This is a genomic window from Streptomyces candidus (assembly GCF_014207445.1).
Classification (GTDB): Bacteria; Actinomycetota; Actinomycetes; order Streptomycetales; family Streptomycetaceae; genus Streptomyces; species Streptomyces candidus.
Genome location: NZ_JACHEM010000009.1, coordinates 171462 through 339245 on the forward strand (window position 1 = coordinate 171462; position 167784 = coordinate 339245).

The 167784-nt window shown below is 69.7% G+C and carries 141 protein-coding genes, 3 tRNA genes and 2 pseudogenes (1 of these 146 cut by a window edge); 82 read left to right on the forward strand and 64 right to left on the reverse strand.

Annotation, left to right across the window (positions count from 1 at the left end; genetic code table 11):
- From HNQ79_RS18535 to HNQ79_RS18545, 3 genes are all read left to right on the forward strand, one after another.
- Window positions 1-652 carry the 3' portion of a LacI family DNA-binding transcriptional regulator gene (locus tag HNQ79_RS18535; RefSeq protein WP_185032423.1) on the forward strand. The gene continues 470 nt to the left of window position 1, outside the view, so 652 of the gene's 1122 nt are visible here — the last part of the coding sequence; its start codon lies beyond the left edge, outside the window; its stop codon occupies window positions 650-652.
- Between the two features lie 255 nt (window positions 653-907).
- On the forward strand, window positions 908-2170 hold the full coding sequence (locus tag HNQ79_RS18540) for a metallophosphoesterase (protein WP_185032425.1): 1263 nt from the start codon (window positions 908-910) through the stop codon (window positions 2168-2170).
- A 181-nt stretch (window positions 2171-2351) separates the two neighbouring features.
- Complete coding sequence (locus HNQ79_RS18545; RefSeq protein ID WP_185032427.1) at window positions 2352-3185, forward strand: hypothetical protein; 834 nt, start codon at window positions 2352-2354, stop codon at window positions 3183-3185.
- 129 nt (window positions 3186-3314) lie between these two features.
- Here HNQ79_RS18545 and thiC read toward each other — a convergent pair whose 3' ends face one another.
- Window positions 3315-5081: a phosphomethylpyrimidine synthase ThiC gene (gene thiC, locus HNQ79_RS18550; protein ID WP_185032429.1), complete on the reverse strand. Its 1767-nt coding sequence runs from the start codon at window positions 5079-5081 to the stop codon at window positions 3315-3317.
- A 202-nt stretch (window positions 5082-5283) separates the two neighbouring features.
- On the opposite strand from thiC, the gene HNQ79_RS18555 reads away from it, so the two are divergent.
- Window positions 5284-6681 carry a YibE/F family protein gene (locus HNQ79_RS18555; RefSeq protein WP_185032431.1) on the forward strand — a complete coding sequence of 466 codons (1398 nt, stop codon included), beginning with the start codon at window positions 5284-5286 and terminating at the stop codon, window positions 6679-6681.
- Window positions 6682-6821: 140 nt separating this feature from the next.
- On the opposite strand, the gene HNQ79_RS18560 is transcribed toward HNQ79_RS18555, so the two are convergent.
- The 4 genes from HNQ79_RS18560 to HNQ79_RS18575 form a co-directional block, all read right to left on the reverse strand.
- The gene (locus HNQ79_RS18560) at window positions 6822-7256 is read right to left on the reverse strand and encodes an SsgA family sporulation/cell division regulator (RefSeq protein ID WP_185032433.1); all 435 of its coding nucleotides are present in this window, start codon (window positions 7254-7256) and stop codon (window positions 6822-6824) included.
- A 98-nt stretch (window positions 7257-7354) separates the two neighbouring features.
- The gene (locus HNQ79_RS18565; protein WP_260421707.1) at window positions 7355-8092 is read right to left on the reverse strand and encodes an IclR family transcriptional regulator; all 738 of its coding nucleotides are present in this window, start codon (window positions 8090-8092) and stop codon (window positions 7355-7357) included.
- A gap of 391 nt (window positions 8093-8483) precedes the next feature.
- A complete protein-coding gene (locus HNQ79_RS18570; protein ID WP_185032437.1) occupies window positions 8484-8714 on the reverse strand; it encodes a DUF5326 family protein in 231 nt (76 codons plus the stop codon).
- Window positions 8715-8904: 190 nt separating this feature from the next.
- Entirely contained in the window at window positions 8905-9222 is a 318-nt protein-coding gene (locus HNQ79_RS18575) for a cupin domain-containing protein (RefSeq protein WP_185032439.1), read from the reverse strand.
- Between the two features lie 72 nt (window positions 9223-9294).
- On the opposite strand from HNQ79_RS18575, the gene HNQ79_RS18580 reads away from it, so the two are divergent.
- From HNQ79_RS18580 to HNQ79_RS18595, 4 genes are all read left to right on the forward strand, one after another.
- Window positions 9295-9675: a phage holin family protein gene (locus HNQ79_RS18580; RefSeq protein WP_185032441.1), complete on the forward strand. Its 381-nt coding sequence runs from the start codon at window positions 9295-9297 to the stop codon at window positions 9673-9675.
- An 11-nt stretch (window positions 9676-9686) separates the two neighbouring features.
- Window positions 9687-10829 carry a cystathionine gamma-lyase gene (locus HNQ79_RS18585; protein WP_229923257.1) on the forward strand — a complete coding sequence of 381 codons (1143 nt, stop codon included), beginning with the start codon at window positions 9687-9689 and terminating at the stop codon, window positions 10827-10829.
- 283 nt (window positions 10830-11112) lie between these two features.
- Window positions 11113-12009, forward strand: a complete 897-nt coding sequence (locus HNQ79_RS18590; RefSeq protein ID WP_185032445.1) for a LysR family transcriptional regulator — start codon at window positions 11113-11115, stop codon at window positions 12007-12009.
- 103 nt (window positions 12010-12112) lie between these two features.
- Complete coding sequence (locus tag HNQ79_RS18595) at window positions 12113-12592, forward strand: NUDIX domain-containing protein (protein WP_185032447.1); 480 nt, start codon at window positions 12113-12115, stop codon at window positions 12590-12592.
- Window positions 12593-12647: 55 nt separating this feature from the next.
- On the opposite strand, the gene HNQ79_RS18600 is transcribed toward HNQ79_RS18595, so the two are convergent.
- Window positions 12648-14111 carry a globin domain-containing protein gene (locus tag HNQ79_RS18600; protein WP_185032449.1) on the reverse strand — a complete coding sequence of 488 codons (1464 nt, stop codon included), beginning with the start codon at window positions 14109-14111 and terminating at the stop codon, window positions 12648-12650.
- Window positions 14112-14456: 345 nt separating this feature from the next.
- Here HNQ79_RS18600 and HNQ79_RS18605 point away from each other — a divergent pair, with 345 nt between their 5' ends.
- Entirely contained in the window at window positions 14457-15335 is an 879-nt protein-coding gene (locus HNQ79_RS18605; protein WP_185032451.1) for a GNAT family N-acetyltransferase, read from the forward strand.
- A 256-nt stretch (window positions 15336-15591) separates the two neighbouring features.
- On the opposite strand, the gene HNQ79_RS18610 is transcribed toward HNQ79_RS18605, so the two are convergent.
- Window positions 15592-16800 carry an MFS transporter gene (locus HNQ79_RS18610; RefSeq protein ID WP_185032453.1) on the reverse strand — a complete coding sequence of 403 codons (1209 nt, stop codon included), beginning with the start codon at window positions 16798-16800 and terminating at the stop codon, window positions 15592-15594.
- A 211-nt stretch (window positions 16801-17011) separates the two neighbouring features.
- Here HNQ79_RS18610 and HNQ79_RS18615 point away from each other — a divergent pair, with 211 nt between their 5' ends.
- The 3 genes from HNQ79_RS18615 (at window position 17012) to HNQ79_RS18625 (ending at window position 19269) form a co-directional block, all read left to right on the forward strand.
- A complete protein-coding gene (locus HNQ79_RS18615) occupies window positions 17012-17470 on the forward strand; it encodes a MarR family winged helix-turn-helix transcriptional regulator (protein WP_185032456.1) in 459 nt (152 codons plus the stop codon).
- An 18-nt stretch (window positions 17471-17488) separates the two neighbouring features.
- Window positions 17489-17974 carry a GNAT family N-acetyltransferase gene (locus HNQ79_RS18620; protein ID WP_185032458.1) on the forward strand — a complete coding sequence of 162 codons (486 nt, stop codon included), beginning with the start codon at window positions 17489-17491 and terminating at the stop codon, window positions 17972-17974.
- Between the two features lie 119 nt (window positions 17975-18093).
- Window positions 18094-19269 carry a winged helix DNA-binding domain-containing protein gene (locus HNQ79_RS18625; protein ID WP_185032460.1) on the forward strand — a complete coding sequence of 392 codons (1176 nt, stop codon included), beginning with the start codon at window positions 18094-18096 and terminating at the stop codon, window positions 19267-19269.
- A gap of 158 nt (window positions 19270-19427) precedes the next feature.
- On the opposite strand, the gene HNQ79_RS18630 is transcribed toward HNQ79_RS18625, so the two are convergent.
- Together HNQ79_RS18630 and dnaB are read right to left on the reverse strand one after the other, a co-directional pair.
- Window positions 19428-20879: a serine hydrolase domain-containing protein gene (locus tag HNQ79_RS18630; RefSeq protein WP_185032462.1), complete on the reverse strand. Its 1452-nt coding sequence runs from the start codon at window positions 20877-20879 to the stop codon at window positions 19428-19430.
- Between the two features lie 158 nt (window positions 20880-21037).
- Window positions 21038-22498, reverse strand: coding sequence for a replicative DNA helicase (gene dnaB, locus HNQ79_RS18635; RefSeq protein ID WP_185032684.1), 1461 nt, complete (start codon window positions 22496-22498; stop codon window positions 21038-21040).
- 496 nt (window positions 22499-22994) lie between these two features.
- Between dnaB and HNQ79_RS18640 the strand changes: the two genes are divergently transcribed.
- Window positions 22995-24332: an MATE family efflux transporter gene (locus HNQ79_RS18640; RefSeq protein ID WP_185032464.1), complete on the forward strand. Its 1338-nt coding sequence runs from the start codon at window positions 22995-22997 to the stop codon at window positions 24330-24332.
- A 156-nt stretch (window positions 24333-24488) separates the two neighbouring features.
- Here HNQ79_RS18640 and rplI read toward each other — a convergent pair whose 3' ends face one another.
- The 4 genes from rplI to rpsF form a co-directional block, all read right to left on the reverse strand.
- Entirely contained in the window at window positions 24489-24935 is a 447-nt protein-coding gene (gene rplI / locus HNQ79_RS18645) for a 50S ribosomal protein L9 (protein ID WP_185032466.1), read from the reverse strand.
- A gap of 18 nt (window positions 24936-24953) precedes the next feature.
- Window positions 24954-25190 (reverse strand): 30S ribosomal protein S18, encoded by a 237-nt coding sequence (rpsR, locus tag HNQ79_RS18650; RefSeq protein ID WP_003967857.1) that lies wholly within the window; start codon window positions 25188-25190, stop codon window positions 24954-24956.
- A gap of 43 nt (window positions 25191-25233) precedes the next feature.
- Window positions 25234-25836 (reverse strand): single-stranded DNA-binding protein, encoded by a 603-nt coding sequence (locus HNQ79_RS18655; protein ID WP_185032468.1) that lies wholly within the window; start codon window positions 25834-25836, stop codon window positions 25234-25236.
- Between the two features lie 87 nt (window positions 25837-25923).
- Complete coding sequence (rpsF, locus tag HNQ79_RS18660; protein ID WP_016644628.1) at window positions 25924-26214, reverse strand: 30S ribosomal protein S6; 291 nt, start codon at window positions 26212-26214, stop codon at window positions 25924-25926.
- Between the two features lie 266 nt (window positions 26215-26480).
- On the opposite strand from rpsF, the gene HNQ79_RS18665 reads away from it, so the two are divergent.
- From HNQ79_RS18665 to HNQ79_RS18675, 3 genes are all read left to right on the forward strand, one after another.
- On the forward strand, window positions 26481-26795 hold the full coding sequence (locus HNQ79_RS18665) for a hypothetical protein (RefSeq protein ID WP_185032470.1): 315 nt from the start codon (window positions 26481-26483) through the stop codon (window positions 26793-26795).
- 143 nt (window positions 26796-26938) lie between these two features.
- Entirely contained in the window at window positions 26939-28060 is a 1122-nt protein-coding gene (locus HNQ79_RS18670) for a lipid II:glycine glycyltransferase FemX (RefSeq protein WP_185032472.1), read from the forward strand.
- Between the two features lie 67 nt (window positions 28061-28127).
- Window positions 28128-29159 carry an alanine racemase gene (locus HNQ79_RS18675; protein WP_185032474.1) on the forward strand — a complete coding sequence of 344 codons (1032 nt, stop codon included), beginning with the start codon at window positions 28128-28130 and terminating at the stop codon, window positions 29157-29159.
- Window positions 29160-29277: 118 nt separating this feature from the next.
- Here HNQ79_RS18675 and HNQ79_RS18680 read toward each other — a convergent pair whose 3' ends face one another.
- Entirely contained in the window at window positions 29278-30771 is a 1494-nt protein-coding gene (locus HNQ79_RS18680) for a glycosyltransferase family 87 protein (RefSeq protein WP_185032476.1), read from the reverse strand.
- Window positions 30772-30969: 198 nt separating this feature from the next.
- A complete protein-coding gene (locus HNQ79_RS18685; protein WP_185032478.1) occupies window positions 30970-33699 on the reverse strand; it encodes a transglycosylase domain-containing protein in 2730 nt (909 codons plus the stop codon).
- Between the two features lie 387 nt (window positions 33700-34086).
- On the opposite strand from HNQ79_RS18685, the gene HNQ79_RS18690 reads away from it, so the two are divergent.
- From HNQ79_RS18690 to HNQ79_RS18700, 3 genes are all read left to right on the forward strand, one after another.
- Complete coding sequence (locus HNQ79_RS18690; protein ID WP_185032480.1) at window positions 34087-34833, forward strand: PadR family transcriptional regulator; 747 nt, start codon at window positions 34087-34089, stop codon at window positions 34831-34833.
- 48 nt (window positions 34834-34881) lie between these two features.
- Complete coding sequence (locus tag HNQ79_RS18695; protein ID WP_185032482.1) at window positions 34882-35964, forward strand: inositol-3-phosphate synthase; 1083 nt, start codon at window positions 34882-34884, stop codon at window positions 35962-35964.
- A 101-nt stretch (window positions 35965-36065) separates the two neighbouring features.
- Window positions 36066-37361 carry an MFS transporter gene (locus HNQ79_RS18700; RefSeq protein ID WP_185032484.1) on the forward strand — a complete coding sequence of 432 codons (1296 nt, stop codon included), beginning with the start codon at window positions 36066-36068 and terminating at the stop codon, window positions 37359-37361.
- A 94-nt stretch (window positions 37362-37455) separates the two neighbouring features.
- On the opposite strand, the gene HNQ79_RS18705 is transcribed toward HNQ79_RS18700, so the two are convergent.
- Window positions 37456-38898, reverse strand: coding sequence for a CCA tRNA nucleotidyltransferase (locus HNQ79_RS18705; RefSeq protein ID WP_185032486.1), 1443 nt, complete (start codon window positions 38896-38898; stop codon window positions 37456-37458).
- A 182-nt stretch (window positions 38899-39080) separates the two neighbouring features.
- Here HNQ79_RS18705 and HNQ79_RS18710 point away from each other — a divergent pair, with 182 nt between their 5' ends.
- The 7 genes from HNQ79_RS18710 (at window position 39081) to trxA (ending at window position 48555) form a co-directional block, all read left to right on the forward strand.
- A complete protein-coding gene (locus tag HNQ79_RS18710; protein ID WP_185032488.1) occupies window positions 39081-41390 on the forward strand; it encodes a DUF6049 family protein in 2310 nt (769 codons plus the stop codon).
- Window positions 41391-41448: 58 nt separating this feature from the next.
- Window positions 41449-43599 (forward strand): murein biosynthesis integral membrane protein MurJ, encoded by a 2151-nt coding sequence (murJ, locus tag HNQ79_RS18715; protein WP_185032490.1) that lies wholly within the window; start codon window positions 41449-41451, stop codon window positions 43597-43599.
- Between the two features lie 120 nt (window positions 43600-43719).
- On the forward strand, window positions 43720-45459 hold the full coding sequence (locus HNQ79_RS18720; RefSeq protein WP_185032492.1) for a protein kinase family protein: 1740 nt from the start codon (window positions 43720-43722) through the stop codon (window positions 45457-45459).
- A gap of 28 nt (window positions 45460-45487) precedes the next feature.
- On the forward strand, window positions 45488-46195 hold the full coding sequence (gene sigM / locus HNQ79_RS18725) for an RNA polymerase sigma factor SigM (RefSeq protein ID WP_185032494.1): 708 nt from the start codon (window positions 45488-45490) through the stop codon (window positions 46193-46195).
- Window positions 46192-47082 (forward strand): RsmA family anti-sigma factor, encoded by an 891-nt coding sequence (locus tag HNQ79_RS18730; RefSeq protein WP_185032496.1) that lies wholly within the window; start codon window positions 46192-46194, stop codon window positions 47080-47082. The genes sigM and HNQ79_RS18730 overlap by 4 nt, the downstream gene beginning before the upstream one ends.
- Before the next feature lie 125 nt (window positions 47083-47207).
- Window positions 47208-48182, forward strand: a complete 975-nt coding sequence (gene trxB / locus HNQ79_RS18735) for a thioredoxin-disulfide reductase (protein ID WP_185032498.1) — start codon at window positions 47208-47210, stop codon at window positions 48180-48182.
- A gap of 40 nt (window positions 48183-48222) precedes the next feature.
- The gene (trxA, locus tag HNQ79_RS18740) at window positions 48223-48555 is read left to right on the forward strand and encodes a thioredoxin (protein ID WP_185032500.1); all 333 of its coding nucleotides are present in this window, start codon (window positions 48223-48225) and stop codon (window positions 48553-48555) included.
- A gap of 70 nt (window positions 48556-48625) precedes the next feature.
- Here the strand turns inward: trxA and HNQ79_RS18745 are convergent, their stop codons facing one another.
- From HNQ79_RS18745 to rpmH, 9 genes are all read right to left on the reverse strand, one after another.
- Entirely contained in the window at window positions 48626-49243 is a 618-nt protein-coding gene (locus HNQ79_RS18745; protein ID WP_185032502.1) for a GNAT family N-acetyltransferase, read from the reverse strand.
- Window positions 49244-49547: 304 nt separating this feature from the next.
- Window positions 49548-50618, reverse strand: a complete 1071-nt coding sequence (locus HNQ79_RS18750) for a ParB/RepB/Spo0J family partition protein (RefSeq protein ID WP_185032504.1) — start codon at window positions 50616-50618, stop codon at window positions 49548-49550.
- Window positions 50615-51691 (reverse strand): ParA family protein, encoded by a 1077-nt coding sequence (locus tag HNQ79_RS18755; RefSeq protein ID WP_308437319.1) that lies wholly within the window; start codon window positions 51689-51691, stop codon window positions 50615-50617. The genes HNQ79_RS18750 and HNQ79_RS18755 overlap by 4 nt, the downstream gene beginning before the upstream one ends.
- A 267-nt stretch (window positions 51692-51958) precedes the next feature.
- Window positions 51959-52675: a 16S rRNA (guanine(527)-N(7))-methyltransferase RsmG gene (gene rsmG, locus HNQ79_RS18760; protein WP_185032688.1), complete on the reverse strand. Its 717-nt coding sequence runs from the start codon at window positions 52673-52675 to the stop codon at window positions 51959-51961.
- A gap of 103 nt (window positions 52676-52778) precedes the next feature.
- A complete protein-coding gene (locus HNQ79_RS18765) occupies window positions 52779-53297 on the reverse strand; it encodes a Jag family protein (RefSeq protein WP_185032506.1) in 519 nt (172 codons plus the stop codon).
- Window positions 53298-53311: 14 nt separating this feature from the next.
- Window positions 53312-54568, reverse strand: a complete 1257-nt coding sequence (gene yidC / locus HNQ79_RS18770) for a membrane protein insertase YidC (protein WP_185032508.1) — start codon at window positions 54566-54568, stop codon at window positions 53312-53314.
- A gap of 3 nt (window positions 54569-54571) precedes the next feature.
- Entirely contained in the window at window positions 54572-54931 is a 360-nt protein-coding gene (gene yidD, locus HNQ79_RS18775; protein ID WP_185032510.1) for a membrane protein insertion efficiency factor YidD, read from the reverse strand.
- Window positions 54928-55329: a ribonuclease P protein component gene (gene rnpA / locus HNQ79_RS18780; RefSeq protein ID WP_185032512.1), complete on the reverse strand. Its 402-nt coding sequence runs from the start codon at window positions 55327-55329 to the stop codon at window positions 54928-54930. Before rnpA ends, yidD begins: the two co-directional genes overlap by 4 nt.
- 18 nt (window positions 55330-55347) lie before the next feature.
- On the reverse strand, window positions 55348-55485 hold the full coding sequence (rpmH, locus tag HNQ79_RS18785; RefSeq protein ID WP_015797593.1) for a 50S ribosomal protein L34: 138 nt from the start codon (window positions 55483-55485) through the stop codon (window positions 55348-55350).
- Window positions 55486-55880: 395 nt separating this feature from the next.
- Between rpmH and dnaA the strand changes: the two genes are divergently transcribed.
- From dnaA to HNQ79_RS18840, 11 genes are all read left to right on the forward strand, one after another.
- Entirely contained in the window at window positions 55881-57737 is a 1857-nt protein-coding gene (gene dnaA / locus HNQ79_RS18790; RefSeq protein WP_185032513.1) for a chromosomal replication initiator protein DnaA, read from the forward strand.
- 910 nt (window positions 57738-58647) lie between these two features.
- Window positions 58648-59778: a DNA polymerase III subunit beta gene (dnaN, locus tag HNQ79_RS18795; RefSeq protein WP_185032515.1), complete on the forward strand. Its 1131-nt coding sequence runs from the start codon at window positions 58648-58650 to the stop codon at window positions 59776-59778.
- Window positions 59779-59909: 131 nt separating this feature from the next.
- The gene (gene gnd / locus HNQ79_RS18800) at window positions 59910-60791 is read left to right on the forward strand and encodes a phosphogluconate dehydrogenase (NAD(+)-dependent, decarboxylating) (protein ID WP_185032517.1); all 882 of its coding nucleotides are present in this window, start codon (window positions 59910-59912) and stop codon (window positions 60789-60791) included.
- A 63-nt stretch (window positions 60792-60854) separates the two neighbouring features.
- Complete coding sequence (gene recF, locus HNQ79_RS18805; RefSeq protein ID WP_185032519.1) at window positions 60855-61976, forward strand: DNA replication/repair protein RecF; 1122 nt, start codon at window positions 60855-60857, stop codon at window positions 61974-61976.
- A gap of 53 nt (window positions 61977-62029) precedes the next feature.
- Window positions 62030-62599: a DciA family protein gene (locus HNQ79_RS18810; protein WP_185032690.1), complete on the forward strand. Its 570-nt coding sequence runs from the start codon at window positions 62030-62032 to the stop codon at window positions 62597-62599.
- A 353-nt stretch (window positions 62600-62952) separates the two neighbouring features.
- A complete protein-coding gene (gyrB, locus tag HNQ79_RS18815) occupies window positions 62953-65058 on the forward strand; it encodes a DNA topoisomerase (ATP-hydrolyzing) subunit B (protein WP_185032521.1) in 2106 nt (701 codons plus the stop codon).
- Window positions 65059-65100: 42 nt separating this feature from the next.
- Window positions 65101-67719, forward strand: a complete 2619-nt coding sequence (gyrA, locus tag HNQ79_RS18820) for a DNA gyrase subunit A (RefSeq protein WP_185032523.1) — start codon at window positions 65101-65103, stop codon at window positions 67717-67719.
- Between the two features lie 93 nt (window positions 67720-67812).
- Window positions 67813-68457 carry a DUF3566 domain-containing protein gene (locus HNQ79_RS18825; protein WP_185032524.1) on the forward strand — a complete coding sequence of 215 codons (645 nt, stop codon included), beginning with the start codon at window positions 67813-67815 and terminating at the stop codon, window positions 68455-68457.
- A gap of 84 nt (window positions 68458-68541) precedes the next feature.
- Window positions 68542-68615: transfer RNA gene (locus tag HNQ79_RS18830), tRNA-Ile, on the forward strand.
- A gap of 158 nt (window positions 68616-68773) precedes the next feature.
- Window positions 68774-68908, forward strand: coding sequence for a DLW-39 family protein (locus tag HNQ79_RS33250; protein ID WP_003958712.1), 135 nt, complete (start codon window positions 68774-68776; stop codon window positions 68906-68908).
- A 635-nt stretch (window positions 68909-69543) separates the two neighbouring features.
- Window positions 69544-71052 carry a hypothetical protein gene (locus tag HNQ79_RS18840; RefSeq protein WP_229923259.1) on the forward strand — a complete coding sequence of 503 codons (1509 nt, stop codon included), beginning with the start codon at window positions 69544-69546 and terminating at the stop codon, window positions 71050-71052.
- 49 nt (window positions 71053-71101) lie between these two features.
- Here HNQ79_RS18840 and HNQ79_RS18845 read toward each other — a convergent pair whose 3' ends face one another.
- The gene (locus HNQ79_RS18845; protein WP_185032528.1) at window positions 71102-72646 is read right to left on the reverse strand and encodes a serine/threonine-protein kinase; all 1545 of its coding nucleotides are present in this window, start codon (window positions 72644-72646) and stop codon (window positions 71102-71104) included.
- Window positions 72647-72718: 72 nt separating this feature from the next.
- Window positions 72719-73267, reverse strand: a complete 549-nt coding sequence (locus HNQ79_RS18850; protein ID WP_185032530.1) for a DNA-binding protein — start codon at window positions 73265-73267, stop codon at window positions 72719-72721.
- Between the two features lie 161 nt (window positions 73268-73428).
- On the opposite strand from HNQ79_RS18850, the gene HNQ79_RS18855 reads away from it, so the two are divergent.
- Window positions 73429-73501 (forward strand) — tRNA-Ala (locus HNQ79_RS18855).
- A gap of 98 nt (window positions 73502-73599) precedes the next feature.
- Here HNQ79_RS18855 and HNQ79_RS18860 read toward each other — a convergent pair.
- Window positions 73600-74298, reverse strand: coding sequence for a DUF5324 family protein (locus tag HNQ79_RS18860; protein ID WP_185032532.1), 699 nt, complete (start codon window positions 74296-74298; stop codon window positions 73600-73602).
- Between the two features lie 333 nt (window positions 74299-74631).
- Between HNQ79_RS18860 and HNQ79_RS18865 the strand changes: the two genes are divergently transcribed.
- Together HNQ79_RS18865 and HNQ79_RS18870 are read left to right on the forward strand one after the other, a co-directional pair.
- Window positions 74632-75162: a peptidylprolyl isomerase gene (locus tag HNQ79_RS18865; protein WP_185032534.1), complete on the forward strand. Its 531-nt coding sequence runs from the start codon at window positions 74632-74634 to the stop codon at window positions 75160-75162.
- An 11-nt stretch (window positions 75163-75173) separates the two neighbouring features.
- A complete protein-coding gene (locus HNQ79_RS18870) occupies window positions 75174-76091 on the forward strand; it encodes a rhomboid family intramembrane serine protease (RefSeq protein WP_185032537.1) in 918 nt (305 codons plus the stop codon).
- 296 nt (window positions 76092-76387) lie between these two features.
- Here the strand turns inward: HNQ79_RS18870 and crgA are convergent, their stop codons facing one another.
- A complete protein-coding gene (crgA, locus tag HNQ79_RS18875) occupies window positions 76388-76645 on the reverse strand; it encodes a cell division protein CrgA (RefSeq protein ID WP_185032539.1) in 258 nt (85 codons plus the stop codon).
- Between the two features lie 149 nt (window positions 76646-76794).
- Between crgA and HNQ79_RS18880 the strand changes: the two genes are divergently transcribed.
- The 6 genes and pseudogenes from HNQ79_RS18880 (at window position 76795) to HNQ79_RS18905 (ending at window position 81301) form a co-directional block, all read left to right on the forward strand.
- Window positions 76795-77613 (forward strand): DUF881 domain-containing protein, encoded by an 819-nt coding sequence (locus HNQ79_RS18880; RefSeq protein WP_185032541.1) that lies wholly within the window; start codon window positions 76795-76797, stop codon window positions 77611-77613.
- Window positions 77614-77751: 138 nt separating this feature from the next.
- Window positions 77752-78151, forward strand: a pseudogene (locus HNQ79_RS18885) (sortase domain-containing protein); the annotation flags it as partial.
- A 57-nt stretch (window positions 78152-78208) separates the two neighbouring features.
- Window positions 78209-78388 carry a hypothetical protein gene (locus HNQ79_RS18890; protein ID WP_185032543.1) on the forward strand — a complete coding sequence of 60 codons (180 nt, stop codon included), beginning with the start codon at window positions 78209-78211 and terminating at the stop codon, window positions 78386-78388.
- Window positions 78385-79029 carry an aminodeoxychorismate/anthranilate synthase component II gene (locus HNQ79_RS18895; RefSeq protein WP_185032545.1) on the forward strand — a complete coding sequence of 215 codons (645 nt, stop codon included), beginning with the start codon at window positions 78385-78387 and terminating at the stop codon, window positions 79027-79029. The genes HNQ79_RS18890 and HNQ79_RS18895 overlap by 4 nt, the downstream gene beginning before the upstream one ends.
- Complete coding sequence (locus HNQ79_RS18900; protein ID WP_373312489.1) at window positions 79026-80516, forward strand: class E sortase; 1491 nt, start codon at window positions 79026-79028, stop codon at window positions 80514-80516. The genes HNQ79_RS18895 and HNQ79_RS18900 overlap by 4 nt, the downstream gene beginning before the upstream one ends.
- 47 nt (window positions 80517-80563) lie before the next feature.
- Window positions 80564-81301 carry a class E sortase gene (locus HNQ79_RS18905; RefSeq protein ID WP_185032549.1) on the forward strand — a complete coding sequence of 246 codons (738 nt, stop codon included), beginning with the start codon at window positions 80564-80566 and terminating at the stop codon, window positions 81299-81301.
- A 149-nt stretch (window positions 81302-81450) separates the two neighbouring features.
- Here the strand turns inward: HNQ79_RS18905 and pknB are convergent, their stop codons facing one another.
- The 6 genes from pknB to HNQ79_RS18935 form a co-directional block, all read right to left on the reverse strand.
- Window positions 81451-83472, reverse strand: a complete 2022-nt coding sequence (pknB, locus tag HNQ79_RS18910) for a Stk1 family PASTA domain-containing Ser/Thr kinase (protein WP_185032551.1) — start codon at window positions 83470-83472, stop codon at window positions 81451-81453.
- 189 nt (window positions 83473-83661) lie between these two features.
- Window positions 83662-85122: a peptidoglycan D,D-transpeptidase FtsI family protein gene (locus HNQ79_RS18915; protein ID WP_185032553.1), complete on the reverse strand. Its 1461-nt coding sequence runs from the start codon at window positions 85120-85122 to the stop codon at window positions 83662-83664.
- Window positions 85119-86516, reverse strand: coding sequence for an FtsW/RodA/SpoVE family cell cycle protein (locus tag HNQ79_RS18920; RefSeq protein WP_185032555.1), 1398 nt, complete (start codon window positions 86514-86516; stop codon window positions 85119-85121). Before HNQ79_RS18920 ends, HNQ79_RS18915 begins: the two co-directional genes overlap by 4 nt.
- A 15-nt stretch (window positions 86517-86531) precedes the next feature.
- Complete coding sequence (locus HNQ79_RS18925; protein WP_185032557.1) at window positions 86532-88028, reverse strand: PP2C family protein-serine/threonine phosphatase; 1497 nt, start codon at window positions 88026-88028, stop codon at window positions 86532-86534.
- A gap of 150 nt (window positions 88029-88178) precedes the next feature.
- Entirely contained in the window at window positions 88179-88700 is a 522-nt protein-coding gene (locus HNQ79_RS18930) for an FHA domain-containing protein FhaB/FipA (RefSeq protein WP_185032559.1), read from the reverse strand.
- A gap of 10 nt (window positions 88701-88710) precedes the next feature.
- Window positions 88711-89574, reverse strand: coding sequence for an FHA domain-containing protein (locus tag HNQ79_RS18935; RefSeq protein WP_185032561.1), 864 nt, complete (start codon window positions 89572-89574; stop codon window positions 88711-88713).
- A 310-nt stretch (window positions 89575-89884) separates the two neighbouring features.
- Here HNQ79_RS18935 and HNQ79_RS18940 point away from each other — a divergent pair.
- Together HNQ79_RS18940 and HNQ79_RS18945 are read left to right on the forward strand one after the other, a co-directional pair.
- Window positions 89885-89967, forward strand: a tRNA-Leu gene (locus HNQ79_RS18940).
- 150 nt (window positions 89968-90117) lie between these two features.
- Window positions 90118-91803 carry a glycosyltransferase gene (locus HNQ79_RS18945; protein ID WP_185032563.1) on the forward strand — a complete coding sequence of 562 codons (1686 nt, stop codon included), beginning with the start codon at window positions 90118-90120 and terminating at the stop codon, window positions 91801-91803.
- Between the two features lie 39 nt (window positions 91804-91842).
- On the opposite strand, the gene HNQ79_RS18950 is transcribed toward HNQ79_RS18945, so the two are convergent.
- Window positions 91843-92349, reverse strand: a complete 507-nt coding sequence (locus tag HNQ79_RS18950) for a MarR family winged helix-turn-helix transcriptional regulator (RefSeq protein WP_185032565.1) — start codon at window positions 92347-92349, stop codon at window positions 91843-91845.
- 112 nt (window positions 92350-92461) lie between these two features.
- Here HNQ79_RS18950 and HNQ79_RS18955 point away from each other — a divergent pair, with 112 nt between their 5' ends.
- From HNQ79_RS18955 to HNQ79_RS18970, 4 genes are all read left to right on the forward strand, one after another.
- Window positions 92462-93520, forward strand: a complete 1059-nt coding sequence (locus HNQ79_RS18955) for a hypothetical protein (protein ID WP_185032567.1) — start codon at window positions 92462-92464, stop codon at window positions 93518-93520.
- Window positions 93521-93683: 163 nt separating this feature from the next.
- Window positions 93684-95144 carry a DUF2252 domain-containing protein gene (locus HNQ79_RS18960; RefSeq protein WP_185032694.1) on the forward strand — a complete coding sequence of 487 codons (1461 nt, stop codon included), beginning with the start codon at window positions 93684-93686 and terminating at the stop codon, window positions 95142-95144.
- A 105-nt stretch (window positions 95145-95249) separates the two neighbouring features.
- Window positions 95250-96092 (forward strand): J domain-containing protein, encoded by an 843-nt coding sequence (locus HNQ79_RS18965; protein WP_185032569.1) that lies wholly within the window; start codon window positions 95250-95252, stop codon window positions 96090-96092.
- Window positions 96093-96141: 49 nt separating this feature from the next.
- Window positions 96142-96486 (forward strand): rhodanese-like domain-containing protein, encoded by a 345-nt coding sequence (locus HNQ79_RS18970; protein ID WP_185032571.1) that lies wholly within the window; start codon window positions 96142-96144, stop codon window positions 96484-96486.
- A gap of 40 nt (window positions 96487-96526) precedes the next feature.
- On the opposite strand, the pseudogene HNQ79_RS33820 reads toward HNQ79_RS18970, so the two are convergent.
- From HNQ79_RS33820 to paaA, 6 genes and pseudogenes are all read right to left on the reverse strand, one after another.
- Window positions 96527-96966, reverse strand: a pseudogene (locus HNQ79_RS33820) (acyl-CoA dehydrogenase family protein); the annotation flags it as partial.
- A 103-nt stretch (window positions 96967-97069) separates the two neighbouring features.
- On the reverse strand, window positions 97070-98134 hold the full coding sequence (locus tag HNQ79_RS18975) for a 2Fe-2S iron-sulfur cluster-binding protein (RefSeq protein ID WP_185032573.1): 1065 nt from the start codon (window positions 98132-98134) through the stop codon (window positions 97070-97072).
- The gene (gene paaD, locus HNQ79_RS18980) at window positions 98135-98668 is read right to left on the reverse strand and encodes a 1,2-phenylacetyl-CoA epoxidase subunit PaaD (protein ID WP_185032575.1); all 534 of its coding nucleotides are present in this window, start codon (window positions 98666-98668) and stop codon (window positions 98135-98137) included. It lies immediately after the preceding gene.
- A complete protein-coding gene (gene paaC / locus HNQ79_RS18985; protein ID WP_185032577.1) occupies window positions 98662-99417 on the reverse strand; it encodes a 1,2-phenylacetyl-CoA epoxidase subunit PaaC in 756 nt (251 codons plus the stop codon). The genes paaD and paaC overlap by 7 nt, the downstream gene beginning before the upstream one ends.
- Window positions 99414-99713, reverse strand: coding sequence for a 1,2-phenylacetyl-CoA epoxidase subunit PaaB (paaB, locus tag HNQ79_RS18990; protein WP_185032579.1), 300 nt, complete (start codon window positions 99711-99713; stop codon window positions 99414-99416). The genes paaC and paaB overlap by 4 nt, the downstream gene beginning before the upstream one ends.
- On the reverse strand, window positions 99710-100822 hold the full coding sequence (gene paaA / locus HNQ79_RS18995; RefSeq protein WP_373312492.1) for a 1,2-phenylacetyl-CoA epoxidase subunit PaaA: 1113 nt from the start codon (window positions 100820-100822) through the stop codon (window positions 99710-99712). The genes paaB and paaA overlap by 4 nt, the downstream gene beginning before the upstream one ends.
- Window positions 100823-100942: 120 nt before the next feature.
- Here paaA and HNQ79_RS19000 point away from each other — a divergent pair, with 120 nt between their 5' ends.
- The 3 genes from HNQ79_RS19000 to HNQ79_RS19010 all read left to right on the forward strand — a co-directional run bounded on the left by HNQ79_RS19000 (window position 100943) and on the right by HNQ79_RS19010 (window position 103814).
- Window positions 100943-101749, forward strand: a complete 807-nt coding sequence (locus HNQ79_RS19000) for a DUF5819 family protein (RefSeq protein ID WP_185032581.1) — start codon at window positions 100943-100945, stop codon at window positions 101747-101749.
- A complete protein-coding gene (locus HNQ79_RS19005) occupies window positions 101638-103044 on the forward strand; it encodes an HTTM domain-containing protein (protein ID WP_373312493.1) in 1407 nt (468 codons plus the stop codon). Before HNQ79_RS19000 ends, HNQ79_RS19005 begins: the two co-directional genes overlap by 112 nt.
- Window positions 103045-103208: 164 nt before the next feature.
- Window positions 103209-103814 carry a TrmH family RNA methyltransferase gene (locus HNQ79_RS19010; protein WP_185032705.1) on the forward strand — a complete coding sequence of 202 codons (606 nt, stop codon included), beginning with the start codon at window positions 103209-103211 and terminating at the stop codon, window positions 103812-103814.
- Between the two features lie 225 nt (window positions 103815-104039).
- Here the strand turns inward: HNQ79_RS19010 and paaN are convergent, their stop codons facing one another.
- The gene (paaN, locus tag HNQ79_RS19015; protein ID WP_185032583.1) at window positions 104040-105743 is read right to left on the reverse strand and encodes a phenylacetic acid degradation protein PaaN; all 1704 of its coding nucleotides are present in this window, start codon (window positions 105741-105743) and stop codon (window positions 104040-104042) included.
- A gap of 202 nt (window positions 105744-105945) precedes the next feature.
- On the opposite strand from paaN, the gene HNQ79_RS19020 reads away from it, so the two are divergent.
- The gene (locus HNQ79_RS19020) at window positions 105946-107454 is read left to right on the forward strand and encodes a 3-hydroxyacyl-CoA dehydrogenase (protein ID WP_185032585.1); all 1509 of its coding nucleotides are present in this window, start codon (window positions 105946-105948) and stop codon (window positions 107452-107454) included.
- Entirely contained in the window at window positions 107451-108104 is a 654-nt protein-coding gene (locus HNQ79_RS19025) for a TetR/AcrR family transcriptional regulator (protein ID WP_229923261.1), read from the forward strand. Before HNQ79_RS19020 ends, HNQ79_RS19025 begins: the two co-directional genes overlap by 4 nt.
- A 91-nt stretch (window positions 108105-108195) precedes the next feature.
- On the opposite strand, the gene HNQ79_RS19030 is transcribed toward HNQ79_RS19025, so the two are convergent.
- A complete protein-coding gene (locus HNQ79_RS19030; RefSeq protein WP_308437320.1) occupies window positions 108196-108828 on the reverse strand; it encodes a winged helix-turn-helix transcriptional regulator in 633 nt (210 codons plus the stop codon).
- A 184-nt stretch (window positions 108829-109012) separates the two neighbouring features.
- Between HNQ79_RS19030 and pdhA (HNQ79_RS19035) the strand changes: the two genes are divergently transcribed.
- From pdhA (HNQ79_RS19035) to HNQ79_RS19065, 7 genes are all read left to right on the forward strand, one after another.
- Window positions 109013-110146, forward strand: coding sequence for a pyruvate dehydrogenase (acetyl-transferring) E1 component subunit alpha (gene pdhA / locus HNQ79_RS19035; protein ID WP_185032586.1), 1134 nt, complete (start codon window positions 109013-109015; stop codon window positions 110144-110146).
- Window positions 110143-111165 carry an alpha-ketoacid dehydrogenase subunit beta gene (locus HNQ79_RS19040; protein ID WP_185032588.1) on the forward strand — a complete coding sequence of 341 codons (1023 nt, stop codon included), beginning with the start codon at window positions 110143-110145 and terminating at the stop codon, window positions 111163-111165. The genes pdhA (HNQ79_RS19035) and HNQ79_RS19040 overlap by 4 nt, the downstream gene beginning before the upstream one ends.
- 1 nt (window position 111166) lies before the next feature.
- Window positions 111167-112636 (forward strand): dihydrolipoamide acetyltransferase family protein, encoded by a 1470-nt coding sequence (locus tag HNQ79_RS19045; RefSeq protein WP_185032590.1) that lies wholly within the window; start codon window positions 111167-111169, stop codon window positions 112634-112636.
- A 55-nt stretch (window positions 112637-112691) separates the two neighbouring features.
- The gene (locus HNQ79_RS19050; RefSeq protein ID WP_229923262.1) at window positions 112692-113702 is read left to right on the forward strand and encodes a DUF6457 domain-containing protein; all 1011 of its coding nucleotides are present in this window, start codon (window positions 112692-112694) and stop codon (window positions 113700-113702) included.
- The gene (locus tag HNQ79_RS19055; RefSeq protein WP_185032592.1) at window positions 113699-115117 is read left to right on the forward strand and encodes a molybdopterin molybdotransferase MoeA; all 1419 of its coding nucleotides are present in this window, start codon (window positions 113699-113701) and stop codon (window positions 115115-115117) included. Before HNQ79_RS19050 ends, HNQ79_RS19055 begins: the two co-directional genes overlap by 4 nt.
- Window positions 115118-115169: 52 nt before the next feature.
- Entirely contained in the window at window positions 115170-116279 is a 1110-nt protein-coding gene (locus HNQ79_RS19060) for a potassium channel family protein (RefSeq protein ID WP_185032593.1), read from the forward strand.
- Between the two features lie 88 nt (window positions 116280-116367).
- Complete coding sequence (locus HNQ79_RS19065) at window positions 116368-117348, forward strand: NAD(P)H-quinone oxidoreductase (protein WP_185032595.1); 981 nt, start codon at window positions 116368-116370, stop codon at window positions 117346-117348.
- A 155-nt stretch (window positions 117349-117503) separates the two neighbouring features.
- On the opposite strand, the gene HNQ79_RS19070 is transcribed toward HNQ79_RS19065, so the two are convergent.
- The 5 genes from HNQ79_RS19070 to HNQ79_RS19090 all read right to left on the reverse strand — a co-directional run bounded on the left by HNQ79_RS19070 (window position 117504) and on the right by HNQ79_RS19090 (window position 125343).
- A complete protein-coding gene (locus HNQ79_RS19070) occupies window positions 117504-118046 on the reverse strand; it encodes a bacterial proteasome activator family protein (RefSeq protein WP_185032597.1) in 543 nt (180 codons plus the stop codon).
- 98 nt (window positions 118047-118144) lie between these two features.
- Window positions 118145-121030 (reverse strand): FtsX-like permease family protein, encoded by a 2886-nt coding sequence (locus tag HNQ79_RS19075; RefSeq protein WP_185032599.1) that lies wholly within the window; start codon window positions 121028-121030, stop codon window positions 118145-118147.
- The gene (locus HNQ79_RS19080) at window positions 121027-121830 is read right to left on the reverse strand and encodes an ABC transporter ATP-binding protein (RefSeq protein ID WP_185032600.1); all 804 of its coding nucleotides are present in this window, start codon (window positions 121828-121830) and stop codon (window positions 121027-121029) included. The genes HNQ79_RS19075 and HNQ79_RS19080 overlap by 4 nt, the downstream gene beginning before the upstream one ends.
- A 199-nt stretch (window positions 121831-122029) precedes the next feature.
- Window positions 122030-122704, reverse strand: coding sequence for a PadR family transcriptional regulator (locus HNQ79_RS19085; RefSeq protein WP_185032601.1), 675 nt, complete (start codon window positions 122702-122704; stop codon window positions 122030-122032).
- A 989-nt stretch (window positions 122705-123693) separates the two neighbouring features.
- Window positions 123694-125343 (reverse strand): protein kinase domain-containing protein, encoded by a 1650-nt coding sequence (locus HNQ79_RS19090; protein WP_185032602.1) that lies wholly within the window; start codon window positions 125341-125343, stop codon window positions 123694-123696.
- Window positions 125344-125696: 353 nt separating this feature from the next.
- Here HNQ79_RS19090 and HNQ79_RS19095 point away from each other — a divergent pair, with 353 nt between their 5' ends.
- Window positions 125697-127409 (forward strand): protein kinase domain-containing protein, encoded by a 1713-nt coding sequence (locus HNQ79_RS19095; protein ID WP_185032603.1) that lies wholly within the window; start codon window positions 125697-125699, stop codon window positions 127407-127409.
- Window positions 127410-127492: 83 nt separating this feature from the next.
- Here HNQ79_RS19095 and HNQ79_RS19100 read toward each other — a convergent pair whose 3' ends face one another.
- The 3 genes from HNQ79_RS19100 to HNQ79_RS19110 form a co-directional block, all read right to left on the reverse strand.
- A complete protein-coding gene (locus HNQ79_RS19100) occupies window positions 127493-128467 on the reverse strand; it encodes a phosphotransferase (RefSeq protein ID WP_221507932.1) in 975 nt (324 codons plus the stop codon).
- 161 nt (window positions 128468-128628) lie between these two features.
- On the reverse strand, window positions 128629-129048 hold the full coding sequence (locus HNQ79_RS19105) for a pyridoxamine 5'-phosphate oxidase family protein (protein ID WP_185032605.1): 420 nt from the start codon (window positions 129046-129048) through the stop codon (window positions 128629-128631).
- A 118-nt stretch (window positions 129049-129166) separates the two neighbouring features.
- Window positions 129167-129829, reverse strand: coding sequence for a response regulator (locus HNQ79_RS19110; RefSeq protein ID WP_185032607.1), 663 nt, complete (start codon window positions 129827-129829; stop codon window positions 129167-129169).
- 328 nt (window positions 129830-130157) lie between these two features.
- Between HNQ79_RS19110 and pdhA (HNQ79_RS19115) the strand changes: the two genes are divergently transcribed.
- The 5 genes from pdhA (HNQ79_RS19115) (at window position 130158) to HNQ79_RS19135 (ending at window position 135798) form a co-directional block, all read left to right on the forward strand.
- The gene (gene pdhA / locus HNQ79_RS19115; protein ID WP_185032609.1) at window positions 130158-131321 is read left to right on the forward strand and encodes a pyruvate dehydrogenase (acetyl-transferring) E1 component subunit alpha; all 1164 of its coding nucleotides are present in this window, start codon (window positions 130158-130160) and stop codon (window positions 131319-131321) included.
- A 2-nt stretch (window positions 131322-131323) separates the two neighbouring features.
- Window positions 131324-132304 carry an alpha-ketoacid dehydrogenase subunit beta gene (locus HNQ79_RS19120; protein WP_185032611.1) on the forward strand — a complete coding sequence of 327 codons (981 nt, stop codon included), beginning with the start codon at window positions 131324-131326 and terminating at the stop codon, window positions 132302-132304.
- Window positions 132305-132317: 13 nt separating this feature from the next.
- Entirely contained in the window at window positions 132318-133778 is a 1461-nt protein-coding gene (locus HNQ79_RS19125; protein WP_185032613.1) for a dihydrolipoamide acetyltransferase family protein, read from the forward strand.
- Window positions 133779-133855: 77 nt separating this feature from the next.
- A complete protein-coding gene (locus HNQ79_RS19130; RefSeq protein ID WP_185032615.1) occupies window positions 133856-134497 on the forward strand; it encodes a GntR family transcriptional regulator in 642 nt (213 codons plus the stop codon).
- Window positions 134494-135798, forward strand: a complete 1305-nt coding sequence (locus tag HNQ79_RS19135) for an MFS transporter (RefSeq protein WP_185032617.1) — start codon at window positions 134494-134496, stop codon at window positions 135796-135798. Before HNQ79_RS19130 ends, HNQ79_RS19135 begins: the two co-directional genes overlap by 4 nt.
- A 30-nt stretch (window positions 135799-135828) precedes the next feature.
- On the opposite strand, the gene HNQ79_RS19140 is transcribed toward HNQ79_RS19135, so the two are convergent.
- Entirely contained in the window at window positions 135829-136659 is an 831-nt protein-coding gene (locus HNQ79_RS19140) for a maleylpyruvate isomerase family mycothiol-dependent enzyme (protein ID WP_185032619.1), read from the reverse strand.
- Between the two features lie 190 nt (window positions 136660-136849).
- Here HNQ79_RS19140 and HNQ79_RS19145 point away from each other — a divergent pair, with 190 nt between their 5' ends.
- Window positions 136850-137644: a carbon-nitrogen family hydrolase gene (locus HNQ79_RS19145; protein ID WP_185032621.1), complete on the forward strand. Its 795-nt coding sequence runs from the start codon at window positions 136850-136852 to the stop codon at window positions 137642-137644.
- 119 nt (window positions 137645-137763) lie between these two features.
- Here HNQ79_RS19145 and HNQ79_RS19150 read toward each other — a convergent pair whose 3' ends face one another.
- Together HNQ79_RS19150 and HNQ79_RS19155 are read right to left on the reverse strand one after the other, a co-directional pair.
- Window positions 137764-138258, reverse strand: a complete 495-nt coding sequence (locus HNQ79_RS19150; RefSeq protein ID WP_185032623.1) for an LURP-one-related/scramblase family protein — start codon at window positions 138256-138258, stop codon at window positions 137764-137766.
- A 237-nt stretch (window positions 138259-138495) separates the two neighbouring features.
- A complete protein-coding gene (locus HNQ79_RS19155) occupies window positions 138496-138990 on the reverse strand; it encodes a GNAT family N-acetyltransferase (protein WP_185032625.1) in 495 nt (164 codons plus the stop codon).
- Between the two features lie 429 nt (window positions 138991-139419).
- Here HNQ79_RS19155 and HNQ79_RS19160 point away from each other — a divergent pair, with 429 nt between their 5' ends.
- The 5 genes from HNQ79_RS19160 (at window position 139420) to HNQ79_RS19180 (ending at window position 145179) form a co-directional block, all read left to right on the forward strand.
- Window positions 139420-139941 (forward strand): hypothetical protein, encoded by a 522-nt coding sequence (locus HNQ79_RS19160; protein WP_185032627.1) that lies wholly within the window; start codon window positions 139420-139422, stop codon window positions 139939-139941.
- A gap of 81 nt (window positions 139942-140022) precedes the next feature.
- The gene (locus tag HNQ79_RS19165) at window positions 140023-140862 is read left to right on the forward strand and encodes a DUF4097 family beta strand repeat-containing protein (RefSeq protein ID WP_185032629.1); all 840 of its coding nucleotides are present in this window, start codon (window positions 140023-140025) and stop codon (window positions 140860-140862) included.
- Window positions 140863-141365: 503 nt separating this feature from the next.
- Window positions 141366-142364 carry an ATP-binding cassette domain-containing protein gene (locus tag HNQ79_RS19170; protein ID WP_229923263.1) on the forward strand — a complete coding sequence of 333 codons (999 nt, stop codon included), beginning with the start codon at window positions 141366-141368 and terminating at the stop codon, window positions 142362-142364.
- Entirely contained in the window at window positions 142361-143152 is a 792-nt protein-coding gene (locus HNQ79_RS19175) for an ABC transporter permease (RefSeq protein ID WP_185032634.1), read from the forward strand. The genes HNQ79_RS19170 and HNQ79_RS19175 overlap by 4 nt, the downstream gene beginning before the upstream one ends.
- A gap of 212 nt (window positions 143153-143364) precedes the next feature.
- Entirely contained in the window at window positions 143365-145179 is a 1815-nt protein-coding gene (locus HNQ79_RS19180) for an NHL domain-containing thioredoxin family protein (protein ID WP_185032636.1), read from the forward strand.
- A 127-nt stretch (window positions 145180-145306) separates the two neighbouring features.
- Here HNQ79_RS19180 and HNQ79_RS19185 read toward each other — a convergent pair whose 3' ends face one another.
- The 5 genes from HNQ79_RS19185 to HNQ79_RS19205 form a co-directional block, all read right to left on the reverse strand.
- Window positions 145307-148657 (reverse strand): AfsR/SARP family transcriptional regulator, encoded by a 3351-nt coding sequence (locus HNQ79_RS19185; RefSeq protein WP_185032638.1) that lies wholly within the window; start codon window positions 148655-148657, stop codon window positions 145307-145309.
- Window positions 148658-148806: 149 nt separating this feature from the next.
- Entirely contained in the window at window positions 148807-149034 is a 228-nt protein-coding gene (locus HNQ79_RS19190; RefSeq protein ID WP_185032640.1) for a DUF6458 family protein, read from the reverse strand.
- Window positions 149035-149181: 147 nt separating this feature from the next.
- Window positions 149182-150474: a M18 family aminopeptidase gene (locus HNQ79_RS19195; RefSeq protein WP_185032642.1), complete on the reverse strand. Its 1293-nt coding sequence runs from the start codon at window positions 150472-150474 to the stop codon at window positions 149182-149184.
- Between the two features lie 146 nt (window positions 150475-150620).
- Window positions 150621-151352 (reverse strand): hypothetical protein, encoded by a 732-nt coding sequence (locus HNQ79_RS19200; RefSeq protein WP_229923264.1) that lies wholly within the window; start codon window positions 151350-151352, stop codon window positions 150621-150623.
- Window positions 151353-151521: 169 nt separating this feature from the next.
- Complete coding sequence (locus HNQ79_RS19205; RefSeq protein WP_185032644.1) at window positions 151522-153351, reverse strand: acyl-CoA dehydrogenase; 1830 nt, start codon at window positions 153349-153351, stop codon at window positions 151522-151524.
- Window positions 153352-153482: 131 nt separating this feature from the next.
- On the opposite strand from HNQ79_RS19205, the gene HNQ79_RS19210 reads away from it, so the two are divergent.
- Together HNQ79_RS19210 and HNQ79_RS19215 are read left to right on the forward strand one after the other, a co-directional pair.
- Window positions 153483-154049, forward strand: a complete 567-nt coding sequence (locus tag HNQ79_RS19210) for an SseB family protein (RefSeq protein ID WP_185032646.1) — start codon at window positions 153483-153485, stop codon at window positions 154047-154049.
- 123 nt (window positions 154050-154172) lie between these two features.
- Window positions 154173-155132, forward strand: coding sequence for a pirin family protein (locus tag HNQ79_RS19215; RefSeq protein ID WP_185032648.1), 960 nt, complete (start codon window positions 154173-154175; stop codon window positions 155130-155132).
- A 182-nt stretch (window positions 155133-155314) separates the two neighbouring features.
- On the opposite strand, the gene HNQ79_RS19220 is transcribed toward HNQ79_RS19215, so the two are convergent.
- A complete protein-coding gene (locus tag HNQ79_RS19220) occupies window positions 155315-157411 on the reverse strand; it encodes a SpoIIE family protein phosphatase (RefSeq protein ID WP_185032650.1) in 2097 nt (698 codons plus the stop codon).
- 165 nt (window positions 157412-157576) lie between these two features.
- On the opposite strand from HNQ79_RS19220, the gene aspS reads away from it, so the two are divergent.
- Both aspS and HNQ79_RS19230 read left to right on the forward strand, forming a co-directional pair.
- A complete protein-coding gene (aspS, locus tag HNQ79_RS19225; RefSeq protein WP_185032652.1) occupies window positions 157577-159343 on the forward strand; it encodes an aspartate--tRNA ligase in 1767 nt (588 codons plus the stop codon).
- A 161-nt stretch (window positions 159344-159504) separates the two neighbouring features.
- Window positions 159505-159999 carry a Uma2 family endonuclease gene (locus tag HNQ79_RS19230; protein WP_308437321.1) on the forward strand — a complete coding sequence of 165 codons (495 nt, stop codon included), beginning with the start codon at window positions 159505-159507 and terminating at the stop codon, window positions 159997-159999.
- A 244-nt stretch (window positions 160000-160243) separates the two neighbouring features.
- On the opposite strand, the gene metG is transcribed toward HNQ79_RS19230, so the two are convergent.
- On the reverse strand, window positions 160244-161854 hold the full coding sequence (gene metG / locus HNQ79_RS19235; RefSeq protein ID WP_185032654.1) for a methionine--tRNA ligase: 1611 nt from the start codon (window positions 161852-161854) through the stop codon (window positions 160244-160246).
- A gap of 131 nt (window positions 161855-161985) precedes the next feature.
- Window positions 161986-163731: a VWA domain-containing protein gene (locus tag HNQ79_RS19240; RefSeq protein ID WP_185032656.1), complete on the reverse strand. Its 1746-nt coding sequence runs from the start codon at window positions 163729-163731 to the stop codon at window positions 161986-161988.
- 330 nt (window positions 163732-164061) lie between these two features.
- Between HNQ79_RS19240 and HNQ79_RS19245 the strand changes: the two genes are divergently transcribed.
- Window positions 164062-164436 carry a DUF6344 domain-containing protein gene (locus tag HNQ79_RS19245; RefSeq protein ID WP_185032722.1) on the forward strand — a complete coding sequence of 125 codons (375 nt, stop codon included), beginning with the start codon at window positions 164062-164064 and terminating at the stop codon, window positions 164434-164436.
- 390 nt (window positions 164437-164826) lie between these two features.
- Here HNQ79_RS19245 and HNQ79_RS34540 read toward each other — a convergent pair whose 3' ends face one another.
- Window positions 164827-165306, reverse strand: a complete 480-nt coding sequence (locus HNQ79_RS34540) for a TetR/AcrR family transcriptional regulator (protein WP_185032657.1) — start codon at window positions 165304-165306, stop codon at window positions 164827-164829.
- A 238-nt stretch (window positions 165307-165544) separates the two neighbouring features.
- On the opposite strand from HNQ79_RS34540, the gene HNQ79_RS19255 reads away from it, so the two are divergent.
- Complete coding sequence (locus HNQ79_RS19255; protein WP_185032658.1) at window positions 165545-167620, forward strand: PhoX family protein; 2076 nt, start codon at window positions 165545-165547, stop codon at window positions 167618-167620.
- Window positions 167621-167784 lie beyond the last annotated feature (164 nt).

Genomic DNA, 167784 nt, shown 5'->3' on the forward strand with positions numbered 1-167784 from the left:
CACCGAACTCATGCGCCAGGGCCTGCCTGTCGTCTCCGACGGACGCCCGTCCGGCGACCTCCCGGTCACCGCCTGGGTCGACAACGACCACGAGGCCGCCGTACTCGAACTCCTCGACCATCTCGCCGACGCCGGCGCCCGGCGCATCGGCCTGCTCACCGGAACCACCACCGACACCTACACCCGGCTCTCCACCACCGCCTATCTGCGCTGGTGCGAGCGCGTCGGACAGGACCCGGTGTACGAGTCCTACCCGGCGCACGACCCGTGTGCGGGCGCCGTCGCAGCCGACCGGCTGCTCGCCCGGCCGGACCGGCCGGACGCCGTGTACGGGCTCTTCGACCCCAACGGCACCGACCTCCTGGCCGCCGCCCGCCGCTACGGGCTGCGGGTTCCCGAGGACCTGCTGCTCGTCTGCTGTTCGGAGTCGACCGTGTACGCGAGCACCGAGCCGCCCATCACCACGCTCTCGCTCAAGCCCCGACGGATCGGCACCGCCGTCGTCCAGCTCCTCATCGACGCCATCGAGGGACTGAACACCGGGCAACCCGTCGAACAGGTGATACCGACCGAACTCATCATCCGTACCTCGTCCCAGCGACGCCCACCGCGCACCACGGTGAGCGCCCCGCGCTCGCCCTCGGGGGACTGACGCGGCGGGCCGCGGGCGCCGGGACGGGTCGATCGCGGGGAGCCGCCCCGGAATCCGTACCGGCCGGGCACTGGTACTGATCTCCGCAATCCGGGCGAAACCATCAGTGAACTGCGGGTGTACGCGGATTCACCACCCCTGGTGCCTCACACAGCACGGGCCGCATTCCTATGATGGGCGCACGACACGGCGGACCACCCGAGACCCGGTGGGAATTCCAAGGTGTACGGCGGTGCGACGGTGGTGGAGGGGTCAATGACTCAGGGGGCCGGTCAGGGACCCGCGGTGCGGACGGCGACGGTGCGGGACTTCCGGGTGCCTCCGTACGCGCAGGCACCCGTGGCGACGCCGTACGACACCGAGTCGGCGTACGACACGGAGCAGGCGTACGGCACGAAGCCGCCGCACGGTGCGGAACAGGCATACGGCGAAGGACACGCGTACGGCGGCCGTCAGGCATACGTACCGAACCAGGCGTACGGCGCCCCGCAGGCGTACGGGGAGCAGCAGCCCCACGACGGCCAGCAGGCGTACGGCGCGGACGCGTTCGGCGACGCCGGCGAGGAGCCCGAGGGCTACACGCCCACCCAGCGCGACCTCCCGGTGATAAGCCGGGACGACCAGGGCGGCCCCGGCGACACCCTGCGCATCCCGCAGCCCGACATGTCCGCCGCCCAGGAGGGCGAAGGGCTGGGCCCGCTGTTCGTCGTCGGCGATGTGCACGGCTACCTGGTCGAGCTCCTCGACGCCCTGCACGAGCAGGGACTGATCGACGACGAGGGTCACTGGGCGGCAGGCAACGCCCGGCTGTGGTTCCTCGGCGACTTCACCGACCGCGGCCCCGACGGCATCGGCGTCATCGACCTCGTGATGCGCCTCTCCGCGGAAGCGGCGGCGGCCGGCGGCTACTGCAAGGCGCTGATGGGCAACCACGAGCTGCTGCTGCTCGGCGCCCGGCGCTTCGGCGACACCGCCGTCAGCTCCGGAGCGGGCACCGCCACGTTTCAGGCCGCCTGGCTGCTCAACGGCGGTCAGAAGTACGACATGGAACGCCTCCAGGACGTCCACCTCCAGTGGATGGCCCGGCTGGACGCGGTGGCACTGGAGGACGGGCACCTCCTGACCCACTCCGACACCACCGCCTACCTGGACTACGGCAGCACCATCACGGACGTCAACGACACGGTGCACGACATCCTCACGCGCAACGACGCGGACGAATGCTGGGACGTCTTCCGCAAATTCACCAAGCGATTCGCTTTCCGTGACGAAGGCGGTGCCAATGCCGTACGGGAACTGCTCGCCGCATATGGCGGCGAGCGCATCGTGCACGGTCACAGCCCCATTCCCTACCTTCTGGGCGAGGTGGGGGGCGAGGACGCCGGAGACGGAGAGGGCAGCTCGGGGCCGGTCGTGGAGGGTCCGCACGTCTACGCGGACGGACTCGCGATCGCCATGGACGGCGGAGTGACCATGGCCGGAAAGCTTCTGGTGGTGCAACTCCCGCTGAATGACTGAGGGTGACGAGGGAAGACATACAGCCTACGAGCTCGCTCCGGGCTCCGGGCCAATTTCCTCAAACCCCCTGTCACCCCGTGCCGTAGGCGCTCTACCATCGGGTTATCCGTAGCAGGCTCTCCTCCGTTTCCGCCCAATTACCCGACCGACGCGGGAATTCGGCCCTACGGAGTATCGGGGGATGCACATGAACAGCGTTCCGCACCTGCTGGCCGAGGACCGCCCCGAGTTCGAGCGGACCCTCGACGAAGCACTGCGCACCGCCCACGAACATCCGGAAATCGCCGCGCTGGGCGGCCGGCTCAACAGCGAGCAGCTGCGCACCGCCGCACTCAACGCCCGGGAGATCATCGCCGGGCACGCCTCGGCCGAGTACGACCACTACGTGAAGGTGCGGGGCGATCTCCGCGCCCCCTCCCTGCCTGCGGCGGGCGCCCTGCTTCCGGCGGACATGAGCGAGAAGGCGGAGGCCTCGGGAGCGGGAGCCGTCGCCGTACTGGCCGTTCTGACGCCCGTACTGGCCGGCGTGGCCGCGGTGGTACTGCTGCTCGTCGGTTTTCTGCTGCGCCTGATCACGCCCGAACCGGCCGTCGCGGAGGCCCTGGTGACCGCCGGGTGGGTGTTCGGCGCGCTCGCCGCGGCAGGACTGCTCGGCGCGGCCATCGGACTGCTCATCACCGCACTGCGCAACGGCTCGACCGCGCTGCCGGTGGCCCGGCACACCGCCGGCACGGAGGAGATCGACCGGGCCAGGGAGGCCTGGAAGCACGCCCTGCTGGAGCGCGGCATCATCCCCTTCCTGCGCGACGCGCTCACCAGCCCGTCAGCGGACCAGGAACCGGACTCCGGGCCTCCCCGGCGGACCGGCCGCATCCCCGGTCTCGGTTACTCCCGTCCGGACTTCAGCAGTCCGAGCGAGAACAACGCCCACAACGGGCACAAGACCCGGCCCAGCTACTCCAGCCCGGACTTCTCCAGTCCCGACTACGGCGGCCCGGACCACACACCGGAGTGACGACGGCCCGGGCCCCGGAGCGAAAAAGCCCGGGTCCGGACCGCACAGCGGAGTGCCGGTGGTCCGGTCCACGAGCCGAACAACCCGGAACCACCGACTCCGCTTCTCCTTGGGAACGTTCGCCCGACGCTAGTCGGCGATCGGCAGATAGACCCGGTTGCCGGCTGCGGCGAACTCCTTGGACTTTTCCGCCATGCCCGCCTCGATCTCCTCGGCGGTGCCCCCGTGCTCCCGCCTGATGTCGTGGCTGATCTTCATCGAGCAGAACTTCGGCCCGCACATCGAGCAGAAGTGGGCCGTCTTCGCCGGTTCGGCGGGCAGCGTCTCGTCGTGGAACTCCCGTGCCGTGTCCGGGTCGAGGGCCAGGTTGAACTGGTCCTCCCACCGGAACTCGAAGCGGGCGTCCGACAGGGCGTCGTCCCACTCCTGCGCGCCGGGGTGTCCCTTGGCGAGGTCCGCCGCGTGCGCGGCGATCTTGTACGTGATGACGCCGGTCTTCACGTCGTCCCGGTTGGGCAGCCCCAGGTGCTCCTTGGGCGTCACGTAACAGAGCATCGCGGTGCCCCACCAGGCGATCATCGCGGCGCCGATGCCGGAGGTGATGTGGTCGTAGGCGGGGGCCACATCGGTCGTCAGTGGGCCGAGCGTGTAGAACGGCGCCTCCTCGCAGATCTCCTGCTGAAGGTCGATGTTCTCCTTGATTTTGTGCATCGGGACGTGTCCCGGGCCCTCGATCATCGTCTGTACGTGGAACCGCTTGGCGACCGTGTTGAGTTCCCCGAGCGTCGTCAGTTCCGCGAACTGAGCCTCGTCGTTGGCGTCCGCGATCGAGCCGGGGCGCAGGCCGTCGCCGAGGGAGTACGTCACGTCGTACGCCGCGAGAATCTCGCAGAGCTCCTCGAAGTGCTCGTACAGGAACGATTCCTTGTGGTGGGCCAGGCACCAGGCCGCCATGATCGATCCGCCGCGCGAGACGATGCCGGTCTTGCGGCGCGCGGTCAACGGCACGTACGCGAGGCGCACGCCCGCGTGGACGGTCATGTAGTCCACGCCCTGCTCGGCCTGTTCGATCACCGTGTCCTTGTAGACCTCCCAGGTCAGTTCCTCGGCGCGGCCGTCGACCTTCTCCAGTGCCTGGTAGAGCGGCACGGTGCCGATGGGAACGGGTGCGTTGCGCAGGATCCACTCGCGGGTGGTGTGGATGTTGCGGCCGGTGGACAGGTCCATGACGGTGTCCGCGCCCCACTTGGTCGCCCACGTCATCTTGTCCACCTCCTCCTCGATGGAGGAAGTGACCGCGGAGTTCCCGATGTTGGCGTTGACCTTCACCAGGAAGCGCTTGCCGATGATCATCGGCTCGATCTCCGGGTGGTTCACGTTCGCGGGCAGCACCGCGCGCCCGGCCGCGATCTCCTCCCGGACGACCTCGGGGGAGACGTTCTCCCGGATGGCCACGTACTCCATCTCCGGGGTGATCTCGCCGCGTCGTGCGTACGCGAGCTGGGTCACCGCCTGCCCGTCACGTCCCCGCCGGGGCTGGCGCGGGCGGCCGGGGAAGACCGCGTCGAGGTTCCGCAGGCCGCCGCGGGGCGAGGTGTGCTTGATGCCGTCGTCCTCGGGGCGGACCGGACGGCCCGCGTACTCCTCGGTGTCGCCACGGCCGATGATCCAGTTCTCGCGCAGCGGGGCGAGTCCGCGCCGTACGTCCGTCTCGATGGTCGGGTCGGTGTACGGGCCGGACGTGTCGTACAGCGTCACGTCCTTGCCATTGGTCAGGTGCACCTGGCGGACCGGCACCCGGAGGTCGGGGCGCGAGCCCTCGACGTACCCCTTGTGCCAGCCCGGCGTGCGCTCGCCCTCGTTGCGGGCAGGCGTGCGTGCATCCATCGTGGTCATGAGACCTACTCCCTACGCCGGCATTACCCGGTAACAGGTTCGGCGGTCGACGCAGCCTTTTCCGTACCCATGTGTACGGAGGTCAGCGCCCTCTCAGCCCGGTGCTCCGAGCTCCCGCGTGTGCAAAAGGTTTGACCCCACGCTAACGCCCCTACGGCCGCGCTGAACAGAGGGCCCCCGACGTTCTTGCGATGATCGGGCGGTGACCCCACCCCAGCCGCCTCCCCCGACACCGTCCCAGCCGCCGTCCTCACCCGGCCCTGCGCAGGGCCCCCCGCCGTCCGCCCACGCCCATGGGCACAGCCACAGTCATGGTCCCGCGGCGCCCGTGTCCCAGCACCTGCGCAAGGTGATCGCGGCCGTGCTGATTCCTTTCGCCACGGCCGTTCTCGTCGGACTCGCCGTCCTGTGGCCCGGCGGCGCGCCCGCCCATGAGCGCACCGGCGTGGGTTTCGACCGGCAGACCGAGAAGGGCCGTGTCGTCCAGGTCGACGAGATCGACTGCAAGGGCGCGGGCGTCGCCCCGCAGCCGCAGCAGGAGGGAGGCGGTACTCCGCCGGCACCACCGAGCGGTGAAGGCGAGCAGGGCGGCAAGACCGACTGCAAGAAGGCGAAGATCGAGGTTCTCACCGGCTCCGGCAAGGGCCGCACCTTCGACGAGATCGTGCAGCCGGGCGCGCCACGGCAGTTGAAGCAGGGTCAGGGTGTCGTCGTGGCATACGCCCCCGACGCGCCCCGCGACCTCCAGTACTCCGTCACCGACGTGAACCGGAAGCTCCCGCTCACCCTGCTCGCCGGTATCTTCGCGCTCGCCGTGGTGATCGTCGGCCGGATGAAAGGGCTCATGGCGCTGGTCGCGCTGGTGGCCTCGTTCGCGATCCTGACCCTGTTCATCCTCCCGGCCATCCTCCAGGGGTCGAACCCGCTGGTCGTAGCGGTGGTCGGAGCCAGTGCCATCATGCTGATCGCGCTGTACGCCTGCCACGGGCTCAACGCCCGCACCTCCGTCGCCGTCGTCGGCACCCTCATCTCGCTGCTCCTCATCGGGCTGCTCGGATCCCTCTTCATCGGCTGGGCGTTCCTGTCCGGCAACGTCGACGACAACACCGGCCTCATCCACAGCCTCTACCCGTCGATCGACATGAGCGGCCTGCTGCTCGCGGGCGTCATCATCGGCTCGCTCGGGGTCCTCGACGACGTGACGGTCACCCAGACGTCCGCCGTCTGGGAACTGCACCAGGCCGACCCGACAATGGGCCCGCGGGCCCTGTACCGGGCGGGCATCCGCATCGGGCGCGACCACATCGCATCCGTCGTGAACACCCTGGTCCTGGCCTACGCGGGCGCCGCCCTCCCGCTGCTCCTGCTGTTCTCCATCGCGCAGAGCAGCGTGGGTACGGTCGCCAACAGCGAACTGGTCGCCGAGGAGATCGTCCGTACCCTCATCGGCTCGATCGGCCTGGTCGCCTCGGTTCCGGTCACCACGGCGCTCGCCGCACTGGTCGTCTCCGCCGACCGCACCGGCGCGAAGGCGGGCGAGGGCACCGCTTCCTCCACTCCGCCGGTACGCACCGGGCGCGGCCGGCGCCGCAAGACCTGAGCCGGGGCGAGAGAGGGGCCACGGCCACAGGAGCGTGGCGGGCCCGGGGCACATACCGGAGCGGCGGCCGGATCACTCCGGCCGCCGCTCATGTGCGGGGGGCGGTAAACCTGCCCGCCCGCCGTGTTTCCGGCGTGGGTTCAGCCCGCGTTCTCCTCGGCGAGGATCCGCCCGAGCTCGTCCTCCAGACACCCGGCATAGTCACTCTGCGTGTGCTCCTGGCCGAGCGGCACGAGCTTGTCGGTGCGGTCGAGGAACGCCACGAGCGGTGCCGCGCTCGCTCTGAACAGCGCCCGGTCCGCGCCGACCTGAAGTCGGAGGTGGACGTCGGCCAGCTCGTCCGGGTCGGAGGGCGAGATGTGCACATCGCCTTCGCCGCAGGGCTCGTTGATCCCGTCGACCAACAGCTCTCTACCGAAAGCCCAGGTCACAGGCGCGTCCCCGGGCAAATGGAAGGTCAGGCGAATCGCATACGGGTCCTTCGCCTCGTACATGAGCTCTACCGGAATACGAAAGGAGAGCTCCTCCGAGACGAGGAAGCTCATCATGACCTCTGCCTGAACCGACTCGCGCATCGCCAACCCTGACGTAGATGGAAGTGCCGGAACGTTCCCCTCCGGTCCTCTTGACGCCATCGTGGTCGAAGCAGTAGCAGATCACAAGGAGTGAGTTTTCAGATACTGATAGAGAACATGAGCGAACGGACCACCTCGGTGATTTCCTCGCTCAGTCGTTCGATCGCGGGGGCGAGACGGCTCTCTTGTGCGAGGGGCACGGAGATCGCCATCACGGCAGCGGTCCGCCCAAGGGTGATCGGAATCGCCGCGCACGCCGTCCCGAGCATGTACTGCTCGCGTTCCACGACCGTCCGCGTACGCTCGATCGCCGCCAGCCGCTCCAGCAGGGACGCACCGTCGCGCACGGTGTACGGGGTGATCGCCTCGACGGGATGACGGCGGAGGTGGTCGAGCCGGGATCCGGTGTCCAGCTGCGCCAGCAGGCACTGCCCGATCGCGTGCGCGTGCGCCGTCTCACGGAAGTCCGCCCACTCCTCGACGGCGGGGTGTTCGGAGCTCTCGACGAGGACCGTCGGTTCGATTTCGCCGTCGTGGTAGACGGCGAAGTACACGGCGACGCCGAGCGTGTCGCGCCAGCGCTCCATCGTGGACAGCACCGCCTCCCGTCTGCGCTGCTCGCAGCTCCCGCGCCCGAGCCGCGCGGCCGCCGGGCCGAGCACGAAGACCCCCTGCTCACGTCGGAGGTATCCCTCGTGAGTCAGGGTGCGCAACAGGTGGTACGCGGTGGGCAGGGGCAGGCCCGCCTCCCGTGCGAGCTGCTTGGCGGGGGCGCCGTCGGTATGGACGCTGACGGCTTCGAGCAGGCGCAGCGCACGCTGCACCGAGCCGATCAGAGTGGGTGCCGGCCCGTCCGGCCCGGCGGGGCCGGGTACGACGGTGTTGAGCACGGACGCCGCGGGCGCGGGCACCTCGGGCGTACTCGCTGCAGGTGCGGGCGCCCCGGGCGGACCCGTCGCGGGTACGGACACCCCCGACGGACCCGCTGCGGGGGCGGGCACCGCGGGCGGTCGTGCTGTGAAGAGGGCGCCGGTCTGAGCTCTGGGCTGGGCCGTGGCCATGGGTCACTCCCGGGGTCCCGAGGGGCAACGCGGTCGCCGGGGAGCGGGACTCCCGGGTGACGGCAGCGGTTTTTCACCCTAACTGCCGGTCCCCAGGGCTCAGTTGCTTTCACGTGTCAAATTCCCCCCGGCGGGCTAACGCCCGCACGGGCTACCAGTCGCTTGGCTACCAGTCGCCGCGTGAGGAGCCCCCGGCCGAGGAGGACGCCATGAACCGCCGGACGACGTAGATCAGACCGCCGACCAGCGCCACCAGGAGCAGCAGTTTGAACAGCAGGCCGACCAGCGCGCCGATCGCGGCCAGGATCGTGCCGCCGAAGACCAGCAGGACCAGCGCCGGGATCGCGATCCACTTCACCCAGCCCGGCAGACCCGCGAATATTTCCCGTGCAGCCATTTTCTTGCCTCTCCCTCGGCCCGGGTTCCACCCGGCGCAGTGATGGTTCCTTGGCTCCGATGCTAGGCGGGGGACCGCCCGCACGGAGGGCCGGAAGCCCTTGAAGACCCCTGACCCGCCCCCTAGGGACCCGGGGCGTTTCACGTGAAACATTCCCGGGTTCCGCACGCGCCGGACCGGCGGAACGCACTCAGCTCTCGGGCGGGGAGAACACCACCAGCACCCTCAAGTCCTCCGAGATGTGATGGAACTTGTGCGCCGTCCCAGCCGGCACGTGGACCACGCTGCCCCGCGCCACCTGCGTCGTCTCCATGCCGACCGTGATCGCCGCCCGACCGCTGACGACGAAGTAGATCTCGTCCTCGTGGTGCGGCGTCTGCGGATCCGAGTCGCCCGCATCGAGCGCGTACAGGCCGGCCGACATGTTCCGTTCCTTGAGGAACTGCAGATACGCGCCGTCGTTGGCGGCACGCTCCGCCTCCAGCTCGTCCAGTCGGAATGCCTTCATGCTCGATCCGCTCCTCGCCGTGTGATCGCTCCTTGCCTGTCCGGAGCGATCATCTCTGCCACGATCAGACACATGATGAATTTCGCAGTCAAGACGATCGCCAACGCGGTGGCCCTCTGGGTGGCCGTGTGGCTCGTCCAGGACATCACGCTCGACGGTGACAGCACCGGCCGTGAGGTCGGCACACTGATCGTCGTCGCCCTGCTCTTCGGACTGGTGAACTTCCTGGTCAAGCCGGTGGTGAAGCTTCTGTCCTTCCCGCTGTTCGTGCTCACGCTCGGACTGTTCACGCTGGTCGTCAACGCGCTGATGCTGCTGCTGACGTCGTGGCTGGCCGACAGATTCGACCTCGCCTTCCACGTGGAGGGCTTCTGGACGGCGGTCCTCGGCGCACTGATCATCAGCGTCGTCTCCTGGGCGCTGAACATGCTGCTCCCCGACGGAAGGGACTGATCCCGATGCCGATGTCCAGCCAAGACGGCGACGGCACCCGGTCCGTACGGGCCGGGCTGCCCGAGCCCGAGGCCTATGAACCGATGCTTCCCGGGCCTGTGTTCGCCGCGCACTTCCACTTGCCCGGCGAGCCCACCGGCCCGTACACCTACGGCCGCGACGAGAACCCGACCTGGACCCACCTGGAGCGGGCCATCGGTGAGCTGGAGGCCCCGCCGAGCGAGAACGGGGGCCAGGCCGCGCACACCGTCGTCTTCGCTTCCGGCATGGCCGCCGTCTCCGCCGTACTGCTCTCGCAGGCGAAGGCCGGGGACACCGTGGTCCTCCCCGACGACGGCTACCAGGCGCTGCCCCTCGTACGGGAGCAGCTGGAGGCGTACGGGGTTCAGGTGCGCACCGCACCGACCGCGGGTGAGGCACAGATGGCTCACCTCCCCGGGGCGCGGCTGTTGTGGATCGAGTCGCCGTCCAACCCCGGCCTCGACGTCTGCGACATCCGGCTCCTCGCCGACGCCGCTCACGAGGCGGGCGCTCTGGTCGCCGTCGACAACAGCCTCGCCACCCCGCTCGGTCAGCGCCCCCTGGACCTGGGCGCCGACTTCTCGGTGGCCAGCGGAACCAAGGGACTCACCGGCCACGGCGACATCCTGCTGGGTTACGTGACCTGCCGGGACGCCGAGCTGGCGGCACGGGTACGACGCTGGCGCAAGGTCGTCGGCGCGATTCCCGGCCCGATGGAAGCCTGGCTCGCCCACCGCTCCCTGGCCACCCTCCAACTGCGCGCCGACCGCCAGGGCGCCACCGCCCTCGCACTGGCCACCGCGCTGCGGGCGCACCCTGCCGTACGCGACCTGCGCTACCCCGGGCTGCCCGACGACCCCTCCTACCCGACCGCCTCGCGGCAGATGCGACGCTTCGGCTGCGTGGTGTCCTTCACGCTGCCGGACAGGGGGTTCGCGGAGAAGTTCCTGGACGGACTGCGGCTGGTCGACGACGCGACGAGCTTCGGCGGTCTGCGGTCCACGGCCGAGCGGCGCGGACGGTGGGGCGGCGACGCCGTACCGGAGGGATTCATCCGGCTGTCGGTGGGTGCGGAGGACGCGGACGACCTGATCGCGGACGTGCTGCGGTCACTCGACGCGACGGTCGGATGAGTAGCCCTGCCTAGCCGCCTGGCGTAGGGCAGACGGTCCGAGCCTCCCCCCTCGTGGCTCGGACCGTCCCGGTTCTGCGCGCGAAGAACCGCCTGCACAAGGCTAGTTGACTGTGCGTCAGTGTCCAATCACGCTAGCGACAGAGACCTATCGACATATTTATACTGCGTCTTCGGCAACACCGGCGGGGACCGGACCGCGGTGCCTGGACGGCGGGACGGGACGGGCGGACATCCGCCCTCGGCACCGGCGACCGGGCACCGCGCAATGCGGAAGGCACGATATGGATCTCGCCCTGCTGCGCACCTTCGTCACGGTCCACCGGGCCGGCTCCTTCACCCGGGCCGCGGCTCTGCTCGGCCTGTCCCAGCCCGCGGTCACCGGCCAGATACGTACCCTGGAGCGGCAGTTGGGCCGCCCGCTCTTCCTGCGCCGGGCCCGCGGTGTCACCCCCACCGCCATCGGCGACGAACTCGCCCACCGTGCCGCGCCCCACCTCGACGCACTCGTCGAGATCACCGAGACCGGTCTCGACGACCACACCGGCGTACGCACCCTGCACCTGGCCGGCCCTCCGGAATTCACCTCGCTGCGCGCCCTGCCCGCGCTGTCCCCGCTCACCGCCCAGGGCCTGGCGTTGCGAGTCTCCTTCGGCAACTCCGAGGAAAATCTCGCCGGCCTCGCCGACGGCCACCACGACCTGGCCCTCACCACGGACCGTCCGCGCGGCGGACTGCTGACGGCCACCGCTCTCTGCGACGAGGAGCACGTCCTGGTTGCCGCCCCCCGCTGGGCAAAACACCTCACCCCCGAGCTCCTCGCGGACAAGGGGGCCGTCGTCCTGGAGCAGCTCCCGGTGGTCGAGGTGCACGAGAGCCTGCCGCTCGTCGCCCGGTACTGGGCCGCCGTCTTCGACACCCCGCCCGCCGCCGCGGGCACCGTCGTCGCTCCCGATCTGCGTGCCGTCCTGACCGCCACGGCCGCGGGCGCGGGCCTCGCCGTCCTGCCGCGCTACCTGTGCGAGAACGAACTCGCGACGGGTGCGGTGGTGGCTCTGTACGAGCCCGCCGTCCCCCCGTTGCGGACCTACTTCCTCGCGGTGCGCGCCGGCACTCTCGCTCATCCGCACATCGCGCGGGCACACGAATGGCTGCTGCGCGCGGCCGGCGACTGGTGCTGAACCCGCCCCCGGGGGCCATCGGGCCTGTCCCGGCCGTTGTCCGGCGGAGTGCCAACAGGCGCGAGGGAGTTTCGGAGGGCCCCCGGCGGGCCACGTTATTGCCATGACCGAACGTCCCGTGGTCAAGCGCACCGCACGCGCCGTCCTCCTCGACGGCGAGAACCTCGTCCTGATCAAACGCACCAAGCCCGGCGTCGACCCGTACTGGGTGACGCCCGGCGGCGGGGTGGAGCCCGAGGACGCCACCGTCGTCGACGCCCTCCACCGTGAGGTCGACGAGGAACTCGGGGCCAAGATCACCGATGTGGTGCCCTGCTTCGTCGACACCGTCGAGCACATCACCGGGGACGGCCTCCCCGGCGCGAAGGTGCAGCACTTCTTCGTCTGCCGTCTGGAGTCCATGGACCCGGCGCGACGCCACGGCCCCGAGGTCGACGAACCGCTCGGCGAGTACGAGATCGTCCGCATCCCGTTCAGCCGCGTCGGCATCGCCGCCGTACACCTCGTACCACTGTCCTTGCGCCACTACCTCGACGGCAACATCGAGGGTGTGCGCGCGCTGCTCGCCCCCGACCTGGGCTGAATCCCTGCGGCCCGGCTTCGGCGATCCCTGTCGGGTGGTCCGTCCTGCGGCCGGGCTAATCCCCGGCGGCCACCAGTTCCTCGACCGAGTCGTGACGTATACGGCTGCCCGGTATGCCTGCCGTCCTGAGTGCGTGGAGCCCGCTGCGGATCATGCCGGGCGGTCCCGCGAGGTACGCGTCGTACGACATCCAGGGGCCGAACTGCCGGACCGCGTCCGGGAACCGCGCCCGGTCGTCGACCACCGGGCGCACCGACAGCCAGGGATGCGCCTTCGCCAGCCGCAGCATGGTGTCGATGTCGTACAGGGCGTCATCGGTGCGCGCCCCGTAGAACACCTCCATCGGTCGCCGCTCGCCGTGCTGCGCCACGTCCTCGACCAGCGCCTTGATCGGCGCGATGCCGGTACCGCCGCCGATGCAGAGCAGCCCGCTGTCCGTCGTGTGGTCCACCGTCATCGATCCGGCGGGCGGGCCCAGCCGCAGCACGTCCCCGGGCCGGGCCCGGTGCACCAACGCGTTCGACACCCAGCCCGCCGGAACCGCCTTCACGTGCAGCGTGAGCAAACCGTCCGCACGGGGCGCCGCAGCGAAGGAGTAGTGCCGCCAGATCCGCGGCCACCACGGCGTCTCCAGGCTCGTGTACTGCCCCGCCAGGAAGGGATACGGCTGGTCGGGACGCAGGGTCAGCTCCGCCACCTCGGGGGTACGCAGGTCGTGCGCAACGACCTCCGCCCGCCACCAGGCCGGGGATCTGAGCTCGCTCTCCGCCGCCGCGTCGATCATGACCTGCGAGATCGTCGTGTACGCGCGCACCCACGCGGCCTCCGTCTCCTGGTCCCAGACCGCCTCCGCGTACCGGGCCAGCGCCCCGATCAGGGCTTCGCCGACGGCCGGGTAGTGCGCGGCCCGAGTGCCGTATTTCCGGTGCCCGGAGCCCAGCTGCCGCAAGTACTCGGTGAGCGTTCGCGGATCGTCCATGTGCTCGGCCGCAGTCAGCAGCGCCTTGAAGAGGCGGTCCCGCTGGGTGTCCATCGCGGGCGGGAACAGGTCCCGCAGGGCGGGATGGCGCAGGAACAGCAGCGCGTAGAAGTACGAGGTCGCGCGGTCGGCGACAGGCTCGATCTCGGCCAGGGTGCGCCGTACCCGAAGCGCGTCCGTAGAGGGCCGCCCCGCCGACCGCTCACCGTGGAGAAGGTCCGGCGCGGGGCCGGTGCCGGATTCCGGCTCGCGTTCCTGAGGGGCGTCGCGCTCGGGGTCTGCGGAGGCGGACGCAGTGGGAACGCCGGACGCCGCGAGACCGATGGACCCGTCGAGGGCGGGGCCCTCGACGGGCACGGGGGGCGCGTCGGGGCCGGGACCGCCGACGGGAGCGTCGACGGCACTGAGCGCACTGGACGTGCCGAGGGCTGCGGGAGCATACAGAGCGCCGGCCATCTCGCCGGTGGCCGCCTCGTCGTTCCCGCCGCTTTCTCTGCCCGCGTCGCTGTTCCCAGCGGCCGGAGTGGTCAGAGCATCCATCGTGTGCCTCGCCTCGAACATCATGTGGTCGCGCTTCTCCCTCAATCAGAGCAAGGCGGAAAAGCTGCGCGTCCGCCGCAGTTCCCGTCGTCGCAGCGTGTCAGCCCGTCCCTCGGAACGGGCGAAGACCGGGAAGTCCTGGTTTCCGATCTCTCGTCGGCTCCCGGCTGCTTTCGCTCCATGGCGCGACCCGCCCTGCGGCCTTTCGGTCCGTGGCAGCGCATTCCCAGGAACGGCGACACCATTCCCCTGTGGCCCCGGCGCACCGGCGAGCGATGTTTCACGTGAAACATCGCTCGCTAAAGCGCTGGACGGGCGATCACTGCTTCCGACAGCCTGGCTCCCATGCCCACGCCGCTCGCCCAGTTTCCCGTTCGCCGCCTCACCCTGCGAGACCTCACCGCCTGCGCCGACCTCGGCGAAGACCGGGACTGGCCGCGCACCGAGCACGCATGGGGACTCCTGCTCACAGCCGGCACCGGCTACGGCATCGACGACCCGGATGCCGACGGCACATCCCTCATCGCCACCTGCACTCTCACCACATACGGCGCCGACGCCCCACACGCCCCTGCGTACGCCGTGGTCGGCATGGTCCTGGTCGCCGAACGGCACGCCCGGCAGGGACTCGGCCTGCGCTTGCTGCGGCACGCCCTCGCGCGGGCGGGTGACGCACAGGTGTCGCTCTACGCCACAGAGGAAGGCCGAGGGCTCTACGCCCGGCTCGGTTTCACCGCGGGGGGTCGCGCCGAGACCCTTCGCGGCCACTTCCGCTCCGCGGGACCGCCGCCTTCGATCGCCACCCGTCCCGCGACCCCCGCCGACCTCACCGCCCTCATCCGCCTGGACACGGAGGTCTTCGGCCATGACCGCACCGCCATGATCGCGCGGCTGCCCGCCTTCGCCGACCAACTGCGCGTGGCCGAGGACCGGACCGGCCTCCTCGGTTACGCGGCCGCCTGGCCCGACAGGCACACCCAGACCGTGGGGCCGCTGATCGCCCGCGACACCGACACCGCGAAGGCCCTGGTCGCGTCCCTCGCGTCCGGCACCGATCGTCCGCTCCGCATCGACGTCGACGAACACCACACTCAGCTGTGCGAGTGGCTGCGCTCCCACGGCCTGGCCACGGCCGCCCGTCAGACCGTCATGACGTACGGCGCGCCCGGCCTCCCCGGAGATCCCCACCGCCGATTCGCCCCGCTGTCGAAGGCGACCGGCTGAGTGCCGTACGCGCGCACAGCCCTACACACGTGCCTCCTGGGCCGTACATGCGCCCGGGACACAGACGCCGGTGGCCCGTACGTACCTGCCCGTGTCTTCTGCGCAACGGCCCGGCGGTTCATACGCATGCGTCCCCCGGTTCGTACGTACGCGCCCATGACGCATACGTATCGCCCGGCCGCGGACCGTACGTATGCCCGCACCTCGACCCCGCACGAGCCCGCAGCCCGGGCCAAGTGCGCGCACGGACTCCGGGTCAGTGGCGCGCCACGGCGGGCACACGCTCGTGCGGCGTGCCCGTCACGACCCGGCTGCGCCCCGCCGTACGACGGTCCAGCGCTCCCGAGACGAGTGCGAGGAGCAGGGCCGACGCGGCGAGGGCAGCGCCCACCCAGTTCGGGGCGGTGAGTCCGTACCCCGCGGCGATGACGAGTCCGCCGAGCCAGGCGGCCAGGGAGTTGCCGAGGTTGAAGGCGCCGATGTTCATCGCGGAGGCCAGGGTCGGCGCACCGGCGGCCTGGTCCAGTACCCGCTTCTGCAACGGCGGCACGGTCGCGAATCCCAGCCCACCGATCAGGACGAGGGTGACCGCCGCGGTGACCTTGTGGTGAGCGGTCACGGTGAACAGCGCGAGCACCAGGGAGAGGGCACCCAGCGACACGTACAGCAGCGGCATCAGCGCCCGGTCCGCGTAGCGGCCGCCGATCAGGTTGCCGCCGACCATGCCCAGCCCGAACAGGACGAGCAGCCAGGTGACGGACCCCGCCGGATAGCCGGCGACCTCGGTGAGCATCGGCGTGATGTAGGTGATCGCCGCGAAGACCCCGCCGAAGCCGAGCACCGTCATCGCCATGGCGAGCAGCACCTGCATGTTGCGGAACGCGGCCACTTCGTCGCGCAGTCGCACGTCCTCCGGCTTCGGCTGCTCGGGCACCAGTGCGGCGACTCCCGCCAGGCCGAGCACCCCGAGTGCGGCGACGACGAGGAACGTGATGCGCCAGCCGGCGCTCTGCCCGAGGTACGTACCGAGGGGCACCCCGACCACATTGGCGAGCGTCAGCCCGGTGAACATCATGGCGATGGCCCCGGCCTTCTTCTGCGGCGCGACCAGCCCGGCTGCCACGATCGAACCGATCCCGAAGAATGCGCCGTGCGCGAAGGAGGCGACCACCCGTCCGGCCAGCATCACGCCGAAGACGGGCGCGACGGCGCAGAGCACGTTGCCCGCGATGAACAGCCCCATCAGCAGCATCAGCATCCGCTTTCGGGAGACGCGGGTGCCCAGCACGGTCATCAGTGGCGCGCCAAGGACGACACCGAGGCCGTACCCGGTGACGAGATGACCCGCGACGGGGATCGAGACCCCGTAGTCGGCGGCGACCTCGGGGAGCAGGCCCATGATCACGAATTCGGTGGTGCCGATGCCGAAGGCGCCGATGGCGAGCGCGAGAAGCGCGAGCGGCATGGTGAGTCCTTCCGGAGAGGAGTGGGGGGCGGGGGCCCTCGGAGAGACGCGACGGCCACCCATTGCAGACGTCCGTTACAGGCGTCGACAATAATTGCAGACGCGGGCTAATGGCAAACGCGGGCTACTGCGAAACGGAGCTATCCTGAGGGTGCTCCCGACGAGCCGCCACAGTCCGGGGCGCCACCGCGCAGGGACGAGGAGAGATCACATGACCGCGACCGACCCGGCACTCACCGCGCTCGCCCAGGGCTGGTGCGCCCTTTCCCTCCTGCACAGCCGCATCGAGACCCACATCGAGCGGGCCCTCCAGGCCGGCCACGACCTGAGCGTCCGCGAGTACTCCCTCCTCGACGTCCTGAACCGCCAGCACCACGGCCCCGGCGGTCATCTCCAGATGCGCCAGGTCTCCGAAGCCGTCCTCCTCAGCCAGAGCGCCACCACCCGCCTCGTCACCCGCCTCGAAGACCGCGGCCTGCTCACGCGCTACCTCTGCGACACCGACCGCCGCGGCATCTACACCGACGTCACCGACACCGGCCGCACACTCCTCGCCGAGGCCCGCCCCACGCACGACACCGCCCTGCGCGAAGCCCTCGCCACCGCCGCCGAGAACCCCGAACTCGTGCCCCTGGTGCGCACGGTGGAAGAGCTGCGCCCCCTGGTGTGAGCTGCGTATTCTGCGCTCATGACCGAAGAGAACACCGGTGCGGACGACCAGTCGTCCGCCTTGTCGATACGCCACGCGACCGAGGCCGATCTGCCCGCGATCGTCGCGATGCTCGCCCACGACTCGCTCGGCGCGCACCGTGAATCCCCGGACGACCTCGCTCCGTACACCGCCGCCCTGAAGCAGTTGCAGGACGACCCGAACCAGTACGTCGTCGTGGCCGAACTGGCCGGGCGGGTCGTCGGCACACTCCAGCTGACGATCGTCCACGGGCTGTCCCGCAAGGGCTCCATCCGCTCGATCATCGAAGCCGTACGCGTCCACGAGGACGCCCGTGGCACCGGCCTCGGCACCCGGTTCATCGAGTGGGCGATCGCCGAATCCCGCTCGCGCGGCTGCCAGTTGGTGCAGCTCACCTCCGACGCCACCCGCTCCGACGCCCACCGCTTCTACGAACGGCTCGGCTTCACCGGTTCCCACGTGGGCTTCAAGCTCACCCTCTGAGCACCGCGGACACGGACGGACGGGGACGGTCCGGGCCCGTACCACCGACTGAAACCCCCCGCCCGTACCACCGGCACGCTTCGCCCCTTCACCCCCGCCTCTTCGAAGGAGCCCCTCCGGTGCCCCGCACCCCGACGTTCACCACGGCCGAGCGCCGCCGCCGCCTCGGCCGCCGCCACCTCCTCGCCCCTTCCGCCCGCACCACCAGCGCCGCGACGGTCGCCGACGCCCTCGTCGGCCTGCACGCCACCGACGCGGCAACCGTGTTCCTCTCCGTCGCCGCCCGCACGACCTCCTGCACGGTCGACGGCCTGGAACGCGAGATGTACGACGACGTCGCCCTCGTCCGTCTCCTCGCCATGCGCAACACCCTCTTCGCCGTCACCCGCGAACTCGCCCCGTACGTCTACGCCTCCACCGCCCGCGCCATCGCCGCCAAGGAGCGCAAGGCCCTCCTCAAACACTTCGCCGAGGACGGCGGCGGTCTCGACGCCGCCTGGCTCGAAGCCACCGAAGCCGAAGTCCACGCCCTCCTTGCCGCACGCGGCAGCGCCTCCGGCAGCGAACTCGCCGCCGTGTCCGAGGCGCTCCGTACGAGGATCACCATCTTCCCCGGCAAGAGATGGGAGACCGTCCAGGGCGTCGCCTCCCGGGTCCTTCGCGTCATGGCCGCCGAGGGACGCATCCGCCGGGACCGTCCGCGCGGCACCTGGACCTCCAGCCAGTTCCGCTGGACCGCAAGCGAACCGTGGCCCGACCTGCCCGCCGCTGAGGCCAGAGCGGAACTGGCCCGCCGATGGCTGCTCTCTTACGGTCCGGCCACCGAAGCCGACCTCAAGTGGTGGACGGGCTGGCCCCTCACCGACGCACGCAAGGCGCTGGCCGCCTCCGCCGCCACGGATGTCCGACTCGAAGACGGCGGATCCGCCTACGTGGCTCCCGACGACACCGCACCCGAACCCGAAACGGAACCCTGGGCCGCCCTCCTGCCCGGCCTCGACCCCAGTGCCATGGGCTGGGCCGACCGCAGCTTCCACCTCGCTCCGGAACACCGGCCACCGCTCTTCGACCGCTCCGGCAACATCGGTCCCACGGTGTGGTGGAACGGCGAAATCGTCGGCGGCTGGGCACAGCGGCCGGACGGCGCCGTCGTCTGGCGGCTTCTGGCGGACCGGGGAGCAAAAGCCGCGGCGGCCGTCGAAGCGGAGGCGGCACGGCTCAGCGCGTGGATGGGCGGGGCACGCGTGACTCCACGCTTCCGGACGCCCCTGGAGCGCGAACTGTCGACGGCCTGAGCCGCCGCCGCGAGCTGTCGCCGCGCTGAGCCCGCCGACACGAGCCGTCGACGCTCCGAGCCGGCCCCCACGAAATGGCCGGCCCGGAGCTGCCTGCGCCTGCGTCTGGTGCCGGCGCCCCTGACCTGGCAGCCCGCCTCCGGGCCCCCACTCCCACTTCACCCGACCCCGCGCCATCCCCCCTCGTCCACTCCACCCGGAATCGCCGCCCCCGCCTCGTACGGCTCCCGTGTGAAGACGAACGACCCCAGGTCGAGATGGCTCACCGCGCCCTTCGCAGCACCCGCCGCGCCCCCGGGCCCGCGCACCACCCGCAACGTCTCCCCCGCGTAGTACCCGTCGAGCCCCACCCACGTCCCGTCCGGACCCGCCCGGAAACGCGAACCGCGCCCCGTACCGCCGTCCAGCCGCTCCAGCGACACACCCCGGCCGGCGAGCAAGCGCAGGCCATAGGGAACCGTCCCCCAGTACCAAGCGCCCGTCAGCTCCAGCAGCTCCTGGTGCACGTCCTTCTCCGCCAGGGGCTGCCACACCTCCGCGATACGTGGCTCGGCCTCCGCCACGAGGCACACCAGCTCGGTCGCCAGGGACCCGGCCGCCGTACCCGACGTCGCATTGGCCAGCGCCGCAGCAGCCACCCCGTCCGCCGCATCCACCCACAGCCCGGCCACGAAGCCCGGCAACGAGCCCCCGTGACCCACCAGTTCACGCCCGCCCACCCGAAGGACCTGCACCCCGAGCCCGTACGTCACCGACCAGCCACCGGCCTCCAGGGGAGCGGCCGGCACCCTCATCTCCCGAACGGACTCCCTGCTCAGCACCCGCTCGTCGCCGGCTGCCAGGAAGGCGCCGAACCGGCAAAGATCACCGACTGTTGACCACAACTGCCCCGCGGGTGCCATCAGTCCGAGGTCCTCCACCGGCTCGGCCAGCAGCACATCCGCCCACGGATGCACCGCCCAGCCCTCCGCGTACGGCGACTGCGGCTGCGCGCTCGTCCGCGTCAGTCCGAGCGGCTCCGTGATTTCCCGCCGCACCGCCTCCGCCCAGGACACCCCACGCACCGCCTCGACGAGCGAACCGAGCAGCGTGTATCCGGGGTTGGAGTAGTGGTGCACACGCCCGGCCGGGCGCGGACGCGTGGATTCCGCTCGTACCCCGCCCAGCACGTCGCCCAGCCCAGGCCGCAGCTCACCCGGCGTGCGCTCCCACCACGGCCCCGGCGTCTCGGCAGCCAACCCGGCCGTGTGCCCCAGGAGCTGATATACGGTCACCTCGCCAACTCCCGTGCCCGGAAGGTGCTTCTCCAGCGGGTCCGCGAGATCCAGCAGTCCCTCGTCCCGCAGCCGCATCACCAGTACCGCGGTGAACGTCTTGGTGATCGACCCGATCCGGTACTGCACGTCCACGTCGGGCACCCGGCCGCCGATCGCCGCCCCACGCGCACCGCTCCACACCACCCGCCCCTCCCGCTGCACCGCCGCAGTCAGTGATGGCACCCGTCCCGCAGCCTGCGCGGCGGCCACACGGTGCAGCAGAGCACGCCGCGTGCTCGGCAGCAGAACAGGAAGATCGGACACGTCGGAGAGATCGCCCGCGGAAGAAGTCATGCCCCACTCCTACCTCCCCGTACCCCCCGGACGCATCCTCTCCCCCCGTGTCTGTCCGGCCCCACTCCTCGGCAGCAACTCACCCTTCGCGCGCCGAGCCGGTCGAGGCCCGACCCGGGCCCACAAGTGGTCCGAATCGCGCGCCTGTCGGGCACCGATCACGTCTGTGCCATGTCCACGAACCGCGAGTAATGGCCCTGGAAGGCCACCGTGATCGTCGCCGTCGGACCGTTACGGTGCTTGCCGACGATGATGTCCGCCTCGCCGGCGCGCGGCGACTCCTTCTCGTACGCATCCTCACGGTGCAGCAGGATCACCATGTCCGCGTCCTGCTCGATCGAACCGGATTCACGCAGGTCGGAGACCATCGGCTTCTTGTCCGTACGCTGCTCGGGGCCACGGTTCAGCTGCGACAGCGCGATCACCGGCACCTCCAGCTCCTTCGCCAGCAGCTTCAGGTTCCGCGACATGTCCGAGACCTCCTGCTGACGGCTCTCGCTCCGCTTGGAGCCGCCCGCCTGCATGAGCTGGAGGTAGTCGATGATGACCAGCTTGATGTCCTGCCGCTGCTTGAGCCGACGGCACTTCGCTCGGATCTCCATCATCGACAGGTTCGGTGAGTCGTCGATGAACAGGGGGGCCGCCGACACGTCCGGCATGCGGCGGGCCAGCCGCGTCCAGTCGTCGTCCGTCATCGAGCCCGACCGCATGTGGTGCAGCGCCACCCGCGCCTCCGCCGACAGCAGCCGCATCGCGATCTCGTTGCGGCCCATTTCGAGGGAGAAGATCACGCTTGCCATGTTGTTCTGGATCGAGCAGGCCCGTGCGAAGTCGAGAGCCAGCGTCGACTTGCCCATGGCGGGACGGGCCGCGATGACGATCATCTGGCCCGGGTGCAGTCCGTTCGTCAGCGAGTCCAGGTCGGTGAACCCGGTCGGCACGCCGGACATCTGACCGCTGCGGGAACCGATCGCCTCGATCTCGTCGAGCGCGCCCTCCATGATGTCACCGAGCGGGGCGTAGTCCTCCGACGTGCGCTGCTCGGTCACCGCGTAGATCTCCGCCTGGGCGGAGTTGACGATCTCGTCGACGTCGCCGTCGCCCGCGTATCCCATCTGCGTGATCTTCGTGCCGGCCTCGACGAGGCGTCTCAGCACCGCACGTTCGTGGACGATCTCCGCGTAGTACTCGGCGTTGGCGGCGGTCGGCACGGACTGCACCAGCGTGTGCAGGTACGGGGCCCCGCCGACCTTGGTGATCTCGCCGCGCTTGGTGAGTTCGGCGCTGACCGTGATCGGGTCGGCCGGTTCGCCCTTCGCGTACAGATCGAGGATCGCCTGGAAGACCGTCTCGTGCGCCGGCTTGTAGAAGTCGTGGCCCTTGAGGACCTCGACCACATCGGCGATGGCATCCTTGGAGAGCAACATGCCGCCGAGCACCGACTGCTCCGCGTCGAGGTCCTGCGGCGGTACGCGCTCGAAGCCACTGCCGCCACCGCTCCAGCCACCGCCTTCGGAGCCCCGATCGTGCCGGTCGTCCCGGCCGCGGCCGCTGTCGCCGCCTCGCTTGCGGGCGGGCAGACGGTCACCGGGACCGCTGTCGGCCCAGGGGTCGTCCAAGGGCTCGGAAATAGTCACCGGCCCACCTCCTCCCGTCCGCGGCGCGGACCTCGCTGTGCCACTCTTTCTTACGGCACGGCTCTGACAAATGAGACGCCCGACTTCCGCTTCCGGCAGATCTCGGCAGTTCGAGCCCCCGGTTCCCTGGGGCCGTGCCGCGCCGGAAGACAGGGCGGGCGCCGGTCCACGGTAGGCCCGCGGGCACCGTCAGCCAATCTTGTTATCCACAGGCCCTGTGAGAAACTCATCGCTTGCTGTGGAGAACCCCCCGGAACCTGTGCACGGAGCGGGGGACAGCATTGTGGACAAGTTCACAGCGATCCCGCGACGGGCCATCTGAGCTGCAGAAACGTCATCCACCGGCTGTGGGGGAGAAAAACTTTTCCACCCGGACCCAGATCACCTCAGACGGCGCGCGCACAGACCCGAGAAACAAGACTTGGTAAGGGTTCCTAACCCATTGCATCTCTTACCTGTGGAAGATTAGATTGGGCCCATGACTCAGGCTCCCGCGGTATCGAAACCAGGCCGCCGTCGGCACGACCGCGAGATCGTCGCGCTCGCCCTTCCTGCCTTCGGCGCGCTCGTCGCGGAGCCCCTGTTCCTGATGGCCGACAGCGCCATCGTCGGCCACCTCGGCACCCCCCAGCTCGCCGGGCTGGGCGTCGCCTCGGCGCTGCTGACCACCGCCGTGAGCATCTTCGTCTTCCTGGCCTACGCCACCACCGCAGCCGTCTCCCGACGCGTCGGTGCCGGAGATCTGGCCTCCGCGATCCGGCAGGGCATGGACGGCATCTGGCTCGCGCTGCTGCTGGGCACGGCTGTCATCGCGGCCGTGCTGCCCGCCGCCCCGGGGCTGATCGACCTCTTCGGCGCCTCCGACACCGCCGCCCCGTACGCCGTCACGTACCTGCGCATCTCCAGCCTCGGTATCCCGGCGATGCTGATCGTCCTTGCCGCCACCGGAGTGCTGCGCGGCCTCCAGGACACCAGGACCCCGCTGTACGTCGCCATCGGCGGCTTCGCGGCGAACGGCATCCTCAACGTGCTCCTGGTCTACGGCTTCGGACTCGGCATCGCCGGCTCCGCCTGGGGCACCGTCGTCGCCCAGTGGGCGATGGCGGCCGTCTACCTCGTCGTGGTGGTCCGCGGAGCCCGACGCCACGGCGCGTCACTCCGCCCGGACGCCGCGGGCATAAGAGCCTCCGCGCGAGCAGGCGCCCCGCTTCTCGTCCGTACGCTCTCCCTGCGCGCGGTTCTGCTGATCACCACCGCGGTCGCCGCCCGGCTCGGTGACGCAGACGTGGCGGCACACCAGATCATCCTCACGCTGTGGAGTCTGCTGGCCTTCGGCCTGGATGCCATCGCCATCGCCGGACAGTCCCTCATCGGCCGCTACCTGGGGGCCGGCGACGAGGTGGGCGCCCGTGCCGCCTGCCGTCGGATGGTCGAGTGGGGAATCGCAGCAGGTGTGGTGCTGGGGATCATGGTCGCGGCGTCCCGTCCCCTGTTCATGCCCCTCTTCACGAGCGACCAGCTGGTACGGAACGCCTTGCTGCCCGCGCTCCTGGTGGTCGCCGTGTGCCAGCCGATCTCGGGGGTCGTCTACGTGCTGGACGGTGTGCTGATGGGAGCGGGTGACGGACCGTACCTGGCCTGGGCGATGCTCGCCACGCTCGCGGTCTTCGCACCGATGGCGCTCCTGGTGCCCAAGCTGGGCGGCGGGCTGACCGCGCTGTGGTGGGCCATGGTGCTGATGATGGTGGTCCGGATGGCCACCCTGTGGTGGCGGACCCGCTCGGGGCGCTGGATCGTCACCGGAGCGACCCGCTGAGGCTGCGGCGCAATGTTTCACGTGAAACCCATGTTTCACGTGAAACCGAGCGCCCGGCAGCGCCACTTTGCGCTCAGAAACGTATGTGGGCCGCATCCCCAAGGAGATGCGGCCCACATACGTGCTCAGACCTTCTCAGGCCGGGGCGTGCTGCACTCAGGCAGCTACGACCTCGACACCGAGCTTCGCGGCCACGTCGTCGTGCAGACGCACGGAGACCTGGTGCGAGCCAAGGGTCTTGATCGGGGCGGCAAGCTCAACACGACGCTTGTCGACCTTCGGGCCACCAGCGGCGACGATCGCGGAAGCGATGTCGGCGGGGGTGACGGAACCGAAGAGACGGCCCGCGTCGCCGGAGCGAACGGCCAGGCTGACCTTCGTACCCTCAAGCTTGGCCTTGACCTCGTTGGCCTGCTCGATGGTCGCGATCTCGTGGATCTTGCGGGCGCGGCGGATCTGCGCCACGTCCTTCTCGCCACCCTTGGTCCAGCGCAGCGCGAAGCCGCGGGGAACCAGGTAGTTGCGAGCGTAGCCGTCCTTGACGTCGACGACGTCGCCGGCGGTGCCGAGGCCAGAGACCTCGTGGGTCAGGATGATCTTCATCTGTCGGTCACCCTTCCCTTATCGCGCGGTGGACGTGTAGGGCAGCAGCGCCATCTCACGGCTGTTCTTCACAGCCGTGGCGACGTCACGCTGGTGCTGCGTGCAGTTGCCGGTGACGCGGCGGGCACGGATCTTGCCGCGGTCGGAAATGAACTTCCGCAGCATGTTCGTGTCCTTGTAGTCCACGTACTGGGTCTTGTCCTTGCAGAACGCGCAGACCTTCTTCTTAGGCTTGCGCACAGGCGGCTTCGCCATGGTGTTTCTCCTGTGTGATCAAGAAGTGGGAGTTCGAGCTGCCCTAGAAGGGCGGCTCGTCCGAGTAGCCACCGCCGCCGGAGCCGGAAGCGCCGGAGTTTCCACCCCAGCCACCCCCACCCTGCTGCGGCTGTCCACCGGCCGGCGCGCTGGAGGCCCACGGGTCGTCGGAGGGTGCTCCGCCGCCCTGCTGACCGCCACCGGAGCCGCCGCCCCAGTTGCCGCCGCCGCCACCCTGCTGGCCACCACCGCCGCCGAAACCGCCGCCCTGGGCGCCGCGGCCGGAGGTCTTGGTGACCTTGGCCGTGGCGGTCTTCAGGCTGGGACCGACTTCTTCGACGTCCAGTTCGTAGACCGTGCGCTTGATGCCCTCACGGTCTTCGTAGGACCGCTGCTTCAGCCGGCCCTGCACGATGACGCGCATGCCTCGCTGGAGCGACTCCGCGACGTTCTCCGCCGCCTGACGCCAGACCGAGCACGTGAGGAAGAGGCCTTCGCCGTCCTTCCACTCGTTGGTCTGCTTGTCGAAGATGCGGGGAGTGGACGCGACACGGAACTTCGCGACCGCCGCACCGGACGGGGTGAAGCGCAGCTCGGGGTCGTCGACGAGATTGCCGACGACCGTGATGACGGTCTCGCCTGCCATGGGTGAACCTCTCGGCGGGGATTGCTGCTGGCTGCTGTGGTGCTACTGGTGGGTGCTACTCGGACCCGGAGGACGCTGAACCGAAGTTCAGTGCATTTCCGGGCGGAGGACCTTGGTCCGGAGGACCGACTCGTTCAGGTTCATCTGTCGGTCGAGCTCCTTGACGACCGCAGGCTCGGCCTGCAGGTCGATGACCGAGTAGATGCCCTCGGGCTTCTTCTTGATCTCGTAGGACAGACGACGACGGCCCCAGGTGTCGACCTTCTCGACCTTTCCGTTGCCCTCACGGACGACGGAGAGGAAGTTCTCGATCAGCGGGGAGACAGCGCGCTCCTCGAGATCGGGGTCGAGGATGACCATCACTTCGTAGTGACGCATGTGGAACCCACCTCCTTTGGACTCAGCGGCCACGGTCGTTCCGTGGCAGGAGGGTCGTGATGCGTAAGCAACGGTATCGACTGCCACTGACAATCCCGTGGGAAAGGACCCTCAGGATGTTTAGGGCAGGAGTGACACCGGTGCAGACCGTCCAGAGTACCCGTACAGAGGCTTCCGGTTGAAATCGGGCCCCGAGTGGCCGCAATCTGGACACATCGGGTGTGAGCGGCGCTACAGTGCGCCGCCTTCCTGCCAGGAGGTGCCTCATGGCCCAGGCAATGCGACGCGGTCCTTCCGTCTCCCTCTTCGCGACCGACGGGAAACCCCATCCGCTCCAGGACACGCTGATGGCGGCGACGCTGGTGCTGGGTGCGCTGGCCCTCGTCACGGCGATGTTCCACGATCTGCACCTGCTGAGTTCGTGGGCGGGGCTGGCCGGGATCGTCACCGGTGGGTACGGCTTGTTCGTGTCCGCCACGACCCGGGAACGGTTCTTCACGATCACCGGGCTGGGGGCTGCGGCCCTCGGTTTCTTCCTCGGCATGGCACACGGCGGGTTGTTCGGCGGCGTGCTGGGCTGAACGGCGACTCCGCCGGACAGGACCGCCGGGCGGCGGTCCTGTCCGGCGGGGCCAGACGGGGCGCTCCTGTGGCGCAGTAGGCTTCGGCGCGAGAGCCGGAGCCCCTGACCCCATGGGGACACAGCTGCCGAGGAGTGCCCCGCATGACGAGCCTGACCCTGAGGACCATCAGCCGAGAGCAGCATCTGGCCTACCTCCAGAGCCTGCCCGCGGCGAGCCACATGCAGGTCCCGGCGTGGGCCGACGTGAAGGCGGAGTGGCGCTCGGAGAATCTGGGCTGGTTCGACCGCACCGGCGAGCTGGTCGGTGTCGGCTTGGTGCTGTACCGCCAACTGCCGAAGATCAAGCGCTACTTGGCCTACCTGCCCGAGGGCCCGGTGATCAACTGGTATGCGCCGAACCTGGACGAGTGGCTGCAGCCGATGCTGGCCCACCTGAAGCAACAGGGCGCGTTCTCGGTGAAGATGGGTCCGCCCGTCGTCATCCGCCGTTGGAACGCTGCCGCCATCAAGGCCGGCATCCAGGACCCGGATGTGAAGCGTCTGCGCGACGTGGAGGCCACCCACATCGAGCCGCGCGCGTTCGAAGTGCAGGACCGGCTGCGGAAGATGGGATGGCAGCAGGGCGAGGACGACGGAGCCGGCTTCGGTGACGCGCAGCCGCGGTACGTCTTCCAGGTGCCGCTGGCCAACCGTTCGCTGGAGGAGGTCCACAAGGGCTTCAACCAGCTGTGGCGGCGCAACATCAAAAAGGCCGAGAAGGCCGGCGTCGAGGTCGTCCAGGGCGGTTACCAGGACTTGGCCGAGTGGCAGCGGCTGTACGAGATCACGGCCGTGCGCGATCATTTCCGGCCGCGCCCCCTGGAGTACTTCCAGCGCATGTGGTCGGCCCTCAACACCGAGGACCCGAACCGGATGCGCCTGTACTTCGCCCGGCACAACGGAGTGAACCTGTCGGCGGCGACGATGCTGGTCGTCGGCGGACACGTCTGGTACTCCTACGGCGCCTCGGACAACATCGGACGCGAGGTGCGTCCGTCGAACGCGATGCAGTGGCGGATGCTCCGGGACGCGTACGCGATGGGCGCCTCCGTCTACGACCTGCGAGGCATCTCCGACTCACTGGACGAGACGGACCACCTCTTCGGTCTGATCCAGTTCAAGGTGGGTACGGGCGGCGAGGCCGCGCAGTACCTCGGCGAGTGGGACTTCCCGCTCAACAAGCTGCTCCACAAGGCGCTCGACGTCTACATGTCGCGTCGCTGACCTCAGCGTTCGTGCCCCGGCAACACCAACAATTCACTGCAGCAAGGGAAAGGTTCCGGACCGGCTGATGGCGCTCACTCTCTACGTCGACACCGCGCGCTGGCGGGCGCACCAGAAGTCCGTGATCGAGCAGTTCCCGGGCCTGGTTCCGGTCTGCAAGGGCAATGGTTACGGATTCGGGCATGAGCGTCTCGCCGAGGAGGTGACACGCTTCGGTTCGGACATTCTGGCCGTGGGGACGACGTACGAGGCGGCCCGGATCAAGGACTGGTTCAGCGGTGACCTCCTGGTACTGACCCCGTTCCGGCGGGGTGAGGAGCCGGTGCCGCTGCCGGACCGGGTGATCCGTTCGGTGTCCTCGGTGGACGGTGTGCACGCCTTGGTGGGCGCGCGGGTCGTCATCGAGTGCATGAGCTCGATGAAACGGCACGGCGTGAAGGAGTCCGAGCTCGCCCAGTTGCACGCGGCGATCGAGGACGTACGCCTGGAGGGATTCGCGCTGCATCTGCCGCTGGACCGCACGGACGGTTCGGATGCGGTTGAGGAGGTCATCGCGTGGATGGACCGTCTGCGGTCGGCCCGCCTGCCCCTGCACACGATGTTCGTCAGCCACCTGAAGGCCGATGAACTTGCGCGGCTCCAGCAGCAGTTCCCGCAGACACGGTTCCGGGCGCGCATCGGCACCCGGCTGTGGCTGGGCGACCACGAGGCGACGGAGTACCGCGGTGCGGTGCTGGATGTGACGCAGGTGTCCAAGGGCGACCGTTTCGGCTACCGGCAGCAGAAGGTGGCGTCCGACGGTTGGTTGGTGGTCGTCGCAGGCGGCACCTCGCACGGCGTGGGCCTGGAGGCGCCGAAGGCGCTGCACGGGATGATGCCACGGGCGAAGGGGGTGGCGCGGGCCGGTCTGGCGACGGTGAACCGGAACCTGGCGCCGTTCGTGTGGGCAGGCAAGCAGCGGTGGTTTGCGGAGCCTCCGCACATGCAGGTGTCGATCCTGTTCGTGCCGTCGGATGCGACGGAGCCGAAGGTGGGCGAAGAGCTGGTGGCTCACCTGCGGCACACCACGACTCAGTTCGACCGGCTGGTGGATCGCTGATCGTTGTTTCACGTGAAACACGCGGGTCACGTTTCACGTGAAACAAGAGGCCGCCCGTGCACCTCTGTGCGGGCGGCCTTTTCGTGCGCGGACACACACGCCCCGCTGCGGGCGCGGATCAGTCCGTCGCGGTGTGGGTACCTTGACCGGCACCCCACTGCACACGGGGCCCCTGGAGCTGCTGCGCCGCGCACTGGGGTGGGTGAGTGGTCCGGCCGATGGCGAAGACGTCCGGGGCCCCGTCGAGAACGCCGCCGGACGGGTCGTCGGAGCCGTCGCGCCGAACGGAATCCCGTTCGGGCAGCAGAATGTCTCGGACGATGACGGCACAGACGTACAGGGTGCCCATGAGGTGCAGGGCAACGGCGAGGTGGTAGCCGTCGGTGGGCAGGCCCTGGCGTTTGTCGCCGCTGGTGGTGAAGGCGAGGTACATCCAGATACCGAGGAAGTACATGACTTCGCAGGCCTGCCAGATCAAAAAGTGCCGCCAGCGCGGCAGGGCGAGCGCCGCGAGAGGGATCAGCCAGAGGACGTACTGGGGGGAGTAGACCTTGTTGGTGAGGATGAACGCGGCAACGACAAGGAAGGCGAGCTGCGCGAAGCGGGGGCGGCGGGGAGCGGTGAGGGTGAGCCAGCCGATTGCGGCACACAGCAGCAGCATGAGCAGCGTGGCGTAGGTGTTGACGCTCTCCACCTGGAAGGACTTGCCCGTGCGCTGGGTAATGATCAGCCAGAAGGAACCGAAGTCGACCTGGCGTTCCTGGCTGAAGGTGTAGAACTTCTTCCAGCCCTCCGGAGCGAGGAGCATGACGGGCAGGTTCACCAGCAGCCAGGAACCTGCTGTGCCGAGTGTCGCGACACCGAACTCACGCCATTTGCCGGCCCTCCAGCAGAGCAGGAACAGCGGCCCGAGAAGCAGCACGGGGTAGAGCTTGGCGGCGGTCGCGAGACCGATGAGAATGCCGAAGGCCAGCGACCGGCCGCGTGACCACATCAGCATTCCCGCAGCGGTCAGGGCAATGGCGAGCAGGTCCCAGTTAATGGTCGCGGTGAGCGCGAAGGCAGGGGCGAGTGCGACGAGGAGGCCGTCCCAGGGGCGCCTGCGGTGCGTGCGTGCGACGCAGACGGCGATGGCGACGGCACAGATCATCAGCATGCCGCAGTTGACGATCCAGTAGATCTGCTCGCGGTACTTGATGTCGCCGTCGGACGGGGTCAGCCACGACGCGACTTCCATGAACAGTCCCGTCAGGACCGGATACTCGAGGAAGTTCATGTCCCCGGAGAGCCGGTCGAAGTAGGGCGTCAGGTTCTCGGCGAAGCCCCGCCCGGCGAAGAGGTGGGGAATGTCGGAGTAGCAGGCGTGCGTGTACTGGGAGCTGGTGCCCTGGAACCAGGCCCAGTTGTAGCAGGGCAGTTTCTGCACCATGCCGAGGGCGAACATGCCGATCATCGCCAGCGCGACGACTCGTACGGGGGTGAGCCGGCTGCCGCCGGTCCTGGCCCACCGGCCGATGGGACCGCCGATCAGCTCGCTGCCGGCGGCGGCGACCTCGTCCTGCCGCGTGGGTGGTACGGGGCGGTCCTCGTGCACGCTCGTCATGCGGGACATCCTGCCGTACGTGTCGGTGCGGAGCGCGGGTGCGGCTGTGCGCCCGGGTTTCGGGCCGTACGGGAGGCAGCGCCGTACACGGGAGGCAGCGCCGTCGTACGGGAAAGACGTGGGCGAGGACCGCCGCACCGTGTTGCTGGTGCGACGGCCCTCGGGGCCCTGCGCTGCTCCTGCGGATCCTGCGACGAGGGTGCGGCGCTAACCGTCGTTGCCGCCGAGGAAGCCGCCGGGGCCGTTCCCGCCACCCCCGTCTGCGGCACCGCCGCCTCCGTTCTGGCCTCCGTTGTTCCCGCCGTCCGGCGGGAACGGTGTCTTGGTCTCACCGCCACCGATGTCACCACCACCGGCGTCGGCGCCGCCGCCATTGGCGCCGCCCGGGTCGTGCTTGCACTTCCAGTCCCACGGATCGCACTCCTCGTCATCGCCGCCCGGCGTCTCGACCGGGGGCGTCGTGGGCGGGGCCGTCGTGGGCGGGGTGGTCGGAGGCGCGGTCGTCGGAGGCGCAGTCGTGGGGATCTCCGTGGGCGTCGGCTCCGGGCTCTTGGCGCCACCGCCGTAGACGGTCTTGCCGATGGGCTCCGGCACCGGGAAGGTCATCTTCTCCGTGCCCTTGAGTGCTTCGAGCATGTAGTCGTGCCAGATGTCGGACGGGAACGACGATCCGTGGATCTTCTTCTGACCGCCGGTGTTGAACATCTTCAGGAACTCACGGTTCTTGCTTTCGGCGTTGTCGTCCAGCCGGTACATGTCGATGGCGGTCGACAGCTGCGGCGTGTAGCCCACGAACCAGGCGGACCTGTTGCCGTCGGTGGTACCCGTCTTGCCGGCCACCTCGCGTCCCGGAAGCTGGGCGTTGCTTCCGGTGCCGTTCTCCACGACGTTCTTCAGCACGTCGGTGACGTTGTCGGCGACGTTGGCCGGGATCTTGTTACTGGGCTTCGCCTCGTGCTCCCAGATGACGCTCCCCCCTCGTTTGACTTTCGTCACCGAGTAGGGATCGTTCTGCTTTCCGCTGGCTGCGAAGGTGGCGTACGCACCGGCCATCCGGATCGCGCTCGGGTCGGAAATGCCGATGGAGAACGACGGGTTCTGCCAATTGGTGAGACTGCTTTCCAGCAGTCCGGCGTCGATGGCCGTCTCACGGACCTTGTCGATGCCCACGTCCATGCCCAGCTGCACATAGGGCGAGTTCGCGGAGACCTCCATGGCCTTGTGGAGGCTGATGGGCCCGTACGACTCCTGGCCGTCGTTGGTCTGGAGCCATTCCTTGCCCTCTTCGTTCCGCCAGACGTCCCCGTTGTACTGCTTGATCTTCAGCTTGTTGTCGCCGTTGTAAATGCTCTTCGGAGAGATGAGTGTCCGCTCGTCCTCCGACTGCTCCTTGCCGCCCGCGGGGTTGCGCTTCCCGTACTGCATGGCGGCTGCCAGCACGAAGGGCTTGAAGGTCGAGCCGACCTGGGCGCCCGTTTGGTCGGCGTTGTTGGTGAAGTGCTTCGTCGCGTCGTCACCGCCGTAGACCGCGACGATCTTCCCGTTCTTGGGATCGACCGAGGCACCGCCGAACTGCACGTGGGTGTCGTACTTCGGCCGCTTCTGGGGGTCGATGTTCTTCTTGTAGATGTTCTTGACGGCTTTTTCGAGACTATTCACTTTCTCCTTGTTGAAAGTGGTGTAGATGTGGTATCCACCTTGGGAAAGTTTGTCGGCCGTGATGTTCTGATCGTTCTTGTTGATGAAGTTGGCCTTGGCAAGGTCGACCAGGTATCCGATCTGACCGCTCAGGTTGGCGTTCTTCCTAATCGGCTTGACGTCGGGGAATGTCGGGTATTTATCCCGCTCGGCCTGGGTCAGCCTGCCGTCCTTGACCTGCTCGTTGAGGATCCAGTTCCAGCGTTCCACGGCCCGCTTCTTGTTCTTGGCCGCGGTGGCTTCCGGGTCGATGGCCGGCGCGCCCGCGGGGTCGAAGTAGGTGGCGCCCTTCAGGACGGCTGCCAGGAATGCGCACTCACTGGGGTTGAGATCCTCGGCGTCCTTCTCGAAGTACGCCTGCGCGGCGGCCTGCAGACCGTAGGCGCCCCGGCCGTAGTACGAGACGTTGAGGTACCCCGCCATGATTTCTTCTTTGGAGAGTTCGTCGCCGACCTTGATGGAGACGAGGAGCTCGGTGAACTTCCGGGTCAGCGTCTGCTCCTGACTGAGCCTGGAGTTCTTGACGTACTGCTGGGTGATGGTCGACCCGCCCTGGGTGTTGCCGCCCATGGCCATCTTGACGACCGCCCGCATGATGCCCATGGGGTCGACCCCCGGGTCCTTCTCGAAGCTCTTGTTCTCCGCCGAGATGACGGCGTGCTTCATGGCATCGGGGATCTTCTTGTAGGCGAGCTCCTGGCGGTTGAACTCCCCGCCGGTCGCGACCATCTGTGTTTCGTCGTCCCAGTAGTACACGTTGTTCTGTGCCTTGGCCGCCGCATGGATCTGGGGAATTTCGACCCACGCGTAGGCCATGCTGCTCGCGGCCAGGACCGCGCCGATGAAGCCGACGCACAGCCCGGCCACCTGCTTCCACGACGGCAGGAAGCGCTGCCAGCCGTACTTCGTGGACCGCGGGTAGTCGATGAGTCGCTTCTTCTGCGGGCCGTCGCCCCTTCCGCGGCCGCGCCCCGGGCCTTCCGGGCCGCCCCGGCCCCCGCCGCGGCGGCCGCCACCACCGCCACCCCGCTGCGCGGCACGACGGGCCTCGGCCCTTCCTCCGTACGACGGTTCATGCCCGTACGAACCCTCCTGGTGGTACGAACCAGACTGCGGCCCCGCGGCGATGCCGCGGGACGGCGGGGCCGCACGGCGGCCCGAAGGTTGCTGGGCGGCTTTCCTGGCCGCGGCACGTCCGCCACCTTGCGGCTGCGGAGGTTTGCGACGGTGCTCGCTCATCGAACGACTACTCCTCGGGCAGGCGAGTTCGCCTGGAAGCGGCAGTTGAGTTCCGGTCCCCCCGAAATGCGGACAAGCCCTCCCACAGGCTCGCCCTTGCTACTGCCGGGAACACGACGCCCCCTTGCGTCACGCGGCTCCCGGTGTTTTGCATGCCGCACAGACTACGCACGCTCAAAACCCCCTCTGTGCCGATGGGCACCTCAAATCAGGCAAGTTGGCTGTCAAGTGGCGGTGATGTGACGCCGTTCACCCTGGCTGCCCTTGTTGTCAGGGGACAGTCGTTCTATCGTCTGGATGTATCGAGTCGATACATCAGCCCGGCATAAGTTCGGCATAAGTGCAGGACAGCGGGCGGGACTTACCGGGACGGCAGGGAGGCGAAGGATGAGCAGGCGCTCCGGCATCCTCGAATTCGCCGTGCTCGGCCTGCTCCGCGAGTCCCCGATGCACGGGTACGAACTGCGTAAGCGGCTCAACACCTCACTGGGTGTCTTCCGGGCCTTCAGCTACGGGACGCTCTATCCGTGCCTCAAGTCGCTGCTCGCCAACGGCTGGCTGATCGAGGAACCGGGCAGCGCACCGGAGGACGCGCTCGCCGCCTCCCTCGCGGGCCGCCGAGCCAAAATCGTCTACCGGTTGACGGCGGAAGGTAAGGAGCACTTCGAAGAACTGCTCTCCCACACCGGCCCCGACTCCTGGGAGGACGAACACTTCGCGGCCCGTTTCGCCTTCTTCGGGCAGACGGAGCGCGAGGTGCGGATGCGGGTCCTGGAAGGGCGCCGCAGCCGGCTGGAGGAGCGCCTGGAGAAGATGCGGGCGTCGCTGGCCCGTACCCGCGAGCGCCTGGACGACTACACGCTCGAACTTCAGCGCCACGGTATGGAGTCCGTGGAGCGCGAAGTGCGCTGGCTGAACGAGCTGATCGAGAGTGAACGGGCGGGACAGGATCAGCGCCGACCCGGTGACGACCCGGCGTCCGGCCCGCCGCAGGACAGTACGTCCGGCAACAGCACGGACAACAGCACAGCCGGTCACCGCTCAGCCGGTGACCGGACATCAGGTGACACGGACGGCCTGCCCCGGCACCGGGGGACAACCCCGCCGGATCAGTCGGACGACACCGCCAAGTGAGGTCCTGCACCCCGCAGGCCTCGTCGAGAACACAGGGAGCAACCGTCAATGGGTTCGGTTCGCGTAGCCATCGTCGGCGTGGGCAACTGCTCTGCGTCGCTGGTCCAGGGCGTCGAGTACTACAAGGACGCTGACCCGGCCAGTCGCGTGCCCGGTCTGATGCACGTCCAGTTCGGCGACTACCACGTCAAGGACGTGCAATTCGTGGCCGCGTTCGACGTCGATGCCAAGAAGGTCGGCCTGGACCTCGCGGACGCCATTGGCGCCAGCGAGAACAACACCATCAAGATCTGCGACGTCCCGCCCACCGGCGTCACCGTCCAGCGCGGCCACACCCTCGACGGCCTGGGCAAGTACTACCGCCAGACCATCGAGGAGTCGGAGCAGGAGCCGGTCGACGTCGTCCAGGCCCTGAAGGACGCCCAGGTCGACGTCCTTGTCTGCTACCTGCCGGTCGGTTCCGAGGACGCGGCGAAGTTCTACGCCCAGTGCGCCATCGACGCCAAGGTCGCCTTCGTCAACGCCCTCCCGGTGTTCATCGCCGGCACCAAGGAGTGGGCCGACAAGTTCACCGAGGCGGGCGTCCCGATCGTCGGCGACGACATCAAGTCGCAGGTCGGCGCCACCATCACGCACCGCGTCATGGCCAAGCTCTTCGAGGACCGCGGAGTGCGCCTGGAGCGCACCATGCAGTTGAACGTCGGCGGCAACATGGACTTCAAGAACATGTTGGAGCGCGACCGTCTGGAGTCCAAGAAGATCTCCAAGACGCAGGCCGTGACCTCGCAGATCCGTGACCGCGACCTGGGCGCCGACAACGTCCACATCGGTCCCTCCGACTACGTGGCCTGGCTGGACGACCGCAAGTGGGCGTACGTCCGGCTTGAGGGCCGGGCGTTCGGCGACGTCCCCCTGAACCTGGAGTACAAGCTCGAGGTGTGGGACTCCCCGAACTCCGCGGGCGTCATCATCGACGCGGTGCGCGCTGCGAAGATCGCCAAGGACCGCGGCATCGGTGGCCCCATCCTCTCCGCCTCCTCGTACTTCATGAAGTCCCCGCCGGTGCAGTACTTCGACGACGAGGCCTACGAGAACGTCGAGAGGTTCATCAAGGGCGAGGTCGAGCGCTGACCTTCGCGCGCTCGCGCTGAAGCACGGCGCCGGTGAAGAGGGCCCCGGGGGCGTACGCCCCCGGGGCCCTCTTCGTACGCCCGTGTGTGACTCTTGCTCACATGTCCGTCGTGCGTGATCTTCGGGTGCTGCTGCGCCTGCCCGACTTCCGTCGCCTGCTGGGCGTACGGCTGCTCTCCCAGTCCGCAGACGGTGTCTACCAAGTGGCCCTGGCGACATACGTCGTCTTCTCCCCCGAGAAGCAGACCTCGCCGACCGCGATCGCCTCCGCCATGGCCGTGCTGCTCCTGCCGTACTCGGTCGTGGGCCCGTTCGCGGGTGTCCTCCTCGACCGCTGGCAGCGCCGTCAGGTCTTCCTGTACGGAAGTCTGCTGCGCGCCGTCCTTGCCGCCAGCACTGCGCTGCTCATCGTGGGCGCTGCGCCGGACTGGATCTTCTACGCGTCCGCGTTGTCGGTCACGGCTGTCAACCGCTTCGTCCTGTCCGGGCTCTCCGCCGCGCTGCCGCGCGTCGTGGACGAGGAGCGCCTCGTCGTGGCGAACTCCCTGTCCCCGACCGCCGGTACGCTCGCGGCCACCCTGGGCGGGTCTCTCGCGTTCGCCGTACGGCTGCTCGGCTGGGACTCGGACGCGGCGGTCGTCCTCCTGGGCGCTGGGCTCTACCTGTGCTCCGCGCTGGCGTCCCTTCGCCTGGGGCGAGACCTCCTGGGGCCGGATCCCGGGTTGGTGCAGCCCCGGCTCGGAGTGGCCCTCACCTCCACGGCGCGCGGACTCCTCGACGGGCTGCGCCACCTGGCCGAGCGCCGTTCCGCCGCCCGCGCGCTGGCCGCGGTGACGGCCATGCGCTTCTGCTACGGCGCGCTGACGGTGACGCTCCTGATGCTGTGCCGGTACGCCTGGAGCGACCCGGCAGGCCCGGCCGAAGGCTCCGAGGGATTGGCCCTGCTCGGCCTCGCGCTCGGGGCGTCCGGTGCCGGGTTCTTCGTCGCGGCCCTGGTCACCCCGTGGGCCGCGGGACGTATGGGACCGTACGGCTGGATGATGGTGTGCGCGGCGTCCGCAGCCCTTCTCGTACCGGTGCTCTGGCTGTCCTTCGCTCCCGGGCCGGTTCTTGTCGCCGCCTTCACCCTCGGTCTTGTCACCCAGGGCTCGAAGATCTCCACGGACACGGTGGTGCAGTCCTCGGTGGACGACGCCTTCCGCGGTCGGATCTTTTCCCTCTACGACGTGCTGTTCAACGTGGCGTTCGTGGGCGCTGCAGCGGTCGCGGCCCTGCTGCTGCCGGCCGACGGCCGATCCGTCACCCTGGTCCTCGGCGTAGCCGTGCTCTACGGGGTGGTGGCGTTCGCCCTGACTCATTGGCGCCGGACCACACGCGGCGGACGACGTTTCACGTGAAACATGGCGGGCGGTGTTTCACGTGAAACACCGCCCGCCCACCTCCGCACCGCGTCACTCGTGAAACCGCCGATGTTTCACGTGAAACAGTGGCTCAGCTTTGCCCCGTCCACCATTCCTTGAGCGCCGCGACGGCCGCTTCGTGCTCCATCGGGCCATTCTCCAGGCGCAGTTCGAGCAAAAACTTGTACGCCTTGCCGATCTCGGGGCCGGGCCTGATGCCCAGCACCTCCATGATCTGGTTGCCGTCCAGGTCGGGCCGGATCGAATCCAGCTGTTCCTGCTCCTCAAGCTGCGCGATGCGTTCCTCCAGCCCGTCATAGGCCCTGGAGAGCGCGGCTGCCTTGCGCTTGTTGCGCGTGGTGCAGTCCGAGCGGGTCAGCTTGTGCAGCCGGTCCAGCAGAGGGCCGGCGTCCCGTACGTACCGGCGCACGGCCGAGTCCGTCCACTCGCCGGTTCCGTAGCCGTGGAACCGCAGGTGCAGCTCCACGAGTTTCGACACGTCCTTGATCATGTCGTTGGAGTACTTCAGCGCGGTCATGCGCTTCTTGGTCATCTTCGCGCCGACCACCTCGTGGTGGTGGAAGGAGACGCGGCCGTCCTTTTCGAAGCGCCGGGTGCGCGGCTTGCCGATGTCGTGCAGCAGCGCGGCCAGCCGCAACACCACATCCGGGCCGTTCTCCTCCAGGTCGATGGCCTGCTGAAGGACGATAAGCGAGTGCTCGTAGACGTCCTTGTGCCGGTGGTGTTCGTCGCTCTCGAGCCTCAGCGCGGGCAGCTCCGGCAGCACGTGTGCGGCGAGACCGGTGTCGACAAGGAGGGAGAGGCCCTTGGCGGGGTGGGCGGAAAGAAGCAGTTTGTTGAACTCGTCACGCACCCGCTCGGCCGAGACGATCTCGATGCGTTCGGACATCGCCGTCATCGCCGCGACCACCTCGGGGGCGACCTCGAAGTCGAGCTGAGCGGCGAACCTGGCGGCGCGGAGCATGCGCAGGGGGTCGTCGGAGAAGGAGTTTTCCGGCGTGCCCGGTGTGCGCAACACCTTGGCCGTCAGGTCGTCGCGCCCGCCGTGCGGGTCGATGAACTCTTTCTCCGGGAGCGCGACCGCCATGGCGTTCACCGAGAAGTCGCGGCGTACCAGGTCCTCCTCGATGGAGTCGCCGTAGGACACCTGTGGCTTGCGGGAAGTCCTGTCGTACGCCTCGGACCGATACGTGGTGACCTCCACCAGGTAGCCGTCCTTCTGGCATCCCACCGTCCCGAAGGCGATCCCTACCTCCCACACCGCGTCCGCCCACGGTCGGACGATCTTCAGTACGTCCTCGGGGCGGGCATCGGTGGTGAAGTCCAGGTCGTTGCCGAGCCGGCCCAGGAGCGCGTCCCGGACCGAGCCTCCGACCAGCGCGAGGTGGAAGCCTGCCGCCCGGAACCGGCGGGCGAGGTCATCGGCGACAGGGGAGACCCGCAGCAGTTCACTCACTGCGCGGTGCTGCACCTGGGTCAGGGCGCTGGAGTTGTCTTCATTGGCGTTCGGCACAACAGAAAAGGGTACGTGCCCCCGCCGGGCGGAGTGTCATCGTTTTCGCCGGGCCCTGAGAGACTCTTCCGATCATGTGGCGCAGTCCGCGGCACTTCGTCGCCGTGCGCATCGTTACCATGCGTGGACGCAGCAACCGGGCAACCATCCAAGGCAGCCAACGACGAGGGACGGGCGAGCGCGTGGCCGAGGCGGCAGACTTTCAGGGGATGAATCCTTCTCCTGCCCGCCGATGGGTCCGGCGTGCGGCATCCCTCATCGCCGGAGCCCCGCTCCTGGCCGGCCTGGTACAGCTCCCGGCCGCGCCCGCGGCGTACGCCGCCGAAGACGCCACGGGATGGCGCACTGTGGACGTGGCACTGAACTCGCTGACCCCGGGCGCACCGGGGAAGGGCGACACGGTCACCGTCTCGGGCACCGTCACCAACAAGGGCAAGGAACCCATCTCGGAGGCGCGCGTCGGACTGCGGGTGGGCAACAGGCTCTCCGGCCGCACCCAGGTCGACACAGCGGCGGCCCGCACCGGCTACTCGGAGGGCAGCGAGCCCAACGAGCTGACGGAGTATGCGGTCAAGTTCCCGAGACTGCCCGTGGGGATCAGCACGGACTTCACCCTCGCGGTGCCGGTCGACAAGCTCGGGCTCGGTGACCCGGGCGTCTACCAGCTGAGTGTGTCGCTGGCGGGGAAGACGTCAGGGCGCAGCTCCGAACAGGTACTGGGCATCGAGCGGACCTTCCTGCCGTGGCAGCCCGAGAACACGAAGAAGCGGACGCAGCTCACCTACCTGTGGCCGCTGGTCTCCACGACCCGGCTGTCCGCCGAGACGGGCTCGGACGAGCAGCAGACCCCGGTCTTCGAGAACGACGACCTCGCCAAGGAACTCGCCCCGGGCGGCCGACTCGAACAAATGGTCTCGTTGGGTGACGAACTGCCCGTGACCTGGGTCATCGACCCTGACCTGCTCGCCACCGTGGACGCGATGGTGAAGGGGTACACGGTCAAGGACAGGGCGACCGGCACCAACGTGCCGGGCAGGAGCCGAACCGTCGCCAAGCAATGGCTGGCCGCGCTGGAGAAGGCAGTGCAGGACCAGAAAGTGATCGCGCTGCCGTTCGCGGACCCCGACCTGGCATCGCTGGCCCACCGCGGCAAGAACGTCCCCGGCTCCCTGAACCAGTTGCAACGGGCCACCGAGGCGGCCAAGGGCGCGGTGGAGTCGACCCTGCACGTGAAGCCCTCCACGGACTTCGCCTGGCCTGTCGAGGGCGCCGTCGACCCCGCGATCGTCAACACCGCGACTTCCGCCGGCGCGCACCACGTGATCGCCCGCAGCGACAGCTTCGGCGAGAACGGCGGCCTGCTCTACACGCCCACCGCGGCCCGCCCCATCGGCGGCGGCCGTACCGCCGTCGTCGCCGACGCTCGGCTCTCGACCGCCTTCCAGGGCGACATGGCCAACGCTGAGAAGTCCGCCCTGGCCGCGCAGGGCTTCCTCGCCCACACGCTGGCACTGACCCAGCAGGACGAGGAGAAGCAACGCAGCATCGTGGTCGCCCCGCAGCGCATGCCGTCCGTCACCCAGGCCCAGTCGATGGCGTCCGCCCTGCGCGCCCTGGACGTCCAGCGCTGGACTCAGCCGCTCGACCTGGTGGGGGCGGCCAAGGCCAAGCCCGACCCCGGGGCCATGACCCAGGTCCCCGACCGGTCCTCGTACCCGGACGGATTGCGGAAGCGGGAGCTGCCGACCGCCGCCTTCGAGAACATCAAGGCGACCCAGCACACGCTGGACCGGTTCAAAGTGGTCCTCACCAAACCGGAGCGGGTGGTCACCCCGTTCGGCAACGCCATAAACCGCGAGATGTCGACCTCCTGGCGCCGCAACGAAACCGCGGCGAGCCGCTACCGGCAAGACGTACAGCGTTATCTGAACGACCTCACCAACGAGGTCAACCTGATCGAAAAGTCCACTGCGACCCTTTCGGGGCGCAGCGCGACCATCCCGGTGACCGTCCAGAACAAGCTGGTGCAGGACGTCGACCACCTGGTACTGCGGCTCGAGTCGACCAAGCCCACCCGTCTCAAAGTGGGCGAGGGCGACGGCGGGCCGGTCACCGAGCAGCCCATCAAGATCCGGGGCGGGCACAGCCAGTCCGTGAAGATCGCCACGACGGCCAACGCGAACGGCAAGGTACCCGTCGTCGCGCAGCTTTTCACCGAGGACGGCACCCCCTACGGACCCGAAATGCGGTTCATGGTGAACGTCAACGAGATCACTCCGACGATCATGCTGGTGATCGCCGGCGGCGTACTGCTGCTCGTGCTCGCCGGAATCAAGATGTACTCACAGCGCAAACGCGCGGCGGCCCGCGGCGAGGCGCCGGACGGTGACGCACCGGACAGTGAGGGTTCCGAGCAGCCGAGTGACCCGACGCCGGACACCGGTCCGGAAAGCGGGGAGCCTACGGCCGCGGGTGAGAAAGTGGACCGTTGAGCCATAACCGTCGAGCCATGTCGTGGCCGTCGACCGGGGACGATGAGGTGGGGTTGCAATGAACGCGCCGTACGACGGTGACCACGTCCGGCACGCGGGCGGTGAAGCGGCGGGCCACGCCCCCCCGCCCCGGCATCCCGCCTCCCCGGACGACCCGTACCTCCAGTCCGCGTACGACCACGACCCCTACCGCGCGCAGGACCTCTCCGCGCAGGATCCGGTGACCGAGGCGCTCTACGACCGTGCCTCGCATCCCCCTCCGCCGCCCGGCACCTTTCCGGAGACTCCGCCGCTGTACCAGCAGCCACCGGCACCCCCGCACTCCCCGGACCCGCGGGTGTGGGCCCAGACTCCGCCGCCGGAGCCCGACGGGCCCTCCCGTCACCTGCCGTACGGGGACGACGCCCGCACCGTGCAGTTCACCGGCGTCGACGACCTGGTGACCCGGGCGAGCGAGGAGGAGCCGCCGGAGAAGGACGCGTTCGCCCATCTCTACCGCGACCAGCAGGCCCCGGGCGTACCCGCTCCGGCCACCGCCCCCGAGCAGGCCGTCGCCAGCACGGCACCGCCGAAGAAGCCGACGGGCCGCGCGGCAGGCCTGATGAAGTCCAGTGCCGTGATGGCTGCGGGCACCATGGTCTCGCGCCTCACCGGCTTCGTCCGCTCGGCCCTGATCATCGCGGCGCTCGGTGCGGGCCTGCTCGGTGACACCTTCCAGGTCGCCTACCAGCTGCCCACGATGATCTACATCCTGACCATCGGAGGCGGCCTCAACTCCGTCTTCGTGCCCCAGCTCGTGCGCGCCATGAAAGAGGACGCCGACGGCGGCGAGGCCTACGCAAACCGCCTTCTGACCCTCGTCACGGTGGCCCTGGGGGCGCTCACCGCCCTCGCGATGGTCTGCGCCCCGCTGCTGGTCCGCTTCCTCTCGGTGTCGGTCTCCGGCAACCCGGCCTCCAACGACGTCGCGGTGACCCTGCTGCGCTACTTCCTCCCCACGATCTTCTTCATGGGTGTCCACGTCGTGATGGGCCAGATCCTCAACACGCGCGGAAAGTTCGGCGCGATGATGTGGACGCCGGTCCTCAACAACATCGTCATCATCGCCACCCTCGGCGCGTTCATCTGGGTGTACGGCACGTCGGCGACCTCCCAGATGACCGTCGCCACCATCCCGCCCGAGGGCGAGCGCCTCCTGGGCATCGGAGTCCTGCTGGGCCTCGTCGTGCAGGCACTGGCGATGATCCCGTACCTGCGCGAGACCGGCTTCAAGCTGCGCCCGCGGTTCGACTGGAAGGGCCAGGGCCTCGGCAAGGCGGCGAAGCTCGCCAAGTGGACGGTCCTGTTCGTCCTCGCCAACCAGGCGGGCGCCATCGTCGTCATCCAGCTCGCCACCGCGGCCGTCGGCAAGCACGGCGAGGGCATCGGCTTCGCCGCCTACGCCAACGCCCAGCTGATCTGGGGCCTGCCGCAGGCCATCATCACCGTCTCCCTGATGGCCGCTCTGCTGCCCCGACTGGCGCGCTCGGCGAATGAGGGCGACGCGGGAGCAGTTCGCGACGACATCTCACAGGGCCTGCGTACCACGGCCGTCGCCATCGTCCCGATCGCGTTCGCGTTCCTTTCGCTCGGCGTCCCGATCTGCACACTGATCTTCGGTTCCTCCGGCACCACCCCGGCCACGAACATGGGCTACATGCTGATGGCCTTCGGCCTCGGCCTGATCCCGTACTCCGTGCAGTACGTCGTACTCCGTGCCTTCTACGCCTACGAGGACACCCGCACCCCCTTCTACAACACGGTCATCGTGGCCGCCGTGAACGCCGCCGCCTCGGCCCTCTGCTACCTCCTGCTGCCCGACCGGTGGGCCGTGACCGGCATGGCCGCCTCGTACGGCCTCGCCTACGCCATCGGCGTCGGGATCGCCTGGCAGCGGCTGCGCAAGCGGCTCGGCGGCGACCTGGACGGTGCGAACGTCCTGCGTACGTACGCGCGGCTCGCGATCGCCTCGATTCCCGCGGCCATGGTCGCCGGCGCGGTGGGGTATGCGCTCCTCCAGGCTCTCGGCCAGGGAGTCCTCGGCTCGCTCGCCGCACTGGTCGCCGGCGGTGCCGCACTGCTCGGAGTCTTCTTCGTCGCCGCGAAGAAGATGCACATCGCGGAACTCAACGCCCTGGTGGGCATGGTCCGCGGACGTCTGGGCCGCTGAGCTTCGACGACGGTCGCACAACCATCGCCCGCCGCCATGTGTCGTGCACAGCGGCGGACTGTGGGCACAATTGGCAGGGCTGCTCGACAGCGCGCAACGGATGGGGAGGCAGGAACGACGGTGGCGGAACGTAGCACGGCTGCCGTCGACGTGGCCGACAACAGCGGTGACACTCCTCCCCCCGCCTCGGGCGGGAAGGAGTCGTCCGCCTCTGATGCCGACAGGGCCACGGCCGACGGACTGGCAGAAGGCCAGGACACACCGGAGACGACCACGCAGAACGAGGCGGAGAAGAAGGGCACCGAGACTCCGATCGTCGCACCGGAGCTGCACAGCGGTCACAAACTCGCCAGACGTTACCGGCTGGAGGAGTGCGTCACCCGTCTCGACGGCTTCAGCAGTTGGCGTGCGGTCGACGAAAAGCTGCGGCGCGCCGTGGGCGTCCATCTGCTGCCCGCCGACCACCCCCGGGCACGCACCGTGCTCGCGGCGGCGCGGTCCTCCGCGCTGCTCGGTGACCCCCGCTTCGTCCAGGTCCTGGACGCCGTCGAGGAGAACGACCTCGTCTACGTCGTCCACGAGTGGCTGCCGGACGCCACCGAGCTGACCTCGATTCTCGCCGGCGGTCCGCTGGAGCCGCACGACGCGTACCAGCTCGTCAGCCAGGTCTCCCAGGCCATGACGGCTGCTCACCGCGAGGGTCTGGCCCACCTGCGGCTCACGCCGAGCGCCGTGCTGCGCACCTCCACGGGGCAGTACCGCATCCGCGGTCTCGCGGTGAACGCCGCCCTGCGCGGCATCAGCTCCGACACGGCGCAGCGCGCCGACACCGAAGCGATCGGCGCCCTGCTGTACGCGTCGCTGACCCAGCGCTGGCCGTACGAGAGCGACGCGTACGGCCTGACCGGGCTGCCCAAGGACATCGGCCTCATCTCCCCCGACCAGGTACGCGCCGGCGTCCACCGCGGCCTGTCCGAACTCGCCATGCGGGCCCTGGCCAACGACGGCGCCACCGCGTCCCGCCAGGAACCGCCCTGCACGACCCCCGATGAGCTGGCCAAGGCCGTCGCGGCGATGCCCCGCATCCGCCCCCCGGAACCCTCGTATCCCGCCCGCCCGGACTACCAGCGCACCACCTACCAGCAGGGCTCGTACGGGCGACAGCAGTCGCACCCCGGCGTCACTCAGCCCCTGCCGGTCCCGCCCCGCCCGCTGCAGAGCCGCACCGGCCGGGCCCTCAAGTGGGGTGTCGCCTCGCTCCTCATCGCCGCACTCGGCCTCGGCAGCTGGCAGCTCGCCGACACGCTTCTTGACCGACGCACCACCACCGACGACACCCAGACCCAAACGGAACCGAAGAACAACGACGTGGCACGTCCGCCGGCGCTCAAGCCGCTCGACATCAAGGGCGCCGCCGAGTTCTTCCCCGACGGCCTCCCTCAGGCCGCCGCCGACGTGGCACAGACCTACGACGGCGATCGCAACACGTACTGGCGGACCAAGAGCTACAACGACGGCCCAGAACTGGCACCCTCCATCAAGAAGGGCGTAGGCATCGTCTACGACCTCGGCGAGGAGAGAGACGTCTCCGAGGCGTCAATAGCGTTCAAGTACGCGGGAGACCGCACAACGATCTCCATGTACGCGGCGCCTTCGATGTCCTCCTCGGGAGACGTCGACTCGATGAAGAAGATCGCCACGACGACCACCAGCGCCTCGAACGCCTCGATCAAGGCGAAGAAGCCGGTGAAGACGCGCTACGTACTGCTCTGGATGACAGCCATGCCCATGGCCGGACAGGACGAGTTCAGCGGCGCGGGGCACAAGCAGGCCATAACCGATGTGAAATTCACAGGCTGACTCAAGCCACCAGGGGGAGGGGTCACCGTTGGACGACGACGTCGCACTTCGCGATGCCGACGACCAGGATCTCCTGGCCAGGCACGTCAAGGGAGAACCCGACGCCTTCGGCGAGCTCGTACGCCGGCACCGCAACCGGCTCTGGGCAGTGGCGCTGCGCACCCTCGGCGACCGCGAGGAAGCAGCAGACGCCGTTCAGGATGCCCTGGTGTCCGCCTACCGGGCCGCCCACACCTTCCGGGGTCAGTCGGCCGTCACCACCTGGTTGCACCGGATAACCGTGAACGCCTGCCTTGACCGCGTCCGCAAGGCCGCGTCCCGCAGAACCTCACCCATGGACGACAACGAACGCCTGGAACAACTCCTCGAACCCCATGAGTCGGCGGAGGCTCCCGCCGAACGTCAGGACCTGCACCGTGAGCTGCTGGCAGCACTGCGTACTCTGCCTGCCGACCAGCGGGCCGCGCTCGTCCTCGTCGACATGCAGGGATACCCGGTGGCGGAGGCCGCCGAGGTCCTTGGCGTACCGACCGGAACCGTGAAAAGCCGCTGCGCACGAGGCCGGGCCAGACTCCTGCCACTCCTCGCGCATCTGCGGGTCGGAACCGGGGATAGCGGGGACTCCGAGGGGGGAAGGAACCGGAGGCCGGGGACATCCGTCCCACCACCGGCATCGGATGCAAAAGACGCAGGGCCCGGCCCTGCTGCTGTGAAGGGCGGAGGTGGGCGCGCGTGACCTCCACGACCGGCACGACTCAGCACCCGGATGTCGCGGAGATCTCCGACCTCACCGAAGGGGTCTTGCCGCAGAACCGCACGGAGGACGTACGTCGGCACCTCGACGGGTGCGCACTGTGCGCAGACGTCCGGGCGTCCCTGGACGAGATCCGCAGCATGCTCGGCACCCTTCCCGGACCACCGCGCATGCCCTCCGACGTGGCCGGAAGAATCGACGCGGCTCTGGCCGCCGAGGCCCTGCTGGCTTCCACGGCGCCCGACGCGGCCACCCCCGTCGATGTTTCACGTGAAACCTCGGCTGCTCCCGCGGCATCCGCTCCACCACGCGCCGACCGGCCGGGCCAGGCCCGCGCAGCCACCGGCCCCGGACGGCCCACCTCCCGCAAGCCCCGCCGTCGAGCCTTGTGGGGGGCCGTCCTCGGGACAGCCACGGTCGGGCTCGGTGTCCTGCTGGTGCAGTCCCTGTCCACCCCAAGTGGGACGGGGGCCAAGGACAGCGCGTCGTCGGCAACGCTCTCCCGGCAGTTCTCGGGAGCACCGCTCAAGGAACACGTCGAAACGCTGCTCGCCTCGGCCGCACCGGAATCAAACAACCCGCTGAGCAAGGACAAGAACGCCCCGTCGCTCGACAGCCAAGAGAATCCGAACTCCCCGAAGGCGATGCTCGGCGTGCCCTCCTGCATCCAGAAGGGCACGGGCCGCACCGACGCCCCCCTGGGCTTCGAGAGCGGAAGTTACGAGGGCAAGCCAGCCTATCTTCTCGTCCTGCCCCACGCCTCCAAACCGACACTGGTTCATGCGTACGTCGTCGACGCGTCCTGCATCGGTGCCGAACCCACGGGCAGGGGCAACCTGCTGCTCAGCGATACCTACCCCAGGCGCTGACAGACGCGTCCAAGTGCCGGGCCGTCCCGGGAATGCCAGCCCCGTAGTATCCGTTGGATGGGGTGGAAGGTTCAGACCGGGCCCCGGTTGGCAGTAAGCAGTCTGCAGAGACGAGGAAGAAACCCGTGAGCGACGTCCGTAACGTGATCATCATTGGCTCCGGGCCGGCCGGATACACCGCCGCGCTGTACACCGCGCGCGCATCGCTGAAGCCGCTGGTGTTCGAAGGTGCCGTCACCGCGGGTGGTGCGCTGATGAACACCACCGAGGTCGAGAACTTCCCCGGCTTCCGCGACGGCATCATGGGTCCGGACCTGATGGACGGCATGCGCGCCCAGGCCGAGCGCTTCGGTGCCGAGCTCATCCCCGACGACATCGTCTCCGTCGACCTCACCGGGGACATCAAGACGGTCACCGACACCGCCGGTACCGTGCACCGCGCCAAGACCGTGATCATCTCCACCGGCTCACAGCACCGCAAGCTCGGCCTGCCCAAGGAGGACGCCCTCTCCGGACGCGGCGTCTCCTGGTGCGCCACCTGCGACGGCTTCTTCTTCAAGGACCACGACATCGCCGTGGTCGGCGGCGGCGACACCGCCATGGAAGAGGCCACGTTCCTCTCCCGCTTCGCCAAGTCCGTCACCATCGTCCACCGCCGGGACACCCTGCGTGCCTCGAAGGCAATGCAGGAGCGCGCGTTCGCCGACCCGAAGATCAAATTCGCCTGGGACAGCGAGACGGCTTCCCTCGATGGCGACCAGAAGCTCTCGGGTATCACGCTGCGCAGCACCAAGACCGGCGAGACCGCTCCCCTCGACGTCACCGGCCTGTTCATCGCCGTCGGCCACGACCCGCGCAGCGAGCTCTTCAAGGGTCAGGTCGAACTGGACGACGAGGGCTATGTGAAGGTCGAGGCACCCTCGACCCGCACCAACCTCGCCGGTGTCTTCGCGGCGGGTGATGTCGTGGACCACACCTACCGCCAGGCCATTACCGCCGCCGGTACTGGCTGCTCCGCCGCGCTCGACGCGGAGCGCTACCTTGCCGCGCTCGCCGACACCGAGAAGGTTGCCGAGCCGGAGAAGACCCCCGCCGTCTGATCCCCCACCCCACACACCACCAGCAGTGAAGGAGGCCGCCGTGGCCGGCGACCTGAAGAATGTGACCGACGACTCCTTCGACGAGATCGTCCTCAAGAGCGACAAGCCCGTCCTGGTCGACTTCTGGGCAGCCTGGTGCGGTCCGTGCCGTCAGATCGCGCCGTCCCTCGAAGCCATCGCGGCGGAACACGGCGACAAGATCCAGGTCGTCAAGCTCAACATCGACGAGAACCCGGCCACTGCGGCCAAGTACGGCGTCATGTCCATCCCGACGCTGAACGTCTACCAGAACGGCGAGGTCGCCAAGACCATCGTCGGTGCCAAGCCGAAGGCCGCGATCGTCCGCGACCTGGACCCCTTCATCGGCGAGTAGCAGTACGCCGCTGTTGTTTCACGTGAAACAGTGAGGGCCCACCCCAAAAAGGGGGTGGGCCCTCACCGCTTTACAGCGGTCGGAGCACTGGATCCTTCTGCACCACACCCAGCAGTTTGTCCAGCGCGTGCTCCATGTCCTCCTTCCAGGACAGCGCGGTACGCAGCTCGAGCCGCAAACGCGGATGCGTGGGATGCGGGCGCACCGTCTTGAAGCCGACAGCCAGCAGATGATCGGCGGGCAGTAGACAGCCCGGCTCCTTCCATCGGGCTTCACCGAACGCCTCGATCGCTTTGAAGCCCCGCATGAGGAGGTCCTTGGCCACGGTCTGGACCATCACCCGCCCCAGCCCTTGTCCCTGGTACCCGGGAACGATCACCGCCGTCATCAACTGCACCGCGTCCGGCGACACCGGGCTGGTGGGAAACGCCGTCGCGCGCGCGACATACGCCGGGGGCGCGAACATCACGAAACCCACCGGGATGTCGTCCACATAGACCACCCGGCCGCAGGACCCCCACTCCAGCAGAACCGCCGAAATCCAGGCCTCTTTTTCCAGCTCGGCCCGGCCCGCCTCTACTGCCGCCTCTCCACGGACGGGATCGAGTTCCCAAAAGACACAGCCGCGACACCGGTGGGGAAGGTCCGCCAAGTTGTCCAGCGTGAGCGGTACGAGCCGACGCCCCATGAAGGCTGTTCCCCACTTTCCTCGCCTGCCGCACCGCGAGCGGCGCTCAGCGCGCTCCGCTCCCGGATCAGACTGCCGACGAACCCGCCGACCGCCCCGAGCCCCAGCCCTGCAGTCACCAGTTGGCCTCGGCTCACCGTTCGCATGGCTCCGTCCTCCTCCTGGCGGATGGCAGTGGGTGCGCCGTACCACGAAGCATCGTAACCACCCCGCGATCGGACCGGTACCGCCGACGAGCGAAGGGCGGGGGTGTTCCGGCCACTGCCGCAACACCACCGCCCCGGCACGGAAGTTCGCGTCGAGATCAGCTCCCGTCGCTCTGCCCGTCCTGCTCGCTCAAACCCTTCTCCAGCACACGCCCCTCGCCCGGGGCAAGGGTGCCTAGGATCCGCTCCAAGTCCTCCACCGAGGCGAACTCGACGGTGATCTTGCCCTTCTTCTGCCCGAGGTCGACCTTCACCCGCGTTTCGAAGCGATCCGAAAGCCGGGACGCGAGATCCGACAGGGCAGGAGCCATCCGCGAACCGGCCCGGGGGCCCTTGGGCCTGGGCTCCTTGTTCGGCTCGGAACCCAGCAGAGAAACGATCTCCTCGATCGCCCGCACCGACAGCCCTTCCGCCACGATGCGGTGCGCCAGTCGGTCCTGCTCGGAGGAATCCTCCACGGCCAGCAGCGCACGGGCGTGGCCTGCAGACAACACCCCGGCTGCGACCCTACGCTGCACAGACGCGGAAAGCTTCAGCAACCGCAGAGTGTTGGAGACCTGTGGCCGCGAGCGACCGATCCGGTCGGCCAACTGGTCATGGGTGCAATTGAAGTCCTTGAGCAACTGATCGTAGGCATGAGCCTCTTCCACCGGGTTGAGCTGCGCCCGGTGGAGGTTCTCCAGCAGCGCGTCCAGCAGGAGCTTTTCGTCCTCCGTCGCACGCACGATCGCCGGAATCTTCTCCAGGCCGGCCTCCTTGGAGGCCCGCAGACGGCGCTCGCCCATGATGAGCTGAAAACGCTCCGGGCCCACCTGCCGGACGACGACAGGCTGGAGCAATCCCACCTCTTTGATAGAGGTGACCAGCTCAGCGAGCGCGTCCTCGTCGAACACTGTCCGCGGCTGCTGCGGATTGGGCTCGATGAACTGCGGCGGCAGCTCCGCGAAGAACGCCCCCTCGGGGGCCTTCAGCACATCCGGCTCGGATTGCCGGACCGCAGAGGATGTTTCACGTGAAACATTGCCGACGGACAAAGCGGCCACCTTCGCGGCCGCCACTCCGCGCTCCGAGGTCAGGGTCCCGCTCGCAGGCACCTGGGTCTCCCGGGAAGCATTCGGGATCAGCGCGTTCAGTCCGCGCCCCAGCCCTCTACGTCGATCGCTGCTCATTGGACACCCTCCGCCATGCTGTGCTGATTGTTCTGGTCGGCAGCATGGGCGTGCTGCGCCTCATAGAAGACTCCGGCCCCCCGCAACGCGATTTCGCGCGCCGCTTCAAGGTACGACAGCGAGCCGCTGGAGCCCGGATCGTAGGTGAGCACGGTCTGCCCATAGCTGGGAGCTTCCGAGATCCGGACGGACCTGGGAATGCTGGTCTTGAGTACTTCCTTGGCGAAGTGGCTGCGCACTTCCTCTGCGACCTGCGAGGCGAGCCGGGTACGGCCGTCGTACATCGTCAGCAGGATCGTCGATACGTGCAGCTCGGGGTTGAGGTGCCCGCGTACCAGCTCCACGTTCCGAAGGAGCTGCCCCAGCCCTTCCAGGGCGTAGTACTCGCACTGAATGGGGATCAGCACTTCCTCGCCGGCGACCATCGCGTTGACGGTCAGGAGGCCCAGAGACGGCGGGCAGTCGATGAGGATGTAGTCCAGCGGCTGCTCGTACGCCTGGATCGCGCGCTGCAGTCGGCTCTCCCTCGCCACCAGGGACACCAGCTCGATCTCCGCACCGGCGAGATCGATGGTGGCCGGGGCACAGAAGAGGCCTTCGACGTCCCGAACGGGCTGCACCACGTCCGACAGCGGCTTGCTGTCGATCAGCACGTCATAGATCGAGGGAACCTCGGAGTGATGGTCGATTCCCAGCGCCGTGGAGGCATTGCCCTGCGGATCGAGGTCGATCACCAGGACCCTCGCGCCGTGCAGCGCGAGCGAGGCAGCCAGGTTGACCGTGGACGTGGTCTTTCCCACTCCGCCCTTCTGGTTGGCGACCACCATCACTCGTGTCTGCTCAGGCCTCGGCAGTCCCTCGCCGGCTCGGCCGAGAGCATCTACCGCCAGTTGCGCGGCACGACCAATGGGGGTGTCGTCGGGCAGGGGCGATGTTTCACGTGAAACATCGTCTCCCGCCGCTTCGGAACGGGGGCCGGGGACCGGATCGGTCATCGGTCCCGCGATGTTGGCGTCGGACCGCAAGGATTCACTCTCCTCGACTTCAGGCTCGTAGTGCTCAGAGCCTGTCACGCTTCGGGGGGCGCCAACCAGTGAGGCCCGTTCTCCTGTGGAAGAACCCGCCCTTGTGGACAACCCCATGGTCCTTTCGGGTCTTACTTCGTGCGACGAGGAAGCCGCACGACCCCGGCTGATAATTCCCTGCAGCAGCGAGCGACGTTTCACGTGAAACACGATGCACGCGCGGCATCACCGGCAGACCCCGACACTCCGCGTCACCTACACAGGGCTCCATGTATGGAGCATCAGGGACACGTCAGTCCGGTAGGCCGAAGCCCGTCAGCGACGACGCCGTGAACGGCCCGTTCGTGCCGCCTTGGCCCGCTTCGCCGCGAACCGTACACCTCCAGGGCTCTCCCCGACCTCGACGCGCACGACGGTCGAAAGCGGCTCCACCACTCCCTCGCCGACCTGAAGAACCTCGGTCTTCACCACGCCGAGCTTGCTGAGCGCCGCACGCGCACCCTTGAGCTCCTCCTCGGCGGTGTCGCCCTTGAGTGCGAGCATCTCGCCGTACGAACGCAGCAGGGGGACGCCCCACCCCGCGAGCCGGTCCAATGGAGCGACCGCCCGAGCAGTCACCACATGGACCGGTTCCACCTTTCCCATCACTTCCTCAGCACGGCCCCGCACGACCGTGACGTGATCCAGACCCAGCAGCTCGACGACCTCCTGGAGGAAGTTCGTACGCCGCAGCAGCGGCTCCAGGAGGGTGATCTTCAGGTCCGGCCGTGCCAGAGCCAGCGGGATACCCGGCAGGCCGGCCCCCGAGCCCACGTCGCACACGGTGATGTTCTCGGGGACGACCTCCGATAGCACGGCACAGTTGAGCAGGTGCCGCTCCCACAGCCGTGGCACCTCGCGCGGGCCGATCAGGCCCCGCTCGACACCGGCGTCCGCGAGCAGCTCGGCGTACCGAACCGCCTGCGGGAGGAACTCGCCGAACACCGTCTTGGCTACTTCCGGCGCCTGGGGAAGCTCCGCTGCTGCCTCCATCACGGGGACCGTCCTTCCGTACCGCACTGGGGTGGCTGACTATCAGGCTGACAAAGTTCGGCCCCGCCTGCGAACAGACGGGGCCGAAGGGCAAATATCCAGGTCAGGCAGGGAGCACAACGACGAAGCGCTGGGGCTCCTCGCCCTCGGACTCGCTGCGCAGGCCCGCCGCAGCGATCGCGTCGTGCACTACCTTGCGCTCGAACGGGGTCATCGGGTCGAGCTTCACCGGGGTACCCGAGGTCTTCGCCTCGTCCGCGGCCCTGGCGCCGATCTCCGCGAGCTCCTCACGCTTCTTGGCCCGGAAGCCCGCGATGTCCAGCATCAGCCGGCTGCGGTCGCCCGTCTCGCGGTGCACGGCGAGCCGCGTCAACTCCTGAAGGGCTTCGAGCACCTCGCCGTCACGGCCCACGAGCTTTTGCAGGTCGCGGCCGCTGGAGTCACTGATGATCGAAACAGCGGCCCGATCCGCCTCTACGTCCATGTCGATGTCGCCGTCGAGGTCGGCGATGTCGAGCAGGCCCTCGAGGTAGTCAGCCGCGATCTCGCCCTCCTGCTCCAGACGCGTCAGCGTGTCGGTGCCTTCGGCGGGCGCGGAGGAGGTGGTGGTGCCGTCCGTCACGAGAGGACTCCTTCTTACTTCTTGGACGGGTGCTTGGGCCGCTGCGGGCCCTTGCGCTGCCCGGACTTGGCTTGGGAACGGGCAGGCTTGCCCGCCGTTGTGGGCTTGGCGTCCTGCGCCTCGTCCTTCTTCTCCAGCGAGGTCTTGGAGGAGGAGTCCTCAGAAGCCTTGGCGGCCGTGCCCTGCTGCACGGTGGCCGACTGGCGCTTGGCCTTGGTCTGGCGCTTGGGCTGCTGTCGCTTCGCCGCAGCGGCGCTGCCCTCGGCGTCGGCGGCCGCCGTGGCGCTACGGGAAACCGTGCCATCGGGCTCTGCCACGAAGCCCGCCTTGGCCAGTCCGGTGATGAACTTGCGCTCGACGTCGTTGCGGTCGGGACCCTTGGCGACGATCACCTTCACGACGTTGCGCTTGCGCCGCGCCTTCACCTCGCCCGACGCCACCACGCTCTTCAGCAGCCGCTGCAGATAGGCGTCCTGCGCCTTACTGCCCGGGGTGGGGTTCTGGTTGATGACGTACATCTGCTGGCCCATGGTCCACACGTTGGTGGTCAGCCAGTAGACGAGGACACCGACGGGGAAGTTGATGCCCATCACCATGAACATCACGGGGAAGATGTACAGCATCATCTTCTGCTGCTGCATGAACGGCGTCTTGACCGTGAGGTCGACGTTCTTCGTCATGAGCTGGCGCTGAGTGAAGAACTGCGAGGCCGACATCATCACGATCATGATCGCGGTGACGATCTTGACCGAGGTCGCCGAGGCGTCCAGGCCGGCGATCTTGTCCGCGCTGTCCGTGAACTTCGCGGCCAGTGGGGCGCCGAAGATGTGCGCCTGACGTGCGCTCTCCAGGAGCTGGTCGTTGATGACGCCGATCTTCTTGCCGTCGGCGATGCTGGAGAGCACGTGGTAGAGCGCGAAGAAGAACGGCGACTGCGCCAGGATGGGAAGGCACGAGGAGAGCGGATTGGTGCCCGTCTCCTTGTACAGCTTCATCATCTCTTCGGACTGACGCTGCTTGTCGCTCTTGTAGCGCTCCTGGATCGCCTTCATCTTCGGCTGGAGCACCTGCATGTTCCGCGTCGACTTGATCTGCTTCACGAACAGCGGGATCAGGCAGATGCGGATCAGGATCACGAGGGACACGATGGACAGGCCCCAGGCCCACCCCGTGTCAGGGCCGAAAACGAACCCGTACACCTTGTGGAACTGGACGATGACCCAGGAAACGGGCCAGGTGATGAAGCTGAACAGACTGGCAATCGTGTCCACTAATCAAGCTCCTTGAGCATTGGGCGAGGTCTCTGCGGCCGGGCTCGGGGTGTCGGGGGCGGATCCCCGAGAAGACACGCCATCGGCGGACTTCTCGCCCTTGCTGCCGCGCCACGCGTCGCGCAGCGCTTCGTGCCACCGTCGGCGCGTGCGCGGCGGAACATGGTCCACACCGCCCGGCGACCACGGATTGCACCGCAGAATGCGCCAGGCGGTGAGAGCTGTGCCCTTCACCGCGCCGTGCCGGTCGATGGACGTGAATCCGTAGTGGGAACACGACGGGTAGTACCGGCAGACCGGCCCGAGCATGGGGCTGATGGTCCACTGGTACAGCTTGATGAGCGCCAGCAGCGGGTACTTCATCGCGTGCCTCTCCCCCGACCTTCGGTTTGGGGAGCCCCGCCCAGCAGCCGCTGCAACGCGGCGTCCAGGTCCTGGGCCAGCTGTGCGTAGTCGGCCCCGCCCGCTCCGGGCAGCGCCCGTACGACTACCAGGCTACCGGGGGGCAGCTCGGCAATCCTTTCGCGCATGAGATGGCGGAGTCTGCGCTTCACCGCGTTGCGTACGACAGCGACTCCGACGGCTTTGCTCACGACGAAACCCGCACGCGTCGGGGGAGTGCTCTCCCCTGCCGCGTGCGGGTCCGTTGCACCGCTACTGCGTAGATGGACGACGAGAAGCGGGCGGCCTGCACGGCGCCCTCGTCGTACCGCGGTCGCGAAGTCCTCGCGCCGCCTCAGCCGATTCTCGGTAGGCAGCACGTCATGACCCGAACGGGATCAGGCGGACAGTTCGCTGCGGCCCTTGGCACGGCGGTTCGCCAGGATGGCGCGGCCGGCACGGGTACGCATGCGCAGACGGAAGCCGTGGGTCTTGGCACGACGACGGTTGTTCGGCTGGAAGGTGCGCTTGCTCACTCGGGGGCTCCAGAAATGAATCGGGGATGGCGGGACATCGCCTGGCTGTCACCGTGCGCCCACGAGGAAGCTCGCAACGCCTTCAGTGCACCGCTTCACGATCATTGACCATGATCTTTGCCCATCGGAGGCAGGCGGCAGCAGCCATCGACAACTCGACCTGGTTACGGTACGCGCGGCTACGCCATCCGGTCAAACCAGGGCTTGTCGGAGCCGCTCTGTGCACAGCCTGTGGACAACAACTTGAACCGCGTGAGCTGCCCCGACTACCGTGGCCCAACCTGGATTCTGGCTTTCGTAGGCATGCAACCCATGTGTCCCTGCCCGTCCAGGCCGAACTTCCCGTCCCGTCCCGAGAACCACACCTTCGTGGGACCTGTGAGAGAGCGTGCCCTGTGGCTGACGTACCTGCCGATCTTGCCGCAGTGTGGCCACGCGTGCTGGAGCATCTGCTCGGTGAGGGCCAGCAGGGCCTCGAAGCCAAGGACAAGCAGTGGATCGAACGCTGCCAGCCGCTCGCCCTGGTCGCCGACACCGCACTTCTCGCCGTGCCCAACGGATACGGGAAGCAGGTCCTGGAAGGCCGGCTCGCCCCCCTCATCAGCGAGGCACTCAGCCACGAGTGCGGCAGGCCGATCCGGATCGCCGTCACCGTCGACGACTCCGTCGGCGAGTCGCCCGCCCCTCCGCCCCGCCAGCAGTCCTCGCAGCCGTCCCCGTACCAGGGACAGCACCAGGGCGCTCAGCACCAGGACCAGCAGCAGAGCCGGCAGCGAGACGACCAGCAGCGCGACGTCCGCAACAGCCGCGACTCGCGCGACGGTTACGACAACACCTACGGGCGCCGTCCGCAGCACGACGACGGGCTGCCGACAGCCCGCCCCGCCTACCCCGAGTACCGGCAGCAGTCCCGCCCCGCCCCCGGCTCCTGGCCCGGCGGCGGGCAGGACGACCACGGCGGCTGGCAGCAGCCCCGGCTCGGCGGCTTCCAGGAACGCGACTCCTACTCCCGGCCGCCGCAGCACGACTACCGGTCGCAGTTGCCCGACCGGCCCTCGTACGACCAGCAACAGCAGTCATACGAGCAGCAGCGTCAGGACCGCCCCGACCGGCAGGACCACGGCCCCCGTCACGGAGGCGGTCCGAACCTGCCTGCGCCCAGCGGTGCCCCCGGCCCGCTCGCCGCTCAGCCCGCGCCCGCACCGGGCCCAGGAGAGCCGCAGGCCCGGCTGAACCCGAAGTACCTTTTCGACACCTTCGTCATCGGCTCCTCGAACCGTTTCGCCCACGCAGCCGCGGTCGCTGTCGCCGAGGCGCCGGCGAAGGCGTACAACCCGCTGTTCATCTACGGGGAGTCCGGGCTCGGCAAGACGCACCTGCTGCACGCCATCGGCCACTATGCCCGCAGCCTCTATCCCGGCACGCGCGTGCGGTACGTGAGCTCCGAGGAGTTCACCAACGAGTTCATCAACTCCATCCGCGACGGCAAGGGCGACGCGTTCCGCAAGCGTTACCGCGACGTGGACATCCTGCTCGTCGACGACATCCAGTTCCTCGCGAGCAAGGAGTCGACGCAGGAGGAGTTCTTCCACACGTTCAACACGCTGCACAACGCGAACAAGCAGATCGTGCTGTCCTCCGACCGGCCGCCCAAGCAGCTGGTCACGCTGGAGGACCGGCTGCGCAATCGCTTCGAGTGGGGTCTGACCACCGACGTGCAGCCGCCTGAGCTGGAGACGCGCATCGCTATCCTGCGCAAGAAAGCGGTGCAGGAGCAGCTCAACGCCCCTCCGGAGGTACTGGAGTTCATCGCCTCCCGCATCTCGCGCAACATCCGCGAGCTGGAGGGAGCGCTGATCCGTGTCACGGCCTTCGCGAGCCTGAACAGGCAGCCGGTGGACCTCGGTCTCACCGAGCAGGTACTGAAGGACCTCATCCCCGGCGGCGAGGACGCCTCGCCGGAGATCACCGCGCCCGCCATCATGTCGGCGACGGCGGACTACTTCGGGCTGACGGTGGACGACCTGTGCGGATCCTCGCGCAGCCGCGTGCTGGTGACGGCACGCCAGATCGCCATGTACCTGTGCCGGGAGCTCACCGACCTCTCGCTGCCGAAGATCGGCGCGCAGTTCGGCGGCCGGGACCACACGACGGTGATGCACGCGGACCGCAAGATCCGCGCTCTGATGGCCGAGCGCCGGTCCATCTACAACCAGGTCACCGAGCTCACCAACCGCATCAAGAACGTCTGACGGCCCGGTCCGTACGACGCCGAAGGGCGCCTGGAGAAGCATTGTCCAGGCGCCCTTTCCGTTGCCTGCCGACGCCTTGAGAACGTGATGCGCGCGTCCGCCGGGCTGTTCGCGCTGTTTTCCCCGAGCTGTGGAGGACCGGTCCTGTTCGAATAAGGGCCTGTGGGCTGCGGTTCTCCACAGATCCTGGGACGATGTCCCGTCCACACCCTGGGGACTGAGAAGTTGTCCAGATTGCGTCCACAGGTACGCGAGCTGAGGCTCCATCACTCCAGGTCAAGTGGCTGTGGAATTGTGGCAAACCGTCATCCACAGGCTGTGGACAGTTATTCGTCCACAGGGCGCCCGACGCGTTGTCCACCGATGGCCCACAGGGACGGGGGTCTTTCCCACAGCTTTTCCCCAGCGTTGTCCACTGTTCGGCAACGGAACACCCTCTCTCACTGGGTCGAGTGAAAGCCGTCACACCAAGGAGGCCGGTTGCCCTGTGGGGAAGCTGGGTAAAGCTGGGGACACAGCTGTGGGGAAGTAGGGGTCCCCTGTGTATCGGGTGTGCACAACATCGCACCGTCCACAGAGCGGCCGAGTTGTCCACCGGTCCCGCCCACAGGCGCGGTGGACAAAAAAGTGGGTCTGAGCTGCGGAAACAAGGTTATCCACGGTTTCCACAGGCCCTACTACTACTCCCACTAAGAGTGAGACCGGAATCCGCATCGAAGAAGGCCCTGTGTACAACTCGGCCCCTCGGCTCCTCGCGCCTCTCGCCACGACTTGACCCGCAGCAGCACCGACTGTCGGTGGCGTACGTCAGACTGGTCCCCGGTGAACTTCCCCAGCCGACGGCCGGGAGACACCAGTCCGACGAAGAAAAGCCAGCAGGGCGAGCCAGCAACAGCAGGAGGCGGTTCCGGTGAAGATCCGGGTGGAGCGCGATGTACTCGCGGAGGCGGTGGCCTGGACGGCCCGCAGCCTCCCGGCCCGTCCGCCGGTGCCCGTCCTCGCGGGCCTTCTGCTGAAGGCCGAGGAGGGCGCACTGAGCCTCTCCGGCTTCGACTACGAGGTTTCGGCCCGTGTGTCGGTCGACGCGGAGATCGAGGAGGACGGCACGGTCCTGGTGTCCGGCCGGCTCCTCGCCGACATCTGCCGTGCCCTCCCCAACCGGCCGGTGGAGATTTCCACAGACGGTGTACGGGCGACCGTGGCCTGCGGCTCCTCGCGGTTCACACTCCACACGCTTCCTGTGGAGGAGTACCCGGCGCTGCCGCAGATGCCGTCCGCCACCGGCACCGTCCCGGGCGAGGTGTTCGCCTCCGCCGCCGCTCAGGTGGCAATCGCCGCCGGTCGTGACGACACGCTGCCCGTGCTGACCGGTGTGCGCATCGAGATCGAGGGCGAGACGGTCACGCTGGCGTCCACCGACCGCTACCGCTTCGCGGTCCGCGAGTTCCTGTGGAAGCCGGAGGACCCGGACGCGTCCGCGGTCGCCCTGGTGCCCGCCAAGACGCTCCTGGACACCGCCAAGTCGCTGACCAGCGGCGACACGGTGACCATCGCGCTGTCCGGCTCGGGTGCAGGCGAGGGCCTGATCGGTTTCGAAGGCGCCGGTCGCCGTACGACGACCCGCCTCCTCGAAGGCGACCTGCCGAAGTACCGGACGCTGTTCCCGACCGAGTTCAACTCCGTCGCCGTCATCGAGACCGCCCCGTTCGTCGAGGCGGTGAAGCGCGTGGCACTGGTTGCGGAGCGGAACACCCCGGTCCGGCTGACCTTCGAACAGGGCGTCCTGATCCTTGAAGCGGGTTCCAGCGACGATGCACAGGCTGTGGAGCGTGTCGACGCCAGCCTGGACGGCGACGACATCTCGATCGCCTTCAACCCGACCTTCCTGCTGGACGGTCTGAGTGCCATCGACTCGCCGGTCGCGCAGCTCTCCTTCACGACATCCACGAAGCCGGCGCTGCTCAGCGGCCGCCCGGCCGTGGATGCCGAGGCGGACGACGCGTACAAGTACCTGATCATGCCGGTGCGGCTCTCGGGCTGATCCCGGGGGACTGCCGTGCAGGCCCGGGGCCCAGGGGGCGCCGGGCCTCACGTGCCCCTCGGGCCCTCCGCCCACCCCGGGCGTAGGCTCGGACCCGGGTACGAATCGCCTCGAATGTTAAGGAATCTCTGATGGAGCTCGGTCTCGTCGGCCTCGGCAAGATGGGCGGCAACATGCGCGAGCGCATTCGCCGCGCAGGCCACACCGTCATCGGTTACGACCGCAACCAGGACGTCGCCGACGTCCACAGCCTGGAAGAGCTTGTGGGCAAGCTCAAGGGCCCGCGCGTCGTATGGGTCATGGTCCCGGCCGGTGACGCCACCCAGACCACGATCGACGCCCTCGGTGAGCTGTTGTCGCCCGGCGACGTGGTCGTCGACGGCGGAAACTCGCGCTGGACGGACGACGAGAAGCACGCCGAGGAGCTGAAGGCCAAGGGCATCGGCTTCGTCGACTGCGGCGTCTCCGGCGGCGTCTGGGGCCTGGAGAACGGCTACGCGCTGATGTACGGCGGCGACGCCGACGACGTGGCGAAGGTCCAGCCGGTCTTCGACGCCCTCAAGCCCGAGGGTGATTTCGGCTCGGTGCACGCCGGCAAGGTCGGCGCCGGTCACTTCGCGAAGATGGTCCACAACGGCATCGAGTACGCCATGATGCAGGCGTACGCCGAGGGCTGGGAGCTGCTGGAGAAGGTCGACTCCGTCACGGACGTGCGCGAGGTCTTCCGCTCCTGGCAGGAGGGCACGGTCATCCGTTCCTGGCTGCTGGACCTGGCGGTCAACGCGCTCGACGACGACGAGCACCTGGAGGGGCTGCGCGGGTTCGCGGCGGACTCCGGCGAGGGCCGCTGGACCGTCGAGGCCGCCATCGACAACGCCGTGCCGCTGCCCGCGATCACGGCCTCCCTGTTCGCCCGCTTCGCGTCGCGTCAGGACGACTCCCCGCAGATGAAGATGATCGCCGCGCTGCGCAACCAGTTCGGCGGGCACGCGGTCGAGTCCAACAAGAAGTAAGCACCGCAGCAGTAGGCCCGGAAGGGCAGCAAGGCACAGTCGGGGGAAGGTCGGCGCACCACCATGCACGTCACGCATCTGTCGCTGGCCGACTTCCGCTCGTACGCCCGGGTCGAGGTTCCGCTCGACCCGGGCGTCACCGCGTTCGTGGGGGCGAACGGACAGGGCAAGACGAACCTCGTCGAAGCTGTCGGTTATCTGGCGACCCTCGGCAGTCACCGGGTCTCCTCCGACGCTCCTTTGGTACGGATAGGAGCCGAGCGTGCCGTGATCCGCGCGGCCGTCACGCAGGGCGAGCGGTCCCAGCTGATCGAGCTGGAACTCAACCCCGGCCGGGCCAACCGTGCCCGTATCAACAGGTCGTCGCAGGTCAGGCCGCGCGACGTGCTGGGGATAGTACGAACCGTCCTGTTCGCGCCCGAGGATCTCGCCCTGGTCAAGGGCGACCCCGGCGAGCGCCGGAAGTTCCTGGACGAGCTGATCACGGCCCGGTCGCCGCGGATGGCCGGGGTGCGATCGGACTACGAACGGGTGCTCAAGCAGCGCAACACCCTCCTGAAGTCGGCCGCGATGGCGCGCAGGCACGGCGGCCGGTCCATGGACATGTCCACCATCGACGTATGGGACCAGCACCTGGCGAAGGCGGGGGCTGAGCTCCTCGCCCAGCGGCTTGATCTGGTCGCCACGCTTCAGCCGCTGGCGGACAAGGCCTACGAACAACTGGCGCCCGGTGGTGGGCCGGTGGTGCTGGAGTACCGGAACTCGGCGCCCGGTGAGGCGCAGTCCCGGGAGGACCTCTACGGGCAGTTGCTGGGGGCGCTCGGCGAGGCGCGCAAGCAGGAGATCGAGCGCGGCGTGACTCTCGTGGGTCCGCACCGGGACGAACTGCTTTTGAGGCTGGGCCAGTTGCCTGCGAAGGGCTATGCGAGTCACGGCGAGTCCTGGTCGTATGCCCTGGCTCTGCGGCTCGCTTCGTACGACTTGCTGCGGGCAGAGGGGAACGAGCCGGTGCTGGTGCTGGACGACGTGTTCGCGGAGCTGGACGCGCGGCGCCGGGAGCGGTTGGCGGAGTTGGTGGCACCGGGCGAGCAGGTGCTGGTGACCGCGGCGGTGGACGACGATGTGCCGGGCGTTCTGGCCGGTGCGCGCTTCGATGTGGCCGGTGGCGAGGTGACGCGCCTGTGAGCGGCGAAAGCAGGCCGAGGGCCGGAGCGTCGAAGCAAGGCGCGTCGAACCCGGTGGCGGCGAAGACCGTCGGGTCGACGGCGGCCGACTCCAAGACCGGGACCGTTGCGCCGGGAGTTCCTCAGTCGTCGGGGGTGGATCTGGCACGGCAGGCCCTGGCCGCGGCGAAGGAGCAGGCCCGGGCACGGGGTGCGGCCGCGCAGCAGAAGAAGACGGTGCGTCGCGGGGGCGGTCTGCGCTCCGGGTCGGGGGCTGACGGCCGTGACCCGTTGAAACTGGGGGCCGCGCTGGATCGGCTGAAGACCGAACGGGGCTGGGAGATGCCGATCGCGGTCAGCGGGGTGATGGGGCGCTGGAAGGAGATCGTGGGGCCGGACGTGGCTCAGCATTCCGAGCCGCTGAAGTACGACGAGGACGAGCGGATCCTGGTGGTCCGCTGCGATTCCACGGCGTGGGCGACCCAGTTGAAGTGGATGGTGCCGGATCTTCTGCGCCGTCTCAACGGGGAGCTTGGGCGGGACACCGTACGAGTGATCAAACTTCAGGGGCCGAATGCACCGCAACGCCGGTACGGACCGTTGCGGGCGCCGGGGAGCACGGGCCCTGGGGATACGTACGGGTAGGGCGGATGTGTCGGTGTTTCACGTGAAACATGACGAGGAAGTTTCACGTGAAACCGGACGACCGGAGTGAGGCGTCCCTCACCGTATTCGGAGCTTGACAGCTCGAAGCGCTGGGTGCCCGTGTGAGCCGCCTGGAGCCCCTCCCCGGATATGGGGAGTAGGTCGGCCCCGGTTCGGGGCGGCACATGCGGACTCAGGCACCAGCAAACCCCCATTCATGTCCGCGCTACCGGTAGACTGGTCAGTAGTCCTCGCTTTGTTTCGCGGGGCACGTCGACTCACACAGAACGACGCAGCCGCTCCTGCCTGCCTGGGGATGGGGATCCCCCCAGCCGACGGCAGGGGATGGGCCTGTGCTGTGCCAGAAAGGGCGCTTCGTGGCCGATTCCGGCAACCCCAACGAGATCAGTCCGTCCACTGCCGGCGAAGCCGGCGAGGTCACCGACGTGAAGGCAGCCTCCCCGGTGCGCACTTCCTCCGGGGTCACTTCGTCGTACGACGCCAGCGCGATCACAGTCCTTGAGGGGCTGGACGCGGTCCGCAAGAGGCCCGGCATGTACATCGGCTCGACCGGTGAACGTGGCTTGCATCACATGGTGCAGGAGGTTGTCGACAACTCCGTCGACGAAGCCCTCGCCGGCCACGCGGACGCCATCGACGTCACGATCCTCGCCGATGGCGCCGTGCGCGTCATCGACAACGGCCGAGGCATCCCGGTGGGCATCCACCCGGTCGAGAAGAAGCCGGCCGTCGAGGTCGTGCTCACCGTGCTGCACGCGGGCGGCAAGTTCGGCGGCGGGGGCTACGCGGTCTCCGGTGGTTTGCACGGTGTCGGTGTCTCCGTGGTGAACGCGCTTTCGTACAAGCTCGCCGTCGAAATCAGGACGGAGGGCTACCGCTGGACGCAGGAGTACAAGGCGGGCGCCCCGACCGCGCCCCTGGAGCGGCACGAGGCCACCGAGGAGACCGGCACCTCGGTCACGTTCTGGGCCGACCCCGACATCTTCGAGACCACCGAGTACTCGTTCGAGACACTGTCGCGGCGTTTCCAGGAGATGGCGTTCCTGAACAAGGGACTCACCATCAAGCTGACGGACGAGCGGGAATCCGCGAAGGCCGTCGCCGGCGCGGACACTCCCGAGACTGCGGACGACGAGCAGGTCCGTACGGTCACGTACCACTACGAGGGCGGCATCGTCGACTTCGTGAAGTACCTGAACTCGCGCAAGGGTGAGCTGATCCACCCGACCGTCATCGATGTGGAGGCCGAGGACAAGGAGCGTCTCCTTTCGGTCGAGATCGCGATGCAGTGGAATTCGCAGTACACCGAGGGCGTGTACTCGTTCGCGAACACGATCCACACCCACGAGGGCGGTACGCACGAGGAGGGTTTCCGTGCGGCGCTGACGGGTCTGGTGAACCGGTACGCACGGGAGAAGAAGTTCCTGCGCGAGAAGGACGACAACCTCGCGGGTGAGGACATCCGCGAGGGTCTGACCGCGATCATCTCGGTGAAGCTGGGCGAGCCGCAGTTCGAGGGCCAGACGAAGACCAAGCTGGGCAACACGGAGGCGAAGACCTTCGTGCAGAAGGTCGTGCACGAGCACCTCAACGACTGGTTCGACCGCAATCCGAACGAGGCCGCGGACATCATCCGCAAGTCGATCCAGGCCGCCACGGCCCGTGTCGCGGCCCGCAAGGCCCGGGATCTGACCCGCCGCAAGGGACTGCTGGAGTCGGCTTCGCTGCCGGGCAAGCTGTCCGACTGCCAGTCGAACGACCCGACGAAGTGCGAGATCTTCATCGTCGAGGGTGACTCCGCCGGCGGTTCGGCGAAGTCCGGCCGCAACCCGATGTACCAGGCGATCCTGCCGATCCGAGGCAAGATCCTCAACGTCGAGAAGGCACGGATCGACAAGATCCTGCAGAACACCGAAGTACAGGCGCTGATCAGTGCCTTCGGTACCGGGGTGCACGAGGACTTCGACATCGAGAAGCTCCGCTACCACAAAATCATTTTGATGGCGGACGCCGACGTCGACGGTCAGCACATCAACACGCTGCTCCTGACGTTCCTGTTCCGCTTCATGCGGCCGCTGGTCGAGGCGGGGCACGTGTACCTGTCGCGTCCGCCGCTGTACAAGCTCAAGTGGAGCCGCGACCACGTCGAGTACGCCTACTCCGACCGGGAGCGCGACGCGCTGCGGGAGGCGGGCGAGCAGCAGGGCAAGCGCATCAAGGAGGGCGACCTCCAGCGCTTCAAGGGTCTCGGTGAGATGGATGCCGAGGAGCTGCGCATCACCACGATGGACGTCGACCACCGTGTGCTCGGCCAGGTCACTCTGGACGACGCTGCCCAGGCCGACGACCTGTTCTCGGTGCTGATGGGCGAGGACGTCGAAGCGCGGCGCTCGTTCATCCAGCGCAACGCCAAGGACGTTCGCTTCCTCGACATCTGAGTCGGTCCGTCGCTGACCGCTTCGAAAGGATTTTGACCAGCAATGGCCGACGAGAACACCCCTGTGACCCCTGCTCCCGAGGATCTGACCGTACGGATCGAGCCCGTCGGACTCGAGACCGAGATGCAGCGTTCGTACCTCGACTACGCGATGTCCGTCATCGTCGCGCGTGCGCTGCCCGATGTGCGGGACGGTCTGAAGCCCGTGCACCGCCGCGTCCTGTACGCGATGTACGACGGCGGCTACCGGCCCGAGAAGGGCTTCTACAAGTGCGCCCGCGTCGTCGGTGACGTCATGGGCACGTACCACCCCCACGGCGACTCCTCGATCTACGACGCCCTGGTGCGGCTGGCGCAGCCGTGGTCGATGCGGATGCCGCTGGTGGCGTCCAACGGCAACTTCGGCTCGCCGGGCAACGACCCTGCGGCCGCTATGCGCTACACCGAGTGCAAGATGGCGAACCTCTCGATGGAGATGGTCCGCGACATCGACGAGGAGACCGTCGACTTCACGGCCAACTACGACGGCCGTAACCAGGAGCCCACGGTTCTGCCGTCCCGTTTTCCGAACCTGCTGGTCAACGGCTCGTCCGGCATCGCCGTCGGTATGGCGACCAACATTCCGCCGCACAACCTGCGCGAGGTCGCCGCGGGTGCGCAGTGGTGCCTGGAGAACCCGGAGGCCTCCCAGGAGGAGGTCTTGGACGCGCTGCTGGAGCGCATCAAGGGCCCTGATTTCCCGACCGGCGCCCTGGTGGTGGGCCGCAAGGGCATCGAGGAGGCGTACCGGACGGGCCGCGGCTCGATCACGATGCGCGCCGTCGTTGCGGTCGAGGAGATCCAGAACCGTCAGTGCCTGGTCGTGACGGAGCTCCCGTACCAGACCAACCCGGACAACCTCGCGCAGAAGATCGCCGACCTGGTGAAGGACGGCAAGGTCGGCGGCATCGCCGACGTCCGTGACGAGACCTCCTCGCGGACCGGTCAGCGTCTGGTCGTCGTGCTCAAGCGCGACGCCGTCGCCAAGGTGGTGCTGAACAACCTCTACAAGCACACCGACCTGCAGTCGAACTTCAGCGCGAACATGCTGGCGCTGGTCGACGGGGTGCCGCGCACGCTGTCGCTGGACGCGTTCATCAGGCACTGGGTGACGCACCAGATCGAAGTCATCGTCCGCCGTACGAAGTTCCGCCTTCGCAAGGCGGAGGAGCGGGCGCACATCCTGCGCGGTCTGCTCAAGGCACTGGATGCGATCGACGAGGTCATCGCGCTGATCCGCCGCTCCAACACGGTCGAGATCGCCCGTGAGGGACTGATGGGCCTGCTGTCGATCGACGAGATCCAGGCGAACGCGATCCTGGAGATGCAGCTGCGCCGGCTGGCCGCCCTGGAGCGCCAGAAGATCGTGGCGGAGCACGACGAACTCCAGACCAAGATCAACGAGTACAACGAGATTCTGGCCTCACCGGAGCGCCAGCGTGCCATCGTCAGCGAGGAACTGGCCGTCATCGTCGACAAGTTCGGCGACGACCGGCGCTCGCAGCTGGTGCCCTTCGACGGCGACATGTCCATGGAGGACCTGATCGCCGAAGAGGACATCGTCGTCACCATCACCAACGGTGGCTACGTGAAGCGCACCAAGACCGAGGACTACCGGTCGCAGAAGCGCGGCGGCAAGGGTGTGCGCGGTACGAAGCTGAAGCAGGACGACATCGTCGACCACTTCTTCGTGTCGACCACTCACCACTGGTTGCTGTTCTTCACGAACAAGGGCCGGGTGTACCGGGCGAAGGCCTACGAGCTTCCCGACGCCGGGCGTGACGCGCGAGGCCAGCACGTGGCGAACCTGCTGGCGTTCCAGCCGGACGAGAAGATCGCCCAGATCCTGGCGATCCGGGACTACGACGCGGCGCCGTACCTGATCCTGGCCACCAAGGGCGGCCTGGTGAAGAAGACGTCGCTGAAGGATTACGACTCGCCCCGTTCGGGTGGTGTCATCGCCATCAACCTGCGGGAGACCGCGGACGGCAGCGACGACGAGCTGATCGGTGCGGAGCTGGTGTCGGCGGAGGACGATCTGCTGCTGGTCAGCAGGAAGGCCCAGTCGATCCGGTTCACGGCGACGGACGATGCGCTGCGCCCGATGGGCCGGGCGACGTCCGGTGTGAAGGGCATGAGTTTCCGTGAGGGTGACGAACTGCTCTCGATGAATGTGGTCAGGCCCGGTACGTTCGTCTTCACCGCGACCGACGGCGGGTACGCGAAGCGCACCCCGGTCGACGAGTACCGCGTCCAGGGTCGCGGTGGTCTGGGCATCAAGGCCGCCAAGATCGTGGAGGACCGGGGCTCGCTCGTGGGCGCGCTGGTGGTGGAGGCGACGGACGAGATCCTCGCCATCACCCTCGGCGGTGGTGTGATTCGTACGCGAGTCAACGAAGTCAGGGAGACGGGCCGTGACACCATGGGCGTCCAACTGATCAACCTGGGCAAGCGGGATGCCGTCGTCGGCATCGCCCGCAACGCCGAGGCCGGTCGTGAGGCCGAGGAGGTCGACGGTGCCGAGAACGGGCCGGAGACCGATGTGGACAGTGCGGTCACTGCCATGACCGCGGCCGAAGTAGCCGAGGGCGCAGAGTCCTCGGCTGGGGAGCGCGAGGAGTAAGTCGTGAGTGGAGCCACGGGCACCGGAAAAAAAGCTTCCGGGGCCGGAGCACCCGGTGCCCGTGGCTCTGCCGCGGACTCCCAGGGGGGAACTGTGACAGATACCCGGGGGCCGCAGCCCCCACAGGGGTACGACGGGTATGCGGCGGGGCCGCTGCCCGGCGAGCGGGACAAGCCGGCCCAGGGGCCGGACTCCCAGCCGTACCACCCGCCTCAGGCGTACCAAGCTGCCCCCGCGGGTGGCGGCGGCACGCACGGCGGGCAGCGTGGCCCCCAGCAGGCCGGTGGAGGCACGCAGGGCGAGCAGGCGGAGGCGGCGGTGCGTCGTCCTCGTACGGGGGCACGGACGACGCCTCGTACGCGCAAGGCGCGGCTGCGGGTGGCGAAGGCCGACCCATGGTCGGTGATGAAGGTCAGCTTCCTGCTGTCGATCGCGCTGGGTATCTGCACGGTGATCGCGGCGGCCGTGCTGTGGATGGTCATGGATGCCATGGGCGTCTTCGAGACCGTCGGCGGCACGATCAGTGAGGCGACGAGTTCGACGGCCGGCTCCGTGGAGAGCGTCGGGTTCGACCTCCAGTCGTTCCTGTCGCTGCCTCGGGTGCTGATCTTCACCTCGGTGATCGCGGTGATCGACGTGGTGCTGGCGACGGCTCTTGCGACGCTGGGGGCGTTCATCTACAACCTCTCGGCCGGTTTCGTGGGCGGCGTGGAGCTCACGCTCGCCGAGGACGAGTAGGGCCTCGTGGTGGGGGGTGGGGAACCGATTTTGGGACTTCCCCCCACGTGCGCTAATCTTCAGGAGTCAGCGCGCGAGCGCGGCGGGGCTATAGCTCAGTTGGTTAGAGCGCATCCCTGATAAGGATGAGGCCACAGGTTCAAATCCTGTTAGCCCCACAGTGACCGGTTGGCCCGGACGAGGAATTCCTCGTCCGGGCCAACCGGTTTTGTGCGTCGGAAAGTTGGCGCACCCCGTAGGTCACCGATCGGTATCGGTCGGTGTGTATAGTCGGCCGCCAAAGGTCTCCTACGTCAAGGAAAGACGAGGTCGCGCGGTGAAGAAGCTTCTCCTGGTCGCACTGGCCGCCATTGGCGGGCTCCTCGTGTACCGCCAGATCCAGGCGGATCGCGCCGAGCAGGATCTGTGGACGGAGGCGACTGACTCCGTGCCCGCAGGTTCGGGTGTCTGAGCCCCAGTAGTCACCCACAGGGCCCCGGCCGCTTCGAGCGGCCGGGGCCCTGTGCTGTGCCGGAACGGCCATGTGAGTGCTCTGCGGGCATGTTGCCGTTCCGGGATCGGGGCGAATTCACGCCCGTGTTCCGCTGTGCAAAGCGCTGACTTGCGGGAGCGAATGCAGGGAAACCCGGAAGAAGCGGCGAGTGTGGGATGAGGGCGGGGACTGCCATGGCCGCCAATCATCGCTGGGCTTGCTCGCAGCAGGAGCGGTTGCTGTTTCACGTGAAACACAGTGTGCTGCGATCGGTGATGTTTCACGTGAAACGCCTGGCTCGACGTGGACTGGCCAACGGTCGCCAGTCCGACGCCGTGACTGAACAAGCACTCGGCCCCCAGCCAGTGATGCGGTTCGTGCGCGGCGTAAGACCCGCCGGGGCGCCTCCGCGCTTCCGTCCGTCGTAGATTCCTCCACGGGCCGCACAGGGCCTTCTCGGGGCTGCTTAGAGGCTGCCCGGGCAACGTGCCGCACATGGATTGCCGTCGAGGTGACGAACGCTCAGGACCCGCGAGCAGAAAGCCGCTTGCGAGGGCGGAGGTCCGCGCGGCCGTGCGTCGGCTGGGAAGTCACCCACCCGGACAGACAGTTCCATGGGGCGCGAGGCAGGATGGTCCATCGCGAGCGCGGTGGCAGCCGGTGGAGCGATAGGGAAGGTGGCCGCTCTCGTGCTTCTGGCGGTGCGGCGACGGACGACCGGGGACACGGAAGAGGGGTGGCGTGTGAAGGGACAGCGCAGCAGCTACGAGGGACGCCGGGCGCTCCGGGGGGTGCTTGCCGGGACAGCGGCGCTGTGCGTGGTGGCGGGGCTCCCCGGGCAGGCGTGGGCGGATGAGCCCGCCCCCTACGTCTTCGCCACGGCGGCCCAGCCGGTCCGGGGTGCGGTGAGTACGGCGGAGGCTCCGGCCCTGGCGGCCGGGAGGACGTACAGGGACAGCATCGAACCGACGGGCAAACGGTTCTACCGGCTGGACCTCGACGCACGGACGAACGCGTACGTATCGGCCGTCGCCGTGCCAAAGCTCGGCGCCAAGGTCGGATCGGGCGACGATCTGAAGGTGTCCGTCCTGGACCGCGACAGCAGTTCCTGCGACCCGGGCGACCGGGTGTCCTTCGGCGGTTCGGACGGCTACGCGCGGCCGCTCAGCACGTACGCGGGCAGGCTGATCGAAAAGGGCTCCAGGAGCTGCCAGGACGCCGGCACGTACTACGTACTGGTCGAGCGGGGCAGTTCGGCGACGTCCGCGCCGGAGAACTGGGACCTGGAGATCCGCCACCAGACCGAACCCGGCCTCAAGACGGCAGGGCCGACGAAGGCCGCGGAGAGCTGGCCCAGTGCCTCTCCCGACCCGCCCACCGGCGGCCCGCAGAAGCGCCATGGTGGCACCGGCTTCAACGATGCCACCGGGCTGACCACTGGTGAATGGAGCGACGGGATCAGGCCCGGAGAGTCGCTGTTCTACCGGGTGCCGGTCGACTGGGGACAGCAGATCTTCTCCGACATCGACCTGCACAGCGCGGTCGGTGAGAAGAAGGGTGCCGTCGGCAGCGCGCTGTCCTTCGCCCTGTTCAACCCGGCGCGCGGCTTCGTGCAGCAAGCGAACCCGCTTCTGTACGACGGGAAGCAGAAGTCGGCGTCGATGGACCCGCTCCCGCCCGTGGCGTACGAGAATCGCTTCACCTCCAGCAGCGGCGACAAGAACATGCAGCTGGCCGGCTGGTACTACCTGCGGGTCACGTTGAATCCCAAGGTGGGCAAGGTCTTCGGTGACCAGTCCTACGGGATGACGCTGCGAGTCGGCGTCAAGGGCGAGGAGGGAAAGGCCGGACCCGCCTACGCGGGAGCTGCGGGCGACTTCGGCGTCTCGGACGAAGACCGGGAGGCGGCGGCCGACGGGGTGAGCGCAGCGCAGGAGGAGCGCAGCGGCACGATGCGGGTGGTCGCGGCGGCCGGGATCGGCTCAGGGACCGTGCTCGTCCTCGGGCTCGGAGTGTGGACGCTGCTGGCTCGTCGGCGGGCGGGCACGGAGGTCCCCGGCTCCGCGTCGGCCGCCGTGCCACAGCACCAGGAGCAGAGGTACGGGCCGCCCGCAGGCTTCTAGACCGGGTGCAGGGCCCGCCTGTCGGCGGGCTGGGCGCCGACAGGGCGCTTCAGGCCTGTGTCAGGGCCCAGAAGCCCACGGCGAAACACAGCAGGGCGAGCACCAGGACCGGGACCGTCACCTTCGGGGGCGGGCCCGGCCGTCGTCGCGAGGCCGCCCTGGCGGGCGCAGGCTGCGGGTGCGGTCCGAGCGGAGGGTGCGGTGCGAACTCGGGGTGGGGAGCGGCATGCGGGTGCTGCCGGACCTGCGGCGCCGAGGGTGCCGCAGGCCCGGGAGCGGGAGAGGTGTAGCCACGGGTGGCGGGCTGCTGGTGAGCGACCGCACCGGTGAGGGCCTGGGAAGAGTCAGGCGGTGTCCCGTAGTGGGGAGGGGCCGGGTGGCCAGGTGCGGGGGACGGGGCGGCCTGCGGTGGCGGCGCGAGGTGAAAGCTGCCGGTCTGCGACATCGAGCCGCCGGCCGCCTGCGACGTCGAGGACGCGGAAGAGGCGGGGGCCTGGCCGGGCGAGTACGTCTGGCCGGGCGGTGAGTACGTTTGCCCGCCCGGGGTGGTCGGCGCCTGGGCGGACTCGGGCGACGGACCGTGGTGGGGCGGCACGCTGGGGGGCGGGGTGACGGGGGGCCGCGCGCGGTGGGCCGGGGTGGCGGAGTCACGGCCGCGCGACGAATGGGAGGCGGCGGCTCGGGACGGGCGGGGGTCGGAGGTGTGCGGGGAACGTTCGGGGCCCGACGGGCCGAAGCCCGCCGGGAGGGGGCCGATCTGGTCGAACACCTCGACGGGGTCCTCGTCGGGGTGGGCGTCCGGCAGCATCTCGACCGCTGTGGTCAGTGCCTTGCGGACTCCTGTGGCCGTACGGAACCGGGCCTGCGGGTCGGGCTGGAGCAGGCCCGCCACGACCTGCCACAGCGGCTCCTCAATGCCTTGCGGGGCGGCGGGAACTCCGTACGTGGAGAAGTGTTCGACCAGCGCCCTGGAGTCCGGTTTGCGGCCCTGGAGTAGGTAGAGGGCGACCAGGCCGACCGCGAACAGGTCGGCCGGGAAGTCCGGTTCGGCACCCAGCAGCTGTTCGGGTGCGAAGTAGCCCGGCGTTCCGAAGACGTAATCCGTCTCGGTGAGGCGGGGTTCGCCCTTGCGCATGGAGATGCCGAAGTCGGACAGCCGCAGGTGCGGGCGGCTGGCGCCCGTGGCCTCCATGAGGATGTTCGCGGGCTTGATGTCGCGGTGCACGACGCCCTCCGCGTGCACGGCGGCCAGTCCCGCGAGGAGCTGGTCGAGGAGGGTGCAGACGAACCGGGGCGGGAGCGGGCCGTAGTCCCCGATGACGTGGGCGAGCGACCCGCCGGCCACCAGGTCCATCGTGAACAGCACCTTGTCGTCGTCCGCCGCCCAGCTGGCAGGCGCCAGGACATGCGGATGGTCGATGCGCAGTGCCTGTTCGCGGACGAAGCGCAACAGGGTGTGCGCGTCGCTCTGCTGAAGGACCTTCGCGGCGACGTAACGCCGCCTCCGGTGGTCCCAGGCGCGCCAGACCGCGCCCACCCCGCCCCGGCCGATCGGGTCGATCAGCTCGTACCGCCCCGCGAATACTTCACCCATTGCGCTGCGCCCGCTCCCCGATCCGCTTCGTACCGCTTCCGTACGGCTCGCCCGTCCGCTTCCGGCCGGCCGTCAGCTCTGGTGTGCCTCGTAGTGCGCGATCGCCTCGGCGGTGCGCCCGGCCCCGTACACCCGCAGGAACTCTGCCAGTTCCGGATGGTCGGCGGAGAGGGAATCCGCTGCGTGGATGATGTCCCCCGCCCCCGCCACCGACCGCAGCAGCGACTGGATCTCGCGGACCACGCGGCGCACTGTTGGCGCGCCCGAACTGGACGTCGTCTGGCTGGTGGTGCTCAGCACCGATCCGCCCTGCGACTTCCTGATCTCTTCCATTCGGTCGGTGGCCTCCCCCGCGCTGACGCTGCCGTCCGCGACCTGGCCCGCGAGGTCCTGCAGCGCCTGCACGCGCTGGACCACCGCCGGGTTGCCGATCTTGGCCCGCTGGCCGCTCATCAGCTGGGACAGCATGGGCGCGGACAGGCCGAGTACGGCGGCGAGCCTGGCTTGGTTGAGGCCCAGGTCGTCTATGAGGCGGCGGAAGAGCGCCCCCAGCGGCTCCCCGTACCAACTGCGCTGAAGCTCCCTGGCTCTCGCCGCGGCTTCCTGCTGTGCTGCGTCCATCTGCGTCTCCCCTTCGCTGCTGCGAACCTCGCGGTGCATCTTACGGAGAGTGGTCGTCGGCGGGGAGCCCCAATCTGTTTGCGAAATTACCGGGGACACCCGCTACTCTGGTGTCCGTCGGTCGCCGGGTGCTGTTCCGCTCGCTTCCCGACACCCTTTCCGGGGCCTTAGCTCAGTTGGTAGAGCGCTGCCTTTGCAAGGCAGATGTCAGGAGTTCGAATCTCCTAGGCTCCACAGCGGATCCGCAGAGGATCCAATGGCATGACAAAGACCCCTCGGGCTGCACTTCGCAGCTCGGGGGGTCTTTGCCGTCACTCGGGGCGGGTCCGGTGTCAGCGGTCCTTGGGGTCCGCCGCCTCGGCTTCCGCCTGCTTCGCCTGCACCTCGGGGTCGAGCGCGGCCTGACCACTGCCGTCGACCGTGGTCAACGGGGTGCGGTCGTGGACCTCGGTGGCGGCCGGGGGCTCCACGAGCCAGTCCGGGTTGGCCTGCTTGTCCCACCACTTCCATGCGGCGAAGGCACCGCCCGCAAGCAGGCCCAGCACCGTCAGGCGCTTGGCGAGACGGCCGGTGCGGGCCCGGCGCTCGTGCTTGCGCACCAGCTTCTGGACCTCCTTGGGGGAGACCTGGCCGCGCAGGGCGGCGAGAGCCGCCGCACTGCGCGCGGTCGCCTCGTCCCGTACGGGGGTGGCCACCGCCACGGCGTGCTCGACGCGCGGAACGGTGTAGTCCGCGGCCTGCCGGGCGGCCTTCTTCGTCACGACGGCCGCTTTGTGGGCCGCCTCGTCCACGCGAGCCGGTACGTGGGTGCGGGCCTGCTCGATACGAGGGGCGAGATGCGCCCCGTACTGGGCGCGGGCCTGCTCGGTGGCTTGGGAAACCCGCGGCGCGAGCCGTGTCCGGGCTTCGTGCGCGTACTGCACGGCCGTTTCCTTGGCCGTGCCCGCGTAGGGCGCCACCACTTCGGCGGCGTGTCGCACGCTGTCCTTCGCCGTACTGGTCGCGTTGCGCACGCTGTCCTTACGGGTCACGGAAATCCTCCTCCTCGGTGGCGCTTCGGCTATGCGTGTGTCCGCCCGAATCGAAATCATGCCCGTCAGCACCACACCCGGCACGTGTGGGCGGGCATCCGGGTCATGAACGGCCATGAACGACGACCGTGGGGCAAATACGGTGCAAGGGGAACTCCGGACGACAATGCCACGCTTCGCGGCCGGACGCGTCGGTTCCGCACGGACTCGTGCGAAGAAAACCTGTCGTGGGGGCCGGCTGCGGGCGGCTCCGCGACGCCCCGTGGGAGGATCGACGGACGCCTGACGCACTACTGACGGCGGGTGACGAGGACTTCAGCGGGAGGCAGATCCGTGGCCGAGCAGCTTTACGCCACACTCAAGACCAGCCAGGGCGACATCGACATCCGGCTGCTGCCGCACCACGCGCCCAAGACGGTCCGCAACTTCGTCGAACTGGCCACGGGTGAACGGGAGTGGACCAATCCTTCGACCGGGGAGCGGACCACCGACAAGCTGTACGACGGAACGATCTTCCACCGGGTGATCAGTGGCTTCATGATCCAGGGCGGCGACCCGCTCGGAAACGGTCTCGGCGGACCCGGCTACGAGTTCGCGGACGAGTTCCACCCCGAGCTCGCGTTCAACAAGCCGTATCTGCTGGCGATGGCCAACGCGGGTCCCGGCACCAACGGTTCGCAGTTCTTCATCACCGTCGAGCCGACGATGTGGCTCAACCGCAAGCACACCATTTTCGGCGAGGTGGTCGGCGAAGCGAGTAAGAAAGTCGTCGACGCCATCGCGCGGGCTGACATCAACGCGCGCACGGAACGCCCGGTTCAGGACATCGTTCTTCAGACAGTCGTCGTTGAGTCGAGGTCGTGACAATGGACGGCATGGAGCAGCCGCCGAAGAGCCCGGATTCGCAGCGGCCCGCTGATTCCGACGGGGGGCTGCCGCACTGCTACCGGCACCCCGACCGGGAGACCGGCATTCGGTGCACCCGGTGCGAGAAGCCGATCTGTACCGACTGCATGGTCGACGCGTCAGTGGGTTTCCACTGTCCGGACTGCGTACGCAGCGGGTCGGGAACCGGCCACGCACCCGGCGCCAGCCAGCCGCGAAACGTCGTGGGCGGCGTGGTGCACGCGGGGGACCCCCGGCTCGTCACCAAGATCCTGGTGGGGCTGAACCTGGCGGTCTTCGCCGTCGTGTCCCTGGCGCCGGCGGGTGAGCGGATCCTGCGGGAGTTCTACCTCATCGGGGGCGTGGCCGCGCCGCCGTACGTCCTCCTCGACGGGGTGGCCACGGGCGAGTGGTACCGGCTGTTCACGGCGATGTTCCTGCACGAGGAGATCTGGCACATCGCCTTCAACATGCTCGGTCTGTGGTGGCTCGGCGGGCCGCTGGAGGCGGCGCTCGGGCGGGCCCGGTTCCTCGCGCTGTACCTGCTGTCGGGTCTTGCGGGCAGTGCGCTCACCTACGCCGTCGCCGCGCCGAACCAGCCTTCGCTCGGTGCCTCCGGTGCGATCTTCGGGCTGCTCGGAGCGACCGCGGTCCTGATGAAGCGCATGAACTACGACATGCGGCCCGTGATCGCCCTGCTGGTGATCAACCTGATCTTCACTTTCGGCGGCTCCAACATCGCCTGGGAAGCCCACATCGGCGGGCTCGTCGCGGGCGCGCTGCTCGCGCTCGCCCTGGTGCACGCCCCGCGGGAGAAGCGGGCGCTGGTGCAGTACGGGGCTTTCGGCCTGGTCTTCGCCGCGGTGTTGGTGACCGTGCTGGTCAGAACGGCCTCGCTGACTCTGTGAAGACGCATGGGGAGCGGCTGTGGGACTGCTCCCCTGCTCGTTGTCCACAGCGCGTGGCCAGAGCTGTGCATGCTGTGCGGAAGGCGGGGAACAACTGAGCCCCTTGTCGCTGAGCTGGGTCTTTCCGGCCAGGACAAGGGGCTTCAGTAGGTCGCGGGGTGAGGATGCGATCACACTGGCGTCAACAGCCTGAGAGTTATCCACAGATCGTCGTAACTTTTCCTCAGGTGTGGATAACGCTGTGGACAGTTCTGGGCAGTGCTTGTGGAACGACCTGAGAAGTGCCTCTCAAACGCTTACTTCCACTGCGTGGAGACGCCGAAGCCGGCGGCGATGAAGCCGAAGCCGACGACGATGTTCCAGTTCGCGAGGCTCTTCAAGGGCAGCTCGCCCTCGGTCACGTAGAACAGCACGATCCAGGCGAGACCGATGAGGAAGAGCGCCAGCATCACCGGCGCCACCCAGCTGCGGCTCGTCAGCTTGATGGCGGTCGCCTGCTTCGTGGCGGGCGGAGGCGTGAATTCGGCCTTCTTGCGGATACGTGACTTCGGCACGAGGGACTCTCCTGTCGATGCGCTGCGTGACCGCGCAGGGAACTGTGGCGTGATGCCAAGGGGCAGGGCTGGAGCCGTCGGGGACGCACACGGCCTCCCCCGGGCGTCCGTTAGCGTAGTGCTTCCGCGGCGTCGAAGGAGATAAGGGTATGAGCAATTCTGCCGACGCCCCAGACCCGGCGGGGAACCCGACGCACGATCGGGATGCGCCGGTGACCGGGACGAAGCACTCGCGACGGTTCTCGCTGCGGCCGGTGCGGCTGCTGACCGCTGCAGTCTTCGCTCTTGCCGGCCTCATCTTCGTCACCAGCTTCAGCACCGCCAAGGGCACCAATATCCGCAGCGACGACTCCCTGCTGAAGCTCTCCGACCTCACCCGACAGCGCAGCGCGAAGAACGAGGAACTGGAGAAATCCACCAGCCTCGCCCGCAAGGAAGTCGATGCCCTCGCCCGCCGCGACGACGGGAGCACCGAGGCCGAGGACGCCCGGCTCGGTGCCCTGGAGCAAGCCGCGGGAACCAAGAAGATCGCCGGCCAGGCACTCACCGTCACCCTGAATGACGCCCCGCCCGGCGCGACGGCCAACCCCGGTTACCCGAAACCGCACCCGAACGACCTGGTCATCCACCAGCAGGACCTCCAGGCCGTCGTCAACGCCCTGTGGGAGGGCGGCGCCCAGGGCATCCGGGTCATGGACCAGCGCCTCATCTCCACCAGCGCCGTGCGCTGCGTCGGCAACACCCTGATCCTCCAGGGACGCGTCTACTCACCGCCGTACACCGTCACCGCAGTGGGCGACCGCGGTCGCCTCAAGAGGTCGCTCGCCGCCTCCCCCGCCCTGCAGAACTACCAGCTGTACGTCAAGGCCTACGGCCTCGGGTGGAAAGTCGACGAGCACGAGTCGCTGACTCTCTCCGGCTATTCGGGCACAGTGGATCTCCACTACGCGAAGCCCGTCCAGCAGTAGCCGCGCGTCACGGAGGGTGACCACGCCGTGTCGGTACGGGCGTGGGTGCGGGCCTTCAGCGAGATCTGCATCACCGCGGGCGCAGCTGCGCCCATTCGTCGCGCAGCGAGTCGATCTGCCCGTCCGAGGCGTTGGCCGCCCGCACTCCAGTCCACGGGACGACGTACGGGCCTCGGCCACTACGCGGGTACCGCGTGTCCGGGGAGACGGGGAACTTCGCGGTCGCCGGGCACCGCAGGACCTACGGCGACCCCTTCAAGGACTTCCCCGCGCTGCGGCCCGGCGACGCGGTGGTGATCGACGACGGCACCACCTGGTTCACGTACCGCGTCGACACCGAGCCCTACCGGACCGTGCCCGGCGATGTCGTGGTCGTCGACCCGGCGCCCCGCAAGGCCGGATACGGCGGACCGGACCGGTATCTGGACCTGACCACGTGCGACCCCAATGGGGCAGCAGTCACCGGCTGATCGTGTGGGCGCACCTGGAGGCCACGCAGCCCGTGGGCAAGGGCGTGCCGCGCGCTTTGCCCGGCTGACCCCGATGGGTTGCCCCGGCCCTTTACTCTGGTCACCACCGAACGGGAAGGGACAGCATGTACGGCTGGATCTGGCGGCATCTGCCGGGCAACGCATGGGTGCGGGCGTTCATCTCGTTCGTCCTGATCCTGGCGGCGGTGTACGTGCTCTTCCAGTACGTGTTCCCGTGGGCGGAGCCGCTGCTGCCGTTCGGTGACGTCACGGTCGATGGACAGAACGGATCGAACGGATCATGAGCGCACGCATCCTGGTCGTCGACAACTACGACAGCTTCGTCTTCAACCTCGTTCAGTACCTCTACCAACTGGGCGCCGAGTGCGAGGTGCTGCGCAACGACGAGGTGGAACTCGCCCACGCCCAGGACGGCTTCGACGGTGTGCTGCTGTCACCGGGGCCGGGCGCGCCCGAGCAGGCGGGCGTCTGCGTCGACATGGTCCGGCACTGCGCGGACAACGGCATTCCGGTCTTCGGGGTCTGCCTGGGCATGCAGTCGATGGCGGTGGCCTACGGAGGCGTGGTCGGACGGGCGCCGGAACTGCTGCACGGCAAGACGTCGCCCGTGCTGCACGAGGGTGCCGGCGTCTTCGCGGGGCTGCCCTCGCCGTTCACCGCGACCCGCTATCACTCGCTCGCCGCCGAACCGGAGTCGGTTCCGGCGGAGCTAGAAGTGACCGCCCGCACCGAGGACGGCATCGTGATGGGGCTGCGGCACCGCGACCGGCCGGTCGAGGGGGTGCAGTTCCACCCGGAGTCGGTGCTGACCGAGTGGGGACACCTGATGCTCGCGAACTGGCTCGCGCAATGCGGCGACACGGAGGCCGTGGGCCGCTCGGCGGGGCTGGCTCCGGTGGTGGGTGTGGGCAAGGCCGTCGCGTGACGTCGCTGCGCCCCGAGCACGATCCCTACGGTGTGTCCCCGGCGCGCGGCCGCGAGTACGAGTACGGATACGAGCCCCAGCAGGCGTACGGGGCGCAGGATGCCCTCGGCGCGGCGGTGGACGACCTCGCGGACCCGCTGAGCGACCCGCTGCCGGACCTGCAGCGGTCAGGGTGGGTGCCGGGAGCGTCCGGTGCCTACGACCCGTACGTGGCACAGCAGGGGCCTGCACAGGCACAGCAGTACCCGGAGCCGCCCGGGGCGTACGACCCGTACATGGGACAGCAGGGGGCCGCACAGGCACAGCAGTACCAGGAGCAGCCCGGGGAATACGACCCGTACGCAGCTCAGCCGGGAACCGTACAGCCGCAGCAGTACCCGGAGCCGTCCCCGTATCAGCAGTACCCCGACCCGTCCCGGCACCAGGAACCGCAGGAGTGGTACGACCCCGAGGGATACCGGCGCGACTGGTACGGCCAGCAGCAGACACCGCAGGCGTACGCGCCCGGCCGGCAGACTCATGGGCAGCGGACGGAGCCACGCCACGCGGTCCGTGAGACGCCCGTCGACAGCGTGACGATGGCGCTGCAGGTGGTGTCTCCGCAGACGGTCCCCCCGGGGGCCCCCGCCGGACACCCGGCTTCGCCCCCGGCCCGCCCCCCGCAACGAATAGCCGAACGGGGACCGCAGTTCGCCCCGGAGGGCGAGCAGAGCGACGCCTCCGTGCCCAGGGCCGGAGCTCCCGGTGGCGGCGGTCGGGCCCAGCGCCGAAGGGCGGCGCAGGGTGGTTCGTCGCCGGAGAAGAAGGAGAGCCCCGGGGTTGTCGTCAGCCGGCTGATCGGGGAACTGTTCATCACCTTCGGAGTGGTGATGCTCCTGTTCGTGACGTACCAGTTGTGGTGGACCAACGTCCGCGCCGGGATGCATGCGGACGGGGCCGCGCACAGCCTGCAGAACGACTGGGCGAAGGACGGTGCGAAGCCGAGGGCGGCCGGGGCGTTCGAACCGGGCCAGGGCTTCGCCATCATGCACATCCCGAAGCTGGACGTGAAGGTGCCCGTGGCGGAGGGCATCGACAAGCACAAAGTGCTCGACCGGGGCATGGTCGGCCACTACGCGGAGGGCAAACTCAAGACGGCGATGCCCTCCGACAAGCAGGGCAACTTCGCTGTCGCGGGCCACCGCAACACGCACGGGGAGCCGTTCCGTTACGTCAACCGTCTGGTCAAGGGCGACAAGATCGTCGTGGAGACACAGGACGCCTTCTACACGTACGAGATGACGTCGATGCTGCCGCAGACCTCCCCGTCGAACGTCGGCGTCATCCAGCCGGTGCCGCCTGGGTCCGGCTTCAGCAAGCCCGGCCGGTATCTCACCCTGACCACGTGCACGCCGGAATTCACCAGCACGTACCGGCTGATCGTCTGGGGCAAGATGGTCGAGGAGCGGCCTCGGAGCAAGGGCATACCGGCGGCGCTCGGCGGTTGAGCTCAGCGGTTCCGTGACCGCGGACCGGGACACGAAGGACGGGTGCGGTGGCAGCGAGAACCGAACGGAACGCCGTTGAGCGGCCGGACACGGAGACCGCGCCGTCGCGGTGGAAGCCGCGGGGGCGGATCGCGGCGGCGATCGGTGTCTTCGGCGAACTGTTGATCACCGCGGGGCTGGTCCTGGGCCTGTTCGTGGCGTACTCGCTGTGGTGGACAAATGTCCTGGCGGACCGCGAGGCGGGCAAGCAGGGCGACGAGGTGCGGCAGCAGTGGGAGAGCAGCGCGCCGGGCGCACGGGACATAAAAGGCGGTGCCGGTTTCCTGCATGTTCCCGCGATGAAGAACGGTGAGGTGCTGGTCACCGAGGGCACCGACACCGAGCGGCTCAACGCGGGCGTCGCGGGCTACTACACGGAGCCGGTGAAGGCCGCTCTGCCGTGGGACAAGCAGGGAAACTTCTCGCTCGCGGCGCACCGGGACGGGCACGGTGCCAAGTTCCACAACATCGACAAGCTGAAGGACGGCGACTCGATCGTCTTCGAGACGAAGGACACCTGGTACGTCTACAAGGTGTACGCGACACTGCCCGAGACCTCGAAGTACAACGTGAAGGTGCTGGACCCGGTGCCCAAGGAGTCGGGGAAGTCCGAGCCAGGGCGCTACATCACGCTGACCACATGCACGCCGGTCCTCACGTCGAAGTACCGCTACGTGGTGTGGGGCGAGCTGGAGCGCACCGAGAAGGTCGACGAGAAGCGGACCCCACCGGCGGAGCTGCGGTAGACGGGCGCAAGCATCGGGACGTGAAACGGCGAGGACCGGCACAGCCACTGTGCCGGTCCTCGCCGTTTCACGTGAAACATCGTCCTAGCGGTCTGCGGACAATTGGCGCGGCGGATGTTTCACGTGAAACACCCGCCGCGCGGAGTCCGTCAGTCGAAGATGCCGCCTCCGCGGTCGTGGTCTCCTCCGCCGCCTCCACCGAAGGCGGTCAGCTGGACCGTGGAGCCCTTGGGGACCGTGCTGCCGCCGGGCGGGTTGACGCCGATGACCCTGGCGTCGTCCTTGTCCTTCGACCCCGGAGCGGGTTCGACCTTGAGGCCCATGCCCTCCAGGATTCCCTTTACCTCGCCGTAGGTCTTGGTCAGGAGATCTCCTGGGATCTGGACCTGCTCGTCCGCGGGCGGCGGCTCGGGCTCCTTGGCCTTGGCGACGGTCAGGATGACGGCCGTGTCCGGAGTGGCTTTGGTATTGCCGTTGGGGGTCTGACCGATGACCGTGTTCGGCGGTTTGTCGGCGGACTCCTCCTCCTTCTTGGCGACGTTCTGGAAGCCGAGGTCCTTGAGGATCTTCTCGGCCGCCTCGTAGGTCTGGCCGGACAGGGCCGGGACCTCCAGCTGCTTCGTCTTGGCGAGGGTGATGACGACCTCGGAGCCCTTGGCGGCCTGTTCCCCACCGTCAGGCGACTGCCTGATGACGGTGCCCGCGGGCTTCTCGGACTCGGCCTGCTTGACCTGGACCTCGAAGCCGGCGTCGGTCAGGCGCTTGCGGGCCCGGTTCTCGGTCTGCTCCATGACGTCGGGCACCGATTCCTTGGGGGCGCCGGTGGAGACGACGACCTGGATCTCGGTGTTCTTGTCGACGGAGCCGCTCTGCGGGGTCTGCGAGCAGACGAGGCCCTTTTCCTTGTCCTCGCAGGGCTGGTCGACGCGCTTGAGCTCGAGTTCGGCCCTAGTCGCGGTTTCCTGAGCCCGTGCGAACTCCATGCCCACCAGCTGCGGCACGTCGACCTTGGCCGGAGGCTTCTTCTTGTCGCCGAACACCTCGTTGCCGATCAGAACGGCGCCGATGAGGACGCAGATGCCCGCGACCACCAGCAGGATCGTCGAGAGGTTGCTCTTCTTGGGCTGTTGCCGACGACGGCCGTGCGAGTCGTCGTAGCCGCCGCCCCCGGTGCCGTAGTCGCCGTTCCCATTGCCGCTCACGGGCGGCATCATCGCCGTCTGGCCGCCCTGGCCGGCCTGCCGCAGGGCGGTGGTGGGCTGTTCGCTGCCGCCGTAGGAGTCGTAGCCGCCGTAGCCCACCGCGCCGAGGGCAGCGGTCGCGGCGACAGGCCGTCCGTCGAGGCACGCTTCGATGTCGGCGCGCATCTCGTCGGCCGACTGGTAGCGGTAGTCGGGGTCCTTGGTCAGGGCCTTGAGGACGATGGCGTCCATCTCGGGCGTGATCTCGGCGTCGAAGTTCGACGGGGGCTGCGGTTCTTCCCGGACGTGCTGGTAGGCGACGGCGACCGGTGAGTCCCCGATGAACGGGGGACGGACCGCCAGCAGTTCGTACAGCAGGCAGCCGGTGGAGTAGAGGTCGGAGCGGGCGTCGACCTGCTCGCCCTTGGCCTGCTCGGGGGACAGGTATTGGGCGGTGCCGATGACGGCGGCGGTCTGTGTCATCGTCATGCCGGAGTCGCCCATGGCGCGGGCGATGCCGAAGTCCATGACCTTGACCTGGCCGGTGCGCGTCAGCATGACGTTGGCGGGCTTGATGTCGCGGTGGACGATCTGGGCGCGGTGCGAGTACTCCAGGGCCTGGAGGATCCCGACGGTCATCTCCAGGGTGCGCTCGGGGAGCAGCTTGCGCCCGGAGTGCAGGAGTTCGCGCAGGGTCGAGCCGTCGACGTACTCCATCACGATGTACGGGATGGAGACGTTGTCGACGTAGTCCTCGCCGGTGTCATAGACGGCGACGATCGCCGGGTGGTTGAGCGAGGCGGCCGACTGGGCCTCACGGCGGAACCGGGCCTGGAAGGACGGGTCGCGGGCGAGGTCCACCCGCAGCGTCTTCACAGCGACGGTGCGGCCGAGCCGGGTGTCCTGGGCGAGGTAGACCTCGGCCATGCCACCACGACCGAGCACCGAGCCCAGCTCATACCGGCCGCCGAGGCGACGCGGCTCTTCCATAGGTAATCCAGCCCTCTCCGTCTGTCCCGACCGCACCCGTGCGTGGTCCGGCGGTGTGCTGTTCGCGCATACGGTACCGGGCGGCCCGCACCGGGTTGGCCTGCGACCGTCACCTGATACCTGACCGGTACGTCGCGTATGACAGCGGGCCGGTTCCGTGACCTCTGTCACGTACCGGCCCGCGAGTGGCTACTTGGAGCGGTCGAGAACCGCCTCCATGACGCTCTTCGCGATGGGTGCGGCGAGGCCACCACCGGAGATGTCGCCACGAGCGGCCTCGCTGTCCTCCACCACGACGGCGACGGCGACGGGGGAGCCCTTGTCGGTCTTGGCGTAGGAGATGAACCAGGCGTACGGATTCTTGTCGTTGTTGATGCCGTGCTGGGCGGTACCGGTCTTGCCGCCGACCGTGACGCCGTTGATCTGCGCGTTCTTGCCGGTGCCGTCCTTGACCACGGTTTCCATCATCTGCTGGACCTTCTGGGCGTTGTCGGCAGACAGCGGCCGGCTCATCTCGACCGGGTCGGTCTGCTTGATGACGTCCAGGTTGGGGTCGGTCAGCTTGTCGACCATGTACGGCTGCATCAGCTTGCCGTCGTTGGCGATGGCGGCGGTGACCATGGCCATCTGGAGAGGGGTGGCGGCGGTCTCGAACTGGCCGATGGCGGAGAGGGCGGTCGACGGCGGGTTCATCTCCTTGGGCCACACGCTCGCGTTGGAACGAACGGGCGTGAACTGTTCGCTGTTGAAGCCGAACTTCTCCGCCGTCTCCTGCATCTTCTCCCGGCCGAGGTCGGAGCCGATCTTGCCGAAGACGGTGTTGCAGGACCACTGGAGGGCCACCCGCAGGCTGGCGTTCTCGCAGGGGTGGTTGCCGTCGTTGGGCAGGAGCGTCGAAGACTGGGGCAGCTTCCACGGAAACGGCGAATCGGTGGCCGCGTCGATGTCCGGGTACTTCTCGTGCTCCAGTGCCGCGGCAGCCGTCACGACCTTGAACGTCGACCCCGGCGGGTACGTCTGGCGCAGCGCCCGGTTGAGCGAGGGATCGTCCGGGTTGACCTTCTTGTCGAGCTTCTTCCACTCTTCGGCGTCGCCCATACCGGAGATCTTGGATGGGTCGTACGAGGGAGCGCTGGCCAGCGCGAGAATCTTGCCGGTCCTGGGGTCGAGAGCCGCTACGGCCCCCTTCTTGCCCTTCAACCCGTCGAAAGCGGCACGCTGGGCGTCACCGTTGAGGGTCGTGACGACGTTGCCGCCCTTCTTCTGCTCGCCCGTGAACAGGGAGAGCGTGCGGTCGAAGAAGAGACGGTCGTCGGTGCCGGTCAGGATGCCGTCGTGGATGCTCTCCAGCTGCGTGGCGCCGTAGACCTGGGAGGCGAAGCCAGTGACGGGGGCCCACATGGCGCCGTCCTTGTACGTGCGCTTGTACTTGAGGTCGCCGCTCTTGGCCTCGACGGAACCGGTGATCGCCTTGCCGTCGACGACGATGTCGCCCCGCGGGTGGGCGTAACGCTCGACGAGCACGCGCCGGTTGTCCTTGTGGGTCTTGAGCTTGTCCGCCTGGGCGTACTGGACCCAGTTGACTCGTACGAGCAGAGCCAGGATCAGGATTCCGCAGAAGATCGCGACCCGGCGCAGGGGCTTGTTCACGTTCGGACCACCTGGGTCATCTCGGCGTCGGGGGACGGGGCAGGGGCCGGCGCGGGCCTGCGCGCGGTGTCGCTGATGCGCAGCAGGATGGCAACCAGCGCCCAGTTGGCGATCACGGAGGAACCACCCTGGGCCAGGAACGGCATGGTCATACCGGTGAGCGGAATCAGGCCGGTGACGCCGCCGGCGACGACGAAGACCTGGAGGGCGAAGGCACCGGAAAGGCCGATCGCGAGGAGCTTGCCGAAGGGGTCGCGGGCGGCCAGGGCGGTGCGGATGCCGCGTTCGATGAGCAGGCCGTACAGCAGGATGATCGCCATCAGGCCGGTGAGGCCGAGCTCTTCGCCGACGGTGGCGAGGATGTAGTCGCTCTTGGGGGCGATGCCGCCGATGAAGCGTGAGTAGCCCTGGCCGAGTCCGGAGCCGAAGAGGCCACCCGAGCCGAAGGAGAACATGGCCTGGGCGGTCTCGGTGACGAGGCCGCATTCGCCGTTCACACACTTCGTGGCCAGCGGGTTCAGCCAGTCGTTGACGCGAGACTGCACGTGCGTGGCGAAGGCGGCCACGCCGACCGCGCCCGCCGCGCTCAGGGTGAGGCCGAAGACGACCCAGCTGGTGCGTTCCGTGGCGACGTACAGCATGATCACGAAGAGGCCGAAGAACAGCAACGAGGTGCCGAGGTCGGTCTCGAAGATCAGGATCATCAGGCTGAGCGCCCAGATCGCGAGGATCGGTCCGAGGTCGCGGCCGCGCGGCAGGTACATCCCCATGAACCGGCGGCTGGCCAGCGCGAGGGCGTCGCGTTTCACCATGAGATAGCCCGCGAAGAAGATCGCGATGATGATCTTGGCGAACTCGCCCGGCTGGAGCGAGCCGACGCCGGGGATGGTGATCCAGATCTTCGCGCCGTTCACGCCGGGGAAGAACATCGGCAGGATCAGCAGGACCAGGGCCACCACCATCGAGATGTACGTGTAGCGCTGGAGCACACGGTGGTCCTTGAGAACCAGCAGCACGCCCAGGAAGAGTGCGACACCGACGGTCGACCACATCAGCTGGTTGGGCGCCATGGCCTTGCCCAGTGACGGCTCCTGGTCGAGCCGCCAGATCAGTACGAGCCCCAGCCCGTTGAGCAGGGTGGCGATGGGCAGCATCAGCGGGTCCGCGTACTTGGCGAACTTGCGCATCATCAGGTGCGCGACTCCGGCAAGGAGGCTGAGCCCGATTCCGTACCCGAGCATGCCCGCGGGCAGACTGCCGTCCTTGGCGAGGCCGACATTGGCGTACGCGAAGACCGGGATGGCGACGGCGAACGCGAGCATGAGCAGTTCGGTGTTGCGCCTGCTCGGGGCTTCGATCGCGCCGATGGTGGTCGTGTTGGTGACAACGCTCATGGTGTGTGGGGCCCCCTACGGTGTGGCCGGCTTACCGCACTGCGAGGCCAGTTCCTGCTCTTCCTCGGACAGCGTGGGACCGGGTGCGGGAGCACTGGAAGTGGGCGTGGCTGTGTTCGGCGGAGTCTTGTCGCCCGGTGCCGGCGTCTTGCCGGGTTCGGGCTTGGCCGGCGGCTTCGGCGGCGGTGCGGTGCGCTGTTCGGACTTCTTCTTGCAGGCGGTCGCCTGGAGCCAGAGCCTTTCGATCTTCTCGCGTGCCTGGGCGAGGTCCCTCGCGGGCAGCGTGTCCTTGACCTCCTTGGCCTGGAAGTCAGGGAGGTACTTGAGTTCGATCTCGGGATGGTCCTTCTCGACCTTCGAGAGGGAGACCCATGGCAGGTCCTGATCCACGCCCCGGTACAGCGCGACGTGTTCGCTGTTGGCGCCGACGTAGTACTGGGTCTGGGTCCAGCGGTAACCGGCGTACAGACCGCCGCCGATGACGGCGAGGGCGAGCACGGCGTAGAAGGATCTCTTGAACCACTTGCGGCCCGGGGACTTCACGAAGTCCTCGCCGTCGTACATGTCGAACGTGTCGTCGGGCGTGCTTCCGCCGTACCCGCCGCTGCCGGCCGGACCGAAGTTCCCCGAGGGGGACTGGGACTGCGGGGAGGCGGGGCGGCCGAGGCCCGCGGCGCGGCCGGCCGCGGTCTGCATGCCGCGGGTGTCACCGAGCGGCATCTGGTTCTCGGCGACCGCGCCGACCACGACGGGGGTGTCGCTGAGCTGCCCGGCCAGGGTGTCGCTGCCGTCGACGTCCAGGACGTCGGCCACGATGCAGGTGATGTTGTCGGGGCCGCCGCCGCGCAGTGCCAGCTCGATCAGGTGCTGGACGGTGTCCTGCGGGCCCTGGTAGCTGGCGAGCGTCTCCTCCATCGTCTGGTGGGAGACGACGCCCGACAGGCCGTCGGAGCAGATCAGATAGCGGTCGCCGACCCGCACCTCACGGATGGAGAGGTCGGGTTCCACGTGGTCGCCGCTGCCCAGGGCGCGCATGAGGAGGGACCTCTGCGGGTGGGTGGTGGCTTCCTCCTCGGTGATGCGGCCCTCGTCGACGAGGCGCTGCACCCAGGTGTGGTCCTGCGTGATCTGGGTGAGGACGCCGTCGCGCAGCAGGTACGCGCGGGAGTCGCCGACGTGGACGAGACCCAGGCGCTGGCCCGTCCACAGCAGGGCGGTGAGCGTGGTGCCCATGCCCTCCAGCTGGGAGTCCTCCTCGACCATCATGCGGAGCTGGTCGTTGGCCCGCTGCACGGCGGTGCCCAGGGAGGTCAGGATGTCCGACCCGGGTACGTCGTCGTCGAGCTGGACCAGCGTCGAGATCACCTCGGAGGAGGCGACCTCGCCGGCGGCCTGGCCGCCCATGCCGTCGGCGATCGCGAGAAGGCGGGGGCCGGCGTAGCCGGAGTCCTCGTTGCCCTCCCGGATCATGCCCTTGTGGGATCCGGCGGCGAAGCGCAGGGACAGACTCATACGCACCTCGCCCGTCGGCTCCGGGTACACCGGGTTTCGAGCCACACTGCCCACCCTCCGGTCGGGAGCGCGCCAGGGCCCGTGGACAGGGCCCTGGGGCCCCGCGCGGGGGCCGACGCGGCTCGCTCGCTCCGCTCGCTCATTGTCGTACTACTTCCGCAGCTCGATGACGGTCTTGCCGATGCGGATCGGTGCGCCCAGCGGAATCGGTTGCGGCGTGGTGAGCCGGTTCCGGTCGAGATAGGTGCCGTTGGTGGATCCCAGGTCCTCGACGATCCAGTTGCCGTCGCGGTCCGGGTAGATCCTGGCATGCCTGCTGGACGCGTAGTCGTCGTCCAGCACGATCGTCGAATCGTGCGCCCGGCCCAGCGTGATCGTCTGCCCCTGGAGCGCCACCGTTGTTCCGGTGAGGCTGCCTTCGGAGACGACGAGCTTGGTCGGGGCGCCGCGGCGCTGCCTCTGTTGTTGTGGCGGGGGAGCGGCCTGCTGGCGCCCCCCGCCGGTGTTCTGTTGTGGGGCACGCGTGTCGGGCGCATTGCCGCGGCGTGAGCCGCGCTGCGTGACACGAGTGCCGAACAGGTCGCTGCGGATGACCTGGACGGCCACGATTACGAATAGCCACAGGACAGCTAGGAAACCTAGCCGCATGACCGTCAGGGTCAGCTCTGACATTGCCCCCGCTTCACCCTTCGGCTTGCCGGTAAACGATGGTGGTGCTGCCCACGACGATCCGCGAGCCGTCGCGGAGCGTAGCGCGGGTGGTGTGCTGCCCGTCCACCACGATGCCGTTGGTGGACCCGAGGTCCTGGATCGTCGCGGGTGTGCCGACGCGGATCTCGCAGTGCCGGCGGGAGACGCCGGGGTCGTCGATCCGTACGTCGGCCTCGGTGCTGCGGCCCATGACGAGGGTGGGACGGGAGATCTGGTGGCGGTTGCCGTTGATCTCGATCCACCGTCTCGTCGGGGCGCCGGGCATGGGTCCGGGGCCTGCGGGCGCCGCGGCCGGTCCGCGCCGGTCCGCGCCTGGGGCGGGACGGGCGGGGCCGCCGGGCGGGGCCTGGGGCATGGGTGGTGCGCCCGCCGAGGAGGAGGGCGGGTAGCCGTAACCGCCGCCGCGCGGGGCGGCGGGGGGTGCGGGATCGGCGTCGGCGGGGGTGGTGACCTGCGACGTACTGGACGCGAGAGTGCGGCTGCGTACCCGGTAGAGACCTGTGTCGAGGTCGTCGGCCTTCTCCAGGTGGACCTTGATGGGGCCCATGAAGGTGTAGCGCTGCTGCTTCGCGTAGTCGCGGACCAGGCCGGAGAGCTCGTCGCCCAGCTGTCCTGAGTACGGGCTCAGACGCTCGTAGTCGGGAGTGCTGAGCTCGACGATGAAGTCGTTGGGGACGACGGTCCGATCCCGGTTCCAGATCGTCGCGTTGTTGTCGCACTCGCGCTGGAGGGCTCCGGCGATCTCGACGGGCTGGACCTCGGACTTGAAGACCTTGGCGAAGGTGCCGTTCACCATGCCTTCGAGCTTTTGTTCGAAACGCTTCAGGACTCCCATGGGGCACCTCCTCCGTCGATGTCGTCCTGGTACTGCTTACTGATCGTATCCACGCGCCGGGAAAACGGCTGGTTCCCCTTGTCCGCCCAGTCCATGAGTGTCACCCCTCACAAGGGATCGTAGAGGTGGCTGCCTGACAGTGTCCCGCACGCGTCTTCCTCCCTTGCGGAGTGGGTCGTGGAGGCCGTCGTTCCACTGGCGGGTCCCCGCAAACTATGCGTGCGAACCCACCCCGGCCACCGTGCTAATCTTCTTCTTGTCGCCAGCCAGTCGCACAAACCAGTGCGGCGAATCGAACGACATCACTCATGCGCGAGTGGCGGAACGGCAGACGCGCTGGCTTCAGGTGCCAGTGTCCTTCGGGACGTGGGGGTTCAAATCCCCCCTCGCGCACTTCAGGGATTCGGGTCTCACCGTGAAAAACGGTGAGGCCCGTTTCTGTATGTCCTTTTCCTGTTTGTCCTTTTACGTTCGTTCCTTTCTGTCGGTGGGGCTTCGGAGGCGGTTGTGGCGCGGGCGAGGGTTTACGGAGCCGGCGCGCTCGTGCTGACGGTGCTCGCCGCCGCGCAGCAGCTGATGCTCGCCGTGGGGCTCGGGGGCTGGCTGCCCGGCTGGCAGCCGTGGCCCTACCTGCTGCTCGCCGCGGTGCTGTGGCTGGCAGCGAAGCCCTGGTGGCTGGAGAACGGGCCGCGGCGCGACGGAGTTCCCGGTCCCTGGACCTCTTTCGAAGAGCGGCTGCGGCGGGTTCCGGCCTGGGTGTACGTCGCCGTCGTGCTGGCCTCGGCGGCCGGGGCGTGGGTGTGGCTGCAGGACTTCGAGCCCTACCTGGGCCACGAGGAGGCGGTCTACGCGAACAAGGCCCGCTTCTGGTTCGACGGGACGCCGGACGCGGGCTGGGGCGTCTACCGCCCGGTCGGGCTGCCCGCCCTGGGCGCGCTCGCGCTGTGGCTGACGGGGTACGAGGGACCCGCCTCCGGTGGAGGCATGGGAGCCCTGCGGGCAGTCACCCTGGTACTCGCGCTGGTGATGTTGTGCACGACGTACCTCGTGGCACGCGCGTGGACGACGCCGCGGCGGGCCGTGGTGGTGGTCCTGGTGCTGCTGAGCGGCCTGGGATTCCTGCGGCGCGTGCCGGAGTTCCTCAACGACATCGGGGCCACCGCGCTGCTGCTCGTCGTGGTGTTCCTGCTGGTCACGGCGCAGGAGCGGGCCGGGAGCCGGGCGGGGCGGATCGCGTTGCTGTTCGTGCCGGTCGTCGCGCTGGCCGCCTTCTATCTGCGGTACGGGGTGGTGGGCAACCTGCTGGCCGTCGCGGCTGCTGGCGTCTTCGCGTACGGGCCGCGGTCCTGGTGGGCGTTCGGGCGGTGGCTGTGGGCGGCGGCCGGACTGCTCCTGCTGGGGCTCGTACCGCACCTGCTCTACGCGGTGGAGCGGACCGGGAAGCCACTGGGGATGATCCTGTCGGCGACCTCGCAGGCCAACCGCGAGTACGTGGGCGACGGGCTGTTGTACTACCTGAGCGTCTTCCCGTACCGGCTGGCCGGGGATCTGGGGGCGGTGGTGATGGCCGCCGGTGTGTGCGCGGCGTTCGCCGCCTGGCGGCGGGTGCGGGGCGGCCGGGGCACCGGGGGCCCCGGCGTGCGGGAGGACGACCGGCGGCGGGTGTTCCTGGGGACTGCGGCACTGCTGGTGTTCGTGGTGCTGGGCGTGGCCACGGACGGCGAACCGCGCTTCGTGTACCTTCCGGTGACGCTGCTGACGATTCTGGGCGTACAGGCCTTGGCGGAGTGCACGCGCGCGTGGGCGCCGCGGGTCCTGGCGTCCCTGGCGGTGCTGGCCGGGGTGACGGTGCTCGGGACGGCGCAGGTGGTGGCGCACGGGGCGATGCCGGGGCCGACGGCGCTGGGCGTCTCGACGGTGCCGGTGGCGCGGGCGCTGGCGGCGCAGGGCGGGGAGGGCTGCCTGATCGTCACCGGGTACGAGCCGGAGTTCGGCTGGTACTCCGGGTGCGACGCGGTGACGTACCGGCAGTACGGGGAGCGGGTGGGGGAAGCGAGCGTGCCGCGGGGGACGCGCGTGAGCTTCGTACGGTTCGAGAAGGGGCGGCTGCAGCCGGACGCGGCGGGGGTGCGGCGGCTGATCGACGGCCGGGACGCGACGCTGCTGCGCGTGCCCGCAACGGATGGTGGCTCGGCGGGGGCGGCGACGGTGTGGAGCGTGCGGTTCTAGAGGTGCGACATCCGTGGGCGTACGACGTCGACGTCGCAGCTACGAGGGGCTGTTGTTGTAGCGCAGAAGGTAGGCCGCGAAGCGGGCGAGGTCGGCCTCGGACCAGTCGGCGAGGCGCTCCTGATAGGCCGCGTGGCGGCTGGCGTGGGTGGCGGTGAGGGCGGCGGCGCCCGCATCCGTGGTGTGCAGGACTTGGACGCGGTGGTCGTCGGGGTCGGGGCGGCGTTCCATCAGACCGAGCTTCTCCAGGGTGGTCAGCTGCCGGCTGACGGTGGACTTGTCGAGCATGTAGTGGGTTGCGAGGTCGGTGGCGCGGCAGTCCCGCTGGTCGTGGATGTGCGCGAGAAGCGTGTACGAGACCAGGGGCAGGTCGGGGTGGAGCCGGGCGGCGGTGGCGCGGGCCCGGCGGGCGAAGGCGGTCAGTTCGCGCTCGATGGTGTCGACGGCGTGGGTGCGCCGTGGGCGTGCGGGACCGTTGGGGCGCCGGTGGTCCTGATGCTGCTGCGGGTCAGGGGGATGCTGGCCCGGGGTGTGCTGGGTGGTCATGGGGGTGGTTTGCCCTCCGGTCGACTGGTTGTAGAGTACATCTGTATTGGTGGTTGTAATAGCCAACCACTGCCTCCTCTGCCGTCCCCGTCATGTGTGCTGGAGCCCGTTGATGTCTGCGTCCCCCACCGGTCCGAGCAGTACGGGAGCGTCGCTGCGGCACGTTCTCGGCCACCTCCTCACGCCGCTGCTGATGTGCGTCGGTATGGGCCTGGCCTACCTCGGCGCTTTTCACGCCCCCGAGCCGCACGGCCTGCGGGTCGACGTCGTCGGGTCCGGTGCGAGCGCCCAGGTGCTGGCGCAGACGCTGCACGACAAGGGGGCGGGGGCACTCGACGTGCGTACCGTCGCCGACCGTTCGGCCGCCGAGGCGCGGCTCAAGGGCCGGGAGACCTACGGGGCGTACGTGCCGGGTGGGAAGCCCGAGCTGATGGTCGCCACCGCCGAGTCCGACACGACGGCGACCGTCGTCCAGAAGGTCTTCACACAAGTCGCCGCTGAGCAGGGCGCGCCGCTCCGGGTGACGGACGTGGTGCCGGTGTCGAAGGGCGACCCGACGGGGCAGGGGCTGTTCTTCCTTCTCGTCGCGCTGAGTATCGGCTCGTACGCTTCGGTCGCGGTGATCGGCGGAGCCGGCGCGGTGCTGCCGCTGCGGATCAGGGCGTTGCTGGCACTGGGCATGTCGCTGGTGGTCAGCGCGATCGGCGCCGTCTTCGCCGGGCCGCTGTTCCACCTGGTGGACCAGGGGCTGCCCGGCCTGTGGGCGATGGCATGGCTGTACGCGGCGGGCATCCTGCTGGTCGGCGTCGGACTGCACACCTTCCTCAAGAGGTGGACGACGCTGGGCGTGATGGTGCTGTTCGTCATGCTGAACTTCACCAGCTCCGGCGGCATCTTCAAGCCTGAGCTCCAGTCCGGCTTCTTCGCCTCGCTGCACTCCTTCTGGAACGGAGCCGGCTTCATCGAGGGGGTGCGCGGCCACGTGTACTTCGACGGGACCGGCGTCGGCCGGAACGTCCTGGTGCTGGCGCTTTGGTTCGCGGCCGGTGCGGCGGTCATGGGAGCGGCAGCGGCGTCGGAGAACGCACGGAGGCGGAAGGTGGCGCACGCGGCACCGGTGGTGGAAGAGCGTTCGGTGGAGGAGGAGCTGGAGGAAGCGGTCGGCGTGTGAGCCGGGCGTGAGAGGGCGCGCGACGAACGGTCCCGGACCTGGTCCGGGACCGTTCGTCGTACTAATGCCGGGTTATCCACAGGGGGCTGCGGCGCGGCCGGGACAACGGCGCTACCTTCATGAGGAGTTGAAAATCAGCCGTACCGAACGGCTGTCGGGCGGTATGCAGCGGGGGAGGCGGCTCGTGACGAACGAGGCCGGGCAAGGGACAGAATCCGAGCGAATTCCGGTGGTGGAGGGATTCGCGCGGCGTGCGAAGGCGGCCGGACCGGAGGCCGGGCGGACCCGTTCACGCAAGAAGGAGGGGAAGGCGCTGCGGGACCGCACGCCACGGGAGGCGCACCGCGCGCTGGTGCTCGACGTGGACCGCCCCGACGCGGTGCGCGCCGTCGAGGAATCCAGCCGGGGACGGGTCGCCTCGCTCACGCCGGTACGCGTAGGACGTATGGCAGCCAGCCCGTTCGCCTTCCTGCGAGGGGCGGCCGGACTGATGGCGTACGACCTGGCGGGCACACCCGTGACCGGGGTCGGCGCCCAGATATGCGGCGATGCGCACGCGGCGAACTTCGGGCTGTACGGCGACGCCGGCGGCCGGCTCGTCATCGACCTCAACGACTTCGACGAGACGGTGGTCGGGCCGTGGGAGTGGGACGTCAAGCGGCTCGCGACCTCGCTGGTGCTCGCCGCACGCGAGACCGGGGCCGACGAGGACACCTGCCGTCAGGGAGCCCGCGACGCGGTCGGGGCTTACCGGCGGACCATGCGGCTGCTCGCGCGGATGCCCGTGGCCGACGCCTGGAACGCGATAGCCGACGAGGAACTCGTCTCGCACACCGACGCCCGGGATCTGCTGGGCACGCTGGAGCGGGTGTCGGAGAAGGCCCGCAGGAACACCAGCGCACGCTTCGCCGCCCGTTCCACGGAGCCCGCCGAGGGCGGCAGCCGCCGGTTCGTGGACGCCCCTCCGGTGCTGCGCCGGGTGGCGGACGCCGAGGCGTCCGCAGTGGCGTCGGCGCTCGGCGGCTACCTGGAGACGGTGGCGGAGGACCGCCTGCCACTGCTGGCCAGGTACGCGATCCACGATGTGGCGTTCCGGGTGGTCGGCACCGGGAGCGTGGGAACCCGCTCGTACGTGGTGCTGCTGCTCGACCACCGCGGGGAGCCGCTCGTCCTGCAGGTGAAGGAGGCACGGGCGTCGGCCCTGGTCCCGTACCTCCCGAAAGCCGGGTTCGCGATACCGGAGCCGGCGCACGAGGGGCGGCGGGTGGTCCTCGGCCAGAAACGGATGCAGGTCGTCAGCGACATCCTGCTCGGGTGGTGCACAGTCGAGGGCCTGCCCTTCCAGGTGCGGCAGTTCAGGAACCGGAAGGGGAGCGTGGACCCGACGGCGCTCCCCGCCAACCAGGTCGACGACTACGGGCGGATGACCGGCGCGCTCCTGGCCAGGGCGCACGCGCACAGCGCCGACCCGGAGGTGGTGGCCGGGTACTGCGGCAAGAACGACGAGTTCGACGAGGCGGTCGCCGATTTCGCGGTCGCCTACGCGGACCGTACGGAGGCGGACCACGCGGTATTGGTGGCGGCGATCAAGGACGGGCGGATAGCGGCGGAGAGGGGGGTGTGACGGAGCCGGGCCCAGGAGGGGGCGCAGCCCTCCGCGGTCGACACGCGATGCCGGGCCGGTAGCGGGCGGGGCCCTCCCCCTCGGCCGGGACCGTAGGCTGGTCGGGTGACTCAGGATGCCGCCGGGGGACCGGTTACCCCCAATGAAGACGTACAGCCCGGTGAGGCCCCGGCCGGGGCGCGGCCCGAGGCTCGGCTGGAGCGGGCGGTAGGTGCCGCCGAGCAGGCGTTGATCGAGTTCGAGATCGCGGTGGACACCTTCCGGATCGAGGTCGAGAACTTCTCCCGGCTGCACCACCAGAAGCTGGGCCCGATGTACGCGCGGCTGGACGAGCTGGACGCCCAGATCGCGGAGGCCAAGGCCCGGCAGACCGGGGACCCGGAGGATGTGGCCAGGGCGCAGGAGGCGCGAGCGCTGGTCATGCCCATGCCGGGCGTGGAGGAGCTTTTCCACGACTGGATGGACTCGGACGGCTTGTCGCCGGAGGCCGCCGCGATGCTGACCGAGCAGCCGGTGCGCCCCCCGGAGCGGGTGCGGCCCAGCGAGGAGGCCCGCAAGCTCTACCGCGACCTGGTGCGCAAGGCGCACCCCGACCTGGCCAGGGAGGACAAGGAGCGCAACCGGCGCGAGGAGTTCATCACCCGGGTCAACGCCGCCTACTCGCGCGGCGACGAGAAGCTGCTGCGCGAGCTGTCCGACGAGTGGGCGGCCGGCCCGGTGCCCGAGACACGGCTCAGCGAGAGCGAGGAGCTGTACGCGCGGCTGGAGTGGTTGTCGCGGCGCAAGGAACTCCTGACGATCGTCGCCCGCGACCTGGAGGAGTCCGCGATCGGGTCGATGCTGCGGATGGCGCCGGAGGACCCCGATCAACTGCTCGACGAGATCGCCGGGCAACTGCTGGCGCAGGTCTCCGAGCGCGAGGCCGAACTCGCCCGGTGGGTGCAGTAGCGTTCCGGGGCGAACGCGCACCGTTTGCATGTACGAGAAAGGCTGTCACATGAACTTCGCCCCCTTGCCCTCCGTGGACGTCGCGTCGGTACCGGCTGACGGCCTGGTACTGGACGTCCGTGAGGCCGACGAGTGGGCGGCCGGGCACGTCGAGGGAGCCCTGCACGTGCCGATGAGCGACTTCGTCGCCCGCTTCGGCGAGGTCACCGAGGCCGTGGCGGGCGGCCGCCGTGCCCATGTGATGTGCCGGGTCGGCGGGCGGTCCGCCCAGGTCACCCAGTACCTGGTGCAGCAGGGGATCGACGCGGCGAACATCGAGGGCGGAATGCTGGCCTGGGACGGTGCCGGCCGGCCCATGGTCTCCGAGGGCGACTCCCCCGCGTTCGTCCTCTGACTCGGACGGGCTCGCAGCCGCGGAGGCCGGTCAAGCCCGTGAACGTGGCGACGGGGAAACCGAACTGCTCGCGCTGCGAGGTGTAGTCGGCGGTCATGGCCCAGACCCGTTCGCCGAGGCCGAGGGCCTGCACGCAGGTGCCGGCGGAGAGCCGTGACCGCAGCTCCACTCCCCCGCCCCGGTCTCGGTGATCACCTCGCCGGCCGGCATGCGTCCGGCGGCGAGACGGATTTCCGCGAGCCGCTCTCCGCTCGTGGGCGACCGGATCCAGCCCCGCACCCCCGTACTCGGGGGCCAGCAGCAGGCTCAGCAGGTCGGCGTCCGCGAGCTTCGCCCACAGGGGGCGGTCGAAGTCGTCGGCGACCGCCCCCTCGACGAGCGCAGGGCTGGGTACCGCGTCGGGCGCCGTCCTTGGGGAAGGCCGCCCGCGCGCGCCGCCTCGGTGGCCGCCTGCTGCTCCTCAGTGACGGCAAATTCCACTGCCCTGCCCTCCGATGACCGTGCGCGCGCCGCCTCCTGACGAGTCGTCAAGACGGAACACCTTCTGCAGAAAGGGAATGGCAGCGAGGTTCCGGGCGGTATGTCAGCGGTCGAAGTCCAACTCCACTTCGCCGGTGGCCGGGTGGGACTGGCAGGCCAGCACGTACCCTGCCTCGGTCTCCTCCGCCTCCAGCGCGTAGTTGCGGTCCATCCGCACTTCGCCGCGCACCAAAAACGCCCGGCAGGTGCCGCACACCCCGCCCTTGCAGGCGTACGGGGCGTCCGCGCGGGCCCGCAGCACCGTCTCCAGGAGCGACTCGCCGCCCTGCACCGGCCAGCTGCCGGAACGGCCGTCGAGGGTCGCGGTGAGGGTGCCGTCCACGGCGGCGGACGCCGGCGCGGGAGCGAGGAGGTCCGCCGTCCCGTCGTCGACGTGGAAGACCTCCTCGTGGATGCGGTCCCGGGCGACCCCGAGTCCGCGAAGGGCCTGTTCGGCGCCCTGCACCAGGCCGTACGGGCCGCACAGGTACCACCCGTCGATGTCCGCCACCGGCAGCAGGGCGGGCAGCAGGGCCGTGAGGCGGTTCGTGTCCAGCCGCCCGGACGGCAGCCCCGACTGCTGCTCCTCCCGCGAAAGCGCCGTGATCAGCTGGAACCGGTCGGGGTATCGGTCCTTGAGGTCGGCGGTCTCCTCCAGGAACATCGTGGACGCCGCCGTGCGGTCGCTGCGGATCAGACAGAACCGGGCGTCCGGCCGCCGCTCCAGAAGCGTCGCCGCGATGGACAGCACCGGAGTGATGCCGCTGCCTCCGACGATCGCCGCGAAGTAGCCGTCCCGCGGCGCGAGGGTGAACCGGCCCATGGGAGGCATCGCCTCCACCACGTCTCCGACCAGCAGTTCCTTGAGTGCGTACGTGGAGTACGAGCCGCCGTCGACAAGCCGGATCCCCACGCGCAGCACCGGTTCGGCCGGTGCTGCTGCCGCGGGCGCGCAGATCGAGTACGTGCGCCGGATCTCCTGCCCGTCCACGATCCGCCGCAGCGCCAGGTGCTGGCCCGGGACGTGCCGGAAGGTTTCGTGCAGCTCGGGCGGCACGGCGAGGGTGACGGCCACCGCATCGTCCGTGAGCCGCTCGATTCCCCGGACCCGGAGCGGGTGGAACGGCATCTACAACTCCTTGAAGTGGTCGAACGGTTCGCGGCAGGACACGCAGCGCCGCAGCGCCTTGCACGCGGTGGAGGAGAACCGGCTGAGCAATTCGGTGTCGATGGATCCGCAGTGCGGGCAGCGGATGGCGAGCGAGAGGGGTATCGGCTCCCGGGCGGCGGACGCGGCGTCGATCTCGCGGGTGGTGCGGGGCGGGGCGATGCCGAACTCGGTAAGTTTGCGGCGCCCTTCGGCGCTGATGTCGTCCGTCGACCAGGCGGGGGCGAGCACGGTGCGCACGGTCACCTCGGTCATGCCGGCACTTTCGTGCAGTACCCGCTCGATGTCGGCGGCCATCGCTTCGACAGCGGGGCAGCCGGTGTACGTCGGGGTCAGTTCGACCTCGACCCGGCCGGGAGCCGAAACGTGGACGGCACGCAGAACGCCCAGTTCTCCCAGAGTGAGCACGGGCAGTTCGGGGTCGGGGACGGTGCCGGCGAGGCGGCGCAGCTCCTCTTCGAGCGGCGTGCCGGTCGGGGGCGTGCCGGTCACCATGTCGCTCCCGGGTGGCTGCGGTGCAGATGCTGCATCTCGGCGAGCATCAGCCCGAACGGTTCCGTGTGCAGGCCCTGCCGTCCGGCGCCCGCCGCCCACGCCCCGGTGCGCGGCCCCTGGGGCACGGCGAGGGTGGCCCGTTCCAGAACACCGCTGACGGAGGCCAGCCAGTCCGACTCCAGCTGCTGCCAGTCGACCCCCTGCCCGTCGGCTTCCGTGCCCAGTCCCGCGTCCAGGCCTTCGACGGGCTGGAAGGGTTCGCCGGTGAACCGCCACAGCGCGTCGACGGCGCGCTGCATCCGGTCGTGGCTCTCCGTGGTGCCGTCGCCCAGCCGCAGCGTCCACTGCTCGGCGTGGTCGCGGTGGTAGGCGGTCTCCTTGACCGCCTTCGCCGCGAGGGGGGCGAAGGCGCCGCCACCGGCGGCCAGTCGTGCGTACAGCAGGTGCTGGTAGGTGGAGAAGTAGAGCTGCCGGGCGAGGGTGTGGGCGAAGTCGCCGTTCGGCTGCTCGACGACCTGGAGGTTGCGGAACGCCCGTTCTTCCCGGCGATAGGCCAGCTCGTCCTCGTCGCCGACGAGGGAGAGCAGGATGCGGGCCTGGCCCAGCAGGTCCAACGCGATGTTGGCGAGGGCCACCTCCTCCTCCAGGACGGGGGCGTGGCCGGCCCACTGCCCCAGCCGGTGGGACAGGATCAGCGCGTCGTCACCCAGGGCGAGAGCGGCGGAACGGGTTGCGGGAACCGTGCTCACAGGTGCTTCACCCCGTCCGGGATCTCGTAGAAGGTGGGGTGCCGGTAGGGCTTGTCACCGGCCGGTTCGAAGAAGGAGTCCTTCTCGTCGGGGGAGGACGCGGTGATCGCCGCGGAGGGCACCACCCAGATCGAGACACCTTCGGACCTGCGGGTGTAGAGGTCGCGGGCGTTGCGCAGGGCCATCTCCGCGTCCGGGGCGTGCAGGCTGCCGGCGTGGGTGTGGGACAGTCCGCGGCGCGAACGCACGAACACCTCCCACAGTGGCCAGTCCTGGTGCGAAGCCGTGCCGGTCATACTGTCCTCCCCCTGTCGCTGTCCGTGGTGCTGGTGTGGCGGTCGTCCCGGCTGCTGTCCGTACGGGTGTCCGACGGGCCCGTGCGGGCGTCCGAGGGAGTGCCCGGGTGGGTGCCCCGGGTGCTGCTGCCCGGGTGGTGTTTGCTCGCGTACGCCGCCGCCGCGTCCCGTACCCAGGCGCCCTCTTCGTGGGCCCGGCGGCGCTGGGAGAGGCGCTGTTCGTTGCAGGGGCCGTTGCCCTTCAGGACGTCCCGGAACTCGGCCCAGTCGATGGCGCCGAAGTCGTAGTGCCCGCGCTCCTCGTTCCACCGCAGGTCGGGGTCCGGGAGGGTGAGGCCCAGCGACTCGGCCTGCGGGACGGCGATGTCGACGAAGCGCTGGCGCAGTTCGTCGTTGGAATGCCGCTTGATCTTCCAGGCCATGGACTGCGCGGAGTGCGCGGACTCGTCGTCGGGAGGACCGAACATCATCAGCGACGGCCACCACCACCGGTTCACCGCGTCCTGCGCCATCGCGTGCTGCTCCGGCGTACCGTGCGAGAGGGCGAGCAGCGACTCGTACCCCTGGCGCTGGTGGAAGGACTCCTCCTTGCAGATGCGGACCATGGCGCGGGCGTACGGGCCGTAGGAACAGCGGCAGATCGGGACCTGGTTCGTGATCGCGGCGCCGTCCACCAGCCAGCCGATCGCGCCGACGTCGGCCCAGGTCAGCGTCGGGTAGTTGAAGATCGACGAGTACTTTTGGCGACCGGAGTGCAGCTTGTCGAGGAGCTCCTCGCGGCTGGTGCCCAGCGTTTCGGCGGCGCTGTAGAGGTACAGCCCGTGCCCGGCCTCGTCCTGGACCTTGGCCATCAGGATCGCCTTACGGCGCAGCGAGGGGGCACGAGTGATCCAGTTGGACTCCGGCTGCATGCCGATGATCTCGGAGTGCGCGTGCTGCGCGATCTGGCGGACCAGGGAGGCGCGGTAGGCATCCGGCATCCAGTCGCGCGGCTCGATGCGCTCGTCGGCGGCGACGGCGGCGTCGAATGCCTCCTGGTACGCCGCTTCGTCCTGCGCTCCTGCCCCGTTCGGGGTGTGTGCTGCCGTCGCATGCGTCAATGCCGTCATCCTGACCCCCAGATCACCCTACCGACCGATCGTTCGGTTCATCGACTTCAATGGTGGGGCGGCGGCCCGTAGGGTGTCAACCTCTGTGGACAACTGGCTGACACGTGCGGAGCGGGGCGGATGGATTCGTACGACGACAAGGCCGGGAGCGGCGGGACGCAGGACGCCGAACCTTCCCGGCCCGGCGGCGACCCCGGCCCGACCCGGCCCAGCAGCGACCCCGGCCCGACCCTGACCGCCGACGTCGGCACTCCGGCCCGGCCCCGGGACAGGGCAGGCATGGCCGCGCTGTCCTTCCGCTGCCGGATCGTCGCCGCCCTCGCCCTCGCGCTGGTCGGCGTCACCGCCCTCGTTCACCTCGGCATGGTTTTTCTCCACGTCAGCCCGTCGAACACGGTGAGCAAGGAGCACGCGGCCGCCGTGGACGCCTGGATCAACCCCGAGTTCGAACAGAACTGGAAGCTCTTCGCGCCCAACCCGCTCCAGCAGAACGTCGCCGTCCAGGCCCGCGCCCAGATCCGCACCGAGAGCGGCCAGTGGCGCGTCACCGAGTGGATCGACTTCACGGAGAGGGACGCCGAGGAGATCCGCGGCAGCCTGCTGCCCAGCCACACCGCTCAGAACCAGCTGCGCCGCGGCTGGGACTTCTACACCGGCTGGCACAACGACAAGAACGAGTCGCTCGGCATGCGCGGCGACCTCTCCGAGCGCTACATCCGGCGCCTCGTGCTGGAGCGCATGTCCGCCCTGGACATGGGGGGCGCCGTGCACCGCGTCCAGGTGCGCTCGCGCACGACCTGGGTGAAGCCGCCCCCGTGGAGCAAGGAGAAGGTGACCGCGACACCCGCGTACCGGGTGCTGCCCTGGTGGACGGTGACACCGGCCGACCTCACGAAGGTCGCGGCCGAGGCAGGAGTGACCAAGTGAGCACCGGTACGCCCCCCACCTGCCCCACCTCCTCGCCCTCCGGCACGTCCCCCACGCCGCGTACTCCACGCACGCGCGCGCGTGCCCACGTTCCGGCCCAACTGCGCAGGTCGGCGCGCCTCCTCCGACGAGGCGTCCAGAACGTCACCGCCGCCGCCCTCGGCCCGTACCAGAGCGCCGTCATCCGCATCGGTTTCGCCGGAACCTGGCTGCTCTTCCTGCTGCGCGAGATTCCGCACCGCCAGGAGATGTACGGACCCGAGGGGCCGTGGAACTGGGACATGGCGCGCCGGATCGTGGAGGACAACGGGGCCTTCACGGCGCTGATGTGGACGGACAGCACGCTGTGGTTCGAGTTCGTGTACGTCGCGGCCATCGCGGCCAGTGCCCTGCTGGTGATCGGCTGGCGCACCCGGACGATGTCCGTCCTGTTCATGATCGGCGTGCTGTCCCTCCAGAACCGCAGCGTCTTCCTGGGTGACGGCGGGGACAACGTCATCCATCTGATGGCGATGTACCTGGTGCTCACCCGCTGTGGCCAGGTGTGGTCGCTGGACGCCCGCCGGGTGCGGGCCGCGGGCGGCACGGTGGCCGCCGTCGTGCGTGACCGGGTGGGCCCCGTGGTGTGGGGGGTGCTCGGCGCCGCCCTCGCGGTGGTCACGTTCACCGGTGTGGTGCGATGGGGCTGGCTGCTGGTCTTCTGGGCGTTGCTGCTGGCCCACGCACTGTGGTGGGGGGCGTGCCGGTACGCGGACGGTGAGCCGCGGCTCCTGCTGGACGTCCTGACGAACCTCGTGCACAACGCGGTGCTGGCCGTCGTCATGGTCGAGGTGTGCTTCGTCTACGCGACGGCCGGCTGGTACAAGGTGCAGGGTTCCCGCTGGCAGGACGGCACCGCCGTCTACTACCCGCTGCACCTGGACTACTTCACGCCCTGGCCCGACTTGTCGTCCCTGCTCGCCTCCAGCGGAACGATGATCATGCTGGTGACGTACGGCACGGTGATGGTGCAGGTCGCCTTCCCCTTCACCCTGTTCAACCGGCGCGTGAAGAACGTCCTGCTGGTGCTGATGATTTTGGAGCACGCGAGCATCGCGGTGCTGCTGGGGCTGCCGTTCTTCTCGATGGCGATGATCGCCGCCGACGCGGTGTTCCTGCCGACGGTGTTCCTGCTGTGGCTGGGCGGGCGTGCGGGACGGCTGCGAGACCGGGTGCGGGGCCGTGTGCGGCCGTCGCCCACGGCCGAGGTGCAGCGGCCGGCCGACGGGCAACGGCCCCGTACGCTCGTGGGGTGAGCAGCGAGAACACCCCACGGGCCGAGCAGCGCGAACCCGTCCCGAGCGAGCAGCCCGTCCCCGTTCGGCCCGAGCAGTGCGAACCAGCCCCGGGCGGGCAGTCCGCCCCCGCACCGGCCGAGCAGTGCGAACCCGCCCAGTACGACGACGGCTTCGGCGCCGAGATCGGCGTCGGCCCGCACCCCGAGCCGTGGCCCGGGGACGAGCGGTACGACCCGGAGCTGCTCGCGCACGGCGACCGGCGCAACGTCGTCGACCCGTACCGGTACTGGACGCGTGAGGCGATCGTCGCGGACCTGGACACCCGGCGGCACGATTTCCACGTGGCGGTGGAGAACTGGGGCCACGACTTCAACATCGGATCGGTCGTACGGACCGCCAACGCCTTCCTCGCCAAGGAGATCCACATCGTGGGGCGACGGCGCTGGAACCGGCGCGGGGCGATGGTCACCGACCGCTACCAGCATGTCCGCCATCACCCCGACACCGAGTCGCTCACCGCCTGGGCCGCGGCCGAGGGCGTGCCGATCATCGGCATCGACAATCTCCCGGGTGCGGTGCCGCTGGAGCGGACGGTGCTGCCGAAGCGGTGCGTGCTGCTGTTCGGGCAGGAGGGGCCGGGGCTGACGGAGGAAGCGCGGGCGCATGCGTCGATGGTGTGCTCGATCGCCCAGTTCGGGTCGACGCGGTCGATCAACGCGGGGGCGGCGGCGGCGATCGCGATGCACGCGTGGGTGCAGCGGTATGCGGAGATCGCGGATCCGTCGTAGGTCCGCGTCCCGGTAAGTGTCACTTTCGGACGGGTGTGTCGTTCACGTCGTCGAGCGGAGCGTCGATCCTGGTTGCGGCAGAAGTGGTGGAGCCGCGCACCGCCGTTCTCCGGGAGACGGGCGTAGTGGTCGACCCGCGACGCTGACCGGAGCACGGTGCGGGGATGCCGTGGCCCGCATGGGGGAGCGGGCCACGGCATCCGTTCCTGCTGGTGCGCCGTCACGTCACGCCTGGCGGCGTACCTCCACCGTCCGGAAGCGGTTGGACACGAACGCACCGTCGCACAGGGCGGCGTTCGCGGCCGGGTTGCCGCCGGAGCCGTGGAAGTCGGAGAAGGCGGCCGTCTGGTTCACGTACACCCCGCCCGTGAGGTTCAGCGAGAGCTGCGCGGACTCCTCCAGGCAGACCTCTTCGATCGCGCGCTCCACCTCGGGCGAGGTCGTGTACGCGCCGACCGTCATGGCGCCCTTCTCGCGCACCGTGCGCCGCAGCAGGTCCAGGGCGGCGGTCGTGGAGTCGACGGCGACGGCGAAGGACACCGGACCGAAGCACTCCGACATGTACGCCGCCTCCGCGTCCGGCTTCGCCCCGTCCAGCTTGACGATGACGGGGGTGCGGACGGTCGCGTCGGGGAAGTCCGGGTGGGTGACCTCACGCGAGGGCAGGGCGACTTCGCCCAGCCCGGCCGCCGCGTCCAGGCGGGCCTTCACGTCCGGATTGACCAGCGCGCCCAGCAGCGCGTTCGCACGGGCGTCGTCGCCGAGCAGTCCGCCGACCGACTTCGCGAGGTCGCCGACGACTTCCTCGTACGACTTGGCGCCCGCGTCGGTGGTGATGCCGTCGCGCGGGATGAGCAGGTTCTGCGGGGTGGTGCACATCTGACCGCTGTAGAGGGACAGCGAGAACGCCAGGTTGGAGAGCATGCCCTTGTAGTCGTCGGTGGAGTCGACGACGACCGTGTTGACACCGGCCTTCTCCGTGTAGACCTGTGCCTGACGAGCGTGCGCCTCCAGCCAGTCGCCGAAGGACGTCGACCCCGTGTAGTCAATGATCTTGATTTCGGGGCGCAGGGCGAGCGACTTGGCGATGCCCTCGTCCGGACGTTCGGCGGCCAGCGCCACCAGGTTGGGGTCGAAGCCTGCCTCGGCGAGGACCTCGCGGGCGGCCTTCACCGTCATCGCGAGCGGCAGCACCGCGCGCGGGTGCGGTTTGACGAGGACCGGGTTGCCGGTCGCCAGGGATGCGAAGAGGCCCGGGTAACCATTCCAGGTGGGGAAGGTGTTGCAGCCCACCAGGAGCGAGATGCCGCGCGGGACGGCGACGAAGGACTTCGACAGGTTCAGCGGGTCGCGCTTGCCCTGCGGCTTGGACCAGTCGGCGGCTTCGGGCACCCGGGTCTGTTCGGCGTAGGCGTACGCCACCGCCTCCAGACCGCGGTCCTGGGCGTGCGGCCCGCCCGCCTGGAGCGCCATCATGAACGCCTGTCCGCTGGTGTGCATCACCGCGTGCGCGAACTCGTGCGTACGGGCACTGATCCGGGCCAGGATCTCCAGGCAGACCACCGCGCGCGCCTCGGGGCCCGCGTCCCGCCAGGCGCCCATGCCCGCGCGCATGGCGGGCAGCAGGACCTCCACGTCCGCGTGCGGATAGGAGACGCCCAGCTCCGGCCCGTACGGGGAGACCTCGCCGCCCTCGGAGGCGGAGCCGCCCACCCAGCCGTCCGTGCCGGGCTGGTCCGACAGGTCGAAGCGGGTGTTCTTCAGTGCCTCGAACGCCGCGAGGCCGTCGGCGGCCGCGCTCTCCCCGTATGCCTTCGGGTGCTCCGGGTGCGGGGACCAGTAGGCGCGCGTGCGGATCGCTTCGAGAGCCTGGTCGAGTGTGGGCCGGTGGGTCTCGGTCAGCTGCGTCAGCTTCTGCGGCGACTGCATTGCGCGACCAACTCCTCGTCGAGGTGGGCTCGGGATGGGGCTCGGTATGCGGTTCGAAAGGGGACCGGCCGGGGTCGGACGGTGCTCGGGCCGGCTCGGACTGGGCTCCGAAGGGCGGACACGGCTAGAGTAACCGAACGATCGGTCGGGACAAGGGGGCCGACGTGAACCTGTGGACAACCCGTCCGGGAGGATTGCCCGCATGACAGCAATCGAGCGCGCCCGCACCGTCGCCGTCGTCGGCACCGGCACCATGGGTCAGGGCATCGCCCAGGTGGCCCTACTTGCCGGGCACCCCGTCCTTCTCTTCGACGCGGACGCCGCGCGCACCTCCGCGGCGGACGCTTCCGTGCGGTCACGGATCGAGCGGCTGGTGGAGAAGGGCCGCCTGGAGCGCGCGGAGGCCGACGCGGCTCTCCTGCGCCTGCGCGCCGCCCGCGACCTGCGGGACCTCTCCGAGGCCGCGCTCGTCGTCGAGGCGATCGTGGAACAGCTGCCGGTCAAACAGGAACTGTTCGTCTCGCTCGAGGCACTCGTCGCCGAGGACTGCCTCCTCGCCACGAACACCTCCTCGCTGTCCGTCACGGCGATCGCCGGCGCACTCAAGCATCCGGGCCGCTTCGTCGGCATGCACTTCTTCAACCCCGCCCCGCTGCTCCCCCTCGTGGAGGTGGTCAGCGGCTTCGCGACGGACGACGCCGCCGCCACGCGCGCGTACGACACGGCGCTGGCCTGGGGAAAGACCCCGGTGCGCTGCGCGGACACCCCCGGATTTCTGGTGAACCGGATCGCCCGCCCCTTCTACGCCGAGGCGTTCGCGGTGTACGAGGAGCAGGCCGCCGACCCGGCCACGATCGACGCGGTACTGCGCGAGTCCGGCGGTTTCCGGATGGGGCCCTTCGAGCTGACCGACCTGATCGGGCAGGACGTGAACGAGGCCGTCTCGCGGTCGGTGTGGGAGGCGTTCCACCAGAGCCCCAAGTTCGTGCCCTCGCTGCCGCAGCGCCGACTGGTGGAGTCGGGCCGGCTCGGGCGCAAGTCCGGCCGGGGTTGGTTCCCGTACGGGGAGGGCACGGCCGGGCCGGAGCCGCACACCGCCGCACCCGAGGCCGCCCCCGCGCGCGTGAGCGTGACCGGCGACTTCGGGCCCGCCGCCGAGGTGGTCACGATGCTCCAGGAGGCCGAGGGCATCGAAGTGCGGCAGCTGACTGCCGGTGGCCCGTACATCGGTCTGCCGGGCGGCGGCCAGCTCGCCCCCGTCGACGGACACACCTCCGTCGAGTACGACGACGTCGTCTACTTCGACCTCGCCCTCGACTACCGGGCCGCTACCCGCATCGCCCTGGCAGCTTCCGCCGATGTGTCGGAACAGACCCTCAAGGAGGCGGTCGGCCTCTTCCAGGCGCTCGGCAAGGACGTCAGCGTGATCGGCGACGTCCCCGGCATGATCGTCGGCCGTACCGTCGCCATGCTGGTCGATCTCGCGCTGGACGCCGTGGCCAAGGGTGTCGCGACGCCCGAGGACATCGACACCGCGATGCGACTGGGAGTCAACTACCCGCGCGGGCCCCTGGAGTGGGGACGTGCCCTCACCGGCGACTGGTCCTTCGACCTGCTCACCGCGATGCACGAGCGCTGCCCGACCGGGCGCTACGCACCCTCCCTGGCGCACTACCGGCAGGGTTACGCCGAGCAGCAGGCCGCCGAATGAGCGCCACGGACCGTCCGTTCGCCGACCGCGCGGCGGTGGAGCGCGGCACGACGGCAGAGCGCACGCCCACCGCGAAGAGGGACACGTACACGCCCGAGACGCTGCTCGCCGTGGCGGTGCGCGTCTTCAACGAGCGCGGGTACGACGGCACGTCGATGGAGCACTTGTCGAAGGCCGCCGGGATCTCCAAGTCGTCGATCTATCACCACGTCTCCGGCAAGGAGGAGCTGCTGCGGCGCGCGGTCAGCCGGGCGCTGGACGGCCTGTTCGCCGCCCTGGAGGAGCCGCAGGCCCAGCACGGGCGGGCCATCGAGCGCGTCGAGCACGTCACCCGACGCACCGTCGAGGTGCTGATGGCGGAACTGCCGTACGTCACCCTGCTGCTGCGCGTACGGGGCAACACGCAGACCGAGCGGTGGGCGCTGGAGCGCCGCCGCGAGTTCGACCAGCGGGTGTCCGATCTGCTGAAGGCCGCGGCGGCGGACGGCGACCTGCGGGCGGACATGGACATCCGGCTGGCGACCCGGCTGCTCTTCGGGATGATCAATTCGCTGGTGGAGTGGTACCGGCCGCACCCCGATGGGGTGGACCGGGAACAGCTCGCGGACACCGTCGTACGACTGGCCTTCGACGGGCTGCGGACGGGCTAGGGGGCAGGGGGACCGGGCGTCCTGCCGCTCCGCTGTCCGGTCGGCGTGCTGTTCTGCCGTCCGGTCCCCTGTCGTCGTACCGGATCCCCGGTCAGGAGTCCTGGCCGGTCTGCGGATCCAGGTCGGTCTCCTCGAAGACGAGGAGGGTGCGGGTGCTCAGCACCTCAGGAATGTTCTGGATCCGGGTCAGGACCAGTTCGCGCAGTGTCCTGTTGTCCGGGGTGTGCACCAGCAGCAGCACGTCGAAATCGCCGCTGACCAGGGCGATGTGAGCGGCCCCCGGGAGCGCCTCCAGCTCTTCGCGGACCGTGCGCCACGAGTTCTGGACGATCTTGAGGGTGATGTACGCGGAAGCGCCCTGGCCTGCCCTTTCGTGGTCGACCCTGGCACTGAAACCGCGGATGACACCGTCGTCGATGAGGCGGTTGATCCGGGCGTAGGCGTTGGCGCGCGAGACGTGGACGCGCTCGGCCACCGATCGTATCGAGGCGCGGCCGTCGGTCTGGAGCATCCGCAGGATGTCGCGGTCGACGGAGTCCAGGGGGCGTGCCGGAGAGGGGTCCCGCGGGGGATTGCGCTGCGGCTCCCTCGGTGGGTCCTGGGAGAGGTTGCGCGCAGGCTCTCTCGGTGGGTCCTGGGCGCGCTCCCCCGGCGAACCCCTGTGGATATCTCCGTCGTTCCCGTGCAGACCGTCACCCGATCCGGCCATTTGTTCAGCTGCCACGTGCCCCCGCCTCCCCGCCATGGACGTCCTGTTCCCATCCCAGGCTGCGCAGAACCGTTTGTCCACAGGCTGGCGCCGCCTGTAGCCAAACTGCACCCACGACCGAACAATCGGTAGGTGAGGCACACCACACCGTGGCGTGCTGGTGACCGCTCCGCACCACTCCCACGAGGAGGTGTTCGTCGTGACGATTCAAGAGATGCCGGGCAGCACGGCCTACCGGCCCAGCCCGCCCCCGGCCTGGAAGCCCCGCACCGACCCCGCTCCGCTGCTCCCCGACCCCGAGCCGTACCGGGTCCTGGGCACCGGGGCGGCCGCCCGGGTCGACCCCGCCCTGATGCGCACGCTGTACGCGGAGCTGGTGCGCGGCCGCAGGTACAACGCGCAGGCCACCGCTCTCACCCGGCAGGGCAGGCTCGCCGTCTACCCGTCCAGCACGGGCCAGGAGGCCTGCGAGGTGGCGGCCGCGGCCGTGCTGAAGGAGCAGGACTGGCTGTTTCCCTCCTACCGCGACACCCTCGCCGCCGTGGCGCGTGGCCTGGACCCCGTGCAGGCGCTGACGCTGCTGCGTGGCGACTGGCACACCGGCTACGACCCGCGCGAGGTGCGGATAGCCCCGCTGTGCACGCCGCTCGCCACGCAGCTCCCGCACGCGGTGGGCCTCGCGCACGCCGCGCGGCTGAAGGGCGACGACGTGGTGGCGCTCGCCATGGTCGGCGACGGCGGCACCAGTGAGGGAGACTTCCACGAGGCGCTGAACTTCGCCGCAGTCTGGCGGGCCCCGGTCGTCTTCCTCGTGCAGAACAACGGCTTCGCGATCTCCGTGCCGCTCGCCAAGCAGACCGCCGCCCCATCCCTCGCCCACAAGGCCGTCGGGTACGGCATGCCGGGCCGGCTGGTCGACGGGAACGACGTGGCCGCGATGCACGAGGTGCTGACCGAGGCGATGGAGCGCGCCCGGCGCGGCGGCGGCCCGACGCTGGTCGAAGCCGTGACGTACCGCATGGAGGCCCACACCAACGCCGACGACGCGACCCGCTACCGGGTCGACGCCGAGGTCGAAGCCTGGCGCGACCACGATCCGATTGTCCTCCTGGAGCGGGAGCTGACGGAGCGCGGCATGCTCGACGACGACGGGGTGCGCGAGGCGCGGGAGGCCGCCGAGGCCATGGCCGCGGACCTGCGGGCGCGGATGAACACGGACCCGGTGCTCGACCCGATGGATCTCTTCGCGCAGGTGTACACCGAGAAAACCGCTCAACTGTGTGAGCAAGAGGCCCAGTTGAGGGCCGAGCTGGAAGCGGAGGCGGAGCGATGAGCAGCACCACCGCGGCCCCGGGGCGCAAGGCCGCGGCAAAGCCCGCGAGCATGGCGCAGGCCCTCCAGCGGGCCATGCGCGACGCCATGGCCGAGGACCCGACGGTGCACGTCATGGGCGAGGACGTCGGCGCGCTGGGCGGGGTCTTCCGGATCACCGACGGGCTGGCCAAGGAGTTCGGCGAGGACCGCTGCACGGACACCCCGCTCGCCGAGGCCGGGATACTCGGGGCGGCCGTCGGCATGGCGATGTACGGGCTGCGGCCGGTCGTGGAGATGCAGTTCGACGCGTTCGCCTACCCGGCGTTCGAGCAGCTCGCCAGCCATGTCGCCAAGATGCGCAACCGCACGCGCGGCGCACTCGCGATGCCGCTGACGATCCGCATCCCCTACGGCGGCGGCATCGGCGGCGTCGAGCACCACAGCGACTCCTCCGAGGCGTACTACATGGCGACCCCGGGGCTGCACGTCGTCACCCCGGCGACCGTGCAGGACGCCTACGGACTGCTGCGCGAAGCCATCGCCTCCGACGACCCGGTCGTCTTCCTGGAGCCCAAGCGGCTGTACTGGTCGAAGGCCGACTGGTCGCCGGACGCCCCGGCGGCCGTCGAGCCGATAGGACGGGCGGTGGTCCGCCGTCCCGGCCGCAGCGCCACCCTGATCACCTACGGCCCTTCCCTGCCGGTGTGCCTGGAGGCCGCCGAGGCGGCCACGGCCGAGGGCTGGGACCTGGAGGTCCTCGATCTGCGGTCCCTGGTGCCGTTCGACGATGAGACGGTCGCCGCGTCGGTACGGCGGACCGGGCGCGCGGTCGTCGTCCACGAGTCAACCGGCTTCGGCGGACCCGGCGGCGAGATCGCCGCCCGTGTCACCGAGCGCTGCTTCCACCACCTGGAGGCGCCGGTGCTGCGCGTCGCAGGGCTGGACGTGCCGTACCCGCCGCCGATGCTGGAGCGCCACCATCTTCCTGGTGTGGACCGGGTCCTCGACGCGGTCGCACGGCTCCAGTGGGAGGCCTGAGATGCCACAGGTGCTGGAGTTCAAGCTCCCCGATCTCGGCGAAGGGCTGACCGAGGCGGAGATTGTGCGCTGGCTGGTGGAGGTGGGCGACGTCGTCGCCGTCGACCAGCCGGTGGTGGAGGTGGAGACGGCGAAGGCGATGGTCGAGGTGCCGTGCCCGTACGGAGGCGTGGTGACGGCCCGCTTCGGCGAGGAAGGTACGGAACTGCCCGTCGGCGCACCGCTGCTGACGGTGGCCGTGGGGGCTGGTGCCGTCGGTGCCGCGGGCCCGGGAAGCAGCGGCGCGGCGGAGGGGATCGCGGCCGGGGCCGAGGGCGACGGTGACTCCGGGTCGGGGAATGTCCTGGTCGGGTACGGCACCACCGCTCCGGCGGCACGACGCCGCCGGGTACGGGTCGACCACGTGAGCACTTCCGCGGGTCCCACCGGCCGGTTGCCCGCGCCCGACGGTCGTGTGCCCGCGTCCGGTCCGGCGTCGACGCCCGCTCGTTCTGTCTCCGCGCCTGCGTCAGCGCCCGCTGATCGCGCCTCCGCGTCCGCACGCAACGGTCGTGGCTCGGCCTCCGCGCCGGTGCCCGAGGGCAGGGCGTCCGCGTCTGTCGGGCCCGTGCCGGTCATCTCGCCCCTGGTGCGGCGGCTGGCGCGCGAGAACGGCCTCGATCTGCGGCAGCTGAACGGGTCGGGCCCGGACGGGCTGATCCTCCGCTGCGACGTGGAGCAGGCACTCCGGCCGCCGGAGCCGACGACCGGGGCCGTTGCCGCAGCCGTCCCGGCCCCGACCGCCACGCGCGTCCCGCTCAAGGGCGTACGCGGTGCCGTCGCCGACAAACTGTCCCGCAGCCGCCGCGAGATACCCGACGCCACCTGCTGGGTGGACGCCGACGCGACCGCGCTGATGGCCGCCAGGGCCGCGATGAACAGCGTGGGCGGCGCACCGAAGGTGTCCGTGCTGGCGCTGCTCGCCCGGATCTGCACGGCGGCTCTCGCCCGCTTCCCGGAGCTCAACTCCACCGTCGACACCGAGGCCCGCGAAGTGGTGCGGCTGCCTGAGGTGCACCTCGGCTTCGCCGCACAGACCGAGCGCGGCCTGGTCGTCCCGGTGGTGCGCGACGCACACACCCGGAACGTGGAGTCGCTGGGCGAGGCACTGGTCGAGCTGACCGAGGCCGCCCGGACGGGCAAACTCACCCCGGCCCAGCTCACCGGCGGCACCTTCACGCTCAACAACTACGGCGTGTTCGGCGTCGACGGCTCCACGCCGATCATCAACCACCCGGAGGCGGCGATGCTCGGAGTCGGCCGCATCGTGCCCAAACCCTGGGTGGTCGAGGGAGAGTTGGCGGTACGACAGGTGGTTCAGCTCTCGTTGACCTTCGACCACCGGGTCTGCGACGGGGGTACGGCGGGCGGTTTCCTGCGGTACGTCGCCGACTGCGTGGAACATCCGGAGCTGCTGCTGCGCACGCTCTGACGGATGAGTGGGTACGGCCCGCCGCCCGGCGGAGCGGGCCGTACATACTTTCCCCATGAGTGCCATGAGTACTGCCGCGTATGACGCCGTCGTGCTGTCCGGTGGGGCCGGGCGGCGGCTCGGCGGGGTGGACAAGGCCGCTGTGCGGGTCGGCGGGAGGACTCTCCTCGACCGGGTCCTGGGGGCCTGTGACGCCGCCGCGACCACGGTGGTCGTCGGCGGCCGGCACGCCACCGTGCGGCCGGTGACCTGGGCGCGGGAGGACCCGCCCGGCGGAGGACCGCTGGCCGCACTCGACGCCGGGGTGCGGGCGACCCGCGCCGACCGCCTCGTGGTCCTCTCGGTGGACCTGCCGTTCGTGGACGCGGCGACGGTGAGCACTCTCCTTCAGGCACTGGAACGCGTTCCGGGCGAGAGGCGGGGCGGCGGGCAGGACGCGCGCGGTCCGGAAGGCGCGCTGCTCGTCGACGCCGAGGGGCGCGACCAGCCGCTCGTCGCCGTCTACCGGACGGAACCATTGCGCCGGGAACTGGCCCTGCTCGCGACTGAGTACGGCTCCCTGAACGGGCTTCCCCTGCGGCTGCTCACCGCCGAACTCGCACTCGCCCGGGTCACCACGGCCGCCCCCCTGGTCTCCTTCGACTGCGACACCTGGGAAGACATCGCAACGGCCCGCGCCCGCATCAGGGAGCATGGGCATGTGCTGGATGAATGGATCACCGCAGTCAAGGACGAACTCGGTGTCGAGCTCGACGTCGACACCACCCTCCTCCTCGACCTCGCCCGCGACGCCGCGCACGGCATCGCACGGCCCGCCGCCCCTCTGACTACGTTCCTGGTCGGGTACGCGGCGGGACGGGCAGCCGGCCAAGGCCCGCAGGCCGTCGCCGAAGCCGTCCGCAAGGCCACTGCCCTCGCCGAGCGCTGGGTGGCGGAAACACAGGCGGGACCGCAGCCGGACAACCAGGCGGATCCGGTGCCGGAAAAGCAGGCGGGGCCGGTGCCGGGTACGCAGCCGGCATCACCGGCGATTACGCGGGCACCCGCACCGGAGGGGCAGGCATGAACGACCGCGAGCACGACATCGACGGGATCGAGCAGGCCCTCGCCCTGGTGAACCGCGAGCAGCCCGCCGTGCCCGCACCGGGCACGGCACCGGCCGCCCCGCCCGCTCCTGCCCGCAGTCCCGCCGAAACCGTCGCGCTGCCTCAGCCGGACGCCCCGGCGGGACACACGGAAGCCGACCCCGGCCCCGCCCCCGGCGGTCACTCCACGGCCACCCCCTGGGCCGAGGCACGCGCCGTGGCCGCCCGCACCGGGCGCGCCGTGCCGGCCCGCCCTCGCCGAGTGCCCCTGGCCCAGGCGCTCGGGCAGGTCCTCGCCGAGCCTCTGACCGCACTCACCGACCTGCCGTCCTTCGACACCTCCGCCATGGACGGATGGGCCGTCGCCGGCCCCGGCCCATGGGCGTACCGACAGGGCACGGGCATCCTCGCCGGGCGGGCCGCCCCCGAGCCTCTCTCCGACGGCGAGGCGGTACGGATCGCCACCGGGGCCCGGGTGCCCGCCGACACGACCGCCGTGATCCGCAGCGAGCACGCCCGCGCGGACGAGGCGAAGCTGCGGTTGCACGTCCGGCGCGAGGTCACCCCCGGCCAGGACATCCGCCCGCGCGGCCAGGAATGCCGCACCGGCGACCGGTTGCTGCCCGCGGGTTCCGTGGTGACCCCGGCCGTGCTCGGGCTGGCCGCCGCCGCCGGGTACGACGTCCTGGCGACGATTCCCCGCCCCACGGTGGAAGTACTGGTCCTGGGCGACGAGTTGCTGACCGAGGGCCTCCCGCGCGACGGCATGGTCCGCGACGCGCTCGGCCCGCTGCTCGCACCCTGGCTGCGTGCGCTCGGTGCCGACGTCCTCGACACCCGATGTCTGGGCGACGACCCGCAGGCCCTGCGCAAGGCGGTCCTCGGCACCGAGGCCGACGTGGTGGTCACCACCGGGGGCACCGCTGCCGGACCGGTCGACCACGTCCACCCGTTCCTCGCGACCGCAGGCGCCGAACTCCTCGTCGACGGCGTCGACGTGCGCCCCGGCCACCCCATGCTGCTGGCCCGTCTCGCCCCCGACACCCATCTCGTGGGCCTGCCCGGCAACCCGCTCGCTGCCGTGTCCGGCCTGCTGACCCTGGCCGAGCCGCTGCTGCGCGGACTCGCCCACCGCCCCACCCCGGAGCCCTACCGGGCGCCGGTCCGCGACGGGATCCCCGGCCACCCCGTCTCCACCCGTCTCGTGCCTGTCACCCACCGTACCGACCCCCGCACCGGCGCCGAGCATTCCGTACCGCTGCACTACAACGGTCCCGCGATGCTGCGGGGCATCGCGGCGGCCGACGGGCTGGCCGTTGTACCGCCCGGCGGCGCACGGGCCGGGGACGAGCTGGAGATTCTCGACCTGCCCTGGGCAGAAGGGTGTTTCACGTGAAACAGCCCGCTCTCCCGTCGTTCCACGTGAAACGACCCACCCGCACGGAAGGATGTTTCACGTGAAACTGCCCGGCGACGACGCGATGGCCAGAGCCGCCGAGGAGCATCTGACCGCCGCCCCGGTGAAGTTGCCCAAGCAGGTGGTCGAACGCCCACTGCGGCAGGTCGGCAAGCGTCTGCTGATGGCGATGCTGGTGCTGCTGACGACGGTGCTCCTCGTCTGGTTCGACCGCGACGGCTACCACGACAACTCCGACGGCGGCGTGGACCTCCTCGACGCCGTCTACTACTCGACCGTCACCCTCTCCACCACGGGTTACGGCGACATCGTCCCCTACAGCGACGGCGCACGGCTCAGCAATGTGCTGCTCGTGACGCCGTTGCGCGTCCTCTTCCTGATCATCCTGGTCGGCACCACTCTCGAAGTCCTCACCGAGCGGACGAGGGAAGAGTTCCGACTGAACCGCTGGAGGTCCCAGTTGCGCGACCACACCGTCGTCATCGGTTACGGCACCAAGGGCCGGTCCGCGATGCAGACCCTCTTCGCGACCGGGCTGAAGAAGGAACAGATCGTCGTGGTCGACCCGAGCGCCAAGGTCGTCGAGACCGCGAACGCGGAGGGACTGACCGGCGTGATCGGCGATGCGACGCGCAGCGACGTACTGCTGCGGGCGGAGCTGCAGCGGGCGCGGCAGATCGTCATCGCCACCCAGCGCGACGACACGGCGGTGCTGGTTACCCTCACCGCCCGTCAGCTCAACCGCGGCGCGAAAATTGTCGCAGCGGTCCGTGAGGAGGAGAACGCGCCGCTGCTGCGGCAGTCCGGAGCGGACGCCGTGATCACCAGCGCGAGCGCGGCGGGCCGCCTGCTCGGCCTCTCGGTGCTCAGCCCGAGTGCGGGCACCGTGATGGAGGACCTGATCCAGCAGGGCAGCGGCCTCGACCTGATCGAGCGGCCGGTCATAAAAAGCGAGGTCGGCAAAAGCGTGCGGGAGACCGAAGACCTGGTGGTCAACGTCCTGCGCGGGCACCGCCTGCTCGGCTATGACGATCCGGCGGCGAGTCCGCTCCAGTCCACCGACCGTGTGATCGCGATCGCCCGGGTGTCGACAGGCGGCACCGAGAGGGGCCACAGCGTACGGGTCACCTCGGCGGAATAGCGCGGCGTCGGCTGCTGCGTGACCTTTCGGGATGTCCTTCGCAAGGGTCTTCGGACTGATCACAGGTACCGGGGGTAGCGTCGAGCCCATGCATGCGATCACGATCCCTGAACCCGGTGGCCCCGAGGCACTCGTCTGGGCGGAGGTCCCCGACCCCGTTCCCCACGAGGGAGAAGTCCTCGTCGAGGTAGCCGCGAGCGCCGTCAACCGTGCCGACCTGCTCCAGCGACAGGGCTTCTACGACCCGCCGCCGGGCGCGTCCCGCTACCCCGGCCTGGAGTGCTCGGGGCGGATCGTCGCCGTGGGCGCCGGCGTCCACGGCTGGGCGGTCGGCGACGAGGTGTGCGCCCTGCTCGCGGGCGGCGGGTACGCGCAGAAGGTCGCCGTCCCGGCCGGGCAGCTGATGCCCGTGCCCGAGGGCGTGGACCTGGTGACGGCGGCGGCACTGCCCGAGGTGACCGCCACAGTCTGGTCGAACGTCTTCATGATCGCCCACCTGCGCCCGGGCGAGACGCTGCTCGTGCACGGCGGCGCCAGCGGCATCGGCACCATGGCCATCCAGCTCGCCAAGGCCGTGGGGGCCCGCGTCGCCGTCACGGCCGGCGGACCGGAGAAGCTGGCGCGCTGCGCGGAACTGGGCGCCGACGTCCTCATCGACTACCGCGAGCAGGACTTCGTGCAGGAGGTGCGCAAGGCCACCGAAGGCAAGGGCGCGGACGTCATCCTCGACATCATCGGCGCCAAGTATCTGGACCAGAACGTGAAGGCGCTCGCCACCAACGGACGCCTCGCGATCATCGGTCTCCAGGGCGGCGTCAAGGGCGAACTGAACCTCAACGCGCTGCTGCGCAAGCGGGCCGCGATCACTGCGACGTCGCTGCGGGCCCGGCCCGCGGGGGAGAAGGCGGCGATCGTCGCGGCGGTGCGTGAGCACGTGTGGCCGCTGATCGCCGCCGGCCGGGTGCGTCCGGTGGTCGACCGGATCTTCCCCGTGGACCAGGCGTCCGAGGCGCACAAGGCGCTGGACGAGGGCAGCCACATCGGCAAGATCCTGCTCGCCGTGGGCTGAGCACCGAGAAGCCGACGGCCGTGCACCGATCGCCCCGAGAAGGCGGCGGAGAAACAGGTGGCCCGGCGGAGAAGCAGGTGGCCCGGTTCCTTCCGTACGTACGGAAGGTACCGGGCCACCTGCGCACGGCTCACCGACGGGACCGCCCCGGGTCCCTACAGGTACGGGCCGCCCGTGCGGGCCGCGGGCCCGTGCCCGCCGTCCTCGTCGTCCTCGTGGGAAGCGCCCGGCGGCAGGGCCCGGCGCATCTGCTCCAGCTGGGCGCGGGCCGCCATCTGCTGGGCGAACAGCGCGGTCTGGATACCGTGGAAGAGCCCTTCGAGCCAGCCCACCAACTGGGCCTGCGCGATCCGCAGCTCCGCCTCGGAGGGAATGGCCTCCTCGGTGAACGGCAGCGAGAGGCGTTCCAGTTCCTCGACGAGCTCGGGGGCGAGCCCGTCCTCCAGCTCCTTCACGGAGCTGGCGTGAATGTCCTTGAGCCGCACCCGGCTCGCCTCGTCCAGAGGAGCCGCGCGGACTTCCTCCAGGAGTTGCTTGATCATGCTGCCGATCCGCATGACCTTCGCGGGCTGTTCGACCATGTCTGTCACGGGCACCTCGCGCGACTCGTCGTCACCGCCGCCGAGCGCCATTTGGTCCTGCCCGACGACCAGGATCTTGGGGCTCTCCTGCGACCGTTCACTCCTCGGCATCTCCATGCCGCCATTGTCTCGTACACCTGCTTCACCACGGGGTGTGCCCCCGTACAAAGGTGATCCACCTTCATACGGGGGCACAGGTTGCGCCAAGTGCCGACTCAGGCCTCCGCACGCCGGGCGACCGCGCCCCGGGAGCGGGTGACCAGTGCCGCGAGGAGTGCCGCGCCGACCGGTACGGCGATCACGAGCGAGCCCAGGGTCTCCCACGGGATCACGATGGGGATCTCGGTGGTGCTCATGCCGCCGATCCAGCCCTCGTCGACGCTCCTCTGGAGGGAGGCCTCGTCGGCCCGCCGCTGGTTGAGCAGGAGCCCGATCGAGGGCAGGACGCCTGCCGCCGAGCCGAGGACCACACCCATCAGGGCGACCGTCCCGCACTGGAACCCGCTGAGGGCGCGGCGCACCCGGGGCGGTGCGCCGACCGCGGTCAGGGTCTTCAGGTCGGGTTCGGCGTCGGCCTGGGCGAGGCCGGTGGCGATGCCGGCGGCGCCGATGGTGACCAGTCCGGCGAACACCGTCAGCGCGAGCAGCACGATGCCGGTGCTGCCGGAGTAACCGGACTCGATGTACGGCGCCGTGGTGAGCCCGATCTTGTCGAACGCGCCGTTCAGGGACTGGCTCCGTTCGGTGCTGGGCAGCGCGGACGTCGAGAAGACCAGACCATAGGGCACCGTGGTGAAGCCGGCCTCCTTGGCGGCGGCCGGCGGCACGAGGAGCTGAATGCCGTACGCCTTGACGTCCTCCGGTGCCAGGTGTGCCGGCAGGTGGGTGACCCTGCCGGGAGCCTCCCTCCCTGCCGCCAATGCCTCTTCGGCCTTCTTGTGGTCGGTGACGACCTTGATGCCGACCTTGCCGGTGTTGTTCTTGTCGAAGTGGGCGCGTTCGAAGGAGACCGCCCTGCCCTGCTTGACGGCGTTCACGACGCCGGGATCGGTGATCCCGAGAACCTTCAGGATCTTCTCGTCACCGACGGTCACCCCGGCGGTACCGGGGGCGTCGCCGGAGAACTCCACGGTGCAGCGCCAGTCCTTGGCCAGCGCGCGGCGTTCCTCGACGGAGAACCGCTCGCTCGGGTCGCTGCCCGCGACACCGCCCTCGTGGAGCGGACAGCGGTTGGCCTTCGGTATGTAAACCTCGTACTGGCCGCACTTGGCGTCGTCGCTGTACGGGGTGCACTTCTTGTCCCCCACGACGATGCGCTGGACGTCGGCGAGGACGTCGAGAGGCAGGTTCGCCTGCACGGCCGACCGCATGGCGCTCACATCGCGACCGCCCGCCTCGTCGGTGGTGGCCGAACCGACGCCGTACGGGAGCATCTCCTGGTATTCGGCACGCTGCTTGGCGTCCGTGCTGGCGGTGTAGGTGGCGACCGCGACGGTGCCCGCGACGGCGGCCAGCACCGCGGCGACGGCGGGCGCCGTGCGTCCCCGGTTGCGTACGGCGTCGCGCAGGGCGAGCCGCGGCGAGAGCGGCAGCCAGCCGCCCAGCCGCCCGAACAGGCCGACCAGAACCGGGGTCAGGGCCACTACGCCCAGCTCGGCGAGGGCGCTGCCGGCCGCGACGAGGAGGAAGCTGTCGCTGGCCACGGCCCCGTACAGGGCGACGGCCGCGCCGATCGCGACGGCGACCAGACCGACGGCCGGCAGGACCCGGTTGGCCTTGCGGACTCCGCGCCGCCCGGTGAGAGAGGCCAGGACGGGCTGGCGGGAGGCGGTGACGGCGGGCACGATCGCCGCCATCAGTCCGGTGAACACGGCGAGCAGGGCGATGCCGAACAGTTCCAGCGGTCGTAGCTCGAAGGCACCGAACCGCTGGCCGAGGTATCCCTCAAGGACGGGCTGGAGCGCCAGCGTCAGGGCGATCCCGAGCGCCGTGCCGACGACGGCGGCGGCGACGCCGATGACCAGACCGCCGGACAGGACGATGGCCCGGATGTGGCGGCGGTCGCCGCCGTTGGCGCCGACCAGGCCGAGCTGGCGCCGCGAGCGGCGGGCGCCCACGGCGAAGGCGGGGCCGGCCAGCAGACAGATCTCCAGCAGGGCGAGACCGACCACGGTGGCGGCTGCCGCGAGGGCACCGGCCGTTCCGTTGGAGCTGTCAGGCGATGCGTTGTGCCGGTAGTACGGGACCTCGGAGTCGGTCGGCGGGTTCAGGGCCACCGCGCGGGAGAGCACGGCGACGCCCTTGGAGTTGGCCTCCTTGACCATGTTCCACGTGAAACCTTCGCCGCCGCCCGAGCCCACCAGGTAGTTCGTCTCGCCACCAGTGGGCGAAAGGCCCTGGTCGGCGAGGGACTTGTTCAGTGGGCCGAGGAACGTGCCGGGCAGTGCGTTGATCTGGTCGAGCTTCAGCTCGTCGGGCAGCTCATAGGCACCGACGATGGTGAACTCGGTGTCCAGGGACCGCGGCTTGACCTTGTCCCCGAGGGAAAGGCCGCCCGCTTCCAGGAAGTGGTGGGTCGCGGCGATCTCGCCGGCCTTCTCGGGGAAGCGGCCTTCGCCGAGGACCATCAGGCCCTTCGCCAGCGGGTCGGTGGCCTTCAGCTCGCGCACCTCGGTCTGGAGGAGTCCGTGCTGGGTGCGGAGCGGGGTGTGGCCCTTGGTGTCGGTGAGGGTCTTCGTTCCTGCCGGAACCGCCTTCGAGAGGTCCGCCCGGCCCTCGGAGGTGGGCTTGCTGTGGTGGGCGTCCCAGCCGCCGACGGGGTGCCAGTTGTCATCGCCCGGGGTGCCGAGGTGCGGGTTCTGCTCGATGGGCGCGCCGCCCGTCCCGCTGTCGGTCAGCAGGGCGTCGGCAGCACCGAGCCGGCGGTCCATCCGGTCGGCGACGCTCAGCTCGGCACTGCGCAGGGTGACGTCGACGGCGCTCACGCCGAGGATGGGCAGCGCGATCATGGAGAGGACCAGGAGGCTGCGGCCCTTGGAGCGCCAGGCGTCGCGGCGGGCGATGCGGATGGCCGCGAGCCAGGAGTGGTACCAACCGGTCACTTGAGGCCCGCCTGACCGGCAGCGTCGGGGCCGCCGACGGCGAGCAGCGACTCGGCGCCGGAGCGCATCGTCTCGTCGACGACGGAGCCGTCACGCAGGAAGACCACCCGGTCGGCCCAGGCTGCGAAGCGCGGCTCGTGGGTGACGAGGATGCCGGCCGCGCCCGCCTCGCAACGCGCCCGCAGCAGGGCGAGGACGGACTCGCCGGTCTCGGAGTCCAGAGCACCGGTCGGCTCGTCCGCGAGCACCAGCCTGCGGTCGCCGACCAGGGCGCGGGCGATCGCCACGCGCTGCTGCTGGCCGCCGGACATCTCGTCCGGGAAGCGATCGGCGAGGTGCCCGAGGTCCATTTCTTCCAGGGCGGCGAGTGCGGAGACGCGGGCCTTGCGGGCGGAGAGGCCGTCGAGCTCGCGGGGCAGGGAGACGTTCTCGGCGGCGGTCAGTGCCGGGATGAGGTTGTAGTCCTGGAAGACGTAGCCGATGCTCCGGCGCCGCAGGGTGGCGAGTTGCTTGCGGCTGGCCCGGGTGATGTCGGTGCCCTCCACGACTACCCGCCCCGAGGTGGGACTGTCGAGGCCGCCCGCGATGGTGAGCAGGGTCGACTTGCCGGAGCCGGAGGGGCCCATGACCGCGACGAGTTCACCGGGCAGGACGGACAGGTTCACGCCGCGCAACGCGTGCACCTCGGTGGCGCCGCTGCCGTGCACGCGAGTCAGCTGCTCCAGTTGCAGCACGGGCTGGATACGCGATGGCTGCTGGGGCTGCTGTGGCTGCTGTGGCAGATGTGACTGGTCGGGCATGAGCGTGGGTCCCCCCTGGGAAGGCCGCACGGCAGGGGACGCCGGGCAGCGGTCGTACGGAAGTGGTGGTCGTACGGAAAGCGGTCGTCATGAAGCGGCGGTGCTTGTGAGACAGCGGTTGGTCGTGGGACCGCTGCGGTCGAGCGGCAGGCGGCTGCGTCGGGGCGGTGCCGTACCGGCGCGGTGAGGGCGAGAGGGCTCAGTGCCGGCCGAAACGGGCGGACGCGCTCCTCGGTTTCCGGCCGCCCGCCGCGGCGGCAGGGGCGGGGGACGGTTCGGAAGGTCCGGCCTGTGGCGGCGTCGCTCCCCGCGCGGCCGAGGCGGAGAGCCGGACCAGCCGGGACTCGGAGTGGTCGAGCCACCGGGCCTCGGCCTCGGTCTGGAAGATCAGCTGCTCAAGCACGAGCAGCCAGGCCATGTCGTCGCGGCCCCGGTGGGTCTCCTGCCCGACTCCGGACTCGACGGCGATCAACGCCTGCGCCTTGAGCCGGGTGTAGTCCTGCATCGCCTTCAGGGTCGCGTGCCGCTGAGCCTGGATGACGGCGCGGATGTCGACGCCCGGTGCGCCGATCGCCATGGCGAGCTTGATGGCGAGCTCGTCGCGGGGCGGGCTGGTGCGGTCGACCGGACGCTCGAACCACTGGTGCAGTTCCGCGCGGCCCGCGTCGGTGATCGCGTACAGCGGGTGGCCCGCGTCGTCGTCGCCGTCGGGCGCGACCATGCCGTCACGTTCCAGTCGGCTGAGTGTCGTGTAGACCTGCCCGACGTTCAGCGGCCAGGTGGCACCGGTACGGGACTCGAACTCGGTGCGCAACTGGGAGCCGTAGCGAGGGCCCTGTTCCAGGAGGGCCAGAAGGCCGTGGCGGATCGACATACTGAGTATGTATACCCAGTATGCGGGGTGTGGCAAGTGCGAGCAGTGCTGCGGGAGGCTTTCGGGGTAGCTCCGGTGGGACGCGCAGAGCGCCGGGCGTGGGCCTCAGCCCGTGCGGCGAAGGCGCAGCGCGAGGAAGCCCAGCCCCAGTCCCACCAGGGCGATCCCGGTACCCAGCGGAAGCGGCCGGATGTCGAAGGTGCGAAGCGGCGGGACCGCCTGTGGCTCATCCGACGGGTGCGACCGCCGTGTCGGGCGGGTCGTGTGCGGGGTGACAGGCGCGGACGGACGTGTCTTCGGAAGGCGGCGTACGGGCGGGGCCTGCGGGACGGACACCCGGAACGGATGTACCTCTTCCGGGTCGGGTGCCCGGCCGGGCCTGGTCCTTCCGACTCCCGCGAGCCGCCCTGCGAGCTGCTCGGAAGAGGGATCCGCGAGGCGATGACCCACGCCGCGCGGGCCGGGCGAGGCGACCAGGCCGGTCAAGGCGGGCAGGTTGATCAGGTGGCGGAAACCGGCCGGGCCAGGAGAGCCGGACGAAACGGGCGGGGCGACCGAGCCGGGGGCACCCGTTCGGCCGCGGCTGACCGAACCTTGCACGCCCGGTGCGCGGGTGACCGGCCCGAGCGGGGTGTGCGCCTTCGCGGAACCGGCCGGAGCGGTGAACCCCGCTGGGGTGCTGAACCCCGCCGGAGGTGCGAACCCCGCCGGTGGTGTGGGGCCCGCCGCGTGGGCCGGGAGTCCGCACCAGCACAGGGCCGCCGCCAGCGCGGCCGCGACGTGTGTACGGAACCTTGGAGCCATGGGGCGACCGCCTCCCGTCCGGTACCGCCGAGCCTGCCGAAGCAAGCGTCACACGCCGCGACAAAACGGGCACTCGGACCGGTCCGAACGGAAGCGGAGGTACTCCTCGGCGCGTACGGCGGCCGACTGCCGCCGATGGACCGGGCTGCCGGCCGGGTGCACCGCCGTGACCGCGCCGCGGACGGCTACTGCGGCGGGTTGCCCGTCGAGACCGTCAGCTCGATGGTGGTCTTCTCCGGGTCGATCGCGTAGCCCGCGCCCGGGTACTGCTCGATGACCGTCTCCTCGCCCCACTGGTTCTCGTCGATCGGCTTCTCCCGGACCTTCCAGCCGGCCTCCCGGAGGCACTCCTTCACGGAGCGGACGTTCTTGTAGATGAAGTCGGGCGTCTGGACCTTGGTGGGGTCGAGCTCGTCCTCCTTCGGAACGGTGCATTCCGTGGACTTGATCGTCTTTGACCGGTCGGGCCCCTTGAAGCCGGCCTTCTGCCCGGCAGTCTGCCCTGCGCCCTCGTTGTCGGAGGGCTTGTCCGTCGGCTGGAGGGCGTAGACCACGCCCCCGATCGCGACCAGCGCGATCACGATCGCCCCGATGATCAGCGGCATGCTGTTCTTCCTGGGGGCGGGAACGGGCGTGTGGGGGCCCTGCGCCGAGTGCTGTCCGTAAGGCATGGGCGTCGGCGGCGGTGTCGAGTATCCCGGCTGCTGCGGGTACCCGTACGCACCCTGCGGAGCGGGCGTCGGATGCGCGGTCGGCACCGGGGTCGCCGCCCCGTACGGGCCCGGCGTCGGCGGCAGGTACGGCGTCTGCACGTGGCCCGAAGGGACCTGCCCGCTCTGGTCGACCGGCGGGAACACCGCCGAACCGACACCGGAGCCGCTGCCCTGGGCCGGCCCGCTGCCCGGAACGATGGCCGGTGCGGCGCCGGGCTGGACGGTGGTGAGCACGCGCGCGCACTCGTCGGCCATCGCGGCGGCGCTCGGGAAGCGCTCGTTCGGGTTCTTCTTCAGCGCGCGGGCGACGAGCGCGTCGACGGCGGGCGGGATCGTCCGGTTGATGGAGGACGGAGCGACCGGCTCCTCCTGGACGTGCGCGTACGCGATGGCCAGTGGCGAGTCCGCCTCGAACGGGAGCCGCCCGGTGAGCAGCTGGAACAGCATGATGCCGACCGAGTAGAGGTCGGAGCGGGCGTCCACACCGCGCCCCAGCGCCTGCTCGGGCGAGAGGTACTGGGGGGTGCCGACGACCATGCCGGTCTGCGTCATCGACGTGACGCCGGACTGCATCGCGCGGGCGATGCCGAAGTCCATGACCTTGACGACGCCGCGCTTGGTCATCATCACGTTGCCGGGCTTGATGTCGCGGTGCACCAGGCCCATCTCGTGGCTGGTCTCCAGCGCTGCCAGCACGTCCGAGGTGATCTTCAGGGCCTTGTCGGCGGGCATCGCGCCGTGCCGCTGGATGTCGGCGGCCAGGACCGAACCGAGCGGACTGCCCTCGACGTACTCCATGACGATGTACGGCATGGGGGCCTCGCCGGCCGCGCCGGAGCCGGCGTACTGCACCGTGTCCTCGCCGGTGTCGAAGACCGAGACGATGTTGGGGTGCGAGAGCTTGGCCACAGCCTGTGCCTCGCGCCGGAACCGCTCGCGGAAGGCAGCCTCGCGGCCGAGTTCCGTATGCAATGTCTTGATCGCGACCTGGCGGTCGAGTGCCGAGTCGTACGCGAGGTAGACGGACGCCATGCCGCCCTCACCGAGGAGATCGCGGAGCTGGTACCGACCACCTGCCACCGAGCCGCCCGCGTACCGGCCCTGTGTGCCGTCCTGGCTCATGACTGTGCATCCCCCTCGGCGCGGCGGTTCCGCGTCAGTCCATCGCTGCTTGCCCCTGGAGACAATCCGCGATCATCCCGCATTACGGGCCAAGTCTGCCCGAGGGCACCGACACGTCAAGCGAGGTGCCCGATCCGTGACCGTACGCGCAAGGAAGAGTCTCGGAAGCGTTACCCACGGCGCCTCGACGGGTGGGTAATTTGCACGGGTACAGGCGCAACGGTTTTGATGGCAGGTCCTTCGGGGAGCAGGGGCCCCTCCTAGGAGGCTGTAGCGTGACGTGGCGGAGAACCATGGGACGACCGCGACGCGCTGCGTGCGCCGACGCGGACAGATGATGACGGCGAGGACTGATGGCACCCGAACCCGAGGACACCGGCGGTGGAGTGTCTGACCTGCCGGAATCGTTCGGTATGGGCGGACTTGTCGGTGACGGCCGCTACCGGCTGACCCACCGTCTCGGTCGCGGCGGCATGGCGGAGGTCTTCGCTGCGGAGGACGTACGGCTCGGCCGCACGGTCGCGGTGAAGCTGCTGCGTTCCGACCTGGCCGAGGACCCGGTCGCCAAGGCCCGCTTCACGCGCGAGGCCCAGTCGGTCGCCGGCCTCAACCACCATGCCGTGGTCGCCGTGTACGACTCCGGCGAGGACCGTATCGGCGGCAACCTCGTGCCGTACATCGTGATGGAGCTCGTCGAGGGCAACACCATCCGCGACCTGCTGCTCAACGCCGAGGCCCCGGGCCCCGAGCAGGCGCTGATCATCGTCTCCGGAGTGCTCGAAGCGCTCGCCTACAGCCACCAGCACGGCATCGTGCACCGCGACATCAAGCCCGCGAACGTGATCATCACGCACAGCGGCGCCGTCAAGGTCATGGACTTCGGCATCGCACGCGCCCTGCACGGCGTGCAGTCGACGATGACGCAGACCGGCATGGTCATGGGCACCCCGCAGTACCTCTCCCCCGAGCAGGCGCTCGGCAAGGCCGTCGACCATCGCTCCGACCTGTACGCCACGGGCTGCCTGCTGTACGAGCTGCTCGCGCTGCGGCCCCCCTTCATGGGCGAGACGCCGCTTTCGGTGGTCTACCAGCACGTGCAGGACCTCCCCGTCCCGCCCTCCGAGATGTCGGACGTGGCCCCGCCGGAGCTCGACGGCCTGGCCATGCGCGCCCTCGCGAAGGACCCGGACGACCGGTTCCAGAGCGCGGAGGAGATGCGCGGGCTGGTCCAGTACGGCCTCCAGATGCTCCAGCAGCAGGGCAGCCACACCGGCACCTGGAACACCGGCCCCGTCGTGATGCACGAGTCCGGCTACACCCCGGCGCACGGCACCGCCGCCACCGCCGCGATGGGCCACCCGCAGCACAGCGACACCTCGCAGTTCCGGCCGGGCGGCGCCATGCTCCCGCCCGGCAACCCGCACGACGGGTCCTCCTACGACGAGAGCTACGACGACCGCCGCCCGGGACGCGGCAAGGTGTGGATCTTCGCGATCCTCGCCCTGCTGGCGATCGCGGCCGGCGTGGTCTACGCGACGACGAGGGGCACCGAGGACGACGGGCCGAACCCGAACCCGACGACTGTCTCCAGCACGCCGTCCCCCACCGACGGCAGCACCCCCTCGCCCACCGGCGAGGACGAGACCCCCGGCGGGGGCGGCGAGGACACCGGCAACGGGTCCTCGACCGGCAGCAGCTCGACCGGCGGCAACCCCGTGCCCCCGCCGCCGGCCAAGAAGCCCTCGAAGACCCCTACCACGGAGCCGACCAAGGAGCCGACGGGCGATCCCACCGGCCCCGGCGGAACTCCCGGCGGCACCCCCGGCGGCGGCGTCGCCGACGGCGGCGCGGCTCCCGGCGGTGCCGCTCCGGGCGGCGCGGCTCCCGGTGGCGCCGGGGACGGCGGTGCGGCTCCCGGTGGTGCCGGGGACGGCGGCGCTGCCCCTGGTGGTGCGGCTCCCGGCGGTGCCGGGGACGGCGGTGCGGCTCCCGGCGGTGCCGGTGACGCGGGTGCCGGTGACGCCGGCGCGGCCCCGGGCGGCGCCGTGGAGGGCGCTACTCCCTGACCGGTCCGTCGCCGTACGGACGCGGTCGCGGACAACCGGACCGAGGGGGCCGCGGACGAGCGGAGTGCCCGGTCGCCGGGGCCTCACCCCGCGAAGGCGTCCAGCACTGCCTCGTACTCCGCGGTCCACCAGACCGCCAGGGCCGACACCGCAGGAAACTGCGGGTCGGCCCTTCGGTCGTGCAGCTGGTAGCGCCAGCGCAGTATCCAGAAGTCGTTGAGCCGCTCCCACCACACCCGGTGCACGGCGGCGGCCAGCTCGTCCTCCCCCGCGCCCGCCGTGCGGCGGTACGCGCGCGCGTACGCGCGTGCCTTGTCCAGCTCCAGGCGGCCGTCCGGCCGTACGAAGAAGATGGCGGCCGCACGTACCGCCTCCTCCGCACGCGGCTGCACCGCGAGCCGGTCCCAGTCGACGATCGCCGCGGGCTCGGCGTCCCGGTAGAGCAGGTTGAGCGGGTGGAAGTCGCCGTGCACCCAACCAGTGGCCGGCTCGGCGCCCGTCGGCGGTCGCCGGTGCGCGTGCCGCTCCAGAAGGACGCGGCGCTCCAGGAGGCGGTGTTCGGCCAGTAGGTCGAAGGCGTCACGGGGGTGCCGGCGACGGGCCAGCAGGAGCAGCTCGTCGATCGTCTCGAAGGTGTCGAGGGGGTCCGCGCTCATCAGCCCGCCGTCGCGGCCCGCTTCGGACTCCATGACCTGGTCCAGGCAGGTGTGCACGACGCCCAGGAGGGCGCCCAGACGCAGTGACTCGATCGCGGTGAGCTGGGCGCCGTCGCGGTGCCTGCCGTCGACCCAGGGGTGCAGGGCGTAGCAGCGCCCGCCGATCACGGCGACGGTGTCGCCGCGGGTGTCCGCGACGGGCGGGGCGACCGGCACGCCCAGTTCCTTCAGGCGTTGGGTGGCCCGGTGCTGGCGGGCGATGGCGGTCCGGTCGCCGTCGAGGTGGTGCTTGAGGAAGTAGTCGCCGCGGGTGGTGGCAAGCCGGAACCCGTGGTTGAGCAGGCCCTGGGCGACCCGCACGCAGGACAGTGGCTTTCCCGGGGCGGCGTACCGGCGCAGCAGTTCACCGACCGGCGGGGCGGGCGCGGCGGCCGTGTGCGCGGTCGGGGTGCGTGCCGTGCGTACGGGCGTGGTCGCTTCGTTCGCGGGCTCGGCCGGTGCGGGGGCGGGTGCGGAGGGGCGCGGCACCCGGCAGATGTTAGATCACCAGCGACAGTGCGGTGTCACACCGTGTGCTGGAGCTGCCGCGGCACGGAGCCCTCCATGGAGTGCACCAGGTAGAACTGCGGGTCGATCCGCATGTGGACGGGCTCGAACGGCCGCCCTTCGATCAGCGCGGGGCCGGACCCGAAGAGTTCCAGTTCGGCGTCGGTCGGCTCCACGATCCGGGCCTCACCGGTGGCCTGGACGGACCACAGCACGCTCGCGCCGGAGTTGAAGTTGTCGGCCTCGTAGGCGACCACACTGCCGTTGCACGCCTCGTGGTACCCGTACCCGGCGTGCATGCACAGCAGGAGCGTGCCGTCGGTGACGACATGGCGTGCCACGGCCAGGAACGGCAGCGCGCGCATGCTGGTGGCGACCCTGCCGTACGGGACGGAGGTCAGCAGCTCGATGGCACGGAGCCTGTTGGTGTGGGGCATGCGTTCACTCTGCGCCATCCACGGGGCGCCCCAAAAGAGACCTAGGTCCCGAGATGGGTCACAAAAACGCCTGATCAGGGGAGTGCGGTGCGGACGGCGACGCGCGTGAACCGGCTGGTCAGCGGCGTTCTTCCGCCTGCATCCGGGCCACGTAGGCGGCAGCCTGCGAGCGCCTTTCCATGCCGAGCTTGGAGAGCAGGCTGGAGACGTAGTTCTTGATCGTCTTTTCGGCGAGGTGCAGGCGTTCGCCGATCACCCGGTTGGTGAGACCCTCGCCGATCAGGTCGAGGATCTTGCGTTCCTGCTCGGTGAGGTTGGCGAGCCGCTGGTCACCCTTGGCGTTGTTGCCGGCCCGCAGGCGCTCCAGGACGCGGGCGGTGGCCACCGGGTCGAGAAGGGACTTGCCCGCCGCCACGTCCCGCACGGCCGAGAGAAGTTCACTGCCGCGGATCGCCTTGAGGACATAGCCGGACGCACCGGCCATGATCGCGTCGAAAAGGGCCTCGTCGTCCGCGAAGGAAGTGAGCATCAGACATTTGATGTCCTCGTTCTGCGAACGGACTTCGCGGCAGACCTCCACACCGCTGCCGTCCGGCAGCCGCACGTCGAGCACGGCTACGTCAGGACGGGTCGCAGGGATCCTGACCAGGGCATCTGCTGCTGTTCCGGCTTCTCCGACGACTTCGATGTCGTCCTCGACGGAGAGCAATTCGTGGACGCCACGCCTGACGACTTCGTGGTCATCAAGAAGGAAAACGGTGATTTTGCCTGTTTCGCGCACGGCGCCATCCTCACATACGAACTCTTCCCGTGCCCGAGGTGACCGGGATAACGTTCCCCTGTTCCGGCGGCCCGCAAGGCTCTGACCAGTGCTTGTTCCCCCTTTTCTCGATTTACTTGGAAATCCAAGCAAAATCGCAGGTCAAACGGGGTTTCGCAGTTATGCGAAGCACTGGGTAACGTTCTTTTGACAGGGCGCTCGCCGGGGCACCTGTCACGCCCTGTCCCGGCCGAGCCGCACCCACCCCGTGCGCGGGTACGGGCACAGGGCGAGCCGCACTGGTCATCCCGGCAGACCCCGGGGGCCGGACCGACGGAGGAGCACGCACGTGACCGTGGAGAGCACTGCCGCGCGCAAACCGCGCCGCAGCAGCGGAGCAGGCACCAAGCGCGCCAGCGCCAAGAAGACGCCGCAGGCCCCCGACGAGCCGCAGCTGGTTCAGCTGCTGACGCCCGAGGGCGAGCGGGTCACGCACCCGGACTACGAGATCGACCTGACCGCCGACGAGCTGCGCGGGCTGTACCGGGACATGGTCCTCACCCGCCGCTTCGACGCCGAGGCGACCTCGCTCCAGCGCCAGGGCGAGCTGGGTCTGTGGGCCTCGCTGCTCGGCCAGGAGGCCGCGCAGATCGGCTCGGGACGCGCCCTGCGCGACGACGACTACGTCTTCCCGACGTACCGCGAGCACGGTGTGGCTTGGTGCCGCGGCGTGGACCCGACGAACCTGCTGGGCATGTTCCGCGGGGTCAACCACGGCGGCTGGGACCCCAACAGCAACAACTTCCACCTGTACACGATCGTCATCGGCTCGCAGACCCTGCACGCCACCGGCTACGCCATGGGTGTCGCCAAGGACGGTGCGGACTCGGCCGTGATCGCGTACTTCGGCGACGGCGCGTCCTCCCAGGGCGACGTCGCTGAATCGTTCACCTTCTCGGCGGTCTACAACGCGCCGGTGGTGTTCTTCTGCCAGAACAACCAGTGGGCGATCTCCGAGCCCACCGAGAAGCAGATGCGCGTGCCGCTCTACCAGCGCGCCCAGGGCTTCGGCTTCCCCGGCGTGCGCGTCGACGGCAACGACGTCCTCGCCTGCCTGGCCGTCACCAAGTCCGCCCTGGAGCGGGCCCGCCGCGGCGAGGGACCCACCCTGGTGGAGGCGTTCACCTACCGGATGGGCGCGCACACCACCACCGACGACCCGACGCGGTACCGGGCCGACGAGGAGCGCGAGGCGTGGAAGGCCAAGGACCCGATCCTGCGCGTCCGCACCTACCTGGAGAACCAGGGTCTGGCCGACGCCGCCTTCTTCGAGGAGACGGAGGCCGAGAGCGAGGCCCTCGGGAAGCGGGTCCGTGAGGCGGTGCGTTCGATGCCCGACCCCGACACCATGGCGATCTTCGAGAACGTCTACGCGGACGGGCACGCGCTCGTCGACGAGGAGCGCGCCCAGTTCGCCGCCTACCGGGCGTCGTTCGCCGAGGAGGGCAAGTAGCCATGGCCGTGAAGAAGCTTCCGATCGCCAAGGCGATCAACGAGTCCCTGCGCAAGGCGCTGGAGACCGACCCCAAGGTCCTCGTCATGGGCGAGGACGTCGGTCAGCTGGGCGGGGTCTTCCGGGTCACCGACGGCCTGTTCAAGGACTTCGGCGAGGGCCGGGTCATCGACACCCCGCTCGCCGAGTCCGGCATCGTGGGTACGGCCATCGGACTGGCGCTGCGCGGCTACCGGCCGGTGGTGGAGATCCAGTTCGACGGGTTCGTGTTCCCGGCGTACGACCAGATCGTCACGCAGCTCGCAAAGATGCACGCCCGCTCGCTCGGCAAGATCAAGCTGCCGGTCGTCATCCGCATCCCGTACGGCGGCGGCATCGGCGCGGTGGAGCACCACAGCGAGTCGCCCGAGGCGCTGTTCGCCCACGTCGCGGGCCTGAAGATCGTCTCGCCGTCCGACGCGTCCGACGCGTACTGGATGCTGCAGCAGGCCATCCAGGGCGACGACCCGGTGATCTTCTTCGAGCCGAAACGGCGCTACTGGGACAAGGGGGAGGTCGACTTCGACGCGATCCCCGCCCCCCTGCACAGCGCCCGCGTGGAGCGCGCGGGCACGGACCTCACGCTCGTCGCGTACGGGCCGATGGTCAAGGTCTGCAAGGAGGCGGCGGCGGCCGCCGCCGACGAGGGCAAGTCGGTCGAGGTCCTGGACCTGCGGTCGATGTCCCCGATCGACTTCGACACCATCCAGGCCTCCGTCGAGAAGACGCGACGCCTGGTCGTCGTGCACGAGGCGCCGGTCTTCTACGGAGCGGGCGCGGAGATCGCCGCCCGGATCACCGAGCGCTGCTTCTACCACCTGGAGGCACCGGTGCTGAGGGTCGGCGGGTATCACGCGCCGTATCCGCCGGCGCGCCTGGAGGAGGAGTACCTGCCGGGTCTGGACCGGGTGCTCGACGCCGTCGACCGCTCGCTCGCGTACTGAAGGGGCCGACCACATGACGACTACCGACACTTCCGCCCGGTACCGCGAGTTCAAGCTGCCCGACGTGGGCGAGGGCCTCACCGAGGCCGAGATCCTCAAGTGGTACGTCCAGCCCGGTGACACCGTCACCGACGGCCAGATCGTGTGCGAGATCGAGACCGCCAAGGCGGCCGTGGAACTGCCCATCCCGTACGACGGCGTGGTGCACGAGCTGCGCTTCGAGGAGGGTGTGACGGTCGATGTCGGCACCCCGATCATCACCGTCGACGTGGCGCCGGGCACCGCCGCCCCCGAGGCTCCGGCCGCACCCGAACCGGTGGCGTCCCCGGTGGCGGCCGAGCTGGCTGCCGGCGACGACGCTCCGGCGGGCCGTCAGCCGGTCCTGGTCGGGTACGGCGTCTCCGAGTCCTCCACCAAGCGCCGCGCCCGTAAGTCGGACGCGCCCGCACCGGAGAAGGCGGCCTACTCCGCCGCCGTCCAGGCCGAGCTGAACGGGGCCCCGGCAGCCGTGGAGGAGCGCACGCGTCCGCTCGCCAAGCCTCCCGTGCGCAAGCTGGCCAAGGACCTCGGCATCGACCTGGCGTCGGTCACGCCGACCGGCCCCGGCGGGGTCGTCACCCGCGAGGACGTGCACGCGGCGGCGACGCCCGCGCCCACCGCACCCGTCGCCGACGATGTTTCACGTGAAACGGCCGGGCGTGCGAAGTCCGGGCGCGAGACGGCCGCACGGGCAGCGGCCGACGGACCGGGAAGCACCCTTCGGGAGGACACGGCACGGGAAATCCGCATCCCGATCAAGGGCGTCCGCAAGGCCACCGCCGCAGCCATGGTGAACAGCGCCTTCACCGCCCCGCACGTCACCGAGTTCATCACCCTCGACGTGACGCGCACGATGAAGCTGGTCGCCGACCTCAAACAGGACCCGGACATGGCCGGTCTGCGGGTCAACCCGCTGCTGCTCGTCGCCAAGGCGCTCCTCGTCGCCATCAAGCGCAACCCGGGCGTCAACGCCGCCTGGGACGAGGCGAACCAGGAGATCGTGCAGAAGAGCTACGTGAACCTGGGCATCGCCGCGGCCACCCCGCGCGGTCTGATCGTGCCGAACATCAAGGACGCCCACGCCAAAACCCTGCCCGAACTGGCGTCCGCCCTCGGTGATCTGGTCGCCACCGCCCGTGAGGGCAAGACCTCGCCGGCAGCCATGCAGGGCGGCACGGTGACCATCACCAACGTCGGCGTCTTCGGCGTCGACACCGGTACGCCGATTCTCAACCCGGGCGAGTCCGCGATTCTCGCGGTCGGTGCGATCAAGCTCCAGCCCTGGGTCCACAAGGGCAAGGTCAAGGCCCGCCAGGTCACCACCCTGGCGCTGTCCTTCGACCACCGTCTGGTCGACGGCGAACTCGGCTCCAAGGTGCTGGCCGACACCGCGGCCGTCCTGGAGCACCCCAAGCGCCTCATCACCTGGGCGTAGACAGCGGCAGGAAGAAGACCCGTCGGCATCGCGGACGGGTCTTCTTCTTGCACCTCTGTTGTATCTATGCTGTGCGCATGCCTGCCGCACCCCCCGCCGCCGAACGCGTCTACGCCCATATCAAGAGGGGCGTTCTCGACCGCAGCTACGAGGGCGGAACGCTCCTCACCGAAGGCCATCTCGCCGAAGCCGTGGGGGTCTCGCGCACCCCGGTCAGGGAAGCGCTGCTGCGCCTCGAAGTGGAAGGGCTGATCAAGCTCTACCCGAAGAAGGGCGCCCTGGTGCTGGCCGTCTCCGCACAGGAGATCGCGGACGTCGTCGAGACCCGGCTGCTGGTCGAGGAGTTCGCCGTACGCAAGGCCGTACCGGCGTCGCCCCGGCTGATCGCCCGGCTCGAAGAGCTCTTGGCCGAGCAGCAGCGGCGTGCCCTCGCGGGGGACCTGGCGGAGGTGGCCGACACCGATCGCCGCTTCCACGCGGAGATCGTCCGCAACGCCGGGAACCAGATCCTCTCCCGCCTCTACGACCAGATGCGCGACCGTCAGCTGCGGATGGGCGTCGCCGTGATGGAAGCCCATCCGGACCGCATCGCGCTCAACATCACCGAGCACGCCGAGATACTGGACGCGATCAGGGCGGGGGACGCGGACGCCGCCGCGGCCTGCGTGCACCGGCACGTCAGCCGGGTCAAAGTGCTCGTCAGGGGGGACGGCCGATGACCGGGCGTGCGCCCCAGGCACTGCACGGCGACCCGCCCGGCGGGCTCAGGGCGATACTCGTGTGGGGCGTTGGCGTCGCCGTCTACTTCGTCGCCGTCACCTTCCGCACCAGCCTGGGCGTCGCCGGCCTGGATGCCGCCGACCGCTTCCAGGTCAACGCCTCCGCCCTGTCCACCTTCTCGATCCTGCAACTGCTCGTGTACGCGGGCATGCAGATACCCGTCGGCCTGCTGGTCGACCGCCTGGGCACGAAGAAGGTCCTGCTCATCGGGATCATCCTGTTCACCGTCGGACAGCTCGGCTTCGCCCTGTCGCCCAGTTACGGCACGGCGCTCGCCTCCCGGGCCCTGCTCGGCTGCGGCGACGCGATGACCTTCATCAGTGTGCTGCGGCTGGGCACCCGCTGGTTCCCGGCCCGGCGCGGACCCATGATCGCGCAGGTCGCAGCCCTGTTCGGGATGGCGGGAAACCTGGTCTCGACGCTGGTGATCGCACGCTCGCTGAACGGGTACGGGTGGACGACCACCTTCGTGGGCAGCACGGCGGCCGGCGTCGTCGTTCTCGTACTGACCCTCGTCCTGCTGAAGGACCACCCCGAGGGGCACGAGAGTGCGCCGGCGCCAAAGGCCGGACCCGCCTTCGTGCGGGAGCAGATCGCGGCGGCCTGGCGGGAGCCGGGGACGCGTCTGGGGATGTGGGTGCACTTCACCACTCAGTTCCCGGCGATGGTGTTCCTGCTGCTGTGGGGGATGCCGTTCCTGGTGCAGGCACAGGGCATGACGCGGGCGGCGGCCGGTGAACTGCTGACTCTGGTCGTACTCTCCAACATGGTGATCGGCCTGGTGTACGGGCAGGTGATCGCCCGGCACCACGCGGCCAGGGTGCCGCTCGCGCTCGGCACTGTGGGGGCGACGGCCGTGCTGTGGGGGACCGTGATCGCCTACCCGGCACCGCACGTACCGGCGTGGCTGCTCGTCACGCTGTGCGTGGTGCTCGGGGCCTGCGGGCCCGCCTCCATGATCGGCTTCGACTTCGCGCGTCCCGCGAACCCGCCCGAGCGGCAGGGCACCGCCTCCGGCATCGTCAACATGGGCGGTTTCGTCGCCTCGATGACGACGCTGCTGGCGGTGGGCGTACTGCTCGACGCCACCGGCGACAACTACCGGATCGCCTTCGCCTCGGTGTTCGTGCTGGAGGCCCTGGGGCTGACGCAGATCCTGCGGCTGCGCACCCGGACTGCCAGGCGCGAGCGGGACCACCTGGTGGCGAGCCGGGTGGAGGCGGTGCATGTTCCGGTGTGAGCGGGTCCACCCGCGACGGTGCCCCGGAGGCTACGGCGTGACGGCGAAGTTCCGCAGGATCTCACGCGCCAGTTCCTCGTCGCCCTCGATCTTGACGAGGTCGGCGACGGACCCGTACCGCACCCGGCCGCAGGCCAGCCGGTAGAAGGTCTCCCAGTCGAGCGCGATCGTGACCAGCGGGCCCAGCGAGGGGGTGCCGTCGATGGTGCCGGTGCCCTGCTCGTCGACACGGACGGTGCGCAGGAACTCGACGGGACCGTGCACGTCGAAGACGACCGCGGAGTTCGGCGGGGCGCCGGCGTCCTTGGCGACGACCTTCGGCAGGGAGGACAGCAGCAGGTCGCGTGCGACGTAGGCGCCCGGCGAGTCCAGGTCGCCCGGCTGGTGGAAGGTGGTGCGGAGGTCCTGCTCGTGCACCCATACGTCGAACGCCCGCAGTCGCGTGGCCAGTTCGAGGGACTGCTGCTGCCCGCCGAGCGGGGAGCGGATCAGGGTGTCGGGGGAGCGGGTCTCGTTCCGCAGCTGCCGGTTGCGGCGGATGATCGTGTACTCCAGCTCCGAGGTCATCTCGGGAGCGGTGTGGTGGCGTCGTACATCGACCTGCACCTCGACGTAGCGGGCGAGGTCGGACGTGATGTGAAAGAGGTCGCTGGGCAGCGTGTGGATCGGGCGGGGGTCGCCCAGCATCTCGCACTCCATGCCGATCACATGGGAGACGACGTCGCGCACCGACCAGCCCGGGCACGGCGTGCGGCGGTTCCACTCGCCCTCGACGAGCGGCTGGACCAGCTCGGATATCGCCTCGATGGAGTGGGACCAGGCGTCGGCGTAGGTCTGCAGAGCGGGATGGTGGACGGTCACGGGACCCCTTGAGCGGTTCAGTGGCGGCGGCGCGGGCAGTGCGGACGGTGTGTGCGGACTGAGTGCGGGCAGTACGTACCGGGTGGCGGGTTCGAACGCTAAGTTACGCTGCCGACAGGCACCCCGGCAGTGCTTTCGTGTGACGATCGTAGGCCTGTGTTGACGGCTCGAATGCCAGGACGGTGGTAGTGTGCGCGCCTCTCTGCTCCAGATCGATGTAAATGAAGACGAATCGGCCAATTCCCGCCGGGAGAGGGTCGCTTCGCTGGTACGGGCGCAGCAGGACAGCGACCTCGTGGTGCTTCCCGAACTCTGGCCCACCGGTGCCTGGGCCTACGAGGGCTTCGCCGACGAGGCGGAACCCCTGGAGGGTCCGACGTACGAGGTGATGGCGAAGGCGGCCCGAGACGCCGGGGTCTGGCTGCACGCCGGCTCCTTCGTGGAGCGGGACCCGGAGGGTCCGCTGTACAACACCTCCCTCGTCTTCTCCCCCGACGGCTCCCTGGTCGCCGCCTACCGGAAGATCCACCGCTTCGGTTTCGACGGTGGTGAGGCCGTACTGCTGGGCGCGGGGCAGGAGTTGGTGACCGTGCCGATGCCCGGACTGCGCCTGGGGCTGGCGACCTGTTACGACCTGCGCTTCCCGGAACTGTTCCGGGGACTGGTCGACGCGGGAGCGGACGCCTTCGTCCTCCCCGCCGGTTGGCCCGCACGGCGGCGCGGGCACTGGACGCTGCTGGCCCGCGCACGGGCCGTCGAGAACCAGGCCTACGTCCTGGCCTGCGGCACCGCGGGCACGCACGCGGGCGTCGAACAGGCTGGGCACAGCATCGTCGTCGACCCGTGGGGCGAGGTACTGGCGGAGGCGGGGACGGGCGAGGAGGTACTGGTCGTGGACCTGGACCCGGCGCTGCCCGGCGACACCCGTGAGAAGTTCCCCGTGTTGAAGGACCGCCTCCTCGGGTTCCCGGCACCGCGCCGCTAGCGCTTCCCGAGCCCCACAGCCGGGGCGTCCGGACTTTCCGGGCCGCACCGCCGGGGCTCTTTCCCGCCGCCCCGCCAAGGCCTCGCCCTTGTCCGCCCCGTCTGCGCGGGGCGGCGGGGTCAGTCCTCGTCCCGTTCCTTCTCGGCCATGCGGATGACGCACACGGCGACGGCGATCATCAGAGGTGCGTCCGCGTCCTCCCGCACGACGTTGACCGCGTACGTGTCCCGCATCCGGAACCACTTCCTCGAAATGTGGGCGAGGAGTTCGCCGTCGTACTCCACGGCGAACTCCCGGTCCAGCACCCGCCCGCTGACGTCCAGCTCGGTGCCTTCGTTGAGCGTGACCCGGTAGTGGTTGCGGATCAGCGACAGCCGCTTCTTGCGGACCGTCGCCAGCGTCCCGCCGTCCCGCTCGATGGTCATCGAGTCCCGCAGGCTGACCATCTTCGCCCTGAGCGTGATCAGTACGCGCCCGTGCGGATCCTTGATCTCCAGGGTGTCGCGCAGCCGCAGCGCCTTCCCGTCGACCAGGAAGGCGTGCCGTCCTTGCTCGTCCTCGATCCAGTAGTCGTCGCCGATGCCGAAGATCTTGTCGCGTACGAGGAATTTCATGTTCTGACGAATACCCGCCCCTGTGACCGCGTCACGCCCGCGGCGGCACGACCCTGATGTTGAACCAGACCGGTTGCTACTGCCCTTGCTACGTTTCTTGTGCCGAGAATTCCGATTCGCATGCGGGAAACGTAGGCGCCCCCAACCTGACTGGGGATCGGTCGTGCGGCCCTGCGCATTGGTCCTTTGTCCGTACCCCGCCGGACCTCCGCTCTCCTGATGACCGCGCTCTTGTTCCTACGGCCCGGCCGTCGAGCTGTGGCGTACGTACGTCAGGCCCGGGCTGCCGGCGAAGTCCGCCGTGCCCGTCGGGACGAAGCCGGTACGGGCCAGGACCGCACGGGAGGCCGCATTGTCGAGGGTGGTCTCGGCGCGGAGGGTGTGGATGCCGTAGCGATCGGCCGCGAGGGCGCAGAGTTCCAGGACGGCGGACGTCGCGAGGCCACGTCCGGTGGCCTTCTCGGCCAGACGGTAGCCGATCTCGGCTTCGCCGTCGGCGATGTCGACGAGGTTGAAGCGGCCTAGCACCTCGCCGTTCTCGTCCACGAGCACGTGGAAGGCGATCGCGCCGGTGGCCTGCTCGGCGAGCCGCGCTTCGTGCCGGGCGCTGAACTCGGCGAAGAACGTGTCGCCGCGGTCGGGCACCGAGGCGACGAAGAAGCCCCGGTTCTCCCGCTCGAAGGTCAGAAGGGCAGGGGCGTGCTCGGCGCGCAACGGCTGGAGTCGAGGCATGCGAGGAGGCTAGGCGTGAGAGGGAACTCGAAGCCAACGAATTGCCGCGTCCGGCTCGGGACGCGCGCTCGCCGTGTTTCACGTGAAACGCCCAGGGGTGACCGTTTCACGTGAAACCTTCTCGGTCGGGGTGGGACAGGGACGTACGGAATCCGGCTGGCACCTGTGATCGGCTTGTCGTTGCGTCCGGTCTCGTGCGAGGGCGGGGCGACGGTAACCGGCGACCTGCGTGCGGGTCCGCCGGGTGCCGCCCGTCGACATAGGTGGTGCCACGGTGGTGCCTTCGTGGTGCTGCTTGAGCGTCAATTGCTCGCTGCGCGGTCCTGGCAGTCGGCTGGTTCTGGGCAAGAAGTGCAGCTCAAAAGCCCATGCGCCAGAAAAAAGTCGGAGTGGCTCGCCATGGCGCATCAGGTGTGCCATGATGGCGCCATGGACCTGACCCCCTACGTCGACAACCTCCGGCACGAGCTGGCCGTCGCTGCGGACGCCGGTGGCGACGACGCCCGCGCCCTCGCCGAACGGCTCACCGCCCCCCTGGAGTCGGCCGCCCGGCTGACCCTTCTCAGCGCACTGTCCGCGGCTATGGGCGAGGTGACCCTGGAGCTGGCGCCGGGATCGGTCGATGTACGACTGCGCGGACTCGACCCGGAGTTCGTCGTGACGCCGCCGCCGGCCGCCGAGCCGTTCCAGGAGGCACGGGAGCCGGTCGCGGGTCCCCCCGCTCCGCCCCTGCCGCCCGTGGAGGCCGACGACGGGGCCACGGCGCGGATCAACTTCCGTCTCCCCGCCCACCTCAAGGCCCAGGCCGAGAGCGCCGCGAGCCGCGAGGGCCTGTCGGTCAACGCCTGGCTGGTACGCGCGGTGTCCGCGGCAGTCGACGGCGCCGCCCACCCTCGTACGCCGCAGCGGACCCAGACCGTCGGACAGAGCATCACGGGCTGGGTGCGCTGACCGCGCCCCGCCCGCCCCTCCGCACCTGTACTACCTCCCACCAGCGAAGACGCATCACCGACTCAAGAGGACGGGACAGCCATGCCTTCTTACGACACTCCCGAACCGATCTCGGTCAGCGCGCACGTCGGGGCCGGTTCCATCCGGTTCACCGCGAGCGACCGTGGCGACACCGCCGTCGAGGTCCGGCCGCAGAACCAGGACAAGAAGAACGTGCGGGCCGCCGAACAGACGGAGGTTTCGTATGCGGGCGGCGTCCTGTCCGTCAAGACGAGGCAGCGTGCCGTGATCGGCCCCACCGGTGCCGTCGACGTCACGGTCGTCCTTCCCGCGGGCTCGCGTGTCGACGTGACCGGCTCCTGGGTCCAGGTCCTGGCAGAGGGCCGGCTCGGAACGGTACGAGTGAAGACCTCGGCCGGAGACGTCCGCCTCGACACCACGGGGTCGCTGGACCTGAACGCCTCCCACGGTTCGATCACCGTGGACCGCGTGGAGGGCAACGCGCAGATCACCACCAGCTCGGGCAGCCTGCGCGTCGGCCACGTCGACGGCACCGCCGTCCTGAAGAACTCGCACGGCAGCACACACGTCGGTGCGACGACCGGAGACCTGCGGGTGAGCGGTGCCAATGGTGACATCGACATCGCACGCGCCGAGGGCTCGGTCACCGCGACCACGTCCCACGGCGCCCTGCGCGTCGCCGAGGTCGCGCGCGGCACGGTTCAATTGGAGACCGGCTACGGCGCCATCGAGATCGGCGTCCGCGAAGGCACGGCGGCCTGGCTCGACGTCAGCTCCGAGAAGGGTCAGGCCCGCAACACGCTCGCCGCCTCCGAGGCGCCGGACGGGGCCGAGGAAACCGTCAAGATCCGTGCCCGCACCCGTTGGGGCAACGTCGACGTCCGTCGCGCAAAGGCCTGAGGACGCGGGGTGCCGAGAACCGGAAAATGCGCGTCCGGGAACGTCAGGGAGGGCCGACAGGGCCGGGACGCCGAGTGACGGCAGTCCGCACACGGTGAGGCCCCTACCGGTCGGCTGCGCGACCGCACACGGCCAGGCCCCGCGCCGCCCGCCCGGCCCTTAACGTCCGCCCCGCCCCGCACCGCACCGCTCCGCTCCGCACCGCACCGCACCGCCCGGCCGGCCCGGAACGTCCGCCTCCGCACGGCCTCGGACCCCTTCCGTCTCCGCACCGCACGGCCCCTGACTCCCTCCCGTCTCCGCACCGCGCGGCCCGGCCTTTCCTGCCTCCGGCGCTGCCCCACCGCGCGCGGACTCAGCCCGTACCGCCGCACAAGGACCCTGCCCGCCGCGCCACAAACGGCTTGAACCGGCCACGCCCCCCGTTCTTGGCGCTGCCGCCTCCACCCCGGCCCCGCCACCCAACCACCCCCTCACCGGAGACTCCCATGCCCCCTCGTGTCATGTCCACGTTCAAGTCCCGTTCCGCCCCCGCATCCCCGCGCCCCTCCTCGGACGCCATCTTCGCCACCGGCCTGCGCAAGTCGTACGGCGACAAAACCGTTCTCGACGGGATCGGCCTGAGCATCCCGGCCGGGTCGGTCTTCGCCCTGCTCGGGCCCAATGGAGCCGGCAAGACCACCGCCGTGAAGATCCTCTCCACGCTCATCACCGCCGACGGCGGGCAGGCCCAGGTCGCCGGACACGACATCGCCGCCGAGCCGCAGAAGGTGCGCGCCGCGATCGGTGTGACCGGCCAGTTCTCCGCCGTCGACGGCCTGATCACCGGCGAGGAGAACATGCTCCTCATGGCCGGCCTGCACCACCTCTCCAAGCGTGAGGGGCGCCGGATCGCGGCCGAACTCCTCCAGCGCTTCGACCTCGTCGAGGCCGCGAAGAAGCCCGCCTCCACCTACTCCGGCGGCATGAAGCGGCGCCTGGACATCGCGACGACCCTGATCGGGAACCCGAGCATCATCTTTCTCGACGAACCGACCACCGGCCTCGACCCCCGCTCCCGGCACAACATGTGGGGCATCATCCGTGAACTCGTCTCCGGCGGCGTCACCGTCTTCCTCACCACCCAGTACCTGGACGAGGCCGACGAACTCGCCGACCGCATCGCGGTGCTGAGCAACGGGAAGATCGCCGCCGAGGGGAGCGCCGAGGAGCTGAAGCGCCTCGTTCCGGGCGGGCACGTCAGACTCCGCTTCACCGACCCCGCCGCGTACCGCTCGGCCGCCGCCGCCCTGCGCGAAGTCGCCAGGAACGACGAGGCGCTGACCCTCCATATCCCCAGCGACGGCAGCCAGCGCGAGCTGCGCTCCCTGCTGGACCAGCTGGCCTCGACCGGCATCGAGGCCGACGAGCTGACCGTGCACACCCCCGACCTCGACGACGTCTTCTTCGCCCTGACCGGCGACGTCGCCCACCCCGCCCAGACCGAGGAGAACGTCCGATGAGTGCCCTGTCCCTCGCCGTCCGCGACTCGTCCACGATGCTGCGCCGCAACCTGCTGCACGCCCGGCGCTACCCGTCCCTCACCCTGAACCTGCTGCTCACGCCGGTCATGATGCTGCTGCTGTTCGTCTACATCTTCGGTGACGTGATGAGCGCGGGCATCGGCGGCGGCAATGCCGACCGGTCCGCTTACATTGCCTACATCGTTCCCGGCATCCTGATGATGACGATCGGCTCCACCGTGATCGGGTCCGCGATCTCGGTCTCCGCCGACATGGCCGAGGGGCTCGTCGCCCGCTTCCGGACGATGGCGATCCACCGCAGCTCACTGATCATCGGGCACGTCGTCGGCAGCGTGCTCCAGGTGCTCGCCGCCCTGCTCCTCGTCGGCGCGGTCGGGGTGGCCATCGGCTTCCGTTCCGTGGACGCCACCGTCCTGGAGTGGCTGGCGGCCTTCGGGCTTGTCGCCCTCTTCGCCCTGGCTCTCACCTGGATCGCGGTCGGCATGGGTATGGCCAGCCCGAACGCCGAGGCGGCAAGCAACATGGCGATGCCGCTGATCCTGCTCCCACTGATCTCCAGCGCCTTCATCCCGGCGGAGACGATGCCGGGCTGGTTCCAGCCGATCGCCGAGTACCAGCCGTTCACCCCCGCCATCGAGACACTGCGAGGCCTGTTGCTCGGCACCGAGATCGGCCACAACGGGTGGATGGCGGTCGCCTGGAGCGTCGGCCTCTCGGTGCTCGGCTACCGCTGGTCGATGGCGCAGTTCAACAAGGACCCGAGGTAGCGAAGAATCCGCCCCCAATGGGCCGGAGCGCGAACGCCCCCCTCGATGTACGCCCCTGGGCCTGTACGCCGAACGCCTCCTCCCGCGGCACGCCGCCGGCGGAGGCGCTTCGCGTGGTGCGGGAGCTCTGGTTTCACGTGAAACATCCGTCCTGTGCCGACGTTTCGCACCGGTGTCATCGCGAGTTCGTGGGCAGATGGCAAGCTTGAAGGATGAACGATGCTGCCCCGGTGTCCACGCCCGCGCCCGAGCCCCGCCGCCGTGCCCGTGTCCGCGCCCCCGAGCTGATCGGCAAGGGGGGCTGGCTGAACACCGGCGGGAAGGAGCTGACCCTCGCCGACCTGCGAGGAAAGACCGTTGTTCTCGATTTCTGGACGTTCTGCTGCATCAACTGCCTGCACGTCATCGACGAGCTCCGCGAACTGGAGCAGCGGCACAGTGACACCACAGTGATCATCGGTGTGCACTCGCCGAAGTTCGTGCACGAGGCCGAGCACCAGGCCGTGGTCGACGCCGTCGAGCGTTACCAGGTGCACCACCCCGTCCTCGATGATCCCGAGCTGGCCACCTGGAAGCAGTACGCCGTACGCGCCTGGCCGACCCTCGTCGTCATCGACCCCGAGGGCTACGTCGTCGCCCAGCACGCGGGCGAGGGTCACGCACACGCCATCGAGCGCCTGGTCACCGAGCTGGAGGCCGAGCACGAGGCGAAGGGCACGCTGCGGCGCGGCGACGGCCCGTACGTCGAGCCGGAGCCCGTCGCCACCGACCTCCGCTTCCCCGGCAAGGCGGTCCGCCTTCCCGGTTCCGGCAACCTCCTCGTCTCCGACACCACCCGGGACCAGCTCGTCGAGCTCGCCCCCGACGGCGAGGCGGTGCTGCGCCGCGTCGACGGGGACTTCAACGAGCCGCAGGGGCTCGCCCTCCTCCCGGACGGCCGCGTCATTGTCGCGGACACCGTGAACCACCAGCTCAAGACGTACGACCCGGACAGCGGCGAGGTCACCGTCGTCGCCGGCACCGGAACGCAGTGGTGGCAGGGCGAGCCCACCGCCGGGCCCGCCCTCGACGTGTCGCTGTCGTCCCCGTGGGACGTGGCGTGGTGGCGCGGCGAGGTCTGGATCGCGATGGCGGGAGTGCACCAGCTCTGGGCGTACGACCCGGACTCGGGACGCGTGCGGGTCGCTGCGGGCACCACCAACGAAGGCCTGGTCGACGGGCCCGCCGCCGAGGCCTGGTTCGCCCAGCCGTCCGGGCTCGCCGCTGCCGGGGACCGCCTCTGGGTCGCCGACTCGGAGACCTCCGCGGTGCGCTGGGTGGACGGCGAGGACGTGGTGCACACCGCCGTCGGCACCGGGCTCTTCGACTTCGGGCACCGCGACGGGGCGGCCGGACAGGCTCTGCTCCAGCACCCGTTGGGCGTCACCGCGCTCCCCGACGGGTCGGTCGCGATCTGCGACACGTACAACCACGCCCTGCGCCGCTACGACCCCGCCACCTCCGAGGTGACGACTCTGGCGACGGACCTGCGCGAGCCGAGCGACGCCGTGCTCGACGGGGACGAGCTGGTCGTGGTCGAGTCGGCGCGCCACCGGCTGACCCGGCTCCGGCTGCCCGAGGAGGCGGTGCGGGTGGAGGCCGTCGCGCACCGTACGCAGCGGGCCGCGACCGAGGCCGCCCCGGGAACGCTGAAGCTGGACGTGGTCTTCCAGGCCCCGCAGGGCCAGAAGCTCGACACCCGTTACGGCCCGTCGACCCGTCTGCTGGTCTCCGCCACGCCGCCCGCCCTGATCGCCTCCGGAGAGGGCACGGGCACCGACCTCGTCCGGGAGATCACGCTGAATCCCGAGGTCACGGAGGGGGTGCTGCACGTGTCCGCGATGGCCGCGTCCTGCGACGACGACCCGGAGAACGAGTACCCGGCCTGCCACATGCACCAGCAGGACTGGGGCGTGCCGATCCGCGTCACGGACATGGGCGCTTCCCGGCTGGCACTGGTCCTGGCGGGCATGGACCCGGAGGGTTGAGCGGGGAGGGGCGGAGAGGGGGACGGGACGGAGCCGAAGGGGTCTGAACGGAGCGTGCCGGGTCGGCCGTGGGGCTTTCGCGGGTCGGCGGCGGGCCCTGGCAGCCCTTCCGCCGGCGAGGGTCCGTTCAGCGCCCCGACGCCAGCGCCGCCGACGCCCGTGCGTGCCGATCGCCGTACGCGGCCGAGTCGCCCGTGAGCCGCAGCAAGGCCGACAGCGCACGGCAGGCGCCCTCGTGGAAGCCCTCCTGCTCCGCTGTCTCGGCCGCCAGTGAGAGCAGCTCGACGCCCTCCGCCATCCGCCCCAGCTGTGCCAGCGATTCGCCGTGCGCGGTCTGGAGCAGCACTCTGCGGAGCAGCCCGAGATCGGCCGGGTCGAGGGCGAGACCGTCGAGGGAGTGCCGGAGTGCGGCCTCCGGTTCGCCGGCGCGCAGGCAGTGTTCGGCGAGGGTTTGCAGCGCGAGCATCTCCGTCTGCCGGTCGCCCGCCTGCCGGGCCAGCCCGGCGGCGCGTACGCAGGCCTGGCGCGCCTCGGCTGCTTCGCCGCGCGCCTGCTGTGCCAGCGACAGGTTGATCCGGCCGATCGCCTCGTCCACCGGGTTTCCCGCACGCCCTGCCAACTCGGGCGCCAGCTCCAGGTGCGGGTAGGCCGCTTCCGGCTTGCCTTCCTCCAGCAGGACCCATCCGAGCAGTGCGCGCACCCGCGATTCGGCGTCCGGGTCGGCCACCGCCACGGCCGCCCGCAGCGTCTGCTCCAGCATCGGCGTCCAGCCGTCCCGTACCCGCCACAACACGTACGGCCACTGGAGTACGCCCAGCCGCCACACCCGGTCGGGGCGGTCGGCCGCCTCCGCCGCCGTCATCGCTCCGGCGAGTGCTTCGCGTTCGGCCGCGTACCACTCGATGACCTCCGCCCTGCTGTCGAACTTCTGTACGGCGTGGGGCTTCTGTGCGTCGTCGGGGATGGCGCAGCAGGGGCGGCTGCCGGGTTCGGCGACGGCGTTGGCGGCGAGTGCGGTGTGCAGATAGTGGTCGACGAGCCGGAGGGCGGCGTTTCCTCCGACACCGATGCCCGGCTCTGCGTCCGCCCAGCTCCCGGCCCCGGTACCGGCTTCGGCTTCGGCGAGTGTGCGTGCGTACAGGCGCACCAGGTCGTGCAGGGCGTACCGGCCCGGTCCCGCCTCCTGCACCAGGTGGGCGGCGGCCAGCCGGTCGAGCACGGCACCCGCTTCGTCCGGGGTGGACCGGGCGAGGGCCCCGGCGGCGTACCTGTCGAAGGTCTTCCCGGTGTGCGCGCCCAGGCTGAGGAACGTCCTGCGGTCTTCGGCCCGCAACTTCTGCACGCTGAGGCGCAGTTCCGCCTCCACTCCCCGGTCCTCGATCTCCAGCAATGCCAGTCGGCGCTGTTCGTCGGCCAGTTCGGTGGCGTGCTGGTGCAGGGCCCGTTCGGGGTGGGTGGCGAGGCGGGCGGCGGTGATGCGCAGAGCCAGCGGCAGCCCGTCGCACAGCTCGGCCAGCCTGCGCGCCGCTTCCGGTTCGGCGGTCACCCGGCGCGGGCCGATCACCCCGGCGAGCAGCGCGGTCGCGTCCTCGGATCCGAGGACGGAGAGCGGAACCGGGCGTGCGAGATCGGCGGCGATCAGTCCGTCGAGCCGGTTCCTGCTGGTCACGACGGTGACGCAGTCGCCGCCCGACGGCAGTAGCGGTCGCACTTGCTCCGAGCTGTGCGCGTTGTCGAGCACGACGAGCAGTCGTCGGCCCCCGGTGAGCCGCCGGTACAGGGCCGCGGCGGCGGCCGGGGTTTCGGGTACGGCGCGTCCGGTGACGCCGAGGGACACGAGGAACTCCCGCACCACATCCGCCGGTTCGGGGTTCGCGAGCGTGTCGAACCCGTGCAGGTCGGCGTAGAGACGGCCGTCGGGGAAGGCCGCGACGGCGCGGTACGCCCAGTGCAGCGCGAGCGCGGTCTTGCCCACCCCGGCGGGCCCGGTGACGAGCACGATCGGTGCTTCGCCCCAGCCGGCGGCGTCCTCGACGGCGTCGAGCTCGTCCCGTCGTCCGAGGAACCCGCGCGGGCGTCGGGGCAGCAACTCCGGGACGGTGTACGGGCTGCGGGAGAGGAAGCCGGGCTCTGGGGGGTGCTCGGCGGCGCAGGCGGGCACGGGGCTGGACGCCGGCCGGTCCCCGGGCGGGGCCGGGGGCGCGGACCACGAGGGCTCGGGTGCGGGCGAGGAGGGCCCGGATGCGGAGCCGGGTGCGGTCCCAGGCGCGGACACCGGACCGGCCGCGGCCCCTGTTCCGGCGGGCGGGCCGGCCCCGGGCACGGGCAGCGACCCGGTCCGGGAAGGGGCGGGGCGGGACGGGTCTGCGGATGTCCCTTCGTGGCCGGTGGCGGCAGGGGAGCCCGGATTGTCGTCCGCGCCCGCCTCCGCCCGGAAGACGGTCCCGTCGGCCGGACGAGGGCGTCCGGACGCACCGTGGGGTACGTGGGACGGCTGGGGTGCGTCGGACGCTCGGGACGATGTGGTCGTGACGGGTGTACGGGAACTTCTCGTGGGCGTACGAGCGTGGGACGGCACACCGGGAGCGATGCCGTCGGCCTCGTCCCCTTCCGAGGGCCTGGTCCCGCTGGCAGCACCGGTCCCGTCGGCCCCGGGTCCGGTGCTGCGCGTAACGCCCGTCCCGCCAGCGCGGCCCGCGCCGCCCGTCCCGGCGGTCTGCCTTCCCCCGTTGCCCTGTCCGTCGCCCTGGAGAATCGTCCGGTACGCGTCCTGGAGTGCGCGTCCCGGGTCCACGCCCAGTTCGTCGGAGAGCAGGCGGCGTGTGCGGTGGTACCAGTCGAGAGCGTCGGACTGGCGGCCGGCCCGGTAGAGCGACTGCAGCAGGGCGGCCGCCAGGGATTCGCGCATCGGGTGCGCGACCGCCTCGGTCCGCAGCACGGCCGCCGCCCGCCCGTGCTCGCCGAGGTCCCCGTATGCCTCGGCCAGGTTCTCGACGGTGACGAGACGGGTTTCCTCCAGCGCGTGTGCGGCTGCCTGGAGGGGTTCGGAGGACACCGTTCCGGTGAGTGCGGGACCGCGCCACAGGGCCAGTGCCTCACGCAGCATCAACACCGCGTCCGCCGGTTTCCGCTGCTGCCTCGCCAGGTGCACGAGCTCCTCGAACCGGTGGGCGTCAAGCAGCGACTCCGACGTCTGGAGGACGTACGCACTGCCACGGGTGGCGAGTTCCACGCCGTACGCGGCGGCTTCACCGTCGGTCAGAAGCGCCCGCAGTCGCGAGACGTGCCCCTGGACGACGGTGCGCGCGTGGGCGGGCGGCGTCTCGTCCCAGATGGTGTCGATGAGCTGGTCGACGGGGACGGCGGTGTTGGGGCGCAGCAGCAGTGCGGCCAGTACGCTGCGCCGCTTGGCCGGGCCGAGCGGCAGCTCTCCGGCCTCGGTGGCGACGGACACGGCTCCGAGCAGCCGGAACTCCACTGACGCCTCCCCGAAGACCTGCGGCCCCCGTGCACTCCTGTGCACCCCGACGGAGGGGCAACGAGTCAGTTTACCGGGGCCGTTTCCGCCTCAGGCGTCACGCGGGGCACCGGGGCCCGTGCGTGGCCCGGGGGCTGGTGACTCCTGACTCACTCGTAGTGCCGGTAGCGTTCCTCGACCACGCCGCCGACGGCGGGCGGGACACCCACGCCCCTGCGCCGCTTGAGGATGCTGGTGAAGACGACGATGCCGATGATGCCGACGAGCATCATGATCACCCCGACCAGATCGAGGTTGACGCCATCCATTTTCCAGTCCGTGGCGAAGGTCAGGATGGCCCCCACCGCGACGAGGACGATGCAGCCGCCCAGTCCCATGTCAGTTCGCCTCCGAAAGTGATTGCGCACGACCGGTCCGGTTCCGAAGGAATCGAACCTCTGTTGAGAGGCGGGTACCCGGGCCCGGAACGGCCATGCGCGGAGGCGGAGTTCACCCCTCCAGGAGAGGAATGGTCCCCCGCGGGATCAGCCCTCCAGGAAAGCGGTCAGCGCGTTCGCCAGCAGGTACGGGTCGTCCGCTCCGCACAGCTCGCGCGCACTGTGCATGGAGAGGATCGCGACGCCGATGTCCACGGTCTGGATGCCGTGCCGGGCGGACGTGATCGGGCCGATCGTCGTGCCGCACGGCATCGAGTTGTTCGACACGAAGGTCTGCCACGCCACCCCCGCCTTCTCGCAGGCCGCCGCGAACACCGCACGCCCCGCACCGTCGGTCGCGTACCGCTGGTTGACGTTGACCTTGAGGATGGGTCCGCCGTTGGCACGCGGGTGGTGCGTGGGGTCGTGCCGCTCCGCGTAGTTGGGGTGCACGGCGTGCCCGGTGTCGGAGGACAGACAGATCGTTCCGGCGACGGCGCGTGCCTTGTCCTCGTACGAGCCGCCGCGCGCGAACACCGAGCGCTCCAGCACGTTCCCGAGCAGCGGGCCGTCGGCCCCGGTGTCGGACTGCGATCCGCTCTCCTCGTGGTCGAAGGCGGCCAGTACGGGGATGTACGGCAGCTCCGCGTCACCGCTCGCCACCGCCGCCAGCGCGGCCACGCCCGCGTGCACGGAGATCAGGTTGTCCATTCTGGGTCCTGCCAGCAGCTCCTCGTCCCGGCCGAGGTACGAGGGGGGTTCGATGGCGTGCGGCATCAGGTCCCAGCCCGTCACGTCCTCGGCGTCGACGCCGGCCTCCTGCGCGACGTACGCGATCAGGTCGCCCTCGTGCACCTCGCCCAGTCCCCAGATGGGCTGCATGTGGCGCTGCTTGTCGAGCTTCATGCCTTCGTTGACCGAGCGGTCGAGGTGGACGGCGAGCTGCGGGACGCGCAGCAGTGCCCGGTCGATGTTGACCAGCCGGTGGGAGCCGTCGCGCAGGGTGAGCCGCCCGGCGAGACCGAGGTCCCGGTCGAGCCAGGTGTTGAGCAGCGTGCCGCCGTACACCTCGACGGCGACCTGCCGCCAGCCCTCGTTGCCCGCGTCGGGAAGCGGCTTGACGCGCAGGTTGGGGGAGTCGGTGTGCGCGCCGACGATGCGGAACGGCGTGTGCGGCTCGGCGCCCTCGGGCACGTACCAGGCGACGATGGCTCCGCCGCGCAGTACGAACTTGCCGCCGGTCGTCCCGTCCCAGGCGTCGGTCTCGGCGGCCTGGCGGAAGCCGACCTTCTCCAGCCGCGCGGCCGCTTCGGCCACGGCGTGGTACGGCGACGGGCCGGCCGCCAGGAAGGACATCAGGTCGTCGGTGTGGCCGCGATCGAATCGGGCTGCGCTGCTCATGCGTTCAGCCTAACCAGCGGCGATGCGGGGACGGGCCCCCCTGGCCGCGGTGCCGTGTCGCGGGCGGTAAGGGGAACGGACCCACGGGGCGACCCGCTACCGGGCAGACGCCCCGGGCCACCCTGCCGGGCGCCGGCCGTCCTGGACTACAGCCCCGGCGGCCGTTCGAAGCGCCGTCGCAACGGCATCCGCCGCTCGCCGCGCGGCACCCGAGGCAGCATCTGCGGGGTGCCCGCCGTGCGCTGCGCCTGGCGGCGCCGTCCCGCACAGAAGATGCACTCCTCGCCGGGCGGCGCGTCCGGGTCCACGGGGGCGCCCGGGTGCTGGGTACAGCCGGAGGAGTTGCGCGGCCGGGACAGCTCGCGGGCGAGCACGAACGCTCGGTGCAGAGCCTCGGCCAGCGCCGCGAACTCCGTCGGCCGCGAGGACGTCCCCAAGTCGAAGGACCGCTCGTTGACCAGCGCGAACTGTGCCGTCAGCGAACTCAGCGTCGCGCGCCGGGCGGGCCCCTCGGGCAGCCGGGGCGTCTCCTCGGCGGGGGTGGGGGCCGACCGTTCGTTGAGCCGGCGGCGGTGGTTGCAGATCAGGCAGCGGCCCCAGCCGTCGGGCACGGTCGGGTCCACTGCCCCGTCGGGGTGCTCCTTGCAGCCGGTGACGTTGCGCGCGGGCGCCAGATCGGCGGCGGTGCGGTAGGCCCCGTACAGCGAGTCGGCGACGGGTTCGTACTCGGCGGGGTACGCACCGTCGTACAGGTCCTTCAGCAGGTCGTTCGCCGACCCGAGGCGGCTGCGCAGTTCCTGGAGCGCGTACGGCAGCCCCGTCGGGACGGAGTAGCCCTTGCCGCCGCCCTGCTGATCCTGTCCACCCATTCCTGCCATGTCACCAAGCCTGCCACGCGCCACCGACAACGGGCCGGAGACGTTTCACGTGAAACGTCTCCGGCCCGTTCGCCGATCTGTCCGGCCCGTGCGCTCGTACGGTCTGTGCGATCCGCCCGCTCATGCCGTCCGGGGTCGGTCCGCAGGCCGGGCCGGTGTCCGGCCGGGACTAGAACGCGGCTTCGTCCAGCTCCATCAGCGAGTTGTCGACGGCCTCGGCCTTGGCGCGCTCGACGCCGACGCCCGGCAGCACGTTCGCGGCGAAGTACTTGGCCGCGGCGATCTTGCCGGTGTAGAACGGCACGTCCTTCGCGGAGGCGCCTTCCGCCAGCTTCTCGGCGGCCACCGCGGCGCCGCGCAGCAGCAGGTAGCCGACCACCACGTCACCCGACGCCATCAGCAGACGGGTCGTGTTCAGCCCCACCTTGTAGATGGACTTGACGTCCTTCTCGGTGCCCGCGAGGTCCGTCAGCATGGCGCCGACGATGGCCTCCAGGTCCACGGCAGCCTTCGCGAGCTGCTCGCGGGCGCCCGACAGTTCGTCGCCGCCGGTGCCCACCGCGAGGAACTTCTTGATCTCCTCGGCGAGCTGGTTCAGCGCCGCGCCCTGGTTGCGGACGATCTTCCGGAAGAAGAAGTCCTGACCCTGGATCGCCGTGGTGCCCTCGTAGAGCGTGTCGATCTTGGCGTCACGGATGTACTGCTCGATCGGGTACTCCTGGAGGTACCCGGAGCCGCCGAAGGTCTGGAGCGACTGGGCGAGCTGCTCGTAGGACTTCTCCGAGCCGTAGCCCTTCACGATCGGGAGCAGCAGGTCGTTCATCGCGACGAGCGCCTTGGCGTCCTCGCCGGCCGCTTCCTTGAGCGCGATCTCGTCCTGCACGGACGCGGTGTGCAGCACCAGGGCGCGCATGCCCTCGGAGTACGCCTTCTGCTCCATGAGCGCGCGGCGGACGTCCGGGTGGTGGGTGATGGTGACCTTGGGTGCGGCCTTGTCCATGAACTGGGCCAGGTCCGGACCCTGCACGCGCTCCTTGGCGTACTCCAGGGCGTTCAGGTAACCGGTCGACAGCGTCGCGATGGCCTTCGTGCCGACCATCATCCGCGCGAACTCAATGATCATGAACATCTGGCGGATGCCGTCGTGCTTGTCGCCGATCAGCCACCCCTTGGCGGGGTGCTGGTCGCCGAAGGTCATCTCGCACGTGTTGGACGCCTTGAGGCCCATCTTGTGCTCGACGTTCGTCGCGTAGACGCCGTTGCGCTCGCCCAGCTCGCCGGTCTCCCAGTCGAAGTTGTACTTCGGTACGAGGAAGAGGGACAGGCCCTTGGTGCCCGGTCCCGCGCCCTCGGGGCGCGCCAGCACGTAGTGGAGGATGTTCTCCGACATGTCGTGCTCACCGGACGTGATGAAGCGCTTCACGCCCTCGATGTGCCAGGAGCCGTCCTCCTGCTGCACGGCCTTCGTGCGGCCCGCGCCGACGTCCGAACCGGCGTCCGGCTCGGTGAGGACCATCGTGGAGCCCCACTGCTTCTCCACGGCGATCTGCGCGACCTTCTTCTGCGCGTCGTTGCCCTCGGTGTAGAGGATGCCGGCGAAGGCCGGGCCGGAGGAGTACATCCACACGGCCGGGTTCGCGCCGAGCAGCAGCTCCGCGTACGCCCAGATCAGGGAGCGCGGGGAGGTCGTGCCGCCGATCTCCTCGGGCAGGCCCAGCCGCCAGTACTCGGAGTCCATGAAGGCCTGGTAGCTCTTCTTGAAGGAGGCCGGGACGGGCGCGGTGTTCGTCGTCGGGTCGAAGACCGGCGGGTTGCGGTCGGCGTCCTCGAAGGAGGCGGCCAGCTCGTTCTCGGCGAGGCGGCGCAGTTCGTCGAGGATGCTCTTGGCGGTGTCGACGTCCATCTCCGCGAACGGGCCGGTGCCGTACAGCTTGTCGCGGCCGAGCACCTCGAAGAGGTTGAACTCGATGTCCCGGAGATTCGACTTGTAGTGCCCCATGGCGACGGCTCCGTATAGCTCGGGGAGGCGGATTCCTCGTACAAATACCAGCAAGTAGCTACGATGATGCTACCCGTCGGTAATAAGCCGCAACCCCATGCCGTCGGATGTGGCGCACTACTCTTTCCCGCATGTATGGCTACGAGCAGAATCCGGGCGCCCAGCAGGGTTACGCCCCGCCGGGCGGTCCCCAGCAGGGTTACGCCCCGCCGCAGCCGCCGCCGCACCAGGCGGGCCATCCGGGTGGGCACCAGTCCGGACATCAGGGCGGCCACCCGGGCGCGCACCAGGGCGGCCGTCAGCAGGGTTACGGGGAGCAGCCGCTCTACCCCGAGCCCTCGCCGCCCTCCCTCGGGGACGCCGTGCGCGCCTTCACCACCGGCACGCTCTCCGCGGAGGACTTCCAGCAGATCTTCGCCTCCTCGAAGGTCTACTGCCCGCGCGGCGACGGCCCCGGCTTCCTGGCGCTGCACAACACCCAGCACCCGGTCATCCCGATGTTCACCACGCTCAAGGAACTGCGCAGGTACGCGGGCAAGGAGTCCAAGTACTTCGTGATCACGGGTGCCGAGGTCATCGACCTCCTGCCGACCGGATACGGCTTCGTGCTCGACATGGAGGGTGAGCACCGGATGGTGTTCGACGCCAAGGCGGTCGAGCAGATGGTGGACTTCGCCATGCGCCGCATGTACGGCTGACGATCGCGCGGCTGACCTGGTGCGCGGCTGACCTGGCTTCTCTCCTCGGCAGGGCTCCTCTTGCGGGATGTTCAGCTTTCAACTAAGTTGAATGTTGAACATTCCGCCAGGAGGTGGCTTCAGATGCCCGCAGTGACCGTCGAAAACCCCCTGACCCTTCCGAGGGTGACCGCTCCGGCCGACGCCGTCGCCCGCCCCGTGCTCGCCGTCACCACGGCTCCGAGCGGCTTCGAGGGAGAGGGCTTCCCCGTGCGCCGCGCGTTCGCGGGCATCAACTACCAGCACCTCGACCCGTTCATCATGATGGACCAGATGGGTGAGGTGGAGTACGCGGCCGGGGAGCCCAAGGGCACCCCGTGGCACCCGCACCGCGGCTTCGAGACCGTCACGTACCTGATCGACGGCACCTTCGTCCACCAGGACAGCAACGGTGGCGGCGGCACCATCCGCAACGGCGACACTCAGTGGATGACGGCCGGCTCCGGCCTCCTCCACATCGAGGCGCCCCCGGAGTCCCTCGTCCAGTCCGGCGGCCTCTTCCACGGCCTCCAGCTCTGGGTGAACCTCCCCGCCGCCGACAAGATGATGAACCCCCGCTACCAGGACATCCGCGGCGGCCAGGTACAGCTGCTCACCTCCCCCGACGGCGGCGCGCTGCTGCGCGTCATCGCGGGCGAACTCGACGGGCACGACGGCCCCGGCATCACCCACACCCCCATCACGATGATCCACGCCACCCTCCGTCCGGGCGCCGAGGTCACCCTCCCCTGGCGCTCCGACTTCAACGGACTGGCCTACGTCCTGGCCGGCCGGGGATCGGTCGGCGCGGAGCGGCGCCCCCTGCACAGCGGCCAGACGGCCGTCTTCGGCGACGGAGGCTCGCTGACGGTCCGCGCGGACGAGAGCCAGGACGGCCACACGCCCGATCTCGAGGTCGTACTGCTGGGCGGCCGTCCGATCCGCGAACCGATGGCGCACTACGGCCCCTTCGTCATGAACAGCCAGGCCGAGCTCCGCGAAGCCTTCGAGGACTTCCAGGCGGGACGGCTGGGCAAGGTGCCGGCGGTGCACGGGATGAAGTAGCGGGCGCGGCGGCGGAGGTGTACGGACGGCACCTCCGCCTCGCCGGACGCACGCACAGCCCTTCGGACCCCCATCGGACCCGAAGCCAACAGGCCGCTCGCCTCCGCAGGGGCGCGCGTGGCCGGCGTCCCCGGCCTGCTCCTCGTGGTGCCGTGGACGGCAGGCCGCCGCACGCGGTCCGCTCAGACGCCCTCGTACGTCACCGGCGGCGCGTCCTCGCAGAGCTCGAACCAGATCGACTTGCCCTGACCGCGCGGGTCCACGCCCCACTCGTGCGCCAGCATCTCCATCAGCAGCAGGCCGCGTCCGGAGGACGCCATTTCTCCGGGCCGCCGCTTGTGCGGCAGCTCGTCGCTGATGTCCGTCACTTCCACCCGCAGTCGCCGCTTGCCGACGGGCCCGGTCGCCCGCGCCGTCAGCAGGGCGTCCCCGTCCGTGTGCACCAGGACGTTGGTGACCATCTCGGAGACCATCAGCACCGCCGAGTCGACCTGGTCCGCGTCGGCCCAGTCGTGCAGCAGCTCGCGGAGCTGACGGCGGGTGCCCGCGATGCGCTCGGGTTCCGCCTGGGCGACGGTCAACGCGGTGGAACGTACGGCGACGACCTCCGTGGCAGTGGTCTCCCGGCTCAGCAGCAGCACCGCGATGTCGTCCTCACGCCGGTCGGACAGGGGGCCCGTGGTGTGGTGCGACGGCGGGCCGTGCACCGCCTGCACCAGTTCGTCGGCCAGTTTCTCCAGGTCGAGTTCGCGGTGGCTCTCCATGATCGTACGGAGTCTCGACCAGCCGGAGTCCAGGTCGTGGCCACCGGTCTCGATCAGCCCGTCCGTGCAGACCATGAGCGTCTCGCCGGGCTCCAGGGCGAGCCGGGTCGTCGGGTAGTCGGTGTCCGGGTCGATGCCCAGCGGCAGTCCGCCGGCCGTCGTCCGTACGAGGACGGTCCCGTCGGGCATGCGCACCGCGGGCTCCGGATGGCCCGCCCGCGCCAGCTCGACCGTCCCGTCCGCGGGGTCGACCTCCAGGTACAGGCAGGTCGCGAAGCGCGGACTGGAGTGGTCCTCGGGGGCGTAGGAGTCGGTGATGCCGTGCAGGAAGCGGGACGCGCGGGAGAGCACGGCATCCGGCCGGTGGCCCTCGGAGGCGTACGCGCGCAGGGCGATCCGTAGCTGGCCCATCAGCCCCGCCGCCCGTACGTCGTGCCCCTGCACGTCCCCGATGACCAGCGCGAACCGCCCCCCGGGCAGCGCGATCATGTCGTACCAGTCGCCGCCGACCTGGAGACCGCCACCGGTCGGCACGTAACGCGCCGCGACCTTCATGCCCGGTATGTCGGGCCCCAGCGTCGGCAGCATGGACCGTTGAAGGCCCGCCGAGAGCTCCCGCTCCGACTCCTCCACCCCGGCCCTGGCGAGGGCCTGCGCGAGCATCCGCGCCACCGTCGTCAGCACCGACCGCTCGTCCGGGGTGAACGCGACGGGATGCGCGAAGCCCGCCATCCACGCGCCCATCGTCCGCCCCGCCACGATCAGCGGCAGGAACGCCCACGACCTGCGGCCGAACCTCTCGGCCAGCGGCCAGGTCGCCGGGAACCTCCTCCGGTACTCCTCCGGGGTGGGCAGATAGATCGCCCGGCCTGTCCGTACGACCTCGGCCGCCGGGTAGTCGGTGTCCAGCGGCATGTTGCTGAACGGCTGCTCGTCGCCCGGCTTGTGCCCGTGGTGCCCGATCGTCGTCAGCCGGTCGCCCGCCACCCCGAACACCGCGAGGCCGTCCGGAGAGAACCCGGGCATCGACAGCGACGCCGCCACCCGCAGCACCTCCGCCGTGGACCGGGCCTCCGCCAGCGCACGCCCCGCGTCCAGCAGGAACGCCTCCCGGGAGCGCCGCCAGTCTCCGGTCACGGGGGTGCGCGCCGCGGTGCCCGGCGGGGACTCGGCGACCTCCTGGATGGTGCCGATGAGCTGGTAGTCGCCGTCGGCGCCGAAGGGCCGTGACCGGCTGCGTACCGTACGCAGAACCTGCCGTCCGTCCTCGGACATGACCCGCAGCCGGGCTTCCGCGAGGGTGCCCTCGGCGACGGCGAGCTGCACGATGCCGTGTATCTCGTTCCAGTCCACCGGATGGAAACGGGAGCGGGCGGCCGACTCGGTGAGTGTGACTTCCTCGGCGGGCAGGCCGACAAGGCGGGCCGCCTCGGCGTCGAAGGCAACGGTCCCGGCGGCGTTGTCCCATCGCCACAGGCCCGTGTCGATCGCGGCCAGCACGTCCTCGGTGCGCATGGGGACATACTTCCAGGTTGCGCGGAGATGGGCCGCTCGGGGCACCGGCAGGTGATGTTTCACGTGAAACGTGGCCTGAAAAACGGGATGCGTGCGGCCGGTAACCTGGACCGGAGTTGATTCCCGCCTGTCTCGCGAAGAATCTCGCGAAGAATTGGATGAACGATGCAGCATCGGTACAGGTCCCACACGTGCGGCGAGCTCCGCGCCTCCGACGTCGGCGCAGACGTCCGGCTGAGCGGCTGGCTGCACAACCGTCGCGACCTGGGCGGCATCCTCTTCATCGATCTGCGCGACCACTACGGCATCACGCAGCTCGTCGCCCGTCCCGGCACCCCCGGCAACGAGGCCCTTGCGAAGCTCACCAAGGAGACGGTCGTCCGCATCGACGGCAAGGTCTCCGCCCGTGGCGCGGACAACGTCAACGCCGAGCTGCCCACCGGCGAGGTCGAGATCGAGGTGAGCGGGGTCGAGGTGCTGGGCGCCGCCGCCCCGCTGCCCTTCACGATCAACGCCGACGACGGCGTGAACGAGGAGCGGCGCCTGGAGTACCGCTTCCTCGACCTGCGCCGCGAGCGCATGCACCGCAACATCATGCTGCGCTCGTCCGTCATCGCGTCGATCCGCTCGAAGATGGTGGCGCTGGGCTTCAACGAGATGGCGACGCCGATCCTCACCGCGACCTCTCCCGAGGGCGCCCGTGACTTCGTCGTTCCGTCCCGTCTGAACCCCGGCAAGTTCTACGCGCTGCCGCAGGCGCCGCAGCAGTTCAAGCAGCTGCTGATGATCTCGGGCTTCGACCGCTACTTCCAGATCGCGCCGTGCTTCCGCGACGAGGACGCCCGCGCGGACCGCTCGCCGGGCGAGTTCTACCAGCTCGACGTCGAGATGAGCTTCGTCGAGCAGGAAGACGTCTTCCAGCCCATCGAGAAGCTGATGACGGAGCTCTTCACCGAGTTCGGCAACGGCCGCGAGGTCACCTCGCCCTTCCCGCGCATCCCGTTCCGCGAGTCGATGCTGAAGTACGGCAACGACAAGCCGGACCTGCGCGCCAAGCTGGAGCTCGTCGACGTCACGGACGTCTTCGCCGACTCGGGCTTCAAGGCCTTCGCCGGCAAGCACGTCCGCGCGCTGCCCGTGCCGGACACCGCGAAGCAGTCCCGCAAGTTCTTCGACGGCCTCGGCGACTACGCGGTCGAGCAGGGCGCGAAGGGCCTGGCGTGGGTCCGCGTCGGCGAGGACGGCCAGCTGGCCGGCCCGATCGCCAAGTTCCTCACCGAGGACGACGTCAAGGCGCTCACCGACCGTCTCTCCCTCGTCCCCGGGCACGCGGTGTTCTTCGGCGCGGGCGAGTTCGACGAGGTCTCCAAGATCATGTCGGCGGTTCGCGTCGAGGCCGCGAAGCGGGCCGGGCATTTCGAGGAGAACGTCTTCCGGTTCTGCTGGATCGTCGACTTCCCGATGTACGAGAAGGACGAGGAGACCGGCAGGATCGACTTCTCGCACAACCCCTTCTCGATGCCCCAGGGCGGCATGCGGGACCTGGAGGAGAAGGACCCGCTCGACATCCTGGCCTTCCAGTACGACATCGTCTGCAACGGCATCGAGCTGTCGTCGGGCGCGATCCGCAACCACGAGCCCGAGCTGATGCTCAAGGCGTTCGAGATCGCCGGCTACGAGGCCGAGACGGTCGAGCGGGAGTTCGCCGGCATGCTGCGCGCGTTCCGCCTCGGCGCTCCGCCGCACGGCGGCATCGCGCCGGGCGTCGACCGCATCGTGATGCTCCTCGCCGACGAGCCGAACATCCGCGAGACCATCGCGTTCCCGCTCAACGGCAACGCCCAGGACCTCATGATGGGTGCCCCGACGGTCCTGGAGGAGAACCGTCTGCGCGAGCTGAACATCCAGCTGCGCAAGCCGGTCGAGAAGTAGTTCGACGGACCACTCGTTCGGCAGAAGGGCCCGGAATCCTCGGATTCCGGGCCCTCGTCATATGCCAGGGTCCAGCCATGGCGAAGGTGAGGGAGAAACGAGCCGGTGCCCGGCGCAAGCCCGTACCGTGGAAGGCACCACCGATCCCGGAGGAGGCCGTCGTGAGTGTTGCCGAGGAGCATACGGGCGTCATCACGCAGGACGACTTCGAGGAACTGGCCCGTGTGGGCTACCGGATTCACGAGGCAATCCGACTTGAATTCGTGAACGGGAAGATCGGGGTGAAGAAGTTGCCGGACGGCGATCATGGGCGAATGATCATCCGGCTGGCACAGAAGTGCTTGCAGCAGACCCAGGGCCTCTGGCTGCACCAGGGGCAGGGCCTGCGAGTCGGGCCGTACCGCTCGGGCAACGCCATCCCCGACGCCGTGCTCGCTCCGGACGATGCGTTCGAGGGTCAGAGCGATTGGCCTGAGCCTGATGCGGTTCTCATGGTCGTGGAAGTGACTTCTTGGGACTCCGACACCAACCAGCGCGACCGCATCGACAAGCCCCGCGCCTATGCCGAGACCGGCATCCCCGTCTACCTCCTCGTCGACCGGGACAACCACGAGCTCAGGGTGCACTGGGGGCCCGCCAATGGAAGTACGAGTTGACGCAGAAGGTGCCCTTCGGGAAGACCGTCACCCTCCCCGACCCCGTCGGCATCGAGCTCGACACCGAGCCGCTCAAGAGCTGGGTGGACTGACCCGGGGCGGACGCGGCGCGGCTACGGCAGCCGCCACCTCAGTGCTTTGTTGCCGGCCCACTTGGCGCTGTCCGGCCGACATGTCCGTCCGTACGGCGAGAGGGCCCGGGATCTCCACGATCCCGGGCCCTCTCGCCGTACGGAGCACCGACCTACACGGCCGGCTTCTCCTCCAGGCGCGGGAACAGCACCGCGCCCTTCGTCACCGTCGCGCCCACCGGCAGCTGACCCCAGACGGCCGCGTCCTGCACCGGCTGTGCGGCGAGCGCGCCCAGACCGGCCGCGTCCGCGCCCAGCGAGTCCCACAGCTTCTGCGACGTGTCCGGCATCACCGCGTTCAGCAGGACGGCCATCGCGCGCAGCGACTCGGCGGAGGTGTAGAGGATCGTCGCGAGACGTGCCCGGCCCTCCTCCGAGTCGTCCTTGGCCACCTTCCACGGCTCCTGCTCCGTGATGTACCCGTTGACCTGCTTCACGAAGTCGAAGATCGCCAGGATGCCGCCCTGGAAGTCCAGCTCCTCGCCGATCAGCCGGTCCGCCTCGGCGACAGCCTTCGCGAGGCCCTCCTGCACGGCGGTCTCCGCCGCGCCGGAAGCGGACGCCGCGGGCAGCGTCCCGCCGAAGTACTTGCCGATCATGGCGGCCACCCGCGAGGCGAGGTTGCCGAAGTCGTTGGCCAGCTCGGAGGTGTACCGGGCGGTGAAGTCCTCCCACGAGAACGAGCCGTCGCTGCCGAAGGCGATCGCCCGCAGGAAGTACCAGCGGTAGGCGTCCACGCCGAAGTGCGAGGTCAGGTCCTGCGGCTTGATGCCGGTCAGGTTCGACTTCGACATCTTCTCGCCGCCGACCATCAGCCAGCCGTTGGCCGAGACCCGGCCCGGCACCGGCAGCCCCTGCGCCATCAGCATGGCGGGCCAGATCACCGAGTGGAAGCGGAGGATGTCCTTGCCGATGAGGTGCACGTCCGCGGGGAAGACGGACTTGAACTTCTCCTCGTCCGCCCCATAGCCCGCCGCCGTCGCGTAGTTCAGCAGCGCGTCGACCCATACGTAGATGACGTGCTTGTCGTCCCACGGCACGGGGACACCCCAGTCGAACGTCGACCGCGAGATCGACAGGTCCTGAAGCCCCTGCTTGACGAAGTTCACGACCTCGTTGCGCGCGGACTCCGGCTGGATGAAGCCGGGGTTGGCCTCGTAGAACTCCAGCAGCTTCGGGCCGTACTCGCTCAGCTTGAAGAAGTAGTTCTCCTCCTTGAGGATCTCCACCGGCTTCTTGTGCACGGGACAGAGCTTCGTCCCGTCCTCCGCCTCGATGAGGTCGCCGGGGAGCTTGTACTCCTCGCAGCCCACGCAGTACGGGCCCTCGTAGCCGCCCTTGTAGATCTCGCCCTTGTCGTACAGGTCCTGCACGAACTCCTGGACGCGGTCGGTGTGACGCTTCTCCGTCGTCCGGATGAAGTCGTCGTTCGCGATGTTGAGGTGCTCCCAGAGAGGCTTCCAGGCCTCTTCGACGAGCTTGTCGCACCATTCCTGGGGCGTGACCCCGTTCGCCTCGGCAGTGCGCATGATCTTCTGACCGTGCTCGTCCGTGCCGGTGAGGTACCACACCTTCTCGCCGCGCTGACGGTGCCAGCGCGTGAGCACGTCGCCTGCGACGGTCGTGTAGGCGTGGCCCAGGTGAGGAGCGTCGTTGACGTAGTAAATGGGGGTCGTGACGTAGTACGCCGCCGCCCCCTGCTTCTCGATTCCAGTGGCCGCCATGCGGGAAATCTTAATCGCCGGTACGAGGCCCCCTCACCCGCATAAAAGGCCGCCCCGGCCTGTACGAGCCCGGGGCGGCCCCTCATGTGTGCTGGTGGGGGTACGGGGGTGTGCTGGTGGGGGTACGGGGGTCAGCCCTTCAGCCACTCCGCCGAGCCGGCCAGCAGACCCTTGTAGAGGGCGGCGTCGGTGAGATCGGCGGGCGCCGGGCCCGCGTGGAAGAAGGCGGCGTTCGGGGCGTCCAGCTTCCGCAGGTAGTCAAAGCCCTTCGCCTCCGTCTCCCCGAAGGCCACGAACTGCCAGAAGAGGGGCAGCCGGGCGGCCTCGGCGAGCGCGGCGGTCGCGGCCCCCTTGGCCTCGGGTGCGCCATCCGTCTGGAAGATCACGAGGGCGGGGCCGTCGTGGTCACCGTCCTTCTCGTAGTGCTCCACGACCTCCTCGATGGCGCGGTGGTAGCTGGTGCGGCCCATGTGCCCGAGTCCGGCGTGCAGGGTGTCGATCTTGCCCGGGGCGTCGTCGAGCGTGATCGCTCCGGTGCCGTCGATGTCCGACGAGAAGAAGACGACGGGCACCTCACCGCTCTCGTCGAGGTGCGCGGAGAGCGCGAGGGCCTGCTCGCCGAGCTTCTGGGCGCTGCCGTCCTTGTAGTACGGACGCATGGAACCCGACCGGTCGAGCACGAGGTACACCCGCGCCCGCGCCCCCTCCACGCCCGCCTTCGTGAGCGCGGCCCCGGCGGCCCGGTACGCCCCGGCGACCTTCGCCGTCCGCGACTTCACGTGAGCGGCACTGAGGGCGGGTCCGTCGGATGCGGAGCCCTCGGCGGGGGTGCCCTGGGCCGGGATGCGCCTGGCCTCGGGCTCGTCGTCCGGCTGGGAGTTGCTCGCGGTCGCGGGCCTGACCTCGGGCTCGGGCTCGTTCGCGGTCGCCGGCTCCGGCTTGTTCGCGGCCTTGGACTTGCTTCGCGGCTTGGGCCCGGCCTTGCTCGCGGGCTTCGCCTTGTTTACGGGCTCGGCCTTGCTCGTGGGTCCGGGTACGCCGGTGGGCTCGGCTGTCGCGGCGGGCCCGGGCTCTGTCTCCGGCCCGGGTACGGCGGAGGGCTCGGCCCCTGCGCTGGGCTTGTCCTCTGCGGTGGGCTTCGCAGCGGGGGCAAGCTCGGGGTCGGCCTCGGCTGCGGTGGGGTCGGGGTCGGCCACGGCGGGCCGGGTCTTCGCGACCGGCTCCGGGCTCGCTGCTGCGGCGGGCTCGGCGGTCGGTTCCGTTGCGGGCCCTGCGTCCGGGGCGGCCGCGTCCGTCACGGACGTGTCCGCCCCGGTGGGGTCCGTCGCCGACGTGTCCGCGCTGGTCGTGGCCGCCTCGGTCGTGGGCGGTTCCGTGGTGGCGGCGGCCGGTTCGGCCGGGGCCGGGACCTGTTCCGGACTTGTGCCGCGGTCCGTCTGGGCCGGGACCTGGCCCTTCGCGGATGCGGGCCCGGCACCGGTGGGCTGTGTGGCGGCGGGCTCCTCGCTGGGGGTCTGCTGCGCCGGTACGTTCACCTCGCGCGCGGCGGGTTCGTCCGCGGACGGCTTCGACTTGGGCTTGTCGAAGGCCTCGGCCACCAGGTCCGCAGCGAGGCTTCGCTCCGCGTCCGTACGGGCCGCAGACGTCTCCGTCGTCGAACCGGCCTTTCCCGTAACGGAGTTGACCGAGTCCGCGCTTCCGGCTACCTCCTTGGCCCGACCGGTGTCCGCCGACCTCTCGCGCTCGGCCTGGGCCGGTACCGAGGGCGCTGCCGGCGCCGACTCGCTGGATCCGCTCGACTCGTTCGACTCGTTCGGACCGTCGGTCTGTTCCGTCCGGCCGCCAAACACCTTGCGCAGCAAGCTCCGAATGCCCATGGGCGAGGCCTTTCGACTGAGAGTGATGTGAGTGAGTGGGGTGCGGTGCACTTCCATGACCGGGTATGTCCACGGCTGGCACGATTGATCCCTGACCAGGGGTGACACGTAAGGTTAGCGGCCGCATTCGGTCGCCCGGAGCAGTGCCTTCCGAGGCTTTGGACTACGTTTTTGGACCCCGATTGGGCCGCCCGGGTGGGGTTTGTCCGAAGAACTGCGAATCGGAGTGGCGGTCCGTGCCTTCCCGTGCGTCGTCCGCATCATGAGGACAGTACGAAAACCGGACATCCCGGAACCGAAGCGTTCCGGGTCACCTCATGGAGTCGTGTCATGAAGACGATGTGGACTGCACTGATCGGCGCGATCGTCGCGCTCCTCGCGGCGATGGGCTTCGCCGCCCCGGCGTCGGCCGCCACCGCGCCCGCCCAGACCGACAACAACTCCTCCGCCGGGGGTGCCGCCGACACCCGCCAGTCGTCGCCGGCCCCGGTCGGAGCACGCCAACACAGGCCCGCTGACGGACAGATGGCCGACGTGTCGCCTTCGGCGCGCTGGTCGCTGGAAGGGCTGACGCGTTCCGTGCCGCCCACCATGAAGCAGCGCATCCGGGCCGAGGCACACGGCGGGTCCCCGAGGGTGCGACAGATCCCCGCGATGGACCGCACGCAGACCGGTGTACGCGGCGACTACGAAGCGGTCGCCTGACCGGCACGACCGCCCCACCGCGTACGACCGGGCCCGTACGACAGGGCCCGTACGACAGGACTGAACGGAAACGCGTACGGAGTCCGTACGTGGAGGCCCGCACGAAGGGGCCTGCGAGAAGAGCCGTACGGGGAAGTCTGTACGAAGAGGCCCATGCAACACGGGCCGTCGACAAGGCACCGTACGCAGGACGCAGGACGCAGGACGCAGGACGCAGGACGCAGGATGCAGGACACAGAACGCAGGACACAGCGTTCGGCTCCCGGACATGGGTCGCCGAGACGTTGACATACCGATACGTAGCCCGTGGGACGCCGACCGATGGTTGTGGAGCCCCGGCCTTGTGCCAGGCGCCAGTCCTCCGGGCGGTGGGACAGCACAGCCCGAACTTCAGCTTGTAAAAGCAGCGTTGGAGTCGAAGAACCGAGTCGCACCAGCGGATCTGTTCGGGGCCCCGCCCCTGGTGCCCCGCATTCCCCTCCGCTCCATCCGAAATTTGCGCTCCGACCGCTGACCGGCGGTCATCGACAGGTACGCGGCCGAACCGGCCGCCACGCACCGCATGACGTTCGCCCCGAGGCGGACCGGGCCCGCGTGGCCAGACACCGGGGAACGGACGCCGAAGTCCGCCTCCGTAGGGGACTTCGAGTTCCCGTAGTCCACGTTCACGACCAGCTCGACGAGCTCGTCCTTGATGGCGGCATGCCGTAGTAGGGATGTCGCGCCGGCGCCCAGACGGGTGCCGAGCCTTCGCATGCTCAAGGACTCGAAGCCGTCGGCGTACAGCAGGAGCACCGCTTCGGCGACGATCCGCTCCCGGCTGCTGTGCGCGCTGCTCGGTTCGCGTACGCGTACGCCCGTACCGGTCATGCGCCCCGGACGCGTTGACGAGGCCGGCGCGGCGCTAGGCCCGGTCCCGTTTCCCGTGGGCCGGACGCGTTGACCGCAGGGCTCGACGCCCGCGGTTCTTCCAGTCGGCTGGACTTCACTCGTCGTTCACCCGACGTGCCCCGCGTGCTCCGCGTACACCACCTAGTGTCACGGCCGAAACCACATGTCACCGGCCACGGGCCGCCTGTCACACACCACCCCTCGGAGGGGACTCGACGTGCGCAATCTGCTGCCGCTGCTCAACCCGTCGCCGCACGCCGGCGGACGTTCCGCGCTCACGTGCCGTTACCGCTGCGGGGACGCCTGCTTCCAGGAAGTCCCGAACACCAGTGACAACGAGTACGCGGGCGACGTCATCGCGGGCGCCCTCTCGCGCCGCTCGATGATGCGGGCCGCGGCGGTGGTGACGGTCGCCACGGCGGCCGGGAGCGCACTGACGCTGGGCCAGGCCCCCGAAGCGGCCGCCGCCGGGAGCAAGGGCCGCGGAAACGGCAATGGCAACGGTTCGAAGGGCAAGGCCGCCCGCGGCCTGCGCTTCACCCCCGTCGCGCCCAACACCGACGACAAGGTCACCGTCCCCGACGGTTACGACCAGAACGTCGTGATCCGCTGGGGCGACCCGATCCTGCGCGGCGCCCCCGCGTTCGACCCGGAGAACCAGACCGCGAAGGCCCAGGCCGGGCAGTTCGGCTACAACAACGACTTCCTCTCCCTCCTGCCGCTGCACGGCGAGTTCGGCGGCCGCCGTCGCCAGCTCATGGTCGCCAACCACGAGTACAGCGACGAGAACCTGATGTTCCGGCGGTACGACCCGGAGAACCCGACCCGCGAGCAGTTCGAGATCGCTCTGGCGGCGCACGGTCTGAGCGTCGTGGTCGTCGAGGAGACGCGGCGCGGCAACGGCCTGACCGCCGTCCCCCGCCACCACCTCAACCGCCGCCTCACCGCCACCAGCACCTTCCGGCTCACCGGCCCCGCCGCCGGCAGCAAGTACCTCCGTACCTCCGCCGACCCGACCGGCCGGAAGGTCCTCGGCACCCTCAACAACTGCGCGGGCGGCACCACCCCGTGGGGCACCACCCTCCACGGCGAGGAGAACTTCAACCAGTACTTCGCCAACGGCTCCAGCGCCACCGACAAGCGCTACGGCCTCGGCAGCGGCCCCACCGAGCGCAAGTGGGAACGCTTCGACAAGCGCTTCGACGCCAGGCAGGAGCCCAACGAGTCGCACCGGCACGGCTGGGTCGTCGAGCTCGACCCGTACGACCCCGACTCGACCCCGCGCAAGCGCACCGCGCTGGGCCGCTTCAAGCACGAGGCCGCCCAGCCCCGGCTGACCGACGACGGGCGTCCGGTCGTCTACATGGGCGACGACGAACGCTTCGACTACTTCTACAAGTTCGTCTCCTCGCGCCGCATGAAGAAGGGCAACTCGCGCGCCGCCCGCGAGCACAACCTGACCCTCCTCGACGAGGGCACCCTGTACGTCGCGAAGCTCACCGGCGACTCCCCCACCACGGAGATCGACGGCACGGGCAAGCTTCCCGCCGACGGCGAGTTCGACGGCTCGGGCATCTGGATCCCGCTCGCCACCGGCGACAAGTCCCACGTCCCGGGCATGACCGCCGAGGAGGTGTACGTCTTCACCCGTCTCGCCGGTGACAAGGTCGGCGCGACGAAGATGGACCGTCCCGAGGACGTCGAGCCGTCGCCCCGTACCGGCCGCGTCTACGTCGCGCTCACCAACAACACCGACCGCGGCAAGGCAGGCAAGGCGGGCGCCGACGAGGCCAATCCGCGCAATGCCAACAAGCACGGGCAGATCCTCGAACTCGCCGAGCACCGCAACGACGCCTCCGCGACCCGCTTCGCCTGGTCGCTCTTCCTCGTCGCGGGCGACCCCGACGACCCCTCCACCTACTTCGCGGGCTTCCCCAAGGACCGGGTCTCCCCCATCTCCTGCCCCGACAACGTCGCCTTCGACCCGCACGGCAACCTGTGGATCTCCACCGACGGCAACAAGCTCGGCTCCCACGACGGCCTGTTCGGCGTCGCGGTCTCCGGTGACCGCCGGGGCGAACTCAAGCAGTTCCTCACCGTCCCCATCGGCGCGGAGACCTGCGGTCCGGTCATCCAGTCCGAGCGCGTGCTGGTTGCGGTCCAGCACCCGGGCGAGACGGACGGCGCGTCCGTCGAGAAGCCCGCCTCGGTCTGGCCGGACGGCCCCGGCAGGATAGTCCGTCCGTCGGTCGTCTCGGTCTGGCGCAAGGACGGCTGCGACATCGGGGTCTGAGCGAGTGGGAGGGCCGCGTCGCCGTACGGCGACGCGGCCGAGCGGGGCGTGGGGGGGGGCGGCGGCGGCGCCCCACCACCCCCCCGTTCCCCCCCCCGCCGGTCGTCCACAACGGGGCGCCGCGCGGCCCGCGCGCCAACGGCGCGGGCGCGTCCGTCGAGGTG

Excerpts from the sequence above, each read along its gene's own strand:
- HNQ79_RS18540 (WP_185032425.1), top strand. The coding sequence starts at position 908 with ATGACTCAGGGGGCCGGTCAGGGACCCGCGGTGCGGACGGCGACGGTG.
- HNQ79_RS18545 (WP_185032427.1), top strand. The coding sequence starts at position 2,352 with ATGCACATGAACAGCGTTCCGCACCTGCTGGCCGAGGACCGCCCCGAG.
- thiC (WP_185032429.1), bottom strand. The coding sequence starts at position 5,081 with ATGACCACGATGGATGCACGCACGCCTGCCCGCAACGAGGGCGAGCGC.
- HNQ79_RS18560 (WP_185032433.1), bottom strand. The coding sequence starts at position 7,256 with ATGCGCGAGTCGGTTCAGGCAGAGGTCATGATGAGCTTCCTCGTCTCG.
- HNQ79_RS18570 (WP_185032437.1), bottom strand. The coding sequence starts at position 8,714 with ATGGCTGCACGGGAAATATTCGCGGGTCTGCCGGGCTGGGTGAAGTGG.
- HNQ79_RS18575 (WP_185032439.1), bottom strand. The coding sequence starts at position 9,222 with ATGAAGGCATTCCGACTGGACGAGCTGGAGGCGGAGCGTGCCGCCAAC.
- HNQ79_RS18580 (WP_185032441.1), top strand. The coding sequence starts at position 9,295 with ATGATGAATTTCGCAGTCAAGACGATCGCCAACGCGGTGGCCCTCTGG.
- HNQ79_RS18585 (WP_229923257.1), top strand. The coding sequence starts at position 9,687 with ATGTCCAGCCAAGACGGCGACGGCACCCGGTCCGTACGGGCCGGGCTG.
- HNQ79_RS18590 (WP_185032445.1), top strand. The coding sequence starts at position 11,113 with ATGGATCTCGCCCTGCTGCGCACCTTCGTCACGGTCCACCGGGCCGGC.
- HNQ79_RS18595 (WP_185032447.1), top strand. The coding sequence starts at position 12,113 with ATGACCGAACGTCCCGTGGTCAAGCGCACCGCACGCGCCGTCCTCCTC.
- HNQ79_RS18600 (WP_185032449.1), bottom strand. The coding sequence starts at position 14,111 with ATGGATGCTCTGACCACTCCGGCCGCTGGGAACAGCGACGCGGGCAGA.
- HNQ79_RS18605 (WP_185032451.1), top strand. The coding sequence starts at position 14,457 with ATGCCCACGCCGCTCGCCCAGTTTCCCGTTCGCCGCCTCACCCTGCGA.
- HNQ79_RS18610 (WP_185032453.1), bottom strand. The coding sequence starts at position 16,800 with ATGCCGCTCGCGCTTCTCGCGCTCGCCATCGGCGCCTTCGGCATCGGC.
- HNQ79_RS18615 (WP_185032456.1), top strand. The coding sequence starts at position 17,012 with ATGACCGCGACCGACCCGGCACTCACCGCGCTCGCCCAGGGCTGGTGC.
- HNQ79_RS18620 (WP_185032458.1), top strand. The coding sequence starts at position 17,489 with ATGACCGAAGAGAACACCGGTGCGGACGACCAGTCGTCCGCCTTGTCG.
- HNQ79_RS18630 (WP_185032462.1), bottom strand. The coding sequence starts at position 20,879 with ATGACTTCTTCCGCGGGCGATCTCTCCGACGTGTCCGATCTTCCTGTT.
- HNQ79_RS18640 (WP_185032464.1), top strand. The coding sequence starts at position 22,995 with ATGACTCAGGCTCCCGCGGTATCGAAACCAGGCCGCCGTCGGCACGAC.
- rplI (WP_185032466.1), bottom strand. The coding sequence starts at position 24,935 with ATGAAGATCATCCTGACCCACGAGGTCTCTGGCCTCGGCACCGCCGGC.
- rpsR (WP_003967857.1), bottom strand. The coding sequence starts at position 25,190 with ATGGCGAAGCCGCCTGTGCGCAAGCCTAAGAAGAAGGTCTGCGCGTTC.
- HNQ79_RS18655 (WP_185032468.1), bottom strand. The coding sequence starts at position 25,836 with ATGGCAGGCGAGACCGTCATCACGGTCGTCGGCAATCTCGTCGACGAC.
- rpsF (WP_016644628.1), bottom strand. The coding sequence starts at position 26,214 with ATGCGTCACTACGAAGTGATGGTCATCCTCGACCCCGATCTCGAGGAG.
- HNQ79_RS18665 (WP_185032470.1), top strand. The coding sequence starts at position 26,481 with ATGGCCCAGGCAATGCGACGCGGTCCTTCCGTCTCCCTCTTCGCGACC.
- HNQ79_RS18670 (WP_185032472.1), top strand. The coding sequence starts at position 26,939 with ATGACGAGCCTGACCCTGAGGACCATCAGCCGAGAGCAGCATCTGGCC.
- HNQ79_RS18675 (WP_185032474.1), top strand. The coding sequence starts at position 28,128 with ATGGCGCTCACTCTCTACGTCGACACCGCGCGCTGGCGGGCGCACCAG.
- HNQ79_RS18680 (WP_185032476.1), bottom strand. The coding sequence starts at position 30,771 with ATGTCCCGCATGACGAGCGTGCACGAGGACCGCCCCGTACCACCCACG.
- HNQ79_RS18685 (WP_185032478.1), bottom strand. The coding sequence starts at position 33,699 with ATGAGCGAGCACCGTCGCAAACCTCCGCAGCCGCAAGGTGGCGGACGT.
- HNQ79_RS18690 (WP_185032480.1), top strand. The coding sequence starts at position 34,087 with ATGAGCAGGCGCTCCGGCATCCTCGAATTCGCCGTGCTCGGCCTGCTC.
- HNQ79_RS18695 (WP_185032482.1), top strand. The coding sequence starts at position 34,882 with ATGGGTTCGGTTCGCGTAGCCATCGTCGGCGTGGGCAACTGCTCTGCG.
- HNQ79_RS18700 (WP_185032484.1), top strand. The coding sequence starts at position 36,066 with ATGTCCGTCGTGCGTGATCTTCGGGTGCTGCTGCGCCTGCCCGACTTC.
- murJ (WP_185032490.1), top strand. The coding sequence starts at position 41,449 with ATGAACGCGCCGTACGACGGTGACCACGTCCGGCACGCGGGCGGTGAA.
- HNQ79_RS18745 (WP_185032502.1), bottom strand. The coding sequence starts at position 49,243 with ATGGGGCGTCGGCTCGTACCGCTCACGCTGGACAACTTGGCGGACCTT.
- HNQ79_RS18750 (WP_185032504.1), bottom strand. The coding sequence starts at position 50,618 with ATGAGCAGCGATCGACGTAGAGGGCTGGGGCGCGGACTGAACGCGCTG.
- rsmG (WP_185032688.1), bottom strand. The coding sequence starts at position 52,675 with ATGGAGGCAGCAGCGGAGCTTCCCCAGGCGCCGGAAGTAGCCAAGACG.
- yidD (WP_185032510.1), bottom strand. The coding sequence starts at position 54,931 with ATGAAGTACCCGCTGCTGGCGCTCATCAAGCTGTACCAGTGGACCATC.
- gnd (WP_185032517.1), top strand. The coding sequence starts at position 59,910 with ATGGAGCTCGGTCTCGTCGGCCTCGGCAAGATGGGCGGCAACATGCGC.
- recF (WP_185032519.1), top strand. The coding sequence starts at position 60,855 with ATGCACGTCACGCATCTGTCGCTGGCCGACTTCCGCTCGTACGCCCGG.
- gyrA (WP_185032523.1), top strand. The coding sequence starts at position 65,101 with ATGGCCGACGAGAACACCCCTGTGACCCCTGCTCCCGAGGATCTGACC.
- HNQ79_RS18840 (WP_229923259.1), top strand. The coding sequence starts at position 69,544 with ATGGGGCGCGAGGCAGGATGGTCCATCGCGAGCGCGGTGGCAGCCGGT.
- HNQ79_RS18845 (WP_185032528.1), bottom strand. The coding sequence starts at position 72,646 with ATGGGTGAAGTATTCGCGGGGCGGTACGAGCTGATCGACCCGATCGGC.
- HNQ79_RS18850 (WP_185032530.1), bottom strand. The coding sequence starts at position 73,267 with ATGGACGCAGCACAGCAGGAAGCCGCGGCGAGAGCCAGGGAGCTTCAG.
- HNQ79_RS18870 (WP_185032537.1), top strand. The coding sequence starts at position 75,174 with ATGGAGCAGCCGCCGAAGAGCCCGGATTCGCAGCGGCCCGCTGATTCC.
- HNQ79_RS18880 (WP_185032541.1), top strand. The coding sequence starts at position 76,795 with ATGAGCAATTCTGCCGACGCCCCAGACCCGGCGGGGAACCCGACGCAC.
- HNQ79_RS18890 (WP_185032543.1), top strand. The coding sequence starts at position 78,209 with ATGTACGGCTGGATCTGGCGGCATCTGCCGGGCAACGCATGGGTGCGG.
- HNQ79_RS18895 (WP_185032545.1), top strand. The coding sequence starts at position 78,385 with ATGAGCGCACGCATCCTGGTCGTCGACAACTACGACAGCTTCGTCTTC.
- pknB (WP_185032551.1), bottom strand. The coding sequence starts at position 83,472 with ATGGAAGAGCCGCGTCGCCTCGGCGGCCGGTATGAGCTGGGCTCGGTG.
- HNQ79_RS18920 (WP_185032555.1), bottom strand. The coding sequence starts at position 86,516 with ATGAGCGTTGTCACCAACACGACCACCATCGGCGCGATCGAAGCCCCG.
- HNQ79_RS18925 (WP_185032557.1), bottom strand. The coding sequence starts at position 88,028 with ATGAGTCTGTCCCTGCGCTTCGCCGCCGGATCCCACAAGGGCATGATC.
- HNQ79_RS18930 (WP_185032559.1), bottom strand. The coding sequence starts at position 88,700 with ATGTCAGAGCTGACCCTGACGGTCATGCGGCTAGGTTTCCTAGCTGTC.
- HNQ79_RS18935 (WP_185032561.1), bottom strand. The coding sequence starts at position 89,574 with ATGGGAGTCCTGAAGCGTTTCGAACAAAAGCTCGAAGGCATGGTGAAC.
- HNQ79_RS18950 (WP_185032565.1), bottom strand. The coding sequence starts at position 92,349 with ATGACCACCCAGCACACCCCGGGCCAGCATCCCCCTGACCCGCAGCAG.
- HNQ79_RS18955 (WP_185032567.1), top strand. The coding sequence starts at position 92,462 with ATGTCTGCGTCCCCCACCGGTCCGAGCAGTACGGGAGCGTCGCTGCGG.
- HNQ79_RS18960 (WP_185032694.1), top strand. The coding sequence starts at position 93,684 with ATGCAGCGGGGGAGGCGGCTCGTGACGAACGAGGCCGGGCAAGGGACA.
- HNQ79_RS18970 (WP_185032571.1), top strand. The coding sequence starts at position 96,142 with ATGAACTTCGCCCCCTTGCCCTCCGTGGACGTCGCGTCGGTACCGGCT.
- HNQ79_RS18975 (WP_185032573.1), bottom strand. The coding sequence starts at position 98,134 with ATGCCGTTCCACCCGCTCCGGGTCCGGGGAATCGAGCGGCTCACGGAC.
- paaD (WP_185032575.1), bottom strand. The coding sequence starts at position 98,668 with ATGGTGACCGGCACGCCCCCGACCGGCACGCCGCTCGAAGAGGAGCTG.
- paaB (WP_185032579.1), bottom strand. The coding sequence starts at position 99,713 with ATGACCGGCACGGCTTCGCACCAGGACTGGCCACTGTGGGAGGTGTTC.
- paaA (WP_373312492.1), bottom strand. The coding sequence starts at position 100,822 with ATGACGGCATTGACGCATGCGACGGCAGCACACACCCCGAACGGGGCA.
- HNQ79_RS19000 (WP_185032581.1), top strand. The coding sequence starts at position 100,943 with ATGGATTCGTACGACGACAAGGCCGGGAGCGGCGGGACGCAGGACGCC.
- paaN (WP_185032583.1), bottom strand. The coding sequence starts at position 105,743 with ATGCAGTCGCCGCAGAAGCTGACGCAGCTGACCGAGACCCACCGGCCC.
- HNQ79_RS19020 (WP_185032585.1), top strand. The coding sequence starts at position 105,946 with ATGACAGCAATCGAGCGCGCCCGCACCGTCGCCGTCGTCGGCACCGGC.
- HNQ79_RS19025 (WP_229923261.1), top strand. The coding sequence starts at position 107,451 with ATGAGCGCCACGGACCGTCCGTTCGCCGACCGCGCGGCGGTGGAGCGC.
- HNQ79_RS19040 (WP_185032588.1), top strand. The coding sequence starts at position 110,143 with ATGAGCAGCACCACCGCGGCCCCGGGGCGCAAGGCCGCGGCAAAGCCC.
- HNQ79_RS19045 (WP_185032590.1), top strand. The coding sequence starts at position 111,167 with ATGCCACAGGTGCTGGAGTTCAAGCTCCCCGATCTCGGCGAAGGGCTG.
- HNQ79_RS19050 (WP_229923262.1), top strand. The coding sequence starts at position 112,692 with ATGAGTGCCATGAGTACTGCCGCGTATGACGCCGTCGTGCTGTCCGGT.
- HNQ79_RS19055 (WP_185032592.1), top strand. The coding sequence starts at position 113,699 with ATGAACGACCGCGAGCACGACATCGACGGGATCGAGCAGGCCCTCGCC.
- HNQ79_RS19060 (WP_185032593.1), top strand. The coding sequence starts at position 115,170 with ATGTTTCACGTGAAACTGCCCGGCGACGACGCGATGGCCAGAGCCGCC.
- HNQ79_RS19065 (WP_185032595.1), top strand. The coding sequence starts at position 116,368 with ATGCATGCGATCACGATCCCTGAACCCGGTGGCCCCGAGGCACTCGTC.
- HNQ79_RS19070 (WP_185032597.1), bottom strand. The coding sequence starts at position 118,046 with ATGGAGATGCCGAGGAGTGAACGGTCGCAGGAGAGCCCCAAGATCCTG.
- HNQ79_RS19080 (WP_185032600.1), bottom strand. The coding sequence starts at position 121,830 with ATGCCCGACCAGTCACATCTGCCACAGCAGCCACAGCAGCCCCAGCAG.
- HNQ79_RS19085 (WP_185032601.1), bottom strand. The coding sequence starts at position 122,704 with ATGTCGATCCGCCACGGCCTTCTGGCCCTCCTGGAACAGGGCCCTCGC.
- HNQ79_RS19090 (WP_185032602.1), bottom strand. The coding sequence starts at position 125,343 with ATGAGCCAGGACGGCACACAGGGCCGGTACGCGGGCGGCTCGGTGGCA.
- HNQ79_RS19095 (WP_185032603.1), top strand. The coding sequence starts at position 125,697 with ATGGCACCCGAACCCGAGGACACCGGCGGTGGAGTGTCTGACCTGCCG.
- HNQ79_RS19105 (WP_185032605.1), bottom strand. The coding sequence starts at position 129,048 with ATGCCCCACACCAACAGGCTCCGTGCCATCGAGCTGCTGACCTCCGTC.
- HNQ79_RS19120 (WP_185032611.1), top strand. The coding sequence starts at position 131,324 with ATGGCCGTGAAGAAGCTTCCGATCGCCAAGGCGATCAACGAGTCCCTG.
- HNQ79_RS19125 (WP_185032613.1), top strand. The coding sequence starts at position 132,318 with ATGACGACTACCGACACTTCCGCCCGGTACCGCGAGTTCAAGCTGCCC.
- HNQ79_RS19130 (WP_185032615.1), top strand. The coding sequence starts at position 133,856 with ATGCCTGCCGCACCCCCCGCCGCCGAACGCGTCTACGCCCATATCAAG.
- HNQ79_RS19135 (WP_185032617.1), top strand. The coding sequence starts at position 134,494 with ATGACCGGGCGTGCGCCCCAGGCACTGCACGGCGACCCGCCCGGCGGG.
- HNQ79_RS19150 (WP_185032623.1), bottom strand. The coding sequence starts at position 138,258 with ATGAAATTCCTCGTACGCGACAAGATCTTCGGCATCGGCGACGACTAC.
- HNQ79_RS19155 (WP_185032625.1), bottom strand. The coding sequence starts at position 138,990 with ATGCCTCGACTCCAGCCGTTGCGCGCCGAGCACGCCCCTGCCCTTCTG.
- HNQ79_RS19160 (WP_185032627.1), top strand. The coding sequence starts at position 139,420 with ATGGACCTGACCCCCTACGTCGACAACCTCCGGCACGAGCTGGCCGTC.
- HNQ79_RS19165 (WP_185032629.1), top strand. The coding sequence starts at position 140,023 with ATGCCTTCTTACGACACTCCCGAACCGATCTCGGTCAGCGCGCACGTC.
- HNQ79_RS19170 (WP_229923263.1), top strand. The coding sequence starts at position 141,366 with ATGTCCACGTTCAAGTCCCGTTCCGCCCCCGCATCCCCGCGCCCCTCC.
- HNQ79_RS19175 (WP_185032634.1), top strand. The coding sequence starts at position 142,361 with ATGAGTGCCCTGTCCCTCGCCGTCCGCGACTCGTCCACGATGCTGCGC.
- HNQ79_RS19180 (WP_185032636.1), top strand. The coding sequence starts at position 143,365 with ATGAACGATGCTGCCCCGGTGTCCACGCCCGCGCCCGAGCCCCGCCGC.
- HNQ79_RS19190 (WP_185032640.1), bottom strand. The coding sequence starts at position 149,034 with ATGGGACTGGGCGGCTGCATCGTCCTCGTCGCGGTGGGGGCCATCCTG.
- HNQ79_RS19195 (WP_185032642.1), bottom strand. The coding sequence starts at position 150,474 with ATGAGCAGCGCAGCCCGATTCGATCGCGGCCACACCGACGACCTGATG.
- HNQ79_RS19200 (WP_229923264.1), bottom strand. The coding sequence starts at position 151,352 with ATGGCAGGAATGGGTGGACAGGATCAGCAGGGCGGCGGCAAGGGCTAC.
- HNQ79_RS19205 (WP_185032644.1), bottom strand. The coding sequence starts at position 153,351 with ATGGGGCACTACAAGTCGAATCTCCGGGACATCGAGTTCAACCTCTTC.
- HNQ79_RS19210 (WP_185032646.1), top strand. The coding sequence starts at position 153,483 with ATGTATGGCTACGAGCAGAATCCGGGCGCCCAGCAGGGTTACGCCCCG.
- HNQ79_RS19215 (WP_185032648.1), top strand. The coding sequence starts at position 154,173 with ATGCCCGCAGTGACCGTCGAAAACCCCCTGACCCTTCCGAGGGTGACC.
- HNQ79_RS19220 (WP_185032650.1), bottom strand. The coding sequence starts at position 157,411 with ATGCGCACCGAGGACGTGCTGGCCGCGATCGACACGGGCCTGTGGCGA.
- aspS (WP_185032652.1), top strand. The coding sequence starts at position 157,577 with ATGCAGCATCGGTACAGGTCCCACACGTGCGGCGAGCTCCGCGCCTCC.
- metG (WP_185032654.1), bottom strand. The coding sequence starts at position 161,854 with ATGGCGGCCACTGGAATCGAGAAGCAGGGGGCGGCGGCGTACTACGTC.
- HNQ79_RS19240 (WP_185032656.1), bottom strand. The coding sequence starts at position 163,731 with ATGGGCATTCGGAGCTTGCTGCGCAAGGTGTTTGGCGGCCGGACGGAA.
- HNQ79_RS19245 (WP_185032722.1), top strand. The coding sequence starts at position 164,062 with ATGAAGACGATGTGGACTGCACTGATCGGCGCGATCGTCGCGCTCCTC.
- HNQ79_RS34540 (WP_185032657.1), bottom strand. The coding sequence starts at position 165,306 with ATGACCGGTACGGGCGTACGCGTACGCGAACCGAGCAGCGCGCACAGC.